Genomic DNA, 228,769 nt, shown 5'->3' on the forward strand with positions numbered 1-228,769 from the left:
GAGCGGCGCTGGGTGTGGTGCTCGAGCCGGGGCCGGTCGAGCCGCCGTCGGCGCTGGGCGCCGAGGTGGCCGCGGCCGTCGACGAGCCGCCGTTGGTCTGCGCGGCGAGCGCGGCGCTTCCGCCGGTCAGGCCTACGGCCACGATGACGGCTCCCGCGATGAGTGCGGGTCGACGCCATGAGCGGCGGCGGGGTTCGGTGGTGTCATCCAGTCGCGGCAGCGGCGTGGTGGGGTTGTCGTCGTTCATGATCTTCCTCTCGCCGGTGGCGTTCACCGGCTCTGAGACCAGACTTCGAGCCGGGACTGAAGCGAACCTGAAGCTCCGGGGCGAGCGGTGACCGCATACGCAAGCCATAACCGTCGTACAGCGGAGGCATCTATCGTCGGCCGAATGTCCGCTGCCGCCCGTGTGCTCGTCGTCGACGACGACGAGACCATCCGCCTGGCCGTCGCGACGGCGCTGCGCGCCGAGGGTTTCGTCACCGATGTCGCCGCCGACGGCGTGGACCTGGCCGAACGACTGAGCGCGTTCCGCCCCGATCTCGTGGTGCTGGACTGGATGATGCCCGGGCCGAGTGGCATCCGGTTGCTGCCCGTCGTGCGCGCGGCGGGCGACACCGCGGTGATCATGCTCACCGCCCGCGACGAGGTCGACGACCGGTTGCGCGGCTTCGCCGAGGGCGCCGACGACTATGTGCTGAAGCCGTTCACGATGGCGGAGCTGGTGGCACGCGCGGGCGCGGTGCTCCGACGGCGTGGACGCCTGCCCCAGACGATCTCGGTGGGCGACCTCGTCGTCGATCCGGATGCCACGACGGCGCATCGCGCGGGAGCGGTGCTGGATCTGACGGCCACCGAGTTCCGCTTGCTGCACCTGTTGGCAGAGGGGCGCGGACGGACGTTGTCGAAGGCGCAGATCCTCACGCAGGTGTGGGGGTACGACGATTACGACCCCAACCTCGTCGAGGTGCACCTCAGCGCCCTGCGGCGCAAGATGGAGCAGCATGGGCCACGTCTCATCCACACCGTGCGCGGTCTGGGCTACCGCTTGAGCGCAGCAGCGTGAGCGCCCTCCCTCCCCTGCGCTCGGGGTCGTTGCGGCGTCGGACGATCGTCGCGGTGCTCGCGCTCGTCGCGCTGCTGTTGGTGGTGCTCGCCGTCGTCGTCGATATCGCGCTCGGCGCGCGCCTGCGCGGACAGATCGAGGAGCGCCTGCGCGACCGGGCCGCCGCGGCCGCGTCGCTCGTCGGCACGGTCGACGATGCCGACCTCGCGGAACGGTTGTCGTACCAGGGCCTCGCCGTTCGGATCGACGGGGCGGGTGGCGACTCCGTCGTCGCAGGTCCCAGCCCCGAGCAACTGCGCGACGGTCCCCCGGGGCCGGGCGGAGGGCCGGGTGCGGGCGATCGGTCGGTTCCGCAGCCCACGGCCTCCGGCAACGTCGCGGTCGTGGCGTCCGACGTGTCCGGCGACGACCAGCTCGTCACGTTGCGCTCGACCCTCAGCGACGGGTCCACGCTGACGCTGACGGCGTCGGCGGTCGGTGTGGGAGAAACGCTCGTGCAGGTGCGCTGGATCATGGCGCTGGCATCCGCCGGCGTCCTCCTGCTGGCCGCCGGCGCGGTGACGGTCGTGGTGCGCCGGAGCCTCGGGCCGCTCGAGCAGGTGTCGCAGGTCGCGCGGGCCATCGGCGCGGGTGAGCGGGAGCGGCGGCTGCGGCCGACGCGGTCCGACACCGAGATCGGCCGGGTCGCCACGGCGCTCGACGACATGCTCGACGACGTCGTGGGGGCGGAGAAGACGGCACGCGACGCCGAAGCGCGACTGCGCGCGTTCCTCTCCGACGCCGCGCACGAGTTGCGTACCCCGGTCGCCGGCATCCGCGCCGCAGCCGACACCCTCGTACGCGCCGACCTCGACGGGCCCGAGCGCGATCAGCTCGCGGCTCACGTCGCCCGGGAGGCGACCCGTGCGTCGCGGCTCATCGACGATCTTCTGACGATGGCCCGCGTCGACCGCGGCCTCGAGCTGCACGTCGTCGACGCCGACCTGCGCGCGGTGGTCGAGGCAGAGGTGCGCCGCGTGCCGCTCGTGCACCCCTCGCTGCGAATCCGCGCGGAGACCCCGGATGCCGTCGTACCCGTGCGCATCGACGTCGACCGTATCGCTCAGGTGCTGTCGAACCTCGTCGAGAACGCCGCTCGAGCCACCGGTGGGCACGGATCGGTGCTCCTCACCGTCGACCGCCCTGGCGGAGAAGCACGCGTCACGGTCGACGACGACGGACCCGGTGTCGCCGACGCCGATCGCGAGCGGATCTTCGAAAGGCTCGTGCGCCTCGACGAGGGACGGGTCTCCTCCGGCGGCGTGGGGCTCGGGCTTCCAATCGCGCGGGGCATCGCGCGCGCACACGGCGGCGACGTGCGATGCGCGCCCGGGCAAACCGGGGCGCGATTCGTCGTGACGGTGCCGCAGAGCTGAGGCCACCGGCCCCTCGGCATCCGGACTGGTGTCCCGCGCCGTCGACGGGGTCAGGGTCGCGCGTAGCCTCCGACGGGCTGGCGCGGCGCCGCGGTGGCGGGAGCGATCCCGGCCGCCGTCAGGGTCAGGCCGTCGGCGCCGCTGGCGTCGTGCATCATCTGATCGACCAGGTTGCGGTCGATGGCGGGCTCGCGGCCGCCGTAGAACTGCATGACGAGGGCGTTCGAGGCGTGGATCCAGAGGCTGGCCTGGCGCACGCCCTCGTTGACGGGCAGCTGGAGCATGAAGCCCTCGTTGCGTCGGAGCTTGTTCATCACGACGATGCGGAGGTGAGCGAGGATGCGGTCGTCGATGTCGAACGATGCGCGATCTCGGTAGATGAGGCGTCCCACGGCTGGTCCTTTTCTGGCGCGCCGAAGCGTTCCGGTTGAGCAAGGGCGGGACCACGCCGGGAAGCGAGGCAATGCGGGAGCTACAGTATTTCATCCCCGAAGACCTATCGGCCGAGTTCGACCGATATATCGCCCAGAGAAGTTCCACCAGCTCGTCGAGCGCTTCTTCGCGGCCGAAACCGCGCCATGCGCCTCTCGCGCCTTCGTGCCCGAGTCGGCCTTCTCGCGGCGTGCGGGCCGGTTCCCTGACGCCGGCCGCCTCGGGGTGAAGGCGAATCCCCAGCCTGGCTCCCCCCGCTGTCGGTACCGTCGAAGGGATCTGCGATCACCCGACCACGAGAGAGAAACAGTGAGACACCACCGCACCTCCCCCGACCAGGAGGGCCGATCTTCGAGCCCCCTCTTCACGAGAGGGGGTGAGATCTGATGCTTGCTGCGGCCCTGACACTCCTGGTGGGTGTCATCGTGACTCTGGCGATCATCGCCGCGTGCGGGTTCTTCGTCGCGCAGGAGTTCGCATACATGTCGGTCGACCGCTCGCGCATGGCGGCGCAGGCTGAGAAGGGCGACGCGCAGGCCAAGCGCGTGCTCGCCATCACCAAACGCACGTCGTTCATGCTCTCGGGCGCTCAGTTGGGCATCACCGTGACCGGACTGCTCATCGGCTACGTCGCCGAACCGTTGATCGGTGAGTCGCTGGGTACCCTGCTCGGCGGGGTGGGCATCGATCCGGGCGTCTCGGTCCTCATCGGTACCGTCGGCGCGCTCCTGCTGGCGACCATCGTGACGATGATCTTCGGCGAGCTCTACCCCAAGAACCTCGCCATCGCGAGCCCCGAGCCGCTCGCCCGGGCGCTCGCCATGCCCACGCGCATCTACTTGATGCTGTTTGGCTGGCTCATCACCGTCTTCGACGTCGCCGCCAACGCGCTGCTGCGTCTGCTGCGAATCGAGCCGCTGGAAGACGTCGACGAGAGCGCCACCGCGCGCGACCTCGAGGCCATCATCGAAGAGTCGCGTCAGAGCGGCGATCTGCCCGACGACCTGTCGATCATCATCGACCGCATCCTCGACTTCCCGCAGCGCGACGTCGAGCACGCGATGATCCCCCGCTCGCAGATCGACTCGGTGACCCCCGAGACGACCGTCGGCGAGGTGCGCGCCCTCATGGCGACGGGCCACACGCGCTACCCGGTGATCGGCGACGAGGACTCGCCCGTCGGCGTCGTCGAGCTCATCGACCTGCTGCGCGAGCAGCCCGCCGACGAGGCCCCCGTGGCATCCGTCATGCGCGCGGCGGTCGTCATCCCCACCTCGATGCTGCTCCCCGTGGCGCTCGACCGTATGCGCCAGTCGCGCAACGAGCTCGCGTGCGTGGTCGACGAGTACGGCAACTTCGACGGCATCCTGACCATCGAAGACCTCACCGAAGAGGTGATCGGCGAGCTGTCCGACGAGCACGACGTCGAGACCGCCGAGGCCGCATCCGTCGGCGACGACGCGTGGAGCGTGCCGGGCGACCTGCACCTCGACGAACTCGAGCGCCTCATCGGCCACGACCTCGCCGAGAGCGACGTCGAGACGGTCGCGGGTCTCGTGATCGAGACGCACGGCGACCTGCCGGCGGTGGGTGCCGTGGTGCGAATCGACCTGCCCGAGCGGCCCGGCGAAGCGGTCCAGGGGATCCACATGGAGCGCTGGCTGGCCGTCGAGGTCACCGAGGTCGACCGTCACGTGCCCGCGCAGGTGCGTGTGCAGCTGCACGAGGTGGACCGGGATGCCGATTCCGCCGACGACGTCCCCACGATCGATGAGGAGGTGGCCCGATGAACGGCTGGACCGTTGCGCTCATCACCACGGCGCTGATCATCGCGAGCGCGTTCTTCGTCATCGTCGAATTCGCCCTTCTCGCCGCCCGGCGTCACCGCCTGGAAGAGGAGGCCGCCACCAGCGCCTCCGCCCGTGCGGCGCTCCGCGGGATCAACGAACTGACCGTGATGCTCGCGTTCGCGCAGCTCGGGATCACCGCCTGCACCTTCCTGCTCGGTGCCATCACCAAGCCCGCCATCGACTACGCGCTCGCGCCCGTGTTCGAGATGTGGGGTCTGCCGTACGTGCTGGCCGACATCATCGCGTTCATGCTCGCGCTGATCGTGGTGACGTTCCTGCACCTCGTCATCGGCGAGATGGCGCCGAAGTCGTGGGCGATCGCGCACCCCGAGACGGCGGCGAAAGCCACGGGCATCCTGGCCCGTGCCCTCACGTGGCCGCTGCGACCGTTCCTGCTGTGGATCAACCGCATCGCGAACCGCCTGGTCAAGGCGTCGGGCGTGGAGCCGGTCGAGAAGGCCGCGGCCGGTGGGCAGGACGCCGACACGATCCGTGAGCTCGTCGCGCACTCGCGCCAGGCGGGCACCCTCGAGCAGAAGTACTCCGAACCGATCGCGCAGGCCATCGCCCTCGGAACGCTGACCGTCGGCGACATCGTGCGCACCGACCGCTCCCCTACCGCCGTGCCCCTGGATGCCACGGTCGCCGAGATCCAGGCGGTCGCCGCCTCGTCGACGCACCTGCGCATCCTCGTCGGTTCGGGCGCGGCATCCCGCGTGGCGCACGTGCGCGACACGCTCGCCGTCGACCCGGCCACGCCGGCGCTCGACATCGCCCGGGAGCCCCTGCGTCTGGAGCCGGACGCCTCGGCGTACGACGCGCTCGCGCGCATGCGCCGCGGGCGTGTGCAGCTCGCGACGGTGGTCGAGGGCGAGCGGTTGGTCGGCGTCGTGACGCTCGACGACCTGCTTCGCGAGATCCTGCCCGGACCGGGCGAATTGGTGGCGGTCCCAGCACGATAGGCGTCGGTTTCAGGTTCGGGGCGGGTTCTGCGCTTCGGGGCGGATGTCTCCCGCCCCGAACGGCGGAATCCGCCCCGAACGGCGTCGGCAGGTGATGTTCGGCGTCGCGAGGCGCGCCCGGAGCGGCGGGCGGTAGTGGGCTGTATCGACGGCGTGTGGAGTGTCAAGCCATCACGGACGCCCGGCGGGGCGGCGTACCGTCGCCCGCGTCAACTACTCCCCTTCCCGCAAGGACTCCCATGAGCAAGATCTGGTTCATCACCGGCGCCTCCAAGGGCTTCGGCCGCGAGTGGGCCGAAGCGGCCCTCGAACGCGGCGACAGCGTCGCCGGCACCGCACGCAACCTCGACGACGTCCGCGAACTCGTCGATGCCTATCCCGACACGTTCCTGCCGCTGCAACTCGACGTCACCGACCACGCTGCAGACCTCGCGGCGGTGAAGACCGCGTACGAGCGGTTCGGTCGCCTCGACGTCGTCGTCAACAATGCCGGGTTCGGTCACTTCGGGATGGTCGAGGAACTCACCGAGGACGAGGTTCGCGCCCAGATGGAGACGAACTTCTTCGGCGCTCTCTGGGTCACCCAGGCGGCGCTGCCCCTCATGCGCGCGCAGGGGTCGGGCCACATCATCCAGGTGTCGAGCATCGGCGGCATCAGCGCGTTCCCTTCGGTCGGCGTCTATCACGCGTCGAAGTGGGCGCTGGAGGGACTCTCGCAGTCGCTCGCGCAGGAGGTCGCCGGCTTCGGCATCCACGTCACCCTCGTCGAGCCCGGCGGATACTCGACCGACTGGTCGGGCCCCTCGGCGAAGCGCAGCGAAGAGATCGACGCGTACGCCGACGTGCGGGAGCAGGCGTCGAAGCGCCCGTCGGCCGCTGACCCCGGGAAGCCCGAGGCCACGCGCTCCGCCATCTTGAAGGTCGTGGATGCCGAGAACCCGCCGCTGCGCATCTTCTTCGGCAAAGCGCCGCTCGGCATCGCCGAGAAGGACTACGCCTCGCGCCTGGCGACGTGGCACGAGTGGCAGTCGGTGTCGGAGGAGGCGCACGGCTCCTGAGTCGAAAGGGCGGCGGCGCGGACGGACCGGGTCCCGGTCCGTGCTCCCCTTCGGCCGGCGCCGCGCGCCCCGTTTCGATATCAACCGTGATGACGGTCGCACCGAGTAGCCGAGCCCACTGAATGGCGAGATGGGCGAGTCCAATAGCTGAGGCGCGAGCCCGGAAGTCCTATTGACGACGACCTTGCTCGCGCCTCGGAGATTCTCGGCGATGCTGCCCCCGCGACCCGGCGCTTGGTCCCTTCATTTCCCGTTCGGGGTTCGGTGAGATGCCGGGACTTACGACCCCTGTCGTGGTTCACGGCCGCTCCTACGGTGGGAGGGGAGGCTCTACATGGAACGCATTGTCCTCGCCTACGACGCCAGCGCCGCTGCAGAATCCGCACGGCAGTGGGTGGAGTGGCGCACCGACGGCAACGACGCAGTCGTTGACATCCTGCTTGTGAACAATCCGCTGTGGGCGGATAAGACGCAGGCGCAATCGCACTTGCGTGATGCCCGCGACCGTCTTCGCCGCAACAATCCTCGATCGATAGTGCACGCCATCGAACGTGACGGCAGAAAAGTCCCGAACCTCGTGCGAGGTGCGCGGGAAGCCGACCTGGTAGTGATGGGGGTGACACGTCCGGGCAGCGACGCCAGGTCCAGCAACGCAAGGCTGCCTCTCCGTGTCGGCAACGAGTTGACCTGCCCCACGTGTCTTGTTCCCGAGGGGTGGGCGCGCGGGGGTGGGCGATCACGGGTGGTCGTCGGTGTCGACGACGATGACTCGTCGGACACCGCCATCGCGTACGCGGCGGACGAGGCCACCCGGCTGGGCATTGCTCTGCATCTCGTCCACGCCTGGAAAACGATGCCGGCGCTTCCCACTCATCGCGACGACGTGCTCTTCGGCATGTCGGACGTTGAGGCGGCGCACCGACGCCTGTTCGATGACGTGGTCGCGCGCGTCCGCGCCGGCTGGCCGACACTTTCCCTCGAGCTCACGATGGTGCACGATAATCCCGTCAGTACGCTCACCGTCGCGAGCTCACACGCTTGTCTGGCCGTGATCGGCAGTCACCGCCGAGGCGTCCTCGCTGCGGGCTTCTCGGGTTCGGTAGCCCGTGATGTGACCCGGGACCTTCGAACCCCTTTGTGCATCGTGCCTTAGGAATCACTGATCGAGGCGTCCGGAGGGATAACGGCGATCGGGCACCTCGCCCGCCAGAAAAGGTCAGCCGCGGTTGCGCCCAGGAGCCCTCCCCGGAGGATACCGAGGCGGTGAGAACCCAGCACGATGAGCGATGATGAGGGGGCGTAGCTCAACAGCGCGGCGGGTGCCGTCGCGCGTGCGAGGTAGGTTTCGATCCTCACCCGCGGGTGCTCCTTCGCCACGCCGTGTCGCACCGCCTCCAAAACGGTGCGATGCTCGGCGATGACCTCTGCCGGGCGCACCAGCAGGGCGACCGCCCCGGCGTCATAGGGCTCCGGCAGGCGCCACGCGTGAAGAAGGCGGAGCCGACGCGTGGTCGTTTCGGCCTCCCGAACGGCCCACCGCACGGCGGCACTCGAGGACTCGTCTGAGTCCACACCCACGGTTATCGGATCGTCGCTCGGACCCCACCCCACGGGGATCACACATACCGGCACGGACGATGCCGCGCACACACGAACGGGCAGCCAGCCGCGTAGAGCCGCTGTCAGCGGCCGCTGAGGGTTGACCCCGATGACGAGAAGGTCCGCGCCCCTGGCGAGCTCCGTGAGAACGTTCACCGTGCGTCCGCTCGCGCAATGGGTGGACACGGAGTACGCATCGCTCCAGGCGGACAGCATCCGTTCCATGTGCTCGAGGTCGGTCTGAACCGCGCGGTCAGCCATCACGTGTGACGCCCACGAATGAACGGAAACCAGATCAATGCGGGTGGGACGGTCACCCAGGCGATTCGCAATCCACTCTGCCGCAGCGGTGGAACCCGCCGAACCATCAACGCCGATCACTACGCGATCCATCATGCGACCTCTCCCACACTTCTCGCGGTGATCGTAGGCACGAGCCCCGCATGCAGGGGGTGACGAAAGTCCCGCATCACGCTGAGACATCGGGGGACGTGATGCCCCCTACAGAGAAGAAGACCGCCGCCCCTCACCCACTGCTTTCGAGATCGACGGCATCAGAGGTGCGAAGCGGTGGAGTGTCGTCTTCCGAGCCATCGCGTGGCGTGTGCACGACGAAACCGAGATCTGAGACAGCGGCATCACCATGATGATGCCGCAACTCCCCCTGCCCACGACGGTGTTCCTGCGGATCGCCCCGGGTGAGTCAGTCATGACAGCTGGACCAAGAGACGGTTGTCGACCTCCGTCACGTGCGGCGACGCCCACGCCGCGTTCGCGGCCGCCCACTTCTCCGCCCAAGAACGCACCGTCCCGCGGAGGATGACTCGGGAACCGTCCACCTCGACGTGCACCTGAGACGCGTCGATGTCGGCATGACGGTGAAAAGCGTCCCGGATGCGTGTCTGAGCGTCGTCCGCCACCACCCGTGCCGTGAGACGCAACTCGTTCACCACCTGGCGAACCCCGCGGACCTGTTGCACGGCGCGCCTCGCGGCCCGACGCTGGAATTCCCAATCCACCTCACCCGTGAGAACGACGTCGTGGCCGTGAATGTTTGCTCTCACCGTCTGCGGAATACCGGACGTGCAACGCAATGTCGTATCAACATCGCGCGCCACGTCGGCTGGAGACACCTTCCGCCCCGGAGAGCGGCGGATGACGATCTCGTCGATGACGGCTCTGACCCCGCGAACACGCAACGCCGACGCGAGAACCGCTTCCTTCTCAGACTCGCTATCCACCTCGCCGCTGAGCCGCACCGTCGCGTCCTCGACGGCGACCCCGATCCCCGCGTCATCGACCTGGGGATCCCACTGCAACTCTTCTTCGACGTTCTGCTTCAAGAATCCATCGGAACTCATGGCGGCTGCCTCCTCGTCACCACACTGCGACCGAGGGGCGCGCTGAGGAGGGACCAAGGTCCCCGATAGATGAACAGAGGGACTGAGGGCCTTGGTCCCTTCGTGGGACGATCGGTGTGCGGTCAGGACGGCGCGGCCGAATCCCGCCGGACGGGTGACTGCCACCGCAGGGTGAGCCCACCCAAGCGGTTGGGCATGAGGTCACTCGTGCCCCCGCGCGCGAGAGCGCGCGCGTGCAGGTTCGTGGTGCCGCTGCCTCGACCTGGAGCATCCCCCGCTCCGATGCCGTCATCCTCGACGGTGATCACGGTCGAGGTATCGTCCGCACTGATCGACAACGTGCAGCGGGTGGCCTTCGCGTGGCGAGCGACGTTGGTGAGCCCTTCGCGCACCACCGCCATCACATCCTCGCGCAGACCGCCGAGGATGAGGGTGTCCACCGGACCGGCGAACATAACAGAGGGGCGCAGCCCCAGCGCCGATGTCAGTTCCTCGACGAGCTCGAACACCTCCACACGAAGTGGCCTGTCAGCCAGCTTCGACGGCGTGCGCAGCGCGGAGATGGCGGTGCGGATGTCAGAGACCGCCGCGTCGATGCTCGCGACGTGTTGACGGAGCGACGCGCTCTGGTCGATCGAGGTCTCCGCCGCATGCTCGAGTGCGAGACCCGTCGCGAAGAGCCGTTGGATGACATGGTCGTGCAGGTCGCGCGCGATGCGGGCACGATCCTCGATGAGGCGGAGTTGTTCCTGGTCTTCGCGCGCCCAGGATAAGGAGACGGCCAGCCCGGCCTGCGCAGCGAATTCGCCGACGATGTCGACTTCTTCTCCGCTGAACGGATGAGAGTTCACCTTCTTGGAGACGCACAACGCCCCGATAGTCTCCCCACGGGCGATAAGGGTCACTGCCGCGGTCGGCCCCAGTTGCAACACTCCACCGGCGTAATCGCGGACTGGTCCATCGTCGGCGACGACCTCCCCCAACTGCATCGCACGAAGCGCGAGGGAGTCGGCTCGGTCGAAGGTGGCGTCGCGCAGGGCGGCGGAGAGAGGCCCGCTGGCAACACGAACTCGCAGCAGCCGAGGGTCCGTGTCGGGAACGACCACCGCGACGGTCGCCGAATCGATGACGGATGCACATTCTGATGCAACGACCTTCAAGGCGTCGCTCTGGTGGGGGTCTAGTAGCGCGGTCGCAACGCGAGAAAGCGCGGCGCTGAGCCGTCGTTCTCGACGGGAGCGTTCGTATGCGCGGGCATTCTCGATAGCGACTCCGGCGGTCGCGGCGAGAGCTTCGATGATGCGTTCATCCTCCGCGGTGAAGTTGCCGACTTCAGGGGAGGTGAGGTAGAGATTTCCGTAGACCTCCGTGCGTGTTCGGACGGGAACGCCGAGAAAAGCCACCATCTGCGGGTGATGGGTGGGGAAACCCGCAAACCGAGGGTCTTCCGCAAGATCAGGCAGACGGATGGTGTGCGCGTCCCGCACAACGGCGCCCAGAAGTCCTCGGCCTTGCGGGATGTGACCGATCTTCTGGACGTCGTCGGCGGACACCCCCACGTGGATGAACTCTGTGAACGACCCGTCCGAGCCGATGACGCCGATGGCGCCGTAGGGAACTCCCACGAGGCGTGTTGCTGCGATGACGACCTCGCGGAGGACCGTGGAGAGTTCCAACTGGGCCGTCACCGACCGCGACATGCTCAGTAAGTCACGCAGGCGCTCTCCGACGACGCGAACCCGCTCGGTGTTGATCTCCGACTCGGCGAGGGCGCTGCGCAGGATTGTCAAAGGATCTTCGACGAATCCGTCATCGCTTTTCATCGTTCCTCTTCTTTCAGGAGGAGACGGCACGAGCGTACCCCCGTCGATGCCGCGGCGAGCGGTTTGGAGCCGCAGGACGAAAGTCACAGTCGCGCAGAGGACATCCCTCTACGTTTGCCGTACGGGTCGCGCCCGGGCAACTCCTTCGTACGCGGTGGAATTGACCACTGCATCCGCGTGGCCGTCAGATTGCGCAGCGGGACGTCGTCGTGCCGCGTCGACGCCTTCCCACCCGTTGTTCGTTGTTGTGTCATTCAGGCTGCCGAGGAGAATCACCATGGATCACATGCTGTTGGGTTTCGACGGCAGTGAAGCGTCCGTTGCCGCCCTGGAATGGGTCGCGCAGCGGGCGCGGCACGTTCCCTCACACGTCACGCTCACATCCGTCGCGGAGCTCTTCGAGTCCGAACGCGAACTGCGTCGCGTGAGCGAGGAGGGTGCCGACCTGCTCCGCAAGCTGGCACCGTCGGTGGCTGTCGAGACGAAGGTGATTCGTGGATGGATGCCAGGCGCGTTGTTGGAAAGCGAACAAGCCGCTGATCTCGTGGTGATCGGATCTCATCTCTACGCGCCGGTGCGCTCCACACTCAAGGGATGGGTGCCGTTGCGCGTTAGCGTGGCGGCGGCCATCCCGTCGTGCATTGTCCCATCCGGATGGCGCGAGCGACCCGGACCGGTCATCGTCGGATACGACGGTGACGGATCCGCAGACGCCGCCCTCCACTTCGCCGCATCTGAGGCCGCCCGCACGGAGCGAAAACTCCTGATCGTGCACGCATGGCCGATCAAGATGCTTCGCAAGCGGAACGAATCGGCGCACCAGGAGATGTTGGAGGAAGCGGTGCGCACAGTTTCCCGGGCATATCCGGGTTTACTCACCGAACACATTCTGATGGCGGACGATCCGGCGTTGGTCCTTGGAGCGTTGGCCCGCGATGCCTCGCTTGTCGTCATCGGCAGCCACCATCACGGCGCCCTGGCAGGAGGACTCCTCGGGACCGTCGCGTGGTACTTGGTGGGGTCGATGACCTCTCCTCTGTGCGTCGTACCGCCCGAATTCCTCCCTCCCCTGGAGATGAATTCCGACGTCGAACCCGCGCACACTTCTACGACGGCGTGAGGGTACCGGACCAAAGTCCCGCGAGTCCGATGCCGATGAGTGTGTTGTGGGGTCATGACCTCCGACAATGCTGGTGAAAAATGGGCCGACGAGACCATCCACGTCATCAGTCCGGGGGTCTGTTGGAACCTACTGCGTCAGCAGTCTCTGGGGCGTCTGGCGATGAACGGAAAGACCGGACACCCCGCCATCTATCCCGTGAACTACGCCGTATCCGGACCGGGGTTCTTCATCAGGACGGCAGCCGATTCCAAGGTGCGTCTGATCGCTGACGATCCTCGGGTCACCTTCGAAACGGACGCGCGTGACGGCGACCAATGGTGGAGCGTCGTGGCGACCGGGCTCGCCCATCACGTGACGGTGGATGCGGAGTTGCGCCAAGCGCGCAGCGTCATGCCCCTGTCGGTCAACCCCGTGTCAAAGCTGTACGTCATTCGCGTGGAGGTCAGCAAAGTCACGGGTCGCCGCTTCACGGACGCGGGACCGAGAGATGCCCAGCGAGCGCGAGGGAAAGAGCAGACAGCTGCCCTCGCAGAGGAGATGGCATCTTCCCGCCCTGTCTTCATCTCTCATCGGGCGCCTCGCTCTCCGCGGGCGTGAGGGACGTCGTGGAGCAACCGCGCGGCGGCGTGCTCCCCCCGAAGCTGATCCTGGCCTTTTCCAGCGTCCTCATCGTGATCGCGTCGTGGTTCTGTGGACGAGCCGACGTTGCTCTCGCCTGTGCTGCGACGTATGCACTCACCCTGGCCACGCTGTCCGCTGTCGATTCGCTCCGCCGACTGGTGAACGGTCGATTTGGCGTTGATGTGCTGGCCACCATTGCGATCGTGGCTGCGCTCATCGCCGGAGAGGTCTGGGCTGCGTTCATCGTCGGCCTCATGCTCGCGACCGGTGAGGGCCTTGAGAAGTACGCGAGTTGGAGGGCACGCAAAGATCTCCGTCAGCTCATCTCGACTGCTCCCACCCGCGCGCTCATCGCCCGCGCCGACGGCGCACCCGAAGAAGTCGGCATCTCGTCCGTGCGTGTCGGAGACACCGTCCTCGTTCGACAAGGGGAAGTGGTGCCCGTCGATTGCGTACTGCTGGACGCGAGCATCATTCTCGACGAGGCATCTCTCACCGGAGAGAGTCTTCCCCGAGAGGTGACCCGCGATCAGGACGTCTTGTCCGGGGCGATCAACCTGTCCGGCCTGTGCCGTATGCGAGCAGTCCGTCCCGAAGCGGACAGCCAGTACCAACGCATCGTCGAACTCGTTGCGCAGGCCGCCAACGCGAAAGCACCGATGGTGCGACTGGCGGACAAAGTCGCCGGACCGTTCACTCTGGTAGCGCTGGCCATCTCTTTCGCCGCGGGTGCGTTGAGCGGAGAGTGGGGGCGCGCAGTCGCTGTGCTGGTGGTCGCCACTCCCTGCCCGTTGATCATCGCCGCTCCCGTGGCATTCGCGGGCGGAATAAGCCGCGCCGCGCGAGAGAAGATCATCGTTCGAAGCGGCGCAGCCCTCGAGCTCCTTTCACGCTCGCGAACCATCGCCTTCGACAAGACCGGCACTCTCACCTCGGGAGCGGCGTCCGTGGTCAGCGTCCGCTGCGCGTCGACGCTGACGCCGGATCGGCTTCTGAGCTTGGCCGCTGCAGCCGATAGCGTCTCTTCTCACGTCTATGCTGACGCCCTACGCCGGGCGAGTGCTGAACGCACCGTCTCGACCTTCGCAAGAGAGACCCCCGGTGTGGGCGTGGAAGCTCTCGTCGAGGGCCACCGCGTCATCCTGGGACGAAGGGGTTTCGTTTGTCGGGAGTCACCGCAAGCGCCGGATGATTCGGCAGATCGACCAGGTGTATCGGTCGTCTACGTGAGAGTCGACGATGGGCCTGTCGATGAGATCCTCCTCGCGGACCCTCCCCGACCGAATGCGCGCGCCACCATCCACGTGCTCGTGAACGAGATGCATCAGCGCGTGCTGATGCTCAGCGGTGACGACGAGGAAACCGCCCGATACGTCGCCGGCGAGGTCGGCATCACGTCGGTCTACGCCCCCTGCACACCTGCGCAGAAAGTCGCCATCATGCGCTCACAGCCCGACCGGCCCGCAGTGATGGTGGGAGACGGCATCAATGATGCGCCCGTGCTCGCCGGCGCGGATGTCGGCATCGTCGTGGGAGGCCGTCACGCAACGCTCGCCAGCGAAGCGGCGGACATCGTTCTCCTCAGAGATGACCTCGCAGACATCCTCCGCGCGCGCGAACACGCTCAACGCACCGTACGGATCGCCCGCCAGAGCATCCTGCTCGGTATCTCGATGAGCCTCATCCTGATGTTCATCGCCGCTGCGGGTCTGCTACCCGCTCTCGCGGGCGCGTGGCTTCAAGAACTCGTCGACCTCTCGACGATCCTCTGGGCACTGAGAACCGCGTCCCCCTCTCGCCACGAGACCGTGCGACAACGAGGAGATGTCGCCGCGTCGGCAGTCCTGTCCCCCACTCCCGCGCCGGGGCTCAGTGGAGGAGGATGAACAGATGATCGGAGTCTTCCTGGTCGATGACCATGAGCTCGTCCGACGTGGCCTCGGAGACCTCATCGACCGCACCCCCGGCATGAAGGTTGTCGGTGAGGCGGCGACAGCTCATCAGGCCCTCGGCCGGATCGAGGCCTGCCGCCCTGACGTCGTGGTTCTGGATGTGCAGCTACCCGACGGAAACGGTATCGACCTCTGCCGGGATATCCGGTCCCGTACAGACATCCCGTGCATCATCCTCACCGCCTTCGATGATGAAGAATCCGTCCAGGCAGCCGTTCTCGCGGGCGCAGGCGCCTTCGCACTGAAGACAGTGACAGGCCGTCGGCTCATCGAAGACATCAGGGCGGTCAGTTCAGGCAGAGTGCTGCTGATGACGACCCCCCGCACACGGTTCAGCGAGGCACAGCTCGGCGATCGGGAAGACCCACGAATGGGTGCCCTCGGGATACGCGAGCGGCAAGTCCTGGACGGCATCGCCGACGGTCTGACGAACCGTGAAATCGGGCGCAAGCTGAGTCTGGCCGAGAAGACCGTCAAGAACTACGTGTCCTCGCTCTTGTTGAAACTGGGGATGACATCGCGTACCCAAGCTGCTCTGTTCCGACGCGATCACATGGGGTGACAAAGCGGACGAAAAGTCCACGGGCGGGACTGTAGCCCCTGATGAGGCAGAAGGGACCAAGGTCCCTGGCGACGGCGTCGCGCGCTTCTAGCATCGCCATCACGCACCCCACGGGCAACGTCAACGATTCGGGCTCGGTACGCAGACGCTCGTGGGGTGCACAACATCGGTGCGCGGCTCGGCATCCTCTCCCACTCGCAAGAACGATCGTCATCCCCAGGAGACCTCATGGACCACAACAGTGGAAAGAGCATCGTCGTCGGCGTGGACGCATCCCCGCCTGCGGTCGCTGCGCTTCGACTCGCGGCACAGCTTGCTCGAGCACTCGACGCCCCGCTTCACGTCGTAACGACCTGGTCCTATCCGCCATTCTCCGAATACTCCGCTATCACCGTCTGGGACCCGGAAGAGGAGGCGGACATCGTCCTGACGGAATCCGTCAAAGGAGCTTTCGGCGATTCGCCTCCTGCGGGTCTGACCCGAGAGGTGCTCGAAGGCGCCCCATCCCCCGCCCTCATCGATGTCAGCGCATCGAGCCGCATGCTCGTCCTCGGCAACAGGGGTCGAGGCGGGTTCGCCAGTCTCCTCCTCGGCTCCGTCAGCGCCGCATGCGTCGCACACGCCGTATGCCCCGTCCTGGTCGTTCATGCGAACGATCACCTGGACCAGGCCTGACGCCGGCTCCTGCTCTGCGCTTTCACGGGTGTGCGACGCGACCCGTTTTGCAACCGGAAGCGGGTTCACCGACGTGTGTTCCCGCTGAACTGTTCGACGCCTGACCCGGAGTGGCCCGGGGTTTGAAACAGGACCAATCTCCAAAAGGAACGAAGAGGACGAGTATCGGGGCGCTCGACGATCGACTCCTGTACGCCCCAGACGTGCCAGAACGCAGGGTGACCCACCCCCGGGGTGGTTCCGCTCCCGCGGGAGTCACGTCGTTATGGCGCAGCGTTGGCCAACAAAGCCGCGCCACGCATGGCGCCAACGAGCCCAGAATGCTCGTGACGCGGAGCCCGGATCGTCGGAGGCGCCGTGGGCGACCGGAGAAGGGCGAGATGCTCAGCCGTCACTTCGCGCAAGTTCCGTATGGAAGAAACGCCGCCGCCTACGACCACCGTCTCCGCCGCCGTGAAGTACAGCCCGCTGAGTATCACCTGCGCGAGGGTGTAGGCGACTACTTCAAGAATCTCATCCGGCTTCTCTCCGTCGGCCATACGCGACTGCACCGCGGGTCCTGCGGCCAGACCCTCCGCGCAGTCTTCATGCAGCGGGCAGATCCCGGCGAAACGGTCCGACTTATGCCGTCGGACGAACAGGTGACCACCCTCTGGGTATCCCCGCCCTTGCAGTGGTTTCCCGTCCAGTGTGATCCCTAGCCCGATGCCGGTCCCGACCGTCAGATAGAGAAGGTTTTCGTTTCGAGCTTCCGGGTTGGTCGCCTCGCCGAGCGCGGCTGCGGTGACGTCGCTGTAGACGACGGTTGGCTTGGCAGCCACCGCGCTGAGCCCCGCGAGGAGGGAGATGCCCTCCCATTTCCGCTTGGGGGTGTCGAAAATCGTTCCATATGTGGGAGAACTGCTTTCGACATCGAGGGGACCGAAACTGGCCACACCCAGAGCCGTCACGGGAAGGGAGGCGGTCCAGCTGGCGAACGCCGCGTCGACGGCTGCCAACGTCTCTTCCGGCGAGGTCGTCTCGATTCGATGCTGGAGGAGAATAGTCGTCGGATCCTCTACCGCCGCCAGCCCGAATACGGTCTTCGTTCCCCCGGTCTCCACGCCTGCGACCAGTGGTCGACTCTGGGTGGAGTCGACCCAGAAGCCGTTCGCCTGGGAAGGTTGGAGAGCCCGGGGATGCTGCTTTCCCGCCATCACGTGATGAGGTTCTGACGACGTGCCCAGGCGACCCACTGGTCGGCGATGAGCTGGTGCCCATCTGCGGCCGGATGCACTCCGTCCTCGGTTGCACGCAGCACGCCGCCTCGAGTGGCGAGAGCTCGAAAGAGTCCGTCGAGTTCGATGACGTCGAGGTGATGCTTCGAGGCGACATGGTGGACCGCTGCGATCTTCTCGTTGAGATCTTCTTCGTGCCAAGCCTGCTGTGCATCGTTGAACGGCACCAAGAAGGGCTCCAGGAGAACGATTCGCGGCGCGCCGGTCTCGAGAGCTCGCACGAGCAGCGAGTCGTACGTGGACTCGAACTCGGAAGCGGGGGTGGGGGCTCCCGCGTCGTAACGGCGCCACATGTCGTTGATGCCGACCATTACGGTCAGCACGTCCGGCTTCTCAGCGAGAACGTCTCTGTCCCATCGTGCTTCCAGATCGACGGCGCGGTCGCCCCCGACGCCGCGGTTGAGGATAGTCAGTTGGGACACCGGTGTGTTGACCATCTCGTGGATACGGCGAACGTAGCCGGCGCCGTAGTGCCCAGAGGGGTCGGTCCGACGTCCGGCGTCAGTGATGCTGTCGCCGATGAACACGGCGGTGGGCGTAGTCATATGTGCTCCGATCTGTGAGGCGGTTGGGGAGGTGACAACGTGGTCCGGTGCGGGAATGCGGCGCATCCAGCCGACAGGCTGTCGTCGCGCGCCCACGCACTACTCGTCAGCGTTGACCTGGTGACCGACTGCGGTGGGGTCTCTTTCGGACTCCGCCGCGGTCGAGTCGGTGGGCCCGATGAAACGTGTCCCATTGCGGTCCAGTCCGTTATGGGTCCGGCGCGAACGATAGAAGTGCAGCTGTCGCTGGTCGAGTGGTGCGTCCCATCCCTGTGCGAAGAGAAGAGTGTCGTGCCAGCGGGTCAGTCCACCCCATGCGAGCGTGCCGCCGCGCGCGATGTCGATCTGCGAGAAGGGGTCGTCGAGCGAGTAGAGCGCCTGACCGGCTGACCACTGGCCGTGGTGGTCGTAGAAGAAGTCGAGGAGGAGGCGGTCGCCTTCGACGTATGCAGTGGCGACCTCGTGGATGGTTCCGTCGAGCGGGCTGAGATCCAGGTAGGCCTCGGGGCGGAACTCCCAGCGCATTCCGTCGGGCGAGGTGCCGACGTGGAGCACCCCGTTGAATCCTTCGGACACGTACATGAGGTATTCGCCGTTGATCTTCACGGCCGACCCGTCTGCGGCTCGGGGGATGACCGCCCCTTTGGCCCACAGGAGGGACTGTTCCCGTGGGGTGACCGCGCCGATCTTTTCCCAGGTCTCGAGATCGGACGACACCGCCAGGCTGATGTCGCACCCGACGCTGTCAACCGGATAACCGGGAGACGGGTGAGCGGCGCGGTCCTGCTCGCCGACCGGGAACACCGCGTTGTAATAGAGGTGGTAGACGTCGCCGAAGCGGTAGATTTTTGGATCTTCCACCCCATACGCCTCGTTCGACGCGATCGGCCAGATCGTGGGGTTCGTCGGGTCGTCGATCCACCGGCCGCCCTGGTACGTCGCATGGCCGATGCGGGAGGCGAGGGACTCTTTCCGGGGCGATGCGCGATAGAAGAGGTGCAGGACGTCCTTGGCGACGATGGTGGTCGGGTTGATGATGGATTCACTCGTCCACCCGGACCCGGTCGGATCCTGCCACTGGTGTGTGGGTGTGAACCGGAGTGCCGGGTCCTCCTCGAATCCCTTGATGAGCCACTCGTGGTCCTCGTACTGAGCGAAGAACGCAAGCTGGCTCAGTGCCTCAGTGCGGTCGTTACGGCTCTCATCGGCAAGGACTTGGTCTGCGCTGCGGGTGTCGACGTTGTCGGTGGTCCCGCTCATCACGCGGTCCGTTCAAGGCGAGCGACGCCGATCCGAGCGTCCGCCATGCCATAGAAGACGAAGGCTGTGCCGTCGATCTCTTCGATGGCGGTCGGAAAAACGACATTGGCGACGGGTCCGTCACGTTCTTCGCGCAGCTCTGGAGACATCAGCGGCAGCTCGGTTCGCGCGAGGATCACGGTCGGGTCATCGAGGTCCAGCAACATGGCTCCGACGCTGTAGTGCACCCCCGTCTGCAGGTCGAAAGCGCTGCCGACGATCTCACCGGAGACGCCGTGGTGGAGGAGAAGCCAACCCTCGGGGGTGCGTACCGGCGGTGGTCCAGCTCCGATCTTGAGCTGCTCCCACTCATAGAGCGGACCCGCCAAGAGACGGTGGTTCGCGGGACGGGTGAGCGCGGCGATGTCTTGCTGGACTTCTGCCAAGCGGATGTAGGAGATCCAGATGCTCGGGCGGGAGTCATCGATGCCCGTGGGGAGCGCGGCAGGCTCCTGGGGACGAGTGAAGCTGAAGTCCCACATTGGGCGGTGAAGCATCGCGATGCTGGGGGTTCCGTCTGGTCCGGTGACGACGTCTGGGAAGAAGACGACGTCCTTGTTCGGGTAAAGGTTGAGGTCGACACCGAGCGCGTCGTCGTAGACAAACGCGATCGGGCCCAGACGGGTCCACGTCTCGGCGTCCTCGGACACAGCAAGAGCCGGACGCGGTCCCGTGGGGCCGAATGCCACGTACGTCATAACGTGGAGGCCGAGCGGCGCCACGGTCGTGATGCGAGGGTCTTCGGTTCCGCCGTGCTGCAGCCCGTACTCCCACGAGCGTTCGGGCTCGAGGGCGACGCCATCGCGGTGCACGCCGACCGGGCGCCCCGCGTGAATCTCGATGTGTGCGGTGCCCACCCGGGAGTAATTGCCAGCGGCCACCAGACGGGCGAACAAGCGGAGCGTGCCATCGGAAGCCCGCGCTGTAGCGGGGTTCAGGACTCCTTCGGCCTCCAGCGGGTTGCCGGACTCTGGCTGCATGAGGATGCCCTCGCGAATGAGCTGGTACGGGACAGTGGTTTGTGGAGAGAGGATCTGAGACATAGATGTTCCCTGGAGGTGCGGGCGAGTAAGTAGGGGGTCAGCCTTTAACCGAACCGACGATGCCGCCGATAAGGAAGCGCTGGAGGAAAAGGTAGGCCGCCAGAAGCGGTGCAGCGACAATCATGGTCGCCGCCGCCAGCAGTCCCCATTGATTGCTGTAGGTGCCTTGGAAGGCGTACAGCCCAAGGGAGATAGGGGCGTTGGCTGCTCTGGGTAGGAAGATCGTGGCCAGGATGATGTCATTCCATACACCGATGGCTTGGAGGATGAAGATAGTGGCGAGAGCGGGCTTGGCCATCGGCACCACGAACGTGAAGAGGTAACGCCAATACCCGCATCCGTCGACGGCTGCCGCCTCATCGAGTTCTTGCGGCAAAGAGCGCGTACCCGGCCATCAGGATGGGGCCGATACCCACGCTGGCGGCCAAGATCAGGATGTAGCCGATCTGGGTGTTGTACAGCCCCAGCCGGAGCAGCAACTGGAACTGGGTAATGAGGGCATTCGGCAGGAATAGCAGGATGACGAAGAACGCATTCCACAGCCGTGGGAAGCGCAAGTAGTTGCGGGCGACCGGGAAGCCGAGAAGCAGGGACACCAGAGTCCCCAGACCGGCCGCCGTCGAGGTGTAGAGCACACTGTTGAGGATGTACGCGCCGAAGTTCCCCTGAATCCAAGCATCGACGAAATTACCGAACTGCGGATCGGTGACGACCCCAATCGGATCGGCGTTGAATGCCGCGTTCGACTTGAGCGCGGTGTTCAAGAGGAAAAGGAGAGGAAAGAGGTAGCACAGGATGACCACGCCCATCAGGACGTAGTTCACGACGGTGCTGGTGCGTACGGGCCGACGGCGACGCTGAACGTCCGCGGTGGCGGTGCGAGCTCCAGCGCGGGCGGAAACCCTCAGTGCGGCCTCTTGTGCAGTCATAGCTTGGCCTCCCGGCGGCGGAGATAGATCAGGACGAGAGCGGCCACAGCACTGACGACGAAGAACTGAACGACAGAGATCGTCGCGGCATACCCCTGGGTTTGAGCGGCGCCGCTAGCCGTGCTGCCTCCGAACGCCTGCGAGAAGATCGCGAGGGACAGCAGCTGGGTAGCGGGATTGTTCGGTCCGGTCAGGACGTATGCCAGTTGGTAGCTCTGCAGCGACCCGACGATGGCGAGCAGGACATTCGCAGTCACTGACGGCGCGAGGAGAGGGATCGTAATGAAGCGTGTCCGCTGCCCGCCTGTCGCCCCGTCGATAGACGCTGCCTCATACAGTTCTTCCGGAATGGCTTGCAGTCCAGCGAGGTAGATCACGACAGCTACACCCAGTCCAGCCCAGATCTGAACGAAGATCACGAGAGGAAGTGCTAGCGCCGGGTCTCCGAAGAAGGCTGAGTCCGCTGCAAACCACGACCACACGGTCGCCGCCGGCCCACGCGAGGGGTTGAAGAACAGCGACCAGATCAGGCCGATGACCGTGACACCCAGAATTGTCGGGAGGAACACGATAGCGCGGGTGAAGTTGCGGCCGCGAAGCTTCTGGTTCAGGAGCACCGCCACGGCCAACGCGATGGCGTTGATAATGACGGTGGACGCCACCGCGTAAATCAGGGTGTTCTGCAGCGCGTTCAGGTTGTAGCCGATACGCGCTGCCGAAAAGAATCGGACGAAGTTGTCGAAGCCCACCCAGTGGATGGGTATCCCGGGGAGTCCCTGGATGTCAGTGAAAGCGATGACGAACACCGCGGCGGCGGGGATGACAGTGAAGACGATCAAGAGGGCCATCGCGAACCAGAACGTCAGACGTAAAGGTGCTCGTGCCCCGAAGGGGTAAAACGCAGACATGGCGTCCTTCTACCTGGGCCCAGGGAGGGGCGTAACCGCCTCCTCCCTGGGGGAGTGAATTACTTGGCGGCTGCCTGCCAGGCGGATTCGGCTTCGTTGGCCGCCGCCTCGGGGTCAGCCTGACCCAGCGGCGCGATGGCGGTGTAATTGAACGGGAAGGTTGCCGCGGCACCGGCGTCGGGGTTCACGGTCCAGACGGTGTCCCATGCCGGCTCGAACGTGGCGGTGTAGTCCGAGAGCGAGGTCAGGAAGTCCGAGAGCTGGACGTTCGGCTGCGCGGGTGCGAACCCGGCCGTTCCCACGAACTGGGAATAGTTCTCGGGCTGCGAGAAGAAGTCCAGGTATGCCATGGCCGCGGTCTGGTTCGGACCGTTCGCAGCGATAGCCATGCGCAGCTCGACCTTGCCGCCGAGAGCTGCGTTGTCCGCGGCGTCGTCGCCACCCGGGAGGGGGAAGTATCCGTAATCGAAGGCGCCGTTGACGGCAGAGTCGATGACGAGCTGGTTCCACGTGCCGTCCACGGTCATCGCGAAGTCTCCCGCAGCGAATCCGCTGGGGACCGACGTGTAGTCCACTCCCGCGAAGTTCGGCTGAGCCCAGTCGTACAGGGACTGCACACGATCCAGCACTCGGAGCTGCTGACCTTCTGCGAGGTTCGTCGAACCGGACCAGATGGACTCCGCGAGAGCCTGCTTGTCCTGCGCACTGGGGTACATGCCCTGGACGAGGGAGAGCATTCCGAGACCGGCGGGCCAGCCGTCCTTCCCGCCGATCCCAATCGGCGCGACACCGGCGTTCTCGAGGGTGTTGGCGACCTCGGTGAACTCGTCCCACGTGGTGGGCACCGAGAGTCCGTTGTCTTCGAATATCTGCTTGTTGTAGTACACCCCGGTGTAGTAACTCAGCCCAGTGGGAACGGTGTAGTCCTTGTCCTTGTACTTGAGCGAGTCAATGACGGTGGGGGTGAAGTTCTCAAGGAAGTCCTGGCCGGTGAGGTCGACGAAAAGTCCCGCGTCAGCTGCGGCTGCGTCGGCGCCGACAGCACCGCCGGGCACGTAGTCCGGCACCTGCACCGGGGCGGCCACCACGATGTCGACATCGCTGGCGGTGAGCCGGGAGGACCTACTGGCGGCGTAGTTGTTGTTCGGGATCGAGCTGAAGTTGACCGTCACGTCGGGATAGGCAGCCTGGAAGTCGGCATTCAGCTCTTCGAAAGCCTGGTCGGACGCATCGGCGCTGGAGACAAGGACTTCCAGCGTGCCGGTCGGCGTTCCGCCGTCGTTGGCGGGTGTGGCGCCGGAGCAACCGGCCACTGCGACGGCGGTGACGATGACTCCGACAGCGGCAAGAGAAGCGCGAATTCGTCGCGCGGGTGATGCTGCGTTCATGGCTGAGAGCACTCCTTTGTGTTACCGAAACGCTTCGGTAACGAGAAGCTAGCGCACAGGGCGGCGAAACGGAAGCGGATCTTTCGGGCGTTATGAACTGGTCCGGTATGGTCTGCACCATGTCCAAGGCATCGCCCCGTGCGACCATCACAGACGTCGCAAGGGCAGCTGGCGTCGCGATCAGTTCGGCGTCGGCCGCTCTGAACGACCGGCCCGGCGTCTCTACGGAGACTCGTGTTCGTGTCCGTGCCGTCGCCGATCAACTCGGGTACGTGCCAGCCCTCGCTGGCAGGAGCCTCGCCTCAAAACGTGCTTTCTCGGTAGGTTTCGTCGTCGAGCGGGACTACGACATCATTCAATCCGACCCATTCTTCGGCGGCTTCATCGGCGGCATCGAGGAGTCCCTGACCCCACGCGGCTATGCGCTCGCCCTGCAGATCTCGCAAGACGAAGCGGGAAGCGAAGCCCGTCTGGTCGAGCTGATCGAGTCGCGTCGCGTCGACGGCCTTTTCCTCGACGAGATTCGTATCAACGACTCCCGCCTCGCCGCTCTCAGTGCGCGCAATGCACCCGTCGTTGCAGCGAACGCACCCCGGGGAGAGTTCCCGTTCCCATCGGTGCGGCAGGACGGAACGGCTGCCATCCGGAGCCTGGTGGAAGAGCTTGTCAAGCTAGGACATAGGAGAATCGCACACGTCACCGGGCCCGACGCCTACGAACACTCCATCGAGCGCCGCGACGCATGGGCCTCCGCGATGCTTTCGCACGGGCTGGAGCCTGACGTCGTGATCCCGGGAGACTTCACCTACGAGGGAGGCGAGCACGCTGCCGACCTGCTCGTCGAAGACGATAGAGGCGCTACCGCGGTATTTTGCGCCAACGACTTATCCGCCATCGGCGTGATGAACCGGCTGCACAGGCGCGGCGTCCGAGTCCCGGAAGACATCAGCATCGTGGGGTACGACGACATCAGTCTGGGCCGCTACGTTCGGCCCACCCTGTCCACAGTGCAGACCAGCCCGCGCCTTCTCGGCACGGTGGCGGCAGAAATGCTGCTCGCGGCCATCGAGGGCGCCAAAGTCCAGGACATCGAGGTGGCACCAGCCGCCTTCGTTCGCCGGGAGTCCATCTCCACCCGACCCGCTGACGTGAAGCACTAGACATCGCGTCCGACGAGGGCCCCCGCGCGTAGGGCAGAGCATACTCAATCGCCGCCTCTTAGGCCTAAGGCCTGGGCGAGCCTGTGGCTTGCCTATTTACTTAACCGAAACGCTTCGGTACGTTGTCGTCCGCGGCTCCCGTGAGACGCCGCTCCCTCACCCATCAAAGGAGATCAAGGTGTTTCGACGCACGAAGATCGCGGCGACGATCGTGGCCATGGCCACGGCTACGGCCCTTGTAGGACCCGCGGCAGTCGCGGCCCCACAGCCCCCAAGACCCGTGGGCTACGTCGACCAGTTCATGTCGGGCACTCCATCCCCGTTGGCGGCGTTCAACTGGAAGCAGCGAGCAATCGACTACGACAGCTTCGCCTACAACTGGAACCAGCCAGGCGCGCATCGGACCATCTACGCGGACACCACGCACAACAACATGACGACCGACTCCTACAAGATGCCCTCCTACTACGGGGACCTCCGCATCGACGGGACGACCGCCACAGACGGCAACCAGGAGGCGCTCGGTCAGCTCGCGTCGGTCGTGGGAGCGAGTCTTGTCGGAGTGAACAAGGCCAACCAGGGTGGCTATAACTACGTCGACATGTCGAGAACCTTCTTCCACCCCAGCCTCGGTATCGCATTGAACGGATCGCGCCCTGATGTGAACGGAGGTGCAGATAGCTGGTGGTACACCACGCTTGCCAACTCGCTCTACATGATGCTCGGCGATCAATACCCCACCAGTAACAACATGACCACCATCCAGACAAGCATCGCCGACAAGTACTACGCGGCAGTCGTCGCCCTCGGCGGCGCGAACGCCAACTTCGATGGCCAGGGATTCAACTTCAACACGATGACCCGCTACGCCGGCGTCCGCAACGAAGGTGGCGACGGTGCCACCGGAACAGCAGCAATCCTCCTCTGGGCATACAGCCGCTTCGGCGACCCGAAATACCTTCAGGGCGCAAAGTGGAGCCTCGACTACCTCGAGCGTTCGAACGGACGCCTCTACTACGAGATCCTCCCCGTACTCGCCCCCTACCTTGCTGCGCGGATGAACGCGCAGTTCGGAACCAACTACGACGTGGGCCGCCTGTTCAACGGCATTCTCGACGTCAACCCCGTCCGGCCCACCTGGGGCTCAATGCGCGGCCAGTGGGGTGGGTATGACGTCGGCGGGCTGCAGGGCCAAATCATCGATAACTACGGACCCGGCTCCGGCGGGTACGGGTTCGCCATGAACACCTTCGCCGCGAGTTTTCTCGCACCCACAGTGAAGTACGACACGCGATTCGCCAACAGTGTGGGGAAGTACATGCTCCACATGAGCAACGCTTCCCGGTTCTACTACCCCGATCAGCTCCCAGCCGCCAACCAGGGGGACGGGTCCCGATGGATCAACGCACCGGAGAAGGTACTCGCCTATGAAGGTCTTCGTGAGGAGTTCAACGGCACCCGCCCGATGGCCACCAGCGACGTCACTCGCTTCGGATACGGCGGAGGTGACTCTGATCTCGGCCTGTACGGCTCCGCATGGGTCGGATTCCTCGGCGCCACGGTCGCCGACACCAACGTCGCGAACGTACGGCGAGTGGATCTGAACGCGCTGGACTTCTACGGTGACAAAGGTCTCCCGAGGTACCTGTACTACAACCCGAACAACGTCGCGGCGAGCATTCAGGTCACGGTGCCCACGGCGTCGAGCGTGTACGACGCGGTCTCCGATACGTTGCTGTCCAGCAGCGTGACCGGTACGACAACCATCGTGGTTCCTCCGGGCTCCTCCCGGGTCATCGTGCTGGGCGCCGCAAACGGCTCGCTCACACGTTCGGGCGGAAAGACGTTCATCAATGGAGCAACGGTGTCCTACCGCTCCGGCGCCCCCGACCTCGCTTACGGTCAACCGGTCACGGCCAGCTCCACCACGAACGGCAACGTCGCCGCCAACCTCACGGACGGCACCACCGCACGTCGATGGGAATCGCAGACAGCCGACCCGCAGTGGGTGACGGTGGAACTCCCGAACACTTCCACGGTCAACCGGGTAGTGATGCGGTGGGAGGTTGCCTCCGCGAAGGCTTTCAACGTCCAGGTGTCCCCCGACAACGCGACGTGGACGAACGTCTACACCACGACCAACGGGCCGGGAGGAACACAGACCGTCACCTTCAACCCGGTGACCGCAAAGTTCCTGCGTGTGCTGATGACACAGCGCAATACGGGCTGGGCTTACTCCATGTTCGACCTCGAGGTGTACAACGACAATCTTGCAGCGTCCGCTCCGACATCCGCCAGTTCCACAACGAACGGCAACCTTTCGTCGTATCTCACCGACGCCAACCTGTCGACGCGGTGGGAATCGCAGACAACTGACCCGCAGTCGGTGACCATCGACCTGGGCAGCCAGCAGACGGTAGGCCGAGTCGTCACCAGATGGGAAGTGGCCTCAGCGAAGTCGTATCAGATCCGCGTTTCACCGGACAACGTCAACTGGACCACCGTCTACACCACGACCGCCGGCGCCGGCGGCATTCAGAACAATGCGTTCACTCCCGTCAGCGGCAGGTACGTGAAGGTGGACATGACGCAGCGGAACACCGTATACGCCTACTCCATCTATGACCTGGAGGTGTACGGACAGTAGAGGCTTGCACGGGGAGCCTGATCGCACCACCTTGCGGGCAGGCTCCCCCATTCACATATCCGGGGCAACAATGCGGTGCGGAATGACTGCGCGTCGACCGGAACGTTTCAGTATCGGGTACGAACGGCTGCGGCTTCGCCCGCCCGTGCTGTCCTATCGCCGAGGCGCACCCTAGCCATCGCGGACGGTCGCAGAACGTGCCGTCAGAGGAGATTGCAATGCACGTGAATTTTCAACGCCCATCGCGACGTACGGCGGTGGTGGTCGCCGCGGTAGGACTCGCTGGCGCCCTCACGCTCGGAATGTTTGCTGCTACCCCCGCGTCAGCGGCGCTCCCCGGAACCTCGAACGGCGGAGTTCGCATCATGCCTCTCGGGGATTCAATCACCTTCGGCCAAGGGTTGGATAACCCGTCGGGGCCTTACGGGGGATACCGCACGGAGCTCTGGAACGTTCTGGCTCAGTCGGGTGCGACGGTGGATTTCGTCGGCGGCGAGTCGGCAGGACCATCCACTATCGACCGAGATCACGAAGGCCATCCAGGCTGGACCATAGATATGGTCTCCGCCCAGGTGGGAAGGTGGCTGTACTCTGCCGATCCGCACACCATTTTGCTGCAGATCGGCGCGAATGACGTGCGGCCCGGCACCTTCGTGAGTATCGCGGAGATGGAAAGCGACCTGTCCTCTCTCGTCGACCGGATCAGAGCCGTGAAGCCGAACGCGCGTCTTCTTCTCGCCTCTACAACCCCTGCCGGCATCGGGTACGACGTCGTCGAGCAGCGGATCGAGCAGTACAACGCGCGAGTGAAGGTAGTAGCCCAGTCGAAAGGCCCGAACGTGCAGTTCGTCGACATCTTCGGCGCTCTCAACCGCACGGACATCAGCGACGATCTGCATCCTTCTCTTTCTGGCTACACGAAGATGGGCCAGGCGTGGGCGTTTGCGCTCCGGACGAGCAGTCTGCAACCCCTGCAGCCGGTGCATTCGGTTCAGCCTGTAGACGGTGTCCTCATCGCCATGAAGGGCAATAACGGGAAGTACGTCAGCGCGTGGCAGGGCCCAGCCGACACGCCGCTTCAGACAACATCGCCCCACGCGGGCGGATGGGAGCACTTCCGGCTCGTGAACGTGGGCAACGGGTACTGGGCACTGAAGTCCGTGGGGAATGGTCTTTACGTGAACGTGGTCGACGGGGTTCTCTTTGCCAACTCTGCCACCTATCAAGGGGTTCCATCGACGATGTTCAGGTGGGTGGATCTCGGCAATCAGCAGTTTGCACTCGCGTCGACCAACGGCTACGTCGTGAGCGCGCGGATCGGCACCACGAATGCCCCGTTGCACGCAGTGGCGCCGCATGTGGGTGGTTGGGAGACACTCACCTGGAGCCTGGTGTGACGGCAGCGTCAAACAGGCCACCTTCTCATCGGGACCGTTGACTTGAGGTCCAGCGAGGGAACAGGCGAGTGTGATCACGGTCGGCACGGGCAACCCCTGCGGTCGATGTCGGCCCGCGTGGTGATGGGTCCCCCGACGAGGTGTTCGGCGGCCGCGCGCCCCGCGAGCTCCCAGGACACTGGAGGGACTGCGAAACGAGGATTGGAGCCGCATGAAATTAACTCCGGAGGAACGCCGCCGCGGTGCGGAGGAAGTGTTCGCGTCGCCCCTGAACAGGATAAATAGGGACAACGCGACCGAGGTGTTCCACGAGGCCGGCTTCCGCGTGATTACGGGGAAATTGACGAGTCCAAAGTAGGGCGGGTGGGACTTGAACCCACGATCGTCGGGTTATGAGCCCGCTGCCTTGACCAGCTTGGCCACCGCCCCCAGCGACGAAGAGCCTACCGGCATCCGTCTTCCGCCGCCGCCCGCGTCAGTGCACCCGCGGCTTCTTCGGCTTTCCATCGGCGGTGATCTGCGGGTGGTGCTTGGTGAGCTGGATGACACCCCAGGTCGCGATCGCGCCGGCGAGGACGAAGCCGATGAGCGCCCACGCGGGAGCCGTCGACGCCTCTCCGAGCACGAGCAGACCGATCAGCACGGCGACGATCGGGTCGATGACGGTGAGCCCGGCGATCACCAGATCGGGCGGACCGACCGAGTACGCGGTCTGCACGAAGTACGCGCCGACCGCGACGGCGGCGAGGAGCGCCACGAGGCACAGAAACGTCAGCCACTCGAAATTGCCGGCCTGCGCGCGGCTGATGACGACCTTCGCGAGGGTGGCGACAAAGCCGTAGATGACGCCGGCGGCCATGATGTAGAACAGCGCCTGCGCGCGGCGGCGCACCAGCACCCAGAAGACGCCGAACACCAGCACGACCACGGCCAGGATGCCGAGGATGATCAGCAGTTCGCGTTCGGTGATGACCTGCTCGGTGGCGAAGAACGCCGCGATCGTGACGAAGACGAGGATGCCGCCGACGCACAAGGCGATGGCGATGAGCGACTGCCGGGTCGGCTTGTGGCGCGACACGCGGGCGTTGAGCACGGTGGTGATGACGAGCGCGATCGCCCCGAGCGGCTGCACGAGGATCAGAGGCGCCACCGACAGCGCGGCCAGCTGGCACGCGATCGCCAGCCCCAGCATGACCGTACCCGCGACCCACGACGGCCGCGTGAGCAGCGATGTCAGCTGCGAGCGGGAGAGGCCGCCGGTCGTCTTGCCGCCCGAGAGGCGCTCGACCTTCTGCACGCCGCGGTGCTGGTATTGCGCACCGAACGACATGAACACCGCGCCGAGCAGCGCCAGCGGGATGCCGAGGAGGATACGCGGGTCGCGGAAGACGCCGACGAGCTGATCGATTCCGTCGCTGAGGGTGGCATCGAGCGGGATCACCCCTCGACAGTAGCCGCCCCTCCGCTGGTTAGGCTGGAGGCGTGGCCGTACTCCCGATTCGCATCATGGGCGATCCCGTGCTGCATGCACCCGCCGCCCGCGTCGACGAGATCACCGATGAGGTGCGTCAGCTCGTCGCCGACATGTTCGAGACGATGGACGCCGCACCCGGTGTAGGCCTCGCCGCGCCTCAGGTGGGCGTGGGTCTGCGAATCTTCACGTACACGTACGAAGACGATGAGGGCCAGCCCTGGCGGGGGGTCGTGATCAACCCGGAGCTGTGGATCCGTCCGCTCGAGCCCGGCTACCCCGACCCCGACGACGAGAGCGAAGGCTGCCTGTCGTTCCCCGGCGAGCGCTTCCCGCTGCGTCGTTCGGAGGCGGCGCTGCTGACCGGTACCGACCTCGACGGGCACTCGGTGCGGGTCGAGGTCACGGGCTGGCGTGCGCGCATCTTGCAGCACGAGTTCGATCACCTCGACGGGATCCTGTACGTCGACCGTCTCGATGACGAAGACAGCCGCGTGGTGGCGAAGATCGCGAAGAAGCGCAAATGGGGCAAGCCCGGGGCGTCGTGGATGCCGGGCGTCGACGACATCGACGCGTGAACGCCACCGACCGGAGGGGTCGCCCGTGTGCGAACGTCGCCGGTGTCACGGCATCCGGAGTTCTTCTCAGCCTTCGATGATGTTGGGGACGAAGCGACAGAAATAGTCGGTGATGGGTCCGTCGGATTCGCGGATGCCGACGCCGTACGCCTCGTCGTTCACGACCCACGACCCGAGCACGGGGTGATTGCTCCCCCGTGAGCCGCGGAAGTCCGGCAGCTCGTGGTACTGCTGCCACACGCGCTCTCGGCCCTTCCCCTCTCGGCGGTACTCCTTGCCGTTCGAGGTGACCGTGCCGTCGGCGCGGTGGACATGGATGCCGTCGCCCTCGCGGCCGAAGACGGGTTTGACGACGTAGTCGGTGAGGCCGTTCGGGCCGTCGGCGTAGGCGGGCAGCAGGTTGGGGTGGCCGGGGAACAGGCGCCAGAGGGCCACGAGCAGCAGCTTGTTGGAGAGGAACATCTTCCACGCCGGCTCGTACCAGCGTCCGAACAGTCCGCGCCCGGCGATGAGGAGGGCTCCGAACTCCTGGTCGCCGATCACGCGGTCCTCGCCCGAGACGAGGTCTTCCCAGGGGTAGAGCGCGAAGATGTTGCGGATGACGGGGTACTGGGTGCCCGGTTCGTCGCCGGGGAGGGCGGCGATGCTGCGCGACGATCCCCAAGGCTCCGGGACGCCGACGAATTGGCGGGCGCCGTGGTGCCAGCCGATGTCCTTCATCTCGATGCCGGTGTGCTCCCAGCCGGCTTCGCCCGCGAGATCACGCATGTAGGCGACGGTGTCCCAGTCTTCGCCGTAGATGTCGGCATCCGAGTGGGCGACGAAGAGGCGCCCGCCCTCACCCTCGCTGAGCGAGCGGTGCAGGAGGACTCGCCAGCGTTCGACGAGGGCCTCGTGCAGACCGTTCCACTGATCCGTGTCGGACGGGACGGCGCCCGTCTTCAGCCGGTCCTGCAACCAGAACCACTGCGTCACCGACGCCTCGATGAGCCCCGTGGGCGTATCGGCGTTGTACTCGAGCATCTTCGCGGGAGTACCGTCGCCGGAATACGCCAGATCGAAGCGCGCGTAGACATCAGGCTCGTCCTGCTCGAGCGACCACTGCGCCAGTTCGAACGCCTGCGGGCTGAGACCCAGGTGACCGAGCGCTCCGGATGCCAGGTAGCGCGCGGCCTCGCGGCTCATGCGGTGCAGTTCTTCGGTCTGCTTCTCGAGGTCCTCGACCTCGGGAAGAGTGAAGACGTAGGCGGCACCGTCGCTCCAGTAGTCGACCGCCGAGCCGTCATCACGCACGGAGTGCGAGTAGATCAGGCCCGACTGTTTGATCGTGCGCTCCCAGTCGGGGCGCGGGGCGAGCTCGATACGGCGCATCAGCTACCGGCCCCGCCGGAGCCGGAGCCGCCGAACCCACCGCGCGCGACGCTGTCACCGTCGCGGGAGATCCCGCTGGCGGCGGTCTTGCCCGAGGGGAGCACGTCGGTGCCGCCCACGACGGGCTGACCGACCGCGGGAACGGTGCGGCTGCTGATTCCGAGTGGTAGGAAGTACCAGCCCGCTCCCCCGCCGTGGTTGTTGCAGTCGTCGTCGGGGAGGCGTTTCTCCGTCGCGTTGTCGCGACAGATCTGCGCGTAGTCCTCCGACACGTTCGTCCCCTGTCCGCAGCCGGTGAGGGTGGCAGCCAGGGCGGCGACGACGCCGACGGTGACGGTGCGCGAGGCGCGGCGGCGCACGGCGGAATCCATGCGCCGATGCTCTCACACCGTGGTGACGACGGGCTCAGACGCGGGATTCGTGGCGGCGCGGGATGACGTGCGGCGGTGCGGCGGACGGTGGCCGGCGGGTCAGCCCGCGGCGAAACTGTGGAGGTGCAGGTCGTCGCTGAGCGCCTCGCTCGCGAGGCGACCGCGTACGCTCGTCCCCTGTGCGTCGAGCGGCGGACTCACGACGGCGGCACCCATCCGTCCCGGGGCGGCGAGGACGATGGCCCCCGACACGCTGGATTTCGCCGGAACGCCGACGGCCCGCATCCACCGGCCCGATCCGTCGTAGACACCGCAGGTCGCCATGACCGACACCACGTCTCGCGCCACGCGTGCGGGGATGACGCGCACGCCGGTTCGGGGGTTCACGCCACCGCACGCGAGGGTGGCGCCCATGACGGCCAGGGTCTCGACATCCACAAGGGTCGCGCAGGCCCGCGCGTAGACCGCCACCGCGTCATCCGCGCTGACCTGCATGGTGCCCTCGGCTCGCATGAGGTGGGCGAGGGCGTGGTTGCGGTCGCCGAGCAGGTGCTCGTTGTGCGCGACGTCCTCGTCGACCGCGAGGTCGTGCCCCGCGAAAGCGGCGAGGCCCTCAGCGATGCGGGCGTCGCGCGCGGCCGTATCGGAACCCCGCACGAGGGAAGCCGTGAGCAAGGCGCCCGCGTTGACCATCGGGTTGGGCGGACGGCCCGTGCCGCTCTCGAGCTTGATCGCGTCGAACGACTCCCCCGTCGGCTCGATCCCGACACGATCGAGCGCCTCGCCCTCGGTGTCGAGCAGTGCCAGGGCGAACAGGAACGGCTTCGCCGCCGATTGGATGCTGAACGCGACGTCGGCGTCCGCACTCAGGCGGGCGGTGCCGTCCGGCGTGACGAGCGCGATGGCACAGAGTCCGGGATCGGCGCCGGCGAGCGTCGGGATGCTGTCGTCCACCTTCCCGCCGCGTTCGTCGAGCAGGCGGGCACGGAGGGCATCGAGGTCGTACCGGTGCGGGTCGGGGGTCACCTCCCCACCTTCGCAGTCCTCGACCGTCTCGCCGACCGGGTTGCGAACGACCCGAGCGAGGGAGGGGATCGTTGCGCGCGCCGGCGCGGGCAGCGACGCGCCGGCTAGCCATCACGATCTTCGAACCGTTCGACCACGATCTGTCGCTCAGCGGGTCGCGCGACGTCGTCTCTCGTGCGGAGCGGTCGACAGGCGCCGGCGCGTGCGAAACGTTGCCCGCGTTGTGATGCCGATTCCACTCTGACCAGTGAAGAACGACGAAGGCCCGCCTCTGATGAGGCGGGCCTTTTCGTTGGCTCCCCGGCTTGGACTCGAACCAAGAACCTATCGGTTAACAGCCGATTGCTCTGCCAATTGAGCTACCGAGGATCATGCCCGCCTTGCGGTGGGCAACCCCACGATACTAACAGCACGCGGGGGCGGCGGGAAAATCAGGGGGACGAAGGACGTCGCTCGGGCGTGCCGTCGGGAGTCCATTGAACGGCGTCCCCACCGTGGCCCAGACCGACGGCGTGACCGGCGTGCAGGACGAGCACGTCGGCATCCAGTTCCTTTGGCGCGTCGGCGTCGTTCGTCACGATGAGGGACGCCATGTCGCGCTCGTCGCGGCGGCGGGTGATCGCCAGGCGGGCGGCCTCGCGCACCTCGAGATCGAGGTTCGCATACAGGTCGTCCGCGACGAACAGGCGCGGCTCGAGCACGAGCGCGCGGGCGAGGGCGACGCGCTGCCGCATGCCCGCGCTGAGTTCGTAGGGGTACTTCGGGGCGGTGCCGAGGGGCAGCTCCATCTCGTCCAGCAGCGTCGCCACGCGCACCGCGAGCGCTCGGGTGTTGACCCGGCGGTCGCGGCTCGTGATCGGCTCGGAGATGACGTCGTGCACGGTGAGGCGCGACGGCAGCGCCGCTCCCGCCCCCTGCGGCAGGTAACCGGTGTGGAACACCCACTCGCGGCGGGCCCGGCCGGGGTGCCGCGCCGAGATGCCGTGCACGCGCGCGTCACCGCCGACGACGCCGAGCCCGTCGTCGGGATGACCGGCCAAGAGCGCGACGAGCGACGACTTACCCGACCCCGTGGCTCCGCGGACGACCATCGTCCGTCCCGGCAGCAGCGTGAACGTGATGCCGTCGATCACACGCACGCCCCCGCGCGCGAGCGAGAGGTCGTCGGTGCGGAGGACGACGTCGGTGTCGAGGATCCGGGGCATCCCCCAATCCTCGCCCACCAGGGTGAGGGATGCCAACGGCGCGCCCGAGGATCGCGCGCCAGATGGCGTGTGTCTACCGAGACCGTGGGCGTACGCCGAGACTGCGTCCCGTGGATGCCGATGACCCGCGGTCTCGACGATGCCCTGCGGTTTCGGTGCATCACCCCGCCGCGGCTCGCGCGGGCGCAGCGAGCTACGAGACGATCAGGCGCTGCCTGTCGGCATCCAGCTCGCGGAGCCGAAGGCGCAGGCGGCGCCCCTCTTCCGAGTCGGCCGGCACGCGCTGGATGCCGCGGAGCAGGTCGTCTTTCTCGCGCTGCAGCTGACGCACCAGGAGACCCCGGGCGAGATCGTTCGCCGAGGCCACCGCACCCTCTTCGGTGCGCGCGGGGAACTCCGCGGTCAGCAGCTCGGCGGCGAGCGAACGGAACGGCTCGCGGACCGCCTCGACGGCCGCGACCGCCCACCCGGGCTGCGACAAATCGGTGGATGCCAGCGAGGTGCGCACGGCTTCGAGGGCGGGGTGGCCGAACGGCAGCTGCAGGGCGCGGAGGAACACGTCGGGCTCGATACGGTGCCCGTACTGCAGGAACGCCATCATCGCTCCCCGCTCGAGGGCGACGTCGCGCGTGTTCGGCAGCGACGCCATCGTGACCGACACCGCGACGGGTGCGGGTTCGGCGACGCGGGCGTTCTCGCGCTGCTCGGCACGGTCGGCCCCGCGGGCGGCACGCTCCACGGCGGCCTGCACGTCGGGCATGTCGAGGCCGAGGCGACGGGCGAGGACCCGGACGTACCCGGGACGAAGGGAGGGGTCGCGGATGTCGGCGACGATGGGCGCCGCCGCGCGGAGCGCACCGGCGCGGCCCTCGACGCTGGCCAGGTCGAAGTCCTTCAGGCGTTGATCGATGACGAACTCGAACATCGGGTTCTTGTTCTCCATGAGTGCGCGCACGGCACCGTCGCCCCGCTGCAGGCGCAGATCGCAGGGATCGAGCCCCTCGGGCGCCACCGCCACGTAGGTCTGCGCCGCGAAACGCTTCTCGTCGGCGAAGGCGCGCAGCGCCGCCTTCTGGCCCGCGGCATCGGGGTCGAAGGTGAAGACGACCTCGCCCGACGAGCTGTCGTCGCCCATGACGCGGCGGAGCACCGTGATGTGATCGGTGCCGAAAGCCGTGCCGCACGAGGCGATCGCCGTGGTGACCCCCGCGAGGTGGCACGCCATGACATCGGTGTACCCCTCGACCACGACCACCCGGTGCGATCGTGAGATGTCGCGCTTGGCAAGATCGAGGCCGTACAGCACCTGCGACTTCTTGTAGATGATCGTTTCGGGGGTGTTGAGGTACTTCGGGCCCTGGTCGTCGTCGTGCAGCTTTCGGGCACCGAAGCCGATGACCTGGCCCGTCACGTCGCGGATCGGCCAGATCAGTCGCCCGCGGAAGCGGTCGTAGACTCCCCCGCGTTGATTGGTCGACACCAGCCCCGCCTTCTCGAGCTCGTCTCGGGAGAACTTCTGCGCCGTCAGATGGTCGAACAGATTCGACCACCCTTTCGGGGCGTAGCCCACGCCGAAGTGGGCCGCCGCTCCCGCGTCGAAGCCGCGGTCGCCGAGGAAGCGCCGACCGATCTCGGCCTCGGGAGTCATCAACTGGGAGCGGAAGTACTCGGTCGCGGCCGCATTCGCCGCGTACAACCGCGAACGTCCCGTGGTCTCGGGGGCCGCTCCCCCGTCTTCGTAGTGCAGGGTGAAGCCGACGCGCGCGGCCATGCGCTCGACCGCCTCGGTGAACGACACGTGGTCCAACGCGCGCAGGAACGAGTAGACGTCACCCGACTCGCCGCAGCCGAAGCAGTGGTAATACCCGACCTGCGGGCGCACGTTGAAGCTGGGCGACCGCTCATCGTGGAAGGGGCAGAGGCCCTTCATCGACCCGACGCCGGCGGGCTTCAGCGCCACGCGTTCGCCGATCACATCGGCGATGTTGACCCGCGCCTTCACCTCGTCGACGTCGGCCTGGCGGATGCGGGCCATCAGGCATCCGCTCCCCGTGCGGCGCGCGCGCCGGGTGCCCACACGCCGAGTTCGGCAGCATCCACGTCGCCGACGAGTCGGCCGTGCCAGGCGATCGCGAGTTGATCGGTGAGGCTCGCCACCTGGTCGACGACGACGCGGCGACGTGCGGTGTCGTCTGCGGCCGCGGCGAAATCGGGCGCGTGCAGCGCGTCGAGGGTACCGGGGTTCTCCCACATCGCGGATGCCAGACGCTTCAGCACGTTGCGCTGCTCGCGGTAGAGCACCTTGCGGCCGTCGATCGAGACGACGGTGGCGCCGATGATGCCCTTGAGCACCGCCATCTCGACCTCGACCTCGGCCGGAACGACGACGTGCGCCCGGTAGCGCGTGAGCTGGTCGGCGGGGTACGCCTCGCGGGTGGCCGCGGTGGCGGCGCGCGCGAAGCGACCGATGAGGTCGGAGGTGAGGTTCTTCAAGCGTGCGAGGGCGGGACGGGTCCCGTCGAAGGACGGGATCCACTCCGGCATCGCCATGAGTCGCTCGAGTCCGGCATCGAGGTCGTCGCGCACGAAGTCGTACCCGACCCAGCGTTGGATCGCGTCGAGCAGACCCTCGCGGCCGACCCGGGATGCCAGGCGCGCGGGGTCGACGTACCGGTTGACCATCGCGTCTTCGAAGTCGTGCACCGAATAGGCGATGTCGTCGGAGAGGTCCATGACCTCGGCCTCGATGCACCGCTGACGGGCGGGCGCGCCGCCGCGCATCCACTGGAAGACCGGCTCGTCGTCGGGGTAGACACCGAACTTCAGGCGCCCGCCGGGGTCGGGCACGGGCTCGTCGGCTGTCCACGGGTACTTGCAGGTGGCGTCGAGGCTCGACCGGGTGAGGTTCAGTCCGAACGGCTCGCCGTCGGCACCGAAGACCTTGGGCTCGAGGCGGGTGAGGATGCGCAGCGTCTGCGCGTTGCCCTCGAACCCCCCGATGTCCTCCGCCCATTCGTTGAGCGCGCGTTCGCCGTTGTGGCCGAACGGCGGGTGCCCGAGGTCGTGGCTCAAGCACGCCGTGTCGACGACGTCGGGCGAGAGCTGCAAGGCGGTCGCGAGCTCGCGGCCGACCTGGGCCACCTCGAGCGAGTGCGTGAGCCGGTTGCGGGCGAAGTCGGCGGGACTCGCGGGGCTCAGCACCTGGGTCTTCGCGGCGAGCCGGCGAAGGGCCGCGGAATGCAGCACGCGGGCACGGTCTCGCGCGAAGTCGTCACGCCGCGAGCGGTGCTCCTCGACGTGGAAGCGGGCAGCGTCCGCATCGTCGTACCCGAGCGGGCGGGCGGCCGTCACCGCGACCTCAGCCACCGCTGTGGTCCAGCTCGGCGTCGGCCAGGGCGCGCCCGGCGTCGTCGCCGATCTCGCGCGAGGCGAGCCAACCGTCGGGGAGCGCCGGGCGCTTGGGGGTGCCGGCACGGCCGCGCTGCCCCTCGGCGGCGGCGCCCGGGTACGGGGCGTCGAGTTCCATCGTGGCGAGCAGGTCGTCGAACTCGTCGAGGGTCGATGCGGTCGCGAGGCTCGCCCGCAGCTCACCGCCGACGGGATACCCCTTGAAGTACCAGGCGACGTGCTTGCGGATGTCACGGCATCCGCGGCCCTCGTCGTCGAAGAACTCGACCAGCAACTCCGCATGGCGGCGGAAAGCCCGGGCGACGAACCCGAGGGTGGCGTCGACCGGTTCGCCGTGCGCGGCATCGGGGCCGCCGAGCGCGCGGGCCAGATCGCCGAAGAGCCACGGGCGGCCGAGGCAACCGCGACCGACGACGACGCCGTCGCAGCCCGTCTCGGCCATCATGCGCACGGCATCGTCGGCCGACCAGATGTCGCCGTTGCCGAGCACCGGCACGCTCGTGACGGTCTCTTTGAGTGTGGTGATGGCCGACCAGTCGGCGTGGCCGGAGTAGAACTCCGACGCCGTGCGGGCGTGCAGGGCGATGGATGCCACCCCGGCGCCCTCGGCGATGCGTCCGGCCTCGAGATACGTGAGGTGATCGGCGTCGATCCCCTTGCGCATCTTGATCGTCAGCGGCGTGCTGCCGGCGGCGCGAACGGCCCGCTCGACGATCTCGCGGAACAGCGAAGTCTTCCACGGCAGCGCGGCGCCGCCGCCCCGGCGGGTGACCTTCGGTACGGGGCAGCCGAAGTTCAAGTCGATGTGGTCGGCGTGGTCTTCATCGACGATCAAGCGCACGGCCGCTTCGACGGTGGCCGGGTCGACGCCGTAGAGCTGGATGGAGCGCGGCGTCTCGGACTCGTGATGTCGGATGAGTCGCATCGTGGTGTCGTTGCGTTCCACGAGAGCCCGAGTCGTGATCATCTCGCTCACGTAGAGGCCGGCGCCGTACTCGCGGCAGAGGCGGCGGAACGCGGTGTTCGTGATGCCGGCCATGGGCGCGAGGACGACCGGAGCGTCGAGCTCGATGTTTCCGATGCGGAGCGTCCGCGCCGGGGCCGTTGCCGTGGTCATCGTTTCATTCTCCCAGACGTCGTGCGACAGCGGTGCCCGCGCCGATCGAGCCGACGGCGGACACCGCTGTGGAGGATGGATCAGGCGTCGGCGGTCGCGGATGCCTCGCGACGCTCGCCCCACACCTGGCGGGCGATCTGCGTGAACGCCTCGACCGGCTGTGCACCGCTCACGCCGTACTTGCCGTCGATGACGAAGAACGGAACGCCCGTGATGCCGAACTGCTGCGCCTGTGCCTGGTCGGCGCGCACCGCGGCGCGGTAGCGCTGCGACGCGAGCGCATCGCGCGCGGCATCCTCGTCCAGTCCCGCCTCGACGGCGAGCTGCACGAGATCTTCATCGCGCCCGACGTGCTTGCCCTCGAGGAAGTACGCCGACATGAGGATCTCGGCGAGTTCGAGCTGACGCCCGTTCTCTTTCGCGAAGTGCAGCAGCTCATGTGCCTTGACGGTGTTGGTGTGCTTGAGGAGATCGAAACGGTAGGTGAGCCCCGCGTCGGCGGCGACGCCGGTGACCCGATCGAGCATCTCCCGCGCCGACTCGGGCGAGATGCCCTTGTGCTGCGAGAGGTAGTCGACCTCTCCCCCGTCGAAGTCCTCGGGGGTGTCGGGTGAGAGCTCGAACGAGTGGTACTCGATCTCGACGACCGGGGCGTCGTCGTCGCCGGCCGTGGCGGCCAGGCCGTTCTCGAGGTTCCGCTTGCCGATGTAGCACCAGGGGCAGGCGATGTCGCTCCACACGTCGATCTTGATGGCATCCGTCATATCGCGTGCAACCTTCCGGGTCGTGGGTCTATTCCGCTGTCGGCATCCGTCAGGATGCGTCTCCTCACGCGGTCGGGGTATCGACCGCGCCACCGAAGCGGCGGTCGCGTGACAGGTACAGCCCGATCGCGTCCCACAGGTGCGTACGACGGAAATCGGGCCACAGTGTGTCGAGGAACACCATCTCGGCGTAGGCCGACTCCCACAGCAGGAAGTTCGAGGTGCGCTGCTCGCCGCTGGAACGGACGAACAGGTCGACGTCGGGCATGTCGGGCTGGTAGAGGTTCTTGCGGATCAGCTTCTCGGTCACCGCCGAGGGCTTGAGGCGTCCGGCGGCGATGTCGTCGCCGATGCGGCGCATGGCATCCACGATCTCGATGCGTCCGCCGTAGTTGACGCACATCGTGAGGGTCAGGGTGGAATTGCCCTCGGTCAGGCGCTCGGCGTGCTGCAGTTCCTTGATGACCGATCCCCACAGGCGGGGCTTACGGCCCGACCAGCGGATGCGCACGCCCCACTCGTTCAGCTGGTCGCGGCGGCGGTGCAGAACCTCGCGGTTGAAGCCCATGAGGAAGCGCACCTCGTCGGGTGAGCGCGACCAGTTCTCGGTCGAGAAGGCGTAGACCGACAGATGCTTCACGCCGGCTTGGATGGCGCCGGCGACGACGTCGAGCAGCGCCGCCTCTCCCGCCCTGTGGCCCTCGACGCGTGTGAGACCCTGACGGTTCGCCCATCGGCCGTTGCCGTCCATGACGATGGCGACGTGCTCGGGCACCGCGCCCCGCGGGTAGGACGGCGGGTACTCCCCGGTCCAGTCGAGCGGGCGGTAGGGAACCGCGTCGCGGTGCGTGAACGGCTTCGGTGTCATCGATACGACTCCAGGTGCGGGAGGGAACGGATGCCGCGCTCCAGGTGGAACTGCGCGTAGGCGGCGACGAGGCCCGAGGCCGCCGCCGTCGTGCGACCGGGGGCGGCGTCGATGGTCTCCCACTCCCCCGCCATCAGCGCGCGCAGCATGTCGACCGTGTCGCGCGCGACGCGCGGCGAGCCCGCCGGGGCGCAGGTCGAGCAGATCACGCCGCCGAGCTGCGGCAGGAAGTAATCGTGATCGCCGACCGTGCCGCAGCGGGCGCACTCGGTCAACCCCGGCGCCCAACCCGAGAGGGCCATCGCGCGCAGCAGGTACGAGTCGAGCACGCTGCGCTCGGGGTGCTCGCCCCGGGCGAGGGATCGGAGCCCACCGACCAGCAGCAGATACTGCTGCGGGGTCGCCTCGGCCTCGTTGAGACGATCGGCGGTCTCGACCATGGCGCTGGCGGTGGTGTAGACGTCGTAGTTCGCCACGATGTCGGCGCCGTAGGAGCCGAGCGACTCCGCCTGCTGCACGATGTCGAGGTTGCGTCCCTTGGCGAGTTGCACGTCGGCGACCATGAACGGTTCGAGCCGTGACCCGAACTTCGAGGAGGTGCGGCGCACACCCTTGGCGACCGCACGGATCTTGCCGTTTCGGCGGCTGAGCAGGGTGAGGATGCGGTCCGCCTCCCCGAGCTTGTGGGTACGCAGGACCACGACCTCGTCGCGGTAGGTGGGCACAGTCCATTATCGTCCTCGACCGCTGCGTGCGGCCTGCGCGGCACGCGGCGCGGATCGGCCGCGGGGAATGGTCCGTCCGTCTGAGCGACGAGGATTGCGGCGGCGCACACGGCCCCTCAGGCGCCGCCAGCCCCATCGGTCCGACAGGTGGTCCGCGCCACCGGGTGCGAGACCGGCCGGGGGAGAATGGATGCCGTGGACACGCCGACCTTCGTCATCCCCCTGTGGGCCGACCTCACCGCCGTCGCCCTCGGCGGCGTGCAGGGCGCGTTGTTCGCCTCGGGCTTCCAGGGCCAACGTCGCCTCGACCTGTTGGGGGTGGCGATCATCGGCATCCTGCTGGGGATGGGCGGCGGACTCATCCGCGACCTGCTGCTCGGGTTGACACCGGCCACCCTGCAGAGCAACTGGTACCTCATCACCGCCACCCTCGCCTCGATCGTTGGGATGCTGCTGTCGGGCATCTTCCAGCGCCTCAACCGTGCGATCGTCCTGCTCGACGCCGTCGTCATCGGCCTGTTCGGCGCGTTCGGCACCTCCAAGGCTCTCGCGCTCGGGATGCCCGAGGTCCCGGCGGTCTTCGTGGGTGTGCTCGCGGCGGCCGGTGGCAGCGTGCTGCGCGACGTGCTGATGGGCCTTCCCGTGGCGATCATGCACGTCGGCTCGCTCTACGCCGTCGCCGCCGGGGGCGGCTGCGCCGTGCTCGCGACGACGGCGGCTCTCGGTGTACCCCTGCCGATCGCGGCCGTCATCGGCGTCGCGGTCACCACCGTCATCCGCGTGCTGGCCGTCCTGTTCGACCTGTCGCTCCCCGAGCAGCGGAAGCTCTACCGGCGCAAGGTCGCGGTCGAGACCACCGGCATCCCGATCATCCGCACCGACGACCCGGAGTGACCGCGGGGGCGACTCACGCGAGGTTACGCACGGGGCGCGCGCGGCCGCGTCGCGTGGGGAGTCGACTTCCGGCGCCTACGACGGCTCCAGGCGTCACTTTCTGACCCTTCACGCGCGAGTCAGGCCAGGGGCGTGACCTCGTCGCCGGTGCGGATCGTGCCGCCGCGGTCGGCGGGCAGCAGCAGGATGCCGAGAGTCGGCTCGTCCTGACCGAATTCGGTCGTGAGCACGCGCAGCAGCCGCGCGTCACGGACGCCCGTGTCGGGGTTGGCCGTGATCGCCGCACAGCGCTCGATGGGCTTCTGCACCTCGAACACCACATCGCCGATGCGCACCCGGTCGCGCCACTCGAGCTCCGCCCACGCGGCGGTGCCGCCCACGACGATGTTGGAGCGGAACCGACGATCGTCGACGGGCGCCGGCACCGCGGTGCCCAGCTCTGCAACGGAGGCCGCGCCGTGCAGCGAGACGAATCCCCGCGGGCGGTCGTGGAAGCGGGCGGTGACGCCGTCGCCAATGAGCCCCAGGGGCAGGATGCCGTCGGCGTCGAGCAGCTTCGCGTCACTCGTCGTGCGGAGATAGGCCGTGACCGCCTCGCTGAGACGCGCGCGGCCCTCGTCGCTCAGGTCGGCGGTGACGTCGATGTCGTCGACGCGGAGCCGGAGCGTCTTCGCCTCGTCATCGAAGGCGAGGTCGACTCGGGCCAGGGTGGGGAACGTCATCAGAGCGAGCCCGCGGCTCTTGGGGAAGGTGGCGTCCGACGGCTCCAGTGCGTCGGCGAAGCGGAACACGAGAGCACGATCGCCCTGCACGCGACCGTCCTCCTGGATGACGAGGCTGTCGCGCATTTCGGGCGTGAAGCCCTTCACGGGATAACGGTAGAGGGCGTCGACGCGGATCACGGCTTCATCCTCGCATCCTCTCCCCCACCGCCGTCCCCCGTCTCAGGCACGGGCGAGCACCTCGCCGTGGGGCAGCAGGATCCATCCGTCGGGGTGCGCGGCCCACTCGCGCCACGCGTCGGAGATGCGCTGCAACTGCGCGTCGTCGGCGAGACCGAGCCTCTTGGCGTGCCCCGCGAACGCCGAGGCGAGCGCACGATCGGCCCACATGCCGCCCCACCACGCGCGTTTGACGGGCGTGTCGAACACCCACACGCTCGCACTCGCGTCGATTCGGGTGAACTCGGCCTCGCGCGCCCACGCCTTGAGGCGCCGCCCCGCGTCGGGTTCGCCCGATGAACCGCGGTGCACGCCGTGGTAGATCTCGAGCCACTCGTCGAGGGCAGGGATGAGCGGATGCCAGATCACGCCGCCGTAGTCGACGTCGCGCACCGCGACGAGGCCGTCGGGACCGGCGACACGGCGGAACTCCCGCAGGGCGTCGACGGGACGCTCGAGGTGCTGCAGCACTTGGTGGGCGTGCACGATGTCGAACGAGGCGTCATGCACGTCGAGGGCATAGGCGTCGCCGGTGCGGAAGGCCACGTTCGTGCGCTCCCCGGCGGCGGCGCGTGCCACCTCCACGACGTCGGCGGCGGCATCCACCCCCACGACCTCTCCGGGGAAGACCCGGTCGGCGAGATCGACAGTGATGGAGCCGGGGCCGGCACCCACATCGAGGATGCGGGTGCCGGCGGACAGCGAAGACACCAGGTAGGCCGCCGAGTCGGCGACGGTGCGTACAGCGTGGGAACGCAGCACGCTCTCGTGGTGTCCGTGGGCGTAGGCCACGGTCGTCTTCTCTGCTGCGCGGGTCAGACGCCGGCCAGGGCGCCCGAGGCCTGACGCGTGCGGATCGCGCGGTTCACGCCCGAGACGATCGCCTTGAGCGAGGCGGTCGAGATGTCGCCGTCGACGCCGACGCCCCACAGGCGCTGGTCGTCGACCTGCAGCTCGACGTAGGCCGCCGCCTGCGCGTCACCGCCGGAGCTCAGGGCGTGCTCGACGTAGTCGTAGAGGGTCACGTCGAATCCCTGAGCGCGCACGATCTCGAGGAACGCCGCAACCGGACCGTTGCCGACCGCCGACGCGGGGTGCACGGTTTCGCCGTCGCGCAGCGAGACGTCGAGGTGCACGTCGCCCGACATGTCGCTCGACGAGCGGGTCGACAGCAGTTCGAACCGGCCCCAGCGCTGGTCGTCGACCTTCGACGGCAGATACTCGTCGGTGAAGATGTCCCAGATCTGCGCGCTCGACACTTCGCCGCCTTCGGCATCGGTGCGGGTCTGCACGACCCCCGAGAACTCGATCTGGAGCTTGCGCGGCAGATCGATCGCGTGGTCGGCCTTGAGCAGGTAGGCGACACCACCCTTGCCCGACTGCGAGTTGACGCGGATGACGGCCTCGTAGGAGCGACCCAGGTCTTTCGGGTCGATCGGCAGGTAGGGAACGGCCCACTCGATCTCGTCGACCGTCTTGCCCGCGGCTTGTGCGCGGGCCTCCATCGCCTCGAAGCCCTTCTTGATGGCATCTTGGTGCGAACCGCTGAACGCGGTGAACACCAGATCGCCGGCCCACGGGCTGCGTTCGGGCACGGGCAGCTGGTTGCAGTACTCGACCGTGCGCTTGACCTGGTCGATGTCGCTGAAGTCGATCTGAGGATCGATGCCCTGCGTCAGCAGGTTGATGCCCAGGGCGACCAGGTCGACGTTGCCGGTGCGCTCGCCGTTGCCGAACAGGCACCCCTCGATGCGGTCGGCGCCGGCCATGTACCCCAGCTCCGCGGCGGCCACAGCCGTGCCGCGATCGTTGTGCGGGTGCAGCGACAGGATGACGTTCTCGCGGTGGTTCAGGTGACGCGACATCCACTCGATCGAGTCGGCGTAGACGTTCGGGGTCGCCATCTCGACGGTGGCGGGGAGGTTCAGGATGACCTTGCGCTCGGGCGTCGGCTGGAAGACGTCGAGCACTTCGTTGCAGATGCGCAGCGCGAACTCCAGTTCGGTGCCGGTGTAGCTCTCGGGCGAGTACTCGTAGAACACCTCGGTCTCGGGGATCGTCGCCTCGTACTTCTTGCACAGGCGCGCGCCCTCGAGGGCGATGTCGACGATGCCCTGCTCATCGGTGCGGAACACGACCTCGCGCTGCAGCACCGACGTGGAGTTGTACAGGTGCACGATGGCCTGCTTCGCGCCGGCGATCGCCTCGTACGTGCGGGCGATGAGGTGCTCGCGCGCCTGCGTCAGCACCTGGATCGTCACGTCGTCGGGGATCAGACCGTCGTCGATGAGCTGGCGGACGAAGTCGAAGTCGGTCTGGCTCGCGCTCGGGAACCCGACCTCGATCTCTTTGTAGCCCATCTGCACGAGCAGCTCGAACATGACGCGCTTGCGCTCGGGGCTCATCGGATCGATGAGGGCCTGGTTGCCATCGCGCAAGTCGACGGCGCACCAGCGGGGCGCGGACTCGATGCGCTTCGCCGGCCACGTGCGATCGGGCAGTTCTACGCGGATCTGCTCGTGGAACGGACGGTACTTGTGCACCGGAGCGGACGTGGGCTTCTGGGTGTTCTTCATGATGTGTCGCTTCTTTAGATTCGTTCGGTGGGGCCGACGACGATCTCCGCGACGAGGAAGGCCCTTAGATCGAGGACTCGTCGCGGCAACTAAGAAGAAGCAGGCCACCGAAGCGCATTCTCCGATCGTAGCAGTGTCGCCACGTGGGGTTCACGACGTCGACGACCATTCCCGCGCGAGAAGAGCGAACCGCAGCTCGTCGCTCCAGCGCCCCGTGAACCATCCGTTCTCGACGACGTGCGCCTCTCGGCGCATGCCGATCCGCTCGGCCAGAGCCACCGAGCGGAGGTTCTCGGGATCGATCCGAGCCCTCAGACGGGGCGCCGGAGGCAGCGCGAACAGCGACGCGCTCACGGCAGCAGCGCCACCTTGCCGCCCGGGTGGCCGTTCATGACGAAGCCCACGGCCTCGATGGCCTCGGCGAGCGGGTAGGTGCGGGCGACGGGCACCTCGAGCGCACCGGATGCCGCCAGCTCCAGCACGCGGGCCCGCGCGATGTCGCGGAAGCGCGCGCTCTCGGGCCGCGACCCCGCGATCCACAGGAACCCGTCGGTCTTCGCCCGATCGGGGCTCACGATGGTCACGATACGGTCGCGCTCGGCGACCAGGTCGAGCGAGACGTCGATGGCCTCATCGGTGCCCACGGCATCCCAGGCGGCCGCGATCGGCGCACCCGCGGCCGCCTCCTCGACGCGCTCGCGGAGCCCATCGCCATAGGCGACGGGGATGCCGCCGTAGCGTCGTACTCGCTCGGCCGACTCCTCGGCATCCGGACCCACCGTCCCGATGACCCGCACCCCGAGCTCGCGGGCCTGCTGAAGAAGGCTCACTCCGACTGCCCCGGATGCCGCGTGCAGCAGCACGATCTCGCCGTCGACGACGCGGGTGACCTGGATCATCTCGGCGGCCGTCGTTCCGGCCAGCAGCAGGTTCGCAGCCTCGGCGTGCGAGAGGGGCGCCGGCTTGGCGAACACGTCGCGGGCGGGCACGGTGAGCTCGGTGGCGTAGGCGCCCTGCACGCGGAACGCGACGACCTCGTCGCCCACCGCGAGGGGGCCCGATCCGCCGATGGCGTCGGGGCCCACGGCGGTGACCTCGCCCGACAACTCGTAGCCGATGGGCACGGGGAACGCGGCCCCCGGACGGGCGGTGGCGACGTGCTTGGCATCCGCGGGGTTGATGCCCGCCGCACGGACGCGCACCGTGACCTCACCGGGACCGGGGGCGGGGATGTCGACCTCGTCGAAGCTCCACGTCTCGACCGGGCCCGGAGCGGGGGCCGTCCACCTCATCGCCATGGTCACGCCTTTCGTTGTGCTCGCCCGTCGGGGTCCGCGGTCGGGGTCAGAATCCGAGGCGCCCGAGCTGCTTCGGATCGCGCTGCCACTCCTTGGCCACGCGGACGTGCAGCGAGAGGTAGACCCGTCCGCCGACGAGGGGTTCGATGCCGGCGCGCGCGCGGGCGCCGACATCGGCGAGGCGCGAGCCCTTGCGTCCGATGATGATCGCCTTCTGGCTGTCGCGCTCGACGACGATGTTCGCCCACACGTCGGTCAGGTCGCTGTCCTCGCGCGGGGCGACGTCGTCGATGGTCACCGCGATCGAGTGCGGGAGTTCGTCGCGCACGCCGTGGAGTGCCGCCTCGCGGATGATCTCGGCGATGCGATCCTCGAGCGTCTCGTCGGTGACGACGCCGTCGGCGTACAGCGCGGGCCCCACGGGCATGAGCGCCAACAGCTCGTCGCACAGCACGTCGAGCTGATCGTTCGTGACGGCCGACAGCGGGATGACGGCATCCCAGTCCTCGCGCAGCGCGTCGACCTCGAGGAGTCGCTCGGTGATCTGATCACGCGAGGCGGCGTCGGTCTTGGTCACCAGCGCGACCTTCTTCGCCCGGGGATAGCCCGAGAGCGACTCCGCGATCCGGCGGTCGCCGGGCCCGACCTTCTCGGTCGCGGGCGCGCAGAACGCGATCACGTCGACATCGCCCAACACCTGTTCCACGAGGTCGTTGAGGCGCTGGCCGAGCAGGGTGCGCGGACGATGGATGCCGGGGGTGTCGACGACGACGAGCTGACCACCGGGGCGGTTCACGATCCCGCGGATAGCGCGTCGAGTGGTCTGCGGCTTCTCGCTCGTGATGGCGACCTTCTCGCCGACGAGGGCGTTGGTCAACGTGGATTTGCCGACGTTCGGCCGCCCCACGAAGGTCACGAAACCGGATCGTGTGTCGCTCATCTGTCGTTCCTCTCGCGCGCAGAGGCGTCGGCCTCGGCGTCTTCGTCTGTGGGGGTCTCGGCACGCTCCACGATGACCGTGGCGATTCCCCGATTGCGGCCGCGGGACGCGCCGCCGGTGAGGACGAGACCGGAGTGTTCGGCGGTGGCGCCCGGCTGCGGGATGCGGCCGAGGGCCTTGCCCAAGAGCCCACCGACCGAATCGACGTCGTCGTCGTCGAGCTCCAGACCGAAGAGGTCGCCGACCTCGTCGAGCCCGAGTCGGGCGTTGACGCGGTAGCGCCCGTCGCCCAGCTCGACGACCTCGGTGGAGGGGGCGTCGTACTCGTCGGCGATCTCACCGACGAGCTCCTCGATGAGGTCTTCCATCGTGACCAGGCCCGCGACGCCGCCGTACTCGTCGACGACGAGGCACACGTGGACGGCGTCCTTCTTCATCTGCTGGAGCAGGGTCTCGGCCTTCATCGACTCGGGGACGAAGACCGCGGGCCGGGCGATGCGGCGGATGGGGGCGTCACGCCACCCTGCCTCGTCGCGGAAGCCGTACTGCACGAGGTCTTTCAGGTAGAGCATGCCGACGATGTCGTCGGCCTCGTCGTCGGCCAACGGCACGCGCGAGACACCCTTTTCGAGGAACAGCGACAGCGCTTCGCGGGAGGTGGCCGCGGCATCCACGCTGACCATGTCGGTACGCGGGACCATCACCTCCCGCACGTAGCGGTCGGTGAAGTCGAAGACGGAGTGGATGAGCTCCCGGTCGTCTTCCTCGATGAGTTCGTTCTCGGCCGCCTCGTCGATGATGCTCAGCAGCTGCTCCTCGGACGCGAACGACGTCGACTGCGAGATGCCGGGCGTGACGCGGTTTCCGACCGCCACCAGTCCGTGCGCGAGCGGGCCCAGCAGGATGCGCATGCCCCGTACGACGGGAGCACCGCCGGTCAGCAGCCCCCGCGCGTGCTGACGGCCCACCGATCGGGGACTCGCGCCGACGGCCACGAACGAGATGCCGGTCATCAGCACGGCGGCGGCGATCACGGCGAGCAGGATGTCGTCGAACATCAGCATGAACGCGGCGGCCACGAGCACCGCGGCGGTCGTCTCGGCGAGGACGCGGATGAACGAGACCGCCGTGATGTGCGCGCTGGCGTCGTCGGCGATGCGCCGCAGTGCCCGGGCGTTGCGCCCGGAGACACCCAGCTCGAGCAGATCGGTGCGGGAGGTCACGCCCAGTGCCGCTTCGAACGCCGCCATCAAGCCGCCGAAGGCGACGAGCAGGAAGGCGGCGACGAGGAGCAGCGCCTCGGTCATGCGCGGCGGTGGCGCTCGACGGCCTGGAAACCGGTGATGAGCTCGCGCTGCAGTCCGAACATCTCGCGCTCCTCGTCGGGTTCGGCGTGGTCGAAGCCGAGGAGGTGCAGAAGGCCGTGCGTGGTGAGAAGGATCAGCTCGTCTTGCGTGGAGTGCTTCGCCGCGACCGCCTGGGTCTCCGCGACCGCGGGGCACAGGACGATGTCGCCGAGGAGCCCTGCGGGAGTCGGCGCGTCTTCTGATCCCGGGCGCAGTTCGTCCATGGGGAAGCTCAACACGTCGGTGGGGCCGGGCTCGTCCATCCACTGCACGTGGAGGGACTCCATAGCCCCCTCGTCGACGAGGACGATCGCCACGTCGGCGTCGGCGCTGACGTGCAGCTCGGCGAGGTTGTACTCCATCAGGCGCAGCAGCACCTGCTCGTCGACCTGGTGGTCGGACTCGTTGTTGATCTCGATCGTCATGAGCGGTTTCGTCTCGGAAGGTGATCGCGCGGACCGGCGGCGCTCGGGCCGCGTCGCTCCGCACGGGTGGCGAACTCGGTGGCCTCGTCGCGCTCGCGACGCGCCGCCAGGCGTTTCTCGTCGTACTCGCTGTAGGCGTCGACGATGCGGCCGACCAGGTTGTGGCGCACGACGTCGGCGCTGGTGAGGCGCGAGAAGTGGATGTCGTCGATGTCGTCGAGGACACGGGTGACCAGACGGAGTCCCGAGGCGCCCTGGGGCAGGTCGACCTGGGTGATGTCGCCGGTCACGACCATGCGCGTGCCGAATCCGAGACGCGTGAGGAACATCTTCATCTGCTCGGGCGTGGTGTTCTGCGCCTCGTCGAGCACGACGAACGAGTCGTTCAGCGTGCGCCCGCGCATGTAGGCGAGCGGGGCGACCTCGATGGTGCCCGTGGCCATCAGCTTCGGGACGATGTCGGGGTCCATCATCTCGTTGAGCGCGTCGTACAGCGGCCGCAGATACGGATCGATCTTGTCGGTGAGGGTGCCCGGGAGGAATCCGAGCCGCTCCCCCGCCTCGACGGCGGGACGCGTGAGGATGATGCGGTTGACCTCTTTGCGCTGCAGCGCCTGCACGGCCTTCGCCATCGCAAGATAGGTCTTGCCGGTACCGGCGGGACCGATGCCGAAGACGATCGTGTTCTCGTCGATCGCGTCGACGTACTCTTTCTGGCCGGCCGTCTTGGGGCGGATGACCTTGCCGCGAGACGACAGGATGGCTTCGCCCATGACCTCGGACGGGCGAGGACCGCCGTCGGAACGCAGCATGCGGTTCGAACTCGACACGTCGGACGGATCGAGGCCCTGACCGGAACGGGTCATCGAGAGCAACTCGTCGACGAGCCCGCGCGCGGCACGCACCGCGTCGGGTGCGCCCGAAAGGGTGATCTCATTGCCCCGCACGTGCACGTCGACGTCGGGGTGTTCTTTCTCGACGACCCGCAGCAGGCGATCCTGCGGGCCGAGAAGCTGCACCATGGCCACGCCGTCGACCTCGATGCGGTCGGAGACGCTCTCTTCGGGGGAATCAGCCACCCATGCTCTTTTCGTTCAGGCCGCCCGCGAGGACGTGGGCGTGCACGTGGAAGACAGTCTGACCGGCGCCCTCGCCGGTGTTGAAGATGAGACGGAAGTCGCCGTCGGAGTGCTCCGCGGCGACGGAGTTGGCGAGACCGACGACCTCGGTGAGCAGATCGGGGTCGCCCGCGGCGAGTTCGACGACGTTGCGGTACTGCGCCGTCTTGGGGATGACGAGCAGGTGCACCGGTGCCTGCGGTGCGATGTCGCGGATCGCGAAGGCGTTCTCGGTCTCAGCCACGATCTCGGCGGGGATCTCGCCCTGCAGGATGCGCGTGAAGATCGACGGTTCGCTCATGGCATCCAGTCTAGTGACGGCCTCCGACACCCAGGCCTGGTGGGGTACAGCGGGCGGAGACTTCCGAGTTCGGGGCGGATCAGGCACCTGGGGGCGGACATCTCGCGCCCCGAACGGCCGAACGCGCCCCGAACCGGCGATCGAGCTGCTGAACGTGCTGCGTCCGACAGGCGTCAGGCCCACCTCGCCGAATCGACAGGGGTGGGGCGCGGACCGGCGGTGCCGGACGTCACCAGCGCCCGTGCGCCGCCGAGAGCACCGAGATGGCCGCCGCCCCCGCGGTCGACGTGCGCAGCACCGTGTCGCCGAGGCGCACGAGCCGCGCGCCGGCGTCGGTGAGCGCCGAGAGCTCCTCCGGCGCGATCCCGCCCTCGGGGCCGACCACGAGAACTACGTCGCGCCCGTCCACCGCTTCACTCGCGACGACGGTGAGGCGATCGGATGCCGAGGGCTCGAGCACGAGGACGAGCGCGGTGCCCGCCATAGTGACCAGATCGGTGGTGCGGGCGACACCCTCGACCTCCGGGATCCACGCGCGATGCGCCTGCTTGGCCGCCTCGCGGACGATCGTGCGCCAGCGGGCGATCCCCTTGTCAGCCTTGGCATCCCATCGGGAGACGCTGCGCGCGGCCTGCCACGGCACGATCGCATCGACGCCGAGTTCGGTCGCCGCCTGCACGGCGAGCTCGTCGCGGTCGCCCTTGGCGAGCGCCTGGACGAGCACGAAGCGCGGCGCAGCCGCGGGGAGGTCCGTGCGCGCAGTCACCCGCACGTCGACCTGCTTCGGCGTCGCCGCGGTCACGATGCCCTCGAGCCATGCCCCACGTCCGTCGCCCAGCGTCACCGTCTCGTCGACGCGGACACGGCGGACGGCCGCGGCGTGGTGCGCCTCGGATCCCGTGAGTGAGACGGCGTCGCCCGGATGAGCGGATGCCGCGTCGTCGGTGACGAAGTGCAAGGCCACGGTCAGTGCCGGAAGCGGTCGCGGAACTTGCTGAACATGCCCTGTTGGTGCTCGGCGAGCCGGGGCTTCGGGGCCTTGGTGCGCTTGGCGAACTCCTCGATGAGGGCGCGCTCACGGTGGTCGAGGCGCGTGGGGGTCACCACGTGCACGCCGACCTTGAGGTCACCGCGCTGGCTTCCGCGCAGCGGCGTGATGCCGCGGCCCTTGATGGTGAGCACGTCGCCCGACTGCACGCCCGCACGCACCTCGAGGTCGACGTCGCCGTCGAGCGACTGGATCGTCGTGGTTGCGCCGAGAATGGCATCCGGCATCGAGACCTCGAGGGTGGCGACGAGGTCGTCGCCGTCGCGGCTGAAGGCGTCGTGCGCCTCGACCGTGATCTCGAGGTAGAGGTCACCGTTGGGGCCGCCCGCGGGACCCACCTCGCCGGAGCCGGGCAGCTGCAGGCGCAGGCCCGACTCGACGCCGGCGGGGATGTCGACCGACACGGTGCGACGGGCCCGCACACGACCCTGGCCCTGGCAGGTGCCGCACGGGTAGGGGATGGTCGTGCCGTGCCCCTGGCACACGGTGCAGGGGGCGCTGGTGACGACGTTGCCGAGGAGGCTGCGGACGGTGCGCTGCACGTGGCCGGAGCCGTGGCAGATGTCGCAGGTGACCTCGCTGGTGCCCGGCTGGGTGCACGCGCCCTGGCACGTCTCGCAGAGCACGGCCGTGTCGACCTCGAGGTCGCGGTGGGCGCCGAACACGACGTCGCCGAGCTCGAGGGTGACGCGCACGAGGGCGTCCTGGCCGCGTTCCCGACGCGAGCGCGGACGGGGACCGCGACCCCCGCCGCCCTGGCCGCCGCCGAAGAATGTCTCGAAGATGTCGCTGAAGCCGCCGAAGCCCGCCGCTCCCCCGCCGCCGAACGGGCTCTGGTCGCCGCCCATGTCGTAGCGACGGCGCTGCTCGGGGTCGCTGAGCACGTCGTAGGCGTGGGTCACGAGCTTGAAGCGCTCCGACGCGTCGTCGCCGGGGTTCACATCGGGGTGAAGCTGGCGCGCGAGACGTCGGTACGCCTTCTTGATGTCTTCCGGGCTGGCGTCGCGTTCAACGCCCAGGACCTCGTAGTGGTCAGCCACAGTCGCCTTCCTGCCCGCTCTCGCGGGGTCGTTCGGGTGTGATGCTCGTCAGCGCGCGCTGTCGTCGTCTTCGAGCATGCGGGTCAGATAGTGGGCGACGGCACGGACCGCCGCCAGGTTCGAGGAGTAGTCCATGCGCATCGGGCCGAGGAGGCCGACCCGTGCACCGCCGGTGGAGCCGTCGTAGCGGCTCGCCAGCACGGAGGCCTCGACGAGACCGAACGGCTCGTTCTCGCGACCGATGCTCGCCGACAACCCCTTCTCGTCGGCCACCATCTCGGTCATGAGCCGCAGCAGGGTGACCTGCTCTTCGATGGCCTCGAGCAGCGGATAGATGCTGCCACGGAAGTCCTGCTCGCGCTTGGCGAGAGTCGCGGCACCGGCCATGACGAGGCGGTCCTGGCGGAACTCCTCGAGCTCTTCGCCGACCACCCGCAGCACGGCGTCGGCGATGGCCTCGATCACGACACCCGGTCGCGGCGCGTCGGCCGTCGCGTCACCGACGCGCTGCGAGCACTCGGCGACGCTGTGGCCGACGAGCACGGCTCCCACGCGGGCGCGGAGCTGGACGATGTCGGCCTCGGTCGGCTCGGCCGGTACCAGCGCGATGCGCTGAGAGACCCGGCCGGTGTCGGTGACGAGGATGACGAGCACCCGGGGACCGCCCAGCGCGACGAGCTCGACGTGCGAGACGTTGGCCCGCGCGAACGACGGGTACTGCACGATCGCGACCTGACCCGTCAACTGCGTGAGGGCGCGCACGGTGCGCGCGAGGAGGTCGTCGAGGTCGCCCGCCTGATCGAGGAACGACGTGATGGCGCTGCGCTGCGCGCTCGAGAGCGGACGGAGTTCGGCGAGGTGGTCGACGAACACGCGATAGCCCTTGTCGGTGGGCACGCGCCCCGACGACGTGTGGGGCGCGATGATGAGTTCTTCGTCTTCGAGCAGGGCCATGTCGTTGCGGATGGTTGCCGCCGACACCCCGAATGCATGGCGATCAACGATCGCTTTGCTCCCGACGGGCTCGCGGGTGTCGACGTAGTCCTGCACGATCGCGCGGAGCACCTGAAGGCCGCGTTCCGACACCATGCGCTGCTCCTCCCGTTTGGCACTCGGCTCGATTGAGTGCCAATTCTACGGGATCGCTACGACACCGCGTCGGGGGCACGCGGCCGACACATCTCGCCTCTCCGCGAGAAACGCTCCAACGTGCAAGAAACGGCGCGACGGGGCGTTTCCTCCTGCCGATCGCGTGTCTCGGCGTGCGCGTTCTTCGTCAGCGAGAAACGCTCTGCCGTGTGAGAAACGGCGCGACGGGGCGTTTCTTCCTCGCGATCGCGTTTCTCGGGACCAGCCGGCGACCGCGGCTGACGAGGGCCCGAACCGCGTCCCGCGGACGGACCCGCCAGAACGTCCTGCCCGCGGACCGACCCGCCCGAACGTCCTATGCGGTGAGCGCCCGCACCACGGCATCCGCCAGCAGACGACCGCGGCGGGTGAGCACGATGCGTCCGCGGACGGCATCCGCCCCCTCGACGAGACCGTCGGCGATGAGGGATGCCACGGCCTTGCGCCCCTCGCCGAGCAGCTCGGACACCGCCAGGCCCTCGCGGATGCGACTGCGCAACAGCACCGACTCGAGCCGGCGGGCTGTCTCGTCGGGCCGCTCGCGCGCCGCGGCCGGAGATTCGTGCGCGGCCAGACGCTGGGCGTAGGCGGCGGGGTGCTTCACGTTCCACCAGCGGAGGCCCGCGACGTGGCTATGGGCTCCGGGACCGAAACCCCACCAGTCGGTGCCCCTCCAGTACGCGAGGTTGTGTCGCGATCGGTGCGCCACGCCCCGCGACCAGTTCGACACCTCGTACCAGTCGTACCCGCCGGCCGCGAGCAGCTCGTCGGCCAGCTCGTACATGTCGGCCTGGAGATCGTCGGAGGGCGCCTCGACGACGCCCGAGCGGATCTGCCGGGCGAGCTTGGTGCCGTCTTCGACGATGAGCGCGTACGCCGAGATGTGGTCGGGCTCGAGGGCGGTGGCGGCATCGAGCGAGGCACGCCAGTCGTCGAGCGACTCCCCCGGCGCGCCGTAGATGAGGTCGACCGAGACGTCGAGTCCGGCTCGTCGCGCTGCAGCGACCGCGGTGGCGACGTTGGCCGGGTCGTGCGTGCGGTCGAGCGAGGCCAGCACGTGCGGCCGGGCGGACTGCATGCCGATGGACACGCGGGTGATCCCCGCCGACGCGAGCGTCTGCATCACGGCGTCGTCGACGGTGTCGGGATTGGCCTCGACGGTCACCTCGGCGCCGTCGGCGATCCCGAACTCGGTGCGCACGGCATCCAGCATCGTCGCGAGGTCCCCGGGCGGGAGGAGCGTGGGCGTGCCGCCACCGAAGAACACGGTGGATGCCGCGCGGCGACCGCCCGCGGCATCCATCACCGCACCTGCCAAGCGCACCTCGGCGGCGAGGGTGTCGGCGAAGTCGTCCTGGCGCGCACCGCGCAACTCGCTCGCCGTGTAGGTGTTGAAGTCGCAGTACCCGCAGCGCACCCGGCAGAACGGCACGTGCAGATACACACCGAAGTCGGTGGCGGGGTCGATGGTGAGGTCGCCGGGGAGGCGGCCGTCGGTGGGAGCGGGATCTCCGAGGGGAAGGGGCCCGCCCATCAGGACGTGTACAGCGGCGAGATCGCGCGCAGGTACCGCGCGAACAGCGCCTTGCGGCGGCGGCGTACGCGGCTGGTGAACAGCCGGTAGGTGGGCGCGGTCGGGCGATCGAACGCGCGCACGACGAACCAGACCTCGTCGTTGTCGCGCCATTCGAGCGAGAACAACTCCTCGCCGCTGACGATCGAGTGGCCCACCGTGCCGAGGATGAACCCGACCCGACGGGGCTCCTCGAACACCGAGATGACCCGCAGCTCGGCGTCGGCACGGTGACCGTCGACCTTGCCGTGCAGATGCACGCCCGTGCCGGGGCTGACGAACGGCGTGCCGTCGGCGGCGAAGCGCTGCTCGGCCTCGAGGCGACTCGGGGCGACCGGCGCACCCTCGGCGTCGAACCCGACGCCGGCGTAGCCTTCTCCGGATGCCGGGCGCACGTCGGTGATGCTGAGCTCCTCACCGCGGAGCGGCGCCCACGACAGCAACAGCTCGCCCGCGGCGACGAAACGCTCCTCGCCGCTGCCGATGCGCCATGCGTCTTCGGCGGGCACGGAGTGCTCCGGCGGATACTGCATCAGATCGGGCGCCTGGGTGGCCCCCACCGCCGCGTAATCGACCGTGTCATCGGTGAAATTCTGCCGTCGCATGATCCACCCCTCTCGGTTGGGTGCGTTACTTCTTGGCCTCGACATCGCCCGACAGTGCGGCGATGAACGCCTCCTGCGGCACCTCGACACGACCCACCATCTTCATGCGCTTCTTGCCCTCTTTCTGCTTCTCGAGGAGCTTGCGCTTGCGGGTGATGTCACCGCCGTAGCACTTGGCGAGGACGTCTTTGCGGATGGCCCGGATGGTCTCACGCGCGATGATGCGGGCACCGATCGCGGCCTGGATCGGCACCTCGAACTGCTGACGCGGGATGAGCTTGCGCAGTCGCTCGGCCATGAGCGTGCCGTAGGCGTAGGCCTTCTCGCGGTGCACGATCGAGCTGAAGGCGTCGACCTTCTCGCCCTGCAGCAGGATGTCGACCTTGACCAGATCGGCGGTCTGCTGTCCGGCCGGTTCGTAGTCGAGGCTCGCGTACCCCTGCGTGCGCGACTTGAGGTGGTCGAAGAAGTCGAACACGATCTCGCCGAGGGGCATGTGATACCGCAGCTCGACGCGGTCTTCGCTGAGGTACTCCATGCCGAGCAGGGTGCCGCGGCGCGTCTGGCACAGTTCCATGACCGTGCCGACGTAGTCCTTCGGCAGCAGGATGCCGACCTTCACGATCGGCTCCGATACCGAGGCGACGCGCCCGTCGGGGTACTCGCTGGGGTTGGTGACCGAGACGGTCTCGCCGGTGTCGGTGGTGACCTCGTACGTCACCGACGGTGCCGTGGTGATGAGGTCGAGCCCGAACTCCCGCGAGAGGCGCTCGGTGATGATCTCGAGGTGCAGCAGACCGAGGAAGCCCGCGCGGAAGCCGAAACCGAGGGCGACCGAGGTCTCGGGCTCGTACTGCAGCGACGCGTCGGACAGCTTGAGCTTGTCGAGCGCTTCGCGCAGTTCGGCGTAGTCGCTGCCGTCGATCGGGTAGATGCCCGAGAAGACCATGGGCTTCGGATCGGTGTATCCGGGCAACGCCTGGGTGGCGGGCTTGCGGTGGGTGGTGATCGTGTCGCCGACCTTCGACTGGCGCACGTCTTTCACACCGGTGATCAGGTAGCCCACCTCGCCGACGCCGAGTCCCCGGGTGGGCACCGGCTCGGGGCTGGAGACGCCGATCTCGAGCAGCTCGTGCGTCGCGGTGGTCGACATCATCTGGATGCGCTCGCGCGGCTGCAGCGACCCGTCGATCATGCGCACGTAGGTGACCACGCCGCGGTAGGCGTCGTACACCGAGTCGAAGATCATCGCGCGCGCCGGGGCGTCGGGCTTGCCGACGGGGGCGGGGATCTTCTCGACGATGAGGTCGAGCAGTTCTTCGACGCCCATGCCGGTCTTGCCGCTCACGCGCAGCACGTCTTCGGGGTTTCCGCCGATGAGGCCCGCGAGCTCGGCCGCGTACTTCTCGGGGTCGGCGGCCGGCAGGTCGATCTTGTTCAGCACCGGGATGATCTGCAGGTCGTTCTCGAGGGCGAGGTAGAGGTTGGCCAGCGTCTGGGCCTCGATGCCCTGAGCGGCGTCGACGAGCAGGATCGCGCCCTCGCATGCGGCGAGTGAGCGGCTGACCTCGTAGGTGAAGTCGACGTGGCCGGGCGTGTCGATCATGTTGAGGGCGAACGTGCCGTCGGCGGTGGACCACGGCATCCGGACCGCCTGCGACTTGATGGTGATGCCGCGCTCGCGCTCGATGTCCATGCGGTCGAGGTACTGCGCACGCATGTCGCGGTCGCTGACGACGCCGGTGATCTGCAGCATGCGGTCGGCCAGCGTCGACTTGCCGTGGTCGATGTGGGCGATGATGCAGAAGTTGCGGATCTGCTCCGGCGGGGTGGCAGACGGCTCGAGGGGCTTCAGGGCGCGCGGTGACATGTTCCGTCGATTCTACGGTGGTGCGCCGACATCGCCGTCCGCGAACGCTCAGGGTCCCGCCATCCGGGTCCTCCCGAACGACGGCGGCGGGCCCGAGATCGCACGGTCGGCGCGGGGGCACGAGCTCGTGTCGGGCGCGTGAGTGCCCTGCCATCGCGATCGTGTGACCTCCGCGCCCCGCTCACAGCTCGCGCCGCGGCACACCCTCATAAAGTGGATGCCATGACGGTCCAGGTCGTGTTCGTGCACGGCATCCGGACGTCGTCCACCATGTGGCGGGCGCAAGCGCTGCACCTGCGACAGCGCGGCAACGGCGTGATCGCCGTCGACCTTCCGGGTCACGGCACCCGCCGCGGCGAGCCCTTCACTCTCGAGGAGGCGTTCGCCACGATCGACCGGGCGGTGCGGGATGCCGCGGCCCGCGGCCCCGTGGTCCTCGTCGGGCACTCCATGGGCGGCCTGCTGTCGATGGAGTACGTCGGTCGCGACGCCCCGCCGCCGGTCGCCGCCCTCGTGGCAGCATCCTGCACCTCGCTCCCCCGGGGCCCGGGCCTCGCGACCTACCGCTTCCTCATCCGGCGCGCCGACGGTCTGCCCGACCGCGGTCTCGGGTTCACGAACCGCGTGCTCGACCTCACGCTGCCGCCCGAGACGCGCCCCGATTTCGGTGCGGGCGGGTATGCCTTCGAGGCGCAGGACTCCGCCCTCGCGTCGCTCACGAACCTCGACCTGATGGCGTCCCTGCGCCGTATCGACGTGCCGCTGTGGTTCGTCAACGGGCAGTGGGACCAGCTCCGGCTGAACGAGAAACTGTTCACCGCCCTGGCTCCGCACGCCGAACTCATCGTGGTGCCGCGGACCACGCACATCGTCACGGCGATGCGTCCTCGCGTGTTCAACGCCGTGCTGGACGTGGCGCTCACCACGGTCGAAGCGTCAAGCTGATAGACTTGGCCCTTGGCTTGCGTGTGGGGTTCTTCCCGACCTCCACGACCGCCGGTGCGGCGTCCCTCTACCGCTCGCCCGGCACTTCCAACACTCACTCAAACGAAAGACCGTCGACGTGGCGAATATCAAGTCGCAGATCAAGCGCAACAAGACCAACGAAAAGGCGCGCGAGCGCAACAAGGCCGTCAAGAGCGAGCTGAAGACGCACGTGCGTCGCACCAAAGAGGCCGTGCTGGCCGGTGACAAGGAAGCCGCTCAGAAGGCCCTCGTCGTCGCGACCAAGAAGCTCGACAAGGCCGTGAGCAAGGGTGTCATCCACTCGAACCAGGCCGCGAACCGCAAGTCGGCCATCGCGAAGTCGGTCGCCGCTCTCTGAGCCGCAGCACTTCTTCGACAGCCCGTCCCGCATCTGCGGGGCGGGCTTCGTCGTTTCCGGGGTGGGTCGTGCGTCGCTGCGGCGCGGGGTCTGCAGGTGGGCGCCTGATCGACGGTGGCCCGCGGGGGCTGCGAGGTCGCGTGCGGAGCGGGCCCCACTCGTGCGGCCGTCGCGTCCGTGCGGAGCGGAGGAGGTCGGACGAGAGGAGGACAGATGACGGCGTTCTCGTCCTCCCCTCCCCGCATCTCCTCCCCTCGTCGCCGAACGGAACGGTGCCGTTCAGCGGTCCGGACGCGAGCGGACCGCGACAGTCGGGCCGACGGGCGGAATCGACGGGTGAGACCGACGGGCGGAACCGACGGTTCATCGCGCGGCGTACGAACTCATTCCATCGGAGGATGCGGGCCGCGGACGCCCCTCCGTAGCGTGGATGCCAGGAGGTACGACATGCAGAGTGAGCGCGCGGCGAGATTCTTCGGTGACCGGGAGGACCCGCGAGAGCGACTGGTAGAGCTGTTCGGCGGGGATGTTCCCGCGGGCGGGCAGCCTCCGGAGCCGGCACTGCAGTGGGCTGCCGTCGTCGCATCGCCCGATCACGGTGAGGTCGCTGTCGTCCGCGACCTCCGCCGGGCGGAGCCCCGACTCACGTTGGTGGCGGCGACGTTCCTCGCGAGACACCTGATGCGACGCTGACCGGATGCCACTGCGCGCGGCGGGGGACTCAGTCGCCGTAGGGCGCGCGTGTGGCGATGATCGTGATCATGCGCTCGAGGGCGAAGACCGGGTCGCGCGATGCGCCCTTGACCTCGGCATCGGCCCGGGCGGTGGCGTGGATCGCCATGCCGAGCGTGTTGCCCGTCCAGCCGACGAGGTCGCGGCGGGCGCGGTCGACCTGCCAGTCCTTCATGCCGAGTCGTTGCGCGAGCATCGACGACGATTCGCGGGTGCCGGCGACGCGGGCCATCGTCCGCAGCTTCATGGCGACGGCAGCGACGAGGGGGACGGGATCGGCCCCGGATGCCAGCGCGTGACGGAGCGCGAGAAGCGCCGGGCCGTACTGGCCGGCGATGGCGGTGTCGGCGACCGTGAAAGCCGAGGTCTCGACGCGTCCGCCGTAGTAACGCTCGACGATGCGCTCGTCGATGTCGCCGCGGACGTCGGCGATCAGCTGCTGGCACGCTGCGGCGAGCTCGGTGAGATCGTCGGCGAACGCCGAGACGAGGGAGCGCAGGGCGACCGGCGCGATGCGCTTGTGCGCCGCCTTGAACTCGCCGACGGCGAAATCGAAGCGGTCGGAGTCGCGCTTGACAGCAGGACAGGCGATCTCGATACCGCCACCCTGACCCGACCGGATGCCGTCGAGCAGCTTCTTGCCGCGCACGCTCGCGCCGGTGTGCCGGAGCACGACAGTGGCTCCTTCTTGCGGATACGCGAGGTAGGACACCGCCTCGGTGAGGAACGTGTCGCTGCACTTCTCGACGCCGCTCACACGCACGAGACGGGGCTCGCCGAACAGGGACGGCGAGGTCACGCCGAGCAGTGTGCCGGCAGCGTAGTCGTCGGCGCGGATGTCGGTGACCTCGAGGCTCGGGTCTTCGCTCTTGAGCATGGCGCGGATGCCGGCGGTCGCGCGCTCGGCGCAGACTTCTTCGGGCCCCGAGATGAGGACGATCGGCGCCGGCTGCGGGGCACGCCACGACACCTGGGGGATGGCCGACTTCGCCTTCGCGGGGGCGGAGCGTCGAGGTGCCGGGGTCACCCTTCCAGCCTACCGATCGGCTCCGACACAGCGTCCACGGTGGCCCGGCTCATCGCCCGTGCTCGTCGAGCCCCGACGTCGTCCGGAGCGGGGGGCGGGCGGACCGTACCCCGCCACCCGCCGGCGTCCTCCCGCCCCTCGCTGTTCACTCGGATCCACCACGCGCCCCGTTGCCCGCCAACGTCCTCCGCTCACCTCGGTCTTCTGGGACCCCACCCGGCGGTGGCGCGGCACGCCGCTCCGCCGCCCTCCGCGGACGTAGCGGATCGCTCGGAGCCACGGCGCGCGGCACGTTCCGTCCCGAGCCCGCCACAGCCCTTCCTGTCTCACGCGGTGCCGGGCTCGGGTTCTCCGGCACCCCCGGCTCCCCCGCATGCTCCCGCCAGAGCGTCAACCTGCTGTCGGCATCGAGCCAGACGGCCAGCGCTCCGTCTTCATCGGTGCGCCCGATCGCGGTTCCGAGGGCTCTCAGCATCGATAGAAGCGACGCAGTGGGGTGCCCGTAGTGGTTGTCGGCCCCCACGCCGATCAATCCGACCGCCGGATGCAGCTCCCCGTAGAGGTCGGCATCCTGATCTGCGCTCCCGTGGTGCGACACTTTCACGATCTGCACCCGCTGCACGTCCACGCGCCGCCGCAGGGCCGCCTGAGACTCCTCGCCCAGATCGCCGAGCAGCACCGTTCGAGGGAAGTCGACGCCCGCGACGTCGATCGCGACGCTCGCGTCATTGCCGGGTTCGACGCGCGGAGACGGGCCGAGCGCCTGCCACCGCGTTGCACCCAGCGCCCCCGTGGTCCCCGTCGTCGCCTGCTGGAGCCGAGCGCCCGCCGCCGCGAAACGGTCGAGGAGACGCTGGTCGGCGTTTCCGTCGACCGGGCCGTGCACGACGAGAGTGGCCCGACCGATCACGGCCGGTGACCCTCCGACGTGGTCGAGATCGAAGTGGGTGAGGACGAGGAGGTCGATGCGGTCGATGCCGAACTGCGTCAGGCAGCGGGAGAGAGCCGCGGGTTCAGGACCGGTGTCGACCAGCGCCGTCGCACCCCCGGACCGCCACAGCGTCGCGTCCCCTTGACCGACGTCGCACATCGCCACCTGCCACGCCGAGGGCACGGTGAGCGGCCCCGCGACCGTGCGCACGGCGGTGCTCCCCAGGACGAGACCGAGCACCACCGCCATGGCCGCCGACGCCAGGCCGGTGATGCGGGGCAGGTCTCGAGGACGCACGATCGCCAGATGAAGGGCACCTCCGACGAGAGCGAGGAGAATCGCCCCGACCGGCCCGTCGGGCCAGGGGAGGTTCTGAGCCTCGACCGAGGAGCTCGTGTGCGCGACGGCGGCGATCCACGCTGCCGGAACCCAGGCCAGGGCTGTGAGTCCGTCGCGCAACCACGGAAACGGCGCAATGCATGCAAGGGCACCGGCGATGGTCGCGGGAGCTGCCGCCGGGTCGGCGACGAGGTTGGCAGCGACGCCGAGCAGGGGGACGTGCGGGTCGATGAGCACGATGAGCGGGCCGCAGACGATCTGGGCCGACGTCGGCACGGCGATAGCGAGGGCCAGGGCTCTGGGCATCCATCGCCCGAGTCCCTCGGCGAGCGGACGCGCGAGCACGAGCAGGGCGCCGGTCGCCGCAGCGGACAGCGCGAAACCCAGGGAGCGCGCCAGCCAGGGGTCGATGATGAGGAGGACGGTCACGGCGAGCGAGAGCACCGCGATGCCGATCGCCGGGCGACCCAGGGCCACCGCGATCATGGCCACCGAGGCCATCGCCGCCGCCCGGACGACGCTCGGCTCCGGAGTGACGAGGGCGACGAAGGCGGCCAGGACGACGAACGCCCCACCGACGCGAACGCCCCGGGGTGCTCCGCACAGGGCGAGGAGGGCGAAGGCCGCGCCCACCACGATCGCGCAGTTCGCGCCGGAGACAGCGGTCAGGTGCGAGAGCGACGCCGCGTTCATGGCGGCCTCTGTGGCCGGATCGAGGCTGGAGGTGTCGCCGACGGCGAGCCCTGGGACGAGACCGGCCCCCGGTTGCGGCAGACCGCGCGTCGAGGCGACGAGTCCGTCGCGCAGACCTTCGAACCATGCCCATACGCCGGTCGGCTCGGTCGCCGAGATGACGTCGCCTGCCCGGATGACGAGCGCCGCGCGCTCCCCCGCCTCGGCCGGGATCGCGCGCCCCGACAGCGACACCGTGCTGCCCATACTCGCCCGCGCCAGCGCTGCTCTTCCACCCGGATCGACGAGCACGCGGGCGGGAATCGCGCCGACCACCGTCGCCTCGCCCGCACGCACCGTCGAGGCGGACGCATCGAACCAAGCGCCCCCGTCGGCCGACCCGTCGATGCGCCCGGTGACCGTCGCATCGAGCTCCAGGTAGCGACCGCCCCCTGCTTCCAAGGCGGCGATCTGCGATCGCATGGGAGCGAGCGACGCCACGGTCCCCGCGGTCGCCGCGGCGCATGCGAGCGCGACCGCGGCGACGGCCACCACGGGGTGCCGACGCCACACCAGGACCGCCGTGGCGATGCAGGACAGGATGCCGAGCCCGGCGGCGGGGAGGAGGGCATCCGGGATCGCGGTCGTCAGCCCCGCGGACACCCAGGTCGCCGCCGCGACCGACACCGGGCGGAGCGCTCGGCGTCGGAGCGCGTGCCGCGCGCTCACACCCGCACCAGGTCGCGGAGGGCGGCGAGCATCTTGTCGCCGATGCCCGGCACCGACTGCAGATCGTCGACGCTGGTGAACCGGCCGTTCGTCTCACGCCACTCGATGATGCGGTCGGCCATCGCGGGGCCTACGCGCGGAAGGGTGTCGAGCTGCTCGGGGGTGGCGGTATTGAGATCGATCAGTGCGTCCGACGCGGAGCCACCGGAGGGGGCCCCCGCGACTTCGGCCCCGATCACCGGCACGACGATCTGCTCTCCGTCGGCGACCTGACGCGCGAGGTTGACCCCGTCGCGTGCCGCGTCATCGGCGAACCCACCCGCCCGCGCGATGGCGTCGGCCACTCGGTCTCCGGCGTCGAGTCGGTACAGACCGGTCTCGCGCACGGCCCCGGCGACGTGGACGTAGAGTCCGGCCTCGGCGGGTACCCGCGGCGAGGATGCGGCGGTCGACACCGGCTCCACGACCTCCGCGCCGGTCGCACCGCGCAGCATGCCGATCCCGATCGTGACCGCGAACGCCAGCAGCACGAGCACGACGACGGCGCCGACGCCCAGGCGTGTGCGCGGCGCCAGCTTCTCGCGCGGTGCGGGGTCGGAAGTCGAGGTCACACCAGGACGCTACGAAGGGGCGTGCCGTCTGTGTGGCGACCGGGAATCGATCCGTGCACGAGCGTGGTGACTCGTGGGCCGGGGAGGAGCCGCCCCTAGCCTGGAGGAATGTCCGCGAACTCCTGGCGGCCGCTTGTCGCCGCTCTCTCCGATGACCGTGCGCGTGAGGTCTACGCACTCGTCGTACTCGGGCAACCCATCGACGCGCACCTGTCGTCGCTCTCCCCCGGGAAACGCCGTCGGGTCATCGACAGCCTGCGGGCGGCCGGACTCATCTTCCCCGTCGACGGCGGCTGGCGGGCGGAGTCCGAGATCTTCCGCGTCGCCCTCGCCGCGGCATCCACGCCCGCTCGCCCCGACGGCGTCGCGCGGTTCTTCACCCAGGGACGCCTGTCGAGCTACCCTTCGCGCGCGGCCGACCGCCGGGAGGTTCTCGTCCACATCGCTGCTCGCCTCCTGGGGCCGGACGAAACCATCGCCGAGGCCGAGGTCACCGAGAGGCTCGCGGAGATCACCGACGATCCGGTGTCGATCCGGCGCTACCTGATCGACGCGGGCCTCCTCTCCCGCGCCCGCGACGGAAGCGCCTACTCCCTCGCCCCCGAGCGGACCCGCGAGGGAGAACGGTGATCTCCCGGCGTCGTCGGGTGGGAGAGCCACGCGTGCGGGGGCGAAGGAGGCTCCGCCTCCGCATCACTTGGTGGAGAAGCTGACCACCTTCGGCGGACGCACGACCGCGCGCACGATCTCGCGGTCGCCCAGGGCACGGCGTACGCGCTCGTCGCCGCGGGCGAGGGCCTCGAGCTGGTCGCCGCCGATCTTGGCCGACACCTCGAGGGTCGCGCGCACCTTGCCGTCGATCTGCACGACGGCGACGACGTTGTCTTCCACCAGCAGGGTGGGATCGGCCTGACGCCAGGTCGCAAGTCCCACGAAGCCGGTGTAGCCGAGCGTCTGCCACATCTCTTCGGACGTGTGCGGGGCGAACAAGTCGAGGGTCATCGCGATGACCTCGGCGGCCTCGCGCACGGCGGGGTCGCTCGCACCGGCGCTGCCGTCGATGGCCTTGCGGGTGGCGTTGACCAGCTCCATCAGACGGGCGACGACGACGTTGAACTTCGTCTGCTCGATGAGGTTGGGGGCCTCGGCCAGGAGGCGGTGCGTCACGCGCCGGAGCGACTTGTCGCCCTCGGCCCAGACCACGTCGGTCTCGCTGTCGACGTCGTGCGCGATGCGCAGGGCACGAGCGAGGAACTTCGCCGCCCCTGTGGTCGAGACGTCGTTCCAGTCCTTGTCGTCTTCCACCGGGCCGGCGAAGGCGAGCGCGACGCGCAGGGCGTCGGCGCCGTGGGCGTCGAGCTCCTCTTGGAACAGCACCAGGTTGCCCTTGCTCTTCGACATCTTTGCGCCGTCGAGGATGACCATGCCCTGATTGATGAGGCTCGAGAAGGGCTCGGTGAACTCCACCAGGCCCATGTCGAACAGCGCCTTGGTGATGAAACGCGCGTACAGCAGGTGCAGGATCGCGTGCTCGACACCGCCGATGTAGAAGTCGACGGGGCCCCACTTCGACGCCTCGCGGCCCGAGAACGCCTCGGTCGAGCTGTTCGGCGAGAGGAAACGCAGGTAATACCAGGAGCTGTCGACGAACGTGTCCATCGTGTCGGGGTCGCGCAGCAGCGTCTGGCCCGTCTCGGGGTCGGTGACCTGCACCCACTCCGTCGCCGCGCCCAGGGGCGACGTGCCCTTCGGCTTCAGGTCGAGGCCCTCGACCGACGGCAGCACGACCGGCAGTTGGTCGGCGGGCACGGGCGTGATCGAGCCGTCTTCGCCGTGGAGCATCGGGATGGGCGTGCCCCAGTAGCGCTGACGCGAGATGAGCCAGTCGCGCAGGCGATAGGTCTTCGCGGCGCGACCGACGCCCTTCGCCTCGAGCTCCTCGATCATGCGGGCGATCGCGTGGCGCTTGGACAGGCCGTTCAGCGAGCCCGAGTTCATCATGCGGCCGTCACCGGTCAGAGCGACGCCGGTTTTCGCCGGGTCGAGGTCGTCGAGATCGCCGAGCGGGTCGATCGGCACGCCGTCGTCGTCGAGCTCGATCACCGGGATGGCGCCCGTGACGGGGGCATTCGTGTCGACGACCACCTTCACCGGGAGGTCGAACGCCCGCGCGAAGTCGAGGTCGCGCTGGTCGTGGGCGGGCACGGCCATGACCGCGCCGTGACCGTAGTCGGCCAGCACGTAGTCGGCGGCCCAGATCGGCAGTTTCTCGCCGTTGATCGGGTTGATCGCGTAGTGGCCGAGGAACACGCCGGTCTTGGGTCGGTCGGTCGCCTGGCGCTCGATGTCGGTCGCGCGCTGCACCTGGGCGAGGTACGCCTCGAACGTCTCTGTGACACCCTGATCCGCGGATGCCGCCAGCTCGGCCGCCAGATCGGACTCCGGTGCCACGACGAAGAACGTCGCCCCGTGCAGGGTGTCGGGACGGGTGGAGAAGACCGTGATCTTCTCGGCGCGGCCCTCGATCTCGAACGTGATGTCGGCGCCGACGGAGCGGCCGATCCAGTTGCGCTGCATCTGGATGACCTTCGACGGCCAGAAGCCCTCGAGCTGGTTCAGGTCGTCGAGCAGACGGTCCGCGTAGTCGGTGATGCGCAGGAACCACTGGGTCAGCTTCTTCTTGACCACCACCGCGCCGCTGCGCTCCGACGTGCCGTCGGGCAGCACCTGCTCGTTGGCGAGCACCGTCTGATCGACCGGATCCCAGTTGACCAGGGCGTCCTTGCGGTACGCCAACCCCTTGTCGTACAGCTTCTGGAACAGCCACTGGTTCCAGCGGTAGTACTCGGGGTCACTGGTGTGCAGCACCCGGCTCCAGTCGAACGAGACGCCGTAGTCCTTCAGGCTCGCCTTCTGCTGGGCGATGTTCGCGTAGGTCCACTCGACGGGGTCGGCGCCGCGCTTGATGGCGGCGTTCTCGGCGGGCAGACCGAACGAATCCCATCCGATGGGGTTCAACACGTTGTACCCGCGGTGGCGCCAGAACCGCGCGACGATGTCGGAGTAGAGGTAGTTCTCGGCGTGCCCCATGTGCAGGTCGCCCGAGGGGTAGGGGAACATCGCGAGCACGTACTTGCGGGGACGTGTGTCGGTGTCTCCGCCGGCGCGGAACGGATCCTTCTCGGCCCACGCCTTCTGCCACTTCGCCTGGATGGCGTGGGTGTCGAAGCCACCGTCGCGGGCGTCGGGTGCGGAGTTCTGAGACACGGGAAAGCCAATCGTGTGAGTCGGGGAGGCCCGGAGGCCAGCGTCCAGGTTATCGGACCCGGGGTCACCAGCCCGGCGGCACCTCGGCTCCGAGAGCGGCGAGAGGGGCGCGCGCCTTGATGCCCACCTCGGCGACCTCGGATGCCGCGACGGAACGCCACGTGATCCCTCCACCTGCGCCGACGTACGCGGCTTCCGGATGCACGACGACGCTGCGGATCACCATGGCGAGGTCGGCTGCGCCGTCGTCGCCGATCCATCCGAAGGTGCCCGCGTAGAGGCCGCGCGGAGCGCGCTCGAGTCCCGCGAGGATCTGCATCGCGGACTCCTTCGGCGCGCCGGTCATGCTGCCCGCCGGGAACGTCGCGGCGAGCAGGGCACCGATGGTGGTGCCGGGCAGGAGCCGGCCGGATACCTCGCTGACGAGCTGGTGCACGTGAGGGTAGGTCTCGACCTCGAGCAATCGGTCGACGCCGACCGTCGACGGCTCGCAGACCCGCGACAGGTCGTTGCGCATGAGGTCGACGATCATGACGTTCTCGGCGCGCTCCTTGGCATCCGTCCGCAGGTCGTCGGCGAGTGCCGCATCGCGCATCGGGTCGGCCGATCGAGATCGGGTGCCCTTGATGGGATGCGTGTGCACGGCACCGTCGCGCACCTCGAGGAAGCGTTCGGGCGACGCACTGACCAACGTGACCTCGCCGATGCGGACGAAGCCGGAGTGGTGCGCGGGCGAGGCGTGGCGCAGCCGTCGGAACACGGCGAGGGCGTCGACGGCGCCCGGCACCGTGAAACGGGTCGTGAGGCACAACTGGTACGCGTCGCCCTCGCGGATACGGTCGCGGCATGCCCCGATGAGTTCCGCGTAGCGGTCGGGGGTGACGCGGGCGGATGCCGTGCCCCGACCTTCCGCCGGGGCGACGCCATCGGGCGCGGGTGCGTCCGCGACGCGGGCGGCGAGGGACGGGTCGCCCACGGCGTACATCCGACGGGACAGGTGATCGAACGCGAGCAGAGCGTCGACGCGGAGCCAGGCCGACTCCCCCTCGTAGGTGCGCCATCCCACCCATCCGCCACGGAACGGCCCCGGCTCGTCGCGCGCGGGACCGGATGCCGCGGCATCCTGTTCCATCGGCCGGGGCGACGGGTCGACACGCCCCGCGCCCATCCAGCTCCACCCGGTCGACGCGCCCGTTCCGGCATCGAGCCAGAACGCGTCGGGAGCATCGGCGAACAGGTGCAGGAAGGCCGCCTCGGGGTCGACCCACGCGAGCGGGGTGAACGAGGGGGCGGAGTGCGGCACGCTCCCAGGCTAGGCGGGAGCTGCGGCCCTAGGCTGATGGAGGTGAACGAGATCCTCACGTGGCTGCTCGACGTCGTCCAGAACGTCGACCCCGTGCTGCGTACGGTCATCGCAGGACTCGCGGTCATGCTCGAGACGAGCGTGCTGGTCGGCCTCATCGTCCCGGGCGACACGATGGTCATCGTCGCGGGCACCGCGGTCGGCTCGCCTGTCGAGGGTGTCGTGCTGGCCGCAGCGGTCGTGGTCGGTGCCCTGCTGGGCGAGAGCATCGGCTTCTGGCTCGGTCGTTACTTCGGCCCGCGTATCCGCGCGTCGCGTCTCGGACAGAAACTCGGTGAGCGCAACTGGGAGCGTGCCGACCGCTACCTCCGCCGCCGCGGCGGGCTCGCGATCTTCCTGTCGCGTTTCCTCCCCGTCCTGCACTCGCTCGTTCCGCTGACCGTCGGGATGAGCGGCTACAGCTATCGGCGTTTCCTCGCGTGGACGGCGCCCGCCTGCATCATCTGGGCCGGGCTCTACATCTCGGTCGCGGCCACCGCGGCGGGAACGTACCGCGAGCTCGCGGATCAGCTCCACTACGCCGGATACATCTTCGTCGGCATCCTCGTCGTCTTCCTCGCGCTGGTGTTCGTCGGCAAGAAGCTCATCGAACGCGCCGAACGACGTCATCTGGCCGACGACGTCCCCACCCTCGGCCACGCGGACGGTGACGTGAAAGACTGAGGCCGATGCCTCGTTCTCCTCGCTCCACTCGCGCCAACGTGCTCTGGTTCGCCCGACTCGAGCGCCGCTTCCACCGGTGGCGCGAGCGGCGGGCCCGCTCCCGCGACCTCCGGCCCGCCGTCACGGGTTTTCCGGGCTACGGAACCGAGGAGTGGGTGCGCGTGCTCGGACGCGTGCTGATCGCCCCGCCGCTCAAGCGCACCTCCACCGGGGAGTTCGCGAGCCTGCGCGGATGGCGGAGCTTTGCAGCCGTGCCGGTCGGTATGGCGAAGGTCGACGTCGTGATCGACGGCGTCACGCACCGCGTGTCGGCCGATCGTGGCGGCGTGATCGACGCGAAGCTCCCCGCGACGATGGCGCCGGGGTGGCAGTCGATCACGATGTCGGTCGAGGGCAGCGAGCCGGCCGAGACCCGCGTGTTCATCGTGGGCTCCGACGTGCGCTTCGGCGTCGTGAGCGACATCGACGACACCGTGATGGTGACGCTCCTCCCCCGTCCCCTGCTGGCCGCGTGGAACTCCTTCGTCGTCGACGAGCACGCGCGCCAACCCGTGCCGGGTATGGCGGTGATGCTCGAGCGGCTGACGCGCGAGCACCCCGGTACCCCCGTCATCTACCTCTCCACCGGCGCCTGGAACGTCGCCCCGACGCTGACCCGGTTCATGCGCCGGCACCTGTTCCCCGCCGGGTCGTTCTTGCTGACCGACTGGGGACCGACGCACGACCGGTGGTTCCGCAGCGGCCGCGATCATAAAGAGCTCAACCTCCGTCGCGTCGCGAGCGAGTTCCCGCAGGTGAAATGGCTGCTCGTCGGCGACGACGGTCAACACGACGATGCGATCTACACCGGTTTCGCGATCGAGCACCCCGAGAGCGTCGCCGCCGTCGCGATCCGCCGCCTGCTGCCGGCCGAGGCCGTGCTCGCCGGTGGTCGAACGGTCGTCGACGATCACTCCGCGGCCGAGGTGCCGTGGGTGACCGGATCGGACGGCGCCGCTCTGCTCGCCCGGTTGGAAGACGTCGGGGTCATCTCGCGCGACGGCTGATCCGCCCCGTCTGTCGGATGGATGCCGGGCGCTCCTCGACCCGGACGCCGAGCCGATGTCGGAGGGGGCGCGTACGGTGGAGGCATGTGCGGTCGATTCGTCGTGGCCAATGTGGCATCCGAGCTCGTCGGAGTGCTCCGCGTCGACGTCGAGGCCGATGAGCTGCCCCAGCCGTCGTACAACATCGCGCCGACCTCGCAGGTGGGCATCGTGCTCGACTCGATCAAGAGCGAACCGCCCGTGCGTCGTCTCGAGGTCGCACGATGGGGTTTGATCCCGGGGTGGGCGAAGGACGTCAAGATCGGCGCGCGGGCGTTCAACGCGCGCAGCGAAGAGGTCGAAGACAAGCCCATGTTCCGCAACGCCCTCATCAAGCGTCGCGCCGTGATCCCGGCATCCGGGTACTACGAGTGGAAGACCACCGAAGCGGGCAAGACCCCGCACTACATCCACCCCGCCGACGGCTCGCCGCTGTTCTTCGCCGGTCTCTACGAGTGGTGGAAAGACCCCGCTCGAGCCGACGACGACCCCGCCCGGTGGGTGCTGAGCTGCACGATCCTCACGCGTGACGCGATCGGACGCCTGGGCTCGATCCACGATCGCATGCCGCTGTTCATGGACCCCGACTTCGCCGACGCCTGGTTGGATCCGACCACCGAGAACGTCGGCGACGTGCTGGATGCCGCGATCGACGCCGCCCCCGACGTGGCCGAGACTCTCGACGACCACGTCGTGTCGGCAGCCGTGGGCAATGTGCGCAACGATTCCCCCGATCTCATCGACGCCGTCGAGTGACCACGCTCCTCCAGACACCGGCGCTGACGCGCATCGAGTGGACCGCCCTCGCGGACGCTCACGCCGAACGCGCCGACGCCCTCACCGCCGCGCACCGTGCGCGCGCGAGCCGAGCCGAGAAGCATCCGGTCGAAGACTTCCTCTTCACCTACTACTCGTACAAACCCGCGATCCTGCGCCGCTGGCATCCCGGCCCCGACATCGTCCTCGACGACGCCGAAGAACGCGCCGGATGGCGCTGGTACCGCACCGAGGGTGGGGGCGTTCGCGTGGATGTCGAGCGCTTCCGCGACGAGCGCGGATCCCTGTACCGCGGAACCGTGACCCTGCTGCGCGCGACGGCGGATCGACCGGCGCAGTTCGGCTGCTTCGGGCTGCACGAATGGGCCATGGCGTACCGTGCCGACGACGTACGGCACGCGGTTCCTCTGCGCCTCGGTCGTGACGATACCGACGCCGTCGTCGACGCGCACGACCTGAAGTGCACGCACTTCGACGCGTTCCGGTTCTTCACACCCGACGCCGTGCCGCGCAACCGCACGCCGCTGACACGCGACGACCAGGTCGAGCGTGAGCAGCCCGGATGCCTTCATGCCGGCATGGACCTCTACAAGTGGGCCGTGAAGCTCGGCCCGCTCGTGCCGGGGCCGCTGCTGCTCGACGCGTTCGAACTCGCGCGCGATATCCGCACCCTCGACATGGAGGCCTCGCCCTACGATCTGAGCGGCTGGGGCTACCCGGCGGTGGCGGTCGAGACGGCCGAGGGCAAGGCCGAGTACGTCACCCGCCAACGGGCGTTGAGCGAGCGAGGGCAGGCGCTTCGCCGTGCCGTGATCGCGGCGGTCACGAGCCGAGACGACACGCCCGGTCGCGCCGATTTCCTGCCGTCGCGAACTGTGTTGTAAGCTCATGGAGTTGCCTCAAACGGGGCAGACAACAAAATACGGGCCTGTGGCGCAGCTGGTAGCGCACCTGCATGGCATGCAGGGGGTCAGGGGTTCGAGTCCCCTCAGGTCCACACACAGAGAAAGCCTCCGCTTCGGCGGGGGCTTTCGTCGTTTCGCCGTGTCGACATCGATGGGGGTGATCGTCGCCGGGTGCGGTCGCTTCGACGGGTCCGGGGCCACGCCCACGCGGGAGGCTGAGCTCGTTCCCTCCGCCCGGCGAGGCGTCATCCGCCCCACGACGGACGCCCCCACCCTGCGGTGGGGGCGTCCGAGGGAAGGGGATCAGCGCGACGAGACCGGCACGCGCGTCCGCGAGGTCTGCGCCTCGCGCATGACGAGCTCGTCGTCGAGCCAGTTCGGCGCCTTGTTGCGCAGGGCGAAGATGTAGACAGCGAGGGATGCGGCGATGATGATCGTCACGTAGACGATGAACAGCGGCACCTGCTCGGTGCTCTGGGCTCCGGCGTACAACAGGGGCGCGGTGCCACCGAACAGGGAGTTGGCGAGGGCGTATCCGAGACCGACACCCAAAGCACGCACGTGCGTGGGGAAGAGCTGCGCCTTCACGAGCGCGTTGATCGAGGTGTAGCCGGTGAGGATGACGAAACCGCCGAACAGGATCGCGAAGGCCGCGAACTCGTTCGTCTGCTGCGGGAGCATCGTGATGAGGAACCACGTGTACAGCACGCCGCCGACGCCGAAGAAGACCAGGAGCGACTTGCGGCCGACCTTGTCGCTCAGCCAGCCGCCGAGGGGCTGCATGAGCATCAGAGCGGTCAGGGCGATGAGGTTGATCACGGTGCCGGTGATCACGTCACCACCCGAGAAGGCGGTCTTGACGATGTTGGGACCGGTGACCGAGTAGGTGTAGAACGCGACCGTTCCGCCCGCGGTGACGGCGAAGCAGAGCAAGAGCGGACGCCAGTTGTTCACGAGGAGGTCGCGCATCGAGCCCGAGTCCTTCGACCGGCCCGACTTGGTGTCGTCGATGACGCTCTTCTCCAGCGATTCGTCCATCGTGCGCCGCATCCAGAAGACCGCGACCGCCGCGACACCGCCGATGGCGAACGCGACGCGCCAGCCCCACGACGTGATCGCTTCCTCGTCGAGAGTGAGCACCATGACGAGCAGGGTCGTCTGAGCCAGCACGTGACCGCCGACGAGGGTGACGTAGTGGAACGAAGAGAGGAAGCCGCGTCGGCCGGGCATGGCGGCCTCCGACATGTAGGTCGCGCTCGTACCGTATTCGCCACCGGTCGCGAAGCCCTGCACGAGACGGGCGAACACCAGGATGACGACGGCGCCGACGCCGATCATCTCGGCGGTGGGGGCGAAGGCGATGATCAGAGAGCAGAACGCCATCAGCGAGACCGACACCGTCAGGGACAGCCGTCGACCGTGTCGGTCGGCGAAGCGGCCGAAGAACCATGAGCCGATGGGGCGCATGAGGAAGGTGACGGCGAAGATCGCCCACACGTAGATGGTCGAATTCTTGTCATCGGAACTGAAGAACTGCGACTCGAAGTAGACCGCGAACACCGAATAGACGTAGACGTCGTACCATTCGACGAGGTTGCCCGCCGAGCCTTTTAGGGTGTTCGAGATGGAGCGTCGAAGGCTCGTGGGGATCGTGGTCGTGGTGGCCGGTGTTGTCGTCGTTGACATGCGAGATCCGATCGATCGATGGACGATTCTCGTCTCGTTCGCCACAGGGATGTCCCGGCGACGACGACGAGGCGTATGCCGACATCCTGTCGACGATCGGCGGCCCTCCGTGCGGATCCTTACATCCGCCTTACATTCGCGCCCGGCCCGCCGCGGTTCCCTGCGCAGGGGCATGCCTACGATGAAGACATGCACGTACTCGTGGCCGAGGACGACGGCTCCGTCGCCGCAGCGCTCGCCTCGGCATTGCAGCGCGCCGGCCACGCGAGCACGCGCGTCAGCCGAGGGAGCGACGTGCTGCTGCGCCACCGTGACGCGCAGGTCGTGCTGCTCGACCTGGGCCTGGAAGACATGGACGGCCTCGACGCCCTCCGCCAGCTGCGCGCGGTGAGTGACATTCCGGTCATCGTCGTCACCGCGCGCGGCGACGAGCGCTCGACGGTGCGGGCGCTGTCGCTCGGTGCCGACGACTACCTGGTCAAGCCGGTGCGCCTGCACGAGCTACTCGCTCGCCTGCTCGCGGTCACCCGCCGCTACAGCCCTCCGGAGGAGCCCACGCGCGTGCAGGTCGGTTCGGTCGACATCGACGTCGACGCCCGACGCGTGACCGCCGACGGGCGCGAGGTGGCGCTCACTCCCAACGAGTTCGGCATCCTGGTCTCGCTCGCCCGGCGTACGGGCCAGATCGTCAGCCGTCCGCAGGTGCTCGACGACGTATGGGGCGACGCGTACGCGACGTCGTCGCGCTCGTTCGACGTGCACCTGGGTCAGGTGCGCCAGAAGCTCCCCGAACTGACCATCACCACGATTCGCGGCGTCGGCTACCGCCTCGAGGATGCCGGATGAAGGTGCGCGTCCTGCTGCCGCTGCTCGTCTTCGGGCTGATCGCGGTGGTTGCCGTGCTCATCCCCGTCGCCCAGTCGATCGCCGACTCCCGCACGCAGCAGCTCGCCCTGCAGCGAACCGCCGCCCTCGACCAGGTGGTGCAGCGTGCCCGTACCGCGCTCGTGCAGGGCGACGCCGAGGGTCTCCAGACCTACTTGCAGCGCTTCCACGCGGTCTACGCCGAATCGGTGCTCGTGCTCGATGAGAGCGGGGATGCCGTCGCCTCCGCCGGCGACGTGTCGCGCGACGAGCGTGTCGACGCGCTCGTGACCGCGGCATCCCGAGCTCTCCCCCAGCTCGTGCTCCCCCGTGTCACACCCTGGGGCGCGGACACGGCCGTCGTAGCCGTGCCGGTGATCGCCGCCGGCGACCTGTCGACCGGCGTCGTCGTGCTGGCCGTCGACCTCCGCGACGCGCAGACGGACGTGTCGCGCGCCTGGGCCGTGATCGTCGTGGTCGGCGTGCTGCTGCTCAGTGCTCTGATGGGCGCGTCGTTGCTGTGGACACGGTGGATCCTGCGTCCGGTGCGCGCCCTCGACGCCGCCGTCGCCGACGTCACCGCCCACCGCGACCCCACGCCCCTGCGCCCCTCCGGCCCGCCCGAACTGCGACGACTGAGCCGCGCGTTCGGGGAGATGACCGCCGAGGTGGAGAGCAGCCTGGAGCAGCAGCGCGGATTCGTCGCCGACGCCTCGCATCAGTTGCGCACACCGCTCGCCGCCATCCGGCTCCGGGTCGACGGCCTCCCCCGCGGCGATGAGGCGGAGGCCGAGCTGTCAGCCGTCGACGCGGATCTCGACCGCCTCGAGCACACCGTGGAGCGCATGCTCACCCTCGCCAATGCGGAGCACCGCGCCTCGGCGCAGTCGCAGGGGCGCGACCCGGCTCGCGATGAGGGCGCCGTGCGGGAGTGTACGGTCACGGCCGATGAGATCACGGACCGTCACCGCGACCGACTGGAGGTCGCAGGGCTTCTGCTCACGACCGCGCCGGGCCCGGCGGTGACCGTCCCGTGCGGGCGCGCCGACCTCGACGAGATGCTCGACGTGCTGTTGGACAACGCAGCCAAGTACGCCGGCCCCGCGGCCGAGGTGCACGTGGGTCTCGCACAGGATGCCGACGGCATCCGGCTCGTGGTCGAGGATTCCGGGACGCGACTCGCCGACGACGACCTCGCCCGCATGGGCACGCGGTTCTGGCGTGCCGGCCGTGACGCGACGCAGACCGGAACGGGTCTCGGACTCGCGATCGTCGCCCAGCTGATGCGCGCCGCCGGCGGGCGGCTCGACCTCGAACGCTCCGCGCACGGGGGGCTCGCGGCTCGATTGGCGTGGGAGCGATCGTGACGGGGCTCACGCGACGCGGGTTCCTGTGGGCGGGCATCGCGGTCGGCGCGGTCGGCGTCGCCGGTTGCTCGCGCACCCCGTCCCGCACCCTGACCCTGGGCTGCGGCGAGCCCGGCGGCAGCTACCTGCAGTTCGGCGAGCTTCTGAGTTCGGCCGCGCGCGACACCGGCGGCGTCGAGATCACCGCGCTCGTAACGGAGGGCAGCGTCGAGAACCTCGCACTGCTCGATGCAGGGGGCGTCGACCTGGCGCTCTCGCTCTCGGATTCCGCGGCCGCAGCCACCACGGGCGACGGCTTCGTCGCCATCGGCAGGGTGTACCAGAACTACCTCCAATGCCTCGTGCGCGCGGACGACGGCTTGACCTCGCTCACCGACCTCTCCGGTCGCGTCATCTCACTGGGCGCGGCGGGATCGGGAGCGGCGGCGACCGCTCGCCGGCTTCTGGATGCCGGGGGCCTGACGTCGACCTCGACGCCTCCCCGCATGATCGAACGGCCGTTCCGCGACGCGGTCGGCGATCTCGAGCAGGGCCGCATCGACGCGCTCTTCTGGTCGGGCGGCGTTCCGACACCCCAGATCGCCGCCCTTGCCGATCGAACACCGATCCGCGTGCTCGACACGACGCCCGTCCTGCCCGAACTGTTGCGAAGGTACCCCGACGCATACGCCGCCACGACGATCCCCGCGGGCGTCTACGGCGCCGAATCGCCTGTTCCGACGATCGGCGTCGCCAACCTGCTCCTGACCCACCGCGGCCTCGATGACGACCTCGCGCGTCGCCTGGTCGACGTGCTCATCGACGACGCCGCGCGCCTCGTGCCGCCCGGTTCCCTCGGCATCCAGTACCTGACACCGGCGAGTCTGATCGACACGCTGCCCGTGCCGTTGCATTCCGCCGCCGAGCGCAGGTATCGCGAGCGGTACGGCTGAGCGACGCCACGGCAGCGAGCCCCGGGTACGAAGAACGCCCCCTGCCGTGGGGCAGAGGGCGTCGTCGGGCGAGGGTTACTCCGCGGCGTGCGCCGGCGTGGGGATCTCGAGCGGGACCACGGGGCAGTCCTTCCACAGGCGCTCCAGGCCGTAGTACACGCGCTCCTCTTCGTGGAAGACGTGCACGACGAGGTCGCCGAAGTCGAGCAGCACCCAACGGGACTCCTGACGGCCCTCGCGGCGGAGGCGCTTGTGGCCGGCCTCGAGCAGCTTCTCCTCGATCTCGTCGGCGATCGCGGCGACGTTGCGCTCGTTACGACCGGTGACGAGGAGGAAGACGTCGACGAGGGGAAGGGGCTCGGACACGTCGAGGGCGACGAGGTCGTCGCCGCCCTTGGCGTCGGCGGCGAGAGCGGCGATCTGCGCCATCTCTTTGCCAGTGGTGGTGGCGGTCATCGGAAGACTCCTGTCGTGAAGGCGAGGCCGAGGGTTCCGACCACCGCCAGGAAGAGAGCACCCGTCGTGATGATGAGACCCACGAGGAGCTTGCTCCCCTTCTCGGGCGCCGGGGGACGGATGATCTCCCCGGGTTGTTTGACGGTGCTGATCGCGGCGCTGGCCGCGATCGGGGTGGGTGACGAGGCGGCCGGAAGCTCGCCGTCGAGGAGGACGGCGTCGGCGTCGCGGCCGTCGGTGGTGCCGGGAGCGTGCCCGACCGAGCCGAGGCCCTCGGGCAGGTCGAACGTGCCCGTGATCATGATCTCGCCGGTCGCGGTCACCGGGCCGACGAGCGGTGCGCCCGTCGGCGTCTGCGAGAGGATTAGCGAATTCGGGGTCGAGACGGTACCGGTGGCGCCGGTGGTGCGAGAGAGGAGCTGGTCGAACGACGACGGGAGCGACGCATCGGGCGTCGCTCCGTCGAGCAGCTCGGAGCCGAGGGCGGGGTTGACCACCGACGGCGCGGGAGCCGCCGCGGGGGCGGGGGCGGGGGCCTCAGCCGCCGCCGGGCGGAAGATGGCCGGCTGCGGTGCCTCATCGTGCGTCGGCGCGGAGGCGACGAGCGGCGCCGACGTCTCGAGGTCGGGGCTGATCACGGGCACGGATGCCGTACGGATCTTCTCCTGCGCGCGCGCCTGCCGGCGGGTGAGTCCGGAGACACCGTGGTCGGCGCCGGCCTCGGCGTAGGAGTCGAAGGCCGCCGCCGGCGTCGGATCGACCGGGCGCGCCGCGTCGATCGATGCCGTCCGTTCGTCGGGGGCCGGGACGGCCTCGATGACCGCGGGCGCCTCGGGCTCGGCGGCCGGGGTCACGGCATCCGGGGATGCGGGCTCGGTGGCCGGGAACGCTGCATCCGAACCCGGACGCTCGGCGGTCGGGGATTCGGGCTCGGCTGCCGGGTCCGCGGCATCCGGGTCCGCGGCATCCGGGACCACGGCCTCCGGGGCGACGGTGTAGTCGTTCGGCGTGATGATCGGCGTCGCGCCGGTCTGACGCAGCTCTCGCAACTGACGGCGGGTCAGGGCGGGCGTCTCGGGGGTGTCGGGAGTGCTCATGCCTTGCTCCGATAGAGATGGTGCTTCGCGATGTACTGCACGACGCCGTCGGGCACGAGGTACCACACGGGGTGTCCTCGGCGCACGCGGGCGCGGCAGTCTGTGGACGAGATCGACAGGGCGGGGATCTCCAATTGGCTCACGTTCTCGGAGGGGAGCCCCTCGGTGCTCAGGACGTGACCGGGACGCGAGACGGCGACGAAGTGCGCCAGGTCCCACAACTGCTGGTGGTTGCGCCAGCTGAGGATCTGCTGGACCGCGTCGGCGCCGGTGATGAAGAACAGCTCGGCGCCCGGACGCTGCTCGCGCAGATCGCGCAGCGTGTCGATCGTGTAGGTGGGGCCGGCCCGATCGACGTCGACGCGGCTGACGGTGAACTGCGGATTCGATGCCGTCGCGATCACCGTCATGAGATAGCGGTGCTCGCTCTCGGTGACGTCGTCCTTCTGCCACGGGCGGCCCGTGGGCACGAAGACGACCTCATCGAGATCGAACGACTGCGCGACCTCGGACGCCGCAACGAGGTGACCGTGATGGATGGGATCGAACGTCCCACCCATGACCCCGATGCGAGGGGCGCGCGTCACCGACATACGGTGGGCCTCAGTGGCCGTGCGCCTCGGGGACAGGCGCGCCGTGCTTCTGCGCGTAGGCCTCGGCCTTGTGCGCGTGACGGTTCGACACGTTGCGGTACGACAGCGTGACCAGGCTCAGCAGCACGAAGACCACGAATGCCACGGCACCGACCCAGAAGGTCTCGGCCTGCACGTTGCCGCCGTGGTGTCCGCCTTCTTCGGCGGCGTGGGCGAGAAGCGTGGCGAAAGTCATCAGTACTCCGTTCGAGTGGTCTGCGCGGCGCGCAAAGCCATTTTAGGCGGTCAGGCGCGGACCTGGCCGCCGCCGCGCCCGAGCCACTTGGTGCTCGTCAGCTCGGCGAGTCCCATGGGTCCGCGGGCGTGCAGTTTCTGGGTCGAGATGCCGACTTCGGCGCCGAAGCCGAACTCGCCCCCGTCGGTGAAGCGCGTGGAGGCGTTCACCAACACGACGGCCGAGTCGACCTCGGCGAGGAAGCGGTCGGCGGCGGCCCGATCGTCGGTGATGATCGACTCGGTGTGGTGGGTCGAGTAGCGACGGATGTGGGCGAGGGCGTCGTCGAGGTCGTCGACGACACGCACGGCCAGATCGAGCGTGCCGTACTCGCGTGCCCAGTCGTCTTCGGTCGCCGCGACCACGCGCCCGTCGTGCGCACGGGTCTCGTCGTCTCCGTGCACGGTGACTCCGGCGTCGGACAGGGAGGCCAGCAGTTCCGGCAGCAGTCGGTCGGCCGCGCCGCGGTGCACGAGCACGGTCTCGACGGCGTTGCAGACGCTGGGGCGCTGGGTCTTGGCATTGAGGACGATGTCGCGCGCCCAGTCGTCGCGGGCGGTGGCGTCGAGGTAGACGTGCACCACTCCGGCCCCGGTCTCGATCACCGGCACGGTGGACTCGGTGACGACGGTCTCGATGAGACCGGCGCTCCCCCGCGGCACGAGCACGTCGACCAGGCCGCGGGCGTTCATGAGGGCGCGAGCACCCGCTCGACCGAAATCGTCGACGCTCTGCACGGCCTCGGGCGACACGCCCTGGGACTGCAGCGCGTCGCGCATGACCGACACGAGGACGGCGTTCGTGCTCTCGGCCGCAGACCCGCCGCGCAGCACGACGGCGTTGCCGGAGCGCAGGGCGAGCGAGGCGATGTCGACCGTGACGTTGGGGCGTGCCTCGTAGATGGACCCGACGACACCGAACGGCACCGCGACCTTCTGCAGCTGGATGCCGTTGGGGAGTGTGCGCTCATCGAGCACGCGTCCGACCGGGTCGGGCAGATCGGCGACGTCGCGGACGGCGGCGGCCAGGGCGGCCACCCGCGCGGTGTCGAGGCGGAGACGGTCCAGGAGCGCGTCGCCGATGGAATCCGCCCGCCCCCGGGCGAGGTCGTCGGCGTTGGCGGCGACGATCTCGTCGGACGCGGTCACGAGGGCGTCGGCCACGGCGTTCAGCAGGGCGCTCTTCCGAGCAGAGTCGAGGAGCGCGATCTCGCGCGCCGCGTCTTTCGCGAGACGCAGGCGCTCGTCGACGGAGGCGGCGATGACGGTCATGCGCTCAGTGTACCGGCGCGCTCACGGCACCCACGGGCCCCGTCGCCAGGGTGACGGGATCGGGATTGGGGGCGAACCACGTGCCGACGGACTCACCGGCGAGGGCGGATGCCACCAGATCCGCGCTCGTGACGAGCACGCCGACCCCGGCTGTCGAGGCGACCTTCGCGGCAGAGGCCTTGGTGGCCGCTCCCCCGGTGCCCACGCCGTTGACGACGCCCGCGCCGAACTCGAACTCCGACAGATCGTGTCCCCACTCCACGTCGGTGATGGGGCGCGCGCCCGGTTCGCTGGGCGGCCGGGTGAAGAGCGTCTCGATGTCACTCAGCAGCACGAGCGCGTCGGCGCCGATGAGCTGAGCGACCAGGGCTGCCAGCCGGTCGTTGTCGCCGAAGCGGATCTCGTGGGTGGCCACCGTGTCGTTCTCGTTGACGATCGGGAGGATGCCGAGTCCGAGCAGTCGCTCCATGGCCCGTCGGGCGTTGGAGCGGTGCGTGGCGTTCTCGAGATCACCGGCGGTCAGCAGTACTTGACCTGCGAGCAGCCCGAAGCGATCGAGGGAGGTCTGGTAACGCCACATGAGCACGTTCTGCCCGACCGCCGCTGCGGCCTGCTGGGTCGCCAGGTCGTTCGGACGCCCGCCCAGATCGAGCAGCGGCAGCGCGGTCGCGATCGCGCCGGAGGACACCAGCACCACCTCAGTGCCCGCACGATGGGCGCCGGCCAGGGCCTCGACGATGGTGTCGATGCGGTGTGCGCCGTCGCCGCTGATGGACGACGAGCCCACCTTCACCACGACCCGGGCGGCTCCGGGGATGTCGGCGCGGGTCTCGGCCGTCACCGGGCGTCGTCCTCGTCGCCGACCACCGTCGAGTCGCCGTCGGGGGTGATGCCGGCGGCGCGCGCCGCCCGGCGCTCGGTCTCGAGCTCGGCGCGGGCTTCGGCCTTGGCATCCATGCGCTCGTGATACCGCTCGCGGCGCTCGGAGGACGTGCGTCGGGGGTTCTGCACGAGGCGCGGGTCGGTACCGCGCGGGGCGGTCATCAACTCGGCGGCGGAGGTGAGCGTGGGCTCCCAGTCGAACACGATGCCGTCGCCGGGACCGATGACGACGGTCGCACCCGCGACCGCACCGGCGCGGAACAGACCCTCTTCGACGCCCAGGCGCGCGAGGCGGTCGGCGAGATAGCCCACGGCCTCTTCGTTCTGGAAGTCGGTCTGCTGCACCCACTTCACCGGCTTGTCGCCGAGGATGCGGTAGACGGGACCGTAGGTGCCGCCCTCGACCTTGACCTCGAAGTCCTTGCGCGAACCCTGCGGGCGGATGACGATGCGCTCGACGGGCGCGTCGTCGATGGTGGCGAGACGGTGCTGCTCCACGACGTCGGCCAGCGCGAAGGTGAGTTCGCGCAGTCCGGCGCGGCTGACCGTCGAGATCTCGAACACGCGGAAGCCGCGGGCCTCCAGGTCGGGACGAACGAAGTCGGCGAGGTCGCGGGCCTCGGGCACGTCGATCTTGTTCAGGGCGACGATCTGCGGACGCTCCAGCAGCGGTGTCTGCCCCTCGGGCACGGGGTAGGCGCCGAGCTCGGCGAGGATGATGTCGAGGTCGCTCAGCGGGTCGCGGCCCGGGTCGAGCGTGGCGCAGTCGAGCACGTGCACCAGCGCGGTGCACCGTTCGACGTGACGCAGGAACTCCAGGCCCAGGCCCTTGCCCTCGCTCGCGCCCTCGATGAGTCCGGGCACATCGGCGATGGTGAAACGCACATCGCCCGACTGCACGACACCGAGGTTGGGGTGAAGGGTGGTGAAGGGGTAGTCGGCGATCTTGGGACGCGCAGCGGACACGGCGGCGATGAGGCTCGACTTGCCTGCCGAGGGGAAGCCGACGAGCGCGATATCGGCGACGGTCTTCAACTCGAGGACGACGTCGCCCTCCCAGCCGGGGGTGCCCAGCAGGGCGAAACCCGGAGCCTTGCGCTTGGGTGAGGACAGCGAGGCGTTGCCGAGGCCGCCCAGGCCACCCGGCGCGACCACGAAGCGCATGCCGGGGGTGAGCATGTCGACGAGCACCGTGCCGTCGGGGTCTTTCACGACGGTGCCGAGCGGGACCGGGAGCTCTTGATCCTCGCCCTCCGCGCCCGAGCGGTGGTCGCCCATGCCGAAACCGCCGTTGCCCGCCGAACGGTGCGGCGAGTGGTGGTACGACAGCAGGGTCGTGACCTGCGGATCGGCGATGAGCACGACGTCGCCGCCACCGCCACCGTTTCCGCCGTCGGGACCGGCCAGCGGCTTGAACTTCTCGCGGCGCACGGAGACGCAGCCATTGCCGCCCTTGCCCGCACGCAGGTGCAGGGTGACGCGGTCGACGAAGGTGACCATGGCGGGTCCTTCCGGGTGATCGAGCAAACCAGACGCGCGGCAGCCGGTTCGGGAAATGAAAGGAGGGGGTGGGCTTCGCCCACCCCCTCGAGCGCCGAAGCGCGGGAATTACTCCGCTGCGGCGGTGACGATGTTGACGACCTTGCGGCCGCCCTTGGCGCCGAACTGCACCGCACCGGGAGCCAGAGCGAACAGCGTGTCGTCGCCACCACGGCCGACGTTGGCGCCGGGGTGGAAGTGCGTGCCACGCTGGCGGACGATGATCTCGCCGGCGAGGACGACCTGACCACCGAAGCGCTTCACGCCGAGGCGCTGTGCGTTGGAGTCACGACCGTTACGGGTGGAGCTTGCGCCCTTTTTGTGTGCCATCTCTGCGTCTCCTGGCTCTTACTTGATGCCGGTGATCTTGACGCGCGTGAGGTCCTGGCGGTGGCCCTGGCGCTTCTTGTAGCCGGTCTTGTTCTTGAACTTCTGGATCACGATCTTCGGACCGCGCTCCTCGCCGAGCACCTCGGCCGTGACCGAGACCTTCGCGAGCTTGTCGGCGTCGGTCGTGACCGCGTCGCCGTCGACGAACAGGACGGCGGGCAGCTGGATGCTCTCGCCGATCTTCGCCTTCTGGCGGTCGAGCACGACGACCGTGCCGACCTGGACCTTCTCCTGGCGGCCGCCGGCGCGCACAACTGCGTAAACCACTTCACACCTGTTTCGTTCGGGAGCGCGGGGCTCCGGTTGTCTGATGACGTTGGGAGGGTCTGATGACCCAAGTCTCGGTGCGATCCGGCCGACGAAAGTCAGCGGGGTCACGCTCCCGTAGGGCGGACGCGACGCACCAAGGGTCAAGTTTAGCTCACCGGGCGGCATCCGGCAAAAGCATACGACCCGCGTGTCGACCATAGGATCACGGAATGGCGATCCTCATCGACGACCCGCAGTGGCCCGCGCACGGACGCCTGTGGGCGCACCTCGTGAGCGACAGCGACCTCGACGAGTTGCACGCCTTCGCCGCCGCCGCCGGCATCCCCCGCCGCGCCTTCGACCTCGACCACTACGACGTGCCCGACGAGCGCCACGCCGACCTGGTCGCCGCCGGCGCCGAGCACGTCGGCGGCAAGGAGCTCGTGCGACGCCTGCGGTCCTCGGGCCTGCGCGTCACCGCCCGCGACCGACGCTCCTGACACGCCCCTCCCCGACATCGGGCGCGGTGCCCGCGGGGACGCATCCGGTGCGGTCCCGACGGGAACGCATTCGGACGCCCGGCCCGGCGCAGACGCACCCAGGGATCGCTCCGAGACGGCGCGCGAACCCGGACCGGCGGAGAGGTCGCTCCCGGTCGCGCGAGCTCGCTCGGCGACGAGGAGCAACCCCTCACGTACGACGTCGGGCTCAGGACTCCGTGGGGGGCTGCGCGTTGACCGGGGTGCCGGTGAGCGCCGCCGTGGTCACGCGGCGGCGTGAGCGGCCCTGCCCCGGGGCCTTCGGCTCCGGCAGAGCCTCGAGCACCGACTCCAGCAGGGCGTCCTTCTCGGTGCGCGGCGCCTTGGGCTCGCGCTTCTTGCGCGGGCGCTTCTCACGCGCCGGCGCCGGTGCCTCGGTTTCGACCTTCGCCTCGAGGACGGCTTCGACGGATGCCACGACCGCCGCCTCGACGATGGCGGGATCATCGACCGTCGGCTTGACGGTGGATGCCGCGATCTGAGCGAGCGCGGACTTCACGCCCTCGGTGATGACGTGCGTGCCGCCGTTCGCGGCTGCTGCCGCACCGTTGCCGGCGCTGTGACCGGTGTTGCCTGCGGAGGAGGACGCGTTGTTCGACGAACCGGCGTTGCCGCCGCGCCCACGACGGTTCGAGGACCCGCCGTTCGCGTTGCCGTTGCCGTTGCCGTTCGCGGTTCCCGACGGACGGTGCTTGACCACCGGGTCGTGGTGCACGACGACGCCGCGACCGGCGCACACCTCGCACGCCTCGCTGAAGGTCTCGAGCAGGCCGAGGCCCAGCTTCTTGCGCGTCATCTGCACGAGCCCGAGCGAGGTGACCTCGGCGACCTGGTGCTTCGTGCGGTCCCGGCTGAGGCATTCGATGAGTCGGCGCAGCACGAGGTCGCGGTTGGACTCGAGCACCATGTCGATGAAGTCGACGACGATGATGCCGCCGATGTCACGCAGACGCAGCTGGCGCACGATCTCTTCGGCCGCCTCGAGGTTGTTCTTCGTGACGGTCTCTTCGAGGTTGCCGCCCGAGCCGACGAACTTGCCGGTGTTGACGTCGACGACGGTCATGGCCTCGGTGCGGTCGATGACGAGCGAACCGCCGGAGGGCAGCCACACCTTGCGGTCGAGGGCCTTCTCGATCTGCTCGGTGACACGGAACGCGTCGAACGGGTCCTGCTCGCCCTCGTACTTCTCGACGCGCTCGAGCAGGTCGGGGGCGACGCCCTGGAGGTAGCTCGAGATCGTCTGCAGCGCTTCCTCGCCCTGGATGAGCATGCGCGTGAAGTCCTCGTTGAAGACGTCGCGCACGATCTTGACCAGCAGGTCGGGCTCGGAGTGCAGCAGGGCGGGGGCCTGAATGGTCTTGAGCTGGCTCGAGACGTGCTCCCACTGCGAGGTGAGGCGCTGCACGTCGAGGGTCAGCTGCTCCTCGGTGGCGCCCTCTGCGGCCGTGCGCACGATCACGCCGGACGACTCGGGGAGCACCTCCTTGAGGATCTTCTTCAGGCGGGCCCGCTCGGTGTCGGGGAGCTTGCGCGAGATGCCGTTCATCGTGCCGTTCGGCACGTACACGAGGTAGCGACCCGGAAGCGAGATCTGGCTGGTCAGGCGCGCGCCCTTGTGGCCCACGGGATCTTTGGTCACCTGCACGAGCACACGGTCGCCCGACTTGAGGGCGAGCTCGATGCGGCGGGGCTGATTGTTGGTCTCGACGCCCTCCCAGTCGACCTCGCCGGAGTACAGCACGGCGTTGCGTCCGCGACCGATGTCGACGAACGCGGCTTCCATGCTGGGCAGCACGTTCTGCACGCGGCCGAGGTAGACGTTGCCGATGAGGGAGGCGTCCTGGTTGCGGGCGACGTAATGCTCCACGAGCACGTTGTCCTCGAGCACGGCGATCTGGATGCGACCGGCCTTGGAGCGTACGACCATGACGCGGTCGACCGCCTCGCGGCGGGCGAGGAACTCGGCCTCGGTCACGACGGGGCGACGACGCCCGGCCTCGCGACCGTCGCGTCGGCGCTGCTTCTTGGCTTCGAGACGCGTGGAGCCTTTGATGCGCTGCGGTTCGGTGATGACCTCGACGGCGCGCTGGCGGACGGGGGCGGCGGGAGGGTCGTTCTGCTCGACGGGGGCGGGTTCGGTGCCACCACGGCGTCGGTTGCGGCGACGGGCGTTGGCGGACACGCGCTCGGCCGGGCCGTCGTCATCGCTGTCGTCACGATCGTCGAAGTCGTCGCGCAGGGCGAGCGGCGGCAGGGCGGGCGCGTAGAAGTGCAGTGCCGTCGACACGGCCGACACGAAGTTCTCGGGCAGCAGTCCGAGCGAGACCGCGGTCGGGCGGGCGGGTTTCTCGGGTGCGGTCGGCGCCTCGGGCGCGGGCGCGGGCTCGGGCTCGGGCTCGGACTCGACGGGAGCCTCGGGTGCGGCTTCCGTCTCGCCTGCGGTGGGCGTCGCCGCCTCGGCCGTGGGCTCGGTGTCGCCCGACGCCTCGGTCGCCGCGGACTCTTCCGGTGCCGTCTCGGCGGCGTCGACTGCCGCGGGCGCTGCCTCGTCGGAGGCGACCTCGACAGCGTCAGTCTCCACCGTGTCGGTCTCCACCGTGTCGGCCGCTGCGGAGTCGGTCACCGCGGTATCGGTCTGCGCGGTGTCGCTTTCGACAGACGTCGCGGACTGCGCCTGGTCGACCTCGAGCACCGCGGGGGCCCCGGTGTCGTCGGCGACGGCGTCCTCGGCATCCTGGACCGCCGCTTCGTCTTCATCGGCCGCCGAGCCATCGGTGCCGGCCTCGACCGGACTGCCGCCCTCGACGACCGGAGCGTCGGGCGCGTTCGTCGCGGACGTGTCGGCCGCACTCTCGTCGGTGGGGGTCTGATCGTCTGTCACATCGGCCATGTCGGGGGTTCTCCCTGGCGGGCGACACCGCGCGTCGCCCGACGAAATCTCATGCAGCGCCGCACCCGGCGGGGCCGCGAACTCATTCGGTCTGCAGCAGGCCTGCGGCTCGTGCTGCGAAGGGCGGTCGTCGCCCGAAGTCTTCTGGGTGATGTTCCTGCGGCGCGGCCGCGGTCTCATCGACCTTCATTATCGCACGGACCGGCGCCAGGGCCAGCGGACACGTCGGTTCGCCCTCCGCGGAATGCCGACCGCCTGCCGGGCGGGCGCGCGCGGACACGTGGATGCCACGTCCTCAGCGCGCGGAGAAGTCGCGGTGGCAGGATTGCGACATGAGCGAAACCGTCACCCCCCGACGCCCGGTCGTCGTCGCGATCTGGCTGATCTTCGCCGGCATCGTCGGCTGGTGGGCGGCGTTCTCGCTGACGATGGAGCGCTTCCACCAGCTGCAGAACCCGGGGGCTGCGGCATCCTGCGACTTCAGCGTGCTCGTGCAGTGCTCGGCCAACCTGCAGTCCTCCCAGGGCGCGGTCTTCGGCTTCCCGAACCCGATCATCGGTCTGGCGGCCTGGATCGCCCCGATCGTCGTCGGCGTCGCGCTGCTGGCCGGCGCGCGGTTCGCCCGGTGGTTCTGGGCGCTGTTCTGGCTCGGCTTCGCCCTCGCGCTGACCTTCGTCTTCTGGCTCATCGCGCAGAGCCTGTTCGTGCTCGCGACGCTGTGTCCGTGGTGCATGGTGACGTGGTCGGTCGTGATCCCGTCGTTCTTCGTGGTCACGCTGCACGTGCTGCGCGAGGGCGTGATTCCGGGCGCCCGGGTGCGCGAGGTCGCGGACCGGTTGATGGTGTGGGTGCCGCTGATGACGATCGCCGCCTTCGTCGTCGTCGCGGTGCTCGCGCAGGTGCGCCTGAACGTGCTCGCGCAGTTCTGACCCCGCGCACATCTTCAGCCACGCGCACAACCCGAACCCGAATGCCCCGGATGCCGCTGACTCTGCGCAGACCACGGAGGTAGCGCACCGCCGCGGTGACACGCGGCGGCAGGACCCCGCGAACGGCGAAGGCCGCCACCCCCGTGGGAGTGGCGGCCATCGTGGCATCCGGGATCAGGCGAACCAGATCGCGAGCTCGCGCTCGGCGGACTCGACACTGTCGGAGCCGTGGACGAGGTTCTGCTGCACCTTCAGGCCCCAGTCGCGGCCGAAATCACCGCGGATCGTGCCGGGGGCGGCGGTGGTGGGGTCGGTGGTGCCGGCGAGGGAGCGGAAGCCCTCGATCACGCGGTTGCCCGCGAGGCGGATCGCCACCGAGGGGCCGGAGAGCATGAACTCCAGCAGCGGCTCGTAGAACGGCTTTCCCTCGTGCTCGGCGTAGTGCTGGGCGAGGGTTTCACGGTCGGGCTCCACGAGGCGGATGTCGACGAGCGCGTAGCCCTTCGCCTCGATGCGGGCGAGGATCACGCCGGTGAGGCCGCGAGCGACGCCATCGGGCTTGACCAGGACGAGGGTCTCTTCGGTGGCCATGGGTCATTCTCCGTTCGAGAGGTCGGGGTCAGCGGCCCGCCGCGCATTCGCGCGATCGAGGGCCGCTCCCTTGATCGTCGCATACGCCCACATGCCGCCGAAAATGAGCGCGACCACGGCAAGGGCGGGAACGAGGAACCCGCCGAGCAGCAGAAGCACCTGCAGACCCCATCCGGCGAACAGGGCCCAGCGGTGACGGAGCATCCCCGAGACGGCGACCATGGCGATCGCCATCACGACGCCGCCGACGATGCCCCACCACGGCTCGATCCCGAACGGCAGCACCTTGAGGCCGTAGACGACCAGGCCACCGAGGAAGACGATGACCGACTCGAAGCCGAGCACGACGGCGCCGAGCGATTCCTGCGCGCCGCGGTGACGGCGGGGGCGCGGCGCGCGGGGTTCGCGGGGGCTCATGCCTGCCACCCCGACTTCCAGTCCTCCAGCGCGGACAGACGCACAGCCTCGCCGGCCAGCACGACGGAGCCGGCGATGACGACGGCGCGGCGGTCCGACTCCACAGCCCACGCGCGCGCTGCGTCGGCGGCGTCTTCGAGGGTAGGGTGCACGGTCACGGGGAGGTCGGACGCCTCGGCGACGTCGGCGATCACGTCGGGGTCGGTGGCGCGGTCGCTGTCGGGCGCGGTCGCGAAGACACGCGCCACGGCGGGTACGAGCGCCGACACGATGCCGACGGCATCTTTTCCATCGAGGATGCCGATCACGGCACCCCACTCGTCGATGTCGAACGCCTCGTCGAGGGCCGTGACCAGGGCCTGCGCCCCGTGCGGGTTGTGGGCGGCGTCGACGAGCACGGTCGGCGCGGTGCCGACGAGCTGCAGGCGGCCGGGCGAGGACGCATTACCCAGGCCGTCGGCGACCACCTCGGCGGCCAGCGGCTGCGTGCCGCCGCCGATGAGCGACTCGACCGCGGCCACCGCCAATGCGGCGTTGCGGCCCTGGTGCGCGCCGTACTGCGGCAGGTAGAGCTCGGCGTAGGTGCCCGCCACCCCGCGGATGGAGAGCTGTTGCCCGCCCACCGCGAGGGTCTGCGCCTCGAGCGCGAAACCGTCGCCCTCGACGGACACCGTCGCACCCTCTTTCTCGGCGCGAGCACGGATGACGCGGAGCGCCTCGTCGGGCTGCGCGGCCGAGACGACCGCGGCGCCGGGCTTGATGATCCCGGCCTTGACCGTGGCGATCTCGGCGATCGTCGAGCCCAGCCGGTCGACGTGGTCGATGTCGATGGGCGTGAACACGGCGACGTCGCCGTCGGCGGTGTTCGTGGAGTCCCACTCCCCTCCCATGCCGACCTCGAGCACGAGCACGTCGATGGGCGCGTCGGCTGCGACGACGAAGGCGAGCACGGTGAGCAGCTCGAAGAACGTCAACGGGGCGTCTCCGGCCGCGGCGAGCTCGGCGTCCACCATGCCGACGAACGGCTGGATCTCGTCCCACGCGTCGGCGATCGCGGCATCCGCCACGGGTTCTCCGTCGATGAGGATGCGCTCGGTGAAGCGTTCGAGGTGGGGGCTGGTGAACAGGCCCGTCCGAAGCCCCATGGCACGCAGCAGGCTCTCGATCATGCGACTGGTCGAGGTCTTGCCGTTGGTCCCGGTGACGTGGATCACGCGATACGTGCGCTGCGGGTCGGCGAGAAGCTCGAGCACGCGGCGGGTGCGCTCGACGCGCGGCTGCACCCACTGCTCGCCCTGTCGCTCCAGCAGCGCTCCGTAGACGGCGTCCGCCCTGGTGCGGTCGCTCATGCGGGGGCTCCGATCCGCGCGACAGCGACCGTGACGGCGCCCACGTTCGCGTAGGTCTTGGCGGCGATGACGGTCTCGAACTCGGGATCGGTGACGGTGCCACGTTCGATGAGTCGTTGCGTGCGGCTGGCGAGCAGGACGCCTTCGGCGAGGGTCTCGGATGCCACGCCCGCGACGTCGAACGCCTGGGCGACGGCGGCGGCGTCGCCGTCGTCGTCGAACGTGAGGGTCAGCGAGATGCGGTCGCTCACGTCGAATCCGGCGGCCTTGCGGGTGTCCTGGATGCCGCGGATCATGTCGCGCGCCAAGCCCTCGGCCTCGAGCTCGGGAGTGGTGACGGTGTCCAGCAGCACGAATCCTCCGGAGGCCAGCACCGCCAGCGCCTCGCCCTCGGGGCGACCCGCGGTCTCGACGACGAGGTCGTACTCGGCGGGCTCGAGCGGGATGCCCCCGGCGACCACCTGCCCGTCGGCCTCGCTCCAGTCGCCTTCACGCGCGGCCTTGATCGCCTGCTGCACCTGCTTGCCGAGGCGCGGACCCGCCGCCCGAGCGTTGACCGACAGGCGGTGGGTGATGCCGTACGCGGCGGCGGTCCCCTCCTCCAGCGCGACCTGCTCGACGCTCTTGACGTTGAGTTCTTCGCGCAGGATGTCGTCGAATTGCGCCAGGCCGCCGGCATCCGTCGTCACCACCGTGAGCCGCGGCAGCGGCAGGCGCACGCGCTTGCCCTCGCGCTTGCGGAGGGCGTTGGCGACGCTCGAGACCTCGCGGACGGCGTCCATCGCGGCGCGGATGTCCTCGGATGCCGGGAACACCGACGCGTCGGGCCAGTCGGTCAGGTGCACGCTGCGCCCGCCCGTCAGACCCTGCCAGACGCGTTCGGTCACGAGCGGCAGAAGCGGGGCGGCGACGCGCGTGAGCGTCTCGAGCACTGTGTACAGGGTGTCGAAGGCCTCGCGGCTGGACGGGTCGTCGGTCACCCCCACCCAGAAGCGGTCGCGCGAGCGGCGGATGTACCAGTTCGTCAGCACCTCGCCGAAGTCGCGGAGGCGCTCAGCGGCGGTCGTGGAATCGAGGCCCTCGAGGTCGGCGGCGACATCACGCACGAGGTCGCCGGTGAGGGCGAGGATGTAGCGGTCGAGCACATCGGTGGAGTCGGTGCGCCACTGCGCCTCGTAGCCGTCGGGCCCCGACGCATTCGCGTACGTCGCGAAGAAGTACCACGCGTTCCACAGCGGCAGCAGGAACTCGCGCACGCCGGAGCGGATGCCCTCCTCGGTCACGACGAGGTTGCCCCCGCGCAGCACCGAGCTCGACATGAGGAACCAGCGCATGGCATCCGAGCCGTCGCGGTCGAACACCTCGCGCACGTCGGGGTAGTTGCGCAGCGACTTCGACATCTTCTGCCCGTCGTTGCCCAGCACGATGCCGTGGCACGACACCCCGGTGTACGCGGGGCGGTCGAACAGCGCGGTCGAGAGCACGTGCATCACGTAGAACCACCCGCGGGTCTGCCCGATGTACTCGACGATGAAGTCGGCCGGGGCGTGCTCGTCGAACCACTCGTGGTTCTCGAACGGATAGTGCACCTGCGCGAACGGCATGGATCCCGAGTCGAACCACACGTCGAGGACGTCTTCGATGCGACGCATCGTGGACCGGCCGGTCGGGTCGTCGGGGTTCGGGCGAGTGAGGTCGTCGATGTAGGGGCGGTGCAGGTCGACCTCGCCGTCGGCGTTCACCGGCAGGCGGCCGAAGTCGGCCTCCATCTCGGCGAGCGAGCCGTACACGTCGACGCGGGGGTAGTTCGCATCGTCGCTCTTCCACACCGGGATGGGCGAACCCCAATAGCGGTTGCGGCTGATCGACCAGTCGCGAGCGCCCTCGAGCCACTTGCCGAACTGGCCCTCCTTGACGTTCTCGGGCACCCAGGTGATCTGCTGGTTGTTCGCCAGCAGGTCGTCCTTGATGTCGGTCACGCGGACGAACCAGCTCGAGACGGCCTTGTAGATGAGGGGGTTCCGGCAGCGCCAGCAGTGCGGGTACGAGTGCTCGTAGGACGCCTCGCGGAGCAGACGTCCGGCCTGCGTGAGCAGGCGGATGAGCGGGCGGTTCGCCTCGAACCAGAGCTCTCCCGCCACATCCGTTACGGCCGAGAGGAACCGGCCGCCGTCGTCGAGCGAGATGATCGTGGGAAGGCCCGCGGCATCCGCGAGTCGCTTGTCATCCTCGCCGTAGGCCGGAGCCTGGTGCACGATGCCGGTGCCATCCGACACGGTGACGTAGTCGTCGGCGAGGATCTTCCACGCGTTGTGCGTTCCCCACGTCTCGGCGTCGGCGTAGTAGTCGAAGAGGCGGTCGTAGGAGACGCCTTCGAGCTCGGCGCCCGAGATGGTCGTTTCGACGGCCGCGCGGGCGGCATCCGGAGTCTCGTATCCGAGGTCCTTCGCGTAGTTCGCCAGCAGGTCTTCGGCGAGCAGGTATCGGTGCGCGACGGCCTCGAAAGCCTCGTCGGCCGTGCCGTCGGGTGCGCGGTGCACGTCGGCGGCGCCGTTCGGGCCGCCCTCGATCACCGCGTACCGGATGCCGGGGCCCACCGCCAGGGCGAGGTTGGTGGGGAGGGTCCACGGGGTGGTCGTCCACGCCAATGCCCGGACGCCCGTGAGGCCCAGCGCCTCGGCCTTGGCGCCGACGAGCGGGAACGTCACGGTGACCGAGGGGTCCTGACGCATCTTGTAGACATCGTCGTCCATGCGCAGCTCGTGCGTGGACAAGGGCGTCTCGTCGCGCCAGCAGTACGGCAGCACACGGTAGCCCTCGTAGGCGAGGCCCTTGTCGTGCAGTGTCTTGAAGGCCCAGAGCACGCTCTCCATGTAGGTCGTGTCCAGCGTCTTGTACCCGCGTTCGAAGTCGACCCAGCGCGCCTGGCGCGTGACGTACTCTTCCCAGTCGCGCGTGTACTCGAGCACCGACTCGCGGGCCTTGGCGTTGAAGGTCGCCACGCCCATCGCCTCGATCTCGCCCTTCTCGGTGATCCCCAGCTGCTTCATCGCCTCGAGCTCGGCAGGAAGACCGTGGGTGTCCCACCCGAAGACGCGGTCGACCTTCTTGCCGCGCATGGTCTGGAAGCGCGGGAAGACATCCTTGGCGTAGCCGGTGAGCAGGTGCCCGTAGTGCGGCAGTCCGTTCGCGAACGGCGGGCCGTCGTAGAACACCCAATCCTCGGCGCCCTCGCGGTTGGCGATCGAGGCGCGGAAGGTGTCGTCGGTCTTCCAGTACGCGAGCGTGTCGTTCTCGATCGCCGGGAAGCGGGGGCTCGGGACGACGGATGCCGGGGCCCGATGCGCGGCATCCGGGGTCGGGGCGTCGCCGGTCGCGGCAGGGTCGGCAGCCGGGCCGAAGGATGAGGGGCGTGGGTAGGTCATGTCACTCCGCGGGTCGAGGTCTGCTCGCCGGGACGATCCATGCGGACCGCGGTACCACCCTGCATTGCGCACCCTCGCGAGTGCGCCGCTCTCACTGCGGCTGTGACGGGCCTGCCCCGCGCGGTTCTACTCAGGGTCTGGACCCGTTTCTTCCGCGAGCTCCCCGGTGATGGCCGGATCGGTGCTGATGGGCCAAGTCTACGCGCTCACCGCGTCCGGCGCGGCGGCCCCGTGCACACGGGGCTGCTCCCCCTCGAGTGTCCACGGCACCCGGACGGTCGTGCGATGGGCCGAACATCGTCGAGTGTCCACGACACGCCGCTCGCGCCCGGCGGATGCGGCGCGTCGTGGACACTCAACGGCCGGCCCGGTCCCTCGACTCAGCGGGTGAGCCGCGCGGGCTCACGCGCGGAGACCGGCGGCGGCCAGCAGCTCCCGCGTGAAAGGATGCCGCGGAGCGGCGAACACGCGCGGCACGGGACCCGCGTCGACGACCCGTCCGTCCTTCATCACGATCACGTCGTCGGCGACCGCCGCCACCACGTCGAGGTCGTGGGTGACGAAGACCATCGCCAGCTCCCGCTCGCGCTGCAGGTCGAGCAGCCGTTCGAGGATCCGCGATCGCACCGTCGCGTCGAGCGCCGAGACGGGTTCGTCGAGCACGAGCAGATCGGGCGACGCCGCCAGGGCCCGGGCGATGGCGACGCGCTGGCGCTGACCACCCGATAGCTGCGCCGGGCGGCGAGCGACGAATGCCGTCGACAGACCCACCTCCTCGAGCAGGGTGGCCACGGCCGATCGCCGCTCGGAGCGCGCGACGCCCGCGGCGGCGACCGCCTCGATGAGCGTGCGGCCCACGTTCCACCGCGGGTCGAGCGCTCCCCACGGATTCTGCTGCACCAGCTGCACGCGCCGCCGGTCCGCTCCCCGCGCCGCCGCGCGACCCCACGGCCGGCCATCGAAGACGAGCTCCCCGCTGTCCGCGGCGGAGACTCCGACCACGATCCGCGCCAGCGTCGTCTTGCCCGACCCCGACTCCCCCACGACCGCGAGGGTGCGACCGCGCCGCACCTCGAACGAGACGTCGTCGACCGCGACCCGCTCGCCGAACCGCTTCGTCACGCGGTTCGCCGTGAAGATGGGTGCGTCCGATCGAGGCTCGCGCTCCAGCGGTTCGTGCGACACCGCCGCGACGAGCTCTCTCGCGATGGGATGGCGAGGGGATGCCAGCACCTCGGCCGTGACGCCCGTCTCCACGACGCGGCCCTCGTGCATGACCACGACGCGGTCGGCCACCCGCGCCACGGCACCGAGGTCGTGACTGATGAAGACCACGGCGACGCCCTCGTCGGTGATCCGCCGGAGGAGGTCGAGCACACGCGCCTGCACGGTGGCATCCAGGGCCGTCGTCGGTTCGTCGGCGACGAGCACCGCGGGCTTCGCCGACAGGGCGGAGGCGATGAGGGCGCGTTGACGCAGACCGCCGGACAGCTCGTGCGGGTACTGGCGCGCACGCAGGTCGGGTTCGGGCAGCGCGACACGTTCGAGGGTGTCTCGCACGCGGTCGCCGAGGGCACGTCCGCGCACCGACGGCTCATGGATGCGAACGGGCTCGGCGACCTCGGCGCTGATGCGCCGCAGTGGGTCGAGCGAGACCAACGCGTCCTGCGACACGAGCGCGATACGGTTTCCGCGCAACGCCCGCCAGTGCCGTTCGGTCAAAGACCCCGCGTCGACCCCGTCGATCTCCAGTGTCTCGACCGTCCACGACAGTGCGCCCGGCACGATGCCGAGCAGCGCCCGGGCGCTGAGCGACTTGCCCGCACCCGACTCCCCCACGATCGCGACGCATTCCCCGGGTGCCACGTCGAGGTCGAGTCCGTCGATGATCGAGCCGTCGGGGCCGTCGATGCGCAGACCGCGCAGGTGCACGCCGTCCGCGCGACGCTCCCCGGCATCCGGTGTTCTCGAACCCGGCGATCGGCGCGCACCCGGCACCCCGGCATCTCTCCCGCTCATGTCCCGCGCTCCTCGGCACGCGCCCGCAGGGTCCGGCCGACGACGCTCACGCTGACCACCGTCGCGGTGATCGCCAGACCCGGGAAGACCGCGACCCACGGCGCCTGCAGCAGCAGGTTGCGCCCGGCCGACAGCATGAGCCCCCACTCGGGCGTGGGCTCGGTCGGCCCGAGGCCGAGGAAGCTCAGACCCGCGGCGGCCAGGATCGACGTGCCGACGCCGATCGTCGCGAGCACACTCACCGCGCCGAGCACGCCGGGCAGCACATGGCGCACGTGCACCAGCACGGTGGGCACCCCGCTGATGCGTGCGGCCTCGACGTACTCGGCGGCGGCGAGGGTGCGCGTCTGCGCACGCGCGAGACGGATGTAGACGGGTACGGCGGCGATGGTGACCGCGAGGGCGACGTTCGCCGGCCCCGGTCCCAGGACCGCCACCACCAGCAGCGCCACGAGGAATTCCGGGAACGCCAGCAGCACGTCGACGATGCGCATCGCGACCGTGTCGACCGGGCGCGGTGCGACCGCGGCGAGCGAGCCCGCGATCACGCCGATCACCAGCGCGAGTCCCGTGGCCAGCAGGCCGATGCCGACCGAGCGGCCCGCGCCGAAGACGACGCGCGAGTAGACGTCGCGGCCGCTCTGATCGGTGCCGAACCAGTGTGCGGGACTCGGCGGCTGGAGCGTCGCACGCACGTCGGTGAGCAGCGGATCGTGGGTGGCCAGAAGAGCCGGAGCCACCGCGGCCAGCGCGATGACGGCCAGAACGGCGCCGGCGAGCGTGAGGGAGACGGTGCGGCCGGGGCGCACCCGGACGTGGACGGCGTCGGCGCTCACGAGGGCACCGCCGTGCGGACGTCCAGGGTCGTGGTCGCCCTGCGCAGACGCGGGTCGATGAGCGGTACGACCAGGTCGATCACGGTGTTCACGACGACGAACACCAGCGCGCTCAACAGGATCACACCGGTGATCACGGGCAGGTCGCGGTCGGTGATGGCCGCCAGCGTCACGCGCCCGATTCCCGGCCGCGCGAACACCGTCTCCACGAGCACCGCCCCGCCGAGCAGCGAGCCGACGAGGTACGCGGCCAGGGTCAGACCGCCCACGCTCGCGTGCCTCAACGTGTGGTGGACGCTCTCGCGGAGCGGCGTCGCCCCCCGCGCGCGAACACTCAACAGGAACGGCTCACGCTCGGCCGCCTCGACCCCGTCGCGCAGCACCTGCGACAGCAGAGCCGCGACCGGCAGCGCGAGGGTGACCGCCGGCAGCACGATCGCCGCGGCATCCCTCGCCCCCGACACCGGGAACCATCCGAGCTGGAACGAGAACACGCTCAGCAGCACCAGGCCCGTCCAGAACACCGGCGACGAGAGCACGACGAGCTCGATCCCGGATGCCACGGCGCGGCCCGTCCGCCCGCGCACGATCAGGGCGGACGCCAGGGCCAGCACGAGCGCGATGACCAGGGCGAGCGCCGAGAGCTGCAGAGTCGGACCGAGCTGTCGACCGATGACCTCGACCACGGGCAGCCGAAGCTGATAGGACTCCCCGAGGTCGCCGTGCAGCAGCCGGCCCAGGAAAGCGCCGTACTGCTCGAACACCGGTCGGTCCAGCCCGAGGTCGGCGCGGATCCCCTGCTTCACGGCGTCGCTCACCTGCGCCTGCGGTCCGAGCATCACCTCGACGGGGTCGCCCGGAATGATGCGGAAAGCCACGAACGCCAGCGTCGCGGCACCCCAGAGGACCAGGACGACGGATGCCACGATCCCGCCGAGGCGCGAGAGGATCGCGCGGGAGCGAGAGCGTGGCATCCGGGGCCTGTCGTCGAGCCGAGCTCAGCCGACCGACGCGGTGGCGAAGAGCGGACGACCGTACAGGTCGAACGTCAGGCCGCTCACGTCGGGACGCACGGCGCTGATCAACGCGGGGCTGTACAGCGGCACGATGGCGGCGTGCTCGGCGTTCCACTGCTGCACCTGGGCGTAGACCGCGTTCCGGGCGGCGGAGTCGGTGATCGACGCACCCTGCTGCAGCAGCGCGTCCAGGGCGGGGTCGCTCACCTGCGACGCGTTCTGGAAGCCGTCGGTCGCAAGGTGGCTCTGCAGCAGATCGGCGTCGACGCCCGAGAAGCCCCAGTCGGTGATGTCGAACGTCTTCGGGCCGTACTGCTCGTTGTACGCGCCGGGCTCGAGCACCTCGCGCTGCAGGTCGAAGCCCACCGCCTTGAGGTCGCTCTGCACGGCGTTCGCGAGCGCGGCGCGGTCGTCGGGCACCGGGGTCCAGGCGATCCAGCGGGCCGTGAGGCGCTGGCCGTCCTTGGTGCGGATGCCGTCGGCATCCCGTCCCGTCCAACCCGCCTCGTCGAGCAGGGTATTCGCCGCCGCCTGATCGAAGGGCCAGGAGTTCTCGAGGCTCGCGTCGTAGCCGGGAGTCGTGGAACCGAGGATGCTCCACGCGCGCGGGTACTGACCGAAGAAGATCTCCTGCACCGCGGTGTCGACGTCGATGGCACGGGTGAAGGCCTGGCGCACCTTCTGATCGGCGAAGACGCCGTACTTCTCGTTCAGGAACAGCGAGTAGGGCAGGCCCGGGTATTCGAGCGACTCGACGGTGTCGTCGGCGGGGACCTGGCTCACGAGGTTCGGCGGGAGATTCGTCACGACATCCGCCTGACCGCTGGAGAGGGCGCCGACGCGCACCGATGCCTCGGGCAGGATGTCGACGCGCAGCGTTTCGAAGCTCGGCGCGCCGGAGCCGTCGGGGCCCCACGCGTAGTCAGCGTTGCGGGTGTAGACGATGTCCTGGTCGGGCGTGTATTCGGTCAGCTCGAACGGGCCGGTGCCGACGGTGACGCCCGGGCCTCCGGCCTTGAGCTGGTCGGCCTTGGACTCGAGCACGGCCGGAGAGTAGAACCCGAGTAGCGACGTGCTGGCGGCCTGGAGGAACGGCGCGTAGGGCTGCGAGAAGCGCACGCGCACGGTGTGGTCGTCGACCACGTCGGTGCCGGCGTACAGCTCGCCCCCGAGCATGGATGCCGCCTGCGCGGACGCCGTCTCGGGATCGACGATGCGGTCGAAGTTCGCTTTCACCGCGGCGGCGTCGAAGGGGGTTCCATCGTGGAAGGTGACGTCGGTGCGAAGGCGGAACAGGTAGCTCGCGCCGTCGTCCTCGACGTCCCACGACTCCGCCAGCCACGGCGAGAACGTGCCGTCGGCCTCCTGGTAGACGAGTGAGTCGAGGACGGCGCGCTGCACCATGGCCGAGACATCGAGCTGGCTGGTCTGCGGATCCATGTGCCCGGCCGAGAGGTTGGCGCCCTCGATCGCCCAGACGATCTCGCCGTCGCCGGAGGCCTCGGGGTCGGACCCCGCGCACGCGGACAGGGACAGGGTGGCGACAGCGGCGACGGCGACCGCCGTCAGCACGCGGCGGGTGTGCACAGAAGGCATGGAGAGACCTCGGAAATCTCGATGGGGAACCTCCAGCCTACCCGCGTTCCTGGACCCGGTGCGGAAACCCCGGGCGCCGCCCGCTCGCCCGCGGCGAACGCTCGCCCGCCGCTCGCACGGGTCGTCTGGTCGCGTGAGCGTCCACGACGCCCGGACAGTTCTCGAGCACTCCCGGGTCTTCGGGACACTCGCGCAGCCAGGGGGGCATCGTGCCCGCGCCGCGGCCCCGGTCCCGGTATCGTGGATGCCACCCCATCAGGCACGCTCACACAGTGCCGCCCATATCGCTCGAGGAGTACCGCCATGGCCACGATCCCGGAAAAACCCGCGCTGGAAGGCCTCGAGCAGAAATGGGACGCTGCGTGGCGCGAGCGCGGCACCTACGTCTTCGACCGCCTGCGCGCAGCCGAGGTCGGTCGTCAGGGCGTGTACTCGGTGGACACGCCGCCGCCGACGGCATCCGGGAGCCTGCACATCGGCCATGTGTTCTCGTTCACCCACACCGACGTGAAGGTGCGCTTCGAGCGCATGCGCGGCAAGACGGTCTTCTACCCGATGGGCTGGGACGACAACGGTCTGCCCACCGAGCGCCGCGTGCAGAACTACTACGGCGTGCGGTGCGACCCCTCGCTCCCCTACGACGCCGGCTTCACCCCGCCGTTCGCGGGCGGCGACAACAAGAGCAGCAAGGCCGCCGACCAGGTGCCCATCAGCCGCCGCAACTTCATCGAGCTGTGCGAGCAGCTCACGATCGAGGATGAGAAGCAGTTCGAGCAGCTCTTCCGTGAGCTGGGTCTGAGCGTCGATTGGACGCAGACCTACCGGACGATCTCCGACGACTCCATCCGCACGAGCCAGCTGGCGTTCCTGCGCAACATCGAGCGCGGCGAGGCGTACCAGTCGATGGCACCGACGCTGTGGGACGTCGACTTCCGCTCCGCGATCGCCCAGGCCGAGCTCGAGGACCGCGACCAGCCCGCCGCCTACCACCGCGTCGGCTTCGCCCGGACCGACGGCTCGGGCGACGTGTTCATCGAGACGACCCGCCCCGAGCTGCTGGCCGCGTGCGTGGCGCTGGTGGCCAACCCCGACGACGAGCGCTACCAGCCGCTGTTTGGCACGACGGTGCGCACCCCGCTCTTCGATGTCGAGGTGCCGGTGCTCGCCCACCCCCTCGCGCAGAAGGACAAGGGATCGGGCATCGCCATGATCTGCACCTTCGGCGACGTGACCGACATCATCTGGTGGCGCGAGCTCGATCTTCCCAACCGCACCATCATCGGCAAGGACGGCCGGATCGTGGCCGAGGCCCCCGATGTGATCGTGACGGATGCCGCGAGGGCGGCGTACGACGAACTCGCGGGCAAGACGGTGTTCAGCGCCAAGAAGCGCATCGTCGAGCTGCTGCAGGAGTCCGGCGCCATGGAAGGCGCCCCCAAGCCCTTCACGCATCCCGTGAAGTTCTTCGAGAAGGGTGACCGGCCGCTGGAGATCGTGTCGACGCGTCAGTGGTACATCCGCAACGGCGCACGCGACACCGAGCTGCGCGAGCGCCTCGTGTCCCTGGGCCGCGAGATGTCATGGCATCCCGACTTCATGCGCGTGCGCTTCGAGAACTGGACCAACGGTCTCACCGGCGACTGGCTCGTGTCGCGCCAGCGCTTCTTCGGCGTGCCGATCCCGGTCTGGTACGGCCTCGACGAGAACGGCGAGCGGGACTACGCGCGCGTCCTGACCCCCGATCTGACGTCCCTCCCGGTCGACCCCACGGTCGACGTGCCCCCCGGTCACACCGAGGACCAGCGTGGCGTTCCCGGCGGCTTCGACGCCGAACGCGACATCCTCGACACGTGGGCCACCTCGTCGCTCACTCCGCAGCTGGCCGGCGGGTGGCAGCGCGATGAGGAGCTGTGGAACCTGGTGTCGCCGTTCGACCTGCGTCCGCAGGGGCAGGACATCATCCGTACCTGGCTCTTCTCGACGATGCTGCGCAGCGCCCTCGAAGATGACCGGAGTCCCTGGTCGGATGCCGCGATCTCGGGCTTCATCGTCGACCCCGACCGCAAGAAGATGTCGAAGTCGAAGGGCAACGTCGTCACGCCCGCCGACATCCTCACGCAGCACGGCTCCGACGCCGTGCGCTACTGGTCGGCGTCCAGCCGCCTGGGAACCGACGCGGCCTTCGACCCGCAGAACCCCACGCAGGTCAAGATCGGTCGCCGCCTCGCGATCAAGCTGCTCAACGCCGCGAAGTTCGTGCTCTCCTTCCCCGTCCCCGAGGGTGCCGAGGTCACGCACGACCTCGACGCGTCGATGCTGGCGACCCTGGATGCCGTCGTCCGCGACGCGACCGCAGCCTTCGAGGCGTACGACCACGCGCGCGCGCTGGAGATCACCGAGTCGTTCTTCTGGACGTTCTGCGACGACTACCTCGAGCTCGTCAAGGAGCGCGCGTACGACCAGTCCGACGTGGGCCAGGCCTCGGCCGCTCTCGCGCTGCGCACAGCCCTCTCGACGCTGGTGCGCCTCTTCGCCCCCGTGCTCTCGTTCGCCGCCGAGGAAACCTGGTCGTGGTTCGAGGACGGCTCCGTGCACACCGCCGCATGGCCCGAACCCCTCGGCATCGACGGCGACCCGGCCGTGCTCACCGCCGTGAGCGCCGCCCTCATCGGCATCCGGCGCGCCAAGACCGAGGCGAAAGCCTCGCAGAAGACGGCCGTGACATCGCTGACGGTCATCGGTCCTCACGTCGAGGCGCTGCGCCTCGCCGAGGGCGATCTGCGCGCCGTCGGTCGCATCGAGACCATCTCGTTCGAAACCGGCGACACCACCACCGTCACCGACATCGTGTTCGCACCCCAGGAGGACTGATGCAGCTCGGAACCCGTTGGACCGCCCGCGAGCAGCCGCCGAAGGCGGTTCCCGAGGCGTTGCACGCGCAGATCGCCGCGGTCGAAGAGGCGCTGAACCCCGACGGCCTCAGCGCCCCCGCCCCGCGGTGGACCCTGACGTTCCTCGAGGGGCGCCCCGTCGCAGAACTCGACACCGGGGTCATCGTGTCCCAGGATGCCGCGGGCGACGTCGTCGTTCGTTACGACGACGACGACGAGTTCGCCTGAACCGGATCTCCTCGTTTCGGGCTGCTCACCGCACCCGCAGCGTGAATTCCGCCTCGGCGAGCGGAGAACGCCCGTCGTCGCGAGCGGCGCGGCGGGCGTGATCGCGCGAGACGCGCATCGCACGTGCCTGCATGCGGGTGTCGACGGCGCGAGCGAGAGCACGGGAGAGGGCGAGGAGCGCCCGGTCCCCCGTGGTGAGCGCGAGAGTGGGCATCGGCGTGGTGAGGGTGGTCATGATCAGGCTCCTTCTGCGGGCAGGGGGAAGACGTCGGCGCGCATCGTGACCACGCGGAGGTCATCTCCGGTTTGGTCGCGATAGTGCTCGACGGTCTCTGAGATGACCGCTTGGAGGCGGTCTGCGAGGTCTGCCATCTGCGCGACGGTCAGTCGCGCACTGGCAGTCGAGATGAGGCTCTTGTCCAGCCACTGCTCGTCTTCGTCCCACCCGTGGGTGACGAACGTCATCAGCTGCTGCTGACGGAGGGTGAGGGTCTCGGAGTGCACGGCCTCCATGACGGCCCGCCCCGCCGGAGTCGTCGCCATCTGAGGGTTCACCAGTGTCACCGATCCGGCAGGGCGCTCCCACCATCGCTCGCGAGCGGTGCCGCGCCCCGGCATTTCACGGATCAGGTCCTGCCGCGCGAGCGCGCGAAGGTGGTAGCTGGTCGATCCCGTCGATTCGCCGGTCAATGCGGCCAGTCCGCTGGCGGTCTGTGGACCGTATTGACTGAGGAGGTCGTACAGACGCACGCGCAGCGGGTGAGCGAGAGCGCGCAGTGCCCCGGCATCGAGAACGCGTCCCTCGGGGCGGTCATTCGTCGTCATGAATACAAAGATACCTTTGCAACCGTCTCTATGCAAAGGCTTCTTTGCTTACCGCTTGGGATCGCGTGACTACGCTGGACGGATGACGGATGCCGTGACCAATCCCCTCCTCGCACCGCCCGCTCTCCCCTACGACCTGCCCCCGTACGGACGCATCCGGCCCGAGCACTACCTGCCCGCCTTCCACGAGGCGTTCGCCGCCCACCGCGCCGAGGTCGACGCCATCACCGCGCAGGCCGATGAACCCACGTTCGAGAACACCCTCGTGGCCCTCGAACGCAGCGGCGCGCTTCTCGATCGTGTGGCGCGGGCGTTCTACACCGTCACGTCCGCAGACGGCATCGCCGAGATCCAGGCGATCGAGGAAGAACTGGCCCCTCTCATGGCCGCACACAGCGACGCGATCCAGCTGGACGCCGCCCTGTTCGCGCGCATCGCGGAGGTGCACGCCCGCCTCGACCAGCTCGATCTCGATGCCGAGAGCCGCTATCTCGTGGAGCGCCACCACCGCGAGATGTCGCTGGCCGGCGCGGGGCTCGACGACACGCAGAAAGCGCGGCTGACCGACCTCAACCAGCGCCTCTCCGTCCTCACGACCACGTTCGAGAAGAATCTGCTCGCCGACAGTAACGATCTCGCCGTCGTCTTCGACCGCGCAGCCGATCTCGACGGCCTCAGCGCGGGCGAGCTGTCGGCCGCAGCCCAGGCGGCGACCAGTCGCGGCCTCGACGGGCGCTACGTCGTCACGCTGACCCTCTACACGGGTCACCCCTACCTCGCGTCACTGACGAACCGTGAAAGCCGGAGGCGTCTGCTCGAGGCTTCCCGCTCGCGCGCCGCGCGCGGCAACGCTCACGACAATCGCGATGTTCTTCGCGAGATCGTGCGCGTGCGCGCGGAGCGCGCCGCTCTGCTCGGATACCCCTCGCACGCGGCCGCGGTCCTTGCGGATCAGACGGCCGGGTCTCCGGACGCCGCCCGCGATCTGTTGCGCCGACTGGCTGTGCCTGCCGCCGTCAACGCACGTAGCGAGCAGGACGCCCTCCAGAAGACCGCCGATGCGGACGGCATCCGGATCGAGGCCCACGACTGGGCGTTCTACACCGAGAAGGTGCGCGCCGAGCGCTACGACCTCGATCGGGCGGCGTTGCGCCCCTGGTTCGAGGCGGAGCGCGTCCTGCGCGACGGGGTCTTCTTCGCCGCCGAGCAGCTGTACGGCGTCACGATCGCCGAGCGCCACGACCTGCAGGGCTATCACCCCGAGGTGCGCGTGTTCGAGGTGCACAACGCCGACGGCGGCGAGCTGGGGCTGTTCCTTCTCGACCTTTACACCCGCGACAGTAAACGGGGCGGCGCGTGGATGAACTCGATCGTGGCGCAGTCGACGCTGCGCGGCACCGCCCCCGTGGTCGTCAACAACCTCAACGTCAACAAGCCGGCTCCGGGCACACCGACCCTCCTGACCTTGGATGAGGTCACGACGCTCTTCCACGAGTTCGGTCATGCGCTGCATGGGCTGTTCGCCACGGTGACGTATCCGCACTTCGCCGGCACCGCGGTCTACCGCGACTTCGTCGAGTTCCCGAGTCAGGTGAATGAGATGTGGATCCTGTGGCCCGAGATCCTCACGAACTACGCCCGTCACATCGACACCGGCGAAGCACTCCCGTCCGATGTCGTCGAGCGCCTGCACGCCTCGGAAGCGTTCAATCAGGGCTTCGCCACGAGCGAGTACCTGGCGGCATCATGGATCGATCAGGCCTGGCACGGGCTCGCGGTCGACGAGGCCTCGGCCGACATCGACGTCGCCTCCTTCGAGGCTGCTGCGCTGGCCGACATCGGCCTGGACAACCCTGTCGTGCCGACGCGCTACGCCTCTACCTACTTCGCGCACGTCTTCTCGGGCGGATACAGCGCCGGGTACTACTCCTACATCTGGAGCGAGGTGCTCGACGCCGACACCGTGGAGTGGTTCCGCGAGAACGGCGGCCTCACCCGCGCGAACGGTGAGCGCTTCCGCCACAGGCTGTTGGGCGTCGGCGGCGCCGGCGACCCGCTCGCTGCCTACCGCGACTTCCGTGGACGGGATGCCGACATCCAGCCGCTCCTCGAGCGACGCGGCCTGACGGACTGATACCGGGCGCGGGGGTGGCTATCGCCCCCGCACCCGACCAGCACCTGGTGTGGTCGGTGCGTGCTCGTCTGCGTACGAGCGACTCAGGCGCTGCGGCGCTTCTGCGCCAGCACGATCGTCGGCTGTGCCCCGTCCTCGACGGACGCACGAGTGATGACGACCTTGGCGATGTCGTCGGCCGAGGGCACGTCGAACATGATCGGTCCGAGCACGTCCTCGAGGATGGCGCGAAGCCCGCGGGCGCCCGTCTTGCGCAGCACGGCCAGGTCGGCGATGGCACGCAGCGCGTCCTCGTCGAATTCGAGCTGCACCCCGTCGAGCTCGAACATGCGCTGGTACTGCTTGACCAAGGCATTCCGAGGCGCCGTGAGGATCTCCATCAGCGCGTCCTGGTCCAGCGGAGACACGGATGCCACGACGGGCAGACGACCGATGAACTCGGGGATCAGACCGAACTTGTGGAGATCTTCCGGCAACGCCTCGCTGAAGAGGTCGGGTGCGTCCTCCTTGCGGTGCAGCGGGGCGCCGAAGCCGACGCCGTGCTTGCCGACGCGCGCGGAGATGATCTCTTCGAGGCCGGCGAAGGCACCGGCGACGATGAACAACACGTTCGTCGTGTCGATCTGGATGAACTCCTGGTGCGGGTGCTTGCGGCCGCCCTGCGGCGGGACCGACGCGACGGTCCCCTCGAGGATCTTCAGCAGAGCCTGCTGGACGCCTTCACCGGAGACGTCGCGCGTGATCGAAGGGTTCTCCGCCTTGCGGGCGATCTTGTCGACCTCGTCGATGTAGATGATTCCGGTCTCGGCGCGCTTCACGTCGAAGTCGGCGGCCTGCAGGAGTTTCAGCAGGATGTTCTCGACGTCTTCGCCGACGTAGCCGGCCTCGGTCAGGGCCGTGGCATCCGCCACCGCGAAGGGCACGTTGAGACGCTTCGCGAGCGTCTGCGCGAGATACGTCTTGCCACAGCCCGTGGGGCCGAGCAGCAGGATGTTGCTCTTGGCGATGTCGATCTCTTCGGCACGGGCTTCGGCGGGCTGCAGGGTGCCGAGGGCACGGATGCGCTTGTAGTGGTTGTAGACGGCGACGGAGAGGGCGCGCTTGGCGGCATCTTGACCGACGACGTACTCCTCGAGGAAGGAGAAGATCTCGCGCGGCTTGGGAAGGTCGAACTCGGCGACCTCGCCGGCCGAGGACTCGGCCATGCGCTCTTCGATGATCTCGTTGCACAGCTCGACGCACTCGTCGCAGATGTACACGCCGGGACCGGCGATCAGCTGCTGCACCTGCTTCTGGCTCTTGCCGCAGAAGGAACACTTGAACAAGTCGGCGCTCTCACCGATGCGTGCCATGCCGGTTCCTCCCGTCACCCGGCCCCCGCCGGTGTGTAGTCGAGCCTAACCCGAGCCCGCGACATTGGAGGGCATTGGAGCCACGTACCGCAATACCGGTTGCGACGTGGGCGCTCGTGACGCACGGGAGCCCGTCGGTTCCGCGACGATCCTCCGCGACGCGCCCCGCGCACGCACGAGTGCCCCGCCGGCTGGGCCGACGGGGCACTCGTGAGGGGACGACTCAGGCCGTGAGCGCGGCCGGCACGCGCTTGCGCGTGGTCAGCACCTGGTCGACGATTCCGTACTCCATCGCCTCGTGGGCGGAGAGGATCTTGTCGCGGTCGATGTCCTTGTTGATCTTCGCCACGTCCTGACCGGTGTGGTGGGCCATCGTCGCCTCGAGCCAGGTGCGCATGCGGAGGATCTCCTGCGCCTGGATCTCGATGTCGGACGCCTGCCCGTGGCCCGCCTCGCCCATGGCGGGCTGGTGGATCAGGATGCGGGCGTTCGGCAGGGCGAGACGCTTGCCGGGGGCGCCGGCGGCGAGCAGCACGGAGGCCGCGGACGCGGCCTGTCCGAGAACCACGGTCTGGATCTGCGGCGAGACGTACTGCATCGTGTCGTAGATCGCCGTCATGGCCGTGAACGAGCCGCCCGGCGAGTTGATGTACATGATGATGTCGCGGTCGGGGTCCTGCGACTCGAGCACGAGCAGCTGGGCCATGACGTCGTCGGCCGAGGCGTCGTCGACCTGTACGCCGAGGAAGATCACGCGGTCTTCGAACAGCTTGTTGTACGGGTCCTGACGCTTGTAGCCATAGGCCGTGCGCTCCTCGAACTGAGGAAGGACGTAGCGGCTCGAGGGCATGTGCGCCGCGGCGCCGCCGAAGGTGGGGATGTTCATGTGGGTGTCCTTTTCCTCTCGCCTCAGACGGCCGCGGTTCCGCCGCCGCCGGTGACGTCGGTCGCGTGCTCGCGCATGTGGTCGACGAAGCCGTACTCGAGGGCCTCCTGCGCCGTGAACCAACGGTCGCGGTCGCCGTCTTCGTTGATCTGCTCAACGCTTTTGCCCGTCTGCGCCGCGGTGATCTCGGCGAGACGACGCTTCATGTCGAGGATGAGCTGCGCCTGGGTCTGGATGTCGCTCGACGTTCCGCCGAAGCCACCGTGCGGCTGGTGCAGCAGGACGCGGGCGTTGGGCGTGATGTAACGCTTGCCCTTGGTGCCGCTGGTCAGCAGCAACTGGCCCATCGAGGCCGCCATGCCGATGCCGACGGTGACGATGTCGTTCGGCACGAACTGCATGGTGTCGTAAATCGCCATGCCGGCCGTGATCGAGCCGCCAGGCGAGTTGATGTAGAGGTAGATGTCCTTCTGCGGGTCTTCTGCCGCGAGCAGCAGGATCTTGGCGCAGATCTCGTTGGCGTTATCGTCGCGCACCTCGGAACCGAGCCAGATGATGCGGTCCTTCAGCAGCCTGTCGAAGACGCTCGTTGCCATAAGGGGTTCGGGCATGTGTGCTCCTCTTCCGGTGATCTTCCACGAATCTACCGGCGCGTTCCGGGGCGGGATGCCGTGTTCGCCGCGGGCGGATCAGAGCGGTTCTTCGGCGATTTCTCGCGCGTATCCGGTCACGGACCGGGTATAGCGCGGCAGATGGGGGGCGAGCGCCTGGAGAGCGATGGATGCCGCCCGCTCGGGCTCTCCGCTCGACACCAGCGCGAGCGCGTAGAAGGCGGCGGCGGCGTCGTGCAGGTCTCCGTGCGGCTCGCGCTCGTACTCCGCGCGCAACAGCGCGAGAGCCTCTGCGGTGTTACCGAGGTTGCGGATGGTGCTCGCGAGCTGAATGGTGGCCCGGGTGCGGCGCTCGTCGTCGAGACCGATCTCGAGCGCCCGGCGGTACAGCTGCTCCGCCTCCCGCTCACGCCCGGCCGAATCGCGGGCCCCCGCCCGCTCGAACAGCGCCACCGCGTCATCGTGGGGACGCTCCGTGGCGAGCTCGTCGATGCGGGTGGTCACGGCAGTGGGGTCGAGCGTTTCGTCGGCCCACACCGCATCCACGCGCCTCTGCCAGTCAGTCATGACGTCTCTCCGCTCTCCTGGCGTCGTACTTCCCTGTCGATCGTCCACAACACGCCGCATCCCCAACGCCCGCGCCGCGTGTCCTGAACACTCAACAGCATCCAGGCCACCCCCGCTCACTCGCACGCCCGTGCCCCGAATCCCCCTGTTGAGTGTCCAAGAGTCGCCGTTCCGGTGGCCCGCACGCGGCGTGTGTTGGACATTCAACAGGGGGCAGGGACGGCGAAGGGGGCGGATGCCATGGCATCCGCCCCCTTCGTCACGACTTACTCGCTGTCGTCGGCCTTCTCAGCGGCCTTCTTCTTGGCGGGCGCGCGCTTCTTGGCGGGGGCCTTCTTGGGGGCCTCCTCGGCGGGCGCCTCTTCTGCCTCGACGACGGCGTCGGCGTCGGCCGCGGCGTCCGCGATCTCCTGCGCCTCTTCGACGACCTCGTCCTCGCCGTCGGTGGGCTCTTCGCCCTCGACCGCGACGAAACCGGTCAGGTCGACGGGCTTGCCGTCGGTGTCGACGACGGTGACCTTGCCCAGCGCGATGGCCAGGGCCTTGTTGCGCGCGACCTCGCCGACGAGCGCGGGCAGCTGGTTGCCCTGCTGCAGCGCGTTGACGAAGTCCTGCGGCGCCATGTTGTACTGCGCAGCCGACTGGATGAGGTACTGGGTCAGCTCGTCCTGCGACACCTGGACGTTGGCGTCCTCGGCGATCTTGTCGAGGACCATCTGCGTGCGGAACTGCTTCTCGCTCGCCTCGGTCACCTCGGCACGGTGCTCGTCGTCCTCGAGGCGGTTCTCACCCTCGAGGTGGTTGTGCACCTCGTCTTCGATGAGCGCGGGCGGCACGGGGATGTCGACGGCCTCGAGGAGGGCTTCGATGAACTTGTCGCGTGCGGCGGCGCCCTGCGTGAACACCGACTGCTGCGAGACACGCTCGGTGAGCGACTCGCGCAGCTCGGCGATCGTGTCGAACTCGGATGCCATCTGGGCGAAGTCGTCGTCAGCCTCGGGAAGCTCGCGCTCCTTGACGGCCTTGATGGTGACGGCCACCTCGGCCTCTTCACCGGCGTGGTCGCCGCCGACGAGCTTCGAGCGGAACGTGGTGTCTTCGTCGGCGGTCAGCGACTCGATGGCCTCATCGATGCCCTCGAGCAGCTCGCCGGAGCCGATCTCGTACGACACGCCCTCGGCGCGGTCGATCTCGGCGCCGTCGATGGTGGCGACGAGGTCGAGCTCGACGAAGTCGCCGGTCGTGGCGGGGCGGTCGACGGTGACGAGCGTGCCGAAGCGGGCGCGCAGCTTGTCGAGCTCGGCGTCGATGCCGGCCTCGTCGACCTCGGCGGCGTCGACGGTCACGGTGATGGTGTCGTACGCGGGCAGATCGAACTCGGGGCGCACGTCGACCTCGACGTCGACGATCAGGTCGCCCGAGAAGTCTTTGAGCTCGGGCAGTTCGATGATCTCGGCGTTGGGGCGACCGATCACGCGCAGGTCGTTCGCCTCGACGGCCGCGCGGTAGAACCCGTCGAGCCCTTCGTTGACGGCGTGCTCGATGACGGCGCCGCGGCCCATGCGCTGGTCGATGATGGGCGCGGGCACCTTGCCCTTGCGGAAGCCGGGGATCTGGACGTCCTTGGCGATGTGCTCGTAGGCGTGCGCGATGCTCGGCTTGAGCTCGTCGGGCGAGACCGTGATGTGGAGCTTGACCCGGGTGGGGCTGAGCTTCTCGACGGTGCTGTTGACCATGCGGTTCGTTCTCCTCGTGTGGCCCGCGCGCACGCGGGGGCCGGCTAGGCCTGTGGTCTGTGGGGCCGTGACGTCGGGGCGACAGGATTTGAACCTGCGGCCTCCCGCTCCCAAAGCGGGCGCTCTACCAAGCTGAGCTACGCCCCGGGGCGGCGCGCGGCACGCGCCGACGAAACGACCGCTGAAAGTCTAGTCGATCGGCCTGAGCGCACAGGTCCCGCCATACAGGAACCGGCGAAGACGCCCACGGGTCGCGTTCGCACCACCCGCGCGGGTGTCGTAGAGTGGTCGAGTTCGAGTTCGTCGTCCTGCTCAGGATGCCGAAATTCGGGGCTGTAGCTTAGTGGTAAAGCCTCTGTCTTCCAAACAGATGATGCGAGTTCGATTCTCGTCAGCCCCTCCACCACCCTCTTCGTCAGCGAGTCAGTTATGTCTGGCAGCAGGATCTCTCCTGCGCCCTGCGTTGTCCCGTTGTAGTCGATCTCGGATTGCGTACTCGTCTAGCGCCTCTGTGATGCCGACGCTCGCACCCGAGAGCGTGCAGCCCGGCGTCAACGGGAGAGCGCGACGCTCGCGAGTCCGAAGCACCCCCCGGCAACCACCGTGACGCCCGTCCAGACGAGAGCGGCTCGCCATCTCGCGGAAGTCGCGCACCAGAGCGCCGTCATAGAGAGCGCCGCGATCAGCACCCACCAGGTCGCCTGAGTCCACCACCGCGCGATCGACGACACATCGCCCGCGCCGGCCATGGTGTACCCGTAGGTGATCACCAAGGTGGTGAAGCCCACAACGACTACCGACGCCCACGCCGCAACGACAAACGCGCCCCACGGTCGCCACTGGTCGGTAAGCGGCCCCTCCTCGATCGCCCGCCGCACGTCCTTCGGGAGATCGAGCTCGATCGGCATCACGCTGAGCCTGCGTGCGGCCTTCTCGTCCGCGCCCAGGCGCCGCAGCATCTCGGAGTAGGCACGAAGCTCTTGGTGTTGCGCGCCCTCGTCGAGGGCGATGGCGAAACGACCGGCCTGATCTGGATGCCCGAGTTGACGGTAGGCCCGCACCACTTCTGCACGAGTGACCGCGTCTGCGGGGTCGTCACGCAGTCGCGCTTTTGGTGCACCCAGCGCCTCACGACGTGCCGACCGGTCGTCGGCTGACCAGTTCTCAGGCACTCGTAGCGGGGACATGAATTCATTATGTTCGTGCGCTGATCGCCACCCGCGAAGCATGCATGACGTGCGCCCTGCCCTCGGTTGAACTCACTGGCCCCGAGACGTGGCTACAGCTCGCAGCGATGGCCCGTCTTGCCTAAGACACCGCGCGGAACGACTCCGGCAAGATGACGTTCTCCCCGGCACCCGCGAAGAAGCCCGCGACCTGCTGCGGGCGGTATCCGGCGATCCCGCATCCCACCTCGGTCACCAGAAACCGCAACTCGGGACGATTTGCGGCGAAGGCGACGAACCGTGTCGCCTGCTCCTCGAACACCGCGAGACCCGACATCGTGTCGATCCCGTACGACTGCCCCTGCAGACCCTCGCTCTGTCCCCAGACGGCGCCGAAGCGGTCGAGAGCGAAGCGCGCCGCTCCCCCGCCGTGCGCCCCCGATGCATTCGAGCCGAAGACGAAGATCTCCGCCGGCTGGAGCGATGTGATGTGCATGGCGCGAGCCTACGGACCGACCCGCATCCCGCAAGGGGCTTCAGTCGCCGAGTAGAGGCGGTTCGCCCGCGGGGATCGCGGAACGGTGCCGCTCCGTGTGCGCCAGATAGGTCTGCGCGTTCCGGAGGATCTTCTCGCGCTCCTCCTCAGTGAGGGCTCGCCGCACCTTGGCCGGAACCCCTGCCACGAGCGATCCGGCCGGTACCACCGTTCCCTCGAGCACGACCGCTCCCCCGGCCACGAGGCATCCGGGTCCGATCTCGGCGCCCGAGAGCACGACGCTTCCCATGCCGATGAGCGATCCGTCGCCGATGGTGCATCCGTGCACGACGGCGTTGTGCCCCACCGACACGTCGGCACCGATACGCACGGGGCGGCCGGCGTCGACGTGCACCGAGACATTGTCCTGCAGGTTGCTGCGCGCCCCGATCACGATCGATGCGCTGTCGGCTCGAAGGACGGCGTTGTACCAGACGCTCGCGCCCTCGGCGAGGTGCACCTCGCCCACGATCCGCGCACCGGATGCCACGAACGCGGTGGCATCGATGGCGGGTGCGGCGTCGGGGAGGGCGAGCACGGTGGCATCCGGGGCGATCGTCATGCGCCCGACACTACCCATCGCCGCCTCCACCTCCGCAGACGCCGTCGGAGAGTAGGTGAGGATTGCCTATTCACCAGGGATTTAGCCGAGCCTCAACTTGCTTGCGGAATGCTCCGGAGTGAGTAGCGTTCTATCCATCGAGACTTCGAACGTCGCCTAAGGAGCAAAAATGAGCACCGTTCAGACCCCCACCGCCACCACCGTCGACCCCACGATGGGGTCCGGTACCGCCCAGTTCCTCTCCCCCGTCGTGATCGGACTCGAGGCGCTCGTCGTCAACGGCAAGCAGGCTCACTGGCACGTGCGCGGTGCGAACTTCATCGGGGTGCACGAGCTGCTCGACACCGTCGTCGCCCACGCGCAGGACTGGGCCGACCTGGCCGCCGAGCGCATCGTGGCTCTGGGTCTGCCGATCGACGCGCGTCTGTCGACCGTCGCCGCCAAGGCCAAGGCCACCGAGGTGCCGGCCGGCTTCGCGCAGTCCGACGTCGTCATCCGCGCCGTCATCGCTGACATCGACGCCGTGCTCGTCGACCTGGAGGCCGCGATCGAGGGACTCGACGAGGTCGACATGTCGAGCCAGGACGTCGCCATCGAGATCAAGCGCGGCCTCGACAAGGACCGCTGGTTCCTCTTCGCGCACCTCGCCGCGTAAGACGTTTTTCCCGAGGGGGCGGTGCTTCGTCGCCGCCCCCTTCGTCGTCCCCCCTGACGATCTGGCGAGGCGTCATGAAGTGGCGCCGAGTGGATGCTCTGGCGACACTTCTCGACCCCTCACGCGCGGGGCTCAGCCGACGTGCGTCACACGACCCGCGATCAGCGTCGTGCGCACCGGCATCGCGCGCAGGCTCCGCTCGTCGGCCGCGAGCGGATCTGCCCCGACGATGACGAGATCCGCCAGTGCACCGGGCGAGACTTCTGCCGGCGCCGTCGATCCCCCGACGGTGGATGCCGCGATCGCCGTGCCGATGTCGACCCGCTGGTGCGGCTGCCAGGCGTCACGCCCGTCGCGCGTGCGGAACACCGCTGACGCCATGGCCGCCCAGGGATCGAGCGGCGCCACCGGGGCGTCGGAGCCGAATCGCACGTTCGCCCCACTGTCGACCAGGGCCCGCAGAGGGTACGGCTGCGAAAGCTGCTCCGCCCAGATGGCATCCGTCATGTCGCGATCGTCCAGCGCGTGTTCGGGCTGAACGCTCGCCGTCACTCCCAGTCGCGCGAAGCGCGGGATGTCGGCGTGGGCGACGAGCTGCGCGTGCTCGATGGTGCCGACGGCGCCGCTGAGCGCGTAGGCGTCGAGGGCGTGACTGTTGGCGACGTCGCCGATCGCGTGTATCGCGCATTCGAGGCCGGCCGCCGTCGCCCGCGTCATGATCTCGACGAGCTCGTCGGGCGCCACGGTCAGCATGCCGTGGTTGTCGACATCGCCCGGGTAGTGGTGCGCGCACGCGGCGGTGCGTGTCCCGAGCGATCCGTCGGTGATGGCCTTCAGCGGTCCGACACGGATCAGGTCGTCGACCGCGCCGCGCACGAGGTCTCCCGTGCGAAGGCCCTCGGCGATCGCCCGGTCGAGGTGCTGCGGGTACGTGCCGTACGACACGCGCACCGTGTCGAAACCGCGGGCCGCGCGACGCTGCCACGGGCCGTCGTTCCAGGTCATGTCGAGATCCACCAGGCCCACGATCCCGCGGGCGGCGGCTGCCCGCGCCATGCGCTCCACAGCCCTGTCGGCGACCTCGGGGTCGACCGCGTTGAGGCGACGCGAGATCTCGAAAGCGTCCTCCTCGCACAGCATCCCGGATGCCACGGGCTCGAAGCCCTCGCGTCGGAAGGCCGCGGAATTCAGCCAGACACTGTGCACGTCGGCGTTGACGAGATACGTCGGGACGATGCCGGTGGTGGCATCCAGTAGCTCCAGGCTGGGCGCGTCGGACCAGAGGCCGTCGCGGAATCCGGCACCGACCCGGCATCCATCGCTCACCGCCGCCGCACCCATGACGGCAGCGGCCTCGCGCGCGGACGAGACCCCGGCGAGCGGTACGCGATCCGCGACCAACGCCCACTGGAGCGCGTGGACGTGGTGGTCCCAGAGCCCGGGAAGCAACCAGCCGCCCTCGCCGTCGATGACGAGACCTGTCGGACGCAGATTGCCGGTGGGCGCGATGTCGGCGATGCGACCGCCCTCGATGACGACGTCGACGGGCTCATCGGTGGGGAGGAATTGCCGGCCGGGTCCCGCGACCCGCACCGCGCGAAGGAAACCCGCACTCTCGCCGATCATGGACGCACCCGCGCGTCGGCCCGACGCATCTCGGCGGCGAGCTCGGGGGTCTGCGCGGCGACGCCCGCGTTTACCGTCTCGACCACCTCGCCGGTAGTGTTCTGGCTGGTGTTCTGACGCACCGGTTCAGCCTAGAACGCCGGTGCCGATCGCATCGACAGGCTCACGCCTGGCAGCTCGGGCACCAGTACAGCTTGCGTCCCGCCGCTTCCTCCATCAGCACGGTGGTGCCGCACACACGGCAGGGCAGGCCCGCACGGTGGTACACCCAGTGCCGGTCGTCGCGGTGGGCCATGGCGCGGCGGTACGCCGCGGGGTCGAGGTCGTCCATGGTCATCATCTGACCGGTCTCGACGCCGATGGGCAGCAACCGTGCCCAATCGCGCCAGATGCCGCGCACGACGTCTTCGGGCACGTCGCGGCCCGGAGTGTGCGGATTCTGTCGCGCACGGAAGAGCAGCTCGGCGCGGTAGACGTTGCCGATCCCGCTCACCACCGCCTGATCCATCAGCAGCAGCCCGATCGCCGTCGGCTTCTTCTTCACCGTGGCGGTGAAGCGCTCCTCCCCCTCGGCGACGTCGTCGACGAGAGGGTCGGGGCCGAGCTTGGCGATGACCGCGGCGATCTCGTCGGGCGTCTGCAGGGCACATGCCGTCGGACCCCGCAGATCCGCGCAGGTCGACTCGGTGAGAAGGCGGAGGCGCACCGCGCCCACGACCGGCGGCGGCCATTCCGTCTGCTCGTCGAGCCCGGTGGTCTGCTCGGACATGCGCACGCGGGCACGTCGTGGTGCGCCTATCGAGCTGAGGGAGTTCTCGCCGGCGGCATCCAGGATGGCGTCGTCGATCACCGTGCCGCGCTGATTCGTCTGCCCCATGCGTCCGTTCGACGACGCGATGGTCGCGTCGACGGACACGTCGCCCGAGAAGTCCCAGGCGCCGTACATCCCCAGGTGCACGCGCAGCCAGACGTCCCTGTCGAAGCGCAGGAACATCTGCTTGGCGACGGCCTGCACCTCGAGCGCCTCGCGCCCGTCGATGACCTCGGCGCCCTCGACGAAACGGCCCTGGGGACTGGAGGCCGCAACCGTGCGGCCCACGATGTTGCGCGCGAACTGCCGGGCGATGCGGTGGACGGAATGCCCTTCGGGCATCAGCCTGCCTCGGGGTCGAACGAGTCGCTGGCGTCGGTCATGGTGTTCTCGGCCGCCCCCGCGCGGGGATCGGGGAGGAGCACCCCGTCTTGCTCGAACGCGGCGAGCTGCCCGATCCGGCGGGCGTGTCGCTCGTCGCCGGAGAACGGGGTCGCGATGAAGCGATCGATGAACGAACTCGCCTCGTCGAAGGAGTGCTGGCGCGCTCCGATCGAGATGACGTTGGCGTCGTTGTGCTCGCGGGCGAGCTCGGCCGTGGAGATGTTCCACACGAGCGCGGCGCGCACGCCGAGCACCTTGTTGGCGGCGATCTGCTCGCCGTTGCCCGAACCGCCGAACACCACCCCGAGGGCGTCGACGCCCTGCGCCTGGTCGCGTACGACCGCTTGGGCTGCTCGGATGCAGAAGGCGGGGTAGTCGTCGAGCGGGTCGTACTCGATGGGCCCGTGGTCGATCACCTCGTGTCCCTGCGAGGCGAGGTGGTGCTGGATCTGGGTGGAGAACTCGAGACCGGCGTGATCGGTGCCGATGTGGATGCGCATGAGGGAATCCTATTGAGGATCACCGACATCGCGGGGCGGATACGCCGACGCCGCCCGCCCCCTTCGGGGGAACGGGCGGCGTCGATGCACCTCAGGGTCGAAGACCGGCGGCCACCGGCTTGAAGCCCGCGCGGATGTTCTCGCAGCATCCGGGTCGGCACACGTCGTACCAGGGTCCGAGGTCGGTGAGGTGCGGGCGTTCGGCCTTCGGCGTGCCCTTGAGCCGCTCCTCGACCAGATCGATGAGCCCCGAGACGTAGGCGGGGTCGATGCCGGGGGTCGGGGTGCGCACCGCCTTGATGCCGGCCTCCTCCGCTGCCTCCATGGCTTCGGTGTCGAGGTCCCAGAGCACCTCCATGTGGTCGCTGACGAAACCGAGGGGCACGATCACCACGGCCTCCGCGCCACGGCCGGGGAGCTCGGCGATGACGTCGTTGACGTCGGGTTCGAGCCAGGGCTGCGTGGGCGGGCCGGAGCGCGACTGGTAGACCAGCTCCCACTCGACGTCGGCGACCGCGGCGGCGACCTCGGCCATCACGAACGCCGCGACGGCCTTGTGCTGGGCGGCGTACGCACCGCCCTCGCCGAAGTCGACGTCGCGGGGGCCGGAGCGCTCGGCGTCGGCCGACGGGATGGAGTGGGTGGAGAAGAGCACACGGATCTTCTCGGGAGCGATGCCCTCCGCGACGTACGCCGATACGGCATCCGTCACTCCGCGCACGAACGTCGTCACGAAACCGGGGTGGTCGAAGAACTGACGCACCTTGTCAATGGTCACCGTCTCGCCGAGCCCCGTCGCCTCGAGCACGCGCGCGTAGTCTTCGCGGTACTGACGGCAGCTCGAGAACGAGCTGTACGCGCTCGTCGCGATCGCCAGCAGGGTGGTGTCACCGGCCTCCGCCGCCTCGGTCACGGCCTCCTCGAGGTAGGGCTCCCAGTTGCGGTTTCCCCAGTAGACCGGCAGACCGAGTCCGCGGGCGGCGATCTCGGCCTCGAGCGCGGCCTTCAGCTCGCGGTTGTGCTGGTTGATGGGGCTCACGCCGCCGAAGTGCCGGTAATGGTGAGCGACCTCTTCGAGGCGCTCGTCGGGGATGCCGCGTCCGCGCGTGACGTTGCGCAGGAACGGGATGACGTCGTCTTGGCCCTCCGGCCCGCCGAACCCGGCGAGGAGGATGCCGTCGTAGGCCACGGGCGTTTCGACCCACTTGGGTCCCGAGGACGCGGCGGGAGAGGCGTAGAGGACGGTTTCGGGGCTGCTGTCCGTGTCGGTCGTGCTCACGCAGACATCCTCCCACTTGCGTGCACAGCCCGGACGGGGGGTATCTCGACACTAGGCTTATGTGGTTGTCGTCGTCGCCGACGGCGTCCGTCGCCACCCGTGCCGACGCGTCTGCGACGATCCGCCCTGATCCCCGGGAGAACGCCAGTGCCAGGAGAGAACCTCACCCGCATCGAAGCGCAGGAACGCCGCGCGATCGTCGACACCCGCGAGTACCGCGTGGAACTCGACCTCACCCGGGGTGACGAGGTCTTCTCCTCGCGCACGGTGGTCACCTTCGGCGCCACCGAGGGCGCGTCGACCTTCATCGACCTGATCGCCCGCACGGTGCACGCCGTCACGCTCAACGGCCGCCCCCTCGACCCGGCCCACGTCTTCGCCGACTCACGCATCGCGCTCGACGGCCTCGAGGCCGAGAACGAGCTCGTCGTCGAGGCCGACTGTGAGTACACCAACACCGGTGAGGGCCTGCACCGCTTCGTCGACCCGGTCGACGGCGAGGTCTACCTTTACTCGCAGTTCGAGGTGCCCGACTCGCGCCGTATGTACACGGTGTTCGAGCAGCCCGACCTGAAAGCCGCGTTCACCTTCTCGGTCACCGCCCCCGCGCGCTGGAAGATCGTCTCCAACTCCCCCACACCCGAGCCGGTGGCCGTCTCCGACGAGACCGCCCGCTGGGACTTCCCCGCCACCCCGCGCATCTCGTCGTACATCACCGCGCTCGTCGCGGGTCCGTACGAGGCCACCTACTCGGAGCTCACGAGCGCCGACGGCCGCGTCATCCCCCTCGGCGTCTTCGCCCGCAAGAGCCTGTGGCAGTACCTCGACGCCGACTACGTGTTCGAGAAGACCCGTCAGGGCTTCGCGTACTTCGAGGAGAAGTTCGGCTTCCCCTACCCCTTCGCAAAGTACGACCAGCTCTTCGTGCCGGAGTTCAACGCCGGCGCCATGGAGAACGCGGGCGCCGTGACCTTCACCGAGACCTACGTCTTCCGCAGCAAGGTGACCGATGCCGTCAAGGAGCGCCGCGTCGTCACGATCCTGCACGAGCTGGCGCACATGTGGTTCGGCGACCTCGTCACCATGAAGTGGTGGAACGACCTCTGGCTGAACGAGTCGTTCGCCGAGTGGGCATCCACCATCGCCACCGCCGAGGCCACCGAGTGGCACGCCGCCTGGACGACCTTCAACGCGATGGAGAAGACCTGGGCCTACCGCCAGGACCAGCTTCCCTCGACCCACCCCGTCGTCGCCGAGATCAACGACCTCGAAGACGTGCAGGTGAACTTCGACGGCATCACCTACGCCAAGGGCGGTTCGGTGCTCAAGCAGCTGGCCGCGTGGGTCGGCATCGAGCAGTTCTTCGCCGGCGTCGCCGCGTACTTCCAGAAGCACCAGTGGTCGAACACCGAGGTGGGCGATCTGCTCACCGAGCTCGAAGCCACCAGCGGCCGCGACCTCGGCGACTGGGCGAAGAAGTGGCTCGAGACCGCGGGCGTGAACACCCTGACCCCGCTGATCGAAGAGGGATCCGACGGCACCATCTCGCGCTTCGCGATCGTGCAGACGGCGCCGAGCGACTACCCCACGATCCGCCCGCACCGCCTCGGCATCGGCTTCTACTCGCTGACCGACACCGGCGCCCTCGAGCGCGTGCATCGAGTCGAGCTCGACGTCGACGGCGACCGCACCGAGGTCGCAGAACTGCGCGGCATCCGTCGTCCCGACCTCGTGCTCCTCAACGACGACGACCTCGCTTACGCGAAGATCCGTCTCGACGAGCGCTCGTTGGCGACCGCGATCGCGCACCTCGGACGCATCACCGACCCCCTCGCCCGCTCGCTCGTCTGGGGCGCCGCGTGGGACCAGACCCGGGATGCCGAGGTCTCGGCGACCAACTACCTCGACCTCGTGCTGCGCAACATCGGCTCCGAGACCGAGTCGACCACCGTGCGCACGACGCTGGCCCAGCTGCAGCTCGCCGCCAACGCCTACGTCGCCCCCGCCACCCGCGACCAGGCGCGTCAGCGCGTCGCCGACGCGCTGTGGGAGCTCGCGCAGTCCGCCGAAGCCGGCAGCGACAGCCAGCTGCAGTTCGTCACGGCCTTCGCCTCCGCGGCTTCCACCCCGGCCCACGCCGAGACGGTGAAGGCCCTCCGCGACGGCTCGATCACCCTCGCGGGCCTCGAGATCGACACCGACCTGTCGTGGCAGCTGCTGATCTCGTTGGCCGCGGCGGGTGCGGCGACCGACGCCGACATCGAGACCGCACGCGCTGCCGACAACACCGCGAAGGGCGGCGAGTTCGCGGCGACCGCGCTGGCGGCCCTTCCCTCGCGCGAGGCGAAGCAGAGGGCATGGAGCTCGCTGATCGATTCGGCCGACGCGCCGAACACGATCGTGCGCGCCACCGCCGCCGGCTTCACGCACCCCGCCACCGTCGACGCACTGGCCGACTTCGTCGAGCCTTACTTCGCGATGCTGCTGCCCGTCTGGGAGTCGCGCAGCTACCAGATCGCGCAGTACCTCATCGTGGGGCTCTACCCCGCGGCGCTGGCGAGCACGTCGCTGCGCGACGCGACGCGGCAGTGGTTGTCGCGCAACACCGACGCGGCCCCGGCGCTTCGTCGCCTGGTCGGCGAGAACCTCGCCGGTGTCGAGCGCTCGCTGTCGGTGCAGGAGCGCGACGCCCAGTAGGCGCTCCCGCCGGATCGGATGCCCCCTCCCTCTCCGGGTGGGGGCATCCGTCGTCTCGGATCATCCCCTGGTCGCGGTCAGGTCATCCCCGGGGAGGACGACCTATCGGCCACGGCTTCCTAGCGTGGAAGCATGATCGTTGCAGACAACCTCACCAAGAGATTCGGCGCCAAGACCGCGGTCGACGGCGTCTCCTTCACCGTCGCCCCCGGCCGGGTGACCGGCTTCCTCGGCCCCAACGGCGCGGGCAAGTCCACGACGATGCGCATGATCGTCGGGCTCGACCGACCCACGGCCGGTTCCGTCACCGTCGGTGGGCAGGACTACCGCAGACTGCGTTCACCCCTCACCGAGGTCGGCGTGCTGCTGGATGCCAAAGCCGTCCACACCGGACGCTCGGCGCGCGACCACCTCCGCGCCCTCGCCGCGACGCACGGCATCGGCCGCGCGCGTGTCGATGAGGTGATCGAACTCACCGGAATCGGCTCGGTCGCGGGAAAACGCGCGGGCAAGTTCTCGCTCGGGATGGGCCAGCGTCTCGGGATCGCGTCGGCGCTGCTCGGCGACCCGCACACCCTCATCCTCGATGAGCCGGTCAACGGCCTCGATCCGGAGGGGGTGCGGTGGGTGCGTCAATTCGTGCGGCACCTCGCCGCTGAAGGCCGAACCGTGTTGTTGTCGAGCCACCTGATGAGCGAGATGTCGCAGACCGCCGACCACGTCATCGTGCTCGGCCGGGGCCGTGTCCTCGCCGACGCGCCCCTCGCCGACCTCGTCGGCTCCTGGACGACCACGACTCTCCTCGTGCGCTCACCGCGGCTGTCCGACCTCGTCGCGGCCCTCCAGATCCCGGATGCCACCGTCACAGGTCTCGAGCCCGGTGCGGCGCAGATCACCGGGATTACGGCCCAGACCATCGGCGACGTCGCCGCCCGCCATGGCATCCCGCTGCACGAACTGACGCCGCGGAGCGGCTCGCTCGAAGACGCCTACCTCGCCCTGACCGACGACTCGGTCGAATACAAGACCAAGGAGATCGCATGACCGCCCTCGCCCCGGCGCCGCGGCGCGCCACGCACGCCCACCCGCACCGCCTGACCTTCGCCCACCTGCTGCGCAGCGAGACGATCAAGATCCTGACCCTGCGCTCGACCTGGTGGTCGCTCGGCCTCACCGCGGCGATGTCGCTGAGCATCTTGTTCCTGCTCGCGCTGGCCTCGAACGACAACGGCGGCATGTTCTCCCCCGTGATGATCATGGTGGCGCCCATCCAGTTCACGATGCTCGTGGCCGGCATCTTCGGCGCCATCATGATCACCGGTGAGTACTCCACCGGCATGATCCGCTCCACCCTCACCGCCGAACCCCGCCGCGGCGCCGTTGTGCTGGCGAAAGCCCTCGTCGTCTCGCTGCTGATGGCGGTCACCACGGTCCTCACCTACGTCGTGGCGGCCCTGATCACCGCTCCCCTGGTCCCCGGGGGGCTGGACTGGTCGGAGCCGACGTCGGCGCTGCTGCCGCTGCTGTCCGGTGTGGCCTCGATGGTCGCCTTCACGTTGATCGGACTCGGCTTCGGCTTCCTCATCCGAAACGGTGCCGGAGCGATCGCGGCGACGGTCGGCATCCTGTTCGTTCTGCCGATCGTGATGAGCCTGTTCGCCATGGCGGGAGAACGCTGGGGGTGGATCTACGAGTCCGTCGCCTACCTCCCCTCGAACGCGGCGACCACCTTGACCACGGGCGGTGCGACCGATCTGTCGGGAGCGGCGATCGCCCTGACCGCGTGGGCGGTCGTGCCCCTGGCGCTGGGCTGGGCGACCCTGCGCTCGCGCGACGCCTGACCCCTCCTCCCGACCCGTCCGAACCGGGGGATGCCTCGACGCTCAGCCGGCGCCGAGGCATCCCTCGTTAGTCTGAGTCCGATGTTCGTTCTCGCCGAAAACCCCGAACCCACCCCCTCGCCCTCGATCACCTCGCCCGCCCAGCTGGCCGACCTCGACACCTGGACCTGGATCGGCGGTCAGCTGCTCGATTTCGGCGGCATGATGCTGCGCATCCTCGGCATCATCGTCGGGATCGCCGTCGCAGCGTGGATCCTCCGCGTCATCATCCGCCGCGTCGTCGACCGCATCGTCAACGGAGCGAAGAGCAAGGCCCGCGTCGACGACACGCAGGCGCTCGATCGTTCTCCGCTCAGCGCCGTCCGTCTCGTACAGCGCACGCGCACGCTCGGCACGATCCTGCAGAACATCGTCAACGTCATCCTCGTCATCGTCGCATTGGTGTGGATCGCCGGCATCGTCGCGCCCGATGCTCTCGCCTCGCTGACGCTGCTGACCGCCGCCATCGGCGCCGGCCTCGGGTTCGGTGCGCAGAACATCGTCAAAGACGTGCTCAACGGCATCTTCATCGTCGCCGAAGACCAGATCGGCATCGGCGACGTGGTGGATCTGGGCCTCGCGACCGGAATCGTCGAGTTCGTCAGCGTGCGCATCACGCACGTGCGCGACGTCAACGGCACGCTCTGGTACGTACGCAACGGCGAGATCACCCGCATCGGCAACATGTCGCAGGGCTGGTCGCGCGTCATCATCGATCTCGCCGTACCCGTGGATGCCGACCTCGACGTCGTCGAGAAGGCGATGCTGAACGCGGCGAAGACCATGGCGAAAGAGAACAAGTGGCGCTCGCGCATCATCGAGCAGCCCGAGATCTGGGGCCTCGAATCCATCGGCGGCGACGCGATCGTCATCCGTCTGGTGATGAAGACGCGCTCGAGCGCCAAGGACGACGTCGCCCGCGAACTACGCGCCCGGCTCAAGCGCGCGATCGACGAGCTCGGTATCTCTCTGCCGCAGCTGAACTCCATCGTGCTCACCGGCGCCGAGGGGGCGCAGAGCGTTCGCGGCGCCCATCCGCCCAAGACGAAAGAGACGCCCGTCGCGGCGGGGGACGCACGCCCGGTCTGGAAGCCGCGCCGACGCAGCAAGCCGCTCGCCACCGACGACGACGATGCCGCGCGCGTGACGCAGAAGAGAACGGTGCACGACGCGGCACCCACGACGACGCTCGATCTCCCGGGCGCCGACGCCCCCAAGCCCACGCCCCCGGCCGTCCGCGCCGACGAAGAAGGCACGAGATGAGCGAACCCGTCAGCTTCTACGATCAGGTCGGGGGGATGGACACCTTCCGTCGCCTCGTCGACGCGTTCTACCGTGGCGTCGCCTCCGACGAGGTGCTCAAACCCATGTACCCCGAAGAAGACCTCGGCCCTGCCGCCGAGCGTCTGACGCTCTTCCTCGCGCAGTACTGGGGCGGTCCGCCCATCTACGGCGAGACGCGCGGCCATCCTCGCCTGCGCATGCGGCACATGCCCTTCCACGTCGACCCCGACGCGCGCGACCGCTGGCTCGCACACATGCGCGCGGCCGTCGACGAGATCGCCCTGCCTCCCGCGTTCGAGGCGCCGCTCTGGGATTACCTCGAGCGCGCCGCGTACGCCATGGTCAACACGTTCGAGCCCCGCGGAATCGGTCCGCAGCAAAACGGTCGTCCCGACACCGGGCTGCCCGTGCGCGCCGCCGAATAGTCCGGTGTTCGCCGCTCGGTGGCGCGGTTCTCACGGCGGTGTGACTCGGTGCTCGCTGCGTTGCAGCGGGCCCACGACGGGCGCTCGGCTCCCACGGGGCGATGCTCACCGCGGCGTCCCCTTCGGAGGTGCCGTCGCGAAATGCGTTGCTCGCCGTCGCGCCGACGACGGCGGTGCGGAGGGTCCGCGCCCGCCCGCACCGCCCGACGGCCGGAGCGCCTAGCGACCGAGGAAGTCGCCGAAGCCCGGGATGTCGAGGTTCGACAGGCTGTCGCCGAAGCCGCTGATGCGATCTCCGGCGCCCGACACGGCATCCTGCGCACCGCCGGCCCACTCGGCAGCGCCGCCGGCCCACTCGCCCGCGGCGCCCACGTCGACCCCCTCGGCGAGGCTGGCGAGATCGACTCCGGATGCCAGACCCTCGAGGTCGACGCCCTCGGCGAGCCCCGCGAAGTCGACACCCATCTGACCGGCCTGCGCGAGCAGAGGACCAGCGACGGCGCTCACAACGGCGCCGCCCGCGACCGCGGCGAGGAGTCCTCCGGCGCCGACGACGCCGGCCCCGATCAGGCCGCCGCGACCGGCGCGGGCGAGCAGGGTCGACATGCGTCCGGCGCGCGCCGCTTCCGCGCGCGCGGCTGTCCGAGCGAGCTCGTCCGGCGTATCGGAGCGCGGGCGCTCGTGGGGCGCGAAGTCGGCGTCCATCCGCTCCCGCACGTGCGCACGCTGCGCCGGCGTAAGGCGTTCGAAGGCTTCCCGGTGCATCTGCTCGACCCGGTCGGGGTCCGCGGTACGCAGCAGATAGTCGTACCGCGCGATCGCGGCGCGGTCGTCGGCCGAGAGGGTGGACGCGGCGCGGGATGCCGCGGGTGGGGCGTAGCGCCCGGACGGGCCGGCGGAGGGCGCCGACGAGCCACCGTGACCGGTCGGCGGGGCGGGCGGCGGAGTGGCCGCCGAACCCGGGCGCCGGTCGCCGGTCACGGCATCCGCGGCGGAGCGCACCATGTCGCGCCAATCCTTACCGCCGCCGGCGGCCGGGGGACGCTGCGATGAGGACGACGACGACGCCTTGTCGACGGCCTTGGACGCGAGATCGAACAGACGGGAGAACGAGACCACAGGGGCACCCTTCGACGAGCAGCACGAGGCTGCGACGTCAAGGTCTCCTCCGCCCGAATAGGACCGATGCACCCGGAGACCAGCGGTGGCCTCGTGATGACGGATGCATCGCGACGGGAGTACTCCCCTTGCTGCCCTCAGCGTATGGCGGCCACCTATGCGCTTGCTGGGTCAGGCGCCCGTCGCGCGCACGGCGGTCAGTCCGGATCGCACCGGCCCCCGCACGAGCACATGACCACGCGCGAGGGTCACGCGCGTCCAGGCACCACTCCGTCTGACGGGCGCCATTTCGCCGCCGGCGATGAAACCGAGGGCGAAGGCGGCGAAGGCCGTCCCGAGCGGCAGGCCACCCAGCGCCTCGTCGGGTTGACCCCACACCTGCGCGCGGACGACACGCACGACGTCCTCACCCGCATTCGCGGGCAGAGCATCGGCGACGGCGGCGACGCCGTACTGCGCGCGGGATGCCAGGACGGCGGCGTCGATGGCATCCGTCTGGTCCCATCCGCTGCGCGGAGGCGAAATGCCCGCCCACGCGGGAGAGGTCGCGGTCTCGGGCAGCATCACGGCTTGCGCATCGTCGGGGGCCGGCAGAAGAGCGGCGGCGTCGACGACGAGATCGCACTCCAACTCGGGGTCGATGGCCGACACACGCAGCCCCAGCACCGTGGGAGTGGTGTCGAACAGACCGCGGGGCGCCAGAGGAGCGGCGGTGGCGACGAGCACGCCGTTCTCGGCCCGGAGTCGCACCGTCCCGTCGCCCAAGCGGATCGCGCGGGACGCGAAGGTGAGCAGGTCGGCTGCCGCCTGCGGATCGGGGAAGAACAGACGCGCGGACACCCGCCCTAAACTACCAAGCGGTGCGGGCTCGCCGTACCGGAAGGGAGTCAGCGTGACCGAGGCCCTCGACCCCGTGGCGTCGTTACTCGCGGTCCTCGACCTTCGCGACGCCGGAGCCCGGACCACCGAAGACATCTTCACCGGTGTCTCGCAGGCCATGCCGTTCGGCCGCGTCTACGGCGGCCAGGTGCTCGCACAGTCGATCGTCGCGGCTTCGCGCACTCTGCCCCCTGAGCGCACGGTCCACTCGATGCACGGGTACTTCCTGCGGCCCGGGGATCCCGCCGACGGCATCACCTTCTCGGTCGACCGCATCCACGACGGGCGGTCGTTCTCGACGCGCCGCACACAGGCTTATCAAGCGGGCGTGCCGATCTTCTCGATGATCGCCTCCTTCCAAGACGACGACCCGGGTCTCGAGCACGCCGAGCCCATGCCCGACGGGATCCCCCTCCCCGAAGAGCTACCGGAGTTCGATCCGGAGGGTCTGCATCCGCTCAGCCGTCGGATGTTCTCCGAGCGTCCGGCCGATGTGCTGCACGTCCCGTCGCCCCTGTACACCTCGGTCGAAGGTCCGCACGTGCCTCGTCAGGCCGTATGGATGCGCACGCGGCGCCCGCTGCCCGACGATCCTGCGGTGCACCGTGCCGCGCTCGCGTACCTCAGCGACCTCACCATCCAGGAGACGATCCTGCGCGCCCACGGTGTGGCGTGGAGCACGCCGGGTCTCAAAGTCGCCAGCCTCGACCACGCGATGTGGTGGCACCGCCCCGGCCGCGTCGACGACTGGCTCCTGTACGTGCAGGAATCGCCCAATGCGCGCGGCGGCCGCGGGCTGTCGACCGGACGCATCTACACGCGCGAGGGTCTGCTCGTGGCGAGCGTCGCACAGGAGATCATGGTGCGGGTGCCGCGCGACTGAGAGATCGTCGGCGGATGCCGGGGGACGCGGATGGTCGCGGCGCACGACTGACGCCGGGCACCCGCGCGGCAAGAGTCGGAAGCTGCGCTCCGCAGACGACGAGACCGACCGTCCCGGCCGCACCGTGGTCGTCAGCCCCGGGCGGATCGTCGGCGATAGTCGATCGGGTCGCCGATGTACGGCGCCCACGCCCCACGCTCGGCAGCGCTCCAGCGGATCGGACGACCGGTAGCGGTGTCGACGAGCACGACGACGACGGTGGCCCGGGCGTACAGCACCTGCTCGCCGGAACCCATCGGGCTGAAGACCTCGAAGCAGATGTCTGCGCTCGAACCCCCCATCGCCCCGATCCACAGGCGCACATCGAGAGGACGTTGGCTATAGGGGACGGGGCGCAGGTACTCGATCTCCTGGCGCGCGATGAGCGTCGCGCGCTCTCCCCCGCTCTCGAGCACGCTCATGTCGAACACCGCGGTCGGCAGGGGGCTGGCGTCGTCATCACCACGCCAGAAAGCTCGCAGACGCGCCTCTTCGAGCAGCTTCAGCATCGAGGTGTTGTTGACGTGTCCGAGGGCGTCGAGATCACCCCACCGCAGGGGGATCGGCACGTGCACCCGCTCGGGTCCGGCGTCGGCCGGACCCGAGTCGGGGGTTGCAGAAGTGTCAGTCACGCGTGAGCTTGCGGTACGTCGAACGCGCCGGGTTCGCGGCATCCGCTCCGAAGCGTTCGATCTTGTTGGCCTCGTACGCTTCGAAGTTGCCCTCGAACCAATGCCACTGGTCGGGGTGCTCTTCGGTGCCCTCGTAGGCGAGGATGTGCGTGGCGATGCGGTCGAGGAACCACCGGTCGTGAGTGATGACCACGGCGCAGCCGGGGAACTCGAGCAGGGCGTTCTCGAGCGAACTGAGGGTCTCGACGTCGAGGTCGTTCGTCGGCTCGTCGAGCAGCAGCAGGTTGCCGCCCTCTTTCAGCGTCATCGCCAGGTTCAGGCGGTTGCGCTCGCCACCGGAGAGCACACCGGCCTTCTTCTGCTGGTCGGGTCCCTTGAAGCCGAACTTCGACACGTAGGCGCGGGAGGGGATCTCGGTCTTGCCGACCGTGATGATGTCGAGGCCGTCGGACACAACCTCCCAAAGCGTCTTCTCGGGGTCGATGGCCGCGCGCGACTGGTCGACGTAGCTGATCTTGACAGTCTCGCCGATCTTCAGGGTCCCGCCATCGAGCGGCTCGAGGCCGACGATGGTCTTGAACAGCGTCGTCTTTCCGACGCCGTTGGGGCCGATGACCCCGACGATGCCGTTCGGAGGCAGGTTGAAGCTGAGGTTGCTGATCAGCGAACGCTCGCCGAAGCTCTTCTGCAGCTTCTTCGCGTCGATGACGATGCCGCCGAGACGCGGGCCCGCGGGGATCTGGATCTCGTCGAAGTCCAACTTGCGCGTGCGCTCGGCCTCGGCTGCCATCTCTTCGTAGCGCGCGAGACGTGCCTTCGACTTGACCTGGCGGCCCTTGGCGTTGGAGCGCACCCACTCGAGTTCTTCTTTGAGGCGCTTGGCGAGCTTGGCGTCCTTCTTGCCCTGGACCTCGAGACGCTGGCCCTTCTTCTCGAGGTAGGTCGAATAGTTGCCCTCGTACGGGTACAGGTGCCCGCGGTCGACCTCGGCGATCCACTCCGCGACGTTGTCGAGGAAGTACCGGTCGTGGGTGATGGCGATGACCGCGCCCTTGTACGCCTTGAGGTGCTGCTCGAGCCACAGCACGCTTTCGGCGTCGAGGTGGTTGGTGGGCTCGTCGAGCAGCAGCAGGTCGGGCTTCTGCAGCAGAAGCTTCGCGAGGGCCACGCGACGACGCTCTCCACCGGAGAGCGGAACAACCGAGGCGTCGGCTGGGGGCGTGCGAAGCGCGTCCATCGCCTGCTCGAGCTGGGAGTCGAGGTCCCAGCCGTCTGCGGCGTCGATCTCTTCCTGCAGCGTGCCCATCTCGGCCAGCAGGGCGTCGAAGTCGGCGTCGGGGTCTGCCATGAGGGCCGAGATCTCGTTGAAACGGTCGAGCTTGGGCTTGATCGCCACGCCGTCCTGGATGTTCTCCAGCACCGTCTTGCTGTCGTCGAGCTCGGGCTCCTGCATGAGGATGCCGACCGAGAAACCGGGGCTGAGACGCGCCTCGCCGTTGGACGGGTTGTCGAGCCCGGCCATGATCTTGAGGATCGTGGACTTTCCCGCGCCGTTCGGACCGACCATCCCGATCTTCGCACCGGGGAGGAACGACATCGTGACGTCGTCGAGGATGAGCTTGTCGCCCACAGCCTTGCGGGCACGGACCATGGAATAGATGTATTCGGCCATATCCCCTCCAGTCTAGGGGCGGGGTGCGGTGGGGACCGACGGGCGTCGGGAGCCTCTCACCAGTCGATCGGCCGCGTCTGCCCGATCAGGCACCCGCCGGACGAGAGCCCGGGCAGCACCGTCGTGACGGGATCCCCGATGGAAGGGCCGACCTGACCGACGAGGCAGTCCGCGCCGAGCCGGACGGAGAACTCGATGCTCTCGGCTGCGTTCCCGATCGTCGATTCGTTCGGCGTCACCTGCATGGCCCCTTTGTCGAACCCCGCCCCCACGAGCGCATCGACGTAGGCGCGTCCGTCGACCTGACCGGATCCCGCCCACACCGTGGCGACGACCTGCGTGAAGAACGGAAGGTTCTGCTGTGCGCTCCCGCCCGGAACGAGGGCCACGGGAGCCGCGCTCGGCACCGAGGTGGCCGCATTCGCGGAAGCCGACGACACGGGGGCGCTGGTCTCGACCGCGTCCGTCGGCGTCGTGGGAGACTCGCCGGTGCACCCCGCGAGGGCCAGAACGGCCAGGAGGGTCAGGGCGGCGAGCGGGCGACCGAAGGAGCGAGACACGGCTTCGAGTCTACGGACCCGCACGCCGCGCTCCACCGGCCGCCGCCCACCGCGGGCCGTCGTCAGAACGGTCTCTCTGAGTCCATCGCGACAGCGCCTCCCTGGCCACCGCCGACCCCGACCGGTTCCTCGGACGCGCCCGGCACGGACCACGCGGACTCTTCCGCGGCGTCCGACCTTTCTGCTCCGGTACTGCCCGTGGTCTCCGTCGGCGACTCGGACGCCGCCTCCCCCTGAGCGCCGGGCTTGGGGGTGCGGTCGAAACGCGTGGTCCCCCACCGCAGATCGTGACCGATGGCATCGGCGACGACATCGGCGCTCACGCCGCGTTTCGTTTCGGTCTCCCACTCGCGCAACCGCAGTCGTCCGCTGAGGACGACGCGCTCGCCTTTGCGCAGTGATCGAAGCGCATTGGCACCCAACTCTCCAAACACGGAGATCGAGTAGTAGTTGGTGTGCGCGTCGACCCACTCGCCGCGCTCTTTGTCGAGTCTTCGCTCGCCGACGGCGAGGCGGAAGGCGGCGACGGAGCCGCCGGCACGTGTCGCCCGCTGTTCGATGTCCCCGACGATGTTGCCCACGAGGGTGATGTGGTCGCTCATGATGTGTCCTCTCGACGTGATGTGCGCTCCGGCATCCGTGTGCCCGACGGATGCCGGAGCCCGCTCAGAATGACCGGGATCCGCGGGCTGAGGCGGCACGGTTCCGCCGTTCCGTGGAGGGATGACGGTGGGGCTCGACTGGGGAGGAGCCGACCCCATCCCGAGCCGGAGCCGATGTCGGAGGTCGGTCGTACCGTCAGGGCATGACCACCGCACTGTGGAACGATCTCGCCCCGGCTCCGCGCTCGGCCGGGTGGGGAGCGGCGACGCATGTCGCCGCGGGCCTCTGGCGCATCGCCGATCCGCGCGGCATCGTCGTGGGTCACATCCGGGCGACCTCGTCCGACGGCGGCTGGCGCTACGCGGCCGAGCGGTTCCACGCCGCATCCGGCAGCTTCCGCCGGCTCGGAGAATTCTGGTCGTCGAGCGACGCGGTCGAGTGCCTCCGCTACGCGCGCTGACGCGCGGTTTTGCGGGGCGCCGGGTCGAGCCGGACGCGTCAGACGACCCGGGCGAAGTCCTCGCGGGCGGGACTCGTCCGACCGCCGCGCACATCGTCCCAGGCGGCGCGCAACACGTCGACGGCACGTTCGAGCGTCGACGGCGGCGCCGTGAACGGCACACGCAGGCGCCGGTCGTGACCGCCGTCCACGGCGAAACGCGACCCCGCAGACAGTGCCAGCCCACGCGCCCGGGCGTTCATGACGAGCGGAGTGCTGAGCGGCTCGCCCAGGCCCACCCACAGCGACACACCGCCGAACACGTCGGGCACGTCCCACTCGGGCAGCGTCCGGCGAAGCGCCGCGACCAGGCTGTCGCGGCCCGCGCGCAGCAGCTCGCCGCGCTGATGAGCGATCTCGTCGAGACGGGGTACGAGTCGCCGGGCGATCGCCTGCTCGATCTCGGGAGTGCCGAGATCGTGCACCGGGCGTCCGCTCGCGAGGCGCCGCACGATGTCGGGGGCAGCGCGGATCCACCCGACGCGAAGACCTCCCCAGACGGTCTTCCCGAGCGACGCGACACGGATGATGAGATCGTCGTCGGGGAACGCTGCAGGACCGACCGGGCGGTCGATGTCGAGCTGCGCCGTCGTCTCGTCGAGCACCAACAGGGTGCCCGCCGCCTGGGCCGCAGAAACGAAGGCCGACACCTCGTCGGAGGTCATGGTGCGGCCCGTCGGATTGTGGAAGTCGGGCATCAGGTAGGCCAACGTCGGCAGCGCGCGCCCGAAGCTCTGCGCAGCGCGCTCGAGGTCCCATCCGGTCTCGGAGTCGACCGGCACGCCGATGAGCCGCGCTCCGACGCGTCGGAAGGCGTCGGCCGCGTGCGGGTACGTCGGCGTCTCCAGCATCACCCGGTCCGCACGGCCGAGCAGTACCGACGCGATGAGGTGGATGGCGCTCTGGGCGCCCGTCGTGACGAGGATCTGGTCGGGCGACGTGGGCATGCCGCGCCTCGCGTAGTGATGCGCGATCGCCGCGCGCAGTCCCGCGTCGCCGACGACGTCGTACCCGATGCGTGCGACCAGGGCCGGGGCGTCCTGGGTCGCCTCGGCGATCACGGCGGGCAGGCCCGGCCACGCGGCGGGGCTCGCCTGCTGCAGGTCGATCGCCGCATCGCCGAGGTCCAACCGTCCGGGGTCGTTCCTGCGGAGCGGAAGCGTCACGCTGCCGCTTCCACGCAGACTCTCGATGTGCCCGCTGTCGCGCAGACTGCGGTACGCGGCGGCGACAGTCGTCCTGCTCAGGTGCAACGCCGACGCGAGCTCCCGCTCAGCGGGCAGGGCCGTCGAGGGGGCGAGCCTGTTGTCGAGACACAGCAGCCGGATGCCGTCGGCCAGCGCCTCATACGCCGGCCCGCTCCCCCGCCAGCCGCCGAGAGCGACGGAGAGAGCGCGAGCGGAGATGCGGGAGTCCATGGGGCCACGATAGCCGAATTGGCATCCTCACCTACGTCCAATCTCGTGATTGGATCTCTTCATGCTCTCCCGGATCCTCCGCCTGTTCGTCGGGCTCGTGCTGTACGGCGTCGGCTGCGCCCTCACCGTCGCCGCCGGCCTCGGCGTCGACCCGTGGACGGTGTTCGCTCAGGGCCTGTCGCGCGTCACGGGCCTCGGGATCGGTTGGATCACCAATATCGTCGGCCTCGCGGTACTGCTGTTATGGATCCCGCTCCGCCAAAAACCCGGAGTCGGCACCATCGCCAACATCCTCCTTGTCGGGACGAGCATGCAGATCGCGCTCTGGGTCCTCCCCCACCCCGACGAGCTCTGGGTGCAGGTGTCGCTCCTCGTCGCGGGCGTCGTCCTGGTGGCGGTCGCCTCGGGGCTCTACATCGGCGCCCGATTCGGGCCCGGCCCGCGCGACGGACTGATGACCGGTCTGCACGGACGGTTCGGATGGCCCATCTGGGCGTGCCGACTCACCGTCGAGGGAACGGTGCTCGTCCTCGGCTGGTTCCTCGGCGGAACCGTCGGCGTGGGTACTGTCGTCTTCGCCCTGGGCATCGGTCCGCTCGTGCACGTCGCGATGCCGCTCCTCGCCTTCACCCGACCCTCACCGCAGACCCGGCGGCCCGCCCGCGTGTGAGACCGGGCTCGAGCGCGCCGCAGAGAGCCCGCGGCATGCCGGTTCCGATGAACGACCTCGGCGCGAGTCGTCCACACCCCAGCGTCGCCAGGACCCTGGCGCCACCGGGAACGCAGGGTCACGCGCCTCCGGGCGGGGATCATCCGCGCCCGAGAGGCGCAGCGACCCTCAGTGCTCCCGGAATTCCGGCCGGTCGCTTCCGGGCTTGAGGTGGGAGTGCAGGGCGTTCTTCGCGATCTCCATCGACGGGTAGACGCCGAGCCGCTCGCCCTTGCCCGCCATGTGCACGCTGTATCCCTCGGCGTCCTGCTGGATCTTCCCGACGACCCCGACAGGGCCGTAGGCCACCCAGAGACGCTTGGTCACGGTTTCCGACATGAGTGCTCCTTCGCTCTCGTTGCGCCGGAGATTACGCCCGCGCGGGCGGGCGCGCCAGGGGCTGGTGCGGCGCGTCGGCGACGACGGATATCCTGGGGACGACCCCCAGTAGCTCAGTGGATAGAGCAGCGGCCTTCTAATCCGCCGGTCACACGTTCGAATCGTGTCTGGGGGACCAGATCCCACCGCGAAGCCCCCTCACTAGGATGTGGGGATGGTAAACGCCTCCGAGAACGACCGGCTCGTCTGGATCGACTGCGAGATGACGGGTCTCGACCTCGCGGTCGACGAACTCGTCGAGATCGCCGTCGTCATCACCGACTTCGAGCTGAACGTGCTCGACCCCGGCTTCCAGATCGTCATCAAACCCGATGACTCCGCCCTGGCCAACATGGGCGACTTCGTCACCGAGATGCACCGGTCCTCTGGACTGCTCGACGAGATCCCGCACGGTGTGAGCCTCGCGGATGCGGAGTTCCAGGCGCTCGAATACATCCAGCGCTTCGCCCCGGTCGAGGGCAAAGCACCCCTCGCCGGCAACACGATCGGCACCGATCGCATGTTCCTGGCGAAGTACATGCCGCGCGTCGACCGATGGCTGCACTATCGCAACGTCGACGTCTCCAGCATCAAGGAGCTCTCCCGCCGGTGGTACCCACGCGCCTACTACCAGGCGCCGGCGAAGCACGGGAGCCACCGGGCCCTCGCCGACATCCGCGAATCCATCCGCGAACTCGCCTACTATCGCGCCGCGGTCTTCGTCCCTCAGCCCGGTCCCACGAGCGACGAGGCGAAGGCCGTTTCGACGGCGGCCGTGTCGTCGTTCGCACTGGACGTATGACATAATCGTTCAGTTGTCTGCTGCGGCAGACACATGGTGGCTATAGCTCAGTTGGTAGAGCACCGCGTTGTGGTCGCGGGGGCCGCGGGTTCAAGTCCCGTTAGCCACCCCAGTAAAATCAAGGGAAAACGGGGCACCGCAAACGGTTTGCCCACATCTTGCCCACATCGAGAGCCCGGCGGACACACTCCCCCGGGCTCTCGTGTTTCCGGTCCGCGTGGACCGCGCGCCCGTAGAATCGACGACGGAGTACCGACCTGACGCCGGAGCCGACCACGTGCTCCACACACCCCGGGAGGCTCGCATGCACGACGGCGAAGACCCGTACGCGGGGAGCGTGACGACATCGTCCGAGCGCGAGCAGGGCACGACGCCGACCTGTGACGGCATCCAGGATCATCCCGCTCTCACCCTCGACGCCGAGGCTTTCGAACGCCTCGTGGTCGACGAGCTCGATCAGCTTCCCGACGACATGATCGAGGGCCTCGACAACGTCGTCTTCGTCGTCGAGGATCGGCCCGAAGACGGCTCCCTCGACCTGCTGGGCCTTTACGACGGGTGGGCGTTGACCGAACGCGACCGCTACGGTGTCGGAGAGCTCCCCGACCGCATCATCCTGTACCGAGAACCCCACCTCGCGGCGTGCACCGATGAACACGAGTTGCGCGATGAGATCCACACGACACTCGTGCACGAGATCGCCCACTTCTACGGCATCGACGACGAGCGGCTCCACGAGCTCGGGTGGGCGTGATGGGTGGCCTGGCCATGCCCGACCTCGACGCCGAAACGGATCGCGCGCTGTCGGAACAGCCCCCCTCGACATGGCAGACCGTCGTGTGGAACGACCCTGTCAACTTGATGAGTTACGTCACGCACGTCTTCCGCAGCTATTTCGGCTTCGACGCCCCCACCGCGCATCGTCTGATGCTCGCCGTGCATCACGACGGCCACGCGGTCGTCGCGCGCGGCCCCCGAGAGGTGATGGAGGCGCATACGCAGGCGATGCACGATTTCGGCCTCTGGGCCACCGTCAGGAAGGACCCGGCGTGAGTGAGCGCATCGTCGTGCTCGAGATCAGCGGACTCGAGGCCCTGCACCTCGCCGGCATCGTCGGACAGTTCCGCGACCTGCTCGCCGACACCCGGTCGGCCGGTGACCCCGCGGTGACACGGCTGCTCCCTGATGCGTACCCCGACGATCAGGCCGCGAGTCGGGAGTTCCGCCGTCTCACGGGCGGCGACCTGCTCGAGCGTCGAGGGCAGGATGCCGCGACCGTCCTGCGAACGCTGGGCATCGACGGCGCCGATCTCGACCCCACGAGCGACCCGGATGCCACGATCGCCGTCGCGCTGGGCGAGGGCGAGGCGCTGGCGTGGATGCGGACGCTCTCGGCGGTCCGTCTCGTGCTGGCGACACGGCTCGGCATCCAGACCGAGGACGACCATCAGCCCGACGATCCGCGTTTCGGGGTGTACGACTGGATCGGGTATCGCCTCGACGGGTTGATGATCGCGCTCGACCGACGCTGACCCCGTTTCTGCGGGTGACGACGCCCCACGGGCACCGACGCCTCACGGCACCCGGACGACCATCGACGCGAGCGAGGCGGGATCGTGCGCAGCGATGTGATGGTCTTCCTGACGCGCCCATCGGTCCCAGTGCGGACGGTAGGTGTCGCCGTCTCTTTCCAGCGCGCGCGCTTTACGCGACGGGCCGGGCGCCTCGACCCAGACCGACACGTCGGCGAGGGCGGCGACCTCCGGCGTGAGCAGACCCGAGCCTTCGACGACGAGGGGCAGCGACGGGTCGACCGCGTGCGCTTCGGCGCGCGCGTCCGTTTCCCAGTCCCACCGTTCCCACACGCCGATCAGACCTCTCGCGTGGGGGCGCAGGATGCTCTCGCGCGCGTACGCGACACCGTCGGCGAGGCCGTCCCAACCCGGGTACACGTCATCGAGTGCGACGAGCTGCACGCGGCCACGAGCGGGCCAGCCGGCCACGAACCGGCGGGCCAGTGAACTCTTGCCGGCCCCGCTTCGCCCGTCGAGCACGATGACCGGATTGGGCGCGCCGACAGCGGCGACGCGGTCGGCCAACGCCGCCACGGCCGCGCCGAGGGCGACGTCGACCGGGTCGGTGCTACTTCTTGAGGGCGCGGATGACACGGCTGAGCGCGCGACCGGCGACCCATACGAACGGGATGCCGACTGCGAGCAGCGACACGAGGTTCGGGTCGAAACGCAGGTCGTCGCCACGGCGGATGTAGGCGCCGAGCGGCAAGGTGTACCCGCCACCGCCGCCACCGCCGTTGCCCTGCTCGTCGGAGCCACCGCCATAGCCGGCCCATACGAGGGCGACCGGGACGATGCGCACGCCGTCGACATCCTGCTGCTCGCCATAGGCGGCGGAGACGCCGAAGTGGGTGGACTGCTTGCCGAGTTCGAGTGCGATGTTGGGCATGTGCACCACCGTAGCGGGTGGGTCGGTCGCGCCGAAGGGGCGTTGCATCGGGCTCCCGCCCGTGCGACGTCTGCCGACTCGGAGGTCGCCGACCGGTCGAAGGGCCGCACGTACCCGCACCGCGCCGAGGCCGCCGCGCCCACCGGAGGGGCGGTCTCACCGAGCGGTTGTCCCGAGGCGCCTGAGCGCGTCTGCGGGATCGAACAGGTCCCCACCACGCCGAGATCGCCGGAGGGCACGTGCGTCGCGCCGATTCAGTGGTCGTACGACGGCCGCGGATTCGTCGGTAGCGCTCCCCCGCCCCGCGACGGGCCCAGCAGCGAGCCCCGCGTCACCGCGCCGCGCCCGAAGCGCGCCGTGGCCCCGTCGAGCGCGCCCTCGACCCGGCGCCACTCGGCGTCGTCGTCCCAGAGGGTGGCGGCCATGGCCGCGGGCTTGAGCTTCTCTCCGCGGACGCCGACGAGCCGCACGGCCTGGCGGCGGTCGACGGAATCGAACAACTCGATCGCCGCGTCGCCGATCCGCTGGCCGACGGAGGTGGGCTCGGGCAGCGTGCGCGAGCGGCTCAACGTGGTGAAGTCCGAGAAACGCACCTTGATCGAGATGGTCGACGCCTCGTATTGCTGGGAACGGAGACGGGCACCGACACGGTCAGCGAGTCGCCGAAGTTCGACGTGGAGGGTGGCGGTGTCGGAGATATCGGTGTGGAAGGTCTCTTCGTGACCGACGCTCTTCTCGGAGCGGCCCGTGTGCACCTCACGCGCATCGATGCCCCGCGACAGATGCCAGATCCGCTCCCCCATCGCGCTCCCCAGCACCTGATCCAGGGCGTGCCGCGGCGTGTCGAGGATGTCGGAAACGAGCCGGATGCCGCGGGACTCCAACGCCTCGGCCGCCTTGGGCCCGACGCCCCACAGCGCACGCACCGATCGGGGCCGGAGGAACGCTTCGGTGTCTGCCGCCGCGACGACGAGCAACCCGTCGGGCTTCGAGATCGTCGAGGCCATCTTGGCCACGTGCTTCGTCGCCGCCACGCCGATGCTGCACGTCAGTCCGGTTTCGGCCTTCACCCGTGCGCGCAGCTCCCGGGCGATCGTGCCGGGGCTGCCCCAGAGCCGCCGCGCTCCGCGGACGTCGAGGAAGGCTTCGTCGATAGAGAGGGGTTCGACCAGGGGCGTGACGTCGTGGAAGAGGGCCATCACCTGACGCGACATCTCCGTGTAGCGGTGATACGGCGGATTGACCACGATCGCCGTCGGGCACAGACGAAGGGCGATGGCGACGGGCATGGCCGACTTGACCCCGTACCGACGGGCCTCGTAAGACGCGCTCGAGACGACGCCGCGGCCTTCGGATCCTCCGATGATCAGCGGCTTGCCCGCCAGCGACGGGTCGTCGAGGACGGCGACGGACGCGAAGAACGCATCCATGTCGACATGCAGGATGCCGGTGCCGGTGTCATCCGCGTCGGAGCGCGAGACGATGCGCCCGGTGCCGTCTCCGCGTCCCATGACTCCATTGTCTCTCGTACCCCCGACATCGGGTCGGGCCGGCGCTCGCCCGACCGCAACCGTCGCGGAACGACGGATGCCACGACCCGAGCCGTTCATGACGGTCGAGGTCGTGGCATCCGGTGTCTTACAGCGCGGCGGCGCGCTCCAGCACCAGCTCGCGCACTCGCGCGGCGTCGGCCTGACCCCTCATGGCCTTCATGACCGCGCCGATGACGGCTCCGGCGGCCTGCACCTTGCCGTCGCGGATCTTCGCGAGCACGTCGGGCTGGGCGGTGAGGGCGGTGTCGATCGCAGCGATGAGGGCTCCGTCGTCGGAGACGACCGCGAGCCCCCGCGAGTCGACGACCTCTTGCGGGGTCCCTTCGCCGGCGATGACGCCCTCGAGCACCTGGCGCGCGAGCTTGTCGGTGAGGGTCCCCGCATCGACGAGCTTCTGCAGTGCGGCGACGTTCGCAGGCGACACGAGGTCGGCGGCGTCGCGCTCCTGGGTGTTGGCGACGCGGGTGATCTCACCCGTCCACCATTTGCGCGCGGTGGCGGGGCTCGCACCGGCGGCGACCGTCTCGGCGACGGCGTCGAGCAGCCCGCCGTTCGCGACGTCCTGGAACTCCAGGTCGGTGAAGCTCCACTCGGCCTTGAGCCGTCGACGGCGCGCCGCCGGCGGCTCAGGCAGCGCCGCGCGCAGCTCTTCGATCAGCTCGGGGGCCGGTACGACGGGCAGCAGATCGGGCTCGGGGAAGTAGCGGTAGTCGTCGGCATCCGACTTGGGACGACCGGGCGAGGTGCGCCCGGTGTCCTCGTGCCAGTGCCGCGTCTCCTGCGTGATCGTGCCGCCCTTGGCCAGGATCGCCGCCTGCCGCTGGATCTCGTAGCGCACCGCTCTCTCGACCGAGCGCATCGAGTTGACGTTCTTCGTCTCGGTGCGGGTGCCGAGCTTCTCCTGCCCGCGGGGACGCAGCGACACGTTCGCGTCGCAGCGCAGGTTGCCGCGCTCGAGCTTGGCCTCCGAGATACCGAGTCCGCGGACGATGTCGCGGATCGTCGCGACGTACGCCTTCGCCAGGTCGGGAGCCGAGTGCTCGGCACCGAAGATGGGCTTGGTGACGATCTCGACGAGGGGGACTCCCGCACGGTTGTAATCGACGAGCGAATACTCCGCGCCCTGGATGCGACCGGTGGAGCCTCCCATGTGGGTGAGCTTGCCCGCGTCTTCCTCCATGTGCGCCCGCTCGATCGGGATCGTCACGATCGTCCCGTCGGCGAGTTCGACGTCGACCGAGCCCTCGAAGGCGATCGGCTCGTCGTACTGCGAGATCTGGTAGTTCTTCCCGAGGTCGGGGTAGAAGTAGTTCTTGCGCGCGAAGCGGCTCGACGGGGCGATCGAGCAGCCGAGGGCGAGGCCGAGGCTGATCGACGAGCGGATCGCCTCTTGATTGACCACCGGGAGGGCCCCCGGGAGTCCCATGTCGACCGGGGCGACGAGCGTGTTGGGCTCTGCGCCGTGGTTCGCCTCGTTGGCCGGGTTGGGCGCCGCCGAGAACATCTTGGTGGCGGTGTTCAGCTCGACGTGCACCTCGAAGCCGAGGACGGGCTCGAAGAGCTCGAGCGCCTCGTCGAAGTCCATGAGTGCGTCTTTGGCCATCAGAGCGACGCTCCGTTCGTGAGAGAGGGGGCCCGATCCAGCAACGGTCCGCCCCACTGGTCGACGAGCAACGCTTCGAGCGCCGCGCCGACACGGTACAGACGGGCGTCTTCACGGGCGGGGGCGAGGAACTGGATACCGACGGGCAGGCCGTCCTCTTCGGCGAGGCCGCTGGGGATCGAGATGCCGGGGACCCCCGCGAGGTTCGCCGGGATGGTCGTGATGTCGTTGAGGTACATCTGCAGCGGGTCGTCGATCTTCTCGCCGATGCGGAACGCCGTCGTCGGCGCCGACGGGGTCGCGATGACGTCGACCTGGCCGAAGGCCGCTTCGAAATCCTGCTGGATGAGCGTGCGCACCTTCTGCGCGCTGCCGTAGTAGGCGTCGTAGTAGCCGGCCGACAGCGCGTAGGTACCGAGGATGATGCGACGCTTGACCTCGGGGCCGAAGCCGGCGTCGCGGGTCGCTGCCATGACGTTCTCGACGGTGGCGGCGCCCTGCGGGTTCACGCGCATACCGAAGCGCACGGAGTCGAACTTCGCGAGATTGCTCGACGCCTCGGCGGGGAGGATGAGGTAGTAGGCGGCCACGCCGTACTCGAAGTGCGGGGCGCTGATCTCGACGATCTCGGCACCCTGCGCCTCCATCGCCGACAGCGCCGCGCGGAACGACGCGGTGACACCCGACTGGAAGCCGCTGCCGTCGAGTTCGCGGACGACGCCGACCTTGAGTCCCTGGAGCACCTGACCCGTCGCCCCCTCGCGGGCGGCGGCGGCGAATGACGGCCACGCGTCCGACAGCGAGGTCGAATCGTTCGCGTCGTGTCCGCCGATGACGTCGTGCAGCAGTCCCGCGTCGAGCACGGTGCGGGTGACCGGTCCCACCTGGTCGAGGCTGGACGCCAGCGCGATGGCGCCGTACCTGCTCACTCCGCCGTACGTCGGTTTCACGCCTACCGTGCCGGTGACGTGCGCGGGCTGGCGGATCGAGCCGCCGGTGTCGGAGCCGAGGGCGAGCGGCGCCTCGAAAGCGGCGACGGCCGCAGCCGACCCGCCGCCGGAGCCACCGGGGATGCGGTCGAGATCCCACGGGTTGCGGGTGGGACCGTATGCCGAAAACTCCGTGGAGGAGCCCATCGCGAACTCGTCCATGTTCGTCTTGCCCAGCGGCACCAGGCCCGCGGCGCGCGAGCGCGCGACGACGGTGGCGTCGTAGGGCGACATGTAGCCCTCGAGGATCTTCGATCCGCTCGTGGAGGGCATGTCGGTGGTCACGAGCACGTCTTTGACGGCCAGGGGGACACCGGCCAGCTCGTGCAGCTGCTCACCGGCCGCGCGACGGCGGTCGATGTCGCGCGCGACGTCGAGCGCGTGATCGCTGACGTGGAGGAAGGCATGGACGTCACCGTCGACGGCGGCGATGCGGTCGAGATGCGCCTGCGTGGCTTCGACGCTGGACACCTCGGATGCCGAGAGCTTCGCGGCCAGTTCGGCTGCGGTCAAGCGGGTGAGATCGCTCATCGTCGCTGCTCCTTCGTCGAGGACGGGGTGCTTGAACGGTCGAACATGGACGGGACGTTGCCGGTCACTGTTCCTCCCCCAGGATCGCGGTGACGCGGAAACGGCCGTCGGCTTGGTCGGGCGCGTTCTGCAGGACCTGCTCGCGCGTGAGCTGCTGCTGCACGACGTCGGGACGGAAGACGTTCTCGAGCGGGATCGGGTGGCTCGTCGCGACGACATCAGGGGTCGCGACCTCGGACACCTTCGCGATGTTGTCGACGATGGCATCCAGTTGGCCGGTGAGGCTCTGCACCTCTTCGTCGCTCAACTGGATTCGAGCGAGCACACCGAGGTGGCGCACGAGATCAGGGGTGATTTCAGACACCCGTCGAGTCTAGTTCGCGCGCCGCCGGCTCCCGGGACCGCGGTGGATGGCGTCCGCGTCGAATTCCTGTCCTCCCGCGGGTGAGCGATCGTCCCCGTGCGCTGTGGACAGGTCGGCCGGGGGGAACCGCCCACGTCCAAGGCTGGCCGGGTGACGAGCTTCGATCCGCCGCGACCCTGGACCATGAGTTACGCCGCGGGGGTGCCGGACGACCTGGCCCCGCAGAGCGGTTCGCTCATCGACATCGTCGACGCGTCCGTCCGCGATTATCCGGACGCCCCTGCCCTGCAGTTCTTCGGACGCGAGACGACCTACGCCGAGCTTTCCCAGCAGATCGCGCGCGCAGCCGCCGCGCTGGCGGCCCACGGTGTCCGCGCGGGAGACCCCGTCGCCATCGTGCTGCCCAACTGTCCGCAGCACATCGTCGCGTTCTACGCGGTGCTGCGCCTGGGCGCGGTGGTCGTCGAGCACAATCCGCTCTACACCCCGCGCGAACTACGGAAACAGTTCGAAGACCACGGCGCGAAGCACGCGATCGTCTGGAGCAAGGTCGTCGCGGCGGTGCAGGAGTTCCCCGCCGATCTCCGCGTCGACACGCTCGTCTCGGTGGACGTGACCCGCGCGATGCCGGTGCTGACGCGTGTCGCCCTTCGGCTGCCCGTCGCGAAAGCACGGGAGTCGCGTTCGGCACTCCACGCGAAGACGAAGGGCGCGACCGACTGGGACGATCTCGTCCGTCACACCGCGCTGGCCCCGTCGCATCCACGCCCCGCGGCCGACGACCTCGCGATCATCCAGTACACGAGCGGCACGACGGGTACGCCGAAGGGAGCGATGCTCACCCACGCGAACCTCCTCGCGAACGCCGCCCAGGCGCAGGCGTGGGTCCCGCAGATCGTCCGGGGCGAGGGCTGCGTGGTCTACGCGGTCCTGCCCATGTTCCACGCCTACGGCCTCACGTTGTGCCTCACGTTCGCGATGTCGATGGGGGCGCGTCTGGTGCTTTTCCCGAAGTTCGACCCCGATCTCGTGCTCGCCGCGACGAAGAAGCACCCGGCCACGTTCCTCCCGCTCGTGCCGCCCATCGCCGACCGTCTCCTGACGGCATCGCAGCAGCAAGGCGTCTCCCTCGCCGGCACCGACGTGGCCATCTCGGGCGCCATGGCTCTGCCGCATGAGCTCGTCGTGCCGTTCGAGAAGGCCACGGGCGGGTTCCTCGTCGAGGGGTACGGCCTCAGCGAGTGCTCCCCCGTGCTGATGGCGAACCCCGTCGCCGACAACCGCGTCGCCGGCACCGTCGGGCTGCCCCTCCCGGGAACGGAGTGCCGCGTCGTCGACCCCGACGACCCGCACACCGACGTCGAGCACGGCGAACTCCTCGTGCGGGGGCCGCAAGTGTTCCGCGGGTACTACGGCAAGCCCGAAGAGACCGCCGCCGTGTTCGTCGACGACTGGTTCCGCACCGGCGACATCGTGACGATCGACGAGGCGGGCTTCGTCCGCGTCGTCGACCGCATCAAAGAGCTGATCATCACCGGCGGCTTCAACGTCGCCCCCACCGAGGTCGAGAGCGTGCTGCGCCAGCACCCGTCCGTGATCGACGTCGCCGTCGTGGGGCTACCCGACGAGCACTCCGGCGAACAGGTCGTCGCGGCGGTCGTCGCGTCGGACCCCGACACGTTCGACGCGGAGGCCGTCCGCGCGTTCGCACGCGGCATTCTGACGCCCTACAAAGTGCCGAAGCGCCTCGTCATGGTCGAGGAGCTCCCGCGCTCCCTCATCGGCAAGGTCCTGCGGCGGCAGGTGCGCGACCAGCTGCTGTCGGACTGAGCCGCTGCGGCGGAAGCTGTCGCGTTCGCGCCATTCGCTACCGTGGCAGCGCGGGTCGATCGCGGCCCGGCTATGACTTGTGGGGGGAAACCATGATCAGAACACGTGCACCGTTCGCCTTGATCGCCGCCTCGGCGCTGCTCCTGCTCGCGGGGTGCTCCGCGGGCGGCGGCTCGACGACAGCGGACCAATCGGCTGCACCGCCGGTCGCGACCTCGACGGCATCGGCGCCGGAGGCCGCCGAAACGGAGGGCGGGCAGTCGAAGGCCGACGCCTGCCAGATCGTCATCGCGTCCTTCAGCGATGTGGTGTCGACCAGCCAGGCCATCGACACCACCGACCCCCAGGGCACTCTCGCGGCCTTCACCGCACTGACCGACAAGGTGCAGGGGGAGTTCTCGCGCATCACGAACGAGGAGATCGCCCCCGTCGCGCAGAAGGCCGGCGCCCAGCTCGACGAGTACGCCGCGTTCCTCGAGGGTTTCACAGCAGACCCCGCCCGAGCGAGCGAGTTCGGCGCTCAGGTGACCGCGCTGCAGGAGAGTTTCACGCAAGCGGGAACGGCCTGCCAGGGCTGAGATCGAGTGTGCGGGGCGGGAGCTCGGCCTCCCGCCCCTTCGACACCTCCGCCCGAGGGTCGTCTCAGTCGGCGGGAGCCACGGCCGCGTTCTCGTCGACCGCGTCATCACCGCTGTCGAGGGCCGCAGGGCCCTGCTCGACGAGGATGCGGAACTGCGCGGCATCCAGAATCCGCAGCCCGAGGTCCTCGGCCTTCGCGAGCTTGGATCCGGCACCCGGGCCCGCCGCGACGAAGTCCGTCTTCTTCGACACGCTCGACGCCGCCTTGCCGCCCGCAGAGATGATCGCTTCCTGCGCACCCTCGCGCGTGTAGCCCTCGAGCGAGCCCGTCGCCACCACCGTGAGCCCCGCAAGCACTCCGCCCGCGGCATCCGCGGCTCCCGGACCGGGGTGGCCCGGGATGGCGAAGCGCACACCGGCGGCCTGCCAGCGGTCGACGATATCGCGGTGCCAGTCGACCTCGAACCAGTCGATCACCGCGTCGGCGATGATGCCGCCCACCCCTTCGACGGCGGCGAGCTCTTCGCGCGAGGCCGCACGGATGGCGTCGAGCGAGCCGAACCACTGCGCCAGGGCGCGCGCGGCGACAGGTCCGACGTGACGGATGTTGAGCGAGACGAGCAGACGCCACAGGTCTTTCGTCTTGGCCTTCTGCAGTTCGGCCACCAGCTTGGTCGCCTGCTCGGACGGGAGCACCTCGCGGAAATCCTTCCGGATGCCGCGGCGGCGTCGTTCGGCCGCATCGAGGTCTTCACTGCCCGGCGGGTACGACGCGGGGCCGAGCTTCTGGAAGGGGGCTCGCCGCACCAGCTCCCCGGTGTTGGGGTCGATTTTGCGTTCACCCGTCTCGGACTCGCGGACGACCACCTCGATGGGGACGAGCTCCTCGATCGTCAGGTCGAACAGTCCCGCCTCGGTGTCGAGCGGAGGCCGCTCGGGCACTTCGGGCTGCGTCAGGGCCGCGGCCGTCACCTCACCGAGAGCCTCGATGTCGAGGGCCCCCCGCGAACCGATGTGTTCGACGCGGCCGCGGACCTGTGCCGGGCAGGACCGCGCGTTCGGACAACGCAGGTCGATGTCGCCCTCTTTCGCGGGTCGGAGCGCCGTACCGCACTCGGGGCAGTCGGTGGGCATGACGAAGGCGCGCTCGCTGCCGTCGCGCAGCTCGACCACCGGCCCGAGCACCTCGGGGATGACGTCGCCGGCCTTGCGCAGCACGACCGTGTCGCCGATGAGGACGCCCTTGACCTTCACGACGTCCTGGTTGTGCAGGGTCGCCTGTCGCACGACGCTGCCCGCCACCTTCGCCGGCTCCATCACCGCGAAGGGCGTCGCCCGGCCCGTGCGGCCGACCGAGACGACGATGTCGAGCAGCCTCGTGTTGACCTGTTCGGGCGGGTATTTGTAGGCGATGGCCCAGCGCGGAGCGCGGCTGGTCGCCCCGAGTTCGTCGTGCAGCGCGAGCTCGTCGACCTTGACGACGACGCCGTCGATCTCGTGCTCGACGTCGTGCCGGTGCTCGCCGTGGTGCGCGACGAAGGACAGGACGCCGTCGATGGTCGACTCCACGCGGCTGTAGGGGGACGTGGGCAGACCCCACGATGCGAGGAGGTCGTAGATCTCACTCTGTGCCGCCACCGGCGGATCGGGCCACGCGCCGATCCCGTGGACGTACAGCGCGAGCGAGTCGATGCGGGCGAGACCCGCTTCGAGCTCGAGCCCGGACTTCTTCTCGATCTGCTGACGGAGGCCGCCGCTGGCGGCGTTGCGCGGATTGGCGAAGGCGGGGAAGCGTCGGGCTGCGGCGATCTCGGCCTTCTCTTCGTCGAATTCGCGCGCAGAACGACGGCCGGCCGCGCGTTCGCGTGCCTCGGCGACCGCGCGGTCGCGGTACTCCCCCTGCAGGCGGTTGAGGTTCTCGAACTTCGCGACCGGGATGAAGACCTCGCCGCGTACCTCCACGAGAGCGGGATGGCCCGCCCCCGAAAGCCGACGCGGTACCCCCGCCACGCGCAGGGCGTTATCGGTCACGATCTCGCCGACGCGCCCGTCGCCTCGGGTCGCCGCCGACGTCAGCACGCCGTTCTCGTATCGCAGGTTGATCGCCAGGCCGTCGATCTTGAGTTCGCTCAGCCAGTGCACCTTCCGCCCGGCAGCCGCCTCGGTCTTGATCGCCCAGTCGCGCAGCTCGTCGGCGGAGAAGACGTTGTCGAGGCTGAGCATGCGCTCGGCATGCTCGATGGTGGCGAGATCGGTCGCCTCGGCCGCGCCTACCGAGAGGGTGGGGCTGTCCTGGCCCTGCAGGCGCGGTTCGAGTCGTTCCAGTTCTTCCAGCCGCCGCATCCACGCGTCGTAGGTCGCATCATCGACCAGCTCCGCGTCGTCGCCGTAGTACGCATTGCGCGCATCGGTGACGCGCTGGACGAGGTCATTCCACTCCTCGCGTGCTGCGTCTTCTGAGGGCGTTACAAGCTCGGTCACCCCCACAGCTTATGGACGGCCTCCGACATCGCCCGAGGGCCTCGCCGCGACCACCCCGAGGGGAGGCGATTCCGGCGGCATCCACCGTCCGACCGACCAGCTGACGCGGCGCGCGGGCTCAGGCGTCGACCGGCACCGCAGACACGGTCCGGTCGATCGTGAACTGCCCGACCACGCGCGTGCCGTCGTACAGCACCGCCGTCTGCCCGGGGGCGACCCCGTCGAACGGGGTGTCGGGCCGGACCGTCAACAGGCCGTCCACCAAGGAGGCGAACGCAGGAACCGGGTCGGCGTGCGCACGGATCTGTACGTCGCACGCGAAGGAGTCGGTCGACGGCGCGCGTCCCGCCCAGGTGAAACGCTCCCCCGCGATCTCGGAGCAGGCGAGCGCCTCCTTCGGTCCGACCACGACGGTGTTGTTCACCGGCCGCACCTCGAGCACGAAGCGGGGTTTTCCATCGGCCGCCGGCACACCCAGCTGCAGACCGCGGCGCTGACCGACGGTGAACGCGTGAGCGCCCTCGTGCGAACCGACCACAGCGCCCGTGCGGTCCAGGATCTCGCCGCGCTCGGCCCCCACCTTGTCGGCGAGCCACCCGCGCGTGTCGCCGTCGGGGATGAAGCAGATGTCGTGACTGTCGGGCTTCTGCGCCACCGACAGGCCGCGCGCTTCCGCCTCCGCACGCACGAGCGCCTTGGACGGCGTGGACCCCAGAGGGAAGTAGGTGTGCGCGAGCTGCTCGGCGGTGAGCACGCCCAGCACGTACGACTGGTCTTTGGCGTTGTCGGACGCACGGTGCAGCTCGCGGCCCTCGGGAGTGTCCACGAGGGTCGCGTAGTGGCCGGTGCACACGGCGTCGAAGCCGAGCTCGAGCGCGCGCTCCAGGAGAGCGGCGAATTTGATCTTCTCGTTGCAGCGCATGCAGGGGTTCGGGGTGCGCCCGGCGCGGTACTCGGCGACGAAGTCGTCGATCACGTCGTCGCGGAAGCGTTCCGAGAAGTCCCACACGTAGAACGGCATCCCGAGCTTGTCGGCGGCGCGGCGCGCGTCCATCGCGTCTTCGATCGTGCAGCATCCGCGGCTGCCCGCGCGGAGGGTTCCTCCGGCACGCGAGAGCGCGAGGTGCACGCCGACCACCTCGTGCCCCGCCTCGACGGCACGGGCCGCCGCCACCGCGGAGTCGACCCCACCGCTCATCGCCGCCAGAACTCGCATCGCCCCAGTCTACGAACGTGCCGCTGTACGGGCGCCGGATGCCACAGCGCGGGCGTACGCCTCGGGCAGGCGGGCGAGCAGGGCGTCCACGTCGGACGAGGTGGACGTGTACCCGAGGGTGAATCGCAGCACCGAACGCGCAGCCCGGTCGTCGAGGCCCAGAGCGAGGACGACGTGCGAAGGCTCGGCGACGCCCGCTTGGCACGCCGACCCCGTCGACACGGCGATGCCCGCCATGTCGAGCAGGAACAGCAGCGTCTCGCCCGCGGCATCCGGGAACAGTACGTGCGCATTGCCGGGAAGGCGCCCGTCGGGGTCGCCGAGCAGTCGCGCCCGCGGAAGAGACGAGCGGATGCCGTCGATCAACCGCTCGCGGAGGGCGACGAGCCGCTCCGATTCGCGCACGCGCTCCGCCTCGGCGGCGCGGGCAGCTGCAGCGAACGCCGCCGCGCCCGCGACGTCCTGGGTCCCCGCGCGGAGGCCCCGCTGCTGGGCGCCGCCGTGCATCAGGGGTGTCAGCCGCGCATGCCGCGATACGACGGCCGCACCCACCCCGACGGGGCCGCCGACCTTGTGCGCCGAGACCGACATCGCCGCGAGGCCCCCGGGGGCGGTGCCTGCCCCGCGCCACGCGGCGAAGTCGACCGCGATCTGTCCCAGCGCCGAGACGGCGTCGAGGTGCAGGGGCACGGAGGCGCTGGATGCCGCCCGGGCCAGGCCCGCCGCATCCTGAAGGGTCCCCACCTCGTTGTTGGCCACGAGCGCGGTCGCCAGGCCGGCCCCGGGCAGGGCGGAGGAGAAGGCATCCACGCCGATGCGGCCGTGAACGTCGAGCGGCACGGCGCGCACCGTCGCCTGCTCGGCCGCGGCGAGCCAGCCGACGACGTCGAGCGTGGCATGGTGTTCGCCGTCGGGGAGCACCACGGCATCCATCCCCTCGGTCCGCGACCACCACAGGCCCTTGAGCGCGAGGTTGGCCGCCTCTGTGCCGCCGGACGTGAAGACGATCTCGATGGGCTGGCAGCCGAGCACCTCGGCGAGCTGATCGCGGGCGTCTTCGAGCAATCGACGCGCCGCCTGACCGGCTCCGTGGATGGATGACGGATTGCCGAGCACCTCGTGCGCATCGAGCCACGCGTCGCGGGCCTCTCGGCGCAGCGGCGTCGTCGCGGCGTGATCGAGGTAGACCTGCACCTTACGTCCCCCTCACGCTGTCCGCTGCCTTCACTACCCTAAGACGCATGGTCCGAACCGAGCCCGCCCTGACGACCCGTCCCGCTCTGCTGAATCCCGCGTTCGACGACCTCGGTGTGCGCCTCGGTCCCGATGGCGGAACGCTGCGCGTCTGGTCGGCGTCCGCCGACGCGATGCAGCTGCTGATCTTCGACGACGTCGATCTCGACTGGGCCACCGAGACGATCGCCCTCTCCCCCATCGGCGGCGGAGTCTTCGAGGCCACCACGCCGCTGCTGCGCCCCGGTGCGCGGTACGCCATCCGCGTCGGCGGGCCGCACGGCACGGGGCACACCTTCAACCCGCAGTCGCTGCTCGTCGAACCCTATTCGCGCGGACTCGTCTCGGGCAGCTTCGGCGACTGGCGTTCGGTGGTGGTCGACGGTTCCTTCGACTGGGGCACCTCGACCAAGCCGCGCGTGCCGATGGATCGCACGGTGATCTACGAGGGGCACGTGAAGGGTCTGACCAAGCGGCATCCGTTCATCCCCCCGGCGCTGCACGGCACCTACGCGGGCCTCGCGCACCCCGCGATGATCGAGCACCTGCTCTCGCTCGGTGTCACCAGCGTCGAGCTGCTGCCGGTGCACGCCTTCGCGACCGAACCGCGGCTCCTCCAGCTCGGGCTCACGAATTACTGGGGCTACAACTCGCTGAACTTCTTCACCCCGCACGCGCCCTACGCCACCGCGGCGAACCGCGCCGAAGGACCTGAGGCGGTCCTGCGCGAGTTCAAGGGCATGGTCAAGCTGTTGCACGAGGCGGGGCTCGAGGTCATCCTCGACGTCGTCCACAACCACACCGCAGAAGAGGGCCTCGGCGGACCGCGCACGAGCCTGCGCGGCATCGACAACCGGTCGTACTATCGCCAGACGGCCGAGGGCGCGTACATCGACGAGACCGGGTGCGGCAACGCGGTGAACACGTCGACGGATGCCGCGGCCCGCCTCGTGCTCGACTCGGTGCGCTACTGGGCCGACGAGGTGCAGGTCGACGGTTTCCGCTTCGATCTCGCGGTGACCCTCGGGCGCGATGAACGGCATTCCTTCACGCCCGACCATCCACTGCTCACCGCCCTCCGCGAGGACGCCGCCGCGTCGGGCACGAAGCTCATCGCCGAGCCGTGGGACGTCGGGATGGGCGGCTGGCAGACGGGCAACTTCGGCGACGGCTGGCTCGAATGGAACGACCGTTACCGCGACCGTGTCCGCAACTTCTGGCTCAGCGACATCGACTACGCCCGTCGCGCCGACACCGCCCCCGTCGGCATCGGCGGGTTCGCCACGCGCCTGGCCGGCTCCTCGAACACGTTCAGCGAGGAACGCGGGCCGCTCGCGAGCGTGAACTTCGTCACCGCGCACGACGGCTTCACCCTGCGCGACCTCGTGTCGTACGACGTCAAGCACAACCTCGGCAACGGCGAGCAGAACCGCGACGGAGCCGACACGAACCGCTCCTTCAACCACGGCGCCGAGGGGCCCACCGACGACGACCGCGTACTCGCCACGCGCCGGACGGCCATGCGCAACCTGATGGGCACACTGCTGCTCTCGGCGGGCGTGCCGATGATCACCGCCGGCGACGAGATGGGCCGCACGCAGCGCGGGAACAACAACGCGTACTGCCACGACTCCGCTCTCACCTGGCTGTCGTGGGAGATGGCACCGTGGCAGCGCGACCTGTTCGCCCACACGCAGCGACTGCTCCAGCTGCGTCGCGACAACCCGGCATTACGCCCTCAGCGCTTCGCGCGCCTCGGGGAGCAGATCCCCTCGGCGTCCGTCATGGAATGGTTCGACGAGCACGGCCAGACCATGTCGAGCGACCGGTGGAACGACCCGGCCCACCGCACGCTGCAGTACCTCGCGACCTCGACGCCCGAGATCGAGGCGCCCAACCGCGTGCTGCTGGTGATCCACGGCACGGAGCACCCCACCGACATCGTGCTCCCCGACCTCGAGGACGCGGTGTTCGTCGAGCTGTGGTCCAGCGTCGATGAGACGCCCTCCGACGCCCACCCGATTTTCGCGCCGGGCGATGTCGTTCCCCTCCCCGGTGCGTCGATGCGGCTGTTCCGCGTCGACTGATCAGGCCCCGCTGTCAAGGCCGTACGAAACGATGCGGCAACGTCGGCGGCCCGCGGTAGGTTCGGACCGTGGCCACCACGACGACACTCTCGCCCGAGCTGCCCTGGCGCAGCGCCGCCTCGATCCCCGTGCGTCCGGTCAAACCGACGCCCACATCGCGCCGCGTGGTCACCCCGCGCATCCCGATGGCGCTTCCCCACCCGAGCGTGCCCGGCGGAGCCTTTCGCCCGTCGGCCTACGTCGGGGAAGCCGTGCCGTTCACGGTCACCGCCTTCCGCGAGGGTCACGATCGCATCGGTGTCAACGTGCGGTTGTTCTCGCCCTCGGGTGACGAGTCGCTGCACCGCCTGAGCCCCCTGAACGACGGCTTCGATCGGTGGTCCGCCGTGGTGGCACCGCTCGAGCAGGGCGTGTGGCGCTTCCGGTTCGAGTCCTTCGCCGACGACTTCGCCACGTGGGAGCACGCCGCCGAGGTGAAGATCGCCGCGGGTGTCGACACCGCGCTCATGCGCACGATGGGCGCGGAGCTGTTCGACCGCGCGCGCGGCGAGAAGAAGCGCCCCGGCGCCGACAAAGACGCGCTGTACGAAGCCGCGCGGGCACTGCGCGACTCCGACGTCCACGACGACGTCGCCCTGTCGATCGTGCGCGATCCCGCGATCGCCGCCCTGTTCGCGGCTCGTCCGATGATGGGACTGGTCTCGATCGGCCGGGAGGCCGAGCTGCTCGTCGAACGCGAACGCGCAGGCGTCGGCGCGTGGTACGAGTTCTTCCCTCGCTCCGAGGGCGCCACCCGCAACGAAGACGGTTCCGTCGTCAGCGGCACGTTCCGCACCGCCGTCGACCGTCTCCCCGGCGTCGCCGGCATGGGTTTCGACGTGCTGTACCTGCCGCCGATCCACCCCATCGGCGAGACCAACCGCAAGGGCCCGAACAACACCCTCGTCACACAGCCGGGCGACCCGGGTTCGCCGTGGGCCATCGGCGGTGCCGCGGGCGGTCACGACACTGTCCATCCTGACCTCGGCACCCTCGACGACTTCCGGGCGTTCGTGGCCGCGGCCCGAGAGAACGGCCTCGAGGTCGCCCTCGATCTCGCGCTGCAGGCCTCGCCCGACCACCCGTGGGTCGCGGAGCACCCCGAGTGGTTCACGACGCTGCCCGACGGCTCGATCGCGTTCGCCGAGAACCCGCCGAAGAAGTACCAGGACATCTATCCGGTCAACTTCGACAACGACCCCGACGGCATCCGGGCCGAGGTGCTGCGCATCGTGCGCCACTGGATCGCCCAGGGCGTGACCATCTTCCGTGTCGACAACCCGCACACCAAGCCCCTGCAGTTCTGGGAGTGGCTCATCGCCACGGTCAGCGCCGAGGAACCCGATGCGGTGTTCCTCGCCGAGGCCTTCACACGCCCCGCGCCCATGCAGGGCCTGGCCATGGCCGGTTTCCAGCAGAGCTACACGTACTTCACCTGGCGCAACACGAAGGAAGAACTCGAGGAGTTCCTCGGTGCGCTCGCGCATGAGACGGACGACTTCCTGCGCCCGAACCTCTTCGTGAACACCCCCGACATCCTCACCGAGTACCTGCAGTACGGCGGGCGGCCCGCGTACAAGATCCGCGCGGCCATCGCCGCGACCGCGGCGCCGACCTACGGCGTCTATGCGGGGTACGAACTCATCGAGAACGTCGCCCGCCCGGGTTCCGAAGAGAACATCGACAACGAGAAGTACGAGTACAAGTTCCGCGATTGGGAGGGCGCCGAAGCCACCGGCCACTCGATCGCGCCGTACCTGCGCATGCTCAACGCCGCGCGGCGCGCACACCCGGCGCTCCGACAGCTGCGCAACCTCGACGTGCACTGGAGCGACGACGACGCCACCCTCGTGTACTCCAAGCACTTGCCCGCCGAGCTGTCCCCGACCGGCGCCTCCGACACGATCATCGTCGTGGCCAACGTCGACCCGCACTCCGCCCGCGAGACGACCGTCCACCTCGACACGACCGTCTTCGGCATCGAACCGGGCGCGTCGTACGACGTCGAAGACCTCGTGACCGGCCAGGTGTGGACGTGGGCCGACCACAACTTCGTGCGTCTCGACGCCTTCAACGAGCCCGTGCACATCCTGCACGTCAAGGAGAACCGATGACCCCGCTTCCCGCTGAGATCCTGGACGCCGTCGCCCAGGGTGCCCATCATGACCCGCACAGCGTGCTGGGCGTGCACGAGACCGGCGACGGCTGGGTGATCCGTACTCGACGTCCCCTCGCCCACGAGGTCGTCGCCGAGCTCGCTGACGGTCGCAGCGTGCCTCTGGAACACCTGCACGGCGGTATCTGGGAGGCGCACACCGAGGCGTACCCCGGTTCGTACACCGTGCGCGCCGGCTACGAGGGCACCGAGCACGTCGCCGACGACGGCTACCGGCACGCGCCCTCCATCGGCGAGCTCGACCTCCACCTCGTCTCGGAGGGACGCCACGAGGAGCTGTGGCGCGTCCTCGGAGCGCACGTGCGCGAGCTCGACGGATCCCGCGGCGTGGCCTTCACGGTCTGGGCGCCCGACGCTCGCGCTCTGCGCGTCATCGGCGACTTCAACGGCTGGGACGGCTCGGGCAGCGCGATGCGCTCGATGGGCGGCAGCGGCGTGTGGGAGGTGTTCATCCCCGGCATCGGAACAGGCACGCGGTACAAGTTCGAGATCCTCACCCGCGCGGGTCAATGGATCGAGAAGGCCGACCCCATGGCGCGCCTCGCAGAGGTGCCACCGGCGACGGCGTCGGTGGTCACCGAATCCGACTACAGCTGGTCGGACGACGCGTGGATCGCACACCGCTCCTCCACCGCCCCGATCGACCGCCCGATGTCGGTCTACGAGCTTCACCTCGGCTCGTGGAAGCAGGGCCTGTCGTACCGCGACGCGGCGGACCAGATCATCGACTACGTCGGCGCCCAGGGCTTCACCCACGTGGAGTTCCTGCCCCTGTCCGAGCACCCCTTCGGCGGCTCGTGGGGCTACCAGGTGTCGGGCTACTACGCCCCCACCAGCCGCTTCGGAGACCCCGACGACCTGCGCTACCTGATCGATCGCCTTCACCAGGCCGACATCGGCGTCATCATGGACTGGGTGCCCGGGCACTTCCCCAAGGACGACTTCGCCCTCGCCCGCTTCGACGGTGAAGCGCTCTACGAGCACCCCGATCCGCGTCGCGGCGAGCACAAGGACTGGGGCACGCTGATCTTCGACTACGGGCGGAACGAGGTGCGCAACTTCCTCGTCGCGAACGCGCTGTACTGGTTCGAGGAGTTCCACGTCGACGGTCTGCGAGTGGATGCCGTGGCATCCATGCTCTATCTCGATTACTCCCGCGAAGACGGGGAGTGGGCGCCCAACCAGTTCGGGGGCCGCGAGAACCTCGAGGCCATCCGCTTCCTGCAGGAGGTCAATGCGACCTCCTACAAGCGCTACCCCGGCATCGCGATCATCGCCGAGGAGTCCACCAGCTTCCCCGGAGTGACCGCGCCGACGTCGGCCGCGGGTCTGGGCTTCGGCTTCAAATGGAACATGGGCTGGATGAACGACTCGCTGCAGTACATCGGGCGCGACCCCATGTACCGCTCGCACCACGAAGGAGAACTGTCGTTCTCGTTCGTCTACGGGTTCAGCGAGAACTTCGTCCTGCCGATCAGCCACGACGAGGTCGTTCACGGCAAGGGCAGCCTCTTCGGACGGATGCCGGGAGATCACTGGCAGAAGCTCGCGAACATGCGCGCGTTCCTCGCGTACATGTGGGGCCACCCCGGCAAGCAGTTGCTGTTCATGGGCCAGGAGTTCGGCCAGATGTCCGAGTGGTCCGAATCGCGCAGCCTTGACTGGTGGATGCTCGACCAGCCGGCGCACCGTCAGCTGCACGACTTCGTCGCCGAGTTGAACCGCGTCTACAAGGATCAGGCGGCCCTCTGGTCGCGCGATCACGACGGTGCCGCGTTCTCGCGCCTGGGTGCCCCGGCGTGGAACCCCAACGTCCTCGCCTTCGCCCGCCGCGACCACCATGGCAACACCGTGGCCGTCGTCTGCAACTTCTCCGGTGTCCCCCTCGGTGATTTCCCGCTCGACCTCCCCGAAGCGGGCACCTGGACCGAGGTGCTGAACAGCGACGCCGGGGCGTTCGGCGGGTCCGGACAGGGCAACCTGGGCGCCGTGACGACCGATGCCCGCGGCAACGCGACGCTGACGCTTCCGCCGCTGGGCGTGCTCTGGCTGCACCACCGCGCCGACGTCTGACGTCACGCGAACGACGAAGGCCCCGTCCGCGGACGGGGCCTTCGTGCGTGGCACGGGAGCGAGAAGCACGCCTCCGTGCGGTGTCTCAGAAGAGCAGGGATGCCAAGCGGGTGCGTGCACGGATGACGCGAGCATCGTCGTCACCGATGAGGCCGAACAGCTCGAGCAGGCGCTCACGCACGGGGGCGCGCTCGTCTGCGGGGAGCGCCGCGAAGAGCTCGAGCAGACGCCCGAACGCATCCTCGACGTGTCCGCCGACGACGTCGAGGTCGGCGACGAGGAACTGCGCCTCGATCCCGGTGGGCGACGCAGCGGCGGCCGCGCGTGCGGCCTGCAGATCGGCGTCCTGCACGCGAGCGAGCAGTTGCACCTGCCCGAGGCCGGCGCGCGCGTCGGCATCACGCGGGTCCTCGACGAGGGCCTTCTCGTAGGCGGCGACCGCACGGGCGTAGTCGCCTTCCTCGATGGCGGCGAACGCTTCGGCGTGCAGCGGCGGGAGGGGCTCGTCACCGGGAGCCTCCGCGGGCGGAGTCGCCTCGACCGGGACCATTCCGGTCACGCCGTGCTGGGCGGCGAGCTGCAGCAGCTGGGCGAACACGTCGCGCACCTGCTGCTCGGGCACCGCCCCCGTGAACAGCGGAACGGGCTGCCCCGCGACGAGCGCGAGGACCATCGGAATGGACTGCGCACGGAAGCCCTGCGCCAACTGCGGGTTGGCGTCGACGTCGACCTTGGCCAGCACGAGGCGTCCGCCGAGCTCGGTGACCACCTTCTCGAGCACGGGGCTCAGCTGCTTGCAGGGCCCGCACCACTCGGCCCACAGGTCGATGACGACCGGCACGGTGCGAGAGAGCTCGAGGACGTCGCCGAAGGTGGCGTCCGTCACATCGAAGACGAGGGGGGTCGCGCCGCCCGCCGGCGCATCCGCGGACGCGGGCGCGGGTGCGGGGGTCTGCGGGCGGTTGCGCAGCGACGAGAGGTCGACGGCACCGCGCAGGACGGAACCGGGGGCGGGAGTGCTCACGGGGACACCTTCGCTTCGAGGAGGCTGGATCGGTAGCCGAGCAGGCGGATCTGATCGTCTGAGCCCTGGCTGGGCACGTAGAAGAACACCTGGTCGGAGTAGGTCGTGGTGAAGCCGGTCGCGGACTGGTCGACCGCGGTGAGGGCCTCGACCGCGGGGTTGTTGTCGAGCTTGATGACCGCGTCGGCGTTCGTCGGCTTCGCCGTGTCGCTCTCGTACACGTTGACCGCGACGATCGCGCCGGTGTCGAGGGTGGCGAGAGCGATCGGGGTCGCGGGGCCCGCCGACGCCGCGAAGCTGATCTCGGCGGTTCCCGCACCGGTCTGGTTCAACTCCTCGGTGCGCTTGGTCTTGTTGTCTTGAATGGCCGACAGCAACAGGTCGTTGGCGGTGTCGAACGTCGACCACGACGCACTGTTCTGCCCGTTGTTGATGATGTCGGCGTACGCCGCGGCAACCTTCTCGGGCGCCAGCACGAGGAAATTGGAGTCCGGCGGCACCTGCGTCGCCCCGACGTAGGGAGCGGCGAGCTCGGGCAGGTTGGTGGATGCCTCGAGGTTGCCGACGTAGGACGCCTTGTACTCGTCCCAGGGCGTCTCCTGGGTCATCATCATGATGGTCGTCGTCGGTGTCGCGGCATCCGCGGACTCCACGACGGTCATGAGCGTCCGCGGCCAGGCTCCCGTGGTCTGCGGGAGCACGATCTGGACCGGCTCAGCCGGGATGGCCGGGAGGGCGGCCCGGTCGGGGATCGCCGCGCGCAGCGTGTAGTTGGTCTGGCGTTCGGCCAGCGCGGGACCCGCGAGTCGCTCGGCGGCCGCCGTCGCATCGAGGGCGGCATCGGCCTGCGCGACAGTGGACGACACGCGCGACACGATGCGCTGCGCCTGTGCCTCGGTGACGGCGGGCGGGAACTGCCCCTCGGGGACGATCACGGTCGGGGTGGGGCTCGGTGTCTCCTGGGCGGCGAACTGCGGCCACGCATCGGCGGAGCAGCCGGCGAGGAGGGCGACCGAGACACCGAGGGCGGGCACCGCGATGAGGGCCCGGCGTCCGCCGAGGGCACCCCGTCCGCGCGAACCGCGACGGCCGGGGCTTTCGCTGATGACGCCCTTCGCCTCGGCGTCGCCGACCATCGAGATCGGCTCGGTGACGGGCAGGGGCAGGCCCTTCCGACGCGGACGACGCGAGCGGCGCACGTGCCGGATGCCGAGCAGGTACAGCACGAGACCGATCAGCAGCACGATGCCACCGCCGACGATGAGAGGGCCGGCCCACGGGGTGGAGTCGTCGATGGGCCAGCTCACGCTCACGTTGGCGGGAGCCGGGGCGGTGCCGTCGGAGGCGATGAGCACGCTCATCTCGCTCGGCAACTGCAACGTCGCCGACAGCGTGCCCGTCTGCTCGTACTCGTCGAGCCACAGGTCGGAGTCGACGGGGCTGCGACCGGCCGCGGCGGTACTGGTCGCCGTCACGGTCGGCTGCACCTCGCTGGTCTGCACGACGCCCTCGCCGTCGACGGTCACGGCGGTGTAGGGCACATCGGCCAGCCATGCCTTCATGTCAGCGGTGCGGCCGTAGGCGGCGAACACCTCGCCGTCACCCTCGACGCGCAGCGTCTGGGCTCCCGGCACACTGGTCAGCAGCGCGCCATCGACGAGCGTGTAGGCGGACGTGCCCTCGGTCTGAACGGTCGCCGAGGCTTCGGATGGCCCCTGGAACACCGTCCTCTGGGCGATTCCGGCACCGATCATGACGGCCGCGATGACGAACGCCACCACAGCCCAGACGAATCTCACGCTTCACACCATCCCCACCGGTGGCTCGGGCGCCACCGAAGAATCGACGTTTCAGACTATCCGAGGGCGGCTGAAAGTTCTCGGCGAGGCCCGTCGCGTGCGTTCGGTGCCGCCGTCGTCAGTATCCTGACGTCACGGGCACGAACGCCCGCTGAGGCGGGAGTCTGGCGGCATGAAGATCCACAACCCATTCCGGGTCGCATTGCTGGCCACGCTCGGCGTCGGAGTCGGCCTGCTGCTCATCGGCAGTGTGCAGAACCTGTCGACGATCCTTCTCTACGTCGGCACGGCACTGTTCCTCTCGCTCGGGCTCGACCCCGTGGTGTCGTTCCTGGCGAGACGCGGACTCCCGCGCTGGGCGGCCGTGCTCGTGACGATCCTCGGTGTCCTCGGCATCTTCGCCGGGATCATCGTCATGGTCGTGCCCATCATCGTCGGGCAGATCGCGCAGCTCGTCGCGCAGGTGGAGCAGGTGCTGCAGCCCGGTCGCTGGAACGAGGTGGTCTTGCAGGTGCAGGACTGGGTGTCGGCGAACCTCCCCTGGCTGCGCCTGGACGACGTGTGGGCGGGCGTGCAGCAGTGGATCTCGACCCTCGACGTGGGTTCCATCTCGACCATGGTCGGCAACAGCCTCCTCGCCGTCGGCGGGGCGGTGGCGGCGGGCCTGGGCGGCGCGTTCATCGTGCTCATCCTGACCATCTACTTCACGGCATCCACCCCGTCGCTGAAGTCGGCGGTGTACCAGCTCGTGCCGGCGTCCAAGCGCGCGCGCTTCATCGAACTCGCCGAGAAGATCACCGACTCCGTGGGTTACTACGTCATGGGCCAGGTCAGCCTGGGCGTCATCAACGGCGTGCTGAGCGCGATCTTCCTGTCGATCATCCAGGCGCCGTTCCCCGCAGTACTGGCGGTGATCGCCTTCTTCTTCTCGCTCATCCCCCTGGTGGGAACGCTCACCGGATCGACGATCATCGTGCTGAGCTGCCTGATTCCGGGGGTCGGATCCCCCACCATCGCGCTCATCGCCCTGATCTACTACCTCGTGTATATGCAGATCGAGGCGTACGTGATCTCCCCGCGCATCATGAATCGCGCGGTCTCGGTGCCCGGATCCGTCGTGGTCATCTCGGCGCTCGCGGGCGGCGCGCTGCTCAATCTGCTGGGCGCGCTCATCGCGATCCCGGTGGCCGCCAGCATCCTCATCATCTACCGCGAGGTCATCATCCCCCGGCAGAACGAGCGCTGAGCTCAGTCGGCGACGTCGCCCTCCCACTCGACAGGCAGCGGCAGTGCGTCGGGGGCGACCGCCGCGACGATCTCGGTCAGCACGCGGCGGGTCTGCGTCTCGCCCACCCACAGGTGCTTCCCGCCCTCGACGGCGATGAGGGTGGCATGCGGAACCGCGGCGAAACGCTCGCGCGCCTCGTCGGGCCGCAGGTAGTCGTCGAACTCGGGCACGAGCACGACCATCCGCCGTTCGTCACCCGCCCAGGCGGCCACCTCGTCAGCGGTTGCGCGGTGGAGGGGCGGGGAGAGCAGGATGACGCCCTCGATGTCGTGATCGCGACCGTACTTCAGCGCCAGCTCGGTGCCGAACGACCAGCCCACCAGCCACGGCCGCGGAAGTCCCCGCTCACGGACGAAGTCGACCGCGGCTGCCACGTCGAACACCTCGTTCGCTCCCCCGTCGAATGCACCCTCGCTCGTGCCGCGCGGTGAGGTCGTACCGCGGGTGTTGAAGCGCAGAACGGCGATGTCGGCGAGGGCCGGAAGCCGGCCGGCGGCCTTGCGCAAGATGTGCGAGTCCATGAACCCGCCCGCTGTCGGAAGCGGATGCAGGGTCACCAGGGTTGCGACCGGCTCGCGCTCGGCGGGCAGGGCCAGTTCACCGACGAGGGTGAGCTCGTCCACCGTGTGCAACTCGATGTTTTCCCGACGGGCGGGAAGCAGAACGGGGCCACGAATGTCCATCAGGCGATCCTCCAACAGTGTGTGTGCCAGTGTCGACGTGCCGCCAGGTCGGCAGCGTCGCCGAGGACGCCGTCGGCGCGCCAGACGACGAGGTGCGCTGTGCCCGTGACCACCGCGCGCCCGCAGCCGGGACAGATGTAGTCCTTCTGCGCCTGCGGGGCGGAGATCGGCTGCACGGTCCACTCGATGCCGCGTTTGACCTCGGTGCGCTTCCATCCCGCGATCAGGCGGTCGAGGGAATCGTCGCCGCGATCCGGATCCGGGCGGCGTTTACGGGAGCGGGGCATGGTCGCCGCTCACCACCAGTGGTTGTTGGTCCAGAACGCGTAGGCGCCGGCCCAGCTGCCGTATCGGCCCGTGGCGTAACCGGTGGCCCAACGCAGGTTGTCGACAGGGTCGTAGCCGTTACCGGGCACCTTGCTGCAGGGAAGGGCCTGCACGAGGCCGCACGCCCCGGACGAGCGGTTGGTGGCGTTGGGGTTCCACCCGCTCTCGCGGCTGACGATGTAGTCGACGTAACCCATGTCTGACTCGGCGATGCCGGCTGCGGCCATCCACTCGCCGGGAGCGCCGCCACCCGAGTAGAACAGCGGCCCGGAAGAACCTGCCGACGATTCCGAGTCGGACGCGCTCGTACGCGTCGGGGTCGGGGTGGGCGTCGGTGTCGGCTTCGGTGCGACGTAGACGTTGTAGCTGGATCGATCGAGCTGCGGCGCCTGCTTATCACCGAGGGTGGAGACCGCCTGCGTGTCGTCCAAGCCCTCGGCGTAGAGGGTGACCGTGCGTGGCTCATCGGCCTGCGCGGGCTGGAGCGCCGCACCCATGGGCCCCACGTAGGCCGCGGTGAAGAGAACCGCCGCGCACGCGCCGAACGCACCGACGACGCCGCGACGGCGCGACCAGCGGGGGGTGGCTCGCCGGGGCATCACCGGAGGGATCACGTCGTGGCCCGTCTCGCCGCGGCGGGCGACACGGGACGATGAGGTGCGTGAGAGATGCGATCCGGAAGTCACAGTGCCGCTGAGTCTACCGAGGCGCGACGGGAGGTGTCATGCGCGCTCATCCGACGGCGAGCATCACATCGACGACGGCGTCGAGGACGGCGTCGACCTGGGCCTCGCGGTACCCGCCGCGTTGCATCCGGAACGCCACCGCACGCACCTGATCGGGGGTGACGGGGTCTCCCGCCGCGAGATACCGCGCCACGCGGTCGGCCACCACGTCGACCTCGTCGACGCGGTAGCCGTAGCGGAGGATGCCGACGCGCTCGAAGCGCGACCCTCCTGGGCGACGCAGGCGGTCGAGCACGACCTGTGCGGTGTCGCGGGTCTCAGCGACCCAGGCGCGGGCCCCGAGTCGCGACAGGGCGTGTTCGCGCTCTCGTGCAGCGAAGGCGTCCTCGACGCGTCCGAGGGCTGCATCGACCGCCGTGACCGAGTAGCCCCCGCGCACCAGGGGGAACGCCGCCGCGCGGACGTCGGAGGACCGCAGGGATCCGACGTCGTCGCTCTCGAAGACTTCCCGCGCACGGGAGAGGAAGGTGTCGACGGCACGCTTCTCGTAGCCCTTCGCCCGCCCGGACTCGGGGAACGGTGTCGCCTCGACCTTGTCGTCGGGCTGCGTCTCGGTCATGACACTCCGAACGGTGCGAGGAGGTAGTAGGTCACCAGGGCCGCCGTAGCCGACGGCAGGATCGAATCGAGGCGGTCGAGAACTCCACCGTGCCCGGGAAGCCAGGAACTCATGTCTTTGATGCCGAGATCGCGCTTGACCATCGACTCGCCGAGATCGCCGACCGTCGCCGTGGCCAGCACCACGGCGCCGAACACCAGGCCCGCCCACCAAGGGACCTGCAGCATGAACACGGCCAGGAGCGCACCCGCGACGAGGGCGGCGACGCAGGCGCCGGCGAAGCCCTCCCACGTCTTCTTCGGGCTGATGCGGGGGGCCATCGGATGCCGCCCACCCCGCCCGAAGGTGAGCCCCGACACGTACGCGCCGGTGTCGGCGGCGACGGCCAGGATGATGAAGGCCAGGACCCACCACTCACCTCGGGGCTGCGCGAGGAGGACGACCGCCATGCTGGTGAGGAAGGGGACGTACAACTGGACGAATCCCCCGACCAGCACATCGCCGATCACGTCGATACGTGCGCGGCCGTCCGACGCGATCATCTGCGCGATCAGACGCCACACGACGACGACGACCACCGCGGCGAGGGTCGCGATCCAATGCACCCAAGGACCGAGGAAGAATCCGCTCAGCAGAAGCAGCGAGCCCATCACGAGCTGCGGGACGACGTCGACGCGACGGCCCGCGACCTGCAGAGCGCGGGAGAACTCGAGAACCCCGAGGATCATGGCCGCCCCCGCGAAGAACACGAAGAGCCATTTCACGAAGATGAGCGAGGCGACCAGAACCACGCCGATGCCCACACCGATCAACGTCGCGACGATGAGGTCGCGACCGGTGCGCTGCTTGAGTCGCTCGTTCGCCTGGCCGAACTCCGCACGGGCGTGAGCGATGTGCTGCTCGGCATCCGTCCGCATGGCGCGAAGCTGCGACTCGATGGCCGTCACGCCCTCACCCGTCATGGCTGAACGGCGCACGGCCTCTTCCCGACGTGAGCCGGGCGGATCGACCGGTTGATCTTCGCCGGTCTCAGGGGCGTCGGGCATTCGGATCAGACCTCGAGCAGCTCGGCCTCTTTGCGCTTCAGCGCCTCGTCGATCATGTCGACGTGCGTGCGCGTGACGGTGTCCAACTCTTTCTCGGCGCGTACGAGTTCGTCTTCGCCGACGTCGCTCTTGAGGGCGTCCAAGTCGTCTTTCGCCTTGCGACGGAGGTGGCGCACCTGCACCTTCGCGTCCTCACCCTTGCCACGCACGATCTTGACGTACTCTTTGCGGCGGTCCTGAGTGAGCTCGGGCATGGTGACACGCACGATCGTGCCGTCGTTCGTGGGGTTCACGCCGAGGTTCGGCATGTCGCGGATCGCCTGCTCGATCGCCTTCAGCGCCGTCTTGTCGTACGGGTTGATGACGAGAGTGCGAGCCTCGGGGTTGTTCAACGACGCGAGCTGCGCGAGGGGTGTCGGCGACCCGTAGTAGTCGACCAGCACCTTCTGGAACATCTGGGGGTTCGCGCGCCCGGTACGGACGGTCGCGAAGTCCTCCTTGGCGGCCTCCACGGCGCGATCCATGCGCGCTCCGGCATCGGCGAGGACATCGGCGATCACGGTGACTCCATTCGTTGGGACTGACATCTCAGTCTAGTCGCGCGCGGGCCCGGCTCCCCGGGCCCGCGCGGCGCGTCACGTGGTGACGAGCGTTCCCATCGTCTCCCCCAGGAGCGCGTCGGTGACGTTGCCGGGTTCCATGCCGAAAACGCGCATGTCGATGCCGTTGTCCATGCAGAGGCTGAACGCGGTGGAGTCCACGACCTTCAGTCCCTTCTGCAGGGCGTCGCGGTAGGTGATGTGGTCGAGCTTGGTGGCGGAAGCGTCGGTGCGCGGGTCGGCGGTGTAGACGCCGTCCACGCCGTTCTTGGCCACGAGCACCTCGGTCGCGCCGATCTCGAGCGCGCGCTGGGCGGCGACCGTGTCGGTGGAGAAGTACGGCAGACCCGCCCCGGCACCGAAGATCACGACGCGTCCCTTCTCGAGGTGGCGCACGGCGCGGCGCGGGATGTACGGCTCGGCGACCTGGGTCATCGAGATCGCCGACTGCACGCGCGTGGCGGCTCCGGCCTGCTCGAGGAAGTCCTGCAGGGCGAGCGCGTTCATCACGGTGCCGAGCATCCCCATGTAGTCGGCACGTCCGCGGTCCATGCCGCGCTGGCTGAGCTCGGCACCGCGGAAGAAGTTGCCCCCACCGACCACGATCGCGATCTCGACCCGGTCGACGGCCTGGGCGATCTCGCGGGCGATCTGACTCACGACATCGGGGTTCACGCCCAACTGGCCGCCCCCGAACGCCTCCCCCGACAGCTTCAGAAGAACTCGGCGGCGCTTGCTGGCCTCATCGATCACGTGTGGTGTCCTCTCGTCTTTAACAAACTATCCCCCGCGCGTTTCGTGCGTGCGTCCGCAGCGGTGAGGGCGGGGATCCGGTCGGCGTGCGGGCAGGGAAAAGGCCCGGGATGCCGTGGCATCCCGGGCCTCATCACGTGCGTGTTACGCGCCGACCTTGAAGCGGGCGAAGTCGGTCAGGGTGAGACCGGCGTCGGACGCGACCTTGGCGACGGACAGCTTGTTGTCCTTCGCGTAGTCCTGGTCGAGCAGCGAGACCTGCTTGAAGAACGCGTTGACGCGGCCCTCGACGATCTTCGGCAGGGCGGCCTCGGGCTTGCCCTCGTTGCGGGAGATCTCGGTGACGATCTCGCGCTCCTTGTCGACGTCGGCCTCGGGCACGGCGTCGCGGGTGAGGTACGAGGGGTTCGCGAACGAGATGTGCTGCGCGATGGAGCGAGCGGTCTCGGCGTCGTCACCGGTGTAGGCGAGCACCACGCCGACCTGCGGGGGCAGGTCCTTGCTGGTCTTGTGCAGGTACACCTCGAACTTGTCGCCCGAGATCGTGCGCACGCGACGCAGTTCGACCTTCTCGCCGATGATGGCGGCCTCGTCGGAGATGAGCTGCTCGACGGACTTGCCGTCGGCGTCGGCGGCCAGGGCCGTCTCGACCGAGTCGGCGCCCGCGGCGGCAGCAGCGTCGGCGACTTTGTCGGCCAGAGCGATGAAGCGCTCGTTCTTGGCGACGAAGTCGGTCTCGCAGGCGAGTTCGAGAAGCGTCACGGAACCGTTGTTCTCGCGAGCGGCGACGAGGCCCTCGCTCGTGGAACGGTCGGCGCGCTTGGCGTTGCCCTTCGCACCCTTGAGGCGCAGGATCTCGACGGCCTTCTCGACGTCGCCGTCAGCCTCTTCGAGCGCCTTCTTGGTGTCGACCATGCCGGTGCCGAGCTGCTCGCGCAGCGCCTTGATGTCGGCGATCGTGAAGTTTGCCATGGTGTGGCGGTCTCCTTGTCGTTTTCGTTCTCGATGTGAGCCCGGCGGGGCCGTGTCGCCACCCTCGCGCGAGGGGGCAGTCACGACCCCGCCGGATCGTAGCCTGTGCGGGTGACGCGCCGTTCACGCCATGGTGAACCGAGCGTCGCGCGGCTTACTTGCTGTCGGTGGCCTCGGCGTCAGCTGCCTCGGCGTCGGTTGCCTCGGCGTCGGCGACCTCGGTCGCGGTCTCGCCCGACTCGGCGGCGACGGTCTCGTCGTGAGCCTCGGCGCCGGCGGCGTCGGCGGGCGACTCCGTTGCGGCTTCGGTGGTCTCGGCGTTCGTCTCGGCGGGCGTCTCGAGCAGCTCGCGCTCCCACTCGGCGAGGGGCTCGGCGGCCTCGTCCTCACCGGCGGGCTGGTGACGCTGGATGAGGCCCTCGGCGGCGGCGTCGGCGATGATGCGCGTGAGCAGGCTCACGGAGCGGATCGCGTCGTCGTTGCCGGGGATCGGGTACTGGAACTCGTCGGGGTCGGCGTTCGTGTCGAGGATGCCGATCACGGGGATGCCGAGCTTCTTGGCCTCGTCGATCGCGAGGTGCTCGCGCTTGGCGTCAACGACCCAGATGGCCGACGGGGTCTTCTGCAGGTTGCGGATACCACCGAGCGACTTGTGCAGCTTGTCGAGCTCGCGCTTCTTGAGCAGCAGCTCCTTCTTGGTGAAGCCGCTCTCGGCCGGGTTCTCGTAGTCGAGCTCTTCGAGCTCCTTCATACGGGCGAGACGCTTCGACACCGTCTGGAAGTTGGTGAGGAGGCCACCGAGCCAGCGCTGGTTGACGTAGGGCTGGCCCACGCGGGTCGCCTGCTCGGCGAGGACTTCCTGCGCCTGCTTCTTGGTACCGACGAAGAGGATGGTGCCGCCGTGCGCGACGGTCTCCTTGACGAACTCGTACGCCTTGTCGATGTACCCGAGCGACTGCTGCAGGTCGATGATGTGGATGCCGGAGCGCTCCGTGAGGATGAAGCGCTTCACCTTCGGGTTCCACCGGCGGGTCTGGTGTCCGAAGTGAACGCCGCTGTCGAGCAGCTGGCGGATGGTGACGACGGCCATGGTCGTACTCCTGTTTCTGGGCGCTTTCGCGCCGTGGTTGTGGTTGTTCGCGTCAAGCGGTTCGCCCGACGAGCCTGGTGCCCGACGCACACCCGCCACCCGCCGGAGCGGAGGACCATGGGGTGTGGATGCCGCGCGGTGCGTCATTCGCGAGAACGACACGATGCGCAATGGGCACGCGGAGTCATCCCGACATGCGGGATGCGTCCCCCAGCATACAGGACCGTTCCTCCCCACCACGTGCCGGTCCCCACCCGTGTCGGGGGCGCCGAACCGCGGGACGCGCACACGACAGACTGCCCCGATGATCTCGGCATCCTTGCGTTCGTTCGCGGTGCTCGCCGCGTTCCTTCTCGCGATTCCGGACCCGCTCGCCGACCTCGGATGGGTGTGGCCCGTCGCGCACGTCCAGGTCGTGCGCCCGTACGAGGCTCCGGCCCACGCGTACGGACCGGGCCACCGGGGACTCGATCTCGCGTCGGGAGAGGTCGTCCGCTCCCCCGCAGACGGACATGTGGCGTTCGCGGGAGAAGTGGCCGGTCGCCCGGTGGTGACCATCGATCACGGAGGCGGGTTGGTGACGACGCTCGAGCCCGTGGCATCCGATACCGCCGTCGGAGACGTCGTCGCACGGGCGGCACCGGTGGGACGCCTCGCTATGGGCGGACACACCGCGCCGGGAATGCTGCACTTGGGCGTGCGCCTGGACGGGGAGTACATCAACCCGTTGCGATTGCGCGGCGGCGTGCCCCGGGCAATCCTGCTGCCGTGCTGCTGAGGGTCAGCGGCCGGGTGCCGCCGCCGCATGGGATGGCGCACCGGCGACGATGTCGCGCGCAGGGGGCGTTCGTCAGCGGATCTCGTTACCGCTGCCCGCCACGACGGCCGATCCGACTCCGCCGCCGGAGCGGACGACATTGTCGTGTCCGCGGACGGTGACCGAGGGGATGCCGGATACCGCCTCGGTGGTCGTGCGGTCGCCCGTGATCTCGATGCGTCCGATCCCGGCCGCCGAGGTCACCACACCGTCATCTCCCTGGACGATGACCTCGTCGGCACCGGCGACCTGCACACGGATGCGGTCACCCGAGATGCGGAGTGTTCCGACGGTGGCCGCAGACGCGTCGACCGTGAGGGCGGAGCCGGCGACCGTCAGCTCGGCGCACGTGCCCGTGACACGGAACGATCGGTCCGCGCCCGACGCGATCTGACTCCCGCCGTCGCCGCAGTCGAGCGCGCCGGCGTCGGTCGCTGAGGATGCCGCGGGCGACGGCGCGAGGGGGGTCGCCGTCGACGACGGGGTCGCGGTCTGAGCGACCTGTCCGTCGGGGCTCGGCGGCAGACGGGATCCGACCGGTCGCGGAGCGCCGACGAAGATGCATCCCGCCAGGAGGGCGGTGAGGGCGGCCACGCCCGAGAGTGCGAGCAGACGCCGGTTCATGACCTCACGGTAGGCCCGGGCGAAGGCACTCGCCAGGGGGATCTCTCCCCCGACGCCCGCGCAGGATGGGGTCCCTCGCGCGGGGGCGATTCGGTGCGGGGAGATCGCGGGGCTCGGCAGCGCGGCAGCGCGGGGCGCCGTCAGCCGCGGGGCGCGCCAGGCACGCGGGAGGTGACGGGCGGGGTTCACGTGAGGCGGAAGGCGTCTGAGGCGCGCGCGTGCGGAAGGTGGGCGGCGGTGCGTCAGGCGCGCGGGTGCGCCAGCCGGTAGGCCTCGCGCAGACGTTCCGCCGAAACGTGGGTGTAGATCTGGGTGGTGCCCAGGCTCGCGTGGCCGAGGATCTCCTGGACCGCACGCAGGTCGGCTCCCCCGTCGAGTAGGTGCGTCGCCGCCGAATGCCGGAGGGCGTGGGGTCCGAGCACGTCGGTGCCGACGCGCGGAGCGACCGTCCGGGATACGAGCGTGTGCACCGCGCGCGGGCCCAGCCGCGCTCCCTTCGCCCCCAGGAACAGCGCGCGCTCGTCACCGGGTGCCGTGATCCGTCGGGGCGCCGGAGTCTTCTCGCCCCTGCGGCCCTCGTGCACGGCCGCTTGTCGCCTCGCCACGAGTACGGGTCGGGCGCGCACGAGGTAGGCCTGCAGGGCACGCGCCGCCGGGAGGCCGAACGGCACCACTCGTTCTTTGTCGCCCTTGCCTCGCAGCCTCAGCGTCCGCCGTTCATGGTCGACGTCATCGAGGTCGAGCCCGCAGATCTCGGACACCCGCGCACCCGAACCGTAGAGCGTCTCGAGGATCGCGTGATCGCGAAGGGCGATCGCATCGCCGTTGTGGGCCGCCGCAGCGGTGTCGGAGAGCACGTCGTCGAGCGCGTCGGCGGTCGCCACCGTCGGCAGTGTGCGCCCCCGCTTGGGGGAGACCATCCGCTGCGACGGATCGGCCTCCACCAGCCCCTGTTCTGCGGCCCACCCGAACATCCCCCGCACGGTCGAGGTCCGCCGGGCGGCGGTCGCCTTCGCCTGCCCGGCCTTCGTCGCCTGCCACTGCCACTCTCGAAGATCGTCGACCTCGATACGGGCGATGTCGCGATCGCCCACCGCACGGACGAGATCGGCGAGATCCCCCCGGTAGGCGCGGACCGTCGCGGGCGACAGGCGCCGCACGTCGGCGACGTGGGCGAGATAGCCCTCGACGACCTCCGATGTGCGCATCCCCCCAGACTGCCCCGACACGTCTCGAATGCATCCTTCACGCGCCGACGCACAGCGACACCAGCCGATCGAGGCGTCGCCGGCGGTGCAGCGCCCCCCTACCCCGGCCGTCCGGCCGCCTTGTCACGCGCGACCGTCCGCCACGCGCCGTCGTCGTCGCGCTGCACCCGGCCCTCCAACTCGGCGAAGCCCAGCAAGATGGCGGCTTCTTCGGGCGCGAGCCCGCTGCGGCGCGCGACTTCGTCGGCCGAGCGTCCCGTGCGCGCAGACAGCGCATCGAGCAGACGAGTCGTGGCGTCGGTTCGCGCGTGCTCAGATGCCGGTGGGGGCGGCCCGCCGACGCCGAGCATCTCGAGCACATCCGCCGCGGAGGTCACGCACACGCCGTCGTATTCGCGCAGCACGCGATGGCATCCGGCTGAGGCGGCACTGGTCACCGGCCCCGGGACGGCGCCGAGCGGTCGTCCGAGAGTCGCGGCGTGGGCGGCCGTGTTCAGCGAGCCACTGCGCCACCCCGCCTCGACCACGACGACCGCGTCGGACATGGCGGCGATCAGGCGGTTTCTGCTGAGGAAGCGCCACTTCGTCGGCGCGGCACCGCACGGCGTCTCGCTCCACACGGCCCCGGTGGCGGCGATCTGAGAGAGCAGGGCCTCGTGACCGCGAGGGTAGGGACGATCGACACCTCCGGCGAGGAAGGCGACAGTCCCCCCGCCCGCGGACAGGGCGGCTCGGTGACATGCACCATCGATGCCGTAGGCGGCACCGGAGATGACCACGACCCCCGCCGCCGCGAGGTCTGCCGCCAGGTCGGCCGCCACCCCCTCGCCGTAGGCCGTCGACGCGCGAGCGCCCACCAGGGCGACGGCGGGGCGTTCGGCATCCATCGCCGCACCCCGGCGCCAGAGCGCGAGCGGCGCGTGCGCGCCGAGATCATCGAGACGCGTCGGCCACGCCGCATCACCGGGCACGACGAGAGATGCCCCGCATCGCCTGGCTGCGTCGAGCGCCGCATCGACGGCGCCCGGCTGTCCGCGCGGCGCCCATCGGGCTCGAGCTCGACGCACCTCAGGATCCCCGGAGTCGTCGATCTGGCGCAGCGCCTCGATCGCACCGTGCTCGGCCACGAGCCGCCCGGCGACACCGTCGCCCGGCTCGACGAGCACACTCCACACGGCCCGCGCGTAGGCGTCTTCGGCCGAGGTCTGCCCCTCACCGCGCAGCCCCCGCACCGCCGCCCTCGCCGTGGCCGCGTCCATCGGGATCATGCGCCCGCCCCCTGCCGCAGGTACAGTGCTCGTCCGACGTCGTCGAGCCGTAACCGGTCGTGGCCGGCGAGGTCGGCGACGGTCCATGCGACCCGCAGCAGACGGTCGTAGCCGCGGAGCGTCAGCGCCCCGCGACGCAGGGCCACGTCGAGGGGTCGGAGCACCTCCGGCGGCGGGGCTGCCGGTCCCCTCAGCCAGGTACCGGGCACATCGGCATTGCGACGCCAGGCCGTCGACGACCACCGGCGAGCGGCACGTGCCCTCGCCTCGGCCACTCGGCCCCGCGCGTCGGCGGAACTGACGACGCGCGCATCGCCCTCCTGGCGGGCGGACGACACGCGTTGCAACCGCAGGTCGATGTCGATGCGATCGAGGAGCGGACCCGACAGACGCCGCGTGTACCGGCGGATCGCCTGCGGCGGGCACTCGCACGCTCCCCCGGGAACTCCGTACTGACCGCACGGACAGGGATTGGTCGCGATGACCAGCTGGAATCGTGCGGGATACGTGGCCGCGACACCCGAGCGATGTACCTCGATCGTGCCGTTCTCGAGAGGCTGCCGCAGGGCATCGAGCACGGAGGCGGGGAACTCGCCGCCCTCGTCGAGGAACAGCACGCCGTCGCTGGCGCGGGCGATCGCACCCGGGCGGACGACACCGGATCCCCCGCCGATGAGAGCTGCGGCCGTCGCGCCGTGATGCGGGCTCTCGAAGGGAGGGGTGCGTGAGAGCCGTGTCACCGTGTCACCCGCGAGCGAACGAACCGAGGCGACCGACAGGGCTGCCTCGTCATCGAGGGGCGGGAGGATTCCCGGGAGCCGCCGCGCGAGCATCGTCTTGCCCGCGCCCGGCGGCCCACTCATGAGGATGTGGTGGCCGCCCGCGGCCGCGACGACCAGGGCATCGACCGCCTCGGGCTGTCCCACGACGTCAGCGAGGTCGAGCGGGTTCTCGTCGGTACCCGCGCTGGCCGGCGCCTCCACCGCGACGAGCTCGGCCGCATCGCTGCTCCCGCCGTGCCACCGCACGACCTCGGCCAGGCAGGAGGCCGCGAGAACCTCCATGCCCTCGACGAGCCGGGCCTCGGCGGCGTTGGCGGGCGGGACGACGACCCGGCTGTGCCCGGATCGCTGCGCCGCGATGACCGAGGGCAGGACGCCGGGCACCGGGCGCAGCCGTCCGTCGAGACCCAGCTCACCGATGTGCACGGTGGTCGCGACGCGCGCGGCATCCATCGCCACCGACGTCGACAGGGCGGCCACCGCGATCGCCACGTCGAAGCCCGACCCGCGTTTTGGGAGGCTGGCCGGTGAGAGGTTCACCGTGATCCGTCGCTTGGGCAGATCGAGACCGCGATTGGTGCAGGCGTTGCGCACGCGCCGCCCCGCTTCGCCGAGCGCCTTGTCGGGCAGGCCGATGATCGAGAACTCCGGCGTCTGCGACGAGACATCGGCCTCCACCTCGACCAGATCGCCGCGGAGGCCCGACAGGGCCACCGCCCAGGTGCGCGCGACGGTCACAGGGCGTCCTCGAGGTGCTCGAGGCGGGCCGTGGCCGGATCGCCACCGGTCAGCCCGATCGCGTCGACGCGGAGCCGCCGCCCCCGCGCGAGATCGGGGTTCGCCGCGATCCACGCCATCGCCAGTCGCCAGAGCCGCGTCGCCTTGCGCTTGTCGATCGCCTCGAACGGATGCCCGAAGTCTTCGCTGCGCCGGGTCTTCACCTCCACGACGACGAGCGTGCCGTCGCGCTCGGCGACGATGTCGATCTCGCCCTGGGTGCACCGCCAATTGCGCGCGATGATGCGGTAGCCGTCGCCTACGAGGTAGGAGACGGCGCGGTCTTCCCCGGCCCGGCCGAGGTCGTCTTTCGCTGCCATGCCCGAGAGCGTGGCATCCGGATCATCCGGTACGTGGGCCGATCCGGCTCATCGATGGAGAGATGAGCGAGACTCGCCCTGGGGAGGAACCTCAGTTGTCGAGCGACAGCTCGTCGGGCAGCTGGAAGTCGTGCCGCGAAAGCTCCTCGACGTTCACGTCTTTGAACGTGAGCACTCGCACCGACTTCACGAAACGGTCGGCGCGGTAGATGTCCCAGACCCACACATCGGTCATCGAGATCTCGAAGTAGAAGTCGTGCTCGGTGTCGCGGCGCACGACGTTGACGTCGTTCGCGAGATAGAACCGACGCTCGGTCTCGATCACGTAGGTGAACTGGCGCACGACATCGCGGTACTCGCGGTACAGGGCCAGCTCGAGTTCGCGGTCGTAATCCTCGAAGACGTCGTCATCCATGGTCTTTCCATCCTAGGCGCGCGCCGTGGTCCGAGCGGCATGACGATGCCCGCCCGGGCGCGTCCTGCGGACACCCGCTCAACTCGAGCACCCGTCGGGAAGGCCTCCGATCGTCGAGACACCCGTGCAGCCGGAGCCTCCGCCCGCCGGCCGGCCGTCGCCTCGTCAGAACAGCGTCGGCGCCGCCGCGATCGCCCACGAGTGGCGGTGGTGCACGCTCATGCCGTGCGTCGTGATCGCGTCGCGGTGGTCGAGGCTGGCGTAGCCCTTGTTGCGCGCCCAGCCGTAGGCCGGCAGGTCGTCGTGCAACCCCGTCATCAGCGCGTCGCGGGCGACCTTCGCGATGACGGATGCCGCGGCCGCGCTCGCGCAGTCGCGGTCGGCCTTGATGACCGGCTTCACGGTCAGACCGGACTCCCCCGCCGGGGTGATGTAGTCGTGGTTCCCGTCGAGGATGACTAACGCCTCTTCGGGCACCACCCCGTGCGCGCGGAGGTCGGCGATGGCTCGGACGGCGGCGAGGCCGAGTGCCCGGATGATGCCGATCTCGTCGATCTCGACCGAGCTCGCCCATCCCACCGCGCTGTGCTGCACGAAGGCGGCGGCCCGCGCCGCCACCTCGGGCCGGCGGGCCTCGGGAACGAGCTTCGAATCGCGCAGGCCCACGGGCACGCGCTTGCGCGAGCGGGCGGGATCGATGACTGCGGCCCCCACCGCCACCGGCCCCGCGAGGGCGCCGCGACCGACCTCGTCGCAGGCGATGACGATCGCGTGCTGCTTCAGCACGCGACGCTCGAAGGTGAGGGTCGGTTCGATCACTGCTCGAGCGGTGCGGGAACGCCCGCGAACACCTCGTGGTGGAAGTCGATCAGGCCGAACCGCGTGAACGGCCAGGTGATGAGGAACGCCCGGCCCACGACGTTGTCGACGGGCACGAAGCCCTTGTTCGGCTGATCCTGGTTGAAGCGCGAGTCGCGCGAACTGTTGCGGTTGTCACCGAGCACCCAGAGCGATCCCTCCGGCACGGTGACGTCGTACGGCACCGGCTCGGGCGACGTCGCACCCGGCGCCAGGCGCACGTAGCTCTCGTCGATGGGGACGCCGTTCACGGTCGTCTGGCCGAGGGCGTTGCAGCACACCACGTGGTCGCCCTCGGTGCCGATCACGCGTTTGATCAGGTGGTCGTCGCTGTCGGGGGCCGAGAGGCCGAACAGCGAGAGAACCCAGTCGGCTCCCTCGACGACCGGAGACCGCTCCTCGGTGGGCTGGGAGGGAAGCCATCCGCCCGGGTCGCGGAAGACGACGATGTCTCCGCGGGAGTACTCCCCGAACCGCGGAGTCAACTCGTCGACGAGGATGCGGTCCTTGACCAGCAACGTGTTCTCCATCGACGCCGACGGGATGTAGAACGACCGCACCACGAACGTCTTCACGAGGAACGACACCAGCAGCGCGATGGCGATGATGACGATCAGGTCGCGGAAGAAGGCCCCCCACCCGCGGCGACGCCGCTCGGGAGCGGCAGTTCCCGTCGCATCCGGGGTCGAGGCGGTCTGGTCGCTCATGTGTTCCTTCACCGGGTTCGTCGCACGCCGACCGAACCGCACAGACCAGGGTCGCACACCCGGATGCCGCACGATGACCGTGTCGCCCGCGAAAACGCCGAACGCCCCGTGGGTGAATCCCACGGGGCGTTCGAGAGAGCGGACTCAGCGGTCGCGCTTCTCCTTGATCTTGGCCTTCTTGCCGCGGAGGCTGCGGAGGTAATAGAGCTTCGCGCGACGCACGTCACCACGGGTGACGACCTCGATGTGATCGATCACGGGGCTGTGAACCGGGAAGGTGCGCTCCACGCCGACCTGGAAGCTGACCTTGCGGACGCAGAAGGTCTCGCGCACGCCGTCGCCCGAGCGGCCGATGACGACGCCCTGGAAGACCTGAATACGCGAGCGGCTGCCTTCGACGATGTTCACGTGCACCTTGACGGTGTCGCCGGGGCCGAAGGTGGGGATGTCGGAGCGGAGCGAGGCCGCGTCGACGGAGTCGAGGATCTGCATGATCGTCACTTCCTGCGACCGCCACAGGTCGATCGCACGATAAAAGGGAAAAGGATGAGGCGTGCCCGAGGCCGCGGATGCGACGTGACTCCCCTGAGGCAGAGCCGGTCAGGGCACAATCGTCTATTCTGCCACGCCGGAGCCGCCCCGCCAAAACGGTCGCCCCGTCCCGCGGGTCAGTCGGGGCGACGGTTCTCGGGGACGACGATGACCTCACCGGCCACGGGGTGCTGCGTGCGGTCCGGCGCCGGCGGGATGTACGCCGTCCCGTCGGTCGTGTGCAGCACCGTCACCACGCCGCGCGCTTCGTTCCACAGCTGCGCGAGCGACGACCAGAACAGCAGCAGGGCACCGACGATCGACAGCACGAGCAACGGGAAGAACACCCGCGAATCGAACAGGCCGAGCGCGATGATCACGAGGTGCCAGACGCCGAGACCGGCGAGGTCGCGCCACGACACCGCACGCGTCTCGCGGACGCTCGCGCGGGCGCGGATCACCATCGACAGCAGCAGCTGCGAGACGAACACCGCCGGCACGGCCACGAACAACCACAGCAGCGCCCACCCGCTGCCGCCGGAGAACACGATCCACCCGACGAAGAGCCAGAGCGGCAGGACGAAGGCGGCCGGGAACAACCAGCGGAGGAACAGTCGGCGCAGCACCATGAGCCGATGCTAGAGCGCGTCGATGTGCGGGGCCTTTGAGAATGCCATGGTGCGCCGGCACCACGGCATCCGGCATCCATCGGGGAGAATGGAGGTTCCACGAGAGGATCCACACATGATCGAACTGCGTACGCCGGCCGAGATCGAAGCGATGCGACCCGCGGGGCGCTTCGTCGCGGAGGTGCTGGCGACGCTCCGCGACGAGACGAAGGTGGGCACCAACCTGCTGCACCTCGACCGGCGCGCGCACGACATGATCCGCAAGGCCGGCGCCGAGTCGAGCTACATCGACTACCACCCGTCGTTCGGAGCGAGCCCGTTCGGCAAGGTGCTGTGCACCTCGATCAACGACGCGGTCCTGCACGGCCTCCCCCACGACTACGTGCTGCGCGACGGCGACCTCGTCTCGCTCGACTTCGCCGCCTCCGTCGACGGGTGGGTCGCCGACTCCGCCGTCTCGTTCGTGGTCGGCACCGCACGCGACGAAGACCTCGCGCTCATCGACACCACCCAGCGCGCGCTCGCTGCGGCGATCGACTCCGCGACCGTCGGGCACAAGATCGGCGACATCTCCGCCGCCATCGCCGCCGTCGCCCACGCCGAGGGCCTGTCGATCAACACCGACTTCGGAGGACACGGCGTCGGCCGCACCATGCACGGCGACCCGCACGTCGCCAATGACGGCAAGGCGGGGCGCGGCTACCCGCTGCGGGCGGGCCTGGTCGTCGCCCTCGAACCGTGGTTCCTGCACACGACCGACGAGCTCATCACCGACCCCGATGGCTGGACGCTGCGCAGCGCCGACGGATCGCGTGGCTCGCACTCCGAGCACACCGTCGCGATCACACCCGAGGGGCCTATCGTGCTCACCGACCGCTCGTTCCTGGGCGTCGACTGAGCTCGATAGACCGGATGCCGCGGCCCCGGGTCTCGGCATCCATCCGCCGGGAGTGGGCGTGGGCGATCGCTGCACATTCCCTCCCGCGCGCAGCACGCGGCCGCCGAGCGTTCGGGATGCCGCAGCCCCGGCGTGACCGTGGACGCACCCCGGCGTGACGTCAGCCGGTGCGCCGCGCGATCAGTCGGGCAGCAGGTCGGGCCGGCGTTCGCGCGTGCGCACCAGCTGCTGCTCGCGTCGCCACGCGGCCACCGCACCGTGGTTTCCGCTCAAGAGCACGGGCGGAACCTCCCGCTCGCGCCACAGGGCGGGCTTGGTGAAAGAGGGGTACTCGAGGAGGCCGTCCTCGTGCGACTCTTCGACCAGGCTCTCGGGATTTCCGACGACGCCGGGGATGAGGCGGCCGATCGCCTCGACCATCGCCATGACGGCGACTTCTCCCCCGTTGAGCACGTAGTCGCCCAGGCTGAGCAGGCGCACGTCGCCGAGCTCGGCGGCGTAGTCGAACACGCGCTCGTCGATGCCCTCGTAACGCCCGCAGCCGAAGACGAGGTGCGGCGCAGTCGACAACTCGCGGGCGGTGGCCTGCGTGAAGCGCTCCCCGGCGGGCGAAGGGAAGACGATGACCGGGCGCGCGACCGCGCCGCCCGTCACGGCGTCGAGGGCCTCACCCCAAGGTTCGGGCTTCATCACCATGCCGGCACCGCCGCCATAGGGTGTGTCGTCGACGGTGCGGTGGCGGTCGTGCGTGAACGCGCGGAGGTCGTGCACGTGCACGTCGAGCAGACCGCTCTGCCGAGCCTTGCCCAGGAGCGACACCTCGAGGGCGTCGAAGATCGTGGGGAAGATCGACACGACGTCGATGCGCACGTCAGTCCTCGCGGGTGTCGGAGTCCGCGTCGGCCGCGGCGGGCTCGGACGCGGCCGCATCGGCGTCGGCCGGCTCGGGCTCGTCGTCGGCCTCCGACGGCAGCTCTTCGAAGAGTCCCGCCGGCGGGGTCACGACGACACGGCCACCAGCGATGTCGACCTCGGGCACGATGGCGCTCACGAAAGGCACGAGCACCTCGCGGTCTTCACCGGAGGGCCGGACGATCAGAAGATCTTGCGCGGGGAAGTGATCGACCCGCGCGACCCGACCGATGACGGCACCGTCCCGGACGACATCGAGACCGACCAGCTGGTGGTCGTACCAAGCGTCTTCCTCGGTCGGAGCGGCCTCGGTGTCCTGGTCGATCCAGAGGATCGCCTTCACGAGGGCCTCGGCCGAGGTGCGGTCGTCGACGCCTTCGAAGAAGACGACGGGGTGGGAGTTCATCCAGCGGAACTCGCGGACCGTCAGCTCGCGGCCGTGCCACGGCGAGGACTCGGGAACCTGCAGGGTGAACGAACTGCCCGCGACGAAGCGTCCGTCGGGGTCGTCGGTGTACAGCTCGAGCTTGAACGCGCCCTTGAGGCCGTGAGCCTTGACGAGTCGTCCGACTCGGAGCTGGGTGTTGGCGGGCTGCGCGCCCGCGACGTCGCCGGTCGCCATCAGTCGTCGGCGACGTCGACGCGCACGCGACGGCCGTCGGCCAGAGCGGTGATGAGCGTGCGCAGCGCCTTGGCGGTGCGTCCGCCGCGCCCGATCACGCGACCCCGGTCATCGGGGTGCACGCGAACCTCCAGCACGTCTCCGCGGGGAGAGGTGCTGGAACGGATGGTCACGTCGTCCGGGTGATCGACGATCCCCTTGACGACGTGTTCGAGCGCGGCAGACAGCACGAGGATTACTCGGCCGAGGTCTCGGCGGCGTCCTCAGCGGGCGCCTCGGCGGGGGCCTGGTCGGCCTTCTTCTCGGCCTTGGGCTTCACGACCGACTTCTTCGAGGCGTCGACCTCGAACGCGGCCTTGGGCTCGCGCACCTTGACGGTGGAGACGGCGTTCGCGTCGCCCTTGAACTTGCCCCAGTCGCCCGTGAGCTTGAGGATGGCGGCGACCTGCTCGGTGGGCTGCGCGCCCACGGACAGCCAGTACTGCGCCCGCTCCGAGTCGACCTCGATGAACGAGGGCTCCTCGGTCGGGTGGTACTTGCCGATCTCCTCGATGACACGACCATCGCGCTTGGTGCGCGAGTCGGCGACGACGATGCGGTAGTAGGGCGCGCGGATCTTTCCGAGGCGCTTGAGACGGATCTTGACAGCCACGATGACTCCTGATGATGAAATGAACGAACCGGACGCCTGGAGCGTGGGGTGCACACCCGGCGGAAGCTCAAAAGGGGGGACCGCCACTGGATAGAGGGTCGAGTGGTGGGTCCGACCCTCTATTCTGCCAGATCCTTTCGCCATGCCGTGACAGGTGAAGGGAAACGACACGATGCGTCGCGCAGAGTAGCGGAGCGTCTCGCTGTGAGAGCACCGTGTCAGACTGGGCCGCATGAGGCTGCCGTTCGCTGCATCGACGCGTTCGTCCGTGGGTCTGGAGTGGGAGCTCATGCTCGCCGATCGCGAGACGGGCGATCTCGTCCCCCGTGCTCCCGAGATCCTCGAGCATCTCGAGGACAAGACCGCGCTCGAGCGATTCACCGTCACCGGCGAACTGCTGACGAACACGGTCGAGGTCACCAGCGGCGTCGGGCACACCGTCGCCGAGGCGGTCGACGACATCGCGGATGCCATCGGCGCCCTGCGCGAGCAGACCGAGCCGCGCGGAGTCGAGATCCTGTGCGCCGGCAGCCACCCGTTCGCGCAGTGGTTCGACCAGCAGGTCACCGACAAGACGCGCTATCACACGCTCATCGAGCGCACCCAGTGGTGGGGGCGCAACATGATGATCTGGGGTATCCACGTGCACATCGGCGTCGACGACGTCGAGAAGGTGATGCCGATCGTCAACGCCCTCAACGTGTACCTCCCCCACTTGCAGGCGCTGTCGGCCTCGAGTCCCTTCTGGGCCGGCGAACGAACCGGCTACGCCTCGAACCGCGCGCTCGTGTTCCAGCAGCTCCCCACCGCGGGCCTGCCCTGGCAGCTCGCCAGCTGGGACGAGTTCGAGAACTACCTCGACGACATGGTGCGCACGGGGGTGATGGCGGATGCCAGCGAGGTGCGCTGGGACATCCGTCCGGCGCCGAAGTGGGGCACGATCGAGATCCGCGCGTGCGACGGCATGTCGACCCTGCCCGAACTCGCGGCCGTCGCCGCTCTCGCGCAGACGCTCGTCGAGCACTTCTCGCGCCTCCTCGACGAGGGGCGCGAGCTGCCCGGTATCCCCCCGTGGTACGCCCGCGAGAACAAGTGGCGCGCCGCCCGCTACGGCCTCGACGCGCGAGTGATCGTCGACCGCGCGGGAACCCAGCGCCCGGTCGTGGAGCACCTGCGCGAGACGATGGAGGAACTCGCCGACATCGCGATCGAGCTGAAGTGCGCGAGGGAGTTCGCGAGCCTCGAGACCATCCTCGCCACCGGCGGCAGCTCGGCGCGTCAGATCGCGGTGGCCGACGCCGCCGACGGCGATCTGCGCGAGGTCGTCCAGCACCTCATCCGCGAGTTCCGCGGCGGGCCGACTCTGCGCGAGCATCTGGCCGCCCTGCGCGTCTGAGTCGTCTTCGACGCTGGCTCATAGGCGGCCGCTCGTAGGATCGCGGCATGATCTCCGGACGCCGCGCTCGGGCTGTCTCGCTGACGGCCCTCTCTGCTACGGTCCTGGTCCTGCTCGCGGGGTGCGCGGCCGAGCCCGTCACCGCCCCCACCGCGAGCCCGCCGTTCGTGCCGGCGCAGCTCGCGGCGACTCCTTCCCCCGCACCGCCGTCCCCTTCCCCCGCACCGTCGTCGAGCGCCGAGCCCTCTGAGCGAGTCGTCACCCTCGGCGACTCGGTGATGTCGGGCTTCGGGCTCTCGGCGCGGGAAGCATGGCCGCGGCTGCTCGCCCAGCGGACCCACGTCTCCCTCGTCAACCTCGCCTGCCCCGGTATGGGCTTCGTGGTGGCGGGCGATTGCGGAACGCCGTACGCCGGGCTCGTGCCCGCGGTGGCCGCCCTGCAGCCCGACCTGGTGATCGTGGAGTCCTCCAGCAACGATCTCTGGCAGGACGCCGATGAGATCCGCTTCGAGACCGCCGACACCGTCGAGCGCCTGCACGAGGCCGCGCCGGACGCGCTCATCGTCGGCCTCAGCACCATCTGGAACGACGACCCCGACGTGCCCGACGACATCGCGGTCACCTCTGACGCGCTGCGCGACGCCGTGCAAGCGGTCGGCGGCACCTACATCGACGTCGGCCAACCGCTCGTCGGGCACCCCGAATGGCTGCAGAGCGACGACGTGCACCCGACCGCCGGCGGGCAGCGGGCGGTCGAGCACGCGGTGGCGTCAGCCCTTCAGGAGACCGCCGTGCTGCCCTGAGATCGGCCGCCGCGGAGCGGGGTCAGCCCTTGCCGAGCATCTTCTGCAGCTCGGCGAGGTCGGCCTCGCTCGGCGCCGCCTGACCGCCCAGGCCGAAGCCGGAACCCGTCGCGGGTGCCGCCGCAGCGATACCGGCGTTCTCGGCCGCGCGCTTGGCCGGATTGCCGGAACGCGAGCCCTTCGCCTTCTGCTGCTTGCCGCGCTTCGACGATGCGCCGGGCTTGCCGCCGATCGGACCCATGCCGGGGATGTTGGGCACACCGCCGCGGGCGACGGTCTTCATCATCTTGGCGGCCTGGTCGAAGCGCTGCACGAGCTGGTTGACGTCGGTGACGGTCATTCCCGAGCCGCGCGCGATGCGCAGGCGGCGCGAGCCGTTCAGCATCTTGGGGTTGCGACGCTCGGCGAGGGTCATCGAGCGGATGATCGCCTCCGTGCGATCGATCTCGCGCTCGTCGAAGTCTTCGAGCTGCTGCTTCATGTTGCCCATGCCCGGGAGCATCCCGAGCATCTTCTTCATGGAGCCCATCTTCTTCATCTGCTGCATCTGCTGCAGGAAGTCCTCGAGCGTGAAGGTCTCGGTCGCGAGCTTCTCGGCGACCGCCATCGCCTCGGCCTCGTCGAACGCCGACTGCGCCTGCTCGATCAGGGTGAGGATGTCACCGAGGTCGAGGATGCGGGACGCCATGCGGTCGGGGTGGAACGGCTCGACGTCGTCGAGCCCTTCACCGGTCGACGCGAAGATGATCGGGCGGCCCGTGACCGAGGCGACCGACAGGGCCGCGCCACCGCGGGCGTCGCCGTCGAGCTTCGACAGCACGACGCCGGTGAAATCGACACCGTCTTGGAAAGCCTTGGCCGTGTTCACCGCGTCTTGACCGATCATCGCGTCGATGACGAACAGCACCTCGTCGGGCTGCGTCGCCTTGCGGATGTCGGAGGCCTGCTTCATCAGCTCGGCGTCGACGCCGAGGCGGCCGGCGGTGTCGATGATGACGATGTCGTGCTGCTGGCGCGTGGCGTGGGCCACGCCGTCGCGCGCGACCTTGACCGGGTCGCCGACACCGTTGCCGGGCTCGGGGGCGTAGATCGCCGCTCCCGCGCGCTCGGCGACCACCTGCAGCTGGTTCACGGCGTTGGGGCGCTGGAGGTCGCACGCGACCAGCAGGGGGGTGTGCCCGTCTTTCTCGAGCATCTTCGCGAGCTTGCCCGCGAACGTCGTCTTTCCAGAACCCTGGAGCCCCGCGAGCATGATGACCGTGGGCGGATTCTTGGCGAACTGCAGGCGTCGCTGCTGACCGCCCAGGATGCCGATCAACTCGTCGTTGACGATCTGCACGACCTGCTGCGCCGGGTTCAGGGCGCGGTTGACCTCGTCACCGAGGGCGCGCTCGCGGATGGCGGCGGTGAACTCCTTGACGACGGGCAGGGCGACGTCGGCGTCGAGGAGGGCCCGGCGGATCTCACGCACCGTCCCGTCGACGTCGGCGGGCGTGAGCTGGCCCTTCTTCCGGAGGTTGCGGAAGGTCTCTGTGAGCCGGTCGGAGAGGGTGCCGAAAGTCGCCATGATGTGACGAGTTTACGCGGGCGCCGCGAAAGGTGCTGCCGTCCCGCGCGCCCCACCCTCTCCGCGCACGACCTCAGCGATCCGCTCAACCTCAGCCCGATCCACGTGGATGCCACTGACACCGCGCACATCGCTGAGGGTGCGCACCCGCGGGTGCCGATGTGGCCGGGCTCAGGCGAGCGCGATCGTCGTGGCGAGCAGGTCGCGGAGCACACGCTCCGCGGCCGTGCGATCCGCCCATGCCCAGACCGCAGCCAGCACCGCCGCCGCGAGCGCGCCTGCGCGCACCTCCGCCGCGAGCTGCGGCATCCCGTCTCGCACGAACCGCGCCGCGAGCTCCCGCTGCAGCCGGAACTGGCGGACGGCCCGGTCGCGATCGAGCTCGCCGGCGATCCCCATCGCGTCGGCGTTGGTGATCGCCAGGGCGAGCGCATCGGGTGCGAGTCCGTCTCCGATTCCCGTCAGTGCCGCATCGACCGCCTCGCCCCCGCGGAGGCGTCGCGCCGCGGCATTCACCTGCTCGTCGAAACCCGACCACAGCACGTCGCTCTTCGCCGCGAAGTAGTTGAAGAAGCTCGAGCGGCTCACCCCCGCACGGCGCGTGATGTCGGAGACGCTCGTGGCGTCGTATCCCTGCTCGAGGAACAGCTCGCACGCCGCCTCGGAGAGCACCTCGCGCGAGGAGGAGCGCGGGCGTCCGCTGCGCGGTTCGGGGGTCACCGACTCAGACTAGACGGGACGCCTGCGTGTATTGTTGGACGCAATCCAACATCGGAGGCGGTCGATGATCGACATCCACCTTGCGGGCCTCGCTCCGCTGTACGTCCCCTACCTCGACGGGTGGGCCCACCAGCGCCGCATCCACGCCGACGTCGTCGCAGACGAGCGGCCAGACACGCTGCTCCTGCTCGAGCACGAAGCCGTCTACACCGCCGGCAAGCGCACCGAAGCACACGAACGGCCGGACGACGGCACCCCCGTCGTCGACGTGGACCGCGGCGGGAAGATCACGTGGCACGGCCCGGGTCAGCTCGTCGGCTACCCGATCGTCCGGCTGCCCGAACCGATCGACGTCGTCGCTCACGTACGACGACTCGAGGCCCTGCTCATCGACGCGCTCCGAACGCACGGCGTCGACGGCTTCCGGGTCGACGGCCGTAGCGGTGTCTGGGTGAAGCGACCGCTCGGAGTCGACAAGGTCGCGGCCATCGGCGTGCGCGTCGAGAAAGGAGTGACGATGCACGGCTTCGCGGTCAACTGCGACAACTCGCTCGCCGGCTTCCGGCACATCGTCCCCTGCGGGATCACGGATGCCGGGGTCACGACCGTCAGCGAGGTGATCGGCGCCGACGTCTCCCCCGCCGAGCTCGTGCCCTCGATCGAGCGCGTGTTCCGCGCCGATTACGCGGCGGTGGCCGCGTGAGCGCCTGCGGGACCGGGAACGCCGGTGCTGCGGCATCCACCGCTCCGAACGGCCGCAAGCTGCTGCGCCTCGAGGTGCGCAACGCCGAAACCCCGATCGAGCGCAAGCCCGAGTGGATCAAGACCAAGGCCAAGATGGGCCCGGAGTACACCGCCCTGCAGAACCTGGTGAAGACCGAAGAGCTGCACACGGTCTGCCAGGAGGCCGGCTGCCCGAACATCTTCGAGTGCTGGGAGGACCGCGAGGCGACCTTCCTCATCGGCGGCTCCCAGTGCACGCGTCGCTGCGACTTCTGCCAGATCGACACCGGCAAGCCCGCCGACTACGACACCGACGAACCGCGCCGCGTCGCGGAGAGCGTCACCCGGATGCAGCTGCGCTACGCGACCATCACCGGCGTCGCGCGCGACGATCTGCCCGACGAAGGGGCGTGGCTCCACGCCGAGACCGTGCGGCGGATCCACGCCGAGAATCCGGGCACCGGGGTGGAGATCCTCGCGACCGACTTCTCCGGCAACCCCGCGCTGCTGGAGGAGGTGTTCTCGTCGCGCCCCGAGGTGTTCGCGCACAACGTCGAGACGGTGCCGCGCATCTTCAAGCGCATCCGCCCGGCCTTCCGCTACGAGCGTTCCCTCGGCGTACTGAGCGCTGCCCGCGACGCCGGCCTCATCACCAAGTCGAACCTGATCCTCGGCATGGGCGAGGAACCCGAAGAAGTCGTTCAGGCCCTCGAAGACCTGCACGCCGCGGGTACCGACATCATCACGATCACGCAGTACCTGAGGCCCACGCCCCGCCACCTGCCCGTGCAGCGCTGGGTCAAGCCGGCGGAGTTCGTCGAGTTCAAAGAGGAGGCCGAGCGCATCGGTTTCCTCGGCGTGCTCGCCGGTCCCCTCGTGCGCTCGTCGTACCGCGCCGGGCGCCTGTGGGCGCAGTCGATGGTGTCGAAGGGGCAGCAGATCCCGCCGCACCTCGCGCACCTGGCGAAGGACATCGTGGACGCCGACGCGGGCTTCGCCCAGGCGGTCTGAGGCCGGGGGCGGGCTGGTCCTCGGCGACGGCCCGCTCACCCGTTCTGACGACGGAGCGCGGGCGGACGACGGCGGAGCCCGAGGGGTCTGTGCGCTCAGTCGGCGCTGGTGACCGACTGCACGCGACCGTCGGAGGCCAGGTTGACCAGGAGCACGTCGTCCGTGTCATCCGGATCGAGGGCGTACTCGAGCACCGCGAACGGGTCGGCGCCGCCGTGTTCGTCGGCCAGGATCGTCATGCTCATCAACTGCAGGGCCTTGATGACGTCGATGTGCGTGTCGCCGCTGACATCGGTGAGCAGGTCGTCGAGCTGGTCGCCGAGGGCCGCCTGCTGCTGAAGGACGTACTCGGTCACCTCGCTGGTGCGGGAGTCCAGCTCGTCGACCATGGCGTTACGGGCGGCGAGGTCGATCGACTCGAGCGAGGAGACCATGGATGCCGCGACGTCGAGGGCCTCGACCGACACGTCGTCCTGATCGGGGGCGGTCAAGTCGACGGTGACGCTCTGGTCGCCGAACTCCACGTTCTCACTCCAGAAGATCGACCCGTCGGGGCCGGACTCGAGGAGTCCGAAGAAGTCGTGCTCGATGGCCATGCCCCCATGTAAGCAGCCCGTCCGAGCTTCGGGAAGACGACCCGCCCGCAGCTCGCGGTGCGATAAGGGCATCGACTCGTGAAGCCGCCCGCGCGAGGCGCCCCGCGTCGGGTGAGACCCCGCTCAGTCGACGAGCGAAGCCGCGAACACGTGCGGAGTGAAGCCGGTCAGGTCGCCGATGCCCTCGCCCTGCCCGAGGAGCTTGACCGGGATGCCGGTGAGCTCCTGAACGGCGAGCACGAAGCCGCCCTTCGCCGACCCGTCGAGTTTGGTGAGGACGAGACCCGTGACCCCCGCGCTGTCGAGGAAAGCCTGCGCCTGCATCAGTCCGTTCTGGCCGGTCGTCGCATCGAGCACGAGAAGGACCTCGCTGATGGGCGCCTGCTTCTCGATCACCCGCTTGATCTTGCCGAGTTCGTCCATCAGGCCGCCCTTGGTGTGCAGACGCCCGGCGGTGTCGATCAGCACGATCTCGGTCGCGGTCTCTTTGGCGTGGGCAACGGTCTGGAAGGCGACGGATGCCGGGTCCTGACCCTCGTGCTGCGGGCGCACGATGGTCGCTCCCCCGCGCTCCGCCCACGTCGCGAGCTGGTCGACCGCCGCGGCGCGGAAGGTGTCGGCCGCGCCGACGACGACGGTGCGACCGTATCGCTGGAGGAACTTGGCGAACTTGCCGATCGTGGTGGTCTTGCCCACGCCGTTGACGCCGACGACCAACACGACCGCGGGGCGCTCGGTGAGACGCAGCGTGGTGTCGAACTTCGCGAAGTGCTCTTCGAGCGTTTCGCGGAGCATCCGCTGCAGGTCGCGCGGGTCGGTGGTGCGGAAACGCTCCACCTTCTCGTGCAGCTCGTCGATCAGACGTTCGGTGACGTCGGGGCCGAAGTCGGCGGTGAGCAGCGCCGTCTCGAGGTCGTCCCACGTCGTCTCGTCGATCGTGGGCTTGACGAACAACCCGCGCAGCGCGCGGCCCAGCGACCAGGAGTTCTCAGCCATTGCTTCAGCTTACGGGCGCGACCTCGTCCGAGGCGGCGGCGCGGGCGGCCGCGCGATCGCCCACCCGCTGCCCGACCACCGCCGACACACCGTCTTGGCGCATCGAGACGCCGTACAGCGCGTCGGCGATCTCCATCGTCCGCTTCTGATGGGTGATGACGATGAGCTGGCTGCTCGCGCGCAGCTTCTCGAAGACGCCGAGCAAGCGCCCGAGGTTGGCGTCGTCGAGGGCCGCCTCGACCTCGTCGAGGATGTAGAACGGACTCGGGCGCGCGGTGAAGATCGACGTCAGGAACGCCACCGCCGCGAGCGACCGCTCGCCGCCGGACAGGAGCGACAGCCGCTCGATCTTCTTGCCGACTGGCCGCACGGCGACCTCGATGCCGGTGGTCAACGGCGAGTCGGGGTCGGTGAGCGAGATGCTGCCCGATCCGCCCGGGAAGAGGATCGGGAAGATCTCGGTGAAGGCGACGCGGGTGTCCTCGAACGCGGCGACGAAGATCGTCTGCATCCGCTCGTCGAGGTCGGCGATGATCGTCTGCAGGTCGGCGCGGGTCTGCTGCAGATCGGCGAGCTGTTCGGTGAGGAAGGCGTGCCGCTGCTCGAGGGCCGCGAACTCTTCCAGCGCGAGCGGGTTGACCCGGCCCAGCTGCGACAGCTTGCGCTCCGCATCCTGCAGCCGACGCTTCTGAGCCGCACGGTCGAACGGATCGCCGTCGCCCTCCCGGTCGACGGGAACGAGCTGATCGGGGCCGTATTCTGCGACGAGCACGTCTTCGTCGAGGGCGAGCTCGGACTGCACACGCTCCAACAGGCTCGTGACGTGGAGCTTCTTCTCGTGCATCTGCAGTTCGAGGCCGTGCACGCTCTCCGTGAGGCGCGCGAGACGCTCCCGCACGGCGGCCTCGTCGGCGCGGGCGCGCACCAGCTCTTCGGTGATCGCGGTACGCGCGGACTCCGCTGCCGCCAGCTCGACCCGCGCCTGGCTGACCGAACGGTCGACCGAGTCGAGCAGCACGGGGAGGTGACCGGCGACCTCGGCCGCGACCTCGCGTTGGGCGCGCCGGACCACCGCGCGGCGAGAGGCCTCGGCCGCTGCCGCGCGTTCGCGCTCGCGCTGCTGCTCGAGCTGGACGATACGGGCCTCCCCCGCCCGCACGCGCTCCTTCAGCGCCTCGATGTCCAGCCGCGCCCGCATCTCCGTCTCGCGCGCGGCATCGACCTCGGCGGCCATGCCCTCGCGCGCCGAGGCGTCGAGCAGAGGGCGCGGCGCCGCGAGCGCTCGCTCGAGCGCGAGGTCGGCACGACGGGCGGACTCTTCGGCCTCCGCCACCGCGGTCCCGGTCTGAGCGAGACCTGCGGCGAGGCGATCGCACTCGGCGACGGCCGCCTCATGCCGCACCGTGACGCGGTTGACCCTCTCGGCGTGGGCCGCCAGCGCGGCGTCGTGGGCCCGCAAGGTCGACAGGGATTCTTTGGTGCGATGGCGAGCTTCGGTGAGCGCGCGCTGCTCGTCGGCGAGGGCCTCGCGCAGGGAATCCGCGATGACGACGATCTCATCGAGCCGTGCGGCTGCCGCGTCGCGCTCGGCAGCGAGCTCGAGCCGCGAGCGTCCCGACCCCGACCCCGCCCGAAGGGTCCGGGACGTCGCAACCTCCCCGGCTCGGGTCACGACGGTCACGTCGGGGGGTAGCGACGCCTGCATCTCGCCGACGGCGGCGAGGTCGTCGACGATCACCGTGCGTGTCAGGATGCCGAGCACCCCCGGTGACGCGATGACCACCTCGGTCGCGGGAACGGCCCCCGCCACCGCGGTCGCCGCGTCGGCCCCGGCTCCGTCGGGTGCGGCAGCGCCGGCGATGACGATCTCGACGACGCCGAGGTCGCCCTCGCGCGCGACGCGAGCCGCGGTGAAGGCCGCTTCGGCATCGTCGACGAGCAGTCCCTCGGCCAGCGAGCCCAGGGCCGCCGCGATCGCCGCCTCGTATCCCGCCGTGACCTTCACATCGTCGCCCACGAGGCCGCGCACGCCCCGCCCACCGACGGCGAGCAGGTCGGCGGCGGCGTTGCGCAGGTCGAGGGCGCGGCCGAGCGCTGTCGTCTGCGCGCTGAGGGCGTCGCGCTCGCGCTCCGCGGCGTGGAGGCGTTCGCGCAAGCCGGCGACCTTCGCCTCGAGGTCGTTCGCATCGCGCTGCGCCCGGTCGTAGGCTGCGGCGTGCTCGGCGGCGGAGGCCTCGGGGACCACCTCGGGGTCGAGCTCGGCGCGGGCCTGCTCGGCTTCGGCCCGACGGATGAGGGCCGCATCCAGCGCCCGCTGCTGCCGGTCGACACCGGCCCGGACCGCGCCGAGCGCGGAGTTCGCGGCATCCGCCGTGCCGCGGACCGCCTGGATCTTCACGTCGTGCTCCGAGACGAGGGCGCTCTGCGCGGCGATCTCGACGTCGAGGGCGTCGAGGTCGGCACGTGCGCGCGCGACGGCGCGTGCGGCCTCGGCCGCGGCATCCTGCGCGTCGTCGAGACCGGCGGCGATGTCGTCGATCTCCGCGCGGACGTCGTCGACGGTGCTCTGGGTCACCGTCGGGGCGAAGCCGGCCGCGTCGGAGCCGTCGTCTGCCAGCAGGGTGAGGCGCTGGCCGGCGAGCGAGTACAGGCCGCGCAGGCGCTCCTGCACCTGTTCGAGACCGAAAGAGACGCTGCGCGCGCGGTCGACGGCCTCCGAACGCTGATCGTTCTCGAGACGCTCGACGCGCCGGCGCAGACCGTCGGCCTGCTCCTGCAGACCGAGACGCTCGGTGTGCCGTTCGCTCTCGGCGCGGGCGGCGTCGGCGAGCTGCGTGCGCAACCGCACGAGATCGTCGGCATAGAGCCGCGCCTTCGCATCGCGCACGACGGCGGCGATGGTGGCGGCTTCCCGCGCGATCTCGGCCTGCTTCCCCAGGGGTTTGAGCTGTCGACGCAACTCGCCCGCGAGGTCGCTGAGGCGTGTGAGGTTGGTCTCCATCGCCTCGAGCTTGCGCACGGTCTTCTCTTTGCGGCGCCGGTGCTTCAAGATGCCGGCGGCTTCTTCGATGAATCCACGGCGGTCCTCGGCGGTCGCCTGCAGCACCGTGTCGAGCCGGCCCTGACCGATGATGACGTGCATCTCGCGACCGAGGCCGGAGTCGCTCAGCAGCTCCTGCACGTCGAGCAACCGGCAGGTCTGGCCGTTTATGGCGTACTCGCTGGCGCCGGTGCGGAACAACGTCCGACTGATGGTGACCTCGCTGTAGTCGATCGGCAGCGCACCGTCGCCGTTGTCGATCGTGAGCTGAACCTCGGCGCGCCCGAGCGGGCCGCGGGTCGAGGTACCCGCGAAGATGACGTCCTCCATCTTCCCGCCTCGCAGAGTCTTGGCGCCCTGCTCCCCCATCACCCACGCGAGTGCGTCGACGACGTTGGACTTACCCGACCCGTTCGGCCCCACGATGCAGGTCACACCGGGTTCTAGCGCGAAGGTGGTCGCCTGGGCGAAGGACTTGAAGCCTCTGAGCGTCACGCTTTTCAGATGCACGCCACCCGCCTTCCCGCCCGGTCGAATCCTCGCCTCACGCTAGTCGAGGATCCGCGGAAAACCGCGGCGGCGGGCCGCGCCCGCCTCCACGACGCGCCCGGATGTCCCCCGATTCTGGGAAATCGCTTGACCGTCGGCGACGACCTCCGCTATCGTCGGGGGTCGCAACCGACGTCGAAAGGAGGTCACACCATGATTCGCACCACGACCGGCTTCACCGCCACCGGCTTCACCGCCGCCCCCGTGCTGTCCGCACCCGTCACCGGAATGACCACCGCCGTCGGCACGCCCATCTTCCAGGGCTGACCCCGTCGCGTCGAGACGCTTCGCGTCTCCGCTTCCCGCGAGCACAGCTTCGCTGCTCGCCCGGATCTCCATGATCCCGCCACGCGCACGTCGCGTCCCTCACTCGCCTTCCCCTCCACGGAGCCTCCGCATGAACGCCCTGTTCGCGCGCGCGCCGCAGCATCCCTCGGCCGCGCTCTCTCCCACCCCGTCCTCGATCACGATCGACACCGCCACCGACCGGCCGCTGGGTTTTCTCGACCGGCTGTCATTGCGCCTCGGCCTGTGGCTGCTCACGCGTCACGCCGCTCGCGGTCGAACGCTCGATCACCGAGCCGACCGCGCGCACCGTCGTCGCACAGCCGACGCCGAGCGCGCCGCGCGTGAACGCGCCTGGCACCGCGCGGCCGCCCTCACCCGGCCGCCGCAGTGATCCCGTGGGGCCGGCCCCACCCCGACATCTCTTCCGAACCGAAAGCACCCACATGAACGCCTTCCCCGCCGGCCTCGAGCTGCGGCCCCTGCACATCCCGGCATCCATCGACAACGACGATGCCGCCGACTTCCGCGAGATGGTGCGTCTGCGCAACCTCGTCTACGAGGAGATCTCGGGCCACGACGACGAGTCGATGCCCGCCGATGAGCTGCTCCCCCTGTTCCAGCCGCGGCCGGAGGTGAAGCGGTTCTCGTGGATCGCCGTCTTCCACGGCGAGGTCGTCGGTCGCGCGGGCCTCGACCTGCCCCAGGAGGACGGCGCCCGCACGGGGTCGTTCCTCATCGAACTGCGCCGGTCCGCGTGGGGTCACGGCATCGGTCGCGCCGCCTTCGCCGAGATCGAGCCCCTCGCCCGCGCCCACGGGCGCACGGTCCTGCAGTCGTGGGCCGCGCATCCCGCCGCCGCGGGACCGCAGCTGGCGGCGCCCACGGGGTTCGGCGCCGTGCCGATGGATCACGCCGCGCGGTTCCTCCTGGCATCCGGCTGCACTCTCGAACAGATCGTGCGCGTGAGCAGGCTCGATCTCGCCGACGCCCGCCCGCAGCTCGGTGCCCTCCTCGCCGAGGCCGAGGCCGCCGCGGTCGGATATCGCGTGGTGCAGTGGACACTGCCCACGCCCGACGAGTTCGTCGACGCCTTCGCCTGGATGAAGTCGCGCATGGTGACGGACGCGCCGTCCGCCGACCTCGACGTCGACGAGGAGGTGTGGGATGCCGCGCGACTCCGGCGCCACGAGGCCACGTACCTGGACGCCGGTCGCCACATGCTGGTGACCGCGGCGCAGCACGTAGACACGGGAGATCTCGCGGCGTTCAACGAGCTCGTCATCGGCAAGGACCGCGCGGCGGTGACGGGGCAGGAGGACACCCTCGTGGTGGCCGCCCACCGCGGGCACCGACTGGGCCTGCTGGTCAAGTGCGCCGGCCTTCTCGCATGGCGGGACGTGGCCCCCGACTCACCCCGTGTGATCACCTACAACGCGGAGGAGAACCGCCCGATGCTCTCGATCAACGAGCGGATCGGCTTCGCCCCGATCTCGTACGAGGGCGTATGGCAGAAGGTCCTCTCCTGACCCTCACGGCGCGAGTCACCGTGATGCGTCGCCCGGGACCGTCCCCGACGACGCATCACGGCGACTCGCGTGGTCGGTCCCGACGCGGACCGACGATCAGCGCCGCTTCTGGCAGTGCGGGCAGAAGTGGCTCGAGCGGTTCATGAACGACACGCGCACGATCGGACGCCCGCACCGGGGGCACGGCTGACCGGTGCGCCCGTACGCGTTGAGCGAGTGCGCGAAGTATCCGGCCTGGCCGTTGACGTTCACGTACTGCGCGTCGAAGCTCGTGCCGCCCTCGGCCAAGGCTTTCTCGAGCACCGCCCGCACCTCGCCGAGAAGGCGGTTCACCGATCGGGTGGGCAGATCGGAGCCGGGAGTCTCGGGGTGAATCCGCGACGCCCACAGCGACTCGTCGGCGTAGATGTTGCCGATGCCGCTGGCGACCGTCTGGTCCAGGAGAACACGTTTGATGCCCGACGCCGTGCGACCCAGCCGCGCGCGGAACCGCGCCGCGTCGAAGGCCGGATCGAGCGGATCGCGACCGATGTGCGCCACCTGCGTGGGCACACGCGCCAGGTCGGACCCGCGTCCGCCCGCGGCACCGTCCGGCGTGTCGACGAGCTCGTCGAGCGCGAGAGAACCGAACGTGCGCTGATCGGCGAAGACGACAGACAGCGGCCCATGGACGGGATGCTCGAGTTCGATACGGATGCGCTCGTGACGTTCCTCCGGAGCACCGGGGACACGCAGCAGCATCTGCCCGCTCATGCCCAGGTGCGTGACGATCGCTTCGTCGCCGGCGACCGGCATCCACAGGAACTTGCCCCGACGCACGGCTGCGGTGATGCGCCGGCCGGTCAGTTCGGCCTCGAAGTGGGCCGCTCCCCCGGTGTGCCGCGTCAGAGCACGTTCGTCGCGCACATCGACCGACGTGATCAGCGCACCCGCGACGGCGGGCTCGAGACCGGAGCGAACGACCTCGACCTCGGGAAGCTCAGGCACGGGTGTCGAGCTCGCGCCACGCGGTGAGGGCGGCAGCCATCTCTGCCTGCTTCTTGCTCGACCCGTCGCCCGTGGTGACGAGGTCGCCGACGGTCACCGAGGCGGTGAACCGACGGTCGTGGTCGGGCCCGGTCGCCTGCACGGCGTACACCGGCGCGCGCAGACCCTGTCGGGCCGCGATCTCCTGCAGGCTCGTCTTGGGGTCCATCGCAGCGCCGTAGCGTTCGGGGTCGTCGAGCAGCGGCTCGACCAGTCGCAGCACCATGGCGGTCGAGGCCTCGGAACCCGCCGAGAGGAAGGCCGCTCCGATGAGCGCCTCCATCGTGTCGGCGAGGATCGAGTCCTTGTCGCGCCCGCCGGTGAGGATCTCGCCGCGGCCGAGGCGCACGTACGCCCCGAGACCGATCCTGCGGGCCACCTCGGCGAGGGCGACCGTCGACACGACGCTGGCGCGACGCTTGGCGAGGCCCCCCTCTTCGAGCTCGGGATGCCGAGTGAACAGGCGCACCGTGACGGCCTGTCCGAGCACCGAGTCTCCGAGGAACTCGAGGCGCTCGTTGTGCGGGATGCCACCGTTCTCGTACGCGTAGGAGCGGTGCGTCAGGGCAAGAGAAAGAAGCTCGGGGTCGATGTCGACCCCGAGCTTCTCGGTGAGCGCAGCGCGCTCGACGTTGTTACGCGTCATGAATCGCCGATCAGACGTCGGCGACCTTGCGGCCCTTGTACTCGAGGAAGAGCTCGGTGCCCTGCGAGTCGGTGACGACCTTCGCCTGGTGGGGGCGGCTGTAGACGACCTTGCCGTTCTCGATGGTCTTGACCAGCGTGGGGGCTTCGGCCTTCCACTGCGCGCGACGCGAGCGGGTGTTGGAGCGGGAGACCTTCCGCTTCGGGGGGTTACCTGCCATGACTAGCTCTTCTCTGTCTTGGGGGCGGCGCGGAGCGCATCGCCGTCGTCTGGGGTGTACTGCTGGAGCGCAGCCCATCGTGTGTCGACAGGCGTCTGCTCCGTGTCGTCGGTGCTTTTCGTCAGCCTCTCGCCCGTGTTCGGGTCGAGCCCGGGGCAGTCCGGCTGACACACCGGCTGGAACGGAAGCGACAGGACAATGGCATCCCTGACCAGATTTTCAAGATCCACGTGGTCGTCTTGAACGTCGAAGTCACTCGCTTCCATCCCAGGGTACGCGAAAAGTTCCTGGAACTCGACTTCGACAGGCTCGTCGATGTCGATGAGGCACCGTCCGCACACGCCCGTGGCGGTGGTGTCGACGGTGCCCGAGACGAGGATCCCCTCGTGCACCGACTCCAGACGCACCTCGAGTTCGAGGATCTCGCCCTCGGGGATCGAGAGCAGGCCCTCCCCCCATTTCTCGGGTGTGGGGAGGTCGAGGCTGTGCTCGCGCATCTCACCGGGGTGGTGCTCGATGTCGCGGACGGGGAGTTGGAAGGGGCCGGGTCGACGGGTTCTCACGGTCGTCCATGCTACCCGCGCGCCCCTGAGCGGGGGCCGGGCGGCGCGGCATCCGCCCGTCCCCCGGGCGGGATCAGATGCCGCGCGCGCCGGTGTCGAGGTAACGCGCGACCGCGGGCGGTACATAGGGCGACACGTCTCCGCCGAGGCCGGCCACCTGGCGCACGAGCGAACTCGACACGAGCGCATGCGAGGGGTCGGGCAGCAGGAACACCGTCTCGACGTGCGCGAGGTCGCGATTGACGATCGCCATCGGGGTCTCGTACGCCACGTCGACCTGCGAACGGATGCCCTTCACCAGCACCTTCGCGCCCACATCGGTGGCGTAGTCCACGAGGAGGCCCATGCTCCAGGTCGCGATGATCACGTCGCCCTGGACTCCTGCCTCCGCGATCGACTGCTCGAGCAGACGCTGGCGCTCGGCGATGGGCAGCATCGCCTCTTTGCCGGGGTTGTGCACGACGAGAACGTGAAGCTGATCGAAGAGGCCGGCGGCACGACGGATGACGTCGAGATGCCCGAGCGTGGGCGGGTCGAACGAGCCGGGGACGACGGCGATCCGGGGATCCATGCCGCCAGCCTATCGACGCGACTCGGCAGAGGGCCCGGCGTTCAGGACTTCGCCAGCGCGGCGCGCTCTTCGACACCGACGCGGCGTTCGAGGGCAGCGGCGAGTCCGGGATGCCGCACCAGCGCGGGGTCGTCGGCGAGGAGGCGCTCGCCCTCGGCGCGCGCCTCGGTGATGAGGTCGGCATCGGTCACCACCCGCAGCAGACGCAGCGACGATCGCGCGCCCGACTGCGCTCCGCCGAGCACGTCGCCCTCGCCGCGGAGTTCGAGGTCGACCTCGGCGAGGGCGAAGCCGTCGAGAGTGGATGCCACGGCCTCGACGCGCGAACGAGACGACGTGCCGGGGGCGGCCTCGGTCACGAGCAGGCAGAGGCCCGGGACCCCGCCACGACCGACGCGCCCGCGCAACTGATGCAGCTGGGAAACGCCGAAACGGTCGGCCTCGAGGATGACCATCGTCGAGGCGTTCGGCACGTCGACGCCGACCTCGATCACCGTCGTCGCCACGAGCACGTCGATGTCGCCGCGGGCGAACGCCTGCATGACGGCGTCCTTCTCCTCCGACGGCATCTTGCCGTGCAGGATCTGCACGCGGATGTCGGCGAAGCCCGGGAGCCGCGAGATCAGCGCTTCGACCTGCACGACGCCCCACCGCGTTCGGCTGCTCTCTCCGGCGGCGGGAGTCGCCCCATCCGGCGTGTCGGCGGGTTCGTCGGTCTTGTCGTCGGCGGCGAGCTGTTCGGCGTCGATCGCCGCGCACACGACGAACGCCTGGCGGCCCTGCGCGACCTCTTCCGCCACGCGGTCCCACACGCGCGCGAACCAGCTCGGCTTCTCGGCCAGCGGCGCGACGAATGATTGGATGCCGGCGCGTCCGGCCGGCATGGTGCGGATCGTGGAGACGTCGAGGTCGCCGAACACCGTCATGGCGACCGTGCGGGGAATGGGCGTCGCCGTCAGCACGAGGGTGTGCGGCGACTCGCCCTTGGAACGCAGCGCCTCGCGCTGGTCGACGCCGAAGCGGTGCTGTTCGTCGACGACGACGAACCCGAGGTCGGCGAACGTCGTGGTGGCGCTCAGCAGCGCGTGCGTTCCGACCACGATCCGCGCCTGACCCGACGCCACGCGCAGCGCCGCCCTACGTCGCTCGGCCGCCGGCATCTGCCCTGTCAGCAGCGTCGGCATGAGCTCGGGCGCGAGCTCGGGCCCGAGCATGCGCGCGATCGAGCGGAGGTGCTGGCCGGCGAGGACCTCGGTGGGGGCGATGAGGGCGGACTGCCCGCCCGACTCGGCCACCTGCATCATCGCCCGCAGCGCCACGAGGGTCTTTCCGGAGCCCACCTCGCCCTGCACGAGACGGTTCATGGGCCAGTCGCCCGTGAGGTCGGCGGCGAGCTGCGCTCCGACGTTCTGTTGGTCGGGGGTGAGCTCGAACGGAAGGATCGCGTCGAATCGCTCGAGCAAGCCGCCCGGAGCCGCGGGGCGTTTCGTCGCCGACAGTGCGCGGACGAACTGACGCTGCTGCAGGAGCGCCGTCTGCAGCACGAAGGCCTCGTGCATGCGCAGGGTCGCGACGGCCGGAGGGATGTCGTCGTCATTCTCGGGTCGGTGGATCCGCTCGAACGCCGCGCGCGCGGGGAGGAGTCCCCGCCGGGTGCGGAGGTCGTCGGGCAGCGGGTCGTCGACCTCGCCGAGCGCGTCGAGCACGACCGCGATCGTCTTCTGCACGAGTGTGCTGGGGACGGAACCGGTGGCGGGATAGATGGGGATGGGCCTTTTGGCCGTGACCTCGGCCTCGGCGCGGGCCTCGGCGATGTCGTCGAACAGCTCGTAGTCGGGGTTCGTCAGCTGCGTCTGCCGTCGGTACTCGCCGACCTTGCCCGAGAAGATGCCTCGCCGCCCGGGGGTGAGGTCTTTCAGGCGCCACGGCTGGTTGAAGAACGTCAGCGACATGCGCCCGTCGCCGTCGCTGATCACGACCTCGAGGAGCGAGCCGCGCCGGTTCTGCATGCGACGTTCGGCGGCGCTGACGACCTCGGCCACGATGGTGACGGGCTCGCCCAACGGCAGCGAGGCGATCGGGGTGAGCTCACCGCGTCGGGCGTAGCGGCGCGGGTAGTGCTCGAGCAGCTCGCCCACGGTCTTCATGCCGAACGCGCGGTCGAACGCGGACGCCGTCTTGCCGCCCACGGCGCCGTCGAGCCGGGAGGCGAGCGTGAGACCGGGCATGCTGACGAGTCTAGGCAGGGGGCCAGACATCACCGCCCGCCCATCCCCGGCACCGCGGTCTCCGCCGGCTTCGACAGGCTCAGCCACCGCGATCCCGCCTGGAAAGCACGAGGTCCTCGACCCCCTCGAACGGACCGCACCCAAAGCCGGAGGCGTCGACGAAGCGCAGCGCCCCTCCGCCGGAACCACCCCGCGGCATCCACGACCCTAGGCTGGAGCGGTGACGCGCATCATCTCCGGCCGAGCGGGCGGCACCGTTCTCGACGTTCCCCCGAAGGGCACCCGCCCCACGAGCGATCGCGTGCGCGAGTCGCTGTTCGGTGCGCTCGAGTCGGCGGGCGTCCTCGACGACGCCCGGGTCGCCGACCTCTTCGCCGGCTCCGGAGCGCTGGGGTTGGAGAGCCTGAGCCGCGGAGCCGCCTCCGCCGACCTCGTCGAGCTGTCGGCCCCGGCCACCGTGTTGATCCGCAAGAACGCCGACCGGGTGCGCGCCGCGGGCGTCAGCGGCCCCGCGCGGGTTCATCGCGCGAACGTCACCACCTACCTGGCGGCATCGGCCGAGGAGTGGGACCTGGTGTTCCTCGACCCGCCCTACGACATCGCCGACCACGACCTCACGAAGGCCCTCGTCGCCCTCGCACCCCGACTGAGCCCCGATGCGACCGTCATCGTCGAGCGTGCGAAGCGCTCCGCGGCGCCTGACTGGGCGGCTGCCGGCCTGGTGCCCGAGCGCGACCGCGCCTACGGCGACACCACGATGTGGTGGGGCCGTCCACCCCTGTGAGTCGCGCTCACGCAGGACGGCGCCGGGCTCACCCTCGACCGGCGTCCCAGTCCCGGTAGGGGTCCCACCCGGCGCGCCCCGTCCACGCCGCGCCGTCGACCTCGATCGCGGCGGCACCGCGCTGTTGCACGCTTCCGATGCGTCGACCGAGCGTCTCGGCGTTCGGGGGGAAAGTCACCAGGAAACCGTGGTCCTCTCCCCCTCCGAGCGCTCGCGCGGGGTCGTCGCCGAGGGCGGTCGAGTCGATGGCGATGGTCACGCCCGACGCGTCGGCGAGGCGCGTCGCGTCCAGCGCGAGGCCGTCCGAGATGTCCATCATCGCGGTGGCCCCGGATGCCGCAGCCCTCAGCGCCTCGGCCAGCGGCGGGCGCGGGGCGAGCTGGCGCGAGAGCGCCTTCGCGTCGGCGGGGTCGAGGGCGGCACGCGCCTCATCCGTGAGGGCGACGGGGGCACCGTCGGCATCCACGAACCTCTGGAACAGCACGTCGAGGCCCCGAGCCGCTTCGCCGAGCTCCCCGATGACGTGGACGCCGTCGCCGACCCGCGCACCAGACCGACGCACGGGGTCGCGACCGTCGAGACTGCCGAGGGCGGTGACCGCGATCGTCAGCGTGTCGGAGACGGTGAGGTCGCCGCCCTCGACCGCGCAGTCGGGGGCCAACTCGGCGCAGGCGGCGGCGAGGCCGTCGGCGAACCCCCGCACGAAGGCGAGCGTCGTCGTGTCGGGCATAGCCAACGCCACGAGAAGGGCGATCGGCCGGGCACCCATCGCGGCGACGTCGGCGAGGTTGACAGCCCCCGCCTTGAAACCGAGGTCGAACGGCGACGACCACGCCAGGCGGAAGTCGGGGCCGTGCACGAGCGTGTCGGTCGTGGCGACGACCCGTCCGTCGGGAACGGCCAGCACGGCGGCGTCATCGCCGGGACCGACGAGTGCACGGGAAGGCGGAAGTCGGTCGAGGATGCCGCGCAGGATCTGCCCCTCGGACAGCTCCCCCACGGTGGTTTCACGGTCGGGCTCGGCGTCGGTCACCCTCCCACGCTATTAGCCTGGACGGGTGCCCCGCTCCTCCCGTTCCCTCGCGCTCCTCGCCGTTCTCGCTCTGGTCCCGGGGCTCGCGGCATGCAGCACGACGGTGGCGATGGAGCCCGCGAAGCTGGCCAACGACCCCGCGTGCGCCTCGGTGATCTCTCGCCTGCCGAGCAGCATCTCCGGCCAGGAACGTCGCTGGACCGACGCGCAGGCGACGGGCGCCTGGGGAAATCCGGCATCCATCCTGATGACCTGCGGTCTCGAGCCCCCGGCGCCGTCGACGCTGCCGTGCCGCTCGTTCGACGGCGTGGACTGGCTCGTCGACGAGTCCCAGGCCGCCGACAACCGGTACACGTTGACGACGTTCGGGCGCAGCCCCGCGTTGCAGGTCTACCTCGACTTCGACAACGCCAGCAGCGGCGACGTCGCACAGGCGCTCGGGCCCCTCATCCGCGAGTACCTGCAGCCGACCGGATCGGTCTGCACCGCGGCATCCGACACGACGGCCTCCCCGACGCCGTAGCCGTCGTCGCCCCGGGCTCCAGCGGACATCAGCGACAGGACCCTGGCGAGATCACCGACAGGACCCTGGCGAGCAAAAGGGCGGGCGCGTCCCGCGACACGCCGAATCCCGCGACGCCCCACCCCGGCACGACCCGACGCCGATCGGCCCGATTCAGGCCTTCGCGAGCGCGACGTCGAGCAGGTCGCTGATGAGGTCGGGGTAGGACAGACCCGAGGCGATCCAGCACGTGGGGAACATCGAGATCGGCGTGAACCCCGGCATGGTGTTGACCTCGTTCACGTAGAAGTCCGTGCCGGTGTAGAAGAAGTCGACACGCGCCAGGCCCTGCCCGCCGATCGCCTCGAAAGCCTGCGTGGCGATGCGCTGCATCTCGGCCGACTCGCCCTCGCCGAGGTCGGCGGGGCACACGAGGTCGACGCCCGGGGCATCGAGGTACTTCGCCTCGAAGTCGTAGAACTCCCGCCCCGTCACGACGATCTCGCCCGCGACGCTCACGCGCACCGGTCCCCCGTCGCGTCCGGGCAGGACGCCGCACTCGAGCTCGCGCCCGACGATCGCCTGTTCGACGAGCGCGAGGCGGTCCTCGGCGAAGGCGGTGTCGAGAGCGGCATCCAGGTCTTCCCACCGCGACACCTTCGTCACGCCCACGCTCGAACCCGCTTCGTTGGGCTTGACGAACACCGGCAGGTCGAGGGCGCGCATGCGCCGCTCCCAGAGGGCACGGTCGCGCTCGAGGTCGGCGCGGGTCACGGCCACCCACGGCACGACGGGCACGTTCGCTGAGCGCAGCACCTGCTTCGTGACGTTCTTGCTCATTCCGATCGCCGACATGAGCACGCCGCAGCCGGCGTAGGGGATGCCGAGCAGTTCGAGAAGGCCCTGCACCGTTCCGTCTTCGCCGAAGCGGCCGTGGAGGATCGGCAGCACCACGTCGACGTCACCGAGGGACCGGACGCCATCGGCATCCGCCACCGTCCACTCCCGCGAGAGCGTCGAATCGGGCATCCGCACGCGGGTGCCGTTGTCGACCACCTGGGGCAGGGCCTCGGGGCGCAGGGCGAACTTGTCGGGATCGTCGTCTTCGAGCACGAAGGCGCCGTCGCGGGTGATCCCGACGGGGATCACCTCGAAACGTTCACGGTCGATCGACCGCAGAACCCCGCCCGCCGTGGCGGAACTGATCGAATGCTCGCTGGAGCGCCCGCCGAAGAGCACCACCACCACCGGTTTGGTCATTCTGCGTCCTCTCGCCCTGCGGCTGGTCGTCGTCTGTCGTCAGGTGCGGCGCGATGTCGCGCGGGTCCATGGTGCCGTCGAGCACCATCTTCACTTGCTGCACGATGGGCATGTCGACGCCGACCTGCTTCGCGAGCTGGAGCACGGGGGCCACGGATGCCAAGCCCTCGGCGGTCTGCTGCATCTGGGCCACGACTTCTTTGTAGCCGTATCCCTGGCCGAGCAGTCGCCCGGCGGTGTTGTTGCGACTGAGCGGCGACTGGCACGTCGCGATGAGGTCGCCGAGACCGGCGAGACCCTGCAGCGTCTCGGGCTTCGCGCCCTGGGCCACGGCGAAGTCGGTCATCTCGACGAGCCCGCGCGTGATGATGGAGGCCTTGGTGTTCTCGCCGTAGCCGACGCCGTCGACGATGCCGATCGCGACGGCGATGAGGTTCTTCAGCACCCCGCCGAACTCGGTGCCGATCACGTCGGTGTTCACGAACGAGCGGAAGTAGCGGTTGCGCGCGCGCCGGGCCACCGCTTCGGCCGTCTCGGGGCTCAACGAGCTGATGACGGCAGCCGTGGGCTGCTCGCGTGCGATCTCGAGGGCCAGATTGGGGCCCGATGCCACCGCGATCCGCGCCGGGTCGCATTGCAGCACCTGCTCGATGACCTGGCTCATGCGAAGGCCCGTCGACTTCTCCACGCCCTTCATGAGCGAAACGATCGGCACGTCGGTGTGTTCCACGAACGGCTTGATCGCGGCGAGGTTCTCGCGCAGCGTCTGGCTCGGCACCGACAGGTAGATCTGCTCGGCTCCACGCAGCGCTTCGGCGAGGTCGGTGGTGGCCGTCATCGTCCGCGGCAGGTTGATGCCCGAGAGGTACCGACTGTTGCGCTTGGATTCGGTGATCTCGGCGGCGAGCTCCGGCCGGCGGGCCCACATGACGACCGAGGCTCCGCCGTCGGCGAGGATCTTGCCGAACGTCGTGCCCCAGCTGCCGGCGCCGATGACGGCGACCTTCGGTCCCGCCGCGGGAGCGACGTTCTTACGGCTCAAGGCGCCCCGTCTCGTTCTGCCCGTGCTTCGTCGGGTCCCAGCGTACGGTCGGCGCGGGAAGACCCCGGATGCCGGAGAGCATGCTCGTCACGCGGTTCATCATCGTGTCGGTCGCCGCGACCAGCGTCGAAGGCTGCGTCGGCGTCGCCGCGTACGCCGAGAGGTCCATCGCCGGCCCGAACTCCACGACGACGTGCGAACGTCGCGGGAAGCGGAGCTTGCCGTAGCGCGGCAGGATCTGCTGCACGCCCCACTGGGCCATGGGGATGAGCGGAAGACCGCCCGCCAGGGCCAGGCGCACTGCGCCGGTCTTGCCGCGCATCGGCCACAGGTCGGGGTCCCGAGTCAGCGTGCCCTCGGCGTAGACGATCACACCGCGACCGTCGCGTGCGATCTGCTCGGCGGCCTTCATCGACTGGTTGGCACCCGACGACGCGCGCGGGACGGGCACCATGCCGGTGGCCTTGAGCGCCGCACCCAGCACGGGCACGCGGAAGAGACTCTCTTTCGCCATGAACCGGGGGGCACGGCCGAGTCGCCACACGGCGACGGCCACGACGAGCGGGTCGAACTCCGAGTTGTGGTTCGGAGCCAGCACGTACGCACCGTCATGGGGCAGGTTCTCGGCGCCGCGGATCTCGATGCGGGCGAAGAGCCCCACCGCGGGCACGATGATCGCCGCGAGCGGCCAGAAGATGCTCGGGCGACTCGTTTCGGGGGTCGCGGTCGCCGACTTCATCCCGCGACGTCGAAATCGGCGTCGAGGGCGGTGAGCTTCTCGAGGAACTTCTCGTAGCCGCGGCGGATGATGCCGATGTTGCGCACCGTCGACTCGCCTTGCGCGGCCAGGGCCGCGATGACGTAGCTGTAGCCGCCGCGCAGGTCCGGCACCTCGACGTCGGCCGCGTGCAGGGGCGTGGGTCCGTTGATGACGGCGGCCTGCTCGAGATCGCGGCGCGGAACGCGGCGGTCGGCGCTGTCGAGTCCCTTCGGGTGCACGACGATGTCGGCGCCCATCTTGTTCAGGGCCTCGGTGAAGCCGAGGCGGTTCTCGTACACCGTCTCGTGCACGACGGAGGTGCCCGACGCCTGGGTGAGGGCGACGATCAGCGGCTGCTGCCAGTCGGTCATGAAGCCGGGGTGCACGTCGGTCTCGACCATGACGGGCTTGAGCGCGTCGCCGCGACGGAACAGGATGCCGTCCTCGCGGACGTCGAACCAGCCGCCGGCCTTGCGGAAGACGTTGAGGAAGGTCAGCATGTCCTGCTGGCGGGCGCCCTTGGCGAAGATCTCACCGTCGGTGGCGAGAGCGGCGCACGCCCACGAGGCGGCCTCGTTGCGGTCGAAGATCGCGCGGTGGTCGTAGCCGTCGAGACGCTCGACGCCCTCGATGAAGATGACGCGGTTGGGCTCGTACGAGATGATCGCGCCCATCTTCTGCAGCACCGCGATGAGATCCATGATCTCGGGCTCGATCGCGGCATTGCGGAGTTCGGTCACGCCCTTCGCCCGCACGGCCGTGAGCAGCACCTGCTCGGTCGCGCCGACGCTGGGGTAGGGCAGCGTGATGTTCGCGCCGTGCAGCCCGTCCGGGGCGGTGATGCGGATGCCCTCGTAGCTCTTGTCGACGACCGCACCGAAGGCGCGGAGCGCGTCCATGTGGAAGTTGATCGGCCGGTCGCCGATGCGGCATCCGCCGAGGTCGGGGATGAGCGCCTCGCCGAGCAGGTGCAGCAGCGGTCCGCAGAAGAGGATGGGGATGCGCGAGGCGCCCGCGTGCGCGTCGATCTCCTCGAAGTGCGCGGCGACCGCGCCCGAGGGATCGAGGTGGAGGGTGCCCTCTTCGTCGCCCTCGGTCACGGTCACGCCGTGAACCTCGAGGAGCGAGCGCACGACCTTGACGTCGCTGATCATCGGGACGTCGCGCAGCGTGCTCGTGGTGTCGCCGAGGAGCGCCGCCACCATCGCCTTCGTGACGAGGTTCTTCGCCCCCTTGACCTCGACGGTGCCGCGCAGCGGTCGGCCGCCGCGGATCGTGAGGGTCTCGGCCTCCTCCCAGTCCGGCTGCCCGGGAATGCGGTCTCCGGAGTCGGTGACGAGTGTGCTCATAGGGGGGTGGACCTCACTTCGTTGACGAGGGGCGGCGAATCGACCCGATCGGGTCGATCGGGCTCAGCGGACCGGGAGGGTCCGCGGCCGCCATGCCTCGCGGCGCGCCTCGAACTGCGTGATCTTGTCTTCGTCACGCAGCGTGAGCCCGATGTCGTCGAGCCCTTCGAGAAGCCGCCACCTAGTGTAATCGTCGATGTCGAACGAGACCTGGAGATCGCCGACGGTCGCCGTCTTGGCCTGCAGATCGACGGTCATCTCGATGCCGGGCTGCGCCTCGATCACGGCCCAGATGCGCTCGAGGTCGTCTTCGCTGATCACGCCCGTGACGAGGCCCTGCTTGCCGGAGTTGCCGCGGAAGATGTCGGCGAACTTCGGGCTCAGCACCACCTGGAAGCCGTAGTCGCGCAGGGCCCACACGGCGTGCTCACGGCTCGAGCCGGTGCCGAAGTCGGGACCGGCGACGAGGACGGAGGCCGAGCGATAGGCGTCCTGGTTGAGGATGAATTCGGGGTCCTGCCGCCAGTTGGCGAAGAGGGCGTCGTCGAAGCCGGTCTTGGTCACGCGCTTGAGGAAGACCGCGGGGATGATCTGGTCGGTGTCGACGGCCGAGCGCTTCAGCGGGGCGGCGATACCGGTGTGCGTGCTGAACTTCTCCATGTCAGGCCTCCGCCCCGGTCGAAACGGTCGCGTCGGTGCGGGCGGCACCGCCGGTGATCAGGGTGCCGTCGGTCGCCACCGGGTCGAGGTCGGCGGGGCTCGACAGCGTGCCGCGGACCGCCGTGGCCGCCGCGACCAGCGGTGACACGAGGTGCGTGCGTCCGCCCTTGCCCTGGCGTCCTTCGAAGTTGCGGTTCGAGGTGGAGGCGCAACGCTCCCCCGGTGCGAGCTGGTCGGGGTTCATTCCCAGACACATCGAGCAGCCGGCGAAACGCCACTCGGCACCGAAGTCGACGAACACCTTGTCGAGTCCCTCGGCCTCCGCCTCCAGACGCACGCGGGCCGAACCCGGCACGACCATCACGCGGACGTTCTCGGCCTTGGTGCGGCCCTGGATGACGGAGGCGAAGGCACGCAGGTCTTCGATGCGGCTGTTGGTGCACGAGCCCATGAACACGGCATCCACCGGGATGTCCTTCATCGGCGTGCCGGCGGCGAGGTCCATGTACTCCAGCGCCCGCTCGGCGGCGGCACGCTCGTTGGGGTCGGCGAAGTCGGTCGGGGTGGGCACGACGTCCGACAGCGAGACGCCCTGGCCGGGGTTCGTGCCCCAGGTGACGAACGGCTCGAGCTCGGCTGCGTCGAGGAAGACCTCGGCGTCGTAGACGGCGCCCTCGTCGCTCGGCAGGGTGCGCCAGTAGGCGACGGCGTCGTCCCAGTCCTGGCCCTGAGGGGCGTGCGGCTTGTCTTTGACGTAGGCGAAGGTCGTGTCGTCGGGGGCGATCATGCCCGCGCGGGCGCCGGCCTCGATCGACATGTTGCACATGGTCATGCGCCCCTCCATCGAGAGGGAGCGGATCGCGCTGCCACGGAACTCGAGCACGTAGCCCTGGCCACCGTTCGCGCCGATCTTGGCGATGATCGCGAGGATGATGTCTTTCGCGGTCACGCCGGGCTTGAGTTCGCCCTCGACCGTGATGGCCATCGTCTTGAAGGGCTTCAGCGGCAGGGTCTGCGTGGCGAGCACGTGCTCGACCTCGCTCGTGCCGATGCCGAACGCCATGGCGCCGAACGCGCCGTGCGTGGAGGTGTGCGAGTCGCCGCAGACCACGGTGATGCCCGGCATGGTGAGCCCGAGCTGGGGACCCACGACGTGGACGATGCCCTGTTCTTTGTCGCCGAGCGAGTGGATGCGCACGTCGAACTCGGCGGCGTTGCGTCGCAGCGTCTCGATCTGCGTGCGGCTGGTGAGGTCGGCGATCGGCTTGTCGATGTCGAGCGTGGGGGTGTTGTGGTCCTCGGTGGCGATCGTCAGATCGAGCCGGCGGACGGGGCGCCCCTCGGCGCGCAGACCGTCGAACGCCTGGGGGCTCGTGACCTCGTGCACGAGGTGCAGGTCGATGTAGATGAGGTCGGGCTGACCGTTCTCGCCCTTGACGACGAGGTGGTCGTCCCAGACCTTCTCGGCCAGGGTGCGAGGGTTCTCGGGAATAGTGCTCATGTTTGCGTTTCTCCTCGGGAGGGGTGTGAGGCCCGCGACGAACTCCGCGACGAGAAAGGCCTAGAACAAGGTCTCGTCGCGGCCGCTAAGGAGGAGGCCGGCGATCCGCACCTCGTCACGATACCACCGGGCCGGTCGGCAGCCCCTGCGTAACACGACGCCGCATATTTGGGCGTTGCGCGAACTCGCGTGCGAGCCTGGGCCGACCCGAAGGAAGGAGCGTGCCCCATGGCCGCAGACGCCGACACCGGATTCTCGACGCGACAGGTGCACGCCGGCTCCGCCACCGCGCCCGCCACCCCGCGGGCGATGCCCATCTACCTGACCGCGGGGTTCACCTTCCGCGACCTCGACGAGTCTGCCGCGCACTTCGGCACGGGTACCGGCTTCGGCTACACCCGCACGGGCAACCCCACCGTGCAGGCGGTCGAGGAGCGTCTCGCCTCGATCGAGGGCGGCGATCAGGCCGTCCTCGTCTCCAGCGGCCAGGCCGCGGTGACCGTGGCGTTGCTGGCCCTGGCCGGCGCCGGCGATCACATCGTCGTCTCGGAGCACATCTACGAGGGAACGCGCGGACTGCTGCTCGACAACCTCGTGCGATTGGGCATCGAGACGACCTTCGTCGACACGTCCGACCTCGACGCCTGGCGGGATGCCATCACCCCGCGGACGAGGGCGTTCTTCGCCGAGACGCTCTCCAACGCCCGCAACGACGTGCTCGACGTAACGGCCATCTCGGCGATAGGTCGGGAGCACGGCATCCCGCTCGTGGTCGACAGCACGTTCACGACTCCGTACCTGCTGCGGCCGATCGAGCACGGCGCCGCCGTCGTCGTGCACTCGGCGAGCAAGTTCCTCGCGGGCCAGGGGGCGGTACTGGGCGGTGTCATCGTCGACGACGGGCGGTTCGACGCCGCGGCATCCGGACACCGCTTCCCCCACCTCGTGCAGACCGACCGCCTCGGCGGAGCGAGCTACGCCGAGAAGCACGGCGCCCGCGCCCGCGGCGCGTACATCCGCGAGAGCGTCGCCCCGCGCTTCGGCCCCGCGCCCTCGCCGCTGAACGCCTTCCTCATCGGTCAGGGCATCGAGACGTTGAGCCTGCGGGTGGAGCGCCAGTCGCAGAACGCGCTGACGGTCGCGAAGTGGCTCGAGGGGCGCCCCGAGGTGGAGCGCGTCGACTACGTCGGCCTGGAATCGCACCCCCACCACGAGCTGGGACGGCGGTACCTGACACGCGGCAGCGGCTCGGTGTTCACCGTGACCCTGCGCGGCGGGCTCGAAGCCGCGCGCCACGTCGTGCAGGCGGTGAAGCTCATCACGCACATGACCCACCTCGGTGACGTGCGCTCGCTCGTGCTGCACCCGCAGAGCACCTCGCACTCCGCCCGCACCGTCGAAGAACGCGAGCGTGCGGGCGTGTTCCCCGGCACGATCCGCCTGTCGATCGGCATCGAGGACATCGACGACATCCTCGCCGATCTCGATCAGGCGCTGGTGGGAGTGCCCGCCCCCGAGCGCGAGACGGTCGTGCTGTGACCCGCCTCCAGCACTTCGGGTGGTTCCTCGCCCGCGGCTTCGGCCCGCACGGATGGGGGCACCCCTATCTGCGGTGGAACCACCGCTGGACCGAACCGGCCCTCTACCAGGACTCCGCCCGCACGCTCGAGCAGGCCGGCTTCGACCTGCTCATCATCGAGGACGCGCCCTCGCTCGGCAGCGCCGAGACCATCGATCTGCGCGTACGTCACGCGTTCGGCGGTCCCAAGCACGATCCGCTCCTGCTCGCTCCGTACCTCTTCGCCGCCACGCGGCACCTCGGCGTGGTCCCCACGGTGAACCCCGCGGCGTATCTGCCGTATACCGCCGCCCGCCAGTTCGCGACGCTGCAGCACCTCAGCGGGCACCGCCTCGGTCTGAACGTCGTGACCGACACCGGCAGCGCGCGGCACTTCTCGTCTGCACCGCAGCTCGGACACGACGCGGCGTACGACCGGGCCGAGGAGTGGCTCGGCGGCATCCGGGATCTCTGGCGCAGCTGGGGCACGGGCGCCCTCGTCGTCGACGAGGAATCGGGCGTGTACGCCGACGGAACGAGATTGGATGCCACCCGCCACCGCGGCGAGTACTACGACTTCGACGGCCCGCTGAACGCCATCCCGTTCACCGACGGCGAGCCCGCCATCGTGTCTCCCGGGGGATCGGGCCGAGGACTGTCGTTCGCCGGGCACAACTCCGACGTGCAACTGGCGCTGGCACCGCTCGACGAGGCGAGCATCCGCGCGTACCGCGGGCGGATCCACGACGCAGCCGTCGCCGCCGGGCGCGACGCCTCCGACATCAAAATCCTCTTCGCCATCCAGCCGGTGCTCGTGTCGTCGCCCGAGGAGGCCGACCGCCTGGTCGCGGCATCCGCTGATCCGTCGGAGGAGGCACTGGTCGCCATCGCCCGCAAGCAGTCGAGCGATCTCGAGACCGACCTCACCGGGCTCGACCTCGACAAACCCCTCGACCGGTCGATCTTCAGCGAGCACGTGTCGGAGGGCAGCATCAAGCGGCTCCTCGGAAAGCACGACGCCGACGCGCCGCTGCGGACGGTGCTCGCCGCGCACGCGCGCCTCGGGCGGCTGAAGGACGGTACCGGTTTCGTCGGCACGGCCGACGAGTTCGCCGACCGCATCGAAGAACTCGGCACCTGGGGCAACGACGGCGTACTCCTGTGGGGCGACCTACACCCGGTCACCGTTCACCGCGTGCTCGACGATCTGGTGCCGATCCTGCGCCGGCGCGGGATCCTCCGCGAGGAGTACGTCGACGGCGGTCTGCAGGCGAACCTGCGCGCGTTCTGACCCACCTGCCGGGACGCCCAGCGACGTGACGTCCACTCCGTGCGGACAAGGCGGCGTCCACCCGCACGAAGGGGGACGTCTAGGCCTCGGAATCGATGCGGGATCGAGGAGGATCCGGCGAGGCGTCAGTCGCGCTCGGGGTGCTCCACCGTCGAGGGGGTGCCCTTCTCGTCGGCGACCTCGGCCGCGGCATCCTGCGCCCCGACGGCTGCAGGCTCGCGACGTGCGGCGATCAGGCTGGCGACCGTGGCGACCGCCATCGACAGGATGATCACGGCCAGCGAGACCCACGTCGAGATCTCCGGCGCCCACTCGATCGGCTCGCCGCCGTTGAGGAAGGGCAGTTCGTTGACGTGCATCGCGTGCAGGATGAGCTTCACGCCGATGAAGGCGAGGATGAACGCGATGCCGTAGTGCAGGTACTTCAGGCGGTCGAGCAGGTCGCCGAGCAGGAAGTACAGCTGACGCAGGCCCATCAGGGCGAAGAGGTTGGCGGTGAAGACGATGAACGGGCTCTGCGTGATGCCGAAGATCGCGGGGATCGAGTCGATCGCGAACAGCAGGTCGGTCACACCGATGGCCACGAACACGATGATCATCGGCGTGAACAGCTTCTTGCCGTCGACGCGCGTGATGACCTTCTTGCCGTCGTACGCGTCGCTCATCGGCAGCACGCGGCGCAGCGTCCGCACGATGAGGTTCTCTTTCTGCGTGTCGTCGTCATGGTCGCCCCCGGGGAAGGCCTGACGGATCGCGGTGTAGATCAGGAACAGCCCGAACAGGTAGAAGATCGGGCTGAAGTTCTCGATGATGGTCGCGCCGACCAGGATGAACGCCCCGCGCAGCACGAGGGCGATGATGATGCCCACCATCAGCACCTCCTGCTGATAGCGACGGGGGACGGCGAACTGCCCCATGATCAGCACGAACACGAAGAGATTGTCGATCGAGAGGCTGTACTCGGTCAGCCAGCCGGCGACGAACTGCCCGGCGACCTCTCCCCCGGTGACGATCCACAGGATCCCCGCGAAGATGAGCGCGAGGGTGACGTAGAACACGACCCAGAGGGTGGACTCCTTCGGCGAGGGGATGTGCGGGCGCTTCAGGATGATCAGCAGGTCCGCGACCAGGATCAGTACGAGCACCACCAGGGTGATCGTCTGGAAGAGCGGGTCGAGCTGCAGCTCCATCGCGGGGCCTTTCGTCGGGGGAAACGCTCGAGTTTATCGACCCGGCGGGGCGGTCCGAGAGCTTATGCAAGTACTTCGCGAGGCGCGGTCGCCTTCGGTCGTCCCCTCGCGCCCGACGGGGTCGCCTGCCACTTGCCTGGCGGGGCGTGGAGGAATCGCCGTGAGACGATCCGCCGCGGTGCGACACCTCTGAGTGAGAGAGTGCTCACGACAGCCTGCCCGAGGAGGGGAACGGATGCCATGACCGACGACGTGATCGACGACAGGGCCCTGGTCGCGCGCGCGGCCGGCGGCTCGGAGCAGGCGTTTCGAGAGCTGTACCGTGCATACGTCCGGCCGGTGTATTGGGTGGCGTTCGGGCTCATCGGCGACACCGCCGATGCGGAAGACGTCGTGCAGGACACGTTCGTGGTCGCGTGGAAGAAGCTCCCCTCCCTGCGCCTCGAGGGCGTGTCGCTCCTGCCGTGGCTGGCCACCGTGTGCCGGTTCCAGGCGCAGAACCGTCTGCGCGTCCGGCGGCGGCACGGCTCGCACGCGCAGCTCGACGAGCAGATCCCCGCCGCCGTCGACGTCGAGGCGCAGGTCGTCGAGGCCCAGACGGTGGCGGCCATCCTCGCCGCCGTCGAGCGGCTGAGCGAGCTGGACCGCGAGATCTTCCGGCTGTGCGCTGCCGAAGGCTACGGCTACGAGGCCGCGGCGGCGTCGTTGGGCGTGTCGCACGGCGCGGTACGCAACCGCCTCTCCCGCATCCGTTCCCGGGTGCGTGCCAGCGCGATGGAAACGGAGACGCCATGACCACCCCCACACTGCCCTCACTATCCGCCGAGCGCGTGGATGCCATGGAGCACGCCGTTCTCGGCCGGATCGCCGATGAGCGCGATCGCGTACGCCGCCGCCGCCGCAACATCTGGACGGGTGTCGGTGCGGCCGCCGCCGTCGTCGTGATCGCCGCCGTCGTGGGTCCGTCGCTTTCGTCCTCGCAGGGCGGGGGCGGATCGACGGTGGCCGGCGCGAGCGGGGCCGAGAGCGCGGAGGGCCTCCAGGATCAGTTCGTTCCCGGCGGTGTCGACGTCGTTCCGGGTCAGGGCTTCGCGGAGTCCGGCGCTCTTCCCGACGCGTCGGCCGCCCGAGAGACCGGGAGCCGCGACATCGTCGCCACCGGTTCCAGCACGGTCGAGGTCGACGACGTGCCGGCGGCGATCGATGCGGTCACCTCCGCGGCGACCGCGGTCGGCGGATACGTCGAGTCGTCGCAGCTCGGTGGCCGCATGGTCGGCATCCCGATCGAAGGTTCCGCGGCGACCACGTCGGCATCCTCCGGCTGGATCACGGTGCGCGTCCCCGCCGAGTCGCTGACCACCGTCATGGACGGCCTCCGCGACGTCGGCGACGTGACGGCGACGAGCGTCAACCGCTCCGACGTGACAGAGCAGACCGTCGACCTGCGTGCGCGGGTCGCCGCCGGGGAGGCGTCCGTCGCGCGTCTGACCGAGCTCATGGGTCAGGCAGCGTCCGTCGCCGACCTCATCACCGCCGAGTCGGCGCTGGCCGAACGGCAGGCGCAGCTCGACAGCGATCGACAGGTCCTGCAGTCGATCGAATCGCAGGTGGCCCTGTCGTCGCTGAGTGTGCAGCTGACCGAGCGATCGGCATCCGTCACCGCCGACCCCGCCGGCTTCGGCGACGGCCTCGGCGCCGGCTGGAACGGCCTCGTCGCAATGCTCAACGGTGTCGTCATCGGCATCGGATTCCTGCTGCCGTGGATCGTCGTGGCCGGGCTCTCGTGGGCGGTGGTCTGGGGCGTACGGCGTATCGTGCGGCGTCGCCGCGCGGCTCGCGAGGGCTGAATCCCGGGACGCGACGGCCGGCGCCCAGTTCAGGAGAGCGCAACGGAATCGGATGCCGAAGGCCTTGGCATCCGATTCCGTTCGACGCGTGCCGAACCCGGTGCGAGTGCGGGGGAACCGGTCCGCGCCTACGGCTCACCGTTCGGGTACAACCGCGACAACGAAAATGCCCCGACCATTCGGTCGAGGCATTTTCACGTTTGGTGACCCCAGCGGGATTCTCCCTCCGCCCCCTCCACACGCCGCTTCGCGGCGCGCGGAGCCTCCGGGCGGTGGGGCCCAACCCGCTCATGCGGCTCCTCGTCCGGCCGCGGTCGCCGCACGCAAAAATGCCCCGACCATTCGGTCGAGGCATTTTCACGTTTGGTGACCCCAGCGGGATTCGAACCCGCGTTACCGCCGTGAGAGGGCAGCGTACTAGGCCGCTATACGATGGGGCCGCGTCACAACCGTTCAAGTATGCATCACGATTGGCGCGCACGCAAAATCGAGGTGGAACCATCGAAATCTCGGGCGTGTCCCAGCAAGGTACCGCGAACCGGGTGCCGACGGAAGGGGCGATAGACGCTGTTCACCCTCAGCGCCAGCGGTTGCCGCGCTCCCCGCAGGAAGAGTTGACTCGGTTCATGCGCCTCACGAAGCACGAACACGCCGCCCTCGTCCTCGTCGAATCGGGCCACTCGCTGGTCATCGACCCCGGCAGCTTCACCTCGCCGATCGAGGATCTCGTCGGCCTCGTCGGTGTCGTCCTCACGCACGAGCATCCCGATCACTGGACGCCCGAGCACCTCACGCGCCTGCTCAAAGCACATCCCGGAGTCCCGATCTACGGGCCTGCGGGGGTCGTCCACGTCGCGGCGGGATTCGAGGTGACCGCCGTGCACCCCGGTGATCGGCTCGACCTCGGCCCGTTCCACCTCGAGTTCTCGGGCGGCGAGCACGCCGTCATCCACGAGTCGATCCCGGTGGTCGACAACGTCGGCGTGCTGGTGAACGACGCCTTCTACTACCCCGGTGACTCGTACACCGTCCCCAAGCACGCCAAAGTCACGCTGCTGGCCGCCCCGGTCGGCGCCCCGTGGTTGAAGATCGGCGACGCGATCGATTACGTCCTCGCCGTCAAGCCCGAGCGCGTCTTCGCCACCCATGACATGACGCTGTCGGTCGCCGGCAAGCAGATGGGCGACGCGCGTCTGACGTGGGCCGTCGAGCAGAACGGCGGCTCGTTCGTCGACCTCAAGCCCGGCGACACCGTCGAGGTCTGATCGGCACGTCCCAGGCAGAAGCGCCGTTCCCGCCCCCACCGCGGGTTCGTGGTGCCGCTGCGCAGGATCTCTGGCCAGGCCCCGAACGCAGAAACACCGGATGCCACGAGCCCTGAGGCCCGTGGCATCCGGTGTTCTCGGACGACGTGCTTACTGCGCGTCGAGGTCGGTCTCGAGGAGGGCGACGAGCTCGTCGAGCGCCTGCTCGGCACCCTCACCCTCGGCCTTGAGCGTCACGACCGTGCCGTGACCGGCGCCGAGACCCATGAGCGACAGGATGCTGCCGGCGTTGAGGTCGGCACCGCCGTCGGCCGAGATCGTGACGGGGATCTTCTTCTCCTGCACGGCCTGCACGAAGAGCTTCGCGGGGCGGGCGTGGAGACCCGAGCTGCTGGCGATGGTGGCCTGACGTTCTGCCATGGTGAATCCTCTCGATTCGACGGGGGTCTTAAGCGGCGACCGTGGCCGCGGGGGCGGTCTCGGCGACGGAAGCGTCCTTCGGAGTGCGACCGATGCCCTTGAGGGCGACGACGATGAGCGCCGTCACGACCGTACCGACAATGATCGCCAGCGGGAAACCCCACACCGGGTTGATCGCGAACAGGACGAAGATGCCGCCGTGAGGTGCGTACGACTGCACACCGATCAGCATGCTCAACCCACCGGTGATCGCACCGCCCACCATCGAGGCGGGGATGACGCGCAGCGGGTCTGCCGCGGCGAACGGAATCGCGCCCTCGGAGATGAACGAGGCGCCGAGCAGCCAGGCGGCCGCACCGTTCTCACGCTCAACCGGGGTGAACCGGCCGCGGGAGAGGACCGTGGAGGCGAGCGCCATCGCGAGCGGGGGCACCATGCCGGCGGCCATGACCGCGGCCATGATCAGGTACGGGGTGGTGTTGGTCTGGGTCGCGGCGGCGAGGCCGGTGGTGGCGAAGACGTAAGCGACCTTGTTGACGGGGCCACCGAGGTCGAAGCACATCATGAGGCCGAGGATCACACCGAGCACGATGGCGCCGGCGCCGCTGGCGGCGAGGCCGGTCAGGCCCTCGGTGAGCGCGGCCATGAGCGAGGCGATCGGGCGACCGAGGAAGAGGATCATCAGGCCCGAGGCGAAGATCGAGCCGAGGAACGGCACGATCACCACCGGCATCAGGCCGCGGAGCCAGCGGGGCGCGTTGAAGCGGCCGAGCCACCACGCGATGAAGCCGGCGAGCAGACCGCCGATGATGCCGCCGATGAAGCCGGCGTTCATGAGCACGGCGACGGCACCGGCGACGAAGCCGGGCGCGATGCCGGGGCGGTCGGCGATCGCGTAGGCGATGAAGCCCGCGAGCACGGCGACGAGGAAGCCCATCGAGGTCGCGCCGATCATGAACGCGACGGAACCGAGGTACTGGCCGACTCCGCCCTCCGGCAGATCCCAGAGGGAGTTCTGGATGATGACGTTGGCCGCGTCGTCGGTCACCCGGTAGCCGGCGAGCAGGAACCCGAGGGCGATCAGCAGACCGCCACCGGCGACGAACGGGATCATGTAGCTGACACCGGTCAGCAGCCACCGCTGGATGCGGCGACCCACCGACTGCTGGGCGACCGGCACGTCGGAGGCGGATGCCGCGGTGCCGCTGCCCGGAACACGTGCGGCGTTGGGGTTTTCGCTGGCGGCGAGGGCCTCCGCGATGAGCTGCTTCGGCTGCTCGATGCCGCGCTTGACGCCGGAGCGCACGACCGGCTTGCCGGCGAAGCGCTGGGGTTCGCGCACGTCGACGTCGACCGCGAAGATCACGGCGTCGGCGTCGTCGATGACGCTCTGCGGCAGGGCCTTGTAGCCGCTCGAGCCCTGGGGCTCGACGATCAGCTCGACACCGTCGGCCTCGGCACCGGCCGCGGTGAGCGCGTCGGCGGCCATGAAGGTGTGGGCGATGCCGGTGGCGCAGGCCGTGACGGCGACGATCTTCTTCGTCTTCGTGGCGGTGCGGGCATCGGCGCGGGTGGCGGCGGGCGCAGCGGCAGCGGCGACGGGCGCAGCGGCGGCAGCAGCCGGAGCGGGCTCGGACGCCGGGGTGATGGCATCCGTGATGATGCGCACCGCGTCTTCGGGTGCGTGCGCGGCACGCAGCCCCGACATGAAGTCGTTCTTCATGAGGCTACGGGCGAGCTGCGACAGCACCGACAGATGGGCCTCGTCGGCACCCGCGGGGGCGGCGATGAGGAACACGATGTCGGCGGGCCCGTCAGGAGCACCGAAGTCGACGCCCGGGGTCAGACGGGCGAAGGCGAGAGTGGGCTCGGTGACCGAGGCGCTGCGGGCGTGCGGAATGCCGATGCCGCCGGGCAGGCCGGTCTCGTCCTTCTGCTCGCGGGCCCAGGCGTCGTCGAACAGTTCTTGTGCGCTCGTCGCGCGGCCCTGCGCGACGACGCGCTCGGCGAGGGCGCGGATCACCGACTGCTTGTCGGTACCCAGGGGCACGTCGAGTGTGACGAGCTCCGGCGTGATGATGTCGGACATTGTCGATGACCTCCGTGGTCAGGATGTAGCGATGGGGGTGGCGAAGTCGGTGACGACGATGGGTGCCGTGGGCAGGTCGTCGGGTGTCGGGGCCTGAGTCCCCGGCAGGGTCGCGGCCGCGGCGCCGTAGGCGATGCTGCGCGCGAGACGGTCGGGGGCCGTGGCCCCCTCGAGGTCGGCCAGCAGGTAGCCGGCGAGCGAGCTGTCGCCCGCGCCGACGGTGCTGGCGACCTGGATCTTGGGGGCGCGTCCGCGCCAGTCGCCGTCGGCCGTGAACAGCAGGGCGCCGTCGGCTCCGAGGGTGACGAGAGCGGATGCGACGCGGCCGGGGACCAGGGCCCGGGCGCGCCGAGCGGCCTCGGCGAGCACGTCGGTGTCGGACGCGGCATCCTCGCCCACGAGCTCGGCGAGTTCTTCGTGGTTCGGCTTGATGAGGTCGGGGCGAGCGGTCTCGACGACGGCGGCGAGAGCGGTACCCGACGCGTCGACCGCGATACGGGGAGCCGCGGCCCCCCAGCGCGCGCGGACGGCGCGGACCAGATCGGCGTAGAACGTCGCGGGGACCCCGGGCGGAAGCGAACCGGCGAGCACGAGCCAGGTGGCCCCCTCTGCCGCGGCGACCACGCCGGTGACGAGCGCCTCGGCCTCGACGGACGAGAGTTCGGCGCCGGGCAGGTTCAGCTTGGTGGTCTCGCCCGACAGGTCGGTGATGGTGAGGTTGGCGCGCGCGCGGCCGGCGACCTCGACGATCTCGAGGGCGATGCCGGTGTCTTCCAGCAGCATCCGGTACGGATCGTGCGCGTTCACGGGCACGACGGCGCGCGCGGGAGCGCCCGCGGCGGACACGACACGGGCGACGTTGACGCCCTTGCCGCCGGCATCCTCACGTGAGGACAGGGCGCGCTGTACCTCGCCGGGGGCGAGGGCGTCGGAGAGCACGACGGCGCGATCGGCCGACGGGTTGGCGGTGAGAGTGACGATCATGCGACACGCACCTCGACATCGGCGTCGGCGAGAGCCTCTGCCAGGGGTGCGGGCGGGGCCGCGTCGGTGACGAGAACGTCGATCTCGTCGAGTCGGGCGAAGCGCACGAGCAGTTCCTCTCCGAATTTGGCTGCGTCGGCGACGAGGACGACGCGACGTGCCGACTGGATGATGGCGGCTTTCACGGCCGCCTCTTCGGGGTCGGGGGTGCTGAGGCCGAAGCCGGCACTGAGCCCGTTGGTTCCCACGAAAGCGATGTCGGGGCGAAGCTCTGCGATCGCGCGAACGGTGTGCGCGCCGACCGCCGCGGCGGTCACCCCGCGAACGCGCCCGCCGATCGTGGTGAGCGAGAACTGCTCCTCGCCCGCGAGCAGGTGCGCCGCCTCGAGTGAGTGCGTCACGACCTCGACGCCGCCGCCCGTCCCGAGGGTCTCGGGAAGCATCGCCGCCACGGCGGCGGGGGTGGTGCCCCCGTCGAAGAAGATCGAGCCGCGGAAAGACGCACCGAGAAGGCTCGCAGCTTCGGCCGCGATCGCGCGCTTCGCGTCGCCCTGACGGTCGCGACGCTCGGTGAGCGTCCACTCGGCGGTGCTCGCCCGGTCGGTGCTCACCGCACCGCCGTGCACGCGGCGCAGGGACCCGGTTCCTTCGAGGCGGTCGAGGTCGCGGCGGACGGTCTCGGTCGTGACGTCGAAGCGGCGAGCGAGGTCGACGACGCTGACGCGTCCGATATCTCGCAGTTCGCGCTCGATGAGCTGCTGGCGCTCCATTGCGTACACGGGATCCCCTTCGAAGATTCCCACACGATACAACACGAAACAACATAGAGCAACAGTCCTTTCGGTGATCGGGTCGTCTACCTCGGAGGACACCTCTCTCCCCGGGCACAGCGAGGGGCCGGCCCGGCCGTCGCTCCGCGGGCACAGTGCGAGCCGACCCAGGCGTCGACGCGGGCGGATCGCCGATCACCATGCCGCCTCAGCGGTCGGGGAGCGCTCCGGCGGTCAGTACTCGGAGACCGTGATCGTGAACGAGACCGTGGCACCGTCGGGTCCGGTGAGCGTGGCAGCGGTGCTCCCCACCTCGCGCACGATGAATCCGGGCCGGAAGACCGCACCCTCCGACGGCCCGCCGGCGGAGAATTCCGCGACGGCGACGTCGGCGGTCGTTCCCCTCCACTCCGCCTCGCTGCCCTCGGGTACGGCCAGCACGAGCGACGTGCCCCGGATGACGGGGACGTCGGTGCCCTCGAGGTCGCTCGGTTCGACGATGGTCGGCGGCAGCATCTGGTCCATCCCGGAGGGCGACGGGGTAGTCGACGTCACGGGTTCCGCAGTGGAGGGATCCTCGGATGCCGTCGGCGTGCAGCCCGCGATCAACAACGGCAGGACTGCGGCCAGGACGACGATGCGGGTGCGCTTCACGAAGACCTCCTCTCGGGATGCTATCCCGCCGCGCCGCGACGGCGCGGAAGTGCAGCCGTGTCGTCTGCTCCCCCGCGCTCAGTCGCCGTGGGCCGCCTCTGCGGGCTCGTCCAACGGAATGGCGATCGAGGTCGTCGAATCGTTCGTGAGTCCGACCAGACCGGTCGGCGACGCCGCCGGACCATCGTGGTCGGGCAGCAGCTCGGCTTTCGTCTGCGGCCGCGCAGGCTCGCCCGGCAGGCCCGCCCACTCGCTCGGCTCCTCAGGTCGCTGTACGAAGAGTCCCATTCATCCATTGTCGCCCCGCCGCGACCTCGGGGGTGGGCGCGGGAGTCCTCGACCCCGAGATCGCGCACGAGCGTCCGTGGGTCGCGCTCCCCCGTCGCGCCCGGTCGAGACACGTGCCCGTCCGGCGAGCTCAGTTGCCCCGCTCCAACGGCCATGCTTTGATGAGCGCAGTCCTGGGGGATCGGGGAGTGCCGCGCCTGATCGTTCTGCTGCGCCGCCGATTCCGGTCGTCGTAGACAGTGTCGTGTGTCGCCGCTCCAAGGGGGCTTGGGGTGGCGTCGCGCGGGCCGGGCACTGACGACGATCCGCGCGTGAGCGCGGTCTACAGGGGGTAATCATCGTGTCCATTCATCGCGCCAGAAATTCGCTGGCCTGCGCTGTGTCGCTCGTCGTGGCGATCGGACTGGTCGGAGGGACCGCCGCGAACGCCGCGGCGACGTCCGTCGATCAGGACTCGTCCACCACGGCCGGACGCTGGCACACATCGGAGGAGCGGGAGCAGTCGCCGGCAGAGCGTTCGGCGCCGGTCTCACCGAATCGTCTGTTCTCGGCTGCCGCGGCGCCCGCCAACGACATGCTCGCGAATGCGACGAAAGTGTCGTCGTTGCCCTTCGATGTAAGCAGCCAGCCATACGCCGGCGCCACGTTGGAGGCGGATGAGCCGGCCACGTGTCGGACGACGGATCCCGACGTGACGGAGTACTTCACCGAGGGCACCCGCTCGATCTGGTATTCCTTCACGTCGCCGGTCGCGCAGACGCTGACATTCAGCGGCGGAGTGAACGGTCGAGAAAGCATGATCGTCGCCTACGCCTCGGCCGCGATGAGCGAGGTCACTCGAATCAGCTGCACCGAGACCGGGTTCCGCGATGAGAACCACCTGCAAGCCAAGGCGGGGACGACGTACCTCTTTCAGGTGACGGATGACGCTTATAACGCGGGCACGACGGACACGGCATCCCTTCGAATCACCTCCAGCGCGCCGATCTCCAACCTCTCCCCCGCCACTGCCACTTCCGTCTCCGTGCCGGGCACCGTATCGGGGTCGCTCGCAAAGGTGGACAACAATTGGTATGAGCCCTATGCCACCTCGTGCGGCCGGGGGTTCGTGACGATGTTGGGCACGCGCTGGTACAAGTACGTCGCCACGAACACGACCGGCATCCGCGTCGATCTGCGCGACAGCTACTACAACGCGGATGCCGCCGTGTGGGCATCCAACGGTTCGACGCCGACATCGGTCATCGCCTGCCCCGCACAGAAGGAGGGGGAACCCGCCGGACCGGGTGCTTACGACAAGACGCAGGCGTACGCAGACTTCGCGGTGGAACCGGGTAAGACCTACTTCATCCAGGTAGGCGGATGGGGCTTCGACGTCGGCGACTACGAACTGAAGCTCAGCACCTACCAACTCCCCCTCCTCACCCTCATGCCGACCCCGAAGATCACCGGTACCGCCCAGGTGGGCTCCACGCTCACGGCGAACCCGGGAACGTGGGACGAGGGCACGACCCTCACCTACCAGTGGATGCGAAACGGCGGCAGCTACATCTCCGGGGCGAAGTCGTCGACCTACACGGTCAGCCCCGCCGATGCGGGAACGCAGATCAGCGTCGCGGTCACCGCGAGCAAGCCCGGCTACTCCGGTGCGCGCAAGACCAGCGCACCGACCGCCGTCGTCTCCAAGGGCGTTCTCACCTCGGCCACCCCGACGATCAGCGTGTCGCCGGCCGTCGGCAAGACGGTGACCGCCGTGCCGGGCGCGTGGGGACCGTCTCCCGTGACGTTCACCTATCAGTGGCTGCGCGGAGGCGCGTCGATCTCGGGCGCCACGTCGGCGACCTACACGCCCGTCGCCGCCGACGCCGGGACGCGGCTGTCGGTCATGGTGACCGGCACGAAGAGCGGGTACACCACGAAGGCCGCGACCAGCGCGTCGGCGGTGGTCGCGAACGGGACGTTGACCGGGGCGACGCCCACCATCACGGGCACGACCAAGGTGGGGTCCACCCTGACCGCGCGCGCCGGCACCTGGGCGCCCGCACCGGTGACCCTGAGCTATCAGTGGCTGCGGAACGGCGTGGCCATCTCCGGCGCCACCGCCGGCACGTACAAGCTCACGTCGACGGACAAGGGCAAGCGCATCAGCGTCCGTGTCACGGGCGCCAAGGCGGGCTACACCACCCTGTCCCAGACCAGCACCGCCACCGCCGCCATCGGGTGAACGTCGGGGCGTCCGTCGCGTCCGCGAAAGACGCGGGGGCGACGGGCGCGGGTCTACCTCATGGGGCGCGCGGACGCCGGCCGGGACGTCCGGGCTTGCGTCGCGGCCCCCGGTGCCTGTGAACTTGGCGGATGTCCACGGAAACCACCGCGTCTTCCCCGGCCGACTCCGGCAAGCTCAAGCGCGTCGTCACGGGACCCCTGCTCTTCGCCTTCATCGTCGGCGACACGCTCGGCGCCGGCATCTACACGCTCGTCGGTTCGATGGCCACCGATGTCGGCGGGGTGATCTGGCTGCCGCTGCTCATCGCGCTCGTCGTGGCTCTGCTGACGGCCGGCACCTATGCCGAACTCATCACGAAGTACCCCCACGCCGGTGGCGCCGCCCGCTACGCCGAGCGGGCGTTCGGCATCCCGTACCTGTCGTTCCTGGTGGGCTTCCTCATGATGGCCTCCGGCATCACGACGGCGGCGTCGTTGGCCAACGCCTTCGCCGGCGACTACCTCGCCGCCTTGGTCGACATCCCGCCCATCCCCACCGCGATCGCGTTCATCACGATCCTCACGCTCATCAACCTGCGTGGCGTTCGCGAGTCGCTCGGGGCGAACCTCGTGGCATCCGTGATCGAGGTCACCGGTCTCGTCATCGTGATCGTCGTGGCCGCGATGGTCTTCGGCAGCGACGGAGGCGAACCGGCGCGCATCTTCGAGTTCGCCCCCGACGTGCCGCCGCTGCAGGGCGCCTTCGCCGCGTCGGTCATCGCGTTCTTCTCGTTCCTCGGCTTCGAGGCGGCAGCGAACATGGCGGAGGAGGTCAAGAACCCGTCCCGCACCTACCCGCGCGCCCTGTTCGGGGCGATCGCGACCGCGGCCGTTGTCTACCTGCTCATCGCCCTCGGCGCGGTGATCGTCCTGCCACCCGCAGAACTCGCCGAGTCCACCGGACCGTTGCTCGACGTGGTCGCGGCCAGCGGTGTCGCGATCCCCGCGTGGTTGTTCAGCACGATCGCGCTCGTGGCGATCGCCAACGGGGCGCTGCTGTTCATGGTCATGGCCAGCCGCGTCGGCTTCGGCCTCGCCGAGTCGGGTCTACTCCCCCACGCCTTCTCGCGCGTGCTGCCGCGTCGCCGCACGCCGTGGGTCTCGATCGTGGTGGTGGGTGCCGCGACGATCGCCCTCTCGTTCGTCGGCGACGTCGCCACCCTGGCCGAGACGACGGTGCTCCTGCTGCTGCTGGTGTTCCTGGCGGCGAACGTGAGTGTGCTGGTGCTGAAGAAGGACGAGGTGGCGCACGAACACTTCCGCGTGCCCCGCGTCGTCCCCGTGCTGGCGATCATCGCGAGCATCGTGCTGCTCACGCAGCAGACGGGCATCGTCTGGCTCGGTGCCCTCGGCTACATCGCGGTCGGATCGGTGCTGTTCCTCGTCGCGCGGGCGGGGCGTCGGCGTGCCGAGCGCCGTGCCGCCTCGCGCTGAGCGAGGTTCTGCGCGACACCGAACGGGAAGGGCGTCGACGGGATGCCGCGGGCGTCGGCACGCCGGGCGGCGTCGCGGGTCCGCACTGAGCGGCGTTCCGCGCACCAGGGAAACGGACGGACCGGCATGCCGTCGCAGGCGCCCCCGTCAACGGGAGAGGACGAAGACCAGCTCGAGCGCACCCGCCGCCGTCACCGTGACCTCAGCACCGATGTCGACGCCGGTCGAGTCCACCGCGGGGAGGGTCATCGTCGTCGCGACGCCCTCGTTCCGTATCGCTGCGCCGACCTGATCTTCGAGGGTCGCGATATCGGCATCCGTCCATCCCCATTCACCCGCGCGCCCGCGAAGATCCGCAGCCATCGCGGTCCACGATCCCGAGGATGCCGACACCACGGAGACGCTGGCGAGCACGCCGTCCGCCGTCACGAGCGAGAATCGCGTCACTCCGCTGAAGCGGAGCTCGCCATCGTCACCCCGCACCTCGACGGGAAGGGGAACGAGGGTGTCGACGGTGGTGGCGCCGTCGCCGGGGAGACCGAGGGTGGCGGCTGGGGCCGACGCGGCCAGATCGATGGTCACCAGACCCTGTCGATTGAAGAAGTCCTGGCCCGCTCGGTCGAAGCGCGACTGACCGTCGGGAAGCTGCTGGTCGACTGAGGCGACCGGGGCTTCCTCGGTCCACCACGAGTTCGTCATCGCGTACGCACCCACGCCCACCACCGCGCAGACGATGGCGGCGACCCCCAGCGTGATCGTGGTCAGCAGGCGGTTCTTGCGCTTCGCTCGCGCGCTCGGCGACTCGCGCGGGGGCGACGGAGCGGTGGACGTCATGCGTCCTGCCTAACACGACGCGGCACGCGCTGCCACCCGGGCGGAACTCGTCCGCTGTCCTGAAGAGCGCGAACGTGGGCGCGTACGAGCCCACGAAGGAAAACCCGCCGTCGGCAGTCGCTCGCCGGCGAGGCCGCTGGAAACCACAACCTCCCCCGGCGGAAGTGCCGAAGGAGGGAGAGATTCTCGTGCGCGTGATGCTTATGAGACTGGCTGGGGTACCTGGACTCGAACCAAGAACAACGGAACCAGAAACCGCCGTGTTGCCAATTACACCATACCCCAAGGCGCTGAGCCGGAACTCGTGCCGAAGAACAAGCTTACGTGAGATGCCGGGGTGAGCAAAATCGAGGCCCGTCCTCCGCGCGCCATGGCCCGCACGAGCCGCTGCCGGCACGCGCCGCCGTCCTGCGCGCCGCGTGGAAACGCGTGATCCCCGGAGCTCCGCGACGGGGGCTCCGGGGATCACCGGCGAAGGACGAGGGCTCAGCCCAGGTGCGTCACCAGCGCGTCGAGGCGTCGCAGGGTCTCGTCCTTGCCCAGCAGCTCCATCGACTCGAACAGCGGCGGCGACACCCGGCGACCGGTCAGCGCGACGCGGGGCGGGCCGTAGGCGACGCGGGGCTTGAGACCGAGCTCGTCGACGAGAACCCTCGACAGGGCCTCCTGCACACCGCCGGCGGTGAAATCGTCGACACCCTCGAGGGCACTAACGGATGCCGCGAGCACCTCGGCCGCGTTCGCGGGGAGCCCCTTCATCGCGTCATCGGCGTACGTCACGTCGGAGACGAAGAGGAACCCGAGCATGCCCGGCACTTCGCCCAGCAACTGCACGCGCTCCTGCACGAGGGGCGCCGCCTGGGCGATGATCGCACGGTGCTCGGCCGACGGCTCCTCGGCGATGAACCCCGCACCCGCGAGGTACGGGACGATCCGGGCCGCGAAGTCGTCGGCATCCAGCATGCGGATGTGATCGCCGTTGATCGCCTCGGCCTTCTTCTGGTCGAAGCGGGCGGGGTTGGGGTTGACGTCGGCGATGTCGAACGCGGCGATCATCTCCTCCAGCGAGAACACGTCGCGGTCGCTCGCCAGCGACCAGCCGAGCAGCGAGAGGTAGTTGAGCAGCCCCTCGTGGATGAAGCCCTTTTCACGCTGCAGGAAGAGGTCTGCCTGCGGGTCGCGCTTGGAGAGCTTCTTGTTCCCCGTCTCACCCAGCACCAGCGGCATGTGACCGAAGCGCGGGATGAACGACGTCACTCCGGCATCGACCAGGGCCGAGTACAACGCGAGCTGCCGCGCCGTGGAGGGCATGAGGTCTTCGCCGCGGATGACGTGGGTGATGCCCATGAGCGCGTCATCCACCGGGTTCACGAACGGGTAGAGGGGCACTCCCCCGGCGCGCACGAGCACGAAGTCGGGGAAGGATCCGGCCGGGAAGGTGACCTCACCGCGGATCAGGTCGTCGTAGCTCAGGTCGTGGTCGGGCACGCGCAGGCGCCAGGCGGGCTGACGACCCTCGGCGCGGAACGCGGCCTTCTGATCGTCGGTGAGGTCGCGGTCGTGGTTGTCGTAGCCGAGCTGCTTCGCGCGTCCGTTGGCCTCGTTGCGGGCGTCGATCTCTTCGGCGGTCGAATAGCTCTCGTACACCGCCCCCGCGGCGACGAGCTTGTCGAGCACCTCGCGGTACAGCTCATGGCGCTGCGACTGGCGGTAGGGCGCGTGGGGGCCGCCGACCTCGACGCCCTCGTCCCAGTCGATGTTCATCCACCGCAGCGCGTCGAGCAACTGCTGGTAGCTCTCCTCGCTGTCGCGGGCGGCGTCGGTGTCTTCGATACGGAAGACGAGTTTTCCGCCGTTGTGCCGGGCGTACGCCCAGTTGAACAGGACGGTGCGGATGAGACCTACGTGCGGCAGGCCCGTCGGAGACGGGCAGAAGCGGACGCGAACGTCGGCGCCGGAGGCGGTCGTGGTGCGGGGATCGGGCGTGGAAGACATCCCCTCGATCCTACCGGCGACGCGCTGCGCGGCCCGAGGGATGGGGATAGTCGGCGAGCACGTCGGTCACGGCACCGAGGGCCACTCCCACCGCCGGCACGTTCTCGGCTCCGCGGGCGGTGACGACGTGCAGGGTGCGCGCCTCGGCATCCGGGAGGCGGGGAACGGCGATACCCGACAGCAGGGGCATGGATGCCACGGCCATGCGCGGCAGGATGGCCACGCCCACGCCCTGCGCGACGAGGTTCTCGACCGCGATGTAGTTGTCGGTCTCGAACGCGATGTCGGGCACGAATCCGGCGCGCGCGCACGCCTCGAGGAGGTGACCGCGGCACTGCGGACACCCGGCGATCCACCGCTCCCCCGCCAGGCGCGACAGGTCGATCGGTCCCTCGGCGGCCGGATGGTCGACGGGGAGCACGAGCACCGTGTCGTCGCCCCCGACCGTGCGCACCGCGAGTCCCGTGGCCGCGAGGTCGAGCTCGCGACGATCGCCGGGGTAGCTGTAGGTGAGGGCGATGTCGGCGCGGTCCTCGCGCACCGCCAGGATGGCCTCGGGAGGCTCCAGCTCGACGAAGCTGATCGACACGCCGGGCCGACGCGCCGTCACCGCCGCGATCACGCGCGGCACGACCGTCGACGACGCCGAGGGGAAGGCGGCGATGCGCACGCGACCTGCGCGGAGCCCCCGGAGTTCCGCGAGGTCGCCCGCTGCGGCATCCAGTGCCGTCGTCACCGCCGCGGCGTGCCGCGCGAGGACGCGGCCGGCTTCGGTCAGGCGAACGCCGCGTCCGACGCGCTCGACGATGGGCATGCCCGCGCGGCGCTCCAGGCGGCGCAGCTGCTGACTCACGGCGGGCTGGCTGTAGCCGAGCTGACGCGCCGCGGCCGTGATCGAGCCCGTGTCGGAGATCGCCTTCACGACCCGCAGGGAGTGGGCGTCGAGATCGTCGTCGGCATCCGTCACCCCGATACATAAGCAGAAGCGATGGTTCTCATGCAACACCTGTCCTGGTGCAATGAAGAAGCCCGCGGGAACCTGGATCCATGAGCACCCTCGCATCGCACTTCACCGGCGGCCGCGACTACCTCGCCGCATGCACGCTCGGCCTCCCCACGCGCGGGACCGTGCGCGCCGTCCGCTCCGATCTGGATGCCGCGGCTTCCGGTCGCCCCGATGTCGCTGCGGCGTCGCGTGCCGTCGAAGCCGCCCGCGCGGCCTACGCACGTCTGGTGCGCTCCCCCGTCGGCGATGTGGCCATCGCGTCGCAGACCTCGGTGATGGTGTCGCTCGTCGCCGCCTCCCTGCCCGACGACGCCGAGGTGCTCTGTCCGGAGGGCGATTTCTCGTCTCTCGTGGCGCCGTTCGCGTACGCCGGGCGCGGTATCCGCCTGCGCACGGCGCCTCTCGCGCACCTCGCCGACGCGGTGACGAGCGGCACTTCGCTCGTGGCGTTCTCCCTCGTGCAGTCGGCGACGGGCGAGGTGGCGGATGCCGCCGGCATCGCCGCCGCAGCGACTCGTACGGGGGCCCGCACGCTCTGCGACCTGACCCAGGCCGCCGGCTGGCTGCCGGTCGACGCGACGCTGTTCGATGCGACCGTCTGCCACGCCTACAAGTGGCTGTGCTGCCCGCGCGGCGTCGGCTTCCTGACGGTGACCCCGTCTTTCGCGGCGGCGCTGCGTCCCGTGCAGGCCGGGTGGTACTCGGGTGACGATCCGTGGTCGTCGTGCTACGGGACCGGCGGCACGCTCGCCTCGGACGCCCGTCGCTTCGACGTCTCGCCCGCGTGGCAGGCCTTCGTCGGCGCCGCCCCCGCGCTCGAGATGTTCGCCGACGCCGACATCACCGAGCTGTACGCCCACGCGACGGGCCTCGCGGCTCGTTTCCGCGCGGGGCTCGGTCTCGCGCAGCCGGCGCGACCGTCGGCGATCGTCACGTGGCCGGATGCCACCGGCGAGGCGCTGGCACGCCTGACGGCCCGGGGCATCACGGCGTCGGGCCGCGCCGGCCGGGCACGGGTCGCGTTCCACGTGTTCAACGACGACGCCGACGTCGATCGGGCGCTCGGGGCGTTGGGTGCGATCCGAGCGCACGGTGCGGGTGGCTTGCTCGCCGGGGATGGCGCGCTCGGTGCGAGTGGCTTGTTCGCCGGGGACGGAGCGTGTGCTCCGGGGGGAGCCGGTCGCGTTCCCGGGTTGCTCGACGCGAGGGGAACCGGGGCCAGGACCGCACCGGACTCTGCACGTCACGTAGTCGCGCTGAGCTACTCCATCTGACTCGCGGGGAAAACCCGCGGATCTCACGCGCGTTCTACGCCGGACGCGTGCGCGCGAAGACCGCGGACGCGCACACCACCGCGATCGGCACGAACGCCCAGAGCGCGAGACCGCCGTACCCGACGAGGCCGAGGATGAGTCCCGCGAGCACCGACCCGACGGCG

At 69.4% G+C, this 228,769-nt stretch carries 217 protein-coding genes, 9 tRNA genes and 1 pseudogene (2 of these 227 cut by a window edge); 72 read left to right on the top strand and 155 right to left on the bottom strand.

What is annotated here, in order from left to right; genetic code table 11:
* On the bottom strand, positions 1-247 hold the start of the coding sequence (locus tag FHS07_RS09965; protein ID WP_183419761.1) for a hypothetical protein. The gene continues 323 nt to the left of window position 1, outside the view; the window shows 247 of its 570 coding nt (coding positions 1-247); its start codon is at positions 245-247; the stop codon falls past the left edge of the window.
* Between the two features lie 144 nt (positions 248-391).
* On the opposite strand from FHS07_RS09965, the gene FHS07_RS09970 reads away from it, so the two are divergent.
* Positions 392-1,066 carry a response regulator transcription factor gene (locus FHS07_RS09970; protein WP_183419762.1) on the top strand — a complete coding sequence of 225 codons (675 nt, stop codon included), beginning with the start codon at positions 392-394 and terminating at the stop codon, positions 1,064-1,066.
* Positions 1,063-2,481 (top strand): ATP-binding protein, encoded by a 1,419-nt coding sequence (locus tag FHS07_RS09975; protein WP_183419763.1) that lies wholly within the window; start codon positions 1,063-1,065, stop codon positions 2,479-2,481. The genes FHS07_RS09970 and FHS07_RS09975 overlap by 4 nt, the downstream gene beginning before the upstream one ends.
* 50 nt (positions 2,482-2,531) lie before the next feature.
* Here FHS07_RS09975 and FHS07_RS09980 read toward each other — a convergent pair whose 3' ends face one another.
* Positions 2,532-2,873, bottom strand: a complete 342-nt coding sequence (locus tag FHS07_RS09980; RefSeq protein ID WP_183419764.1) for a DUF7882 family protein — start codon at positions 2,871-2,873, stop codon at positions 2,532-2,534.
* Between the two features lie 426 nt (positions 2,874-3,299).
* Here FHS07_RS09980 and FHS07_RS09985 point away from each other — a divergent pair, with 426 nt between their 5' ends.
* The 4 genes from FHS07_RS09985 (at position 3,300) to FHS07_RS10000 (ending at position 7,936) form a co-directional block, all read left to right on the top strand.
* Complete coding sequence (locus FHS07_RS09985) at positions 3,300-4,703, top strand: hemolysin family protein (protein WP_183419765.1); 1,404 nt, start codon at positions 3,300-3,302, stop codon at positions 4,701-4,703.
* Complete coding sequence (locus FHS07_RS09990) at positions 4,700-5,725, top strand: CNNM domain-containing protein (protein WP_183419766.1); 1,026 nt, start codon at positions 4,700-4,702, stop codon at positions 5,723-5,725. The genes FHS07_RS09985 and FHS07_RS09990 overlap by 4 nt, the downstream gene beginning before the upstream one ends.
* 239 nt (positions 5,726-5,964) lie before the next feature.
* Positions 5,965-6,783 carry an SDR family oxidoreductase gene (locus FHS07_RS09995; protein ID WP_183419767.1) on the top strand — a complete coding sequence of 273 codons (819 nt, stop codon included), beginning with the start codon at positions 5,965-5,967 and terminating at the stop codon, positions 6,781-6,783.
* Between the two features lie 334 nt (positions 6,784-7,117).
* Positions 7,118-7,936: a universal stress protein gene (locus FHS07_RS10000; RefSeq protein WP_183419768.1), complete on the top strand. Its 819-nt coding sequence runs from the start codon at positions 7,118-7,120 to the stop codon at positions 7,934-7,936.
* Here FHS07_RS10000 and FHS07_RS10005 read toward each other — a convergent pair.
* The 3 genes from FHS07_RS10005 to FHS07_RS10015 all read right to left on the bottom strand — a co-directional run bounded on the left by FHS07_RS10005 (position 7,933) and on the right by FHS07_RS10015 (position 11,566).
* The gene (locus tag FHS07_RS10005; protein WP_183419769.1) at positions 7,933-8,778 is read right to left on the bottom strand and encodes a universal stress protein; all 846 of its coding nucleotides are present in this window, start codon (positions 8,776-8,778) and stop codon (positions 7,933-7,935) included. The genes FHS07_RS10000 and FHS07_RS10005 overlap by 4 nt on opposite strands.
* Before the next feature lie 311 nt (positions 8,779-9,089).
* Complete coding sequence (locus tag FHS07_RS10010; protein WP_183419770.1) at positions 9,090-9,743, bottom strand: BON domain-containing protein; 654 nt, start codon at positions 9,741-9,743, stop codon at positions 9,090-9,092.
* Between the two features lie 122 nt (positions 9,744-9,865).
* Positions 9,866-11,566, bottom strand: coding sequence for a sensor histidine kinase (locus FHS07_RS10015; protein WP_183419771.1), 1,701 nt, complete (start codon positions 11,564-11,566; stop codon positions 9,866-9,868).
* Between the two features lie 277 nt (positions 11,567-11,843).
* Here FHS07_RS10015 and FHS07_RS10020 point away from each other — a divergent pair, with 277 nt between their 5' ends.
* The 5 genes from FHS07_RS10020 (at position 11,844) to FHS07_RS10040 (ending at position 16,499) form a co-directional block, all read left to right on the top strand.
* The gene (locus FHS07_RS10020) at positions 11,844-12,686 is read left to right on the top strand and encodes a universal stress protein (RefSeq protein ID WP_183419772.1); all 843 of its coding nucleotides are present in this window, start codon (positions 11,844-11,846) and stop codon (positions 12,684-12,686) included.
* Positions 12,687-12,740: 54 nt separating this feature from the next.
* Positions 12,741-13,286, top strand: coding sequence for a pyridoxamine 5'-phosphate oxidase family protein (locus FHS07_RS10025; protein WP_183419773.1), 546 nt, complete (start codon positions 12,741-12,743; stop codon positions 13,284-13,286).
* A gap of 8 nt (positions 13,287-13,294) precedes the next feature.
* Positions 13,295-15,196, top strand: a complete 1,902-nt coding sequence (locus tag FHS07_RS10030) for a heavy metal translocating P-type ATPase (protein ID WP_183419774.1) — start codon at positions 13,295-13,297, stop codon at positions 15,194-15,196.
* 4 nt (positions 15,197-15,200) lie between these two features.
* Positions 15,201-15,824 carry a response regulator gene (locus FHS07_RS10035; protein ID WP_183419775.1) on the top strand — a complete coding sequence of 208 codons (624 nt, stop codon included), beginning with the start codon at positions 15,201-15,203 and terminating at the stop codon, positions 15,822-15,824.
* Positions 15,825-16,052: 228 nt separating this feature from the next.
* Positions 16,053-16,499, top strand: a complete 447-nt coding sequence (locus tag FHS07_RS10040; RefSeq protein ID WP_183419776.1) for a universal stress protein — start codon at positions 16,053-16,055, stop codon at positions 16,497-16,499.
* Positions 16,500-16,762: 263 nt separating this feature from the next.
* On the opposite strand, the gene FHS07_RS10045 is transcribed toward FHS07_RS10040, so the two are convergent.
* The 8 genes from FHS07_RS10045 to FHS07_RS10075 form a co-directional block, all read right to left on the bottom strand.
* Positions 16,763-17,695, bottom strand: a complete 933-nt coding sequence (locus FHS07_RS10045; protein ID WP_183419777.1) for an ROK family protein — start codon at positions 17,693-17,695, stop codon at positions 16,763-16,765.
* Complete coding sequence (locus FHS07_RS10050) at positions 17,695-18,321, bottom strand: SGNH/GDSL hydrolase family protein (protein ID WP_183419778.1); 627 nt, start codon at positions 18,319-18,321, stop codon at positions 17,695-17,697. Before FHS07_RS10050 ends, FHS07_RS10045 begins: the two co-directional genes overlap by 1 nt.
* 99 nt (positions 18,322-18,420) lie before the next feature.
* Positions 18,421-19,581, bottom strand: coding sequence for a glycoside hydrolase family 130 protein (locus FHS07_RS10055; protein WP_183419779.1), 1,161 nt, complete (start codon positions 19,579-19,581; stop codon positions 18,421-18,423).
* Positions 19,581-20,663, bottom strand: a complete 1,083-nt coding sequence (locus FHS07_RS10060; protein WP_183419780.1) for a glycoside hydrolase family 130 protein — start codon at positions 20,661-20,663, stop codon at positions 19,581-19,583. The genes FHS07_RS10055 and FHS07_RS10060 overlap by 1 nt, the downstream gene beginning before the upstream one ends.
* Positions 20,664-20,700: 37 nt before the next feature.
* Entirely contained in the window at positions 20,701-21,039 is a 339-nt protein-coding gene (locus tag FHS07_RS16500) for a carbohydrate ABC transporter permease (protein ID WP_246383432.1), read from the bottom strand.
* Positions 21,020-21,487 carry an ABC transporter permease family protein gene (locus FHS07_RS16505; protein ID WP_246383433.1) on the bottom strand — a complete coding sequence of 156 codons (468 nt, stop codon included), beginning with the start codon at positions 21,485-21,487 and terminating at the stop codon, positions 21,020-21,022. The genes FHS07_RS16500 and FHS07_RS16505 overlap by 20 nt, the downstream gene beginning before the upstream one ends.
* Positions 21,488-21,588: 101 nt before the next feature.
* Entirely contained in the window at positions 21,589-22,500 is a 912-nt protein-coding gene (locus tag FHS07_RS10070) for a carbohydrate ABC transporter permease (protein ID WP_183419781.1), read from the bottom strand.
* Positions 22,501-22,559: 59 nt separating this feature from the next.
* Positions 22,560-23,888 carry an ABC transporter substrate-binding protein gene (locus FHS07_RS10075; RefSeq protein WP_183419782.1) on the bottom strand — a complete coding sequence of 443 codons (1,329 nt, stop codon included), beginning with the start codon at positions 23,886-23,888 and terminating at the stop codon, positions 22,560-22,562.
* Positions 23,889-24,007: 119 nt separating this feature from the next.
* Here FHS07_RS10075 and FHS07_RS10080 point away from each other — a divergent pair, with 119 nt between their 5' ends.
* From FHS07_RS10080 to FHS07_RS10090, 3 genes are all read left to right on the top strand, one after another.
* The gene (locus tag FHS07_RS10080) at positions 24,008-25,048 is read left to right on the top strand and encodes a LacI family DNA-binding transcriptional regulator (protein WP_183419783.1); all 1,041 of its coding nucleotides are present in this window, start codon (positions 24,008-24,010) and stop codon (positions 25,046-25,048) included.
* Positions 25,049-25,136: 88 nt separating this feature from the next.
* Complete coding sequence (locus tag FHS07_RS10085) at positions 25,137-27,695, top strand: discoidin domain-containing protein (RefSeq protein WP_183419784.1); 2,559 nt, start codon at positions 25,137-25,139, stop codon at positions 27,693-27,695.
* 365 nt (positions 27,696-28,060) lie between these two features.
* Positions 28,061-29,092: a GDSL-type esterase/lipase family protein gene (locus FHS07_RS10090; RefSeq protein ID WP_246383507.1), complete on the top strand. Its 1,032-nt coding sequence runs from the start codon at positions 28,061-28,063 to the stop codon at positions 29,090-29,092.
* 355 nt (positions 29,093-29,447) lie between these two features.
* On the opposite strand, the gene FHS07_RS10095 is transcribed toward FHS07_RS10090, so the two are convergent.
* Together FHS07_RS10095 and FHS07_RS10100 are read right to left on the bottom strand one after the other, a co-directional pair.
* Positions 29,448-29,521 (bottom strand) — tRNA-Ile (locus FHS07_RS10095).
* 46 nt (positions 29,522-29,567) lie between these two features.
* Positions 29,568-30,533 (bottom strand): DMT family transporter, encoded by a 966-nt coding sequence (locus FHS07_RS10100; RefSeq protein WP_343054670.1) that lies wholly within the window; start codon positions 30,531-30,533, stop codon positions 29,568-29,570.
* Positions 30,534-30,574: 41 nt separating this feature from the next.
* Between FHS07_RS10100 and def the strand changes: the two genes are divergently transcribed.
* Entirely contained in the window at positions 30,575-31,141 is a 567-nt protein-coding gene (def, locus tag FHS07_RS10105; RefSeq protein ID WP_183419786.1) for a peptide deformylase, read from the top strand.
* Between the two features lie 66 nt (positions 31,142-31,207).
* Here the strand turns inward: def and FHS07_RS10110 are convergent, their stop codons facing one another.
* From FHS07_RS10110 to recO, 11 genes are all read right to left on the bottom strand, one after another.
* Positions 31,208-32,512, bottom strand: a complete 1,305-nt coding sequence (locus tag FHS07_RS10110) for a glutathionylspermidine synthase family protein (protein ID WP_183419787.1) — start codon at positions 32,510-32,512, stop codon at positions 31,208-31,210.
* Positions 32,512-32,883, bottom strand: a complete 372-nt coding sequence (locus tag FHS07_RS10115) for a tRNA-dihydrouridine synthase (protein WP_183419788.1) — start codon at positions 32,881-32,883, stop codon at positions 32,512-32,514. The genes FHS07_RS10110 and FHS07_RS10115 overlap by 1 nt, the downstream gene beginning before the upstream one ends.
* Before the next feature lie 99 nt (positions 32,884-32,982).
* Complete coding sequence (glsA, locus tag FHS07_RS10120; RefSeq protein ID WP_183419789.1) at positions 32,983-33,909, bottom strand: glutaminase A; 927 nt, start codon at positions 33,907-33,909, stop codon at positions 32,983-32,985.
* A gap of 293 nt (positions 33,910-34,202) precedes the next feature.
* Positions 34,203-34,278 (bottom strand) — tRNA-Asn (locus FHS07_RS10125).
* Between the two features lie 62 nt (positions 34,279-34,340).
* Positions 34,341-35,114 carry an ATP-binding cassette domain-containing protein gene (locus FHS07_RS10130; protein WP_183419790.1) on the bottom strand — a complete coding sequence of 258 codons (774 nt, stop codon included), beginning with the start codon at positions 35,112-35,114 and terminating at the stop codon, positions 34,341-34,343.
* 193 nt (positions 35,115-35,307) lie between these two features.
* Entirely contained in the window at positions 35,308-37,149 is a 1,842-nt protein-coding gene (dnaG, locus tag FHS07_RS10135; protein ID WP_183419791.1) for a DNA primase, read from the bottom strand.
* Positions 37,149-38,480 (bottom strand): deoxyguanosinetriphosphate triphosphohydrolase, encoded by a 1,332-nt coding sequence (locus tag FHS07_RS10140; protein ID WP_183419792.1) that lies wholly within the window; start codon positions 38,478-38,480, stop codon positions 37,149-37,151. Before FHS07_RS10140 ends, dnaG begins: the two co-directional genes overlap by 1 nt.
* The gene (gene dusB / locus FHS07_RS10145) at positions 38,473-39,639 is read right to left on the bottom strand and encodes a tRNA dihydrouridine synthase DusB (protein ID WP_183419793.1); all 1,167 of its coding nucleotides are present in this window, start codon (positions 39,637-39,639) and stop codon (positions 38,473-38,475) included. The genes FHS07_RS10140 and dusB overlap by 8 nt, the downstream gene beginning before the upstream one ends.
* An 80-nt stretch (positions 39,640-39,719) precedes the next feature.
* Positions 39,720-40,403 carry a DsbA family oxidoreductase gene (locus FHS07_RS10150; protein ID WP_183419794.1) on the bottom strand — a complete coding sequence of 228 codons (684 nt, stop codon included), beginning with the start codon at positions 40,401-40,403 and terminating at the stop codon, positions 39,720-39,722.
* 64 nt (positions 40,404-40,467) lie between these two features.
* Complete coding sequence (locus tag FHS07_RS10155) at positions 40,468-41,271, bottom strand: isoprenyl transferase (RefSeq protein WP_183419795.1); 804 nt, start codon at positions 41,269-41,271, stop codon at positions 40,468-40,470.
* Entirely contained in the window at positions 41,268-41,996 is a 729-nt protein-coding gene (recO, locus tag FHS07_RS10160; protein WP_183419796.1) for a DNA repair protein RecO, read from the bottom strand. The genes FHS07_RS10155 and recO overlap by 4 nt, the downstream gene beginning before the upstream one ends.
* 195 nt (positions 41,997-42,191) lie before the next feature.
* On the opposite strand from recO, the gene FHS07_RS10165 reads away from it, so the two are divergent.
* On the top strand, positions 42,192-42,890 hold the full coding sequence (locus FHS07_RS10165) for a trimeric intracellular cation channel family protein (RefSeq protein ID WP_343054673.1): 699 nt from the start codon (positions 42,192-42,194) through the stop codon (positions 42,888-42,890).
* A 119-nt stretch (positions 42,891-43,009) separates the two neighbouring features.
* Here FHS07_RS10165 and FHS07_RS10170 read toward each other — a convergent pair whose 3' ends face one another.
* The 16 genes from FHS07_RS10170 to lepA all read right to left on the bottom strand — a co-directional run bounded on the left by FHS07_RS10170 (position 43,010) and on the right by lepA (position 59,099).
* Positions 43,010-43,792: an MOSC domain-containing protein gene (locus FHS07_RS10170; protein WP_183419798.1), complete on the bottom strand. Its 783-nt coding sequence runs from the start codon at positions 43,790-43,792 to the stop codon at positions 43,010-43,012.
* Between the two features lie 42 nt (positions 43,793-43,834).
* Positions 43,835-44,623, bottom strand: coding sequence for a methyltransferase domain-containing protein (locus FHS07_RS10175; protein WP_183419799.1), 789 nt, complete (start codon positions 44,621-44,623; stop codon positions 43,835-43,837).
* Positions 44,624-44,646: 23 nt separating this feature from the next.
* Positions 44,647-46,407 carry a 2-isopropylmalate synthase gene (leuA, locus tag FHS07_RS10180; protein ID WP_183419800.1) on the bottom strand — a complete coding sequence of 587 codons (1,761 nt, stop codon included), beginning with the start codon at positions 46,405-46,407 and terminating at the stop codon, positions 44,647-44,649.
* A 150-nt stretch (positions 46,408-46,557) separates the two neighbouring features.
* Positions 46,558-46,761, bottom strand: coding sequence for a GNAT family N-acetyltransferase (locus FHS07_RS10185; RefSeq protein WP_183419801.1), 204 nt, complete (start codon positions 46,759-46,761; stop codon positions 46,558-46,560).
* Positions 46,758-47,705 (bottom strand): quinone oxidoreductase family protein, encoded by a 948-nt coding sequence (locus tag FHS07_RS10190; protein ID WP_183419802.1) that lies wholly within the window; start codon positions 47,703-47,705, stop codon positions 46,758-46,760. Before FHS07_RS10190 ends, FHS07_RS10185 begins: the two co-directional genes overlap by 4 nt.
* Before the next feature lie 46 nt (positions 47,706-47,751).
* Positions 47,752-48,645, bottom strand: coding sequence for a GTPase Era (gene era / locus FHS07_RS10195; RefSeq protein ID WP_055954452.1), 894 nt, complete (start codon positions 48,643-48,645; stop codon positions 47,752-47,754).
* Positions 48,642-49,952, bottom strand: a complete 1,311-nt coding sequence (locus tag FHS07_RS10200) for a hemolysin family protein (RefSeq protein WP_183419803.1) — start codon at positions 49,950-49,952, stop codon at positions 48,642-48,644. Before FHS07_RS10200 ends, era begins: the two co-directional genes overlap by 4 nt.
* Positions 49,949-50,416, bottom strand: a complete 468-nt coding sequence (gene ybeY, locus FHS07_RS10205) for an rRNA maturation RNase YbeY (protein ID WP_183419804.1) — start codon at positions 50,414-50,416, stop codon at positions 49,949-49,951. The genes FHS07_RS10200 and ybeY overlap by 4 nt, the downstream gene beginning before the upstream one ends.
* Positions 50,413-51,438: a PhoH family protein gene (locus FHS07_RS10210; protein WP_221189434.1), complete on the bottom strand. Its 1,026-nt coding sequence runs from the start codon at positions 51,436-51,438 to the stop codon at positions 50,413-50,415. The genes ybeY and FHS07_RS10210 overlap by 4 nt, the downstream gene beginning before the upstream one ends.
* A gap of 49 nt (positions 51,439-51,487) precedes the next feature.
* The gene (locus FHS07_RS10215; protein ID WP_183419806.1) at positions 51,488-51,835 is read right to left on the bottom strand and encodes an HIT domain-containing protein; all 348 of its coding nucleotides are present in this window, start codon (positions 51,833-51,835) and stop codon (positions 51,488-51,490) included.
* 229 nt (positions 51,836-52,064) lie between these two features.
* The gene (locus tag FHS07_RS10220; RefSeq protein WP_183419807.1) at positions 52,065-52,799 is read right to left on the bottom strand and encodes a 16S rRNA (uracil(1498)-N(3))-methyltransferase; all 735 of its coding nucleotides are present in this window, start codon (positions 52,797-52,799) and stop codon (positions 52,065-52,067) included.
* 2 nt (positions 52,800-52,801) lie between these two features.
* On the bottom strand, positions 52,802-53,923 hold the full coding sequence (gene dnaJ / locus FHS07_RS10225; RefSeq protein ID WP_183419808.1) for a molecular chaperone DnaJ: 1,122 nt from the start codon (positions 53,921-53,923) through the stop codon (positions 52,802-52,804).
* A 48-nt stretch (positions 53,924-53,971) separates the two neighbouring features.
* The gene (gene hrcA, locus FHS07_RS10230; protein ID WP_183419809.1) at positions 53,972-55,012 is read right to left on the bottom strand and encodes a heat-inducible transcriptional repressor HrcA; all 1,041 of its coding nucleotides are present in this window, start codon (positions 55,010-55,012) and stop codon (positions 53,972-53,974) included.
* A gap of 355 nt (positions 55,013-55,367) precedes the next feature.
* A complete protein-coding gene (gene hemW / locus FHS07_RS10235) occupies positions 55,368-56,585 on the bottom strand; it encodes a radical SAM family heme chaperone HemW (RefSeq protein WP_183419810.1) in 1,218 nt (405 codons plus the stop codon).
* Entirely contained in the window at positions 56,585-57,229 is a 645-nt protein-coding gene (locus tag FHS07_RS10240) for a DUF1990 domain-containing protein (RefSeq protein WP_183419811.1), read from the bottom strand. The genes hemW and FHS07_RS10240 overlap by 1 nt, the downstream gene beginning before the upstream one ends.
* A 25-nt stretch (positions 57,230-57,254) precedes the next feature.
* Positions 57,255-59,099, bottom strand: coding sequence for a translation elongation factor 4 (gene lepA, locus FHS07_RS10245; protein WP_183419812.1), 1,845 nt, complete (start codon positions 59,097-59,099; stop codon positions 57,255-57,257).
* A 222-nt stretch (positions 59,100-59,321) separates the two neighbouring features.
* On the opposite strand from lepA, the gene FHS07_RS10250 reads away from it, so the two are divergent.
* A complete protein-coding gene (locus FHS07_RS10250; protein WP_183419813.1) occupies positions 59,322-60,044 on the top strand; it encodes an alpha/beta fold hydrolase in 723 nt (240 codons plus the stop codon).
* 118 nt (positions 60,045-60,162) lie between these two features.
* Positions 60,163-60,423, top strand: coding sequence for a 30S ribosomal protein S20 (gene rpsT, locus FHS07_RS10255; protein ID WP_183419814.1), 261 nt, complete (start codon positions 60,163-60,165; stop codon positions 60,421-60,423).
* Positions 60,424-61,144: 721 nt separating this feature from the next.
* On the opposite strand, the gene holA is transcribed toward rpsT, so the two are convergent.
* The 3 genes from holA to FHS07_RS10270 all read right to left on the bottom strand — a co-directional run bounded on the left by holA (position 61,145) and on the right by FHS07_RS10270 (position 65,464).
* Positions 61,145-62,182, bottom strand: a complete 1,038-nt coding sequence (gene holA, locus FHS07_RS10260; RefSeq protein ID WP_183419815.1) for a DNA polymerase III subunit delta — start codon at positions 62,180-62,182, stop codon at positions 61,145-61,147.
* A 145-nt stretch (positions 62,183-62,327) separates the two neighbouring features.
* On the bottom strand, positions 62,328-64,853 hold the full coding sequence (locus FHS07_RS10265) for a ComEC/Rec2 family competence protein (protein ID WP_183419816.1): 2,526 nt from the start codon (positions 64,851-64,853) through the stop codon (positions 62,328-62,330).
* Positions 64,850-65,464, bottom strand: coding sequence for a helix-hairpin-helix domain-containing protein (locus tag FHS07_RS10270; protein WP_343054674.1), 615 nt, complete (start codon positions 65,462-65,464; stop codon positions 64,850-64,852). Before FHS07_RS10270 ends, FHS07_RS10265 begins: the two co-directional genes overlap by 4 nt.
* 108 nt (positions 65,465-65,572) lie before the next feature.
* On the opposite strand from FHS07_RS10270, the gene FHS07_RS10275 reads away from it, so the two are divergent.
* On the top strand, positions 65,573-66,094 hold the full coding sequence (locus FHS07_RS10275; protein WP_183419817.1) for a DUF2087 domain-containing protein: 522 nt from the start codon (positions 65,573-65,575) through the stop codon (positions 66,092-66,094).
* A 63-nt stretch (positions 66,095-66,157) separates the two neighbouring features.
* On the opposite strand, the gene leuS is transcribed toward FHS07_RS10275, so the two are convergent.
* Together leuS and FHS07_RS10285 are read right to left on the bottom strand one after the other, a co-directional pair.
* Positions 66,158-68,731, bottom strand: a complete 2,574-nt coding sequence (gene leuS / locus FHS07_RS10280; protein ID WP_183419818.1) for a leucine--tRNA ligase — start codon at positions 68,729-68,731, stop codon at positions 66,158-66,160.
* Positions 68,732-68,795: 64 nt separating this feature from the next.
* Positions 68,796-70,034: a chorismate-binding protein gene (locus FHS07_RS10285; RefSeq protein ID WP_183419819.1), complete on the bottom strand. Its 1,239-nt coding sequence runs from the start codon at positions 70,032-70,034 to the stop codon at positions 68,796-68,798.
* A 42-nt stretch (positions 70,035-70,076) separates the two neighbouring features.
* Here FHS07_RS10285 and FHS07_RS10290 point away from each other — a divergent pair, with 42 nt between their 5' ends.
* The 5 genes from FHS07_RS10290 (at position 70,077) to FHS07_RS10310 (ending at position 73,616) form a co-directional block, all read left to right on the top strand.
* Complete coding sequence (locus FHS07_RS10290; protein WP_183419820.1) at positions 70,077-70,757, top strand: VTT domain-containing protein; 681 nt, start codon at positions 70,077-70,079, stop codon at positions 70,755-70,757.
* Between the two features lie 5 nt (positions 70,758-70,762).
* The gene (locus FHS07_RS10295) at positions 70,763-71,803 is read left to right on the top strand and encodes an App1 family protein phosphatidate phosphatase (RefSeq protein WP_183419821.1); all 1,041 of its coding nucleotides are present in this window, start codon (positions 70,763-70,765) and stop codon (positions 71,801-71,803) included.
* Positions 71,804-71,887: 84 nt separating this feature from the next.
* The gene (locus FHS07_RS10300; RefSeq protein WP_183419822.1) at positions 71,888-72,598 is read left to right on the top strand and encodes an SOS response-associated peptidase; all 711 of its coding nucleotides are present in this window, start codon (positions 71,888-71,890) and stop codon (positions 72,596-72,598) included.
* Entirely contained in the window at positions 72,595-73,503 is a 909-nt protein-coding gene (locus FHS07_RS10305; protein ID WP_343054676.1) for a 3-methyladenine DNA glycosylase, read from the top strand. Before FHS07_RS10300 ends, FHS07_RS10305 begins: the two co-directional genes overlap by 4 nt.
* A gap of 40 nt (positions 73,504-73,543) precedes the next feature.
* Positions 73,544-73,616, top strand: a tRNA-Ala gene (locus FHS07_RS10310).
* A 211-nt stretch (positions 73,617-73,827) separates the two neighbouring features.
* Here the strand turns inward: FHS07_RS10310 and FHS07_RS10315 are convergent.
* Entirely contained in the window at positions 73,828-75,210 is a 1,383-nt protein-coding gene (locus tag FHS07_RS10315) for an MFS transporter (protein ID WP_183419823.1), read from the bottom strand.
* A gap of 189 nt (positions 75,211-75,399) precedes the next feature.
* On the opposite strand from FHS07_RS10315, the gene FHS07_RS10320 reads away from it, so the two are divergent.
* Genes FHS07_RS10320 through FHS07_RS10330 form a run of 3 tightly spaced genes read left to right on the top strand, consistent with a single transcriptional unit; the run spans position 75,400 to position 78,373 of the window.
* Complete coding sequence (locus FHS07_RS10320; protein WP_183419824.1) at positions 75,400-76,056, top strand: response regulator transcription factor; 657 nt, start codon at positions 75,400-75,402, stop codon at positions 76,054-76,056.
* Positions 76,053-77,441 carry a sensor histidine kinase gene (locus tag FHS07_RS10325; protein WP_183419825.1) on the top strand — a complete coding sequence of 463 codons (1,389 nt, stop codon included), beginning with the start codon at positions 76,053-76,055 and terminating at the stop codon, positions 77,439-77,441. The genes FHS07_RS10320 and FHS07_RS10325 overlap by 4 nt, the downstream gene beginning before the upstream one ends.
* On the top strand, positions 77,438-78,373 hold the full coding sequence (locus tag FHS07_RS10330; protein ID WP_183419826.1) for a TAXI family TRAP transporter solute-binding subunit: 936 nt from the start codon (positions 77,438-77,440) through the stop codon (positions 78,371-78,373). Before FHS07_RS10325 ends, FHS07_RS10330 begins: the two co-directional genes overlap by 4 nt.
* Positions 78,374-78,448: 75 nt before the next feature.
* On the opposite strand, the gene rsfS is transcribed toward FHS07_RS10330, so the two are convergent.
* The 9 genes from rsfS to rplU all read right to left on the bottom strand — a co-directional run bounded on the left by rsfS (position 78,449) and on the right by rplU (position 85,142).
* Positions 78,449-78,829, bottom strand: a complete 381-nt coding sequence (rsfS, locus tag FHS07_RS10335; protein WP_183419827.1) for a ribosome silencing factor — start codon at positions 78,827-78,829, stop codon at positions 78,449-78,451.
* Entirely contained in the window at positions 78,826-79,926 is a 1,101-nt protein-coding gene (locus FHS07_RS10340; protein ID WP_183419828.1) for a hypothetical protein, read from the bottom strand. The genes rsfS and FHS07_RS10340 overlap by 4 nt, the downstream gene beginning before the upstream one ends.
* Positions 79,923-80,519: a nicotinate-nucleotide adenylyltransferase gene (gene nadD / locus FHS07_RS10345; RefSeq protein WP_183419829.1), complete on the bottom strand. Its 597-nt coding sequence runs from the start codon at positions 80,517-80,519 to the stop codon at positions 79,923-79,925. Before nadD ends, FHS07_RS10340 begins: the two co-directional genes overlap by 4 nt.
* A 10-nt stretch (positions 80,520-80,529) precedes the next feature.
* On the bottom strand, positions 80,530-80,754 hold the full coding sequence (locus tag FHS07_RS10350; protein ID WP_055954353.1) for a hypothetical protein: 225 nt from the start codon (positions 80,752-80,754) through the stop codon (positions 80,530-80,532).
* Between the two features lie 50 nt (positions 80,755-80,804).
* A complete protein-coding gene (locus FHS07_RS10355; RefSeq protein WP_183419830.1) occupies positions 80,805-82,064 on the bottom strand; it encodes a glutamate-5-semialdehyde dehydrogenase in 1,260 nt (419 codons plus the stop codon).
* Positions 82,065-82,068: 4 nt separating this feature from the next.
* Positions 82,069-82,905: a glutamate 5-kinase gene (gene proB / locus FHS07_RS10360; protein WP_183419831.1), complete on the bottom strand. Its 837-nt coding sequence runs from the start codon at positions 82,903-82,905 to the stop codon at positions 82,069-82,071.
* A complete protein-coding gene (obgE, locus tag FHS07_RS10365; RefSeq protein ID WP_183419832.1) occupies positions 82,902-84,446 on the bottom strand; it encodes a GTPase ObgE in 1,545 nt (514 codons plus the stop codon). The genes proB and obgE overlap by 4 nt, the downstream gene beginning before the upstream one ends.
* Positions 84,447-84,554: 108 nt before the next feature.
* Entirely contained in the window at positions 84,555-84,815 is a 261-nt protein-coding gene (gene rpmA, locus FHS07_RS10370) for a 50S ribosomal protein L27 (RefSeq protein ID WP_055836932.1), read from the bottom strand.
* Between the two features lie 18 nt (positions 84,816-84,833).
* A complete protein-coding gene (gene rplU, locus FHS07_RS10375; RefSeq protein WP_055836929.1) occupies positions 84,834-85,142 on the bottom strand; it encodes a 50S ribosomal protein L21 in 309 nt (102 codons plus the stop codon).
* Positions 85,143-85,354: 212 nt separating this feature from the next.
* On the opposite strand from rplU, the gene FHS07_RS10380 reads away from it, so the two are divergent.
* On the top strand, positions 85,355-85,624 hold the full coding sequence (locus FHS07_RS10380) for a DUF4031 domain-containing protein (RefSeq protein ID WP_183419833.1): 270 nt from the start codon (positions 85,355-85,357) through the stop codon (positions 85,622-85,624).
* 208 nt (positions 85,625-85,832) lie between these two features.
* On the opposite strand, the gene FHS07_RS10385 is transcribed toward FHS07_RS10380, so the two are convergent.
* On the bottom strand, positions 85,833-88,553 hold the full coding sequence (locus FHS07_RS10385) for an Rne/Rng family ribonuclease (protein WP_183419834.1): 2,721 nt from the start codon (positions 88,551-88,553) through the stop codon (positions 85,833-85,835).
* Positions 88,554-88,885: 332 nt separating this feature from the next.
* Here FHS07_RS10385 and FHS07_RS10390 point away from each other — a divergent pair, with 332 nt between their 5' ends.
* Positions 88,886-89,482 (top strand): vitamin K epoxide reductase family protein, encoded by a 597-nt coding sequence (locus FHS07_RS10390; protein ID WP_183419835.1) that lies wholly within the window; start codon positions 88,886-88,888, stop codon positions 89,480-89,482.
* Between the two features lie 174 nt (positions 89,483-89,656).
* On the opposite strand, the gene ndk is transcribed toward FHS07_RS10390, so the two are convergent.
* From ndk to FHS07_RS10430, 8 genes are all read right to left on the bottom strand, one after another.
* On the bottom strand, positions 89,657-90,073 hold the full coding sequence (gene ndk, locus FHS07_RS10395; protein ID WP_183419836.1) for a nucleoside-diphosphate kinase: 417 nt from the start codon (positions 90,071-90,073) through the stop codon (positions 89,657-89,659).
* A 3-nt stretch (positions 90,074-90,076) separates the two neighbouring features.
* Positions 90,077-90,490 carry a DUF4233 domain-containing protein gene (locus FHS07_RS10400; protein WP_183419837.1) on the bottom strand — a complete coding sequence of 138 codons (414 nt, stop codon included), beginning with the start codon at positions 90,488-90,490 and terminating at the stop codon, positions 90,077-90,079.
* Positions 90,487-91,839, bottom strand: a complete 1,353-nt coding sequence (locus FHS07_RS10405; protein ID WP_183419838.1) for a bifunctional folylpolyglutamate synthase/dihydrofolate synthase — start codon at positions 91,837-91,839, stop codon at positions 90,487-90,489. The genes FHS07_RS10400 and FHS07_RS10405 overlap by 4 nt, the downstream gene beginning before the upstream one ends.
* On the bottom strand, positions 91,836-95,264 hold the full coding sequence (gene ileS / locus FHS07_RS10410) for an isoleucine--tRNA ligase (protein WP_183419839.1): 3,429 nt from the start codon (positions 95,262-95,264) through the stop codon (positions 91,836-91,838). Before ileS ends, FHS07_RS10405 begins: the two co-directional genes overlap by 4 nt.
* A 402-nt stretch (positions 95,265-95,666) precedes the next feature.
* Entirely contained in the window at positions 95,667-97,283 is a 1,617-nt protein-coding gene (locus FHS07_RS10415) for a dipeptide ABC transporter ATP-binding protein (protein ID WP_183419840.1), read from the bottom strand.
* Positions 97,280-98,119 (bottom strand): ABC transporter permease, encoded by an 840-nt coding sequence (locus FHS07_RS10420; protein ID WP_343054679.1) that lies wholly within the window; start codon positions 98,117-98,119, stop codon positions 97,280-97,282. The genes FHS07_RS10415 and FHS07_RS10420 overlap by 4 nt, the downstream gene beginning before the upstream one ends.
* A complete protein-coding gene (locus FHS07_RS10425) occupies positions 98,116-99,093 on the bottom strand; it encodes an ABC transporter permease (protein WP_183419841.1) in 978 nt (325 codons plus the stop codon). Before FHS07_RS10425 ends, FHS07_RS10420 begins: the two co-directional genes overlap by 4 nt.
* A gap of 24 nt (positions 99,094-99,117) precedes the next feature.
* A complete protein-coding gene (locus FHS07_RS10430) occupies positions 99,118-100,731 on the bottom strand; it encodes an ABC transporter substrate-binding protein (protein WP_183419842.1) in 1,614 nt (537 codons plus the stop codon).
* Between the two features lie 303 nt (positions 100,732-101,034).
* On the opposite strand from FHS07_RS10430, the gene valS reads away from it, so the two are divergent.
* Both valS and FHS07_RS10440 read left to right on the top strand, forming a co-directional pair.
* Positions 101,035-103,602 carry a valine--tRNA ligase gene (valS, locus tag FHS07_RS10435; protein WP_183419843.1) on the top strand — a complete coding sequence of 856 codons (2,568 nt, stop codon included), beginning with the start codon at positions 101,035-101,037 and terminating at the stop codon, positions 103,600-103,602.
* Positions 103,602-103,850 carry a hypothetical protein gene (locus tag FHS07_RS10440; protein ID WP_183419844.1) on the top strand — a complete coding sequence of 83 codons (249 nt, stop codon included), beginning with the start codon at positions 103,602-103,604 and terminating at the stop codon, positions 103,848-103,850. The genes valS and FHS07_RS10440 overlap by 1 nt, the downstream gene beginning before the upstream one ends.
* Positions 103,851-103,875: 25 nt before the next feature.
* Here FHS07_RS10440 and FHS07_RS10445 read toward each other — a convergent pair whose 3' ends face one another.
* Together FHS07_RS10445 and FHS07_RS10450 are read right to left on the bottom strand one after the other, a co-directional pair.
* Complete coding sequence (locus FHS07_RS10445) at positions 103,876-104,085, bottom strand: hypothetical protein (RefSeq protein ID WP_183419845.1); 210 nt, start codon at positions 104,083-104,085, stop codon at positions 103,876-103,878.
* A gap of 2 nt (positions 104,086-104,087) precedes the next feature.
* Positions 104,088-104,675 carry a winged helix-turn-helix domain-containing protein gene (locus FHS07_RS10450; protein ID WP_183419846.1) on the bottom strand — a complete coding sequence of 196 codons (588 nt, stop codon included), beginning with the start codon at positions 104,673-104,675 and terminating at the stop codon, positions 104,088-104,090.
* A gap of 82 nt (positions 104,676-104,757) precedes the next feature.
* On the opposite strand from FHS07_RS10450, the gene FHS07_RS10455 reads away from it, so the two are divergent.
* Complete coding sequence (locus FHS07_RS10455; RefSeq protein WP_183419847.1) at positions 104,758-106,809, top strand: M3 family metallopeptidase; 2,052 nt, start codon at positions 104,758-104,760, stop codon at positions 106,807-106,809.
* Between the two features lie 83 nt (positions 106,810-106,892).
* Here the strand turns inward: FHS07_RS10455 and clpX are convergent, their stop codons facing one another.
* The 6 genes from clpX to FHS07_RS10485 form a co-directional block, all read right to left on the bottom strand.
* A complete protein-coding gene (clpX, locus tag FHS07_RS10460; RefSeq protein ID WP_183419848.1) occupies positions 106,893-108,161 on the bottom strand; it encodes an ATP-dependent Clp protease ATP-binding subunit ClpX in 1,269 nt (422 codons plus the stop codon).
* 223 nt (positions 108,162-108,384) lie between these two features.
* A complete protein-coding gene (locus tag FHS07_RS10465; RefSeq protein ID WP_055954300.1) occupies positions 108,385-109,047 on the bottom strand; it encodes an ATP-dependent Clp protease proteolytic subunit in 663 nt (220 codons plus the stop codon).
* A 23-nt stretch (positions 109,048-109,070) separates the two neighbouring features.
* The gene (locus FHS07_RS10470) at positions 109,071-109,658 is read right to left on the bottom strand and encodes an ATP-dependent Clp protease proteolytic subunit (RefSeq protein WP_055954298.1); all 588 of its coding nucleotides are present in this window, start codon (positions 109,656-109,658) and stop codon (positions 109,071-109,073) included.
* Positions 109,659-109,736: 78 nt separating this feature from the next.
* The gene (locus FHS07_RS10475) at positions 109,737-110,225 is read right to left on the bottom strand and encodes a tetratricopeptide repeat protein (RefSeq protein WP_183419849.1); all 489 of its coding nucleotides are present in this window, start codon (positions 110,223-110,225) and stop codon (positions 109,737-109,739) included.
* A 266-nt stretch (positions 110,226-110,491) separates the two neighbouring features.
* Complete coding sequence (gene tig / locus FHS07_RS10480) at positions 110,492-111,961, bottom strand: trigger factor (protein WP_183419850.1); 1,470 nt, start codon at positions 111,959-111,961, stop codon at positions 110,492-110,494.
* 73 nt (positions 111,962-112,034) lie between these two features.
* Positions 112,035-112,108, bottom strand: a tRNA-Pro gene (locus FHS07_RS10485).
* 182 nt (positions 112,109-112,290) lie between these two features.
* Here FHS07_RS10485 and FHS07_RS10490 point away from each other — a divergent pair.
* Positions 112,291-112,364: transfer RNA gene (locus FHS07_RS10490), tRNA-Gly, on the top strand.
* Positions 112,365-112,512: 148 nt separating this feature from the next.
* Here the strand turns inward: FHS07_RS10490 and FHS07_RS10495 are convergent.
* From FHS07_RS10495 to FHS07_RS10505, 3 genes are all read right to left on the bottom strand, one after another.
* A complete protein-coding gene (locus FHS07_RS10495; RefSeq protein ID WP_183419851.1) occupies positions 112,513-113,025 on the bottom strand; it encodes a hypothetical protein in 513 nt (170 codons plus the stop codon).
* A 244-nt stretch (positions 113,026-113,269) separates the two neighbouring features.
* Positions 113,270-113,623, bottom strand: coding sequence for an A1S_2505 family phage non-structural protein (locus FHS07_RS10500; protein ID WP_183419852.1), 354 nt, complete (start codon positions 113,621-113,623; stop codon positions 113,270-113,272).
* Between the two features lie 40 nt (positions 113,624-113,663).
* Positions 113,664-114,224: a gamma carbonic anhydrase family protein gene (locus FHS07_RS10505; RefSeq protein WP_183419853.1), complete on the bottom strand. Its 561-nt coding sequence runs from the start codon at positions 114,222-114,224 to the stop codon at positions 113,664-113,666.
* Between the two features lie 169 nt (positions 114,225-114,393).
* Between FHS07_RS10505 and FHS07_RS10510 the strand changes: the two genes are divergently transcribed.
* Positions 114,394-114,879 (top strand): Dps family protein, encoded by a 486-nt coding sequence (locus tag FHS07_RS10510; RefSeq protein WP_183419854.1) that lies wholly within the window; start codon positions 114,394-114,396, stop codon positions 114,877-114,879.
* A 132-nt stretch (positions 114,880-115,011) separates the two neighbouring features.
* On the opposite strand, the gene FHS07_RS10515 is transcribed toward FHS07_RS10510, so the two are convergent.
* The 5 genes from FHS07_RS10515 to FHS07_RS10530 form a co-directional block, all read right to left on the bottom strand.
* Entirely contained in the window at positions 115,012-116,505 is a 1,494-nt protein-coding gene (locus tag FHS07_RS10515; RefSeq protein WP_183419855.1) for an amidohydrolase, read from the bottom strand.
* The gene (locus FHS07_RS16680; protein ID WP_281369412.1) at positions 116,502-116,627 is read right to left on the bottom strand and encodes a hypothetical protein; all 126 of its coding nucleotides are present in this window, start codon (positions 116,625-116,627) and stop codon (positions 116,502-116,504) included. Before FHS07_RS16680 ends, FHS07_RS10515 begins: the two co-directional genes overlap by 4 nt.
* A 41-nt stretch (positions 116,628-116,668) precedes the next feature.
* The gene (locus FHS07_RS10520) at positions 116,669-117,658 is read right to left on the bottom strand and encodes an Fpg/Nei family DNA glycosylase (RefSeq protein WP_183419856.1); all 990 of its coding nucleotides are present in this window, start codon (positions 117,656-117,658) and stop codon (positions 116,669-116,671) included.
* Positions 117,658-118,200, bottom strand: coding sequence for a ribose-5-phosphate isomerase (locus FHS07_RS10525; RefSeq protein ID WP_183419857.1), 543 nt, complete (start codon positions 118,198-118,200; stop codon positions 117,658-117,660). The genes FHS07_RS10520 and FHS07_RS10525 overlap by 1 nt, the downstream gene beginning before the upstream one ends.
* Positions 118,201-118,291: 91 nt before the next feature.
* Positions 118,292-119,479 carry a ferrochelatase gene (locus tag FHS07_RS10530; RefSeq protein WP_183419858.1) on the bottom strand — a complete coding sequence of 396 codons (1,188 nt, stop codon included), beginning with the start codon at positions 119,477-119,479 and terminating at the stop codon, positions 118,292-118,294.
* Positions 119,480-119,626: 147 nt separating this feature from the next.
* Here FHS07_RS10530 and pepN point away from each other — a divergent pair, with 147 nt between their 5' ends.
* The 5 genes from pepN to FHS07_RS10555 all read left to right on the top strand — a co-directional run bounded on the left by pepN (position 119,627) and on the right by FHS07_RS10555 (position 125,765).
* On the top strand, positions 119,627-122,176 hold the full coding sequence (gene pepN / locus FHS07_RS10535) for an aminopeptidase N (RefSeq protein ID WP_183419859.1): 2,550 nt from the start codon (positions 119,627-119,629) through the stop codon (positions 122,174-122,176).
* A 132-nt stretch (positions 122,177-122,308) separates the two neighbouring features.
* On the top strand, positions 122,309-123,220 hold the full coding sequence (locus FHS07_RS10540) for an ABC transporter ATP-binding protein (RefSeq protein ID WP_183419860.1): 912 nt from the start codon (positions 122,309-122,311) through the stop codon (positions 123,218-123,220).
* A complete protein-coding gene (locus FHS07_RS10545; protein WP_183419861.1) occupies positions 123,217-124,017 on the top strand; it encodes an ABC transporter permease in 801 nt (266 codons plus the stop codon). Before FHS07_RS10540 ends, FHS07_RS10545 begins: the two co-directional genes overlap by 4 nt.
* Before the next feature lie 81 nt (positions 124,018-124,098).
* Positions 124,099-125,319, top strand: a complete 1,221-nt coding sequence (locus FHS07_RS10550; RefSeq protein ID WP_183419862.1) for a mechanosensitive ion channel family protein — start codon at positions 124,099-124,101, stop codon at positions 125,317-125,319.
* Positions 125,316-125,765 (top strand): globin, encoded by a 450-nt coding sequence (locus FHS07_RS10555; protein WP_183419863.1) that lies wholly within the window; start codon positions 125,316-125,318, stop codon positions 125,763-125,765. The genes FHS07_RS10550 and FHS07_RS10555 overlap by 4 nt, the downstream gene beginning before the upstream one ends.
* Positions 125,766-125,984: 219 nt before the next feature.
* On the opposite strand, the gene FHS07_RS10560 is transcribed toward FHS07_RS10555, so the two are convergent.
* On the bottom strand, positions 125,985-126,884 hold the full coding sequence (locus FHS07_RS10560; RefSeq protein ID WP_183419864.1) for a cation-transporting ATPase: 900 nt from the start codon (positions 126,882-126,884) through the stop codon (positions 125,985-125,987).
* 171 nt (positions 126,885-127,055) lie between these two features.
* A complete protein-coding gene (locus FHS07_RS10565) occupies positions 127,056-127,724 on the bottom strand; it encodes a DUF8185 domain-containing protein (protein WP_183419865.1) in 669 nt (222 codons plus the stop codon).
* A 52-nt stretch (positions 127,725-127,776) separates the two neighbouring features.
* Between FHS07_RS10565 and FHS07_RS10570 the strand changes: the two genes are divergently transcribed.
* Positions 127,777-128,646: an acyl-CoA thioesterase domain-containing protein gene (locus FHS07_RS10570; RefSeq protein ID WP_183419866.1), complete on the top strand. Its 870-nt coding sequence runs from the start codon at positions 127,777-127,779 to the stop codon at positions 128,644-128,646.
* 131 nt (positions 128,647-128,777) lie between these two features.
* On the opposite strand, the gene FHS07_RS10575 is transcribed toward FHS07_RS10570, so the two are convergent.
* The 4 genes from FHS07_RS10575 to FHS07_RS10590 all read right to left on the bottom strand — a co-directional run bounded on the left by FHS07_RS10575 (position 128,778) and on the right by FHS07_RS10590 (position 132,151).
* A complete protein-coding gene (locus FHS07_RS10575) occupies positions 128,778-129,317 on the bottom strand; it encodes an acyl-CoA thioesterase (protein ID WP_343054680.1) in 540 nt (179 codons plus the stop codon).
* The gene (gene ettA / locus FHS07_RS10580; protein WP_183419868.1) at positions 129,310-130,989 is read right to left on the bottom strand and encodes an energy-dependent translational throttle protein EttA; all 1,680 of its coding nucleotides are present in this window, start codon (positions 130,987-130,989) and stop codon (positions 129,310-129,312) included. The genes FHS07_RS10575 and ettA overlap by 8 nt, the downstream gene beginning before the upstream one ends.
* 56 nt (positions 130,990-131,045) lie before the next feature.
* The gene (locus FHS07_RS10585; protein ID WP_183419869.1) at positions 131,046-131,549 is read right to left on the bottom strand and encodes a DUF6993 domain-containing protein; all 504 of its coding nucleotides are present in this window, start codon (positions 131,547-131,549) and stop codon (positions 131,046-131,048) included.
* 62 nt (positions 131,550-131,611) lie between these two features.
* Positions 131,612-132,151 carry a single-stranded DNA-binding protein gene (locus FHS07_RS10590; RefSeq protein ID WP_183419870.1) on the bottom strand — a complete coding sequence of 180 codons (540 nt, stop codon included), beginning with the start codon at positions 132,149-132,151 and terminating at the stop codon, positions 131,612-131,614.
* 203 nt (positions 132,152-132,354) lie between these two features.
* Between FHS07_RS10590 and FHS07_RS10595 the strand changes: the two genes are divergently transcribed.
* Entirely contained in the window at positions 132,355-132,612 is a 258-nt protein-coding gene (locus tag FHS07_RS10595) for a hypothetical protein (RefSeq protein WP_183419871.1), read from the top strand.
* Between the two features lie 38 nt (positions 132,613-132,650).
* On the opposite strand, the gene yczR is transcribed toward FHS07_RS10595, so the two are convergent.
* Positions 132,651-134,069: a MocR-like transcription factor YczR gene (gene yczR / locus FHS07_RS10600; protein WP_183419872.1), complete on the bottom strand. Its 1,419-nt coding sequence runs from the start codon at positions 134,067-134,069 to the stop codon at positions 132,651-132,653.
* Positions 134,070-134,130: 61 nt separating this feature from the next.
* On the opposite strand from yczR, the gene yczE reads away from it, so the two are divergent.
* On the top strand, positions 134,131-134,739 hold the full coding sequence (gene yczE, locus FHS07_RS10605) for a membrane protein YczE (RefSeq protein WP_183419873.1): 609 nt from the start codon (positions 134,131-134,133) through the stop codon (positions 134,737-134,739).
* 168 nt (positions 134,740-134,907) lie between these two features.
* Here the strand turns inward: yczE and FHS07_RS10610 are convergent, their stop codons facing one another.
* Positions 134,908-135,117: a hypothetical protein gene (locus FHS07_RS10610; RefSeq protein ID WP_055954232.1), complete on the bottom strand. Its 210-nt coding sequence runs from the start codon at positions 135,115-135,117 to the stop codon at positions 134,908-134,910.
* A 102-nt stretch (positions 135,118-135,219) separates the two neighbouring features.
* Between FHS07_RS10610 and FHS07_RS10615 the strand changes: the two genes are divergently transcribed.
* From FHS07_RS10615 to FHS07_RS10640, 6 genes are all read left to right on the top strand, one after another.
* Positions 135,220-135,295, top strand: a tRNA-Arg gene (locus tag FHS07_RS10615).
* 36 nt (positions 135,296-135,331) lie between these two features.
* A complete protein-coding gene (orn, locus tag FHS07_RS10620; protein WP_183419874.1) occupies positions 135,332-135,958 on the top strand; it encodes an oligoribonuclease in 627 nt (208 codons plus the stop codon).
* A gap of 36 nt (positions 135,959-135,994) precedes the next feature.
* Positions 135,995-136,070, top strand: a tRNA-His gene (locus FHS07_RS10625).
* 360 nt (positions 136,071-136,430) lie between these two features.
* The gene (locus FHS07_RS10630; protein ID WP_221189445.1) at positions 136,431-136,712 is read left to right on the top strand and encodes a metallopeptidase family protein; all 282 of its coding nucleotides are present in this window, start codon (positions 136,431-136,433) and stop codon (positions 136,710-136,712) included.
* Positions 136,713-136,726: 14 nt separating this feature from the next.
* Positions 136,727-137,011: an ATP-dependent Clp protease adapter ClpS gene (gene clpS, locus FHS07_RS10635; protein ID WP_246383436.1), complete on the top strand. Its 285-nt coding sequence runs from the start codon at positions 136,727-136,729 to the stop codon at positions 137,009-137,011.
* Positions 137,008-137,490, top strand: coding sequence for a DUF2017 family protein (locus FHS07_RS10640; RefSeq protein ID WP_183419876.1), 483 nt, complete (start codon positions 137,008-137,010; stop codon positions 137,488-137,490). The genes clpS and FHS07_RS10640 overlap by 4 nt, the downstream gene beginning before the upstream one ends.
* 42 nt (positions 137,491-137,532) lie before the next feature.
* On the opposite strand, the gene FHS07_RS10645 is transcribed toward FHS07_RS10640, so the two are convergent.
* The 6 genes from FHS07_RS10645 to gatC form a co-directional block, all read right to left on the bottom strand.
* A complete protein-coding gene (locus FHS07_RS10645) occupies positions 137,533-138,126 on the bottom strand; it encodes a nucleoside/nucleotide kinase family protein (protein ID WP_343054681.1) in 594 nt (197 codons plus the stop codon).
* Entirely contained in the window at positions 138,101-138,421 is a 321-nt protein-coding gene (locus FHS07_RS16510; RefSeq protein WP_055954219.1) for a hypothetical protein, read from the bottom strand. Before FHS07_RS16510 ends, FHS07_RS10645 begins: the two co-directional genes overlap by 26 nt.
* 254 nt (positions 138,422-138,675) lie before the next feature.
* Positions 138,676-139,932, bottom strand: coding sequence for a DNA polymerase IV (locus FHS07_RS10650; RefSeq protein WP_183419878.1), 1,257 nt, complete (start codon positions 139,930-139,932; stop codon positions 138,676-138,678).
* Between the two features lie 127 nt (positions 139,933-140,059).
* Positions 140,060-141,577, bottom strand: coding sequence for an Asp-tRNA(Asn)/Glu-tRNA(Gln) amidotransferase subunit GatB (gene gatB / locus FHS07_RS10655; protein WP_183419879.1), 1,518 nt, complete (start codon positions 141,575-141,577; stop codon positions 140,060-140,062).
* Positions 141,577-143,097, bottom strand: a complete 1,521-nt coding sequence (gene gatA / locus FHS07_RS10660) for an Asp-tRNA(Asn)/Glu-tRNA(Gln) amidotransferase subunit GatA (RefSeq protein WP_183419880.1) — start codon at positions 143,095-143,097, stop codon at positions 141,577-141,579. The genes gatB and gatA overlap by 1 nt, the downstream gene beginning before the upstream one ends.
* A 64-nt stretch (positions 143,098-143,161) precedes the next feature.
* A complete protein-coding gene (gene gatC, locus FHS07_RS10665) occupies positions 143,162-143,461 on the bottom strand; it encodes an Asp-tRNA(Asn)/Glu-tRNA(Gln) amidotransferase subunit GatC (protein ID WP_058231460.1) in 300 nt (99 codons plus the stop codon).
* 150 nt (positions 143,462-143,611) lie between these two features.
* Between gatC and FHS07_RS10670 the strand changes: the two genes are divergently transcribed.
* Positions 143,612-145,291 carry a long-chain-fatty-acid--CoA ligase gene (locus tag FHS07_RS10670; protein WP_183419881.1) on the top strand — a complete coding sequence of 560 codons (1,680 nt, stop codon included), beginning with the start codon at positions 143,612-143,614 and terminating at the stop codon, positions 145,289-145,291.
* A 92-nt stretch (positions 145,292-145,383) separates the two neighbouring features.
* A complete protein-coding gene (locus tag FHS07_RS10675; protein ID WP_183419882.1) occupies positions 145,384-145,869 on the top strand; it encodes a hypothetical protein in 486 nt (161 codons plus the stop codon).
* Between the two features lie 64 nt (positions 145,870-145,933).
* On the opposite strand, the gene ligA is transcribed toward FHS07_RS10675, so the two are convergent.
* From ligA to FHS07_RS10690, 3 genes are all read right to left on the bottom strand, one after another.
* On the bottom strand, positions 145,934-148,213 hold the full coding sequence (gene ligA / locus FHS07_RS10680; protein WP_425488157.1) for an NAD-dependent DNA ligase LigA: 2,280 nt from the start codon (positions 148,211-148,213) through the stop codon (positions 145,934-145,936).
* 256 nt (positions 148,214-148,469) lie between these two features.
* The gene (gene mnmA / locus FHS07_RS10685) at positions 148,470-149,567 is read right to left on the bottom strand and encodes a tRNA 2-thiouridine(34) synthase MnmA (RefSeq protein WP_183419884.1); all 1,098 of its coding nucleotides are present in this window, start codon (positions 149,565-149,567) and stop codon (positions 148,470-148,472) included.
* A 9-nt stretch (positions 149,568-149,576) separates the two neighbouring features.
* On the bottom strand, positions 149,577-150,761 hold the full coding sequence (locus tag FHS07_RS10690; RefSeq protein WP_183419885.1) for an aminotransferase class V-fold PLP-dependent enzyme: 1,185 nt from the start codon (positions 150,759-150,761) through the stop codon (positions 149,577-149,579).
* A gap of 47 nt (positions 150,762-150,808) precedes the next feature.
* Here FHS07_RS10690 and glgX point away from each other — a divergent pair, with 47 nt between their 5' ends.
* The 3 genes from glgX to glgB all read left to right on the top strand — a co-directional run bounded on the left by glgX (position 150,809) and on the right by glgB (position 157,175).
* On the top strand, positions 150,809-152,887 hold the full coding sequence (glgX, locus tag FHS07_RS10695; protein ID WP_183419886.1) for a glycogen debranching protein GlgX: 2,079 nt from the start codon (positions 150,809-150,811) through the stop codon (positions 152,885-152,887).
* 185 nt (positions 152,888-153,072) lie between these two features.
* Complete coding sequence (locus FHS07_RS10700; RefSeq protein WP_183420156.1) at positions 153,073-155,040, top strand: alpha-1,4-glucan--maltose-1-phosphate maltosyltransferase; 1,968 nt, start codon at positions 153,073-153,075, stop codon at positions 155,038-155,040.
* The gene (glgB, locus tag FHS07_RS10705; protein WP_183419887.1) at positions 155,037-157,175 is read left to right on the top strand and encodes a 1,4-alpha-glucan branching protein GlgB; all 2,139 of its coding nucleotides are present in this window, start codon (positions 155,037-155,039) and stop codon (positions 157,173-157,175) included. Before FHS07_RS10700 ends, glgB begins: the two co-directional genes overlap by 4 nt.
* Positions 157,176-157,260: 85 nt before the next feature.
* Here glgB and FHS07_RS10710 read toward each other — a convergent pair whose 3' ends face one another.
* Together FHS07_RS10710 and FHS07_RS10715 are read right to left on the bottom strand one after the other, a co-directional pair.
* The gene (locus FHS07_RS10710; protein WP_183419888.1) at positions 157,261-158,199 is read right to left on the bottom strand and encodes a tetratricopeptide repeat protein; all 939 of its coding nucleotides are present in this window, start codon (positions 158,197-158,199) and stop codon (positions 157,261-157,263) included.
* Complete coding sequence (locus tag FHS07_RS10715; RefSeq protein ID WP_183419889.1) at positions 158,196-159,998, bottom strand: DUF8094 domain-containing protein; 1,803 nt, start codon at positions 159,996-159,998, stop codon at positions 158,196-158,198. The genes FHS07_RS10710 and FHS07_RS10715 overlap by 4 nt, the downstream gene beginning before the upstream one ends.
* Before the next feature lie 172 nt (positions 159,999-160,170).
* Here FHS07_RS10715 and FHS07_RS10720 point away from each other — a divergent pair, with 172 nt between their 5' ends.
* Positions 160,171-161,244, top strand: a complete 1,074-nt coding sequence (locus FHS07_RS10720) for an AI-2E family transporter (protein ID WP_183419890.1) — start codon at positions 160,171-160,173, stop codon at positions 161,242-161,244.
* Positions 161,245-161,246: 2 nt separating this feature from the next.
* Here the strand turns inward: FHS07_RS10720 and FHS07_RS10725 are convergent, their stop codons facing one another.
* The 9 genes from FHS07_RS10725 to rpsB form a co-directional block, all read right to left on the bottom strand.
* Positions 161,247-161,969 carry an alpha/beta hydrolase gene (locus tag FHS07_RS10725; RefSeq protein WP_183419891.1) on the bottom strand — a complete coding sequence of 241 codons (723 nt, stop codon included), beginning with the start codon at positions 161,967-161,969 and terminating at the stop codon, positions 161,247-161,249.
* A complete protein-coding gene (locus FHS07_RS10730) occupies positions 161,969-162,256 on the bottom strand; it encodes a hypothetical protein (RefSeq protein WP_183419892.1) in 288 nt (95 codons plus the stop codon). Before FHS07_RS10730 ends, FHS07_RS10725 begins: the two co-directional genes overlap by 1 nt.
* 9 nt (positions 162,257-162,265) lie before the next feature.
* Positions 162,266-162,982, bottom strand: a complete 717-nt coding sequence (locus tag FHS07_RS10735) for an aggregation-promoting factor C-terminal-like domain-containing protein (protein WP_343054683.1) — start codon at positions 162,980-162,982, stop codon at positions 162,266-162,268.
* A 46-nt stretch (positions 162,983-163,028) separates the two neighbouring features.
* Complete coding sequence (locus FHS07_RS10740; RefSeq protein ID WP_183419893.1) at positions 163,029-163,601, bottom strand: DivIVA domain-containing protein; 573 nt, start codon at positions 163,599-163,601, stop codon at positions 163,029-163,031.
* Positions 163,598-164,548: a phosphatidate cytidylyltransferase gene (locus tag FHS07_RS10745; RefSeq protein ID WP_343054684.1), complete on the bottom strand. Its 951-nt coding sequence runs from the start codon at positions 164,546-164,548 to the stop codon at positions 163,598-163,600. Before FHS07_RS10745 ends, FHS07_RS10740 begins: the two co-directional genes overlap by 4 nt.
* Positions 164,549-164,652: 104 nt before the next feature.
* Positions 164,653-165,207 (bottom strand): ribosome recycling factor, encoded by a 555-nt coding sequence (gene frr, locus FHS07_RS10750; RefSeq protein WP_183419895.1) that lies wholly within the window; start codon positions 165,205-165,207, stop codon positions 164,653-164,655.
* Between the two features lie 75 nt (positions 165,208-165,282).
* Complete coding sequence (gene pyrH / locus FHS07_RS10755) at positions 165,283-165,999, bottom strand: UMP kinase (protein ID WP_183419896.1); 717 nt, start codon at positions 165,997-165,999, stop codon at positions 165,283-165,285.
* Between the two features lie 144 nt (positions 166,000-166,143).
* Positions 166,144-166,971: a translation elongation factor Ts gene (gene tsf / locus FHS07_RS10760; RefSeq protein WP_183419897.1), complete on the bottom strand. Its 828-nt coding sequence runs from the start codon at positions 166,969-166,971 to the stop codon at positions 166,144-166,146.
* 154 nt (positions 166,972-167,125) lie between these two features.
* Positions 167,126-168,061 (bottom strand): 30S ribosomal protein S2, encoded by a 936-nt coding sequence (rpsB, locus tag FHS07_RS10765; RefSeq protein ID WP_183419898.1) that lies wholly within the window; start codon positions 168,059-168,061, stop codon positions 167,126-167,128.
* A 304-nt stretch (positions 168,062-168,365) separates the two neighbouring features.
* Between rpsB and FHS07_RS10770 the strand changes: the two genes are divergently transcribed.
* Positions 168,366-168,839 carry a murein hydrolase activator EnvC family protein gene (locus tag FHS07_RS10770; RefSeq protein WP_183419899.1) on the top strand — a complete coding sequence of 158 codons (474 nt, stop codon included), beginning with the start codon at positions 168,366-168,368 and terminating at the stop codon, positions 168,837-168,839.
* A gap of 72 nt (positions 168,840-168,911) precedes the next feature.
* Here the strand turns inward: FHS07_RS10770 and FHS07_RS10775 are convergent, their stop codons facing one another.
* From FHS07_RS10775 to FHS07_RS10820, 10 genes are all read right to left on the bottom strand, one after another.
* Positions 168,912-169,502 (bottom strand): DUF3060 domain-containing protein, encoded by a 591-nt coding sequence (locus tag FHS07_RS10775; RefSeq protein WP_183419900.1) that lies wholly within the window; start codon positions 169,500-169,502, stop codon positions 168,912-168,914.
* Between the two features lie 242 nt (positions 169,503-169,744).
* On the bottom strand, positions 169,745-170,710 hold the full coding sequence (locus FHS07_RS10780; protein WP_183419901.1) for a tyrosine recombinase XerC: 966 nt from the start codon (positions 170,708-170,710) through the stop codon (positions 169,745-169,747).
* Positions 170,711-170,808: 98 nt separating this feature from the next.
* Positions 170,809-171,978: a DNA-processing protein DprA gene (dprA, locus tag FHS07_RS10785; protein WP_183419902.1), complete on the bottom strand. Its 1,170-nt coding sequence runs from the start codon at positions 171,976-171,978 to the stop codon at positions 170,809-170,811.
* Positions 171,975-173,498 (bottom strand): YifB family Mg chelatase-like AAA ATPase, encoded by a 1,524-nt coding sequence (locus FHS07_RS10790; RefSeq protein ID WP_183419903.1) that lies wholly within the window; start codon positions 173,496-173,498, stop codon positions 171,975-171,977. The genes dprA and FHS07_RS10790 overlap by 4 nt, the downstream gene beginning before the upstream one ends.
* Positions 173,495-173,857, bottom strand: a complete 363-nt coding sequence (locus FHS07_RS10795) for a YraN family protein (RefSeq protein WP_183419904.1) — start codon at positions 173,855-173,857, stop codon at positions 173,495-173,497. The genes FHS07_RS10790 and FHS07_RS10795 overlap by 4 nt, the downstream gene beginning before the upstream one ends.
* A gap of 91 nt (positions 173,858-173,948) precedes the next feature.
* Complete coding sequence (locus tag FHS07_RS10800) at positions 173,949-174,272, bottom strand: DUF2469 family protein (RefSeq protein WP_055836674.1); 324 nt, start codon at positions 174,270-174,272, stop codon at positions 173,949-173,951.
* 165 nt (positions 174,273-174,437) lie between these two features.
* Positions 174,438-175,091, bottom strand: coding sequence for a ribonuclease HII (locus FHS07_RS10805; protein WP_183419905.1), 654 nt, complete (start codon positions 175,089-175,091; stop codon positions 174,438-174,440).
* A complete protein-coding gene (lepB, locus tag FHS07_RS10810) occupies positions 175,088-175,837 on the bottom strand; it encodes a signal peptidase I (protein ID WP_183419906.1) in 750 nt (249 codons plus the stop codon). Before lepB ends, FHS07_RS10805 begins: the two co-directional genes overlap by 4 nt.
* A 144-nt stretch (positions 175,838-175,981) precedes the next feature.
* Positions 175,982-176,329, bottom strand: coding sequence for a 50S ribosomal protein L19 (gene rplS, locus FHS07_RS10815; RefSeq protein WP_055955342.1), 348 nt, complete (start codon positions 176,327-176,329; stop codon positions 175,982-175,984).
* 176 nt (positions 176,330-176,505) lie between these two features.
* Entirely contained in the window at positions 176,506-176,997 is a 492-nt protein-coding gene (locus tag FHS07_RS10820) for an MFS transporter permease (RefSeq protein ID WP_246383437.1), read from the bottom strand.
* A gap of 115 nt (positions 176,998-177,112) precedes the next feature.
* Here FHS07_RS10820 and map point away from each other — a divergent pair, with 115 nt between their 5' ends.
* Complete coding sequence (map, locus tag FHS07_RS10825) at positions 177,113-177,895, top strand: type I methionyl aminopeptidase (protein WP_183419907.1); 783 nt, start codon at positions 177,113-177,115, stop codon at positions 177,893-177,895.
* Between the two features lie 180 nt (positions 177,896-178,075).
* On the opposite strand, the gene trmD is transcribed toward map, so the two are convergent.
* The 4 genes from trmD to rpsP are packed head-to-tail and all read right to left on the bottom strand — an operon-like array spanning position 178,076 to position 180,081.
* Positions 178,076-178,765, bottom strand: coding sequence for a tRNA (guanosine(37)-N1)-methyltransferase TrmD (trmD, locus tag FHS07_RS10830; RefSeq protein ID WP_183419908.1), 690 nt, complete (start codon positions 178,763-178,765; stop codon positions 178,076-178,078).
* Position 178,766: 1 nt separating this feature from the next.
* Complete coding sequence (gene rimM, locus FHS07_RS10835; protein ID WP_183419909.1) at positions 178,767-179,429, bottom strand: ribosome maturation factor RimM; 663 nt, start codon at positions 179,427-179,429, stop codon at positions 178,767-178,769.
* The gene (locus FHS07_RS10840) at positions 179,429-179,659 is read right to left on the bottom strand and encodes an RNA-binding protein (RefSeq protein ID WP_055954116.1); all 231 of its coding nucleotides are present in this window, start codon (positions 179,657-179,659) and stop codon (positions 179,429-179,431) included. The genes rimM and FHS07_RS10840 overlap by 1 nt, the downstream gene beginning before the upstream one ends.
* Positions 179,660-179,664: 5 nt before the next feature.
* Complete coding sequence (gene rpsP, locus FHS07_RS10845) at positions 179,665-180,081, bottom strand: 30S ribosomal protein S16 (protein ID WP_183419910.1); 417 nt, start codon at positions 180,079-180,081, stop codon at positions 179,665-179,667.
* A 232-nt stretch (positions 180,082-180,313) separates the two neighbouring features.
* Here rpsP and FHS07_RS10850 point away from each other — a divergent pair, with 232 nt between their 5' ends.
* Together FHS07_RS10850 and FHS07_RS10855 are read left to right on the top strand one after the other, a co-directional pair.
* Positions 180,314-181,477, top strand: coding sequence for a glutamate--cysteine ligase (locus tag FHS07_RS10850; RefSeq protein WP_183419911.1), 1,164 nt, complete (start codon positions 180,314-180,316; stop codon positions 181,475-181,477).
* A gap of 47 nt (positions 181,478-181,524) precedes the next feature.
* Positions 181,525-182,280: an SGNH/GDSL hydrolase family protein gene (locus FHS07_RS10855; protein ID WP_183419912.1), complete on the top strand. Its 756-nt coding sequence runs from the start codon at positions 181,525-181,527 to the stop codon at positions 182,278-182,280.
* Between the two features lie 22 nt (positions 182,281-182,302).
* Here the strand turns inward: FHS07_RS10855 and ffh are convergent, their stop codons facing one another.
* A complete protein-coding gene (gene ffh / locus FHS07_RS10860; RefSeq protein WP_183419913.1) occupies positions 182,303-183,847 on the bottom strand; it encodes a signal recognition particle protein in 1,545 nt (514 codons plus the stop codon).
* Positions 183,848-184,018: 171 nt separating this feature from the next.
* On the bottom strand, positions 184,019-184,567 hold the full coding sequence (locus FHS07_RS10865; RefSeq protein WP_183419914.1) for a TetR/AcrR family transcriptional regulator: 549 nt from the start codon (positions 184,565-184,567) through the stop codon (positions 184,019-184,021).
* Between the two features lie 64 nt (positions 184,568-184,631).
* Here FHS07_RS10865 and lipB point away from each other — a divergent pair, with 64 nt between their 5' ends.
* Positions 184,632-185,270, top strand: a complete 639-nt coding sequence (gene lipB, locus FHS07_RS10870; protein WP_183419915.1) for a lipoyl(octanoyl) transferase LipB — start codon at positions 184,632-184,634, stop codon at positions 185,268-185,270.
* Positions 185,267-186,301 carry a lipoyl synthase gene (gene lipA, locus FHS07_RS10875; RefSeq protein ID WP_183419916.1) on the top strand — a complete coding sequence of 345 codons (1,035 nt, stop codon included), beginning with the start codon at positions 185,267-185,269 and terminating at the stop codon, positions 186,299-186,301. Before lipB ends, lipA begins: the two co-directional genes overlap by 4 nt.
* A gap of 95 nt (positions 186,302-186,396) precedes the next feature.
* Here the strand turns inward: lipA and FHS07_RS10880 are convergent, their stop codons facing one another.
* From FHS07_RS10880 to smc, 3 genes are all read right to left on the bottom strand, one after another.
* Positions 186,397-186,897 carry a DUF2004 domain-containing protein gene (locus FHS07_RS10880; protein ID WP_183419917.1) on the bottom strand — a complete coding sequence of 167 codons (501 nt, stop codon included), beginning with the start codon at positions 186,895-186,897 and terminating at the stop codon, positions 186,397-186,399.
* Positions 186,898-187,020: 123 nt separating this feature from the next.
* Positions 187,021-187,893 (bottom strand): signal recognition particle-docking protein FtsY, encoded by an 873-nt coding sequence (gene ftsY, locus FHS07_RS10885; protein WP_183419918.1) that lies wholly within the window; start codon positions 187,891-187,893, stop codon positions 187,021-187,023.
* 4 nt (positions 187,894-187,897) lie between these two features.
* Complete coding sequence (smc, locus tag FHS07_RS10890; RefSeq protein WP_183419919.1) at positions 187,898-191,443, bottom strand: chromosome segregation protein SMC; 3,546 nt, start codon at positions 191,441-191,443, stop codon at positions 187,898-187,900.
* Between the two features lie 436 nt (positions 191,444-191,879).
* On the opposite strand from smc, the gene FHS07_RS10895 reads away from it, so the two are divergent.
* Positions 191,880-192,161, top strand: coding sequence for a hypothetical protein (locus tag FHS07_RS10895; RefSeq protein ID WP_183419920.1), 282 nt, complete (start codon positions 191,880-191,882; stop codon positions 192,159-192,161).
* Between the two features lie 52 nt (positions 192,162-192,213).
* The gene (locus FHS07_RS10900) at positions 192,214-193,296 is read left to right on the top strand and encodes a GNAT family N-acetyltransferase (RefSeq protein ID WP_183419921.1); all 1,083 of its coding nucleotides are present in this window, start codon (positions 192,214-192,216) and stop codon (positions 193,294-193,296) included.
* A gap of 96 nt (positions 193,297-193,392) precedes the next feature.
* Here FHS07_RS10900 and mutM read toward each other — a convergent pair whose 3' ends face one another.
* From mutM to FHS07_RS10930, 6 genes are all read right to left on the bottom strand, one after another.
* Positions 193,393-194,283: a bifunctional DNA-formamidopyrimidine glycosylase/DNA-(apurinic or apyrimidinic site) lyase gene (gene mutM / locus FHS07_RS10905; RefSeq protein WP_183419922.1), complete on the bottom strand. Its 891-nt coding sequence runs from the start codon at positions 194,281-194,283 to the stop codon at positions 193,393-193,395.
* A complete protein-coding gene (gene rnc / locus FHS07_RS10910; RefSeq protein ID WP_183419923.1) occupies positions 194,276-194,968 on the bottom strand; it encodes a ribonuclease III in 693 nt (230 codons plus the stop codon). The genes mutM and rnc overlap by 8 nt, the downstream gene beginning before the upstream one ends.
* 10 nt (positions 194,969-194,978) lie before the next feature.
* Positions 194,979-195,188 (bottom strand): 50S ribosomal protein L32, encoded by a 210-nt coding sequence (gene rpmF, locus FHS07_RS10915; RefSeq protein WP_019179169.1) that lies wholly within the window; start codon positions 195,186-195,188, stop codon positions 194,979-194,981.
* A 2-nt stretch (positions 195,189-195,190) separates the two neighbouring features.
* Positions 195,191-195,685 (bottom strand): YceD family protein, encoded by a 495-nt coding sequence (locus FHS07_RS10920; RefSeq protein WP_183419924.1) that lies wholly within the window; start codon positions 195,683-195,685, stop codon positions 195,191-195,193.
* Positions 195,686-195,824: 139 nt separating this feature from the next.
* Entirely contained in the window at positions 195,825-196,322 is a 498-nt protein-coding gene (gene coaD, locus FHS07_RS10925; RefSeq protein ID WP_183419925.1) for a pantetheine-phosphate adenylyltransferase, read from the bottom strand.
* Between the two features lie 41 nt (positions 196,323-196,363).
* Positions 196,364-198,550 carry an ATP-dependent DNA helicase RecG gene (locus tag FHS07_RS10930; RefSeq protein ID WP_183419926.1) on the bottom strand — a complete coding sequence of 729 codons (2,187 nt, stop codon included), beginning with the start codon at positions 198,548-198,550 and terminating at the stop codon, positions 196,364-196,366.
* A 220-nt stretch (positions 198,551-198,770) separates the two neighbouring features.
* Between FHS07_RS10930 and FHS07_RS10935 the strand changes: the two genes are divergently transcribed.
* Complete coding sequence (locus FHS07_RS10935) at positions 198,771-199,334, top strand: RsmD family RNA methyltransferase (RefSeq protein ID WP_183419927.1); 564 nt, start codon at positions 198,771-198,773, stop codon at positions 199,332-199,334.
* 28 nt (positions 199,335-199,362) lie between these two features.
* Here the strand turns inward: FHS07_RS10935 and thiL are convergent, their stop codons facing one another.
* Positions 199,363-200,367: a thiamine-phosphate kinase gene (gene thiL, locus FHS07_RS10940; protein ID WP_183419928.1), complete on the bottom strand. Its 1,005-nt coding sequence runs from the start codon at positions 200,365-200,367 to the stop codon at positions 199,363-199,365.
* A 25-nt stretch (positions 200,368-200,392) separates the two neighbouring features.
* Between thiL and FHS07_RS10945 the strand changes: the two genes are divergently transcribed.
* Positions 200,393-200,890, top strand: coding sequence for a DUF3515 family protein (locus FHS07_RS10945; RefSeq protein WP_183419929.1), 498 nt, complete (start codon positions 200,393-200,395; stop codon positions 200,888-200,890).
* Positions 200,891-201,043: 153 nt separating this feature from the next.
* On the opposite strand, the gene FHS07_RS10950 is transcribed toward FHS07_RS10945, so the two are convergent.
* From FHS07_RS10950 to leuC, 6 genes are all read right to left on the bottom strand, one after another.
* The gene (locus tag FHS07_RS10950; RefSeq protein WP_183419930.1) at positions 201,044-202,129 is read right to left on the bottom strand and encodes a D-alanine--D-alanine ligase family protein; all 1,086 of its coding nucleotides are present in this window, start codon (positions 202,127-202,129) and stop codon (positions 201,044-201,046) included.
* On the bottom strand, positions 202,029-203,171 hold the full coding sequence (locus FHS07_RS10955) for an NAD(P)H-dependent glycerol-3-phosphate dehydrogenase (RefSeq protein ID WP_183419931.1): 1,143 nt from the start codon (positions 203,169-203,171) through the stop codon (positions 202,029-202,031). The genes FHS07_RS10950 and FHS07_RS10955 overlap by 101 nt, the downstream gene beginning before the upstream one ends.
* The gene (locus FHS07_RS10960; RefSeq protein ID WP_183419932.1) at positions 203,161-203,910 is read right to left on the bottom strand and encodes a lysophospholipid acyltransferase family protein; all 750 of its coding nucleotides are present in this window, start codon (positions 203,908-203,910) and stop codon (positions 203,161-203,163) included. The genes FHS07_RS10955 and FHS07_RS10960 overlap by 11 nt, the downstream gene beginning before the upstream one ends.
* Positions 203,907-205,280: a UDP-N-acetylglucosamine 1-carboxyvinyltransferase gene (gene murA, locus FHS07_RS10965; RefSeq protein ID WP_183419933.1), complete on the bottom strand. Its 1,374-nt coding sequence runs from the start codon at positions 205,278-205,280 to the stop codon at positions 203,907-203,909. The genes FHS07_RS10960 and murA overlap by 4 nt, the downstream gene beginning before the upstream one ends.
* A gap of 63 nt (positions 205,281-205,343) precedes the next feature.
* Positions 205,344-205,940 (bottom strand): 3-isopropylmalate dehydratase small subunit, encoded by a 597-nt coding sequence (gene leuD / locus FHS07_RS10970; protein ID WP_183419934.1) that lies wholly within the window; start codon positions 205,938-205,940, stop codon positions 205,344-205,346.
* A gap of 1 nt (position 205,941) precedes the next feature.
* Positions 205,942-207,441 carry a 3-isopropylmalate dehydratase large subunit gene (gene leuC / locus FHS07_RS10975; protein ID WP_246383439.1) on the bottom strand — a complete coding sequence of 500 codons (1,500 nt, stop codon included), beginning with the start codon at positions 207,439-207,441 and terminating at the stop codon, positions 205,942-205,944.
* 228 nt (positions 207,442-207,669) lie between these two features.
* Between leuC and FHS07_RS10980 the strand changes: the two genes are divergently transcribed.
* Together FHS07_RS10980 and FHS07_RS10985 are read left to right on the top strand one after the other, a co-directional pair.
* Complete coding sequence (locus FHS07_RS10980) at positions 207,670-208,980, top strand: O-acetylhomoserine aminocarboxypropyltransferase/cysteine synthase family protein (protein ID WP_183419935.1); 1,311 nt, start codon at positions 207,670-207,672, stop codon at positions 208,978-208,980.
* On the top strand, positions 208,977-210,290 hold the full coding sequence (locus FHS07_RS10985; RefSeq protein ID WP_183419936.1) for an LLM class flavin-dependent oxidoreductase: 1,314 nt from the start codon (positions 208,977-208,979) through the stop codon (positions 210,288-210,290). The genes FHS07_RS10980 and FHS07_RS10985 overlap by 4 nt, the downstream gene beginning before the upstream one ends.
* A gap of 125 nt (positions 210,291-210,415) precedes the next feature.
* On the opposite strand, the gene FHS07_RS10990 is transcribed toward FHS07_RS10985, so the two are convergent.
* Positions 210,416-211,480 carry a TerC family protein gene (locus FHS07_RS10990; RefSeq protein WP_183419937.1) on the bottom strand — a complete coding sequence of 355 codons (1,065 nt, stop codon included), beginning with the start codon at positions 211,478-211,480 and terminating at the stop codon, positions 210,416-210,418.
* A 240-nt stretch (positions 211,481-211,720) separates the two neighbouring features.
* Between FHS07_RS10990 and FHS07_RS10995 the strand changes: the two genes are divergently transcribed.
* Both FHS07_RS10995 and FHS07_RS11000 read left to right on the top strand, forming a co-directional pair.
* On the top strand, positions 211,721-212,275 hold the full coding sequence (locus FHS07_RS10995) for an RNA polymerase sigma factor (protein ID WP_183419938.1): 555 nt from the start codon (positions 211,721-211,723) through the stop codon (positions 212,273-212,275).
* A complete protein-coding gene (locus FHS07_RS11000) occupies positions 212,272-213,327 on the top strand; it encodes a DUF4349 domain-containing protein (protein ID WP_183419939.1) in 1,056 nt (351 codons plus the stop codon). The genes FHS07_RS10995 and FHS07_RS11000 overlap by 4 nt, the downstream gene beginning before the upstream one ends.
* A gap of 364 nt (positions 213,328-213,691) precedes the next feature.
* Here FHS07_RS11000 and FHS07_RS11005 read toward each other — a convergent pair.
* Positions 213,692-213,767, bottom strand: a tRNA-Glu gene (locus FHS07_RS11005).
* A 186-nt stretch (positions 213,768-213,953) separates the two neighbouring features.
* On the opposite strand from FHS07_RS11005, the gene FHS07_RS11010 reads away from it, so the two are divergent.
* On the top strand, positions 213,954-214,592 hold the full coding sequence (locus tag FHS07_RS11010; protein WP_183419940.1) for an MBL fold metallo-hydrolase: 639 nt from the start codon (positions 213,954-213,956) through the stop codon (positions 214,590-214,592).
* A gap of 150 nt (positions 214,593-214,742) precedes the next feature.
* Here the strand turns inward: FHS07_RS11010 and FHS07_RS11015 are convergent, their stop codons facing one another.
* The 6 genes from FHS07_RS11015 to FHS07_RS11040 form a co-directional block, all read right to left on the bottom strand.
* Positions 214,743-215,012 (bottom strand): HPr family phosphocarrier protein, encoded by a 270-nt coding sequence (locus FHS07_RS11015; protein ID WP_055954014.1) that lies wholly within the window; start codon positions 215,010-215,012, stop codon positions 214,743-214,745.
* A gap of 28 nt (positions 215,013-215,040) precedes the next feature.
* Complete coding sequence (locus tag FHS07_RS11020; protein WP_183419941.1) at positions 215,041-217,101, bottom strand: PTS fructose transporter subunit IIABC; 2,061 nt, start codon at positions 217,099-217,101, stop codon at positions 215,041-215,043.
* Positions 217,102-217,119: 18 nt separating this feature from the next.
* On the bottom strand, positions 217,120-218,085 hold the full coding sequence (locus FHS07_RS11025) for a 1-phosphofructokinase family hexose kinase (RefSeq protein ID WP_183419942.1): 966 nt from the start codon (positions 218,083-218,085) through the stop codon (positions 217,120-217,122).
* Positions 218,082-218,864: a DeoR family transcriptional regulator gene (locus tag FHS07_RS11030; RefSeq protein ID WP_183419943.1), complete on the bottom strand. Its 783-nt coding sequence runs from the start codon at positions 218,862-218,864 to the stop codon at positions 218,082-218,084. The genes FHS07_RS11025 and FHS07_RS11030 overlap by 4 nt, the downstream gene beginning before the upstream one ends.
* A gap of 225 nt (positions 218,865-219,089) precedes the next feature.
* Positions 219,090-219,509, bottom strand: a complete 420-nt coding sequence (locus tag FHS07_RS11035) for a hypothetical protein (RefSeq protein ID WP_183419944.1) — start codon at positions 219,507-219,509, stop codon at positions 219,090-219,092.
* 78 nt (positions 219,510-219,587) lie between these two features.
* Positions 219,588-219,797: a hypothetical protein gene (locus tag FHS07_RS11040; protein WP_183419945.1), complete on the bottom strand. Its 210-nt coding sequence runs from the start codon at positions 219,795-219,797 to the stop codon at positions 219,588-219,590.
* Positions 219,798-220,176: 379 nt separating this feature from the next.
* Between FHS07_RS11040 and FHS07_RS11045 the strand changes: the two genes are divergently transcribed.
* A complete protein-coding gene (locus FHS07_RS11045; protein WP_183419946.1) occupies positions 220,177-222,021 on the top strand; it encodes a hypothetical protein in 1,845 nt (614 codons plus the stop codon).
* A 131-nt stretch (positions 222,022-222,152) separates the two neighbouring features.
* Positions 222,153-223,496, top strand: a complete 1,344-nt coding sequence (locus FHS07_RS11050) for an APC family permease (protein ID WP_183419947.1) — start codon at positions 222,153-222,155, stop codon at positions 223,494-223,496.
* A gap of 147 nt (positions 223,497-223,643) precedes the next feature.
* Here the strand turns inward: FHS07_RS11050 and FHS07_RS11055 are convergent, their stop codons facing one another.
* The 4 genes from FHS07_RS11055 to FHS07_RS11070 all read right to left on the bottom strand — a co-directional run bounded on the left by FHS07_RS11055 (position 223,644) and on the right by FHS07_RS11070 (position 227,292).
* Positions 223,644-224,330, bottom strand: a complete 687-nt coding sequence (locus FHS07_RS11055) for a hypothetical protein (RefSeq protein ID WP_183419948.1) — start codon at positions 224,328-224,330, stop codon at positions 223,644-223,646.
* Between the two features lie 210 nt (positions 224,331-224,540).
* Positions 224,541-224,615, bottom strand: a tRNA-Gln gene (locus FHS07_RS11060).
* Between the two features lie 201 nt (positions 224,616-224,816).
* Positions 224,817-226,325 (bottom strand): glutamate--tRNA ligase, encoded by a 1,509-nt coding sequence (gene gltX, locus FHS07_RS11065; protein WP_183419949.1) that lies wholly within the window; start codon positions 226,323-226,325, stop codon positions 224,817-224,819.
* Positions 226,326-226,335: 10 nt separating this feature from the next.
* The gene (locus tag FHS07_RS11070; RefSeq protein WP_183420159.1) at positions 226,336-227,292 is read right to left on the bottom strand and encodes a LysR substrate-binding domain-containing protein; all 957 of its coding nucleotides are present in this window, start codon (positions 227,290-227,292) and stop codon (positions 226,336-226,338) included.
* Between the two features lie 80 nt (positions 227,293-227,372).
* On the opposite strand from FHS07_RS11070, the pseudogene FHS07_RS11075 reads away from it, so the two are divergent.
* Positions 227,373-228,407, top strand: a pseudogene (locus tag FHS07_RS11075) (aminotransferase class V-fold PLP-dependent enzyme); the annotation flags it as partial.
* Positions 228,408-228,639: 232 nt separating this feature from the next.
* On the opposite strand, the gene FHS07_RS11080 reads toward FHS07_RS11075, so the two are convergent.
* On the bottom strand, positions 228,640-228,769 hold the end of the coding sequence (locus FHS07_RS11080; protein ID WP_183419950.1) for an MFS transporter. Its footprint extends 1,112 nt past the window's final position; only the last 130 of its 1,242 coding nucleotides appear in the window; its start codon lies off the right edge, out of view; its stop codon occupies positions 228,640-228,642.

This window comes from Microbacterium proteolyticum, assembly GCF_014192415.1.
Classification (GTDB): Bacteria; Actinomycetota; Actinomycetes; order Actinomycetales; family Microbacteriaceae; genus Microbacterium; species Microbacterium proteolyticum.

Coding starts and splice junctions, on each gene's coding strand:
- FHS07_RS09970 (WP_183419762.1), top strand. CDS start 392: ATGTCCGCTGCCGCCCGTGTGCTCGTCGTCGACGACGACGAGACCATC.
- FHS07_RS09985 (WP_183419765.1), top strand. CDS start 3,300: ATGCTTGCTGCGGCCCTGACACTCCTGGTGGGTGTCATCGTGACTCTG.
- FHS07_RS09990 (WP_183419766.1), top strand. CDS start 4,700: ATGAACGGCTGGACCGTTGCGCTCATCACCACGGCGCTGATCATCGCG.
- FHS07_RS09995 (WP_183419767.1), top strand. CDS start 5,965: ATGAGCAAGATCTGGTTCATCACCGGCGCCTCCAAGGGCTTCGGCCGC.
- FHS07_RS10000 (WP_183419768.1), top strand. CDS start 7,118: ATGGAACGCATTGTCCTCGCCTACGACGCCAGCGCCGCTGCAGAATCC.
- FHS07_RS10005 (WP_183419769.1), bottom strand. CDS start 8,778: ATGATGGATCGCGTAGTGATCGGCGTTGATGGTTCGGCGGGTTCCACC.
- FHS07_RS10010 (WP_183419770.1), bottom strand. CDS start 9,743: ATGAGTTCCGATGGATTCTTGAAGCAGAACGTCGAAGAAGAGTTGCAG.
- FHS07_RS10015 (WP_183419771.1), bottom strand. CDS start 11,566: ATGAAAAGCGATGACGGATTCGTCGAAGATCCTTTGACAATCCTGCGC.
- FHS07_RS10020 (WP_183419772.1), top strand. CDS start 11,844: ATGGATCACATGCTGTTGGGTTTCGACGGCAGTGAAGCGTCCGTTGCC.
- FHS07_RS10025 (WP_183419773.1), top strand. CDS start 12,741: ATGACCTCCGACAATGCTGGTGAAAAATGGGCCGACGAGACCATCCAC.
- FHS07_RS10035 (WP_183419775.1), top strand. CDS start 15,201: ATGATCGGAGTCTTCCTGGTCGATGACCATGAGCTCGTCCGACGTGGC.
- FHS07_RS10040 (WP_183419776.1), top strand. CDS start 16,053: ATGGACCACAACAGTGGAAAGAGCATCGTCGTCGGCGTGGACGCATCC.
- FHS07_RS10045 (WP_183419777.1), bottom strand. CDS start 17,695: ATGGCGGGAAAGCAGCATCCCCGGGCTCTCCAACCTTCCCAGGCGAAC.
- FHS07_RS10050 (WP_183419778.1), bottom strand. CDS start 18,321: ATGACTACGCCCACCGCCGTGTTCATCGGCGACAGCATCACTGACGCC.
- FHS07_RS10055 (WP_183419779.1), bottom strand. CDS start 19,581: ATGAGCGGGACCACCGACAACGTCGACACCCGCAGCGCAGACCAAGTC.
- FHS07_RS10060 (WP_183419780.1), bottom strand. CDS start 20,663: ATGTCTCAGATCCTCTCTCCACAAACCACTGTCCCGTACCAGCTCATT.
- FHS07_RS10070 (WP_183419781.1), bottom strand. CDS start 22,500: ATGTCTGCGTTTTACCCCTTCGGGGCACGAGCACCTTTACGTCTGACG.
- FHS07_RS10075 (WP_183419782.1), bottom strand. CDS start 23,888: ATGAACGCAGCATCACCCGCGCGACGAATTCGCGCTTCTCTTGCCGCT.
- FHS07_RS10080 (WP_183419783.1), top strand. CDS start 24,008: ATGTCCAAGGCATCGCCCCGTGCGACCATCACAGACGTCGCAAGGGCA.
- FHS07_RS10090 (WP_246383507.1), top strand. CDS start 28,061: ATGCCTCTCGGGGATTCAATCACCTTCGGCCAAGGGTTGGATAACCCG.
- FHS07_RS10110 (WP_183419787.1), bottom strand. CDS start 32,512: ATGCGCCGTATCGAGCTCGCCCCGCGCCCCGACTGGGAGCGCACGATC.
- FHS07_RS10115 (WP_183419788.1), bottom strand. CDS start 32,883: ATGGATTCCGCCGTGCGCCGCCGCGCCTCGCGCACCGTCACCGTCGGC.
- FHS07_RS10130 (WP_183419790.1), bottom strand. CDS start 35,114: ATGCCCCGGATCCTCGACACCGACGTCGTCCTCCGCACCGACGACCTC.
- dnaG (WP_183419791.1), bottom strand. CDS start 37,149: ATGGCCCGCATCCGCCAGGCCGACGTCGACGAGGTGAAGGCGCGGGTC.
- dusB (WP_183419793.1), bottom strand. CDS start 39,639: ATGACCACGGCAACGGCCCCGGCGCGGACGCTCCGCATCGGAAACATC.
- FHS07_RS10150 (WP_183419794.1), bottom strand. CDS start 40,403: ATGACGGATGCCATCAAGATCGACGTGTGGAGCGACATCGCCTGCCCC.
- FHS07_RS10155 (WP_183419795.1), bottom strand. CDS start 41,271: ATGACACCGAAGCCGTTCACGCACCGCGACGCGGTTCCCTACCGCCCG.
- leuA (WP_183419800.1), bottom strand. CDS start 46,407: ATGAAGAACACCCAGAAGCCCACGTCCGCTCCGGTGCACAAGTACCGT.
- FHS07_RS10190 (WP_183419802.1), bottom strand. CDS start 47,705: ATGGCGATGAGGTGGACGGCCCCCGCTCCGGGCCCGGTCGAGACGTGG.
- era (WP_055954452.1), bottom strand. CDS start 48,645: ATGAGCGACACACGATCCGGTTTCGTGACCTTCGTGGGGCGGCCGAAC.
- FHS07_RS10200 (WP_183419803.1), bottom strand. CDS start 49,952: ATGACCGAGGCGCTGCTCCTCGTCGCCGCCTTCCTGCTCGTCGCCTTC.
- ybeY (WP_183419804.1), bottom strand. CDS start 50,416: ATGACGATCGAGATCAACAACGAGTCCGACCACCAGGTCGACGAGCAG.
- FHS07_RS10210 (WP_221189434.1), bottom strand. CDS start 51,438: ATGGTGCAGCTTCTCGGCCCGCAGGATCGCCTGCTGCGGGTCGTCGAG.
- FHS07_RS10215 (WP_183419806.1), bottom strand. CDS start 51,835: ATGAGCGAACCGTCGATCTTCACGCGCATCCTGCAGGGCGAGATCCCC.
- hrcA (WP_183419809.1), bottom strand. CDS start 55,012: ATGGTGTCGGAACGCGGCCTTCAGGTGCTCCGCGCGATCGTGCAGGAC.
- hemW (WP_183419810.1), bottom strand. CDS start 56,585: ATGGGCGGGCCCCTTCCCCTCGGAGATCCCGCTCCCACCGACGGCCGC.
- FHS07_RS10240 (WP_183419811.1), bottom strand. CDS start 57,229: ATGCGACGGCAGAATTTCACCGATGACACGGTCGATTACGCGGCGGTG.
- lepA (WP_183419812.1), bottom strand. CDS start 59,099: ATGTCACCGCGCGCCCTGAAGCCCCTCGAGCCGTCTGCCACCCCGCCG.
- FHS07_RS10250 (WP_183419813.1), top strand. CDS start 59,322: ATGACGGTCCAGGTCGTGTTCGTGCACGGCATCCGGACGTCGTCCACC.
- FHS07_RS10275 (WP_183419817.1), top strand. CDS start 65,573: ATGTCCGCGAACTCCTGGCGGCCGCTTGTCGCCGCTCTCTCCGATGAC.
- FHS07_RS10295 (WP_183419821.1), top strand. CDS start 70,763: ATGCCTCGTTCTCCTCGCTCCACTCGCGCCAACGTGCTCTGGTTCGCC.
- FHS07_RS10300 (WP_183419822.1), top strand. CDS start 71,888: ATGTGCGGTCGATTCGTCGTGGCCAATGTGGCATCCGAGCTCGTCGGA.
- FHS07_RS10315 (WP_183419823.1), bottom strand. CDS start 75,210: ATGTCAACGACGACAACACCGGCCACCACGACCACGATCCCCACGAGC.
- FHS07_RS10320 (WP_183419824.1), top strand. CDS start 75,400: ATGCACGTACTCGTGGCCGAGGACGACGGCTCCGTCGCCGCAGCGCTC.
- FHS07_RS10325 (WP_183419825.1), top strand. CDS start 76,053: ATGAAGGTGCGCGTCCTGCTGCCGCTGCTCGTCTTCGGGCTGATCGCG.
- rsfS (WP_183419827.1), bottom strand. CDS start 78,829: ATGACCGCCACCACCACTGGCAAAGAGATGGCGCAGATCGCCGCTCTC.
- FHS07_RS10340 (WP_183419828.1), bottom strand. CDS start 79,926: ATGAGCACTCCCGACACCCCCGAGACGCCCGCCCTGACCCGCCGTCAG.
- nadD (WP_183419829.1), bottom strand. CDS start 80,519: ATGTCGGTGACGCGCGCCCCTCGCATCGGGGTCATGGGTGGGACGTTC.
- FHS07_RS10350 (WP_055954353.1), bottom strand. CDS start 80,754: ATGACTTTCGCCACGCTTCTCGCCCACGCCGCCGAAGAAGGCGGACAC.
- FHS07_RS10355 (WP_183419830.1), bottom strand. CDS start 82,064: ATGACCGTCATCGCCGCCTCCGTCGACGAGCGCCTGCGTCTCGCGAAA.
- obgE (WP_183419832.1), bottom strand. CDS start 84,446: ATGGTCACCTTCGTCGACCGCGTCACCCTGCACCTGCGTGCGGGCAAG.
- rpmA (WP_055836932.1), bottom strand. CDS start 84,815: ATGGCACACAAAAAGGGCGCAAGCTCCACCCGTAACGGTCGTGACTCC.
- FHS07_RS10380 (WP_183419833.1), top strand. CDS start 85,355: ATGGCGATCCTCATCGACGACCCGCAGTGGCCCGCGCACGGACGCCTG.
- FHS07_RS10385 (WP_183419834.1), bottom strand. CDS start 88,553: ATGGCCGATGTGACAGACGATCAGACCCCCACCGACGAGAGTGCGGCC.
- FHS07_RS10390 (WP_183419835.1), top strand. CDS start 88,886: ATGAGCGAAACCGTCACCCCCCGACGCCCGGTCGTCGTCGCGATCTGG.
- ndk (WP_183419836.1), bottom strand. CDS start 90,073: ATGGCCACCGAAGAGACCCTCGTCCTGGTCAAGCCCGATGGCGTCGCT.
- FHS07_RS10400 (WP_183419837.1), bottom strand. CDS start 90,490: ATGAGCCCCCGCGAACCCCGCGCGCCGCGCCCCCGCCGTCACCGCGGC.
- FHS07_RS10405 (WP_183419838.1), bottom strand. CDS start 91,839: ATGAGCGACCGCACCAGGGCGGACGCCGTCTACGGAGCGCTGCTGGAG.
- ileS (WP_183419839.1), bottom strand. CDS start 95,264: ATGACCTACCCACGCCCCTCATCCTTCGGCCCGGCTGCCGACCCTGCC.
- FHS07_RS10415 (WP_183419840.1), bottom strand. CDS start 97,283: ATGAGCGGGAGAGATGCCGGGGTGCCGGGTGCGCGCCGATCGCCGGGT.
- FHS07_RS10425 (WP_183419841.1), bottom strand. CDS start 99,093: ATGCCACGCTCTCGCTCCCGCGCGATCCTCTCGCGCCTCGGCGGGATC.
- FHS07_RS10430 (WP_183419842.1), bottom strand. CDS start 100,731: ATGCCTTCTGTGCACACCCGCCGCGTGCTGACGGCGGTCGCCGTCGCC.
- valS (WP_183419843.1), top strand. CDS start 101,035: ATGGCCACGATCCCGGAAAAACCCGCGCTGGAAGGCCTCGAGCAGAAA.
- FHS07_RS10440 (WP_183419844.1), top strand. CDS start 103,602: ATGCAGCTCGGAACCCGTTGGACCGCCCGCGAGCAGCCGCCGAAGGCG.
- FHS07_RS10445 (WP_183419845.1), bottom strand. CDS start 104,085: ATGACCACCCTCACCACGCCGATGCCCACTCTCGCGCTCACCACGGGG.
- FHS07_RS10450 (WP_183419846.1), bottom strand. CDS start 104,675: ATGACGACGAATGACCGCCCCGAGGGACGCGTTCTCGATGCCGGGGCA.
- FHS07_RS10455 (WP_183419847.1), top strand. CDS start 104,758: ATGACGGATGCCGTGACCAATCCCCTCCTCGCACCGCCCGCTCTCCCC.
- clpX (WP_183419848.1), bottom strand. CDS start 108,161: ATGGCACGCATCGGTGAGAGCGCCGACTTGTTCAAGTGTTCCTTCTGC.
- FHS07_RS10465 (WP_055954300.1), bottom strand. CDS start 109,047: ATGAACATCCCCACCTTCGGCGGCGCCGCGGCGCACATGCCCTCGAGC.
- FHS07_RS10470 (WP_055954298.1), bottom strand. CDS start 109,658: ATGCCCGAACCCCTTATGGCAACGAGCGTCTTCGACAGGCTGCTGAAG.
- FHS07_RS10475 (WP_183419849.1), bottom strand. CDS start 110,225: ATGACTGACTGGCAGAGGCGCGTGGATGCGGTGTGGGCCGACGAAACG.
- tig (WP_183419850.1), bottom strand. CDS start 111,961: ATGGTCAACAGCACCGTCGAGAAGCTCAGCCCCACCCGGGTCAAGCTC.
- FHS07_RS10500 (WP_183419852.1), bottom strand. CDS start 113,623: ATGCACATCACATCGCTCCAGCCGGCGGAGATCTTCGTCTTCGGCTCG.
- FHS07_RS10505 (WP_183419853.1), bottom strand. CDS start 114,224: ATGACGATCGCCCCGGATGCCACCGTGCTCGCCCTCCCCGACGCCGCA.
- FHS07_RS10510 (WP_183419854.1), top strand. CDS start 114,394: ATGAGCACCGTTCAGACCCCCACCGCCACCACCGTCGACCCCACGATG.
- FHS07_RS10515 (WP_183419855.1), bottom strand. CDS start 116,505: ATGATCGGCGAGAGTGCGGGTTTCCTTCGCGCGGTGCGGGTCGCGGGA.
- FHS07_RS10520 (WP_183419856.1), bottom strand. CDS start 117,658: ATGCCCGAAGGGCATTCCGTCCACCGCATCGCCCGGCAGTTCGCGCGC.
- FHS07_RS10525 (WP_183419857.1), bottom strand. CDS start 118,200: ATGCGCATCCACATCGGCACCGATCACGCCGGTCTCGAGTTCTCCACC.
- FHS07_RS10540 (WP_183419860.1), top strand. CDS start 122,309: ATGATCGTTGCAGACAACCTCACCAAGAGATTCGGCGCCAAGACCGCG.
- FHS07_RS10545 (WP_183419861.1), top strand. CDS start 123,217: ATGACCGCCCTCGCCCCGGCGCCGCGGCGCGCCACGCACGCCCACCCG.
- FHS07_RS10550 (WP_183419862.1), top strand. CDS start 124,099: ATGTTCGTTCTCGCCGAAAACCCCGAACCCACCCCCTCGCCCTCGATC.
- FHS07_RS10555 (WP_183419863.1), top strand. CDS start 125,316: ATGAGCGAACCCGTCAGCTTCTACGATCAGGTCGGGGGGATGGACACC.
- ettA (WP_183419868.1), bottom strand. CDS start 130,989: ATGGCCGAATACATCTATTCCATGGTCCGTGCCCGCAAGGCTGTGGGC.
- FHS07_RS10590 (WP_183419870.1), bottom strand. CDS start 132,151: ATGAGCGACCACATCACCCTCGTGGGCAACATCGTCGGGGACATCGAA.
- FHS07_RS10595 (WP_183419871.1), top strand. CDS start 132,355: ATGACCACCGCACTGTGGAACGATCTCGCCCCGGCTCCGCGCTCGGCC.
- yczR (WP_183419872.1), bottom strand. CDS start 134,069: ATGGACTCCCGCATCTCCGCTCGCGCTCTCTCCGTCGCTCTCGGCGGC.
- yczE (WP_183419873.1), top strand. CDS start 134,131: ATGCTCTCCCGGATCCTCCGCCTGTTCGTCGGGCTCGTGCTGTACGGC.
- FHS07_RS10610 (WP_055954232.1), bottom strand. CDS start 135,117: ATGTCGGAAACCGTGACCAAGCGTCTCTGGGTGGCCTACGGCCCTGTC.
- orn (WP_183419874.1), top strand. CDS start 135,332: ATGGTAAACGCCTCCGAGAACGACCGGCTCGTCTGGATCGACTGCGAG.
- FHS07_RS10630 (WP_221189445.1), top strand. CDS start 136,431: ATGATCGAGGGCCTCGACAACGTCGTCTTCGTCGTCGAGGATCGGCCC.
- clpS (WP_246383436.1), top strand. CDS start 136,727: ATGCCCGACCTCGACGCCGAAACGGATCGCGCGCTGTCGGAACAGCCC.
- FHS07_RS16510 (WP_055954219.1), bottom strand. CDS start 138,421: ATGCCCAACATCGCACTCGAACTCGGCAAGCAGTCCACCCACTTCGGC.
- FHS07_RS10650 (WP_183419878.1), bottom strand. CDS start 139,932: ATGGGACGCGGAGACGGCACCGGGCGCATCGTCTCGCGCTCCGACGCG.
- gatB (WP_183419879.1), bottom strand. CDS start 141,577: ATGGCCAAAGACGCACTCATGGACTTCGACGAGGCGCTCGAGCTCTTC.
- gatA (WP_183419880.1), bottom strand. CDS start 143,097: ATGAGCGATCTCACCCGCTTGACCGCAGCCGAACTGGCCGCGAAGCTC.
- FHS07_RS10675 (WP_183419882.1), top strand. CDS start 145,384: ATGATCAGAACACGTGCACCGTTCGCCTTGATCGCCGCCTCGGCGCTG.
- ligA (WP_425488157.1), bottom strand. CDS start 148,213: ATGCGGCGGCTGGAAGAACTGGAACGACTCGAACCGCGCCTGCAGGGC.
- mnmA (WP_183419884.1), bottom strand. CDS start 149,567: ATGCGAGTTCTGGCGGCGATGAGCGGTGGGGTCGACTCCGCGGTGGCG.
- glgX (WP_183419886.1), top strand. CDS start 150,809: ATGGTCCGAACCGAGCCCGCCCTGACGACCCGTCCCGCTCTGCTGAAT.
- FHS07_RS10700 (WP_183420156.1), top strand. CDS start 153,073: ATGGCGCTTCCCCACCCGAGCGTGCCCGGCGGAGCCTTTCGCCCGTCG.
- glgB (WP_183419887.1), top strand. CDS start 155,037: ATGACCCCGCTTCCCGCTGAGATCCTGGACGCCGTCGCCCAGGGTGCC.
- FHS07_RS10720 (WP_183419890.1), top strand. CDS start 160,171: ATGAAGATCCACAACCCATTCCGGGTCGCATTGCTGGCCACGCTCGGC.
- FHS07_RS10725 (WP_183419891.1), bottom strand. CDS start 161,969: ATGGACATTCGTGGCCCCGTTCTGCTTCCCGCCCGTCGGGAAAACATC.
- FHS07_RS10730 (WP_183419892.1), bottom strand. CDS start 162,256: ATGCCCCGCTCCCGTAAACGCCGCCCGGATCCGGATCGCGGCGACGAT.
- FHS07_RS10740 (WP_183419893.1), bottom strand. CDS start 163,601: ATGACCGAGACGCAGCCCGACGACAAGGTCGAGGCGACACCGTTCCCC.
- tsf (WP_183419897.1), bottom strand. CDS start 166,971: ATGGCAAACTTCACGATCGCCGACATCAAGGCGCTGCGCGAGCAGCTC.
- rpsB (WP_183419898.1), bottom strand. CDS start 168,061: ATGGCCGTCGTCACCATCCGCCAGCTGCTCGACAGCGGCGTTCACTTC.
- FHS07_RS10770 (WP_183419899.1), top strand. CDS start 168,366: ATGATCTCGGCATCCTTGCGTTCGTTCGCGGTGCTCGCCGCGTTCCTT.
- FHS07_RS10775 (WP_183419900.1), bottom strand. CDS start 169,502: ATGAACCGGCGTCTGCTCGCACTCTCGGGCGTGGCCGCCCTCACCGCC.
- FHS07_RS10780 (WP_183419901.1), bottom strand. CDS start 170,710: ATGCGCACATCGGAGGTCGTCGAGGGCTATCTCGCCCACGTCGCCGAC.
- dprA (WP_183419902.1), bottom strand. CDS start 171,978: ATGATCCCGATGGACGCGGCCACGGCGAGGGCGGCGGTGCGGGGGCTG.
- FHS07_RS10795 (WP_183419904.1), bottom strand. CDS start 173,857: ATGGCAGCGAAAGACGACCTCGGCCGGGCCGGGGAAGACCGCGCCGTC.
- FHS07_RS10800 (WP_055836674.1), bottom strand. CDS start 174,272: ATGGATGACGACGTCTTCGAGGATTACGACCGCGAACTCGAGCTGGCC.
- lepB (WP_183419906.1), bottom strand. CDS start 175,837: ATGAGCGACCAGACCGCCTCGACCCCGGATGCGACGGGAACTGCCGCT.
- rplS (WP_055955342.1), bottom strand. CDS start 176,329: ATGCAGATCCTCGACTCCGTCGACGCGGCCTCGCTCCGCTCCGACATC.
- FHS07_RS10820 (WP_246383437.1), bottom strand. CDS start 176,997: ATGGTGCTGCGCCGACTGTTCCTCCGCTGGTTGTTCCCGGCCGCCTTC.
- map (WP_183419907.1), top strand. CDS start 177,113: ATGATCGAACTGCGTACGCCGGCCGAGATCGAAGCGATGCGACCCGCG.
- rimM (WP_183419909.1), bottom strand. CDS start 179,429: ATGGCGACCGGCGACGTCGCGGGCGCGCAGCCCGCCAACACCCAGCTC.
- FHS07_RS10850 (WP_183419911.1), top strand. CDS start 180,314: ATGAGGCTGCCGTTCGCTGCATCGACGCGTTCGTCCGTGGGTCTGGAG.
- FHS07_RS10855 (WP_183419912.1), top strand. CDS start 181,525: ATGATCTCCGGACGCCGCGCTCGGGCTGTCTCGCTGACGGCCCTCTCT.
- ffh (WP_183419913.1), bottom strand. CDS start 183,847: ATGGCGACTTTCGGCACCCTCTCCGACCGGCTCACAGAGACCTTCCGC.
- lipB (WP_183419915.1), top strand. CDS start 184,632: ATGATCGACATCCACCTTGCGGGCCTCGCTCCGCTGTACGTCCCCTAC.
- FHS07_RS10880 (WP_183419917.1), bottom strand. CDS start 186,897: ATGGCCATCGAGCACGACTTCTTCGGACTCCTCGAGTCCGGCCCCGAC.
- ftsY (WP_183419918.1), bottom strand. CDS start 187,893: ATGGCTGAGAACTCCTGGTCGCTGGGCCGCGCGCTGCGCGGGTTGTTC.
- FHS07_RS10895 (WP_183419920.1), top strand. CDS start 191,880: ATGAACGCCCTGTTCGCGCGCGCGCCGCAGCATCCCTCGGCCGCGCTC.
- FHS07_RS10900 (WP_183419921.1), top strand. CDS start 192,214: ATGAACGCCTTCCCCGCCGGCCTCGAGCTGCGGCCCCTGCACATCCCG.
- rnc (WP_183419923.1), bottom strand. CDS start 194,968: ATGACGCGTAACAACGTCGAGCGCGCTGCGCTCACCGAGAAGCTCGGG.
- rpmF (WP_019179169.1), bottom strand. CDS start 195,188: ATGGCAGGTAACCCCCCGAAGCGGAAGGTCTCCCGCTCCAACACCCGC.
- FHS07_RS10920 (WP_183419924.1), bottom strand. CDS start 195,685: ATGCGCGAGCACAGCCTCGACCTCCCCACACCCGAGAAATGGGGGGAG.
- coaD (WP_183419925.1), bottom strand. CDS start 196,322: ATGGATCCCCGGATCGCCGTCGTCCCCGGCTCGTTCGACCCGCCCACG.
- FHS07_RS10930 (WP_183419926.1), bottom strand. CDS start 198,550: ATGCCCGGTCTCACGCTCGCCTCCCGGCTCGACGGCGCCGTGGGCGGC.
- FHS07_RS10950 (WP_183419930.1), bottom strand. CDS start 202,129: ATGACCAAACCGGTGGTGGTGGTGCTCTTCGGCGGGCGCTCCAGCGAG.
- FHS07_RS10960 (WP_183419932.1), bottom strand. CDS start 203,910: ATGAAGTCGGCGACCGCGACCCCCGAAACGAGTCGCCCGAGCATCTTC.
- murA (WP_183419933.1), bottom strand. CDS start 205,280: ATGAGCACACTCGTCACCGACTCCGGAGACCGCATTCCCGGGCAGCCG.
- leuD (WP_183419934.1), bottom strand. CDS start 205,940: ATGGAGAAGTTCAGCACGCACACCGGTATCGCCGCCCCGCTGAAGCGC.
- leuC (WP_246383439.1), bottom strand. CDS start 207,441: ATGAGCACTATTCCCGAGAACCCTCGCACCCTGGCCGAGAAGGTCTGG.
- FHS07_RS10980 (WP_183419935.1), top strand. CDS start 207,670: ATGGCCGCAGACGCCGACACCGGATTCTCGACGCGACAGGTGCACGCC.
- FHS07_RS10990 (WP_183419937.1), bottom strand. CDS start 211,480: ATGGAGCTGCAGCTCGACCCGCTCTTCCAGACGATCACCCTGGTGGTG.
- FHS07_RS10995 (WP_183419938.1), top strand. CDS start 211,721: ATGACCGACGACGTGATCGACGACAGGGCCCTGGTCGCGCGCGCGGCC.
- FHS07_RS11000 (WP_183419939.1), top strand. CDS start 212,272: ATGACCACCCCCACACTGCCCTCACTATCCGCCGAGCGCGTGGATGCC.
- FHS07_RS11010 (WP_183419940.1), top strand. CDS start 213,954: ATGCGCCTCACGAAGCACGAACACGCCGCCCTCGTCCTCGTCGAATCG.
- FHS07_RS11015 (WP_055954014.1), bottom strand. CDS start 215,012: ATGGCAGAACGTCAGGCCACCATCGCCAGCAGCTCGGGTCTCCACGCC.
- FHS07_RS11020 (WP_183419941.1), bottom strand. CDS start 217,101: ATGTCCGACATCATCACGCCGGAGCTCGTCACACTCGACGTGCCCCTG.
- FHS07_RS11025 (WP_183419942.1), bottom strand. CDS start 218,085: ATGATCGTCACTCTCACCGCCAACCCGTCGGCCGATCGCGCCGTCGTG.
- FHS07_RS11040 (WP_183419945.1), bottom strand. CDS start 219,797: ATGGGACTCTTCGTACAGCGACCTGAGGAGCCGAGCGAGTGGGCGGGC.
- FHS07_RS11050 (WP_183419947.1), top strand. CDS start 222,153: ATGTCCACGGAAACCACCGCGTCTTCCCCGGCCGACTCCGGCAAGCTC.
- FHS07_RS11055 (WP_183419948.1), bottom strand. CDS start 224,330: ATGACGTCCACCGCTCCGTCGCCCCCGCGCGAGTCGCCGAGCGCGCGA.
- gltX (WP_183419949.1), bottom strand. CDS start 226,325: ATGTCTTCCACGCCCGATCCCCGCACCACGACCGCCTCCGGCGCCGAC.